216 protein-coding genes, 8 tRNA genes, 1 other RNA gene and 1 pseudogene (1 of these 226 running past the window's edge) are annotated in these 224,949 nt (G+C 72.8%); 131 read left to right on the top strand and 95 right to left on the bottom strand.

Annotated elements, in window-relative coordinates; translation table 11 throughout:
* The first annotated feature begins 60 nt into the window (after positions 1-60).
* From ACFP3R_RS03700 to ACFP3R_RS03690, 3 genes are all read left to right on the top strand, one after another.
* A tRNA-Leu gene (locus tag ACFP3R_RS03700) sits at positions 61-146 on the top strand.
* Between the two features lie 765 nt (positions 147-911).
* A complete protein-coding gene (locus ACFP3R_RS03695) occupies positions 912-1,529 on the top strand; it encodes a hypothetical protein (protein WP_380632781.1) in 618 nt (205 codons plus the stop codon).
* Between the two features lie 15 nt (positions 1,530-1,544).
* Entirely contained in the window at positions 1,545-2,180 is a 636-nt protein-coding gene (locus tag ACFP3R_RS03690) for an SDR family oxidoreductase (RefSeq protein ID WP_380632779.1), read from the top strand.
* Between the two features lie 19 nt (positions 2,181-2,199).
* On the opposite strand, the gene ACFP3R_RS03685 is transcribed toward ACFP3R_RS03690, so the two are convergent.
* Positions 2,200-3,477 (bottom strand): D-arabinono-1,4-lactone oxidase, encoded by a 1,278-nt coding sequence (locus ACFP3R_RS03685; protein ID WP_380632777.1) that lies wholly within the window; start codon positions 3,475-3,477, stop codon positions 2,200-2,202.
* Between the two features lie 61 nt (positions 3,478-3,538).
* On the opposite strand from ACFP3R_RS03685, the gene ACFP3R_RS03680 reads away from it, so the two are divergent.
* Positions 3,539-4,720 (top strand): amino acid deaminase/aldolase, encoded by a 1,182-nt coding sequence (locus ACFP3R_RS03680; RefSeq protein ID WP_380632774.1) that lies wholly within the window; start codon positions 3,539-3,541, stop codon positions 4,718-4,720.
* 9 nt (positions 4,721-4,729) lie between these two features.
* On the opposite strand, the gene ACFP3R_RS03675 is transcribed toward ACFP3R_RS03680, so the two are convergent.
* A complete protein-coding gene (locus tag ACFP3R_RS03675; RefSeq protein WP_380632772.1) occupies positions 4,730-5,365 on the bottom strand; it encodes a TetR/AcrR family transcriptional regulator in 636 nt (211 codons plus the stop codon).
* A 117-nt stretch (positions 5,366-5,482) separates the two neighbouring features.
* Here ACFP3R_RS03675 and ACFP3R_RS03670 point away from each other — a divergent pair, with 117 nt between their 5' ends.
* From ACFP3R_RS03670 to ACFP3R_RS03660, 3 genes are read left to right on the top strand one after another with little or no spacing between them, the layout of a single operon-like run.
* Positions 5,483-6,703, top strand: a complete 1,221-nt coding sequence (locus ACFP3R_RS03670; protein ID WP_380632770.1) for a family 1 glycosylhydrolase — start codon at positions 5,483-5,485, stop codon at positions 6,701-6,703.
* Positions 6,704-6,750: 47 nt separating this feature from the next.
* Positions 6,751-7,938, top strand: a complete 1,188-nt coding sequence (locus ACFP3R_RS03665) for an MFS transporter (RefSeq protein WP_380632851.1) — start codon at positions 6,751-6,753, stop codon at positions 7,936-7,938.
* Positions 7,939-7,955: 17 nt separating this feature from the next.
* Positions 7,956-8,741, top strand: coding sequence for an SDR family NAD(P)-dependent oxidoreductase (locus tag ACFP3R_RS03660; RefSeq protein WP_380632768.1), 786 nt, complete (start codon positions 7,956-7,958; stop codon positions 8,739-8,741).
* Between the two features lie 349 nt (positions 8,742-9,090).
* On the opposite strand, the gene ACFP3R_RS03655 is transcribed toward ACFP3R_RS03660, so the two are convergent.
* Both ACFP3R_RS03655 and ACFP3R_RS03650 read right to left on the bottom strand, forming a co-directional pair.
* Positions 9,091-9,453, bottom strand: coding sequence for a hypothetical protein (locus tag ACFP3R_RS03655; RefSeq protein ID WP_380632765.1), 363 nt, complete (start codon positions 9,451-9,453; stop codon positions 9,091-9,093).
* Positions 9,454-9,466: 13 nt separating this feature from the next.
* A complete protein-coding gene (locus tag ACFP3R_RS03650; protein ID WP_380632762.1) occupies positions 9,467-9,787 on the bottom strand; it encodes a hypothetical protein in 321 nt (106 codons plus the stop codon).
* Between the two features lie 273 nt (positions 9,788-10,060).
* Between ACFP3R_RS03650 and ACFP3R_RS03645 the strand changes: the two genes are divergently transcribed.
* The 3 genes from ACFP3R_RS03645 to ACFP3R_RS03635 all read left to right on the top strand — a co-directional run bounded on the left by ACFP3R_RS03645 (position 10,061) and on the right by ACFP3R_RS03635 (position 12,673).
* The gene (locus ACFP3R_RS03645; protein ID WP_380632843.1) at positions 10,061-11,386 is read left to right on the top strand and encodes a helix-turn-helix domain-containing protein; all 1,326 of its coding nucleotides are present in this window, start codon (positions 10,061-10,063) and stop codon (positions 11,384-11,386) included.
* Positions 11,387-11,402: 16 nt separating this feature from the next.
* Positions 11,403-12,293, top strand: a complete 891-nt coding sequence (locus ACFP3R_RS03640; protein ID WP_380632840.1) for an aminoglycoside phosphotransferase family protein — start codon at positions 11,403-11,405, stop codon at positions 12,291-12,293.
* 107 nt (positions 12,294-12,400) lie between these two features.
* Positions 12,401-12,673 (top strand): hypothetical protein, encoded by a 273-nt coding sequence (locus ACFP3R_RS03635; protein ID WP_380632760.1) that lies wholly within the window; start codon positions 12,401-12,403, stop codon positions 12,671-12,673.
* 36 nt (positions 12,674-12,709) lie between these two features.
* On the opposite strand, the gene ACFP3R_RS03630 is transcribed toward ACFP3R_RS03635, so the two are convergent.
* The 5 genes from ACFP3R_RS03630 to ACFP3R_RS03610 all read right to left on the bottom strand — a co-directional run bounded on the left by ACFP3R_RS03630 (position 12,710) and on the right by ACFP3R_RS03610 (position 16,500).
* Positions 12,710-13,339 carry a Rossmann-fold NAD(P)-binding domain-containing protein gene (locus ACFP3R_RS03630; RefSeq protein WP_380632758.1) on the bottom strand — a complete coding sequence of 210 codons (630 nt, stop codon included), beginning with the start codon at positions 13,337-13,339 and terminating at the stop codon, positions 12,710-12,712.
* Positions 13,340-13,605: 266 nt separating this feature from the next.
* Positions 13,606-14,628, bottom strand: coding sequence for a copper resistance D family protein (locus ACFP3R_RS03625; RefSeq protein ID WP_380632755.1), 1,023 nt, complete (start codon positions 14,626-14,628; stop codon positions 13,606-13,608).
* Complete coding sequence (locus ACFP3R_RS03620; RefSeq protein ID WP_380632754.1) at positions 14,625-15,170, bottom strand: copper resistance CopC family protein; 546 nt, start codon at positions 15,168-15,170, stop codon at positions 14,625-14,627. Before ACFP3R_RS03620 ends, ACFP3R_RS03625 begins: the two co-directional genes overlap by 4 nt.
* The gene (locus ACFP3R_RS03615) at positions 15,167-15,928 is read right to left on the bottom strand and encodes a YcnI family copper-binding membrane protein (protein WP_380632753.1); all 762 of its coding nucleotides are present in this window, start codon (positions 15,926-15,928) and stop codon (positions 15,167-15,169) included. Before ACFP3R_RS03615 ends, ACFP3R_RS03620 begins: the two co-directional genes overlap by 4 nt.
* A 29-nt stretch (positions 15,929-15,957) precedes the next feature.
* Entirely contained in the window at positions 15,958-16,500 is a 543-nt protein-coding gene (locus ACFP3R_RS03610; protein ID WP_380632750.1) for a hypothetical protein, read from the bottom strand.
* 91 nt (positions 16,501-16,591) lie between these two features.
* Between ACFP3R_RS03610 and ACFP3R_RS03605 the strand changes: the two genes are divergently transcribed.
* Positions 16,592-18,247, top strand: coding sequence for a BCCT family transporter (locus ACFP3R_RS03605; RefSeq protein ID WP_380632748.1), 1,656 nt, complete (start codon positions 16,592-16,594; stop codon positions 18,245-18,247).
* On the opposite strand, the gene ACFP3R_RS03600 is transcribed toward ACFP3R_RS03605, so the two are convergent.
* Positions 18,228-18,659: a DUF6474 family protein gene (locus ACFP3R_RS03600; RefSeq protein WP_380632745.1), complete on the bottom strand. Its 432-nt coding sequence runs from the start codon at positions 18,657-18,659 to the stop codon at positions 18,228-18,230. The genes ACFP3R_RS03605 and ACFP3R_RS03600 overlap by 20 nt on opposite strands.
* Before the next feature lie 105 nt (positions 18,660-18,764).
* Between ACFP3R_RS03600 and ACFP3R_RS03595 the strand changes: the two genes are divergently transcribed.
* The gene (locus tag ACFP3R_RS03595; RefSeq protein WP_380632742.1) at positions 18,765-20,399 is read left to right on the top strand and encodes a TM0106 family RecB-like putative nuclease; all 1,635 of its coding nucleotides are present in this window, start codon (positions 18,765-18,767) and stop codon (positions 20,397-20,399) included.
* A gap of 34 nt (positions 20,400-20,433) precedes the next feature.
* Here ACFP3R_RS03595 and ACFP3R_RS03590 read toward each other — a convergent pair whose 3' ends face one another.
* The gene (locus ACFP3R_RS03590) at positions 20,434-21,186 is read right to left on the bottom strand and encodes an SDR family NAD(P)-dependent oxidoreductase (RefSeq protein WP_380632740.1); all 753 of its coding nucleotides are present in this window, start codon (positions 21,184-21,186) and stop codon (positions 20,434-20,436) included.
* A 368-nt stretch (positions 21,187-21,554) separates the two neighbouring features.
* On the opposite strand from ACFP3R_RS03590, the gene ACFP3R_RS03585 reads away from it, so the two are divergent.
* Complete coding sequence (locus tag ACFP3R_RS03585) at positions 21,555-23,339, top strand: gamma-glutamyltransferase family protein (RefSeq protein WP_380632737.1); 1,785 nt, start codon at positions 21,555-21,557, stop codon at positions 23,337-23,339.
* 334 nt (positions 23,340-23,673) lie between these two features.
* Here ACFP3R_RS03585 and ACFP3R_RS03580 read toward each other — a convergent pair whose 3' ends face one another.
* Positions 23,674-23,997: a hypothetical protein gene (locus ACFP3R_RS03580; protein ID WP_380632734.1), complete on the bottom strand. Its 324-nt coding sequence runs from the start codon at positions 23,995-23,997 to the stop codon at positions 23,674-23,676.
* A 159-nt stretch (positions 23,998-24,156) separates the two neighbouring features.
* Here ACFP3R_RS03580 and ACFP3R_RS03575 point away from each other — a divergent pair, with 159 nt between their 5' ends.
* Together ACFP3R_RS03575 and ACFP3R_RS03570 are read left to right on the top strand one after the other, a co-directional pair.
* Complete coding sequence (locus ACFP3R_RS03575) at positions 24,157-25,059, top strand: sensor histidine kinase (protein WP_380632728.1); 903 nt, start codon at positions 24,157-24,159, stop codon at positions 25,057-25,059.
* Positions 24,956-25,615: a response regulator transcription factor gene (locus ACFP3R_RS03570; RefSeq protein WP_380632724.1), complete on the top strand. Its 660-nt coding sequence runs from the start codon at positions 24,956-24,958 to the stop codon at positions 25,613-25,615. The genes ACFP3R_RS03575 and ACFP3R_RS03570 overlap by 104 nt, the downstream gene beginning before the upstream one ends.
* Before the next feature lie 178 nt (positions 25,616-25,793).
* Here the strand turns inward: ACFP3R_RS03570 and ACFP3R_RS03565 are convergent, their stop codons facing one another.
* Positions 25,794-26,168 (bottom strand): hypothetical protein, encoded by a 375-nt coding sequence (locus ACFP3R_RS03565; RefSeq protein WP_380632722.1) that lies wholly within the window; start codon positions 26,166-26,168, stop codon positions 25,794-25,796.
* Between the two features lie 445 nt (positions 26,169-26,613).
* Here ACFP3R_RS03565 and ACFP3R_RS03560 point away from each other — a divergent pair, with 445 nt between their 5' ends.
* Positions 26,614-27,918, top strand: a complete 1,305-nt coding sequence (locus tag ACFP3R_RS03560) for an alginate O-acetyltransferase AlgX-related protein (protein ID WP_380632720.1) — start codon at positions 26,614-26,616, stop codon at positions 27,916-27,918.
* A gap of 90 nt (positions 27,919-28,008) precedes the next feature.
* Here ACFP3R_RS03560 and ACFP3R_RS03555 read toward each other — a convergent pair whose 3' ends face one another.
* The 6 genes from ACFP3R_RS03555 to ACFP3R_RS03530 form a co-directional block, all read right to left on the bottom strand.
* Positions 28,009-29,775, bottom strand: coding sequence for a glycosyltransferase family protein (locus ACFP3R_RS03555; RefSeq protein ID WP_380632717.1), 1,767 nt, complete (start codon positions 29,773-29,775; stop codon positions 28,009-28,011).
* On the bottom strand, positions 29,772-30,314 hold the full coding sequence (locus tag ACFP3R_RS03550) for a hypothetical protein (protein WP_380632714.1): 543 nt from the start codon (positions 30,312-30,314) through the stop codon (positions 29,772-29,774). The genes ACFP3R_RS03555 and ACFP3R_RS03550 overlap by 4 nt, the downstream gene beginning before the upstream one ends.
* A complete protein-coding gene (locus tag ACFP3R_RS03545; RefSeq protein WP_380632711.1) occupies positions 30,311-32,203 on the bottom strand; it encodes a glycosyltransferase family 4 protein in 1,893 nt (630 codons plus the stop codon). Before ACFP3R_RS03545 ends, ACFP3R_RS03550 begins: the two co-directional genes overlap by 4 nt.
* A 9-nt stretch (positions 32,204-32,212) precedes the next feature.
* Positions 32,213-33,856, bottom strand: a complete 1,644-nt coding sequence (locus ACFP3R_RS03540) for a class I SAM-dependent methyltransferase (RefSeq protein ID WP_380632708.1) — start codon at positions 33,854-33,856, stop codon at positions 32,213-32,215.
* Positions 33,853-34,977, bottom strand: a complete 1,125-nt coding sequence (locus ACFP3R_RS03535; protein WP_380632706.1) for a hypothetical protein — start codon at positions 34,975-34,977, stop codon at positions 33,853-33,855. Before ACFP3R_RS03535 ends, ACFP3R_RS03540 begins: the two co-directional genes overlap by 4 nt.
* 119 nt (positions 34,978-35,096) lie before the next feature.
* Positions 35,097-36,905, bottom strand: coding sequence for a hypothetical protein (locus ACFP3R_RS03530; RefSeq protein WP_380632703.1), 1,809 nt, complete (start codon positions 36,903-36,905; stop codon positions 35,097-35,099).
* Positions 36,906-37,061: 156 nt separating this feature from the next.
* On the opposite strand from ACFP3R_RS03530, the gene ACFP3R_RS03525 reads away from it, so the two are divergent.
* Positions 37,062-37,655, top strand: a complete 594-nt coding sequence (locus ACFP3R_RS03525; RefSeq protein ID WP_380632701.1) for a hypothetical protein — start codon at positions 37,062-37,064, stop codon at positions 37,653-37,655.
* Between the two features lie 11 nt (positions 37,656-37,666).
* Positions 37,667-37,861 (top strand): hypothetical protein, encoded by a 195-nt coding sequence (locus tag ACFP3R_RS03520; protein WP_380632698.1) that lies wholly within the window; start codon positions 37,667-37,669, stop codon positions 37,859-37,861.
* A gap of 453 nt (positions 37,862-38,314) precedes the next feature.
* Here ACFP3R_RS03520 and ACFP3R_RS03515 read toward each other — a convergent pair whose 3' ends face one another.
* The 5 genes from ACFP3R_RS03515 to ACFP3R_RS03495 all read right to left on the bottom strand — a co-directional run bounded on the left by ACFP3R_RS03515 (position 38,315) and on the right by ACFP3R_RS03495 (position 40,573).
* Positions 38,315-38,902, bottom strand: a complete 588-nt coding sequence (locus tag ACFP3R_RS03515) for a hypothetical protein (protein ID WP_380632697.1) — start codon at positions 38,900-38,902, stop codon at positions 38,315-38,317.
* 65 nt (positions 38,903-38,967) lie between these two features.
* A complete protein-coding gene (locus ACFP3R_RS03510) occupies positions 38,968-39,414 on the bottom strand; it encodes a hypothetical protein (protein ID WP_380632694.1) in 447 nt (148 codons plus the stop codon).
* 102 nt (positions 39,415-39,516) lie between these two features.
* Positions 39,517-39,942: an OsmC family protein gene (locus ACFP3R_RS03505; protein WP_380632691.1), complete on the bottom strand. Its 426-nt coding sequence runs from the start codon at positions 39,940-39,942 to the stop codon at positions 39,517-39,519.
* A gap of 132 nt (positions 39,943-40,074) precedes the next feature.
* Positions 40,075-40,147, bottom strand: a tRNA-Gly gene (locus tag ACFP3R_RS03500).
* A 27-nt stretch (positions 40,148-40,174) separates the two neighbouring features.
* A complete protein-coding gene (locus ACFP3R_RS03495; RefSeq protein WP_380632688.1) occupies positions 40,175-40,573 on the bottom strand; it encodes a DUF7674 family protein in 399 nt (132 codons plus the stop codon).
* Between the two features lie 206 nt (positions 40,574-40,779).
* Here ACFP3R_RS03495 and ACFP3R_RS03490 point away from each other — a divergent pair, with 206 nt between their 5' ends.
* From ACFP3R_RS03490 to ACFP3R_RS03470, 5 genes are all read left to right on the top strand, one after another.
* A complete protein-coding gene (locus ACFP3R_RS03490) occupies positions 40,780-42,297 on the top strand; it encodes a sigma-70 family RNA polymerase sigma factor (protein WP_380632686.1) in 1,518 nt (505 codons plus the stop codon).
* 88 nt (positions 42,298-42,385) lie between these two features.
* Entirely contained in the window at positions 42,386-42,820 is a 435-nt protein-coding gene (locus tag ACFP3R_RS03485) for a DUF983 domain-containing protein (RefSeq protein WP_380632684.1), read from the top strand.
* A gap of 122 nt (positions 42,821-42,942) precedes the next feature.
* Positions 42,943-43,806 (top strand): DNA-formamidopyrimidine glycosylase family protein, encoded by an 864-nt coding sequence (locus tag ACFP3R_RS03480; protein WP_380632682.1) that lies wholly within the window; start codon positions 42,943-42,945, stop codon positions 43,804-43,806.
* Between the two features lie 92 nt (positions 43,807-43,898).
* The gene (locus ACFP3R_RS03475) at positions 43,899-44,267 is read left to right on the top strand and encodes a hypothetical protein (protein ID WP_380632679.1); all 369 of its coding nucleotides are present in this window, start codon (positions 43,899-43,901) and stop codon (positions 44,265-44,267) included.
* Positions 44,268-44,430: 163 nt separating this feature from the next.
* A complete protein-coding gene (locus ACFP3R_RS03470) occupies positions 44,431-45,690 on the top strand; it encodes a sensor histidine kinase (RefSeq protein ID WP_380632677.1) in 1,260 nt (419 codons plus the stop codon).
* Positions 45,691-45,699: 9 nt separating this feature from the next.
* On the opposite strand, the gene ACFP3R_RS03465 is transcribed toward ACFP3R_RS03470, so the two are convergent.
* Positions 45,700-45,867, bottom strand: a complete 168-nt coding sequence (locus tag ACFP3R_RS03465; protein ID WP_380632676.1) for a hypothetical protein — start codon at positions 45,865-45,867, stop codon at positions 45,700-45,702.
* 86 nt (positions 45,868-45,953) lie between these two features.
* Between ACFP3R_RS03465 and ACFP3R_RS03460 the strand changes: the two genes are divergently transcribed.
* The 10 genes from ACFP3R_RS03460 (at position 45,954) to ACFP3R_RS03415 (ending at position 56,024) form a co-directional block, all read left to right on the top strand.
* A complete protein-coding gene (locus ACFP3R_RS03460; protein WP_380632675.1) occupies positions 45,954-46,820 on the top strand; it encodes a S49 family peptidase in 867 nt (288 codons plus the stop codon).
* A gap of 61 nt (positions 46,821-46,881) precedes the next feature.
* Positions 46,882-47,733, top strand: a complete 852-nt coding sequence (locus ACFP3R_RS03455) for a LytR/AlgR family response regulator transcription factor (protein WP_380632672.1) — start codon at positions 46,882-46,884, stop codon at positions 47,731-47,733.
* The gene (locus ACFP3R_RS03450; protein ID WP_380632670.1) at positions 47,733-48,173 is read left to right on the top strand and encodes a hypothetical protein; all 441 of its coding nucleotides are present in this window, start codon (positions 47,733-47,735) and stop codon (positions 48,171-48,173) included. Before ACFP3R_RS03455 ends, ACFP3R_RS03450 begins: the two co-directional genes overlap by 1 nt.
* Complete coding sequence (locus ACFP3R_RS03445; protein ID WP_380632668.1) at positions 48,170-49,975, top strand: sodium/solute symporter; 1,806 nt, start codon at positions 48,170-48,172, stop codon at positions 49,973-49,975. The genes ACFP3R_RS03450 and ACFP3R_RS03445 overlap by 4 nt, the downstream gene beginning before the upstream one ends.
* Positions 49,976-50,250: 275 nt before the next feature.
* Positions 50,251-51,132: a hypothetical protein gene (locus ACFP3R_RS03440; RefSeq protein ID WP_380632665.1), complete on the top strand. Its 882-nt coding sequence runs from the start codon at positions 50,251-50,253 to the stop codon at positions 51,130-51,132.
* 372 nt (positions 51,133-51,504) lie between these two features.
* Positions 51,505-51,855, top strand: coding sequence for a DUF485 domain-containing protein (locus ACFP3R_RS03435; RefSeq protein ID WP_380632663.1), 351 nt, complete (start codon positions 51,505-51,507; stop codon positions 51,853-51,855).
* Entirely contained in the window at positions 51,852-53,438 is a 1,587-nt protein-coding gene (locus tag ACFP3R_RS03430; RefSeq protein WP_380632660.1) for a solute symporter family protein, read from the top strand. Before ACFP3R_RS03435 ends, ACFP3R_RS03430 begins: the two co-directional genes overlap by 4 nt.
* 91 nt (positions 53,439-53,529) lie before the next feature.
* Positions 53,530-53,877, top strand: coding sequence for a rhodanese-like domain-containing protein (locus tag ACFP3R_RS03425; RefSeq protein ID WP_380632659.1), 348 nt, complete (start codon positions 53,530-53,532; stop codon positions 53,875-53,877).
* A gap of 1 nt (position 53,878) precedes the next feature.
* Positions 53,879-54,784 carry a DUF4328 domain-containing protein gene (locus ACFP3R_RS03420; protein WP_380632656.1) on the top strand — a complete coding sequence of 302 codons (906 nt, stop codon included), beginning with the start codon at positions 53,879-53,881 and terminating at the stop codon, positions 54,782-54,784.
* A gap of 226 nt (positions 54,785-55,010) precedes the next feature.
* Positions 55,011-56,024 (top strand): glycerophosphodiester phosphodiesterase family protein, encoded by a 1,014-nt coding sequence (locus ACFP3R_RS03415; RefSeq protein ID WP_380632653.1) that lies wholly within the window; start codon positions 55,011-55,013, stop codon positions 56,022-56,024.
* A gap of 16 nt (positions 56,025-56,040) precedes the next feature.
* Here the strand turns inward: ACFP3R_RS03415 and ACFP3R_RS03410 are convergent, their stop codons facing one another.
* Complete coding sequence (locus ACFP3R_RS03410; RefSeq protein ID WP_380632650.1) at positions 56,041-57,273, bottom strand: cytochrome P450; 1,233 nt, start codon at positions 57,271-57,273, stop codon at positions 56,041-56,043.
* A gap of 362 nt (positions 57,274-57,635) precedes the next feature.
* Here ACFP3R_RS03410 and ACFP3R_RS03405 point away from each other — a divergent pair, with 362 nt between their 5' ends.
* Positions 57,636-58,580: a DUF5926 family protein gene (locus ACFP3R_RS03405; protein ID WP_380632648.1), complete on the top strand. Its 945-nt coding sequence runs from the start codon at positions 57,636-57,638 to the stop codon at positions 58,578-58,580.
* A 64-nt stretch (positions 58,581-58,644) separates the two neighbouring features.
* On the top strand, positions 58,645-58,971 hold the full coding sequence (locus ACFP3R_RS03400; protein WP_380632646.1) for a DUF952 domain-containing protein: 327 nt from the start codon (positions 58,645-58,647) through the stop codon (positions 58,969-58,971).
* A 43-nt stretch (positions 58,972-59,014) separates the two neighbouring features.
* On the opposite strand, the gene ACFP3R_RS03395 is transcribed toward ACFP3R_RS03400, so the two are convergent.
* The gene (locus tag ACFP3R_RS03395) at positions 59,015-59,575 is read right to left on the bottom strand and encodes a ferritin (protein ID WP_380632643.1); all 561 of its coding nucleotides are present in this window, start codon (positions 59,573-59,575) and stop codon (positions 59,015-59,017) included.
* A 106-nt stretch (positions 59,576-59,681) separates the two neighbouring features.
* On the bottom strand, positions 59,682-60,932 hold the full coding sequence (locus tag ACFP3R_RS03390) for an arginine deiminase (protein ID WP_380632641.1): 1,251 nt from the start codon (positions 60,930-60,932) through the stop codon (positions 59,682-59,684).
* Between the two features lie 201 nt (positions 60,933-61,133).
* On the opposite strand from ACFP3R_RS03390, the gene ACFP3R_RS03385 reads away from it, so the two are divergent.
* Together ACFP3R_RS03385 and ACFP3R_RS03380 are read left to right on the top strand one after the other, a co-directional pair.
* Positions 61,134-61,487 (top strand): hypothetical protein, encoded by a 354-nt coding sequence (locus ACFP3R_RS03385; protein ID WP_380632639.1) that lies wholly within the window; start codon positions 61,134-61,136, stop codon positions 61,485-61,487.
* Positions 61,488-61,489: 2 nt separating this feature from the next.
* Complete coding sequence (locus tag ACFP3R_RS03380; RefSeq protein WP_380632637.1) at positions 61,490-63,598, top strand: caspase, EACC1-associated type; 2,109 nt, start codon at positions 61,490-61,492, stop codon at positions 63,596-63,598.
* 113 nt (positions 63,599-63,711) lie between these two features.
* On the opposite strand, the gene ACFP3R_RS03375 is transcribed toward ACFP3R_RS03380, so the two are convergent.
* The 3 genes from ACFP3R_RS03375 to ACFP3R_RS03365 form a co-directional block, all read right to left on the bottom strand.
* Complete coding sequence (locus ACFP3R_RS03375; RefSeq protein WP_380632636.1) at positions 63,712-64,341, bottom strand: DUF1062 domain-containing protein; 630 nt, start codon at positions 64,339-64,341, stop codon at positions 63,712-63,714.
* Between the two features lie 316 nt (positions 64,342-64,657).
* Positions 64,658-65,422, bottom strand: coding sequence for a CPBP family intramembrane glutamic endopeptidase (locus ACFP3R_RS03370; RefSeq protein WP_380632634.1), 765 nt, complete (start codon positions 65,420-65,422; stop codon positions 64,658-64,660).
* 9 nt (positions 65,423-65,431) lie between these two features.
* Positions 65,432-66,190: a DUF2470 domain-containing protein gene (locus tag ACFP3R_RS03365; RefSeq protein ID WP_380632631.1), complete on the bottom strand. Its 759-nt coding sequence runs from the start codon at positions 66,188-66,190 to the stop codon at positions 65,432-65,434.
* A gap of 207 nt (positions 66,191-66,397) precedes the next feature.
* On the opposite strand from ACFP3R_RS03365, the gene ACFP3R_RS03360 reads away from it, so the two are divergent.
* A complete protein-coding gene (locus ACFP3R_RS03360) occupies positions 66,398-66,877 on the top strand; it encodes a hypothetical protein (protein WP_380632629.1) in 480 nt (159 codons plus the stop codon).
* A gap of 62 nt (positions 66,878-66,939) precedes the next feature.
* Positions 66,940-67,404 carry a hypothetical protein gene (locus ACFP3R_RS03355; RefSeq protein WP_380632626.1) on the top strand — a complete coding sequence of 155 codons (465 nt, stop codon included), beginning with the start codon at positions 66,940-66,942 and terminating at the stop codon, positions 67,402-67,404.
* Between the two features lie 103 nt (positions 67,405-67,507).
* On the opposite strand, the gene ACFP3R_RS03350 is transcribed toward ACFP3R_RS03355, so the two are convergent.
* The 6 genes from ACFP3R_RS03350 to ACFP3R_RS03325 form a co-directional block, all read right to left on the bottom strand.
* Positions 67,508-68,683: a VWA domain-containing protein gene (locus ACFP3R_RS03350; RefSeq protein ID WP_380632624.1), complete on the bottom strand. Its 1,176-nt coding sequence runs from the start codon at positions 68,681-68,683 to the stop codon at positions 67,508-67,510.
* 106 nt (positions 68,684-68,789) lie between these two features.
* A complete protein-coding gene (locus ACFP3R_RS03345; protein WP_380632622.1) occupies positions 68,790-71,546 on the bottom strand; it encodes a DUF5682 family protein in 2,757 nt (918 codons plus the stop codon).
* Positions 71,504-72,592, bottom strand: a complete 1,089-nt coding sequence (locus tag ACFP3R_RS03340; protein ID WP_380632620.1) for an ATP-binding protein — start codon at positions 72,590-72,592, stop codon at positions 71,504-71,506. The genes ACFP3R_RS03345 and ACFP3R_RS03340 overlap by 43 nt, the downstream gene beginning before the upstream one ends.
* On the bottom strand, positions 72,589-74,016 hold the full coding sequence (locus tag ACFP3R_RS03335) for a DUF5691 domain-containing protein (RefSeq protein ID WP_380632618.1): 1,428 nt from the start codon (positions 74,014-74,016) through the stop codon (positions 72,589-72,591). The genes ACFP3R_RS03340 and ACFP3R_RS03335 overlap by 4 nt, the downstream gene beginning before the upstream one ends.
* The gene (locus ACFP3R_RS03330) at positions 74,013-75,296 is read right to left on the bottom strand and encodes an SWIM zinc finger family protein (protein ID WP_380632617.1); all 1,284 of its coding nucleotides are present in this window, start codon (positions 75,294-75,296) and stop codon (positions 74,013-74,015) included. The genes ACFP3R_RS03335 and ACFP3R_RS03330 overlap by 4 nt, the downstream gene beginning before the upstream one ends.
* 36 nt (positions 75,297-75,332) lie before the next feature.
* Positions 75,333-76,508, bottom strand: a complete 1,176-nt coding sequence (locus ACFP3R_RS03325) for a homogentisate 1,2-dioxygenase (protein WP_380632837.1) — start codon at positions 76,506-76,508, stop codon at positions 75,333-75,335.
* 68 nt (positions 76,509-76,576) lie between these two features.
* On the opposite strand from ACFP3R_RS03325, the gene ACFP3R_RS03320 reads away from it, so the two are divergent.
* From ACFP3R_RS03320 to ACFP3R_RS03310, 3 genes are read left to right on the top strand one after another with little or no spacing between them, the layout of a single operon-like run.
* Complete coding sequence (locus tag ACFP3R_RS03320) at positions 76,577-77,443, top strand: hypothetical protein (RefSeq protein WP_380632614.1); 867 nt, start codon at positions 76,577-76,579, stop codon at positions 77,441-77,443.
* On the top strand, positions 77,440-78,630 hold the full coding sequence (locus ACFP3R_RS03315; protein ID WP_380632612.1) for a fumarylacetoacetate hydrolase family protein: 1,191 nt from the start codon (positions 77,440-77,442) through the stop codon (positions 78,628-78,630). Before ACFP3R_RS03320 ends, ACFP3R_RS03315 begins: the two co-directional genes overlap by 4 nt.
* The gene (locus tag ACFP3R_RS03310; RefSeq protein WP_380632609.1) at positions 78,617-79,285 is read left to right on the top strand and encodes an IclR family transcriptional regulator; all 669 of its coding nucleotides are present in this window, start codon (positions 78,617-78,619) and stop codon (positions 79,283-79,285) included. Before ACFP3R_RS03315 ends, ACFP3R_RS03310 begins: the two co-directional genes overlap by 14 nt.
* A gap of 87 nt (positions 79,286-79,372) precedes the next feature.
* On the opposite strand, the gene ACFP3R_RS03305 is transcribed toward ACFP3R_RS03310, so the two are convergent.
* Together ACFP3R_RS03305 and ACFP3R_RS03300 are read right to left on the bottom strand one after the other, a co-directional pair.
* Entirely contained in the window at positions 79,373-79,972 is a 600-nt protein-coding gene (locus tag ACFP3R_RS03305; RefSeq protein WP_380632605.1) for a TMEM165/GDT1 family protein, read from the bottom strand.
* A 249-nt stretch (positions 79,973-80,221) separates the two neighbouring features.
* Positions 80,222-80,551 (bottom strand): hypothetical protein, encoded by a 330-nt coding sequence (locus ACFP3R_RS03300; RefSeq protein ID WP_380632599.1) that lies wholly within the window; start codon positions 80,549-80,551, stop codon positions 80,222-80,224.
* A gap of 153 nt (positions 80,552-80,704) precedes the next feature.
* Between ACFP3R_RS03300 and ACFP3R_RS03295 the strand changes: the two genes are divergently transcribed.
* The 4 genes from ACFP3R_RS03295 to ACFP3R_RS03280 are packed head-to-tail and all read left to right on the top strand — an operon-like array spanning position 80,705 to position 87,444.
* Entirely contained in the window at positions 80,705-82,207 is a 1,503-nt protein-coding gene (locus ACFP3R_RS03295; protein ID WP_380632598.1) for a cytochrome ubiquinol oxidase subunit I, read from the top strand.
* Between the two features lie 13 nt (positions 82,208-82,220).
* A complete protein-coding gene (gene cydB, locus ACFP3R_RS03290) occupies positions 82,221-83,255 on the top strand; it encodes a cytochrome d ubiquinol oxidase subunit II (RefSeq protein ID WP_380632595.1) in 1,035 nt (344 codons plus the stop codon).
* Positions 83,252-86,326: a thiol reductant ABC exporter subunit CydC gene (cydC, locus tag ACFP3R_RS03285; protein WP_380632593.1), complete on the top strand. Its 3,075-nt coding sequence runs from the start codon at positions 83,252-83,254 to the stop codon at positions 86,324-86,326. The genes cydB and cydC overlap by 4 nt, the downstream gene beginning before the upstream one ends.
* Entirely contained in the window at positions 86,323-87,444 is a 1,122-nt protein-coding gene (locus ACFP3R_RS03280) for a GAF domain-containing sensor histidine kinase (protein WP_380632590.1), read from the top strand. Before cydC ends, ACFP3R_RS03280 begins: the two co-directional genes overlap by 4 nt.
* A 60-nt stretch (positions 87,445-87,504) precedes the next feature.
* Here ACFP3R_RS03280 and ACFP3R_RS03275 read toward each other — a convergent pair whose 3' ends face one another.
* The gene (locus ACFP3R_RS03275; RefSeq protein WP_380632587.1) at positions 87,505-88,134 is read right to left on the bottom strand and encodes a response regulator; all 630 of its coding nucleotides are present in this window, start codon (positions 88,132-88,134) and stop codon (positions 87,505-87,507) included.
* 61 nt (positions 88,135-88,195) lie between these two features.
* Between ACFP3R_RS03275 and ACFP3R_RS03270 the strand changes: the two genes are divergently transcribed.
* The gene (locus tag ACFP3R_RS03270; protein ID WP_380632584.1) at positions 88,196-88,678 is read left to right on the top strand and encodes a GNAT family N-acetyltransferase; all 483 of its coding nucleotides are present in this window, start codon (positions 88,196-88,198) and stop codon (positions 88,676-88,678) included.
* Positions 88,679-88,722: 44 nt separating this feature from the next.
* On the opposite strand, the gene ACFP3R_RS03265 is transcribed toward ACFP3R_RS03270, so the two are convergent.
* A complete protein-coding gene (locus ACFP3R_RS03265; protein WP_380632580.1) occupies positions 88,723-89,334 on the bottom strand; it encodes a macro domain-containing protein in 612 nt (203 codons plus the stop codon).
* Positions 89,335-89,437: 103 nt separating this feature from the next.
* On the opposite strand from ACFP3R_RS03265, the gene pheA reads away from it, so the two are divergent.
* Genes pheA through ACFP3R_RS03250 form a run of 3 tightly spaced genes read left to right on the top strand, consistent with a single transcriptional unit; the run spans position 89,438 to position 91,658 of the window.
* A complete protein-coding gene (pheA, locus tag ACFP3R_RS03260; protein WP_380632578.1) occupies positions 89,438-90,331 on the top strand; it encodes a prephenate dehydratase in 894 nt (297 codons plus the stop codon).
* The gene (locus tag ACFP3R_RS03255) at positions 90,328-90,954 is read left to right on the top strand and encodes a histidine phosphatase family protein (protein ID WP_380632576.1); all 627 of its coding nucleotides are present in this window, start codon (positions 90,328-90,330) and stop codon (positions 90,952-90,954) included. The genes pheA and ACFP3R_RS03255 overlap by 4 nt, the downstream gene beginning before the upstream one ends.
* Complete coding sequence (locus ACFP3R_RS03250) at positions 90,951-91,658, top strand: SDR family oxidoreductase (protein ID WP_380632574.1); 708 nt, start codon at positions 90,951-90,953, stop codon at positions 91,656-91,658. The genes ACFP3R_RS03255 and ACFP3R_RS03250 overlap by 4 nt, the downstream gene beginning before the upstream one ends.
* Positions 91,659-91,715: 57 nt before the next feature.
* Here the strand turns inward: ACFP3R_RS03250 and ACFP3R_RS03245 are convergent, their stop codons facing one another.
* Positions 91,716-92,066: a metallopeptidase family protein gene (locus tag ACFP3R_RS03245; RefSeq protein ID WP_380632572.1), complete on the bottom strand. Its 351-nt coding sequence runs from the start codon at positions 92,064-92,066 to the stop codon at positions 91,716-91,718.
* 4 nt (positions 92,067-92,070) lie between these two features.
* On the bottom strand, positions 92,071-93,102 hold the full coding sequence (locus tag ACFP3R_RS03240; RefSeq protein ID WP_380632571.1) for a septum formation family protein: 1,032 nt from the start codon (positions 93,100-93,102) through the stop codon (positions 92,071-92,073).
* Between the two features lie 159 nt (positions 93,103-93,261).
* Between ACFP3R_RS03240 and ACFP3R_RS03235 the strand changes: the two genes are divergently transcribed.
* From ACFP3R_RS03235 to ACFP3R_RS03225, 3 genes are all read left to right on the top strand, one after another.
* The gene (locus ACFP3R_RS03235) at positions 93,262-93,927 is read left to right on the top strand and encodes a hypothetical protein (RefSeq protein WP_380632569.1); all 666 of its coding nucleotides are present in this window, start codon (positions 93,262-93,264) and stop codon (positions 93,925-93,927) included.
* Position 93,928: 1 nt separating this feature from the next.
* A complete protein-coding gene (locus tag ACFP3R_RS03230; RefSeq protein WP_380632566.1) occupies positions 93,929-95,089 on the top strand; it encodes a glutathionylspermidine synthase family protein in 1,161 nt (386 codons plus the stop codon).
* A gap of 85 nt (positions 95,090-95,174) precedes the next feature.
* Complete coding sequence (locus ACFP3R_RS03225) at positions 95,175-95,627, top strand: DUF350 domain-containing protein (protein ID WP_380632563.1); 453 nt, start codon at positions 95,175-95,177, stop codon at positions 95,625-95,627.
* Positions 95,628-95,668: 41 nt separating this feature from the next.
* Here the strand turns inward: ACFP3R_RS03225 and ACFP3R_RS03220 are convergent, their stop codons facing one another.
* Positions 95,669-96,268 (bottom strand): DUF6891 domain-containing protein, encoded by a 600-nt coding sequence (locus ACFP3R_RS03220; RefSeq protein WP_380632562.1) that lies wholly within the window; start codon positions 96,266-96,268, stop codon positions 95,669-95,671.
* Positions 96,269-96,339: 71 nt separating this feature from the next.
* On the opposite strand from ACFP3R_RS03220, the gene serS reads away from it, so the two are divergent.
* Positions 96,340-97,590 (top strand): serine--tRNA ligase, encoded by a 1,251-nt coding sequence (serS, locus tag ACFP3R_RS03215; protein ID WP_380632559.1) that lies wholly within the window; start codon positions 96,340-96,342, stop codon positions 97,588-97,590.
* 220 nt (positions 97,591-97,810) lie between these two features.
* Here the strand turns inward: serS and lhgO are convergent, their stop codons facing one another.
* Together lhgO and ACFP3R_RS03205 are read right to left on the bottom strand one after the other, a co-directional pair.
* The gene (lhgO, locus tag ACFP3R_RS03210; RefSeq protein ID WP_380632557.1) at positions 97,811-98,998 is read right to left on the bottom strand and encodes an L-2-hydroxyglutarate oxidase; all 1,188 of its coding nucleotides are present in this window, start codon (positions 98,996-98,998) and stop codon (positions 97,811-97,813) included.
* 4 nt (positions 98,999-99,002) lie between these two features.
* Positions 99,003-99,878 carry an LLM class flavin-dependent oxidoreductase gene (locus ACFP3R_RS03205; RefSeq protein WP_380632555.1) on the bottom strand — a complete coding sequence of 292 codons (876 nt, stop codon included), beginning with the start codon at positions 99,876-99,878 and terminating at the stop codon, positions 99,003-99,005.
* A 34-nt stretch (positions 99,879-99,912) separates the two neighbouring features.
* On the opposite strand from ACFP3R_RS03205, the gene ACFP3R_RS03200 reads away from it, so the two are divergent.
* The 6 genes from ACFP3R_RS03200 (at position 99,913) to ACFP3R_RS03175 (ending at position 107,792) form a co-directional block, all read left to right on the top strand.
* Entirely contained in the window at positions 99,913-100,731 is an 819-nt protein-coding gene (locus tag ACFP3R_RS03200; RefSeq protein WP_380632552.1) for an HAD family hydrolase, read from the top strand.
* Between the two features lie 172 nt (positions 100,732-100,903).
* The gene (locus tag ACFP3R_RS03195; protein ID WP_380632551.1) at positions 100,904-101,926 is read left to right on the top strand and encodes a glycosyltransferase family 2 protein; all 1,023 of its coding nucleotides are present in this window, start codon (positions 100,904-100,906) and stop codon (positions 101,924-101,926) included.
* On the top strand, positions 101,923-102,336 hold the full coding sequence (locus ACFP3R_RS03190) for a GtrA family protein (RefSeq protein ID WP_380632549.1): 414 nt from the start codon (positions 101,923-101,925) through the stop codon (positions 102,334-102,336). Before ACFP3R_RS03195 ends, ACFP3R_RS03190 begins: the two co-directional genes overlap by 4 nt.
* On the top strand, positions 102,333-104,549 hold the full coding sequence (locus ACFP3R_RS03185) for a hypothetical protein (protein WP_380632546.1): 2,217 nt from the start codon (positions 102,333-102,335) through the stop codon (positions 104,547-104,549). Before ACFP3R_RS03190 ends, ACFP3R_RS03185 begins: the two co-directional genes overlap by 4 nt.
* Before the next feature lie 33 nt (positions 104,550-104,582).
* The gene (gene glf / locus ACFP3R_RS03180; RefSeq protein ID WP_380632543.1) at positions 104,583-105,767 is read left to right on the top strand and encodes a UDP-galactopyranose mutase; all 1,185 of its coding nucleotides are present in this window, start codon (positions 104,583-104,585) and stop codon (positions 105,765-105,767) included.
* A gap of 141 nt (positions 105,768-105,908) precedes the next feature.
* Positions 105,909-107,792: a glycosyltransferase gene (locus ACFP3R_RS03175; protein WP_380632541.1), complete on the top strand. Its 1,884-nt coding sequence runs from the start codon at positions 105,909-105,911 to the stop codon at positions 107,790-107,792.
* A 497-nt stretch (positions 107,793-108,289) separates the two neighbouring features.
* Here ACFP3R_RS03175 and ACFP3R_RS03170 read toward each other — a convergent pair whose 3' ends face one another.
* The 4 genes from ACFP3R_RS03170 to wzm form a co-directional block, all read right to left on the bottom strand.
* A complete protein-coding gene (locus ACFP3R_RS03170) occupies positions 108,290-108,502 on the bottom strand; it encodes a hypothetical protein (protein WP_380632538.1) in 213 nt (70 codons plus the stop codon).
* Between the two features lie 92 nt (positions 108,503-108,594).
* On the bottom strand, positions 108,595-109,500 hold the full coding sequence (gene glfT1 / locus ACFP3R_RS03165; protein WP_380632535.1) for a galactofuranosyltransferase GlfT1: 906 nt from the start codon (positions 109,498-109,500) through the stop codon (positions 108,595-108,597).
* A complete protein-coding gene (wzt, locus tag ACFP3R_RS03160; protein ID WP_380632532.1) occupies positions 109,501-110,316 on the bottom strand; it encodes a galactan export ABC transporter ATP-binding subunit Wzt/RfbE in 816 nt (271 codons plus the stop codon).
* A 19-nt stretch (positions 110,317-110,335) separates the two neighbouring features.
* Positions 110,336-111,259, bottom strand: coding sequence for a galactan export ABC transporter permease subunit Wzm/RfbD (wzm, locus tag ACFP3R_RS03155; protein ID WP_380632529.1), 924 nt, complete (start codon positions 111,257-111,259; stop codon positions 110,336-110,338).
* A gap of 107 nt (positions 111,260-111,366) precedes the next feature.
* Here wzm and ACFP3R_RS03150 point away from each other — a divergent pair, with 107 nt between their 5' ends.
* Positions 111,367-112,650 (top strand): polysaccharide pyruvyl transferase family protein, encoded by a 1,284-nt coding sequence (locus tag ACFP3R_RS03150; RefSeq protein ID WP_380632526.1) that lies wholly within the window; start codon positions 111,367-111,369, stop codon positions 112,648-112,650.
* A 234-nt stretch (positions 112,651-112,884) separates the two neighbouring features.
* On the opposite strand, the gene ACFP3R_RS03145 is transcribed toward ACFP3R_RS03150, so the two are convergent.
* Positions 112,885-113,427, bottom strand: a complete 543-nt coding sequence (locus tag ACFP3R_RS03145) for a bacterial proteasome activator family protein (protein ID WP_380632523.1) — start codon at positions 113,425-113,427, stop codon at positions 112,885-112,887.
* Positions 113,428-113,540: 113 nt separating this feature from the next.
* Here ACFP3R_RS03145 and ACFP3R_RS03140 point away from each other — a divergent pair, with 113 nt between their 5' ends.
* Both ACFP3R_RS03140 and ACFP3R_RS03135 read left to right on the top strand, forming a co-directional pair.
* Positions 113,541-114,740: a cysteine desulfurase-like protein gene (locus ACFP3R_RS03140; protein ID WP_380632520.1), complete on the top strand. Its 1,200-nt coding sequence runs from the start codon at positions 113,541-113,543 to the stop codon at positions 114,738-114,740.
* Between the two features lie 13 nt (positions 114,741-114,753).
* Positions 114,754-115,395 (top strand): class I SAM-dependent methyltransferase, encoded by a 642-nt coding sequence (locus ACFP3R_RS03135; protein ID WP_380632518.1) that lies wholly within the window; start codon positions 114,754-114,756, stop codon positions 115,393-115,395.
* A 52-nt stretch (positions 115,396-115,447) separates the two neighbouring features.
* Here ACFP3R_RS03135 and ACFP3R_RS03130 read toward each other — a convergent pair whose 3' ends face one another.
* The gene (locus tag ACFP3R_RS03130) at positions 115,448-116,416 is read right to left on the bottom strand and encodes an NAD(P)H-quinone oxidoreductase (protein WP_380632516.1); all 969 of its coding nucleotides are present in this window, start codon (positions 116,414-116,416) and stop codon (positions 115,448-115,450) included.
* A gap of 55 nt (positions 116,417-116,471) precedes the next feature.
* Here ACFP3R_RS03130 and ACFP3R_RS03125 point away from each other — a divergent pair, with 55 nt between their 5' ends.
* The 3 genes from ACFP3R_RS03125 to ACFP3R_RS03115 all read left to right on the top strand — a co-directional run bounded on the left by ACFP3R_RS03125 (position 116,472) and on the right by ACFP3R_RS03115 (position 119,750).
* Positions 116,472-117,107 carry a GNAT family N-acetyltransferase gene (locus tag ACFP3R_RS03125; protein WP_380632513.1) on the top strand — a complete coding sequence of 212 codons (636 nt, stop codon included), beginning with the start codon at positions 116,472-116,474 and terminating at the stop codon, positions 117,105-117,107.
* Between the two features lie 77 nt (positions 117,108-117,184).
* Complete coding sequence (locus ACFP3R_RS03120; RefSeq protein WP_380632510.1) at positions 117,185-118,711, top strand: M28 family metallopeptidase; 1,527 nt, start codon at positions 117,185-117,187, stop codon at positions 118,709-118,711.
* Between the two features lie 76 nt (positions 118,712-118,787).
* Positions 118,788-119,750: a hypothetical protein gene (locus tag ACFP3R_RS03115; RefSeq protein WP_380632508.1), complete on the top strand. Its 963-nt coding sequence runs from the start codon at positions 118,788-118,790 to the stop codon at positions 119,748-119,750.
* 82 nt (positions 119,751-119,832) lie between these two features.
* Here the strand turns inward: ACFP3R_RS03115 and ACFP3R_RS03110 are convergent, their stop codons facing one another.
* From ACFP3R_RS03110 to ACFP3R_RS03100, 3 genes are all read right to left on the bottom strand, one after another.
* A complete protein-coding gene (locus ACFP3R_RS03110) occupies positions 119,833-120,306 on the bottom strand; it encodes a GNAT family N-acetyltransferase (RefSeq protein WP_380632505.1) in 474 nt (157 codons plus the stop codon).
* A 68-nt stretch (positions 120,307-120,374) separates the two neighbouring features.
* Positions 120,375-120,459, bottom strand: a tRNA-Ser gene (locus ACFP3R_RS03105).
* Positions 120,460-120,477: 18 nt separating this feature from the next.
* Positions 120,478-120,948, bottom strand: coding sequence for a MarR family winged helix-turn-helix transcriptional regulator (locus tag ACFP3R_RS03100; protein WP_380632503.1), 471 nt, complete (start codon positions 120,946-120,948; stop codon positions 120,478-120,480).
* 133 nt (positions 120,949-121,081) lie between these two features.
* On the opposite strand from ACFP3R_RS03100, the gene ACFP3R_RS03095 reads away from it, so the two are divergent.
* From ACFP3R_RS03095 to ACFP3R_RS03085, 3 genes are all read left to right on the top strand, one after another.
* Entirely contained in the window at positions 121,082-122,803 is a 1,722-nt protein-coding gene (locus ACFP3R_RS03095; protein WP_380632500.1) for a bifunctional metallophosphatase/5'-nucleotidase, read from the top strand.
* 520 nt (positions 122,804-123,323) lie between these two features.
* Positions 123,324-124,226 (top strand): KPN_02809 family neutral zinc metallopeptidase, encoded by a 903-nt coding sequence (gene ypfJ / locus ACFP3R_RS03090; protein ID WP_380632498.1) that lies wholly within the window; start codon positions 123,324-123,326, stop codon positions 124,224-124,226.
* A gap of 125 nt (positions 124,227-124,351) precedes the next feature.
* A complete protein-coding gene (locus ACFP3R_RS03085) occupies positions 124,352-125,101 on the top strand; it encodes a sulfite exporter TauE/SafE family protein (RefSeq protein ID WP_380632495.1) in 750 nt (249 codons plus the stop codon).
* On the opposite strand, the gene hisC is transcribed toward ACFP3R_RS03085, so the two are convergent.
* The gene (hisC, locus tag ACFP3R_RS03080; protein ID WP_380632492.1) at positions 125,091-126,158 is read right to left on the bottom strand and encodes a histidinol-phosphate transaminase; all 1,068 of its coding nucleotides are present in this window, start codon (positions 126,156-126,158) and stop codon (positions 125,091-125,093) included. The genes ACFP3R_RS03085 and hisC overlap by 11 nt on opposite strands.
* A 119-nt stretch (positions 126,159-126,277) precedes the next feature.
* Between hisC and ACFP3R_RS03075 the strand changes: the two genes are divergently transcribed.
* The 7 genes from ACFP3R_RS03075 (at position 126,278) to ACFP3R_RS03045 (ending at position 132,364) form a co-directional block, all read left to right on the top strand.
* The gene (locus tag ACFP3R_RS03075; protein ID WP_380632490.1) at positions 126,278-126,955 is read left to right on the top strand and encodes a dienelactone hydrolase family protein; all 678 of its coding nucleotides are present in this window, start codon (positions 126,278-126,280) and stop codon (positions 126,953-126,955) included.
* Between the two features lie 176 nt (positions 126,956-127,131).
* Entirely contained in the window at positions 127,132-127,830 is a 699-nt protein-coding gene (locus ACFP3R_RS03070; RefSeq protein ID WP_380632488.1) for a hypothetical protein, read from the top strand.
* A complete protein-coding gene (locus ACFP3R_RS03065; protein ID WP_380632485.1) occupies positions 127,830-129,230 on the top strand; it encodes a PPE domain-containing protein in 1,401 nt (466 codons plus the stop codon). The genes ACFP3R_RS03070 and ACFP3R_RS03065 overlap by 1 nt, the downstream gene beginning before the upstream one ends.
* Complete coding sequence (locus tag ACFP3R_RS03060; protein WP_380632484.1) at positions 129,227-129,991, top strand: ESX secretion-associated protein EspG; 765 nt, start codon at positions 129,227-129,229, stop codon at positions 129,989-129,991. The genes ACFP3R_RS03065 and ACFP3R_RS03060 overlap by 4 nt, the downstream gene beginning before the upstream one ends.
* A gap of 59 nt (positions 129,992-130,050) precedes the next feature.
* On the top strand, positions 130,051-132,036 hold the full coding sequence (locus ACFP3R_RS03055; protein WP_380632482.1) for an acetoacetate--CoA ligase: 1,986 nt from the start codon (positions 130,051-130,053) through the stop codon (positions 132,034-132,036).
* A 127-nt stretch (positions 132,037-132,163) separates the two neighbouring features.
* Positions 132,164-132,252 (top strand) — tRNA-Ser (locus ACFP3R_RS03050).
* A 39-nt stretch (positions 132,253-132,291) separates the two neighbouring features.
* A tRNA-Arg gene (locus tag ACFP3R_RS03045) sits at positions 132,292-132,364 on the top strand.
* 109 nt (positions 132,365-132,473) lie between these two features.
* Here ACFP3R_RS03045 and ACFP3R_RS03040 read toward each other — a convergent pair.
* Both ACFP3R_RS03040 and ACFP3R_RS03035 read right to left on the bottom strand, forming a co-directional pair.
* Positions 132,474-133,688 (bottom strand): tyrosine-type recombinase/integrase, encoded by a 1,215-nt coding sequence (locus ACFP3R_RS03040; RefSeq protein WP_380632480.1) that lies wholly within the window; start codon positions 133,686-133,688, stop codon positions 132,474-132,476.
* Complete coding sequence (locus ACFP3R_RS03035) at positions 133,685-134,371, bottom strand: helix-turn-helix transcriptional regulator (RefSeq protein ID WP_380632478.1); 687 nt, start codon at positions 134,369-134,371, stop codon at positions 133,685-133,687. Before ACFP3R_RS03035 ends, ACFP3R_RS03040 begins: the two co-directional genes overlap by 4 nt.
* Before the next feature lie 104 nt (positions 134,372-134,475).
* Here ACFP3R_RS03035 and ACFP3R_RS03030 point away from each other — a divergent pair, with 104 nt between their 5' ends.
* Complete coding sequence (locus ACFP3R_RS03030; RefSeq protein ID WP_380632476.1) at positions 134,476-134,703, top strand: DNA-binding protein; 228 nt, start codon at positions 134,476-134,478, stop codon at positions 134,701-134,703.
* 64 nt (positions 134,704-134,767) lie between these two features.
* On the opposite strand, the gene ACFP3R_RS03025 is transcribed toward ACFP3R_RS03030, so the two are convergent.
* Positions 134,768-135,079: a hypothetical protein gene (locus ACFP3R_RS03025; RefSeq protein WP_380632475.1), complete on the bottom strand. Its 312-nt coding sequence runs from the start codon at positions 135,077-135,079 to the stop codon at positions 134,768-134,770.
* A complete protein-coding gene (locus ACFP3R_RS03020; RefSeq protein ID WP_380632473.1) occupies positions 135,076-135,645 on the bottom strand; it encodes a bifunctional DNA primase/polymerase in 570 nt (189 codons plus the stop codon). The genes ACFP3R_RS03025 and ACFP3R_RS03020 overlap by 4 nt, the downstream gene beginning before the upstream one ends.
* A gap of 474 nt (positions 135,646-136,119) precedes the next feature.
* On the opposite strand from ACFP3R_RS03020, the gene ACFP3R_RS03015 reads away from it, so the two are divergent.
* The 7 genes from ACFP3R_RS03015 to ACFP3R_RS02985 all read left to right on the top strand — a co-directional run bounded on the left by ACFP3R_RS03015 (position 136,120) and on the right by ACFP3R_RS02985 (position 143,026).
* Positions 136,120-137,454: a helix-turn-helix transcriptional regulator gene (locus ACFP3R_RS03015; protein ID WP_380632471.1), complete on the top strand. Its 1,335-nt coding sequence runs from the start codon at positions 136,120-136,122 to the stop codon at positions 137,452-137,454.
* Positions 137,435-138,172, top strand: coding sequence for a bifunctional diaminohydroxyphosphoribosylaminopyrimidine deaminase/5-amino-6-(5-phosphoribosylamino)uracil reductase RibD (gene ribD / locus ACFP3R_RS03010; RefSeq protein WP_380632469.1), 738 nt, complete (start codon positions 137,435-137,437; stop codon positions 138,170-138,172). The genes ACFP3R_RS03015 and ribD overlap by 20 nt, the downstream gene beginning before the upstream one ends.
* Before the next feature lie 185 nt (positions 138,173-138,357).
* The gene (locus ACFP3R_RS03005; protein ID WP_380632466.1) at positions 138,358-138,912 is read left to right on the top strand and encodes a MobC family plasmid mobilization relaxosome protein; all 555 of its coding nucleotides are present in this window, start codon (positions 138,358-138,360) and stop codon (positions 138,910-138,912) included.
* A gap of 7 nt (positions 138,913-138,919) precedes the next feature.
* The gene (locus ACFP3R_RS03000) at positions 138,920-140,530 is read left to right on the top strand and encodes a relaxase/mobilization nuclease domain-containing protein (RefSeq protein ID WP_380632463.1); all 1,611 of its coding nucleotides are present in this window, start codon (positions 138,920-138,922) and stop codon (positions 140,528-140,530) included.
* Between the two features lie 164 nt (positions 140,531-140,694).
* Positions 140,695-140,925 carry a hypothetical protein gene (locus ACFP3R_RS02995; protein WP_380632460.1) on the top strand — a complete coding sequence of 77 codons (231 nt, stop codon included), beginning with the start codon at positions 140,695-140,697 and terminating at the stop codon, positions 140,923-140,925.
* Between the two features lie 923 nt (positions 140,926-141,848).
* Positions 141,849-142,034: a hypothetical protein gene (locus ACFP3R_RS02990; protein WP_380632457.1), complete on the top strand. Its 186-nt coding sequence runs from the start codon at positions 141,849-141,851 to the stop codon at positions 142,032-142,034.
* Entirely contained in the window at positions 142,031-143,026 is a 996-nt protein-coding gene (locus ACFP3R_RS02985) for a helix-turn-helix domain-containing protein (RefSeq protein WP_380632454.1), read from the top strand. The genes ACFP3R_RS02990 and ACFP3R_RS02985 overlap by 4 nt, the downstream gene beginning before the upstream one ends.
* 355 nt (positions 143,027-143,381) lie before the next feature.
* Here ACFP3R_RS02985 and ACFP3R_RS02980 read toward each other — a convergent pair whose 3' ends face one another.
* The 5 genes from ACFP3R_RS02980 to ACFP3R_RS02960 form a co-directional block, all read right to left on the bottom strand.
* A complete protein-coding gene (locus tag ACFP3R_RS02980; protein ID WP_380632448.1) occupies positions 143,382-145,724 on the bottom strand; it encodes a S8 family serine peptidase in 2,343 nt (780 codons plus the stop codon).
* Between the two features lie 21 nt (positions 145,725-145,745).
* Positions 145,746-146,717 (bottom strand): AAA family ATPase, encoded by a 972-nt coding sequence (locus tag ACFP3R_RS02975; protein WP_380632445.1) that lies wholly within the window; start codon positions 146,715-146,717, stop codon positions 145,746-145,748.
* Between the two features lie 131 nt (positions 146,718-146,848).
* A complete protein-coding gene (locus tag ACFP3R_RS02970; RefSeq protein WP_380632442.1) occupies positions 146,849-147,499 on the bottom strand; it encodes a DUF2637 domain-containing protein in 651 nt (216 codons plus the stop codon).
* Positions 147,496-148,137 (bottom strand): helix-turn-helix domain-containing protein, encoded by a 642-nt coding sequence (locus tag ACFP3R_RS02965; RefSeq protein WP_380632440.1) that lies wholly within the window; start codon positions 148,135-148,137, stop codon positions 147,496-147,498. Before ACFP3R_RS02965 ends, ACFP3R_RS02970 begins: the two co-directional genes overlap by 4 nt.
* Positions 148,134-148,550, bottom strand: coding sequence for a hypothetical protein (locus tag ACFP3R_RS02960; RefSeq protein ID WP_380632438.1), 417 nt, complete (start codon positions 148,548-148,550; stop codon positions 148,134-148,136). The genes ACFP3R_RS02965 and ACFP3R_RS02960 overlap by 4 nt, the downstream gene beginning before the upstream one ends.
* A gap of 595 nt (positions 148,551-149,145) precedes the next feature.
* Here ACFP3R_RS02960 and ACFP3R_RS02955 point away from each other — a divergent pair.
* The 3 genes from ACFP3R_RS02955 to ACFP3R_RS02945 all read left to right on the top strand — a co-directional run bounded on the left by ACFP3R_RS02955 (position 149,146) and on the right by ACFP3R_RS02945 (position 151,011).
* The gene (locus ACFP3R_RS02955) at positions 149,146-149,583 is read left to right on the top strand and encodes a helix-turn-helix domain-containing protein (protein ID WP_380632435.1); all 438 of its coding nucleotides are present in this window, start codon (positions 149,146-149,148) and stop codon (positions 149,581-149,583) included.
* An 89-nt stretch (positions 149,584-149,672) separates the two neighbouring features.
* Positions 149,673-150,272 carry a PIN domain-containing protein gene (locus ACFP3R_RS02950; RefSeq protein ID WP_380632432.1) on the top strand — a complete coding sequence of 200 codons (600 nt, stop codon included), beginning with the start codon at positions 149,673-149,675 and terminating at the stop codon, positions 150,270-150,272.
* Between the two features lie 340 nt (positions 150,273-150,612).
* Positions 150,613-151,011 (top strand): hypothetical protein, encoded by a 399-nt coding sequence (locus ACFP3R_RS02945; RefSeq protein WP_380632429.1) that lies wholly within the window; start codon positions 150,613-150,615, stop codon positions 151,009-151,011.
* 93 nt (positions 151,012-151,104) lie between these two features.
* Here ACFP3R_RS02945 and ACFP3R_RS02940 read toward each other — a convergent pair whose 3' ends face one another.
* The 3 genes from ACFP3R_RS02940 to ACFP3R_RS02930 all read right to left on the bottom strand — a co-directional run bounded on the left by ACFP3R_RS02940 (position 151,105) and on the right by ACFP3R_RS02930 (position 155,299).
* Positions 151,105-152,277 (bottom strand): hypothetical protein, encoded by a 1,173-nt coding sequence (locus ACFP3R_RS02940; protein ID WP_380632426.1) that lies wholly within the window; start codon positions 152,275-152,277, stop codon positions 151,105-151,107.
* A gap of 98 nt (positions 152,278-152,375) precedes the next feature.
* Positions 152,376-154,364 (bottom strand): glycosyl hydrolase family 28-related protein, encoded by a 1,989-nt coding sequence (locus ACFP3R_RS02935; protein WP_380632423.1) that lies wholly within the window; start codon positions 154,362-154,364, stop codon positions 152,376-152,378.
* A gap of 122 nt (positions 154,365-154,486) precedes the next feature.
* Positions 154,487-155,299: a serine hydrolase domain-containing protein gene (locus tag ACFP3R_RS02930; RefSeq protein WP_380632420.1), complete on the bottom strand. Its 813-nt coding sequence runs from the start codon at positions 155,297-155,299 to the stop codon at positions 154,487-154,489.
* 17 nt (positions 155,300-155,316) lie between these two features.
* On the opposite strand from ACFP3R_RS02930, the pseudogene ACFP3R_RS02925 reads away from it, so the two are divergent.
* A pseudogene (locus ACFP3R_RS02925) lies at positions 155,317-155,485 on the top strand (ribonuclease Z); the annotation flags it as partial.
* Complete coding sequence (locus ACFP3R_RS02920; protein ID WP_380632856.1) at positions 155,466-155,624, top strand: hypothetical protein; 159 nt, start codon at positions 155,466-155,468, stop codon at positions 155,622-155,624. The pseudogene ACFP3R_RS02925 and the gene ACFP3R_RS02920, both read left to right, overlap by 20 nt.
* Here ACFP3R_RS02920 and ACFP3R_RS02915 read toward each other — a convergent pair.
* Positions 155,605-155,820 carry a hypothetical protein gene (locus ACFP3R_RS02915; protein ID WP_380632854.1) on the bottom strand — a complete coding sequence of 72 codons (216 nt, stop codon included), beginning with the start codon at positions 155,818-155,820 and terminating at the stop codon, positions 155,605-155,607. The genes ACFP3R_RS02920 and ACFP3R_RS02915 overlap by 20 nt on opposite strands.
* 295 nt (positions 155,821-156,115) lie before the next feature.
* Here ACFP3R_RS02915 and ACFP3R_RS02910 point away from each other — a divergent pair, with 295 nt between their 5' ends.
* Genes ACFP3R_RS02910 through ACFP3R_RS02900 form a run of 3 tightly spaced genes read left to right on the top strand, consistent with a single transcriptional unit; the run spans position 156,116 to position 157,995 of the window.
* A complete protein-coding gene (locus tag ACFP3R_RS02910) occupies positions 156,116-156,916 on the top strand; it encodes a hypothetical protein (protein WP_380632418.1) in 801 nt (266 codons plus the stop codon).
* A gap of 1 nt (position 156,917) precedes the next feature.
* On the top strand, positions 156,918-157,256 hold the full coding sequence (locus ACFP3R_RS02905) for a hypothetical protein (protein WP_380632415.1): 339 nt from the start codon (positions 156,918-156,920) through the stop codon (positions 157,254-157,256).
* Complete coding sequence (locus ACFP3R_RS02900) at positions 157,234-157,995, top strand: hypothetical protein (RefSeq protein WP_380632414.1); 762 nt, start codon at positions 157,234-157,236, stop codon at positions 157,993-157,995. Before ACFP3R_RS02905 ends, ACFP3R_RS02900 begins: the two co-directional genes overlap by 23 nt.
* Before the next feature lie 4 nt (positions 157,996-157,999).
* Here the strand turns inward: ACFP3R_RS02900 and ACFP3R_RS02895 are convergent, their stop codons facing one another.
* Positions 158,000-158,848, bottom strand: coding sequence for an NAD-dependent epimerase/dehydratase family protein (locus ACFP3R_RS02895; RefSeq protein ID WP_380632410.1), 849 nt, complete (start codon positions 158,846-158,848; stop codon positions 158,000-158,002).
* Positions 158,849-158,956: 108 nt separating this feature from the next.
* Between ACFP3R_RS02895 and ACFP3R_RS02890 the strand changes: the two genes are divergently transcribed.
* A complete protein-coding gene (locus ACFP3R_RS02890; RefSeq protein ID WP_380632407.1) occupies positions 158,957-159,169 on the top strand; it encodes a hypothetical protein in 213 nt (70 codons plus the stop codon).
* A 185-nt stretch (positions 159,170-159,354) separates the two neighbouring features.
* Positions 159,355-160,785: a hypothetical protein gene (locus tag ACFP3R_RS02885; RefSeq protein ID WP_380632405.1), complete on the top strand. Its 1,431-nt coding sequence runs from the start codon at positions 159,355-159,357 to the stop codon at positions 160,783-160,785.
* Here the strand turns inward: ACFP3R_RS02885 and ACFP3R_RS02880 are convergent.
* Positions 160,775-161,554 (bottom strand): hypothetical protein, encoded by a 780-nt coding sequence (locus ACFP3R_RS02880; RefSeq protein WP_380632403.1) that lies wholly within the window; start codon positions 161,552-161,554, stop codon positions 160,775-160,777. The genes ACFP3R_RS02885 and ACFP3R_RS02880 overlap by 11 nt on opposite strands.
* A gap of 84 nt (positions 161,555-161,638) precedes the next feature.
* On the opposite strand from ACFP3R_RS02880, the gene ACFP3R_RS02875 reads away from it, so the two are divergent.
* The 4 genes from ACFP3R_RS02875 (at position 161,639) to ACFP3R_RS02860 (ending at position 165,415) form a co-directional block, all read left to right on the top strand.
* On the top strand, positions 161,639-162,850 hold the full coding sequence (locus tag ACFP3R_RS02875; protein WP_380632401.1) for a DNA cytosine methyltransferase: 1,212 nt from the start codon (positions 161,639-161,641) through the stop codon (positions 162,848-162,850).
* A gap of 390 nt (positions 162,851-163,240) precedes the next feature.
* Positions 163,241-164,515, top strand: coding sequence for a thioester domain-containing protein (locus ACFP3R_RS02870; RefSeq protein WP_380632398.1), 1,275 nt, complete (start codon positions 163,241-163,243; stop codon positions 164,513-164,515).
* Positions 164,516-164,630: 115 nt separating this feature from the next.
* Positions 164,631-164,804: an antitoxin gene (locus ACFP3R_RS02865; protein WP_380632396.1), complete on the top strand. Its 174-nt coding sequence runs from the start codon at positions 164,631-164,633 to the stop codon at positions 164,802-164,804.
* Positions 164,801-165,415, top strand: a complete 615-nt coding sequence (locus ACFP3R_RS02860) for a putative glycolipid-binding domain-containing protein (protein WP_380632394.1) — start codon at positions 164,801-164,803, stop codon at positions 165,413-165,415. Before ACFP3R_RS02865 ends, ACFP3R_RS02860 begins: the two co-directional genes overlap by 4 nt.
* An 87-nt stretch (positions 165,416-165,502) precedes the next feature.
* On the opposite strand, the gene ACFP3R_RS02855 is transcribed toward ACFP3R_RS02860, so the two are convergent.
* From ACFP3R_RS02855 to ACFP3R_RS02835, 5 genes are all read right to left on the bottom strand, one after another.
* Complete coding sequence (locus tag ACFP3R_RS02855; RefSeq protein WP_380632391.1) at positions 165,503-166,687, bottom strand: thiolase family protein; 1,185 nt, start codon at positions 166,685-166,687, stop codon at positions 165,503-165,505.
* Between the two features lie 12 nt (positions 166,688-166,699).
* Positions 166,700-168,499 carry a fibronectin type III domain-containing protein gene (locus tag ACFP3R_RS02850; protein WP_380632388.1) on the bottom strand — a complete coding sequence of 600 codons (1,800 nt, stop codon included), beginning with the start codon at positions 168,497-168,499 and terminating at the stop codon, positions 166,700-166,702.
* Between the two features lie 57 nt (positions 168,500-168,556).
* Positions 168,557-170,293 (bottom strand): hypothetical protein, encoded by a 1,737-nt coding sequence (locus ACFP3R_RS02845; RefSeq protein ID WP_380632386.1) that lies wholly within the window; start codon positions 170,291-170,293, stop codon positions 168,557-168,559.
* Positions 170,294-170,302: 9 nt separating this feature from the next.
* Positions 170,303-171,280 carry a prephenate dehydrogenase gene (locus ACFP3R_RS02840; protein WP_465269976.1) on the bottom strand — a complete coding sequence of 326 codons (978 nt, stop codon included), beginning with the start codon at positions 171,278-171,280 and terminating at the stop codon, positions 170,303-170,305.
* 222 nt (positions 171,281-171,502) lie between these two features.
* Positions 171,503-172,738, bottom strand: coding sequence for a M20 metallopeptidase family protein (locus tag ACFP3R_RS02835; protein ID WP_380632383.1), 1,236 nt, complete (start codon positions 172,736-172,738; stop codon positions 171,503-171,505).
* A gap of 89 nt (positions 172,739-172,827) precedes the next feature.
* Between ACFP3R_RS02835 and ACFP3R_RS02830 the strand changes: the two genes are divergently transcribed.
* The 4 genes from ACFP3R_RS02830 to ACFP3R_RS02815 all read left to right on the top strand — a co-directional run bounded on the left by ACFP3R_RS02830 (position 172,828) and on the right by ACFP3R_RS02815 (position 174,501).
* Positions 172,828-173,316: a tRNA adenosine deaminase-associated protein gene (locus tag ACFP3R_RS02830; RefSeq protein ID WP_380632382.1), complete on the top strand. Its 489-nt coding sequence runs from the start codon at positions 172,828-172,830 to the stop codon at positions 173,314-173,316.
* Positions 173,317-173,339: 23 nt separating this feature from the next.
* Positions 173,340-173,774: a nucleoside deaminase gene (locus tag ACFP3R_RS02825; protein WP_380632834.1), complete on the top strand. Its 435-nt coding sequence runs from the start codon at positions 173,340-173,342 to the stop codon at positions 173,772-173,774.
* A 242-nt stretch (positions 173,775-174,016) separates the two neighbouring features.
* Positions 174,017-174,101 (top strand) — tRNA-Ser (locus tag ACFP3R_RS02820).
* A gap of 178 nt (positions 174,102-174,279) precedes the next feature.
* Entirely contained in the window at positions 174,280-174,501 is a 222-nt protein-coding gene (locus ACFP3R_RS02815) for an SMI1/KNR4 family protein (protein WP_380632379.1), read from the top strand.
* A gap of 256 nt (positions 174,502-174,757) precedes the next feature.
* Here ACFP3R_RS02815 and ACFP3R_RS02810 read toward each other — a convergent pair whose 3' ends face one another.
* Positions 174,758-174,970, bottom strand: a complete 213-nt coding sequence (locus tag ACFP3R_RS02810) for a hypothetical protein (protein WP_380632376.1) — start codon at positions 174,968-174,970, stop codon at positions 174,758-174,760.
* Positions 174,971-175,682: 712 nt separating this feature from the next.
* Between ACFP3R_RS02810 and ACFP3R_RS02805 the strand changes: the two genes are divergently transcribed.
* The gene (locus ACFP3R_RS02805) at positions 175,683-178,079 is read left to right on the top strand and encodes an endonuclease/exonuclease/phosphatase family protein (protein WP_380632374.1); all 2,397 of its coding nucleotides are present in this window, start codon (positions 175,683-175,685) and stop codon (positions 178,077-178,079) included.
* 46 nt (positions 178,080-178,125) lie between these two features.
* On the opposite strand, the gene ACFP3R_RS02800 is transcribed toward ACFP3R_RS02805, so the two are convergent.
* A complete protein-coding gene (locus ACFP3R_RS02800; protein WP_380632371.1) occupies positions 178,126-179,250 on the bottom strand; it encodes a hypothetical protein in 1,125 nt (374 codons plus the stop codon).
* 163 nt (positions 179,251-179,413) lie between these two features.
* A tRNA-Ser gene (locus ACFP3R_RS02795) sits at positions 179,414-179,498 on the bottom strand.
* Between the two features lie 378 nt (positions 179,499-179,876).
* On the opposite strand from ACFP3R_RS02795, the gene ACFP3R_RS02790 reads away from it, so the two are divergent.
* Complete coding sequence (locus tag ACFP3R_RS02790; protein ID WP_380632369.1) at positions 179,877-181,016, top strand: M35 family metalloendopeptidase; 1,140 nt, start codon at positions 179,877-179,879, stop codon at positions 181,014-181,016.
* Positions 181,017-181,131: 115 nt separating this feature from the next.
* The gene (locus tag ACFP3R_RS02785; protein WP_380632367.1) at positions 181,132-182,073 is read left to right on the top strand and encodes an iron-siderophore ABC transporter substrate-binding protein; all 942 of its coding nucleotides are present in this window, start codon (positions 181,132-181,134) and stop codon (positions 182,071-182,073) included.
* Here the strand turns inward: ACFP3R_RS02785 and ACFP3R_RS02780 are convergent.
* Positions 182,070-182,342 carry a hypothetical protein gene (locus ACFP3R_RS02780; RefSeq protein ID WP_380632366.1) on the bottom strand — a complete coding sequence of 91 codons (273 nt, stop codon included), beginning with the start codon at positions 182,340-182,342 and terminating at the stop codon, positions 182,070-182,072. The two genes, ACFP3R_RS02785 and ACFP3R_RS02780, sit on opposite strands and share 4 nt — an antisense overlap.
* Complete coding sequence (locus ACFP3R_RS02775) at positions 182,336-182,632, bottom strand: hypothetical protein (protein ID WP_380632364.1); 297 nt, start codon at positions 182,630-182,632, stop codon at positions 182,336-182,338. The genes ACFP3R_RS02780 and ACFP3R_RS02775 overlap by 7 nt, the downstream gene beginning before the upstream one ends.
* Positions 182,633-182,722: 90 nt before the next feature.
* On the opposite strand from ACFP3R_RS02775, the gene ffs reads away from it, so the two are divergent.
* The 5 genes from ffs to ACFP3R_RS02750 all read left to right on the top strand — a co-directional run bounded on the left by ffs (position 182,723) and on the right by ACFP3R_RS02750 (position 186,853).
* Positions 182,723-182,817, top strand: an RNA gene (ffs, locus tag ACFP3R_RS02770) — signal recognition particle sRNA small type.
* A gap of 55 nt (positions 182,818-182,872) precedes the next feature.
* Complete coding sequence (locus ACFP3R_RS02765) at positions 182,873-185,377, top strand: DNA polymerase III subunit gamma and tau (protein ID WP_380632362.1); 2,505 nt, start codon at positions 182,873-182,875, stop codon at positions 185,375-185,377.
* Between the two features lie 53 nt (positions 185,378-185,430).
* Complete coding sequence (locus ACFP3R_RS02760; protein ID WP_380632359.1) at positions 185,431-185,778, top strand: YbaB/EbfC family nucleoid-associated protein; 348 nt, start codon at positions 185,431-185,433, stop codon at positions 185,776-185,778.
* Positions 185,778-186,371 carry a recombination mediator RecR gene (gene recR, locus ACFP3R_RS02755; RefSeq protein ID WP_380632356.1) on the top strand — a complete coding sequence of 198 codons (594 nt, stop codon included), beginning with the start codon at positions 185,778-185,780 and terminating at the stop codon, positions 186,369-186,371. Before ACFP3R_RS02760 ends, recR begins: the two co-directional genes overlap by 1 nt.
* Positions 186,368-186,853 carry a uridine kinase family protein gene (locus ACFP3R_RS02750; protein ID WP_380632354.1) on the top strand — a complete coding sequence of 162 codons (486 nt, stop codon included), beginning with the start codon at positions 186,368-186,370 and terminating at the stop codon, positions 186,851-186,853. The genes recR and ACFP3R_RS02750 overlap by 4 nt, the downstream gene beginning before the upstream one ends.
* Before the next feature lie 139 nt (positions 186,854-186,992).
* Here ACFP3R_RS02750 and ACFP3R_RS02745 read toward each other — a convergent pair whose 3' ends face one another.
* Entirely contained in the window at positions 186,993-190,250 is a 3,258-nt protein-coding gene (locus tag ACFP3R_RS02745; protein ID WP_380632352.1) for an AfsR/SARP family transcriptional regulator, read from the bottom strand.
* A gap of 231 nt (positions 190,251-190,481) precedes the next feature.
* Here ACFP3R_RS02745 and ACFP3R_RS02740 point away from each other — a divergent pair, with 231 nt between their 5' ends.
* From ACFP3R_RS02740 to ACFP3R_RS02715, 6 genes are all read left to right on the top strand, one after another.
* The gene (locus ACFP3R_RS02740; RefSeq protein ID WP_380632351.1) at positions 190,482-192,161 is read left to right on the top strand and encodes an ABC transporter substrate-binding protein; all 1,680 of its coding nucleotides are present in this window, start codon (positions 190,482-190,484) and stop codon (positions 192,159-192,161) included.
* Between the two features lie 69 nt (positions 192,162-192,230).
* Positions 192,231-193,235: an ABC transporter permease gene (locus ACFP3R_RS02735; protein ID WP_380632349.1), complete on the top strand. Its 1,005-nt coding sequence runs from the start codon at positions 192,231-192,233 to the stop codon at positions 193,233-193,235.
* Complete coding sequence (locus tag ACFP3R_RS02730) at positions 193,232-194,158, top strand: ABC transporter permease (RefSeq protein WP_380632348.1); 927 nt, start codon at positions 193,232-193,234, stop codon at positions 194,156-194,158. Before ACFP3R_RS02735 ends, ACFP3R_RS02730 begins: the two co-directional genes overlap by 4 nt.
* 6 nt (positions 194,159-194,164) lie before the next feature.
* Positions 194,165-195,163 (top strand): ABC transporter ATP-binding protein, encoded by a 999-nt coding sequence (locus ACFP3R_RS02725; RefSeq protein ID WP_380632346.1) that lies wholly within the window; start codon positions 194,165-194,167, stop codon positions 195,161-195,163.
* Positions 195,160-196,305: an ABC transporter ATP-binding protein gene (locus ACFP3R_RS02720; protein WP_380632344.1), complete on the top strand. Its 1,146-nt coding sequence runs from the start codon at positions 195,160-195,162 to the stop codon at positions 196,303-196,305. Before ACFP3R_RS02725 ends, ACFP3R_RS02720 begins: the two co-directional genes overlap by 4 nt.
* 54 nt (positions 196,306-196,359) lie before the next feature.
* Positions 196,360-196,716 (top strand): DUF6204 family protein, encoded by a 357-nt coding sequence (locus ACFP3R_RS02715; RefSeq protein ID WP_380632342.1) that lies wholly within the window; start codon positions 196,360-196,362, stop codon positions 196,714-196,716.
* A gap of 40 nt (positions 196,717-196,756) precedes the next feature.
* Here the strand turns inward: ACFP3R_RS02715 and ACFP3R_RS02710 are convergent, their stop codons facing one another.
* A complete protein-coding gene (locus ACFP3R_RS02710; RefSeq protein ID WP_380632341.1) occupies positions 196,757-197,320 on the bottom strand; it encodes a TIGR03086 family metal-binding protein in 564 nt (187 codons plus the stop codon).
* Between the two features lie 70 nt (positions 197,321-197,390).
* Here ACFP3R_RS02710 and ACFP3R_RS02705 point away from each other — a divergent pair, with 70 nt between their 5' ends.
* Positions 197,391-197,990: a TetR/AcrR family transcriptional regulator gene (locus ACFP3R_RS02705; protein ID WP_380632339.1), complete on the top strand. Its 600-nt coding sequence runs from the start codon at positions 197,391-197,393 to the stop codon at positions 197,988-197,990.
* A gap of 111 nt (positions 197,991-198,101) precedes the next feature.
* On the opposite strand, the gene leuA is transcribed toward ACFP3R_RS02705, so the two are convergent.
* The gene (leuA, locus tag ACFP3R_RS02700; protein ID WP_380632337.1) at positions 198,102-199,892 is read right to left on the bottom strand and encodes a 2-isopropylmalate synthase; all 1,791 of its coding nucleotides are present in this window, start codon (positions 199,890-199,892) and stop codon (positions 198,102-198,104) included.
* Between the two features lie 225 nt (positions 199,893-200,117).
* On the opposite strand from leuA, the gene ACFP3R_RS02695 reads away from it, so the two are divergent.
* Positions 200,118-200,417: a hypothetical protein gene (locus ACFP3R_RS02695; RefSeq protein ID WP_344034236.1), complete on the top strand. Its 300-nt coding sequence runs from the start codon at positions 200,118-200,120 to the stop codon at positions 200,415-200,417.
* Between the two features lie 157 nt (positions 200,418-200,574).
* On the opposite strand, the gene ACFP3R_RS02690 is transcribed toward ACFP3R_RS02695, so the two are convergent.
* Positions 200,575-201,141, bottom strand: coding sequence for a nitroreductase family protein (locus tag ACFP3R_RS02690; RefSeq protein ID WP_380632335.1), 567 nt, complete (start codon positions 201,139-201,141; stop codon positions 200,575-200,577).
* Positions 201,141-202,340 carry a hypothetical protein gene (locus ACFP3R_RS02685; RefSeq protein ID WP_380632333.1) on the bottom strand — a complete coding sequence of 400 codons (1,200 nt, stop codon included), beginning with the start codon at positions 202,338-202,340 and terminating at the stop codon, positions 201,141-201,143. The genes ACFP3R_RS02690 and ACFP3R_RS02685 overlap by 1 nt, the downstream gene beginning before the upstream one ends.
* A gap of 99 nt (positions 202,341-202,439) precedes the next feature.
* On the opposite strand from ACFP3R_RS02685, the gene ACFP3R_RS02680 reads away from it, so the two are divergent.
* The 3 genes from ACFP3R_RS02680 to ACFP3R_RS02670 all read left to right on the top strand — a co-directional run bounded on the left by ACFP3R_RS02680 (position 202,440) and on the right by ACFP3R_RS02670 (position 206,273).
* A complete protein-coding gene (locus ACFP3R_RS02680; protein WP_380632331.1) occupies positions 202,440-203,705 on the top strand; it encodes an aspartate kinase in 1,266 nt (421 codons plus the stop codon).
* A complete protein-coding gene (locus tag ACFP3R_RS02675) occupies positions 203,702-204,769 on the top strand; it encodes an aspartate-semialdehyde dehydrogenase (protein WP_380632329.1) in 1,068 nt (355 codons plus the stop codon). The genes ACFP3R_RS02680 and ACFP3R_RS02675 overlap by 4 nt, the downstream gene beginning before the upstream one ends.
* 70 nt (positions 204,770-204,839) lie before the next feature.
* Positions 204,840-206,273 (top strand): gluconokinase, encoded by a 1,434-nt coding sequence (locus tag ACFP3R_RS02670; RefSeq protein WP_380632328.1) that lies wholly within the window; start codon positions 204,840-204,842, stop codon positions 206,271-206,273.
* A gap of 39 nt (positions 206,274-206,312) precedes the next feature.
* Here ACFP3R_RS02670 and ACFP3R_RS02665 read toward each other — a convergent pair whose 3' ends face one another.
* A complete protein-coding gene (locus ACFP3R_RS02665; RefSeq protein ID WP_380632325.1) occupies positions 206,313-207,488 on the bottom strand; it encodes an MFS transporter in 1,176 nt (391 codons plus the stop codon).
* An 85-nt stretch (positions 207,489-207,573) separates the two neighbouring features.
* Between ACFP3R_RS02665 and ACFP3R_RS02660 the strand changes: the two genes are divergently transcribed.
* Together ACFP3R_RS02660 and ACFP3R_RS02655 are read left to right on the top strand one after the other, a co-directional pair.
* Entirely contained in the window at positions 207,574-207,996 is a 423-nt protein-coding gene (locus ACFP3R_RS02660; RefSeq protein WP_380632322.1) for a Fur family transcriptional regulator, read from the top strand.
* 30 nt (positions 207,997-208,026) lie between these two features.
* Entirely contained in the window at positions 208,027-209,475 is a 1,449-nt protein-coding gene (locus ACFP3R_RS02655) for a catalase (RefSeq protein WP_380632321.1), read from the top strand.
* A 210-nt stretch (positions 209,476-209,685) separates the two neighbouring features.
* Here ACFP3R_RS02655 and ACFP3R_RS02650 read toward each other — a convergent pair whose 3' ends face one another.
* Positions 209,686-210,753 carry an alpha/beta hydrolase gene (locus ACFP3R_RS02650; RefSeq protein WP_380632320.1) on the bottom strand — a complete coding sequence of 356 codons (1,068 nt, stop codon included), beginning with the start codon at positions 210,751-210,753 and terminating at the stop codon, positions 209,686-209,688.
* Positions 210,754-210,832: 79 nt separating this feature from the next.
* Here ACFP3R_RS02650 and ACFP3R_RS02645 point away from each other — a divergent pair, with 79 nt between their 5' ends.
* The 3 genes from ACFP3R_RS02645 to ACFP3R_RS02635 all read left to right on the top strand — a co-directional run bounded on the left by ACFP3R_RS02645 (position 210,833) and on the right by ACFP3R_RS02635 (position 212,422).
* Positions 210,833-211,393 (top strand): NADPH-dependent FMN reductase, encoded by a 561-nt coding sequence (locus tag ACFP3R_RS02645; RefSeq protein WP_380632319.1) that lies wholly within the window; start codon positions 210,833-210,835, stop codon positions 211,391-211,393.
* 114 nt (positions 211,394-211,507) lie between these two features.
* On the top strand, positions 211,508-211,930 hold the full coding sequence (locus ACFP3R_RS02640; RefSeq protein WP_380632318.1) for an organic hydroperoxide resistance protein: 423 nt from the start codon (positions 211,508-211,510) through the stop codon (positions 211,928-211,930).
* A 15-nt stretch (positions 211,931-211,945) separates the two neighbouring features.
* Entirely contained in the window at positions 211,946-212,422 is a 477-nt protein-coding gene (locus ACFP3R_RS02635) for a Dps family protein (RefSeq protein WP_380632317.1), read from the top strand.
* A 97-nt stretch (positions 212,423-212,519) separates the two neighbouring features.
* Here ACFP3R_RS02635 and ACFP3R_RS02630 read toward each other — a convergent pair whose 3' ends face one another.
* The 3 genes from ACFP3R_RS02630 to ACFP3R_RS02620 form a co-directional block, all read right to left on the bottom strand.
* Complete coding sequence (locus ACFP3R_RS02630) at positions 212,520-214,331, bottom strand: S9 family peptidase (RefSeq protein ID WP_380632315.1); 1,812 nt, start codon at positions 214,329-214,331, stop codon at positions 212,520-212,522.
* Positions 214,328-215,134: a class I SAM-dependent methyltransferase gene (locus ACFP3R_RS02625; RefSeq protein ID WP_380632313.1), complete on the bottom strand. Its 807-nt coding sequence runs from the start codon at positions 215,132-215,134 to the stop codon at positions 214,328-214,330. Before ACFP3R_RS02625 ends, ACFP3R_RS02630 begins: the two co-directional genes overlap by 4 nt.
* 61 nt (positions 215,135-215,195) lie before the next feature.
* Positions 215,196-215,420 (bottom strand): hypothetical protein, encoded by a 225-nt coding sequence (locus ACFP3R_RS02620; protein WP_380632311.1) that lies wholly within the window; start codon positions 215,418-215,420, stop codon positions 215,196-215,198.
* Between the two features lie 259 nt (positions 215,421-215,679).
* Here ACFP3R_RS02620 and ACFP3R_RS02615 point away from each other — a divergent pair, with 259 nt between their 5' ends.
* Positions 215,680-215,880: a hypothetical protein gene (locus tag ACFP3R_RS02615; protein ID WP_380632309.1), complete on the top strand. Its 201-nt coding sequence runs from the start codon at positions 215,680-215,682 to the stop codon at positions 215,878-215,880.
* A 620-nt stretch (positions 215,881-216,500) separates the two neighbouring features.
* Here ACFP3R_RS02615 and ACFP3R_RS02610 read toward each other — a convergent pair.
* Positions 216,501-217,661 (bottom strand): DNA-methyltransferase, encoded by a 1,161-nt coding sequence (locus tag ACFP3R_RS02610; protein WP_380632308.1) that lies wholly within the window; start codon positions 217,659-217,661, stop codon positions 216,501-216,503.
* A gap of 250 nt (positions 217,662-217,911) precedes the next feature.
* Here ACFP3R_RS02610 and ACFP3R_RS02605 point away from each other — a divergent pair, with 250 nt between their 5' ends.
* From ACFP3R_RS02605 to ACFP3R_RS02595, 3 genes are all read left to right on the top strand, one after another.
* The gene (locus tag ACFP3R_RS02605; protein ID WP_380632306.1) at positions 217,912-218,163 is read left to right on the top strand and encodes a helix-turn-helix domain-containing protein; all 252 of its coding nucleotides are present in this window, start codon (positions 217,912-217,914) and stop codon (positions 218,161-218,163) included.
* 81 nt (positions 218,164-218,244) lie between these two features.
* On the top strand, positions 218,245-220,155 hold the full coding sequence (locus ACFP3R_RS02600; protein ID WP_380632304.1) for an AAA family ATPase: 1,911 nt from the start codon (positions 218,245-218,247) through the stop codon (positions 220,153-220,155).
* Positions 220,152-222,212, top strand: coding sequence for a hypothetical protein (locus tag ACFP3R_RS02595; RefSeq protein WP_380632303.1), 2,061 nt, complete (start codon positions 220,152-220,154; stop codon positions 222,210-222,212). Before ACFP3R_RS02600 ends, ACFP3R_RS02595 begins: the two co-directional genes overlap by 4 nt.
* A 305-nt stretch (positions 222,213-222,517) precedes the next feature.
* Here the strand turns inward: ACFP3R_RS02595 and ACFP3R_RS02590 are convergent.
* Positions 222,518-222,594 (bottom strand) — tRNA-Pro (locus ACFP3R_RS02590).
* A gap of 33 nt (positions 222,595-222,627) precedes the next feature.
* The gene (locus tag ACFP3R_RS02585; protein WP_380632302.1) at positions 222,628-223,587 is read right to left on the bottom strand and encodes a metallophosphoesterase; all 960 of its coding nucleotides are present in this window, start codon (positions 223,585-223,587) and stop codon (positions 222,628-222,630) included.
* A 63-nt stretch (positions 223,588-223,650) separates the two neighbouring features.
* Between ACFP3R_RS02585 and ACFP3R_RS02580 the strand changes: the two genes are divergently transcribed.
* A complete protein-coding gene (locus tag ACFP3R_RS02580) occupies positions 223,651-224,118 on the top strand; it encodes a GatB/YqeY domain-containing protein (protein WP_380632300.1) in 468 nt (155 codons plus the stop codon).
* Positions 224,119-224,216: 98 nt separating this feature from the next.
* Here ACFP3R_RS02580 and ACFP3R_RS02575 read toward each other — a convergent pair whose 3' ends face one another.
* On the bottom strand, positions 224,217-224,949 hold the end of the coding sequence (locus tag ACFP3R_RS02575) for a transglycosylase domain-containing protein (RefSeq protein ID WP_380632299.1). 1,727 nt of this gene lie beyond the right edge of the window; 733 of the gene's 2,460 nt are visible here — the last part of the coding sequence; its start codon lies beyond the right edge, outside the window — the gene reads right to left on this strand; the stop codon is at positions 224,217-224,219.

Genomic DNA, 224,949 nt, shown 5'->3' with positions numbered 1-224,949 from the left:
CCGTACACGGGGCGATTGGTAACTCGGTCGGAGGCCGTGCTAGGGTTCCTCTCGTCGCCAGGGCGAGTGGCGGAATGGCAGACGCGCACGGTTCAGGTCCGTGTGTCCGAAAGGACGTGGGGGTTCAACTCCCCCCTCGCCCACCAGCAGCAGGGCCCCGTGGTTCACCCGCGGGGCCCTGCTGCTTTTCCACCATCATTCCCCGGGCCCCGCGTCGGCGGTGAGCTACATCACTCGCTCGGCCCAGTGAGTTCACCCGGTTCGCGGCGTCCGTCCGTGGCGGGACCGGCGGTCCACCCCCGAAGATCGCGGAGTGTGTGACGCGCCTTACTCCACTTCGGGATGGCGCAATCGCCCGACCGACCCTGACCGACCCCGGCCGGCCGGGCCGCCGGCTGCGTTCCCGGGTGCTCGCGGCGAGGGCGGGTCCGGTGTCGGTCGGGCTGCCGGGGGTGCTCCCGTGCGGCTGCGCGGAGGCCGTGTCCGGCGTCGGTCGGGGCGGTCCGGCAGGGGTCGCGCCGGCTCGGGCCGAACCGTGTGAGCCGGGACACAACCGCTGGTCGCGGCCGTGCCTGGGGCGGGGTTGGTCGGTCGTTCTGGTGCGGCGAGCGGTCGGCGATGCGGTTCGCGGGGCCGGTTCGGCGCCCGTTCCGGAGGGCGTTCCAGGCGTCGCACGCACACTCTGAGCACCGGTTCGAGGGTGCCGGGGTCCGGGGGGTCACCCAGACGGCAGCACCGCCGGACCGAAGTCGGCCGGACGCCCGGCGACCGGTTACCGACCGCTCGACGCCGCCGATCGCAGGAGCGCCGTCGAGCCGGGAGCGGGGTAGGGGTGACCTGGTACGCCTTGTCCAGAGCACGAGTCGAAACGCGGCGGGGAATCCCGCCGTGGTTGCCGAGGAGGCCCTGGCGTGAGCAGCACCCCAGCACGGATCGCGGACACCGGTGAAGCACGGGCGCTGTCGGCCACCGCGATCCCCGTTCCCGAACTGCCCGGCTCCGCCGAGGAGCTGGCCGCCGCGGCGGCGGTCCGCCTCGGCTGGCACGGCGTGGTGCTGCCGGAGATGGTCCTCATGGGTCGCCGCGTGATCGTGGTGGCCGAGCTGCTGGCCGACGCGCACGCCGAGCGGGTGTGCGTGGGCGCCGGGCCCGAGCCCGACCGCACCACGGTGTCCACCTGGGTGTGGCCGGAGATGGACGGCCGGGTGCCGCCGACGGCGGTGCGGATCGTGGGCGTGCTGGCGGTGGCCCGCCACTGGCGGACCGCGCTGGCCTCGGCGGTGCCGTTCGCGCGGTTCGGCAACGCCGCCGCGGTGCTGCCCGCCTCGGTCGCGTTCACCCACGACTACCTGGCCAACTGCCTGCCGCGGGTGCGGCGCCACGGGGTGTCGGTCCTGCTGGCCGACGAGGACCTGACCCTGTCCACGGACGTGGCCGGCCGCAACGAGACCGTGCCGGTCGAGGACACCGCCACCACCCGTTGGGTGAATGAACTGGTCTACGAGCAGGTGCTGGCGACCGCGTCCTGATCTACCGTCGTTCCCATGCTGGTGGTGATCGCGGGCGGGCACGGCAAGATCGCGTTGTTGGCGCAGCGGCTGTTGGCGGCGCGGGGTGACGGCGCCGTGGCGCTGGTGCGCAACCCCGGGCACTTCGCCGATGTGCGGGCCGCGGGTGGGAATCCGGTGCTGTGCGACCTGGAGGCGGCGGACGTCGCTTCGGTCGCCGGGCACCTGGCGGGCGCGGACGCGGTGCTGTTCGCCGCCGGCGCCGGGCCGGGCAGCGGGCCGGCGCGCAAGGACACCGTCGACCGGGGCGCCTCGGCGTTGCTGGCCGACGCCGCGGAGCGGGCCGGTGTGCGGCGGTTCGTGCAGATCAGCAGCTCCGGTATCGGGCGGACCACGGGGGACGAGGGGTTCGACGCCTACCTGAGGGCGAAGGGCGCCGCCGAGGACGACCTGCGGGAGCGGGACCTCGACTGGACGGTCCTGCGCCCCGGCCGGCTGACGGACGAGGAGCCCACCGGGTTGGTGCGGCTGGCCGAGGAGCCCCTGCGGGGGTCGTCGGTGCCGCGCGGCGACGTGGCCGCCGTGGTGGTGGCGCTGCTGGACCGGCCGGGCACGGTGCGGCGCACGTACGAGCTGATCTCCGGGGACGTCCCGGTCGAGGACGCGTTCTAGCCCCCGAGTCCCGGGTCCTTCAGCCCAGCACCCGGGCCAGGTGGTCGTTGGTGAACTTGCGCGTGGGGTCCAGCCGGTCCCGGACGCGGCGGAAGTCGTCGAAGCGCGGGTAGCGCTCGCGCAGGGTGTCGGCGGTGAGCGAGTGCACCTTGCCCCAGTGGGGGCGGCCGCCGACGGAGTTCGCGATCCTCTCGAACGCGTCGAAGTACCGCCGGTACGGCATCCCCAGGTACTGGTGGACGGCGACGTAGGCGGTGTCGCGCTCGTGCGCGGTGGACAGCCAGATGTCGTCGGCCCCGGCTACCCGGACCTCGACCGGCACGATCACCCCGTGGTCCAGCCGGGGGACGACGGCCCGCAGCTCGCGCAGCACGTCGTGCAGGGCGGCCCGGGGCACGGCGTACTCGGTCTCGACGAAGCGGACGCGGCGCGGCGTGACGAACACGCGGTGGGAGACGTCGCGGTAGACGCGCTCGGAGACCAGCGCGCCGCAGACGCGGTTGAGCGCCCGGGTGGTCGCCGGCACGGCCCTGGCCAGGCGGCAGACCAGGCCGAACGCGCCGTTCTCCACCACCTCGTACTCGTAGAAGCGGCGGGCCGCCGAGAGGGGCGCCGCCGGTTCGCCGGTCCGGTTGTTGCGCTTGAGGATCACCCGGTCGGCGTGCGGGAACCAGTGGAACTCCACGTGGTCCTCGGTGGCCGTGAGGTGGTCGAACTCCTCCAGGACGGCGTCGAGGCGCGCGGGTGACTCGCGGGCGTGCAGCACGAAGGCGGGCACGCACCGGAGGGTGATCGTGCTGATCACGCCCAGCGCGCCCAGGCCGACGCGCGCGGCGGCGAAGAGGTCGGGGTCCTGCTCCGGGGAGCAGCGGGTGACCGTGCCGTCGGCGAGGACGAGTTCGAGCGCGGCCACCTGGGTGGCCAGGCCGCCCAGCCGCGCGCCGGTGCCGTGGGTGCCGGTGGAGATGGCGCCCGAGACGGTCTGGGCGTCGATGTCGCCGAGGTTGGGCAGGGCCAGGCCGAGGGCGTCGAGCAGGGCGTTGAGCTGCCGCAACGTGGTGCCCGAGCGGACCGTGACCAGCGTGCCGGCCACCTCGGTGACGCCGGTCCAGTCGACCAGGTCGACGGCGACGCCGGGCGCCGCGGCGATGGCGGTGAACGAGTGCCCGCTGCCGCGGGGGCGCACGGCGGACGCCCCCGCGACCACCTCGGCCAGCTCGTCCCGGCTCGCCGGGCGTTCCACGCGGTGCGGGTTCGCGGACGCCGTGCGCGCCCAGTTGGTCCACGGGGTCCCCAATGCCCACCTCCGGGGTGTCACCGTAGGTGAATGGCTTTCACCTTTCAAGTACCGTAAGGCCATGCGCACGTCCTTTGATGCCGCGACCAAGGGGTTCGACCCGCCGTTCGCGGTCGTGGACCTGGACGCCTTCGACCACAACGCGGACGACCTCGTGCGCCGCGCCGGCGGTCGCCCCATCCGGGTGGCCAGCAAGTCCGTGCGGGTGCGGGCGCTGCTGGAGCGGGTGCTCGCGCGGCCCGGGTACGCCGGGGTGATGTGCTACTCGCTGCCCGAGGCGCTGTGGCTGTCGGACGAGGACCTGGCCGACGACCTGCTGGTGGCCTACCCGACCGTGGACGCCGAGGCGCTGCGCCGGCTGGCCGCGGACGACCGGGCGCGGGCGCGGGTCAGCGTGGTGGTGGACTCGGTCGAGCACCTCGACGTGGTGCGGGCCGCGCTGAGCGCGGGCCACCCCGAGATCCGGGTCTGCCTGGAGCTGGACGTGTCCTGGCGCCCGGTGCCCGGCCTGCACGTGGGGCCCCGGCGCTCGCCCGTGCACACCGCGCGCGACGCGGGCCGGCTGGCCGCGGAGATCGTCCGGCGGCCGGGGTTCCGGCTGGTCGGCGTGATGGCCTACGAGGGGCAGATCGCCGGGCTGGGCGACCGGCCGCCGGGCCGGCCGCTGCGCGGCGCGGTGCTGCGCTGGATGCAGCGGCACTCGGGGGACGAGCTGGTCGAGCGGCGCGCGGCGGCGGTGCGCGCGGTGCGCCGGGTCGCCGAGCTGGAGTTCGTCAACGGGGGTGGCACGGGCAGCCTGGAGGTCACGGCCGCGGACCCGTCGGTGACCGAGCTGGCCGCCGGGTCGGGGCTGGTCGGGCCGACGCTGTTCGACGGCTACCGCGGGTTCCGGCCCAGGCCCGCGGCGCTGTTCGCGCTGCCCGTGGTGCGCCGGCCGGCCTCCGGGGTGGCCACGCTGTTCGCGGGCGGGTACGTCGCGTCGGGCACGGCGACCGCCGACCGGCAGCCCACCCCCTACCTGCCGGCGGGGCTGAGGCTGCTGCCGCTGGAGGGCGCGGGCGAGGTGCAGACCCCGGTCGTCGGCCGGGCGGCGGACTCGCTGCGCCCCGGCGACCGGGTGTGGCTCCGGCACGCCAAGGCGGGGGAGCTGGCCGAGCGGTTCACCCACTACCACCTCGTGCGCGGTGACGTGGTCGAGCGGACCGTGCCCACCTACCGGGGCGAGGGGCGGTGCTTCGGCTAGTCGGGCGCATCAGGCCGGTCGGGTGTCCGGCTGGTCGGGCATCCGGGTGGACAGGTAGCCCCGGACCAGGACCTTGGCCTCGTCCAGGATTCTCGGGTCGCCCGCGGCGTCCCGGCGGAAGGCCAGGTTCAGCACGCCGTCCGCGGCCTCGACCGCGATCGAGATCGGCAGCTGGATCTCGTCGAGCGGGATGTCGAACTTGGTCGAGATCATCTCGGAGATGCGGTCGGAGATGACGGTGTTGTTGTCGCGGCGGTCGTCCAGCAGCCGCATGTCGACCACGTCGCCGAAGTGCAGCCGGGAGAACGCGGGCACCTCGCGGTGCATCTGGACGTAGACGTCGAAGATCGAGTCGACGGCGTCCCACCAGTGCTCCAGGGTGGTCGAGCCGAACCTGCCGTCCACCGTCTGGATGAACTTCTCCAGGTTGCGCAGGGTCAGCGCCTGCACGACGGCCCGCTTGTCCGGGAAGAACTGGTACAGCGAGCCGACCGCCACGCCCGCGCGTTCGGCGATCAGTGTCGTGGTCACCCCGTCGTAGCCGACCTCCTCGATGAGCTGGGCGCAGGCTTCGAGCATCCGCTCGACGCGCTTGGCGCTGCGCTGCTGCACCGGCTGGCGGCGCAGCGGGGTCGTACTGGTCACGGCGACTCCTGCGGGCTGGACTGCGGGCTTCCATAGTGCCCGTTCACGGGCTTCCGCACTTCACTTCGCGGCGCAACACGCCTACGATCCGAATCACTTTCATGTTTGGAGGCGCGCGTGACCCTGCCCGACGGGTTCCTGTGGGGTGTGTCGACGTCGGCGTTCCAGGTCGAGGGCGCGTTCACCGCGGCGGGCCGGCGGCCGTCGGTGTGGGACGCGTTCCCCGCGCTCGGGGGCCGGGACGCCTCGGTCGCCTGCGACCACTACCACCGCTACCGCGAGGACGTCGCCCTCCTGCGCTCGCTCGGCGTGGGCGCCTACCGGTTCTCGATCTCCTGGCCCCGCGTGCTGGCCGGTGACCTGGGGTTCTACGACCGGCTGGTGGACGAGCTGCTGGCCGCGGGCATCGCGCCCGTCGTCACGCTGTACCACTGGGACACCCCGGTCGAGGTCGAGGAGGCGGGCGGCTGGCTGGAGCGGGACACCGCGCGGCGCTTCGCCGACTACGCGACCACCGTGGCGGACCGGCTGGTCGACCGGGTGGCGATGTGGATCCCGGTCAACGAGCCGGCCATCGTCACCCTGCTGGGTCACGCGATCGGGCAGCACGCCCCGGGCCGGTCGCTGCTGTTCGACGCGCTGCCCGCCGCGCACCACCTCAACCTCGGGCACGGGCTCGCGGTGGGGGCGCTGCGCGCGGCCGGGGCGCGTGCCGTGGGGACCGCGAACAACCACACGCCCGTCTGGGCGGACGGGGACCCGGCGGCCGCCGACGCCTACGCCGACCTGCACAACTGGCTGTTCGCCGACCCGCTGCTGGCCGGCCGCTACCCCGACCGGCTCGCCGAGCGGATGCCCGTGCGGGACGGGGACCTGGCGGTGACGTCCGCGCCGCTCGACTTCTACGGGGTGAACTACTACAACCCGACGCGGGTGCGCGCCCCCTCGCCGGGCAACCCGCTGCCGTTCGAGCTGGTCGACATCCCCGAGTACCCGCGGACCGGGTTCGGCTGGCCGGTGGTGCCCGCCGGGCTGACCGAGATGATCTCCGTGTTGCGGAATCGCTTTGTCGACTTGCCGCCCATCTACGTGACCGAGAGCGGGTGCAGCTACGAGCACTCGCCGGAGGACACCGAGCGGATCGGGTACCTGGCCGCGCACGCGGACGCCGCGCTGGAGGCCGGCGCGCGCGGCTACTTCGTGTGGTCCCTGATGGACAACTTCGAGTGGGACTCCGGGTACTCGCAGCGGTTCGGCCTGGTCCACGTCGACTACGAGACCCTGGAGCGCACCCCGCGCGCCTCTTTCGGGTGGTACCGCGATCGGGTCCGGCGGTGAGCACCGAGGCGCTGGCCGAGCCGGTCACCCCGGTCCGCCGGTCGTGGATGGCATGGCTGTTCCTGGCCAACCTCGGGCTGTGGCTCGCCGTCTACGCGCCCATCCAGGTGCTGCTGCCGCGCCAGGCCGAACTGCTCGACGCCGGGGCCAAGGAGGCGGTGTTCGGGCTGGTCACCGGGGTGGGCGCGGTGGTGGCGCTGCTGGCGAACCCGCTGGTCGGCCTGGCCTCGGACCGCACCACCTCCCGGTTCGGCAGGCGGCACCCGTGGACCCTGGCCGGCGCGCTGGTCGGCGCGGTCGGCCTGGTCGTGCTGGCCTCGGCGGGGTCGGTCGCGGCGGGGTCGGTCGCGGTGGTGGCGCTCGGGTGGTGCCTGGTGCAGGCCGGCCTGAACGGGATGCTCGCCTCGCTGACCTCCGCGGTGCCCGACCGGGTGCCGGTGCGGCAGCGGGCCAGGGTCGGCGGGCTGGTCGGCGTCTCGCAGATGCTCGGCACCGTGCTGGGCGCGGTCGTGGTGACCGTGCTGGTCACCGGCCTGGGCGCGGGCTACCTGGCGTGCGCCGCGGTCGTGCTGGTCGGCGCGCTGGTGTTCGTGCTGGTCACGCCGGACGCGCGGCTGCCGGTGGCCCACCGGCCCCCGCTGCGCCCGCGCGAGCTGTGGGTCTCGCCGCGCGCGCACCCGGACTTCGCCTGGGCGTGGGGCACGCACTTCATGATCAACCTCGGGAACGCGTTCGGCACCCTGTACCTGCTGTACTTCCTCGACGACGTGGTGCGCCACCCGTCGCCCGAGGACGGCCTGCTGGTGCTGATGCTGCTCTACGGCGTCGCGCTGGCCGCGAGCGCGTGGTGGTTCGGCGCGCACTCGGACCGCACCGGCCGCCGCCGGCCCTACGTGCTGGCGGCGGCCGGCGTGATGGTGGTGGCGGCGCTGCTGCTGGTCGCCTGGCCGACGTGGGTGGCGGCGCTGGTCGCCGCCCCGCTGCTCGGCCTCGGGTTCGGCGGCTACTGGGCGGTCGCGCTGGCCCTGCTGACCCAGGTGCTGCCGGCCGCGTCGGACCGGGCCAAGGACCTGGGCGTGCTCAACATCGCGAACTCGCTGCCGCAGGTCGTGGCCCCGCTGCTGGCCACCGCGCTGCTCGGCGCGCTCGGCGGCTACCGCGGCTTGTTCGCCGCCTCGGCGGCCGCCACGCTGTGCGCGGCCGCGTTCGTGACCCGGGTTCGCTCGGTGGCGTGAGGGGGACAGGCGTGAGGGTGACCGGCAGGACCGTCCTGGTGACGGGCGCGTCGCAGGGCATCGGACTGGCGACCGCGCGGGCGCTCGCGGACCGCGGCGCGGTCGTGCTGCTCGTGGCCCGCGGCGCGGCGGCGCTCGACGAGCAGGTCGAGCGGATCACCGCGACCGGCGGCCGCGCCGCCGCGCTGCCCGCCGACCTCGCGGACGTCGACCAGGTCGCCGCGCTCGCCGCCCGGGTCCTGCGCGAGTACGGGCCGCCGGACGTGCTGGTCAACAACGCGGGCGTCGGCCGCTGGCTGTTCCTCGACGACACCCCGGCCGTGGAGCTGGCCGGCATGATCGCCCTCCCGTTCGGCGCGGCGCTGCACCTGACCAGGGCCCTCCTGCCCGGTATGCGGGCGCGCGGCAGCGGGCGGGTGGTCGTGGTGAACTCGCCGGTGTCCCGGCTGCCGATCCCCGGCGCCACCGGCTACGCCGCCTCCCGCTACGCCCTGCGCGGGCTCACCGCCGCGCTCCGGCTCGACCTGCGCGGCACGGGCGTCGGCGTGACCGAGGTGATCCCGGGCAAGGTGAGCAGCCGGTACTTCGCCAACAACCCCGGCGCGGAGGAGCGCATCCCGGTCGTCGCCCGGCTCATCCCGACCGCGTCACCCGAGCAGGTGGCGGCGCGGATCGCGGGGGCGGTCGAGCGGGAGCGCGACGAGGTGGTCTTCCCGTGGCAGCTGAAGGCGTTCGAGGTGGGCGGTCGGCTGTTCCCCCGCCTGACCTCGTACCTGACCTGGCGCACCGGGACCCACCGCTAGCGCTCCCGCATCGCGGGACGCCGCGACCGCCCGTCGCTCGAAAACGGTCGCTCGTCGCACCGAAACCACAACTTCGTCCACCGACGAACCGGCCGGACGTGGAACCGGCCCCGATGTCCGCGCGGGAGGTGCGGACATCGGGGCCGATGTGGTGCCCGCGGACCAGTGCCGGTCGGGGAGGGAAGGTGAGCACAACACCGGCCCGCGGATGTCTGTTGAGTTGTGTGGTTTTTCGGCCGGCCGGCGGTCCGTTCGTCGCGGTCGGGGGTTCGCACGTCCCGGACCGCCGGCCAGTAGGCGGGTGCTCGACCTGGTCGCGTCGGGGGAACGACGAGGTCGGGTCCGCCCGTCAGTGGGCTCGGGCGATCACCCCGCGGCGCGACCGGGTGACGGGAGGCGTCACCGGCGCCGAGCGGAGGTGCCGAGCCGGGCGCGGGGCCAAACCGCCCGCGACCAGGTGTTCGTACGCGGCGCGCCACACCGAGCAGGGGCTCTTCTGCTGCCGCCACCGCCCGGAGCACTCGGGGCAGTTGCCCTTCTCGTCCGGCTCGTGCGCGGCGAGCAGGGCCCGCCACCCCTCGGTCAGCCGGGGGAGCTCGGAGCGGGCCACCGACAGCAGGGACGGGGCGTCGGCCTCGTTGGCCAGCTCGGTGAGCAGGTCCAGGCGTTCCCACACCGCGTTGCGAAGAACCTGTCCGAGGATCTCGTCCACCGAAACGTCACCGTCACCTTTCCGCCTGTTCGGCGGCCTCGCGTAGCGCGGCCCTGAGCTGTACGAGCTGATCGGCCGACAGCACCGCCGTCTCGCCGGGCGGACCGACCAGGACCACGCGGCCCCGGTCGACCAGCACGGTGAGGCAGCGCTCCCGGTCGACCACGTCACTGCACCGAACCCGCCACCAGTGGCGCTGCCCGGTCGTGCCGCGCCACCCGGAGCCGACGTCGGCCGGCCCTCGCGTGGGCACCGGGGCCGGGGCCGGGGCGGACGTCGTGGCGGCACGCGCGGATCGACCCGGGGTGGTCATCGCCCGCTCGAACAGCTCCACGACGTTTCCTCTCCGTGCTCGTTCGCTCACCGGAACCCAGATTGCGATGATTGGGGTCGGAGCGGGACGTCACAGCGCTGGCCGGTGGTCGATCCACGGTGAACGGTCAGCGGAGTTCGGCAGGGCCGATCAGCCTCACCGATCGGTACTTCTCGGGGTTGGGGGAGTCCCCTACTCTGCCGTTGACGCCCAAAGGACTGTGAGGGGGCGCAATTGAACACCATCGGTTCGCCGAGCTCTCCTGTTACACCAGACGTCTGGGACCAGCAGGAGATGCGGGACGCGCTGGCCAGGCGCGAGATCAGCACGGTCTACCGGCTGCTCCGCCGGCACGGCGTGTCGCAGCGCCAGATCGCGGCGCTGACGGGCCAGTCGCAGTCCGAGGTCTCGGAGATCCTCAAGGGACGCCAGGTCATGGCCTACGACGTCCTCGCGCGGATCGCCCAGGGCTTGGGTGTCCCCAGGGGATACATGGGCCTCGCCTACGACGAGGCCACGGCAGTGCGGGTGGCCGCCACGGCGGAGGCACCCCATTCTGAGGAGGACGAGTCGGTGAAGCGAAGGAAGTTCCTCGCGCACGCCGCCGCCATCACCGTGGGCGCGGCCGTGTTCGGTACGGACTCCGGGTCTTGGGCTTCATCGCCCGCGCAGACACCGGCCCCCGGACGCATCGGCATGACCGACGTCCGGCAGGTGGAGGCCGCCACGCGGGCCCTGCGCACGCTCGACTACCAGTACGGCGGCGGCTCGTGCCGCGACGCCGTGGTCGCCCAGCTCTCGTGGGGCCAGCAGATGCTCGGCGCCAACGCCAGCGAGCTGGTCAAGGAGCGCCTCTACGTCGCCCTCGCCGACCTGCACAACCTCGCCGGCTGGACGTCCTTCGACACCGGCCTGTACGACTCGGCCCGCAACCACTTCGGCCAGGCGCTCGGGCTCGCGAAGCAGGGCAAGAAGGAAGAGCTGGTCGCCAACATCCTGTACCGGATGGGCCGCGTCTACCTGCACCAGGACGCGCCGGACGACGCGCTGAAGGTGTTCCAGCTGGGCCAGTTGGCCGCGCAGAACTCCGGTTCGGAGCTCGCGGTGGGCATCCTGTGCGCCAACGAGGCGTGGGCCTACGCGAAGATGGGCTCCGACGACCAGGCGCTCAAGCTGCTCGGCCGGGCGCGCGACGAGTTCGCCCGCGCCAACATCGGCGAGGCGCCGGCCTGGGCCAAGTTCTTCGACTCCAACGACCTGTCCGCGATGATCGGCACGGTCCACACCGAACTGGCGCAGATGGTCGACGCGAAGAAGTACACGCGCACCGCGATCCCCGCCCTGACCAAGGCGATCAGCGGCTACGGCGAGGACATGAGCCGCAGCCGGTCGTTCAACCTCACCTCGCTGTCGATCAACCACCTGCTCGACGGCGACATCGACCACGGCGCCCGCCTCGGGCGGCAGGCCATCGACCTGTCCGAGGGGCTCAAGTCCGTGCGGACGAAGGACCGGATGAAGCCGCTCCTGCACGAGGCCGAGAAGCGCCGGAACAACCCCAATGCCCGCGAACTGGCCGAACGCGTCGCCAGGTTCACCGGCAGCGACAGCGCTGCCTGAGCCGCGGCGCGCGGACCTGGACGGCAGGTTCACCCACGCCGCGCTGACCGGCGTGCTGCGGCGGCTGTGCGACCGGCTGGGCCTGTCGCACCGGGGCGCGCGGCTGGTCAAGTTCACCAGCAACGCCGTGTTCGAGCTGCCCGGCGACCGGGTCGTGGTGCGGATCGTCGGGTCGATGAACCTGCGCCACCGGGCGCGCAAGGTGGTCGAGGTCGCGCGGTGGCTCGCGGCCCACGACGTGCCCGCGGTGCGGCTGGTCGAGGACGTCCTCCAGCCGCTGGCCGTGGACGGGCACCTGGCCACCGTCTGGCACACCGTGCCCGCGTCCGGCCCTCCCGTCGACGGCCGCGACCTGGGGCGGGTGCTGCGCCAGGTGCACGCGCTGCCCGAACCCGGGTTCGCCCTGCCCCGGTGGGCGCCGCTGGACGACGTGCGCAGGCGCATCGCCGACGCCGAGGAGCTGGCCGACGACGACCGCCGGTTCCTGGAGGACCGGGTCGCGGAGCTGGAGCACCGCCTGGTCGACCTGCGGACGGTGCTGCCCCAGGGCGTGCTGCACGGCGACGCGCACCTGGGCAACCTCATCCCCAGCCCGTCCGGGCCGGTGATCTGCGACTTCGACTCCACCAGCATCGGTCCGCGCGAGTGGGACCTGAGCACCCTGCCGGTCGGCGTCGCCCGCTTCGGGCACTCCGGTGAGTGGTACCGGCAGCTGGCCGACGAGTACGGCTTCGACGTCGTCCGGTGGGCCGGGTTCGAGGTGTTGCGCCAGGTCAGGGAGCTGAAGCTGACCACCAGCGTGCTGCCGATCATGCGCAGCCACCCCGACGTGGGCCCGGAGCTGAAGGCCCGGCTCAAGGCGTTGCGCGCGGGCGACACCACGACGCCCTGGACGCCATACCGCTGAAGGCGGGGGCGTGGGGGAACGAACCGGTAACGCTCGTGGCCCGTGGTGCGACCAAGGCAACGACGGGATTGCGGGACGGGGGCGACGTGGTCGGAAACCTGCCGGGTGTGAAGCGCCGGCGCGCGAGACGAGCCCTCAAGGCCGCCCGCCTGATCGACGAGGTCGTCGACACCCAGCTGCCGCTGCTCGCCTCGTTCGACGAGCAGCGCCGCCGCCGCTCCGCCGACTACCTGGCCGAACTGGTCAAGCTCGCCCAGGACTACCGCTACTTCGCCAACGGCTGGATCGACGCCGCCGAACTGGACCGGCGCGGCCGCCGAGCAGTGACCGAGCTCACCAAACTGCGCGCCGATCCTTCACGGCGACTGATCGCCGACTAGGGCGCCGAACGCAGCTCGGCGCGCTGAACAGGCCACTCACCGACGCCCCTCCCGCCACGCGCCCCCTTCCCACGCCTGCTCGACGTACCGCCGGAAGTCCTTCGGCGGCCGGCCGGTGACGCGCTCGACGGTGTCGGTCAGCTCCGAGTCGCCGCACGCCTCCCAGGCCGCGACCTGCGCGTCGGCCAGGTCGGCGGGCACCACCTCCCGGTAGTCGTCCGCCGTGCCCCGGAACCGGACGTCGAGCCCGGTGACCTCGGTGATCAGGCCCAGGGCCCGGGGGAACGACAGCAGCTCCGGCCCGCTGAGCTCGTAGGTGCGGCCCTCGTGCCCGTCCTCGGTCAGCGCGCGCACGGCCACCGCCGCGATGTCGTCGGCGTCGACGAACCCCAGCACGTGGTCGCCCAGCGGCAGCACCAGCTCGCCCGCCACCACCGAGGGCCGGAAGAACCCCTCGTCGAAGTTCTGGTCGAACCAGTCCGGCCGCACCACGGTCCAGTCCGCGCCGGAGCCCGAGACCAGGGCCTCCGCCGCGAGCAACCGCTCGTCCCGCATCTCCACGACGCCCCGGCTGGACAGCAGCACCAGCCGCCGGACACCCCGCTCGACGGCCTCGCGCACGAAGTCCGGCTCGACCGGCAGTTCGTGCGGCGCCATCAGGTACACGCGCTCGACGCCCTCCAGCGCGGGTGCCCAGGTCTCGCGGTCGGTCCAGTCGAAGCGCGCGTCGCCGTGGTTGGGTTCGGCGATCGCCTCCCACGCCGTCGGATGACCACGTTCGAGCGCAGCGCCTCGCCGACGTCACCGGCCCGGCTCGAACGTCCGCACCTCGATCGGCCACCGGGTGCTGGAACACCTGCTCCCACCCGTCTCACGGCTCCGCGCCCTGACCGGGCTCTCCGTGGGGAAAAGGCGGTGGCGACCAGCCCCGCTCACGCCACCGGCGCCCGCGACAGCACCACCGCCAACCCGAACGCCACCCCCATCACCACCAGCTCGAACGCCGCCCACCCCACCACGGCGGTCGGCTTGTGCTGGGCGATGTGGGGCAGCAGCCGCCACCGGATGCGGGCGCCCAGCACCGCCAGCCCCGCCGCGCACACCACCTTGCCCACCAGCACCAACCCGTACGACGTGGTGAACAGCGAGCCCGGCAGCGTGATCACCGGGTTGAGCGCCAGCTCCAGCACCCCGTTGAACAACCCGGTCACCGACACCAGCACCAGCGACACCGTCGCCAGCCTGGAGAACTTCGGCAGCGCCTCGGCCAGCAGCCCGCGCCGGTGCGCCACCAGGACCACCAGCGCGGCCAACCCGCCGGTCCACGCGGCCGCGCCCAGGATGTGCAGCTCCATCGAGATCATGGAGTAGTCGTGGTACTTCCAGTTCGACGCGTGACCGGTCACCGGCAGCGGCAGCAGGCCGAACATGGCGATCAGGATGCGCAGCTCGGCGGGCACCGACTCGCCCTTGCGCACCGCCAGCACGCCGATCCACAGGTAGACCAGCGCGCACACCGCGCTGAACAGCAGCCCCTGCCCGGCGCCGACCCGCCGCACGTAGTCCACGACCATGGTCATGGTCAGCTCGACGTCCGGCCTGGTCTCGTAGGCCCTGATGACGATCGACAGCAGCGCGGTGAACGCCCACACCGCCGCCGCTACCACGGCGGCCGGCCGGGCCAGGCGCATCACCGGCTCGGTCATGGCGGGCCGGCTGAAGCCCAGCAGCTTCGGCAGCAGCGACAGCCCGACGACGATCGTGGCGGCCAGGTCCAGCAGCACCCGGACGACCGGGTGGCCGAACCGGACCACCGCTCCCGGCTCGGCGACGCCGACCACCTCGGGGGTGGTCGACAGGCACAGGCCCAGCAGCACGCCGGCGACGCCGCCCGCGAGCAGCCCGCCGACGACCCAGTACCTGGTGGGGGGAGCGGTGGTCCGGTTCACCGTCATCGCTGCTCGCCACCGCCCCGCAGGGCGAAGAACACCCCGCCCGCGAGCAGCACCACGGCACCCGCGATCCACACCCAGATGGGCAGGCCGCCACCGCCACCGGACTCCGGCGCCGAACCCTGCGCGGACCCGGTGGTGGCGGGCGCGGGGGTGCCGTCACCGGCCTTGCTCAGGGTGAACCTGAGCGAGCCGCTGACCGGGTGCCCGTCGGCGGACAGGATCCGGTAGCTGACCGCGTACTCGGCGGCCGGGCCCAGCGGGCGCAGCGGGAACGTGACCGAGGTGTCCTTGACCGTCGGCTCGCCGTCCGCCTCCCAGCGCGTGCCCTCCGGCCCGGTGACGCTGATCGTGTTGAACCCCTCCCCGCCGGTCACCGGCTGGTCGAAGGTCAGCGTGATCGCGGCCGGACCGGCCTCCACCGACGACCCGTCCTTCGGGTCGCTGCTGATCAGCACGTTGTGGGCGAGCGCGGGCGTGGCGGTGCCGAGCACCACCGCGCCCGCGACCAGGCCGGTCAGCAGCAGCGAGACGACGCGCCTCATGCCGTCGGCTTGCCCGAGCGGCGGGACCGCAGCACGGCGCCCGCGCCGACCCCGAGGCCGAGCGCGCCGACCGCGAGACCCGCGCCGCCCAGCCAACGGGCGGTGTCGTCGGTCGCGCCGGCGGCGGTGGCGTGGCCGTCCTCCGAGGACGTCTCGGTGGACGCCTCGGCGGCCGTGGTGGCGGTGCCGTGGTCGTCGCCGTCGGACGCGACCAGGTTCAGCACCGGCGCGGGGCGCTCCGGCTCCTCGCCGCCCTCGGCGGGCGGCGGGGCGTTCCAGTCCACGACCTCGCCGCTGTCGTAGGTCTGCTTGGTCGGCAGCAGGAGCTGCTCGGTGTTGTCCGGCAGCGGGCCGACGGACAGGTCGAACTCGTTGAACTGGCCGGGCTCGATGCGGGTGCCCGGCTCGGCGGTCCAGACCACCGTGCGGACGGCCTCGGTCACCTGGCGGCCGTGGCTCTCCACCGGCGTGGCCAGCTTCTCCTTGACCGCCTCGACCTTCCAGCCCGGGACGGGCCTGGTGCTGACCGAGGCCAGCGGGTACTCGGCGGGCAGGGTCAGTTCGAGCTTCACGGTGCCCGCGTCGGGGCGCTCGTTGGGCACCCGCAGGGTCACCTTGCTGTAGCCGCCCTGTTTGGCGGGCGCGGGCGTGGACGCCGTGACGTGCGCGGAGGCGACGCCGGCGGTGCAGAGCGCGAGGAAACCGGCGGTGGCGAGCGCCGCGCCCGCCTTCGCGAACGCGGAACGATGTGTCGACATGGAGTTGTTGCTCCTGGAGGACCGGAGGGTCAGGGGACTCGGGGGATCAGGAGCGGTGGTGGTCCGCGGCGGCCGTGCACGCGCCTGAGCAGCACCGACACCAGCCGGTCCGGCACCGGGACGGGGGCCGGCGGCCGGGGCGGCTCCACCGGTGCGAGCACCGCCGGCAGCACCGGCAGCAGCCTGGCCGCGGCCGTGGCCAGGGCGCGCAGCGTGGCGTCGGCGTGGGCCAGCAGCAGGCCGGTCAGCAGCACGGCGACCGCGTGCGCGGCGGTCATCGCCACCGGGTCGAACCCGGGGCCGGACCGGTCGTGGGCCTGGTGGCCGAGGTTGACCAACGCGTGCTGCGCGAGCTGGGCGAGACCCAGCGTGGCCAGGATCGTCCACGGGGTGCGGCCCCGCTCGGCGAGGGCCGTGCCCGCGAACGCGATGAGCAGCGTCAGCGGCAGCGCGCCCGCGAACTCGGTGAGCTCACCGCCCGCGGCGCCGTGCGCGGTGACGCTCAGCGCCGCGGAGGTGACGGCCAGCAGCACGGCCCGCGCGAAGCGGGTCGGGGCAGGCCGTCTGGTCACGCCCCAGAGCCTAGGAGGTCGGGGCCCGCCGGCGTGAGCCCATGCCGCCGAAGGGTGGTTTGGACTGGGCCGGACGGGGTAGCAGTCCGACGTGGCAGCCTCGGTCGAACCGGTTCGGCAGACCCCGCCCGCGGCCGACCGCGTCGGGCGGACCGACCGCGTGGTCTTCGGGGTGGCCGCCGCCATCGCGCTCGCGTTCATCGGGTGGGGCGTGTTCGCCACGGAGTCCCTCGGCCGGGTGGCGCGGTCGGTCCTGGACTGGGTGATCGGCAACCTGGGGTGGGCCTTCGTGCTCTCCGCGTCCGGGTTCGTGGTGTTCGCGCTGTGGTTGGCGGTGAGCCGCTACGGCCGCATCCCGCTCGGCCGCGACGACGAGGAGCCGGAGTTCCGGACCGTCTCGTGGGTGGCCATGATGTTCAGCGCGGGCATGGGCATCGGCCTGATGTTCTACGGGGTCAACGAGCCGCTGACGCACTTCGCGTCGCCGCCGCCGGGCACCGTCCCGGGCGGCACGGACGAGGCCGTCCAGACCGCGATGGCGACCACGCTGTTCCACTGGACCCTGCACCCGTGGGCGATCTACGCGGTGGTCGGCCTGGCCATCGCCTACGGCAGCTTCCGGCGGGGACGCAGCCAGCTGATCAGCGCGGCGTTCACGCCGCTGCTGGGCGGGCGCGCCGCGGGCGGTGCGGGCCGGGCCATCGACGTGCTGGCGATCTTCGCGACGCTGTTCGGGTCGGCGGCCTCGCTCGGGCTCGGCGCGCTCCAGATCGGCAGCGGCCTGCGCGCCGCGGGCCGGCTGGGCGGCGCGGGCAACGCGGTCCTGGTGGGCGTGATCGCGGTGCTGACCGCGGCGTTCGTCGCCTCGGCGGTGTCGGGCGTGGCCAGGGGCATCCAGTGGCTGTCGAACACCAACATGGTGCTGGCGGTGGTGCTCGCGGTGTTCGTGTTCGTCGTCGGCCCGACGGTGTTCGTGCTCAACCTGGTGCCCGCCGCGATCGGCGACTACTTCCGCGACCTGGCCGACATGGCGAGCCGCACGGCCGCGGTCGGCGGCGACGCCACCCAGGAGTGGCTGGCCGGGTGGACGATCTTCTACTGGGCGTGGTGGATCTCGTGGACGCCGTTCGTCGGCGTGTTCATCGCCCGGATCAGCCGGGGCCGCACGATCCGCCAGTTCGTGACCGGCGTCGTCGGCGTGCCGAGCCTGGTCAGCCTGATGTGGTTCTGCGTGTTCGGCGGCACCGCCGTCTTCGCCGAGCGCGAGGGCGCCGGCCTGGTGGGCGCCGCCACCCCGGAGGGTCAGCTGTTCGCCCTGCTCGACGGCTTCCCGCTGGCCACCGCGGCGAGCGTGGTGGTCATCGTGCTGGTGGCGATCTTCTTCATCTCCGGCGCGGACGCCGCCTCGGTCGTGATGGGCACGCTCTCCCAGCGCGGCTCGATCCGCCCGGCCAAGGCGGTCGTGGTCTTCTGGGGCGTGCTGACCGGCGCGGTGGCCGCGGTGATGCTCCTGGTCGGCGGCTCGAACGGGCTCACCGGCCTCCAGAACCTGACCATCATCGCCGCGCTGCCGTTCCTGGTGGTGATGATCGGCCTGTGCGTGGCCCTGGCCCGCGACCTGCGCAGCGACCCGCTGATCCGGCGCGAGGCCCGGGTCGCCGAGGTCATCGAGGAGGTGCTCCAGCCGCAGGACCCGGAGGAGAAGGCCCTGCGCCTGGTCAAGCGGCTCATACGCCGAGGCGTGTGAGCAGCTCGGCCTCCAACCCGTCCAGGTCGGCCGACACGGCGCGGTGCGCGGCCCGGCGCCGCGCCGGGGGCATCCGCTCCGAGGCGCGCACGGCCGCCAGCAGCTGGCCCAGCCGCCGCTCGGTGGTCTCCACGTAGCCCCGGTCGCTTTCCCGCACCTGCTCCAGGGCCTCGTCGAAGCCCGTGATCCGGGCGTGCAGCGCCGCGCCGCGGCCCGAGTACCTGGTCAGCTGGTCGACCGGCACGCCCAGCCGGGAGGCCCGGTAGTGGTCGTAGCGGTCGCTGACCAGGGCGGCGGTGCGGACGGCGATCGGCATGACCACCGGGATCAGCGCGGGCGCCAGCACCTTGGCCACGCCCACGAGGTTCCTCGCCCTGCTCGGGGTGAACCCCTTGCCCTTCGCGCGCGCCATGGCGGCACCTCCTCACCGCAAACAGTAGAGCCGCCGGGGCAAAAGATCGACTCGACTCCGAGAGGTGCCGGCACGGGGACGTGCCCGGCGGCCTACCCTGCAACAGTGACTCCCCAGGTGCAGCTCGACGCCGGAGTGGTCACTCGTTGCCGGCGGCGGGTGCACCTCGAACACGACCCCGCGCTGCGCGACGCGCCGAAATCGCCGCCCGACCCGACCGGCCAACAGCGCCGGGCCGACGCCGGCGAGCACCGCCGCGCGGTGGCCGCGGCCCTGGGCCGGTTCGTCGGCTCCGACCTGGTGGAGGTCCCGCAGGACGTCCCCGCGGCGGACCGCGAGCGGGCGACCGCCGCCGCGATGGCGGCGGGCGTGCCGTTCATCTGGGGCGCCGCCCTGCCGCGCGACCCGGTGGGCGGCCGGCGCGGCGGCATCGACCTGCTGGTCCGGGAGGCCACCGGCTACGTGCCGGTCCTCGTGGTCCGGCACAAGGTCAGCGACCCCGGCCAGGGCGCCCGCACCTCGCCGCTGTCCCACCCGCTGCCCGGCGGCTCCCGGCACGACCCGCTGCGCAAGGTGCGCCCGCAGCCGCGCGACCAGCTCCGCCTCGCCCACGCCCAGCGCCAGCTCCAGGCGGCCGGGTTCGCCGCGCGCGGCCGCGCGACCGGCGGCGTGGTCGGCATGGACGCCGACGTCGTCGTCTGGCACGACCTGGAGGCGCCGAACTGGCCCAACAGCCGCACCGCCCTGTCGGAGTACGACTCGCGCTTCGCCGACCGCCTGGCCGTGGCCGCCGCGGCGGCCACCGGCGCCGAGCCCCTGGCCAGGCCGTCGCGCATCGTCGAGTGCCGCAGCTGCCCGTGGTGGCCGGTGTGCGAGGAGGACCTGCGCCGGGCCGGGGACGTCAGCCTCGTCGTGCGCGGCGAGGACGCCGCCGCCCTGCGCAAGGTCGGCGTCACCACGGTCGACCGGCTGGCCGAGCTGGACCCGGGCACCCCGGTCACCCCGCTGGTCGGGATGCTCCACGAGGACGCGGTGATCCTGGCCCGCGCCTGGCAGCGCGACCTGACCGTGGTGCGCCGCGTGTCGCGGATGGACGTCCCCCGCGCCGACGTGGAGGTGGACGTCGACATGGAGAGCTTCGGCGACCTCGGCGCCTACATGTGGGGCTGCCTGCTGTCCGGCGCGGACGTGGGCGTGGCGCACGGCTACCGGGCGTTCGCCACCTGGGAACCGCTGCCGTGCGACGACGAGGCCCGCTCGTTCGCCGAGTTCTGGGGCTGGCTCACCGACGTCCGGCTGCGCGCCCGCGCCCGGGGCCTGACCTTCCGCGCCTACTGCTACAACGAGCTGGCCGAGAACCGCTGGCTGCTCGGCTCGGCCACCCGGTTCAAGGGCCGCCCCGGCATCCCGACCACCGCCCAGGTGAAGGAGTTCATCCAGTCCGACGCCTGGATCGACCTGTTCGGCATCGTCCAGGACCAGTTCCTGTGCGCCCACGGCAAGGGCCTGAAGACGATCGCCCCGGCGGCCGGCTTCACCTGGCGCGACCCGGAGGCGGGCGGCGAGAACTCGATGCGCTGGTACCGCGACGCGGTGGGCATGGACGGCCACCCGCCGAACCCCGTGCAGCGCGACCGCCTGCTGGTCTACAACGAGGACGACGTCCGGGCCACCCACGCCCTGCGGGTGTGGATGACCTCGGACGCCATGGACGACCTGCCCTTCGCGGGCGACCTCTGAGGCGGCGGGAGCGACCCGGCCGGGGGAGCCGGGTTCAGCGCGGCGCCATCCTCAGCGCCCCGTCCATCCGGATGACCTCGCCGTTCAGGTAGTCGTGCCCGACGATCGACAGGACCAGCGCGGCGTACTCCTCCGGCAGCGCCAGCCGCTTCGGGAACGGCACCCCGGCCGCCAGCCCGGCCCGGAACTCCTCCGACACGGTCGCCAGCATCGGCGTGTCCACGATGCCCGGCGCGATGGTCATCACCCGCACGCCCACCGACGACAGGTCCCGCGCCGCCGGGAGCGTCATGCCCGCCACCGCCGCCTTGGACGCCGCGTACGCGACCTGCCCGATCTGCCCGTCGAACGCCGCGACCGACGCGGTGTTGACCACCACGCCGCGCTGCCCGTCCGCCAGCGGCTCGGTCCTCGCCATCGCCGCGGCCGCGAGCCGCAGCACGTTGAACGTCCCCACCAGGTTGACGTCGATCACCCTGCGGTACAGGTCCAGCGGGTGCGGGCCCGCCTTGCCCGCGGTCCGCGCCGACGGCGCGATGCCCGCGCAGTTCACCACCACCCGCAGCGGCGCGCCGGACCCGGCGGCCGCGTCGACGGCGGCCTGGACGTCCTCCTCCGAGGTGACGTCCGCCGTCAGGTAGGTCACGCCCTCGACGACCGGCGCGGCCTCCACCGACAGGTCGAGCGCGTACACGGCCGCACCGCGCGCGGCCAGCGCCCGTGCCGTCGCCGCGCCCAACCCGGACGCGCCGCCCGTGACGATCGCCGCGGTACCCGAGATCTCCATGCATCCTCCCTGTCCACCGACGGGAGGAGGTTAACGGTCGTTCAGCCCCCGGTCCTCCGAGAGGTGCAGCAAGGCGACCAGGGGCACGGCCGCGAGCAGCGCCAGCCCCACGAACAGCAGCGGGATCACGACGAGTTCCATGCTGAAGACAGTGCCCCGATCCCGGCGGGCCCGCGTCCGCCGCGAGGGGTGTTCCCGGGTACACCCGGGGGACTACCCGGCTCACTCTCCGCATACGACCACGGGTCGACCCGGGCCGGCGGCGCGTCGGCCGAAGCATGAGCGACCATCGACTTCAGTAGATCTTCAGCAGACAATCTCCTTAGCGGGGGTAACAAAAGCGAGGCGCTCGACGTACGTTGGCGGCCATGTTCACCACCCGCCCTGAACTCGTGGGCACGCACGGCATGGTCGCGTCCACGCACTGGCTCGCCTCCGGCGCGGGCATGGCCGTCCTGGAGGACGGCGGCAACGCCTTCGACGCCGCGGTCGCCGCCGGCTTCGTGCTCCAGGTGGTCGAACCACACCTCAACGGACCCGGCGGCGAGGTGCCGGTGGTGTTCGCCGCGGCCGGCGAGACGTCGCCGCGGGTGCTGTGCGGGCAGGGCGTGGCGCCCGCCGGGGCCACCACCGCCCACTACCGGGGCCTCGGCCTGGACCTCGTGCCCGGCAGCGGCCTGCTCGCCGCCACCGTGCCCGGCGCGTGGGACGGCTGGCTGACGCTGCTGCGCGACTACGGCACCAAGACGCTGCGCGACGTGCTCGGCCACGCCATCGGCTACGCGCGCGACGGGTTCCCGGTGCTGGAGCGCGTGTCGTTCACCGTCTCGACGGTCGCCGACCTGTTCCGCGAGCACTGGGCCCCCTCCGCCGAGCTGTGGCTGCCCGGCGGCAAGCCGCCCGTGGCCGGCTCGCGGTTCCGCAACCCCGTGCTGGCCGACACCTGGGAGCGGCTGCTGGCCGCCGCCGAGGCCGCCGGGTCGGACCGGGAGGCGCAGATCGAGGCCGCGCGGCGGGCGTGGTCGCAGGGGTTCGTCGCGGCGCGCGTGGACGAGTTCTGCCGGACCGCCTTCCGCGACGACTCGGGCGCGGACCACGCCGGGGTGCTGACCGGCGAGGACATGGCCACGTGGGAGGCGTCCTACGAGGACGCGGTGACGGTGGAGTTCGGCCGGTGGACCGTGGCGAAGCCCGGCGCGTGGACTCAGGGGCCCGTGCTGCTCCAGCAGTTGCTGCTGCTGGAGGGCTTCGCGGACCACCTGGCCTACGCCGACGGCGCGCCCACCGCGGAGACCGTGCACCTGGCGGTGGAGTGCGCGAAGCTGGCGTTCGCGGACCGGGAAGCCTGGTACGGGGACGGCGAGGTGCCGCTGGACGTGCTGCTGTCCCGCGAGTACGCGGACGCGCGGCGCGCGCTCGTCACCGGGGAGGCGTCGCTCGACCTGCGCCCCGGCTCACCCCTCGGCGCGCCGCCGCTGCTCCCGGCGCACGTGCGGCGCGGCCCGGTGGCCCCGGACGGCGAGCAGGGCGGTGCGCTCGGGGAGCCGACCGTCTCCCGCACCGGGTCGGTCAAGGGCGACACCGTGCACGTCGACGTGGTCGACCGCTGGGGCAACCTCGTCTCGGCCACCCCGTCCGGCGGGTGGCTCCAGTCGTCCCCGGCCATCCCGTCGCTGGGCTTCTGCCTGGGCAGCCGGGCGCAGATGTTCTGGCTGGACGAGGGGCTGCCGAACTCGCTGGCCCCGAACAAGCGGCCCCGGATCACGCTGTCCCCGTCGCTGGCCCTGCGCGACGGCCTGCCCTCGATGGCGTTCGGCACCCCCGGCGGCGACCAGCAGGACCAGTGGCAGCTGGGCTTCTGGCTCGCGCACACCACGGGCGGGATGAACCTCCAGGCCGCGATCGACTCGCCGATGTGGCACACCAACGCGTTCCCCAGCTCGTTCTACCCGCGGTCGTGGACGCCGGGCGAGGTCGTGGTGGAGTCGCGGTTCGCCGGGGCCGACGAGCTGCGCGAGCGCGGGCACGTCGTGGTGGACGCGGGGCCCTGGGCGCTGGGTCGCCTGTCGGCGGTGGCGAGGGACGCCCGTGACGGCCTGCTGCGCGCCGCCGCCAACCCGCGCGGTGGCCAGGGCTACGCGGTGGGTCGCTAGGGGCCGGGGTCGGGCGGGGAGCCGCCGCCGGACCGCGCGGTGCGGCGGAGGGCCTGGTGGCCGGGTGGCCGCGCGGTGCGCCGCCGGTCGCGCCGCCCTCCCGCGTGACGCGGCCGGGGGCTGTGCGCCGGGCCGCCCGCCGTGGTCGCTCGCCGTCGGGTCGAACGGGGTCGGGTCGAACGGGGTCGGGTCGAACGGGGTCGGGTCGAACGGGGTCGGGTCGAACAGGGTCGGGTCGAACGGGGTTGGAACGGTCCCGACCCGAGGGGGAGGGGGCCGGGACCGTTCCGGCTCGTGGTCGGCCCGCCGGCGGTGCGCGCCGGCGGGCCGCCGGTCAGCGGCCCAGGTCCACCTGGAGCTCGACCGGCAGGCCCTGCCTGGCCTTCTCGGCCAGCGGCGGGACGACCTCGCGGACGTGCTCGCCGATGCCCTCCGGGCCGATGTCGCGCGGCGTGATCGTCCGCACGTGCCCGGCCAGTTCGTTCGTGTCGACGCGGAGCACGTCGCCCACGCGCACCAGCCTGCCCGGCTCGGCATCGACGTCCGGCCGCGTCTCCAGGCCGAGGTCGGCCGCCTGCGCCGTGCCGCCCAGGCCGAGCACGACAGCGGTGCTGCCGAGGGCGACCGTGACCCCCGCGATGGTCTTCCTGAGGTTCATGGCCGGGAAAGTTTCGCAATGCGGGGCACCGGTTCAAGCTCGGCAATCCCTCCAGGTGGATTTGTTCACCCGCTCCGGTGGCCTACGACGGTCGTCGTACCCGCGGGAGCCGCCTCCGGACCGATGCCGGGCGACCCCGCGGTCCCGTACCTTCGGCCCATGTCATGGCCTGCGTGGGTCTGGTTCGCGGCGACGTTCGCGCCGCTGCTGTGGCGCAGGCGCTTCCCGGTCGCGGTCGTCGCGGTCACCGGGGCGTCCACGTGGCTGTTCTACGTCACCGGCCACTGGGGCCCGCTGATCGCCGCCCCCGCCGCCGCGGTCCTCTCGCTGGGGCGGACCCGCCTGGCCGAGCGGCGCGGCCGCCAGGTGGAGGAGGAGCGGCTGCGCATCGCCCGCGAGGTCCACGACGTGGTCGCGCACAGCCTCGCCATGATCAACGTGCAGGCCGGCGTCGCCGCGCACGTGGCGGACCGCCGGCCCGAGGAGGCGGTCAAGGCCCTGCGCGCCATCAAGGAGGCCAGCGGGCACGCCCTGGACGACCTGCGCGCCACCCTGGGCGTCCTGCGCGCCGGCGGGGACGCCGCCCCGGTGCTCGGCCTCGACCGGCTCGACGAGCTGGTGGCGCCCGTGCCGAAGGCGGTGGTCCGGGGCGACCCGGGCGAGGTGCCCGCCTCCGTGGGCGCGGCGGCGTACCGGGTGGTGCAGGAGGCGCTGACCAACGCGGTGCGGTACGCGCCGGGCGCCACCGCCGTCGTGGTCGGGTTCCGGCGCACCGAGCGGGCCCTGGAGCTGACCGTCACCGACGACGGCGCCGGGGGCGCGGACCGGCCGGCGCAGGGCGCGGGCGCGGGGCTGCGGGGCATGGCCGAACGCGTCGAAGCGCTCGGCGGCACGCTGGAGGCCGGTCCGACGGCCACCGGGTTCGCCGTGCGGGCGGTCCTACCGTGGGGGGTTCGTGGTGATCAGGGTGGTCCTGGCGGACGACCAGGCGCTGGTGCGGGCGGGCTTCCGCCTGCTGCTGGACACCGAGGACGGCTTCGAGGTCGTCGGCGAGGCCGGTGACGGGGCGGAGGCCGTGCGCCTGGCCCGGGAGTACCGCCCGGACGTCGTGGTCATGGACGTCCGGATGCCCGGCACGGACGGGCTCGCCGCGACCAGGCGGGTCTGCGCCGAGCTGCCCGGGGTCCGGGTCCTGGTGCTGACCACCTTCGACGTCGACGAGTACGTGTTCGAGGCGTTGCGCGCCGGGGCGTCCGGGTTCCTGCTCAAGGACACCGAGCCGGTGGAGCTGCTGCGCGCCCTGCGGGTGGTGGCGGCCGGCGAGGCGCTGCTCGCGCCGAGCGTCACCCGGAGGCTGATCGAGGAGTTCGCGCGCCGCCCGGAGCACCGCCGCCCCGACCCCCGGGCGCTGCGCGAGCTGACCGCGCGGGAGCGGGAGGTACTGGTCCTGGTGGCCGCCGGCCTGGCCAACGACGAGATCGCCGGGCAGTTGGTAATCAGCCCGGCGACCGCCCGCACGCACGTCAGCCGGGTGATGACGAAACTGGCCGCTCGCGACCGCGCGCAACTCGTGGTGCTCGCTTACGAATCGGGATTGGTCTCGCCGCGACGAGGGTGAATATTCCTTGTGCCCCCGCCGCGTGCACCCCCGCGCGCACCGCGCCGGCCATCCTCGCGGACCGCCGGGTATTGCCCCGGAAAAAGTCCACGCAATTGCGCAATAATCACGGAACGTAACGGAAAAGCAACTACCCGCCGCATTTTGTGTGCGGCGGGTGACGTTAACGAAGGGTGAACTAGGCGATCGCGCCGGGGGGCAGCTTCAGCTTGAACGGCAGCGTGGTCACGACCGCGAGGTCCGACGCCGTCTTGCGCATCAGCGAGGGCGCGTTCCGCGCGCCGGGCTCCGGCAGGTCGAGCAACCGGTCAACGGCCTCGACCAACGGGCCCTCGTAGATCCAGACGGCCTGAGCGGCGCGCTTGCTGTCCCGGACGGCGGGCAACCGGCCCGCGCGGGCCTCGGTCTCCGACCAGAACAGGATGGAGTCGATGAAGCCGCGGCGCTGCTTGAACGCCATGATGCGGTCGAGCTGGCCGTCCTCGTCCCGGAGGTGGAGGAACTGGAACCCGCTCTCGCGCAGTTCGATCACCTTGCTCAGAGCGAGATCCATGACGCACCTACCTCTTGTTCCGAGGCCCCCTAGCAGGCACAGCCCGTACAACGTGAAAATGATCGTACGGCAAGCGGACAATCCGCCATAGGGACTAGGCCGGTGGGGCGGCTTCAATGCGGACATCCGCCGCCCCGCTTTTGCTCGGGTGGCGCTGGGAGGGAACGGTCCACGCCGAATATGCGCTTGTGTCGAGTGACGAGGGTCACAGCGTTCTCCACCGCTCCTCCGGCCACCGGTCCGTCGCGCCGCCCGCGCGCGGGTGCGCCACGGGCTCGGGCCGCGGGTGGGCGATCCCGTGCCGCCCGCGGGGGTGCGCCGCTCCCGGCGAACCCGTTGGTGGACGTCGGGCACCACCGCGGGGTTGCCCGGATCACCCGCCCGGGACGCGCCGGTGCCGCCAACCCCCGAACGGGCGAGCCGGCGGCCGGCTACCCTGCCGGGCATGAGCAGTGAGCGGACCAAGGGCCTCCCCGCCGTGCCCGAGTCGTTCCTGCCCCGCGAGCACGTCTTCTACCGACCGCGCCACAGCCACCGCCAGCGCGGCGCGCTGATCGCGGCGACCGCGTTCTTCTGCGTGCCCCTGCTGCTGCTCGTGGTCGGCGTCCGCCCGGCCGAGTTCGAGAACCGGAAGCTGGCCCCGTTCCCCTCGGTCACCGCCGGCTGGGGCTTCTTCACCGGCCTCAACTCCTGGGCGGCCGACCACCTCCCGCTGCGGGACAGGGCCGTGGCCGCCGCGGACGGGGTCAGCCGGGGCGTCTTCGGCGAGCCCTACCCGTTCGGGGAGAAGCACGACACGGGCCCGGTGCCCGGCCTGGTGCCGGACCAGGAGGCCGAGGACGTGCCGCTCACCGGCGTGGAGATCCCCCGGGCCAGCGGGTTCCCGGTCGTGGTCGAGGGGCGGGACAACTGGCTCTACCTCGGCTACGACGTCCAGGCCGCCTGCCAGCCGAACAAGTCCCTGGACGAGGTGTTCGGCGGGCTGAACGCGCTGCGCGCGGGCGTCGAGGCGTCCGGCAGGCGGTTCGTGCTGGTCGTCGCGCCCAACAAGGCCACCGCGGTGCCCGAGCACCTGCCCGGGAGCTACCTCGGCGGCAAGTGCCACGACGCGGCGCGGGACGAGTTCTGGCGCCGGCTCGTGCCCGACACCGGGGCCCTCGACCTGCGCGCCGGGCTGCGGGCGGAGGGGGAGCGGCTCGGCCGCCCCGTCTACGACAAGATCGACACGCACTGGACGCACGAGGGCGGCCTGGTGATGGTCCGCGCGGTCGCGGAGGCGGTGCAGCCCGGCTCCACCACCCGCTGGCGGCAGACTGAGGCGCAGGTGTCCCAGGTGGCCGGCGATCTGCCCACCCTGGTCGGCCGCACCCAGAAGCGCCCGGTGCAGGTCTACGACCTCGCCCCGGACGGCGGGACGGTGCGCAGCCGCCCGGTCCGGGACGACCTGCGGGAGCCCAAGCGCTTCACCCAGCCGCGGGGGTCGGGCGGGGTGACGCCGAAGGTCGGCCTGATCGGGGACTCCTTCGCCTTCACCATGAGCAGCTACCTGGTCGGCGGGTTCGCGGACCTGTCCATGGTGCACAGCGACCTGGTCGGCACCGACCCCGCCAAGGTCGGCCGGATGCTGGCCGAGCAGGACGTGGTGGTGGTCGAGGCGGTCGAGCGCAGCCTGGTGGCCGGCATCAACACCCTGCTGGCCCCCGGCGCGGTCGACGCGATCGTCGGCGAGCTGGCCAAGCGCCCCCGCTGACCCCGCTGACCCCGCTGATCCCGCCGACCCCGCCGACCCCCGGGGCCGGCCGCCGGCCCGGTTCCCGAGCCCGACCCCCGGCCGCGCCGGTCACGCGCTCAGCGACCGCTGCCAGGTGCGGTGCGGGTGCAGGTCCAGCGGCCGGAGCGGGACGTCGGGCCGGTGCCGGTGCAGCAGCACCTGCTGGACCAGCTCCGAGGGCACCTCCCCGGTCGCCACCCGCAACCAGAAGACGTGGTCCTCCAAGCCGTCCAGCAGCGGGTCCTCGGTCCACCCGCCGAACGCGTCGACCACCGACCGCCGCACCAGGTAGCCGGAGCCCAGGTAGGGCAGCAGGCGCAGCCTGCGCTCCTCCGGCGGCAGCGCGCCGACCAGGCCCTCCACCGGGTCGCCGACCGGGCAGTGCGCGACGTCCGCGGCCGTCGCGAGCAGCCGCTCCAGCAGGTGGCGCGAGGCCCGCAGGCCCGCGTCCACCACCAGCAGCCACTCGGCGCCGGACCGCTCCAGCAGCCCGTTCCGCGCGACCCCGCGCCCCAGCGGCGTCTCGTGCTGGAGCACGGCGGTGGCGTGCCCGCGCGCGGGCGGGGCCGTGCCGTCGACGCAGACCAGCAGCCGCTCGGGCCGCACCGTGCCGCCGAGCAGGTCCAGCAGCAGCTCGTCCGGGTCGGGCTCGCCGGGTCGGTGCACCACCAGCACGTCCACGTCGGCCGTGCCGGAGCGCGCCGACGGGTGCTCGTGCCAGCCGCGCCCGGACACCCGCTGCGCGAACGAGGTCCGCTCCACCGCCAGCGCCGCGGCGGTCACCTCCAGGTCCAGCACCTCGCGGCCCAGCGAGGGCACCCCGCCGAACCTCGGGTCCCACGACGGCGTGTCCACCGCCAGCGGCGGCTGCGCCGACTCGGCCTGCGGCGTGGGCAGCGCGGGCAGCGGCGCGGGCGTCCCGGGACCGGCCAGCACGGTGGCGGCCAGGTCCACCAGCGCGCGGGCCGAGCCGAGCATGTCGAGCCGGTCGCGGACGAAGTCGTAGCCCGCCAGCCGCAGCTCGCGCTCCCGGTCCGGCCGGGCGGTCAGCGCCGCCGCGACCGCGCCCAGCGAGCGGGCGCGGGCCACCACCAGGTGCTCGCCCGGGACCAGCGGCTCGATGTCGGACGAGGGCTCGGTGACCACCACGCAGCCGTTGGTCAGCGCCTCCAGCACCCGCACCCACTCCAGCGCCTTCGACTGCTCGCGGTGCAGGTTGATCAGCACCCGGGAGTCGGCGAGGTGCCGGAACTTCTCCTCACCGGGCAGGAAGTCGACCCGCCGCCCGCCCATCGGCTCGTGCGGCGGGGTCAGCAGCCGCACCCGCAGGTCGTCCAGGTCGGCCGAGAACGAGTTGAGCAGCACCGACCGGCGCCGCTCCGCGGTGCCCAGGTAGGTCACGTCCACGTGCCGCTCGGAGTCGGGATCGCCGCCCCAGCGGTCCCACAGCGGCGTGTACCCGAGCTGGAAGTGCTCCACCGCGACGCCGCGGCGGCGCAGCTCCGCGATGGAGTCGAGGTTGATGTCCACCGCGCCGGCCAGCGACGGGATCAGGCCCGCGGTGCGCTCGAAGGTCGTCGTGCCGGGGTGCTCGACGCAGAACGCGATGGTCCGGGCGCGCAGCGCGGCGGACGGCCGGTCCGCCACCGGCGTCACGTAGAAGTACTCGTGCGGCACGACGAGGTAGACGGTGTCGTCGGCCGGCGCGGGGAACCGGCCGACCGCGGTGCGCGCCCGCCCGCCCGCGCGCCGCACGGCGTCCGCGACGACCTCGAACAGCTCCTCCATGAACGCCGAGCCGCCGGCGGCGGACACCAGGCACAGGTCGGGGCTCACGGCTGGCGCCCGCGGCGGCGCACGGCCCGCAGCGGCGCGGTCACCCGCCAGCTCACCGTCGCCCTGGTCGCGGCCAGCTCGCGGGCCAGGCGCGCGGCCCGCGCCGCGGCGGCGGCCACCCGGTCCCGCTCGCCCGCGGGCGTGGTCGGCGCGGGTCCGGCGGTCTCCACGCCGCCCGTGCCGGCCAGCGCGAGCTCGGCGTCCAGCAGCCGCAGCCGCAGCCGGTCGCGTTCCGCGCGGGTCCGGGTCAGCTCGGCGCGCAGCGCCTCCCGGTCCTGGTGCGCGCCGGCCAGCTCGGCGCTCAGCGCCTCGTCCCGGTCCTCGCGGTCCGAGCCCGTCCGGACCCGGTCGCCCAGCTCCGAGACCTGCTCGGCGAGCCGGTCGCGGTCGGCCATCAGCCCGCGCGTCGTCTCGTCGGCCTCGCGCAGCTGCTCGAGCAGCCTCTCCCGCTCGGAGACGAAGACCACGCGCTCGGCCCGCAGCCTGGTCAGCTCGGCGCGCACGGGGCCGGGCAGGTCGGTCAGGTCCTCGTCGGTCATGCCACGTCCCCCTGTTCGGCGATGGTGCTGAGCACCTCGGAGTACTCGTCGGCGTAGCCGGTCGGGTCGAGCCAGCCGCGCAGCCGGTCGAACGCGCCGGCGGCGACCTCGGCGCGCCGGGCCGCGGGCGTCTCCACGGCCCGCAGCAGCGCCACGGTCAGCGCGTCCACGTCGTTCGGCTCGAACAGCCAGCCGGTGACCCCGTCGTCGATCATCTCGCGCGCGCCGAACACGTCGCTGGCCACGACCGGCAGGCCGCAGCACACGGCCTCCAGGATCGACCGGGGCAGCGACTCGACGTCCGAGCTGTTGACGAACAGGTCGGCGGCGTGGAACCACGGGGTCGGGTCGCGCTGGATCGGCACGAGCCGCACGGAGCCGTCCAGCCCGTGGCGCTCGACCAGCGCGTCCAGCGCCAAGCCGTAGGGCGTCGGGTGCTGGCCGACGACCGCCAGCCGCAGGCCCGGGAACACCGGCCGGATCCGCTCCACCGCGGAGATCAGCGCGGCCTGGCCCTTGCGCGGCTCGACCACGCCCACGTTGAGCAGCAGCAGCGCGTCGTCCGGCACGCCCAGCGCCCGGCGGGCCTCGGCACGCCTGCGCTCGCTGATCCGACCGCCGAACCGGACCATCGGCGTGCCGTAGCGGATCGTGCGGCACCGCTGGGGCTCGGAGTAGCGGGCGAACATCTCCTTGGTGGCGTCGGCGACGAACAGCAGCCGGTCCACCTCGCCCAGGCTGTGCTCCCAGCGCCGCTTCACCGCGGGCGCCAGGCCGGCGGGGCCCCAGTTGAGGAAGGAGAAGTCCGCCAGCTCGAAGCTCTCGTGCACCACCCAGGCGGTCGGCAGCCCGGCCCGCTTGGCCGCGTCGGCCGCGCTGAACGCGCCCAGCGTGTTGACCAGCGCGACACCCGCGCCGGACGCGGCGGCCAGCAGCGCCAGCTCCGACACGTGGCCCTCGTAGGCGGCCAGGTCGCCGGTCCGGTAGTGCGAGGTCAGGTGCACCGGGATGCCCAGCGCGGCGCAGTCCTCGCGCAGCGGGCCGTCGATCGGGGTCACCACGGTGGCGGCCCAGTCGTGCTTCTTGACCAGGCCGGTCAGCAGCTCCTGGAGCCACAGCTGGCCGCCGCCGATGGCGAGGCTGTGCGTGAACACCAGGACGTGCCGGGGGTCGGTGCGCGGGGTGACGCGCGCCAGCAGGTCGGTGCTCTGCCGCTCCAGCAGCTCGGCGAGCAGGTCGTCGGACGCGTCGCCGGCCGGGTTGCGCACGGTCGCGAACCGGGTCGGCGTGTACGCCTCGCCCACGCCCTCCGTGACCATCCGCACCCGGACCGACACCCGCCGCTCGCCGCCGGGCGGCACCGCCACCGGCACGCGCGCCTCGAACCCGCTGATGCCCGCCTCGGTGAACTCGGGGAACGCCGCGGCGACGTCCGGCCGCGGCAGCCGCGTGCGCGCCCGCACCGCAGGGCTGCCCTCCACGAACACCTCGACCAGGCTCGGCACCTGGCTGTTCAGCATCGCCCAGCCGCTGACCAGCACCAGGTCGCCGCTCACGGTCGAGTCGGCGGCCGGGCCGTCCAGGTCGGCCAGCAGCAGCGGCTGCCCGCCGTCGGGCGAGCCGACCACGACCACCTCGGCCGCCAGCGGCTCACCGCCCGGCCCGTGCACGCTGATCGGGTGCGCCCCGTTCGGCAGCGCCTCGGCGGCGGCCGCGGCCCAGCCCAGCGCACCGCGCGGCGCGCCGGGGAACCCGACCTCGCGCACGGCCGCGGGCCGGCCCGCCAGGTGCACCACCAGGTCGGAGACCGACCCCACGCCCGACACCCAGCCGCGCACCTCGAACCGGTGCCCCACCGGCCCGTCCGGCAGCTCGACGTACCCGATCACCGTTCCCCCTCAGCACCCGGCGACGGTTTCGCCCAACCGCGTCCGCCACGCCGCTCTCAAGTAGTCCTGCTCGCGCCGCAGCCCGGCCCCGGCCGAGGCGCCGCTGATCCGCGTCGCCTGGAAGCGCGCCTCGCGCTCGGCCGCCTCCTCGACGAAGTTCGGCGCGTGGCCGAGCAGCACGCCCAGCCACCCCGCGAGGTCGCGGACCGTCGTGCACTCGCCCGCGCCGCGCCACCCGGCGCCCGCCAGCTGGTCGGCGGTCAGCAGCACGCCGCGCTGCTCCACCTCGGCCACGGTCACGCCCGCGACCTGCCACTCCAGGTCGATCGCGCGCAGACCGCCCGCGGTGACCACGAGGTTGTGCGGCACCAGGTCCCAGATCGCCGGGCCCAGCGCGTCCGCCTCGGCGCGCAGCAGGTCCCGCCAGCCGCACAGCGCGTCCTCGACCCGCCACGGCTCGTCCAGCACGGTCGACAGCAGCGGCCTGCCCTCGTGCACCGGCTCGGCGTAGGCGCGCACCGACACGAGGTCGTCGCCCTGCGGCAGCAGCGGGGTGCGCCGCACCTCGCCGTCGACCACCTCGGCCCTGGCGCACCAGCGCGCCGCGCGCTCGGTGTTGAAGTACACCGCGAGGCGCCGCTCGGGCCACAGCGGCGGTACCGCGTCGTCGTCACCGGGGCCGTCGTCGGCGGGGCCGTCGTCGCGGGCGGCCACGACCAGGAAGCTGTTCCAGACCTGGTCGCCCAGGCCGGCCGCGACGAACTCGCGCCACACCGCGGCCTCGTCCACCGGGCGCGGCTCGTCGTGGCCCCAGTCCGGGCTGGGGAACCTCGGGATGCCGCACGCCAGCTCCGGGTGCGCGCGCACCAGCCCGGCGTCCAGGACCGCCCGGGTGATCTTGTAGTCCGGGAAGCAGCCGAGCGTGCGCGCCACCCGGTACCCGGACCGGGCCAGCAGGTCCTCCAGCGGCTTGCGGGCGAACGTGCGCGCCGGCGCGCCGCCCGGGTAGCCCTGCACGCCGTCCCAGCGCTTGCCGCTGTGGTCCTCGTGGCCGCCCGCCAGGTACTTCACGCCCAGTTGGTTCTCGATCGCGAGCACCAGCGCGCCACCGGGTCGAAGCCTGCGCCGGGCCGACCGCAGGAACTCCTCGTACGGCGCGTCCGACCGGTCACCCGCGCCGACGTACTCCAGCACCCCGACGACGAGCACCAGGTCGTAGGCGGGCTCGTCGGGCACGTCGTCGACCAGCCCGACGAACACCCGCACACCCGGCAGGTCCGCGGTGCGCCCGGCCGCCACCTCCGCGCGGGCCGGCACGGGCTCCACGGCGTCGACCGCGGCGACCCGCTCGCCCAGGTACCGGGTGATCGCGCCGCACCCGGCCCCGACCTCCAGCACCACCGCGTCGGCGGGCAGGTCGAGGGCGCGCAGCACGTTCGCGCGCCCCCGGTCGAGGTGGTACCGCTCGGCCCAGGTGCGGCCGGCGTAGTGCAGCTCGTCGCTCAGCGACCCGAGATCGGCGGCCTCGTCGACGATCGCGGCGACCATCTCCTCCCCGCCGTCCAGGTACGAGACGGCGGGGGGACCACCGAGCACCGGGCAGCGCCCCTCGGGGTGCAGCCCGCGCAGCGGAGTGGCGGGTGAGGTGGTCACTGGACCGCGGGGAACTGCTTCAACACCGCCTTGACCTGGTCCTGGAAGCTGCCGCTGAGCGCCGCCTCCTGCACCAGGGGGGTCTGCGTGATGTCGACGAGCACGACGTTGCTGCCCGACAGGTACATGCCCCGGTAGCGGCCCACCTCGGGCGTGACGCGCTTGTCGAACACCAGCGACGCGGGCATCCCGGGCAGCGGGTCCTTGATGTTGATGAAGCTCTCGGCGCGCTGCGCGAGCGCCAGCTGCTCGGCCAGCTCCGAGGCGGCCGTCTCGTCCTCGGCCGGGATCACCAGCACCGAGAACTTCTCCGCGCCCTTGCCGTCGGCCACCGGGCTCTTCGTCGCGCCGCGCCAGGCCACGTTCTCGACCCGGGCCTGCACCAGCACCTCGGCCTCGTCCGCGGACAGGACCTCGTCGGTGGGCAGGTCCTGCGGGGTGAGCACGCCGCCGTCGACGTCCTTCTTGGCGTTGAGCTCCGGGATCTGCGCCAGCAGGATCTCGTTCGGGTCGGTCGGCGTCGGCGACGTGGTCGTCTGCGCGCTGGTCGTCGTGTCACCGCCGCCCTGCGTGTCGCCGCTGCCCCGGGTGAAGAACCACACACCACCCGCGACGGCGGCCAGCAGCACCACCACGCCGGCGATGACGGCGATCTTCTTGCCCTTGGAACCGGAGGAGGAGTCGTCGAACACCTCCGGCCCCTGCGCGATCCACGACGGCTGGTCCATCGGGCGGTAGGGGTCGTTCGGGCCGCCCCACGGCGGGGTCGCGCCCATCTGCGGCTGGTTGGCCTGCCACCCCACCGGCGGCTGCTCCATGCCGGGCGGCGGCGTCACGGGGCGCACGTACTGGGTGCGCTCGGAGTCCTTGCCGGACTGGCTGACGACCTGGGTGGCGTCGGCCTTGTTGCCGCCGCTGACGACCTGGGTCGCGTCCGGGGAGGCGGCGCCCTGCTGGGGCTGCTGCTGCTGTTGCTGCTGGGCGTCCCAGCGGAACGGCTGGCCGAACGGGGTCTGCGGCTGGTTCTGGGGTGCCGCGGGCGTGGCGCTCGCGAGCAGCTCATCCCTGCGACGGCGGTAGTCTTCAGCCGAGATCCGGCCTTCGGCCAAGGCGCTGTCCAACTGCCGAAGATCGTCTTGCCAGGACATCGTGGGCCCCTCCAGTGCTGCTCAGGCAAAGGTCATTGTGACGTACGCGGGAGCACTCCCCGCGTGCGCCTCCGGTCGTGCGGTCCCCTTGATCAGCCGCCGAGGACCGTGGTGATCCGGTAGAGCCGCCCACCGGACGCGACGAGGACCACGCCGTCCTCGGTGCCGGGCCCGGCGACCGCCCGCCAGCCGGCCCGTCCCGTCCCGTTGACGACCTGGAGGACGTCGCGGCGGGGCAGGCCGACCGCGCCGCCCCCCACCACCGTCCCACCCCGGTCGGTGACCAGGACGCAGTCCGGCGTCCGGCCGCCGACCATCGCCCAGCCGTTGACCTCGGTGCCGCCGGTCACCGCGCCGGACTCGACGGCGCCGGAGGTCTGCTGGTCCTGGCCCGGCGGGGGCAGTTCGGCCGCGTTCGCCAGGTCGATCCGGGAACCGAGTTCCGGGCCGCCGCAGCCGAGGGTGAAGTCGTCGGTGAACGGGTAGACGCCCATCGCCCGCAGCACCGGCGTGAACTGCGGGTAGGCGAAGTTCTTCAGGATCACGGAGTCGGCCTGGAGGCGCATCGCGACCGCCAGCACCGGTTGGAGCGGGTACTTGTTGCGCGTGGTGACCGCCCACGTCGCGCCGATCGCGTAGGTGGCGACGGCCGCGGTGAGCACGGCCGCCACGACGTGGGTGGCGGACTGGGCGTGCGCCCGCGCCGCCAGCAGGACCACGAGCGCGGCCAGCGCGAGCAGGGCGATGCCCGCGTACCGGGGTGCCAAGCCCTCCGCCGCGCCGTACCGGCCGCGGCCGAGGCCGATCATCGTGGCGGCGAGGACCATGTGCGCCGCCAGGCCGTGCCAGCCGGCCGACGCGCGCCCCCGGTCGTCGCGCACCGGTTGCAGCGCGGGCACGGTGAGCATGGGGTCGCCCGAGGCGGTCCCCTGGTCCAGGCGCTCCCGGTCGGGACGCTCCTGGTCGAGGCGCTCCAGGACCGGACGCTCCGGACCGGGGTGCTCGCGGCCCGGGTGCTCCCGGTCCAGGCGCTCCCGCACCGCGACCGCGAGCAGCACCGCGAGCAGCCCCGCCGTCAGCGTCCCGCCCGCCAGCGCGAAGTCCGCCGACGCCGCCGCCCACACCTGGCCGAGCGTGGTCAGCGCGGCGCTGAGGTAGGTGTCGGGCCCCGAGATGAACGGACCCGGGTACCCCGGACCCCGACCGGCCAGGTACCAGACCACCAGCACGACCACGCCCAGCGGCACGGGCAGCACCACGCGCCACAGCCGGTCCCGGCGCAACCAGGCGACCAGCGCCAGCGCCGCCCACACCGGGAAGCCCGCGCCGTGCCCCAGGCAGGCGATCGCGCCCAGCGCCGCGGCGGGCAGCGTGTGCCCCCGGTGCGCGAGCGCGATCGCGACCACGGCCGGTGTGAGGCCGAGCAGCCAGTGCGCGCCGCTCATGCCGATGCCGAAGTACTCGGTGGCGGCGGAGGAGAAGGTGAGGGCCGACAGCGCGGCGACGACGGCGGCGCGCTTGGTGCCCGTGAGGGCGGGCGGCAACATGCTCACCAGGCAGCCGAAGATCGCCAGCGCCATGAGCACGCTGAACAGGCTCAGCGGCCAGTTCTGGCCGTCGAACAGCTTCGCGTCGAGCCAGAAGAGCAGCGACACCAGGACCGCCGGGTGGTCGTTGTGCAGCACGAACAGCTCGGCGGGCCGCAGCTCGCCGGTCGGGGTGGTGACGCGGCCCAGCAGCAGCCAGAAGTCGCCGTAGTTCAACCTGGGGGAGCGGAACGCCTCCACCACGGCGAGCACGAACGGGACGGCGGCCAGCAGGTGGAGCGACAGCGGGGCGGCGCGTCCGCGGCGACGCGGGGGCCGCTCGGCCCGTCGTTCGGCCAAGACCTCTACTGCCACCTGTTCACCATCACCATTCCGTGCCGAACCTCCGTGCGGGGTTATGAGAACGCACAAAGGTACCCGGCACGGTGAAGACGACCGGATCGTTACCCGGTCGCCGGGTTCCGTGATGGCGCGCACGCAACGTCACATGTGGTGACGTACCGTGCCCGCGTGGTTTCCGCAGCACTGCTCCAATGGCAGTCGAGCCGCAAGGCGAAGCTCGACAACCTGCTCAAAGCCCACCTGGCCGTCGGCGGCTCGAAAGCCGGCCGCCGCTGGGCCACCGAAGAACTGAACCACGCGATCATCCTGAGACTCGCCAGCGAGTTCCAGGGTTACTGCCGCGACCTGCACGACGAGGCGATCCAGTTCGTGGTGCACTCCACCGCTTCCGCCGACCCGGAGGTGCGCCGGGTGCTCACGTTCTCGTTCCTCGCCGCCCGCAGGCTGGACCGGGGCAACGCCGAGCCCGGTGCGCTGGGCAACGACTTCAGCCTTTTCAACGTGGACCTGTGGCCGAACCTGCACGCGCACTACCCGACGAAGTCCTCCGAATGGCGCCGCAGGCTCGAAATGCTGAACAAGGCCCGCAACGGCATCGCGCACGACGACAAGAAGAAGATCGCCGACGTGGTCGCGGCCGATTGGCCCCTGACGCTCCCGTCCGTCAAGCGGTGGCGCAGTGGCCTGGACGGCCTGGCCAGGGGCATGGACCATGTGGTCAACGAAAGCTTGCGACAACTGCTGAACAAGGCACCGTGGTGAGAGGAGGGCACGTGAAGAAGATGCCCAAGCTCGGCGAAAGGGTCCGCGTCCCCTTCGGCGGCAGCATGCACGAGGGCGAGGTGGTGCGCACCTCCGACTTCGGCATCGGTCCGCTCGTGTTCGTGGCCGTGGAGATCGAGGGCGCCGACGAACCCCTGCAGGGCATGTACGAACTGGAGTACGTCGAACCCGTCTCCGCCGCCTGAACCACCGGGCGGGTGCTGTCGCGGCACCCGCCCGGCCCGCGAAAACGCGATGAACCCCCACCCCGGGGGCACCTAGGATGTGAGAGCGCTCCCCACACGGCGCGGTGTGTGCGTCAGCTGCCCACCCCCGAGGGGCCCCCGCGTGTCCCGCGGCCCCCTCGACCACCGCTACCGCGGCGAGCACCCCGTCCGCACCCTCCTCCACCTCTACCGCGAGGACCGGACCCGCCTCGGCGCCGCCGCCTTCTTCGTCAAGCACAGCACCACCTGGCTGACCCGTCGTCACCACCGACGTCGTGGTGGAGCACCGACCGCTGGTCGGCGTGTGGGTCGGCGCGGGCGTGCTCCCACGACGAACTGCTCCGCACGGGCGGGCTCTGCGCGGCCCAGGCCCGGTCCGCGTAGGCCCGGGGGGCGGGCCGGTCCGCTCCGGGACCGACCCACCCCCGGGGGTCAGCCCTTCTTCGTGAGCAGCGTGGGCCCGACGATCTTGCGGGCGATGCGGCGCCACCGGTTGCGCGACGTGGCCGCCGCGGTCGCCGGCTTCGCGGCGGTGACTGCGGACGCAGCGGGGGCGGGGGTGGGGTGCACGGCGGGCGTGACGGGCGCGGCGACCACGGTGGGTGCGGCCGACACGTCGACCGCGGGCTGCGCGGGAGCGGACGCGGGCGGCGCGGCGGGCACGTGCGGCGCGATCACGGTGGGTGCCGGTACGAGCGGCGCGGGGACGGCCGGCGCGACCGCGGTGGGCGCGGGGATCGCGACGGGGGCGGGGACGCCGAAGCCCGCGGGAGCACCCGGGACGACGGCCGGCGCGGGCCGCTCGGGCGCGGTCGGCAGCAGGCCGGACATCCCCTGACCGATCGGCGGCGCGGAGATCCGCTGGAGCTTGGTGGTGACCGCCGCCATGGGCGTGAGGTCCCTCGCGGTCATCGGTTCGGCGGTCGGCCACGCGGGCTCGCCGACGGGGACGGGCTGGATGCGCATCGTGGGGGTGTCGTTGCTTCGCTGGGGCTGGGTGGGCACCTGGCTGGACGTCACGGCCCGATCTTGCCAAAACACGCTTGGTCACCCTTTCGTGGGCAATCGACAGGTGGTCAGCAGGGTCAGCAGAAGATCAGCCCGCACTGCCGGCGGGTGGTCGTCGTCGTGGTCGTGGTGGTCGGTCGGCGCGAGGTGGTGGTCGGTCTGGTCGTCGTGGTGGGCCGAGTGGTGGACGTGCGGGACGTGCTGGGGATGCTCGAAGTGGCGCTCGTCACCGAAGTGGTCGAGGCGGAGGACGAGGCCGAGCCCGACGAGGTCGGGCTGGAGGAGGAGGCCGGCGTGGAGGACGCCGTGGTGTCCGAGGCGCTCGACGCGGTGGTGCCGGGTCCGGTGGCGGTCCGGCTGGGCTGGTCGCTGCCCTTCACCACCACGATGTGCCCCATGTCGGACGGGCCCGGTCGTGGGGGCGCGGGAGCGGCGGCCGTCGAGAAGCCGACGAGGGCCGCGAGCGCCGAACCGACCAGCGCGCCCAGGGCGAGCCGCCCGGGGCCGCCCAACTCGGTGAGCATCCACCACGACTACCGGGCATCACCCGAGCGGGTCAAATCGAGTGCGACAACTGGCACCGGCCCAACACTTCGGGTATCAGGCCGGTACCAGCGGTGTGCCGCTCAGCCCAGGGTGGCGGTCAGCGTGATCTCGGTGCCCGCCAGCGCCTGGCTGACCGGGCAGTTCTTCTTGGCGCCCTCGGCGGCGGCGGTGAAGCCGTCCGCGTCCAGCCCCGGCACGACCGCGGTGACGGTCAGGTGGATGCCCGTGATGCCCTTGCCCGGCTGGAACGTCACCTCGGCGGACGTGTCGACCGTCTCCGGCGGGGTGCCCGCCTGGGCCAGGCCGTGCGACAGGGCCATCGAGAAGCAGGACGAGTGCGCGGCCGCGATCAGCTCCTCCGGGCTGGTCTTGCCGTTGGCCTCCTCCGCGCGGGAGGGCCAGCTGACGTCGTAGCTGCCGATGCCCGACGACTCCAGGGCAACGGTGCCGTTGCCCTGGAGCAGGTTGCCTTCCCAGTGCGTGGTCGCCTTGCGGGTGGTGGCCATGTCAGAAACTCCGTCTTCGACGAGGGAAACCCTTCGGCACCAACCTAGTGGTCAGGTCCGGAAACCGCCGCCGGCGTGATCGAGAACGCGAAAAAAAGGCCCCCGGTGCGGACACCGGGGGCCTTTTCGAAGAGCGGATGACGAGACTCGAACTCGCGACCCTCACCTTGGCAAGGTGATGCGCTACCAACTGCGCTACATCCGCCTGACACGAAGAACTATAGACCATCCCTCAACCGGGGTTCGAACCGGGGGGCACCGAATCGGCCAGCAGGCGGTCGACCTCGGTCAACCGCTCCTGGGACCACCGCCACTCCCACAGCGGCCGGACCCGCTCGACCACCTCGGCGGGCAGCCAGGGCGCGACCTCGTCCCGCAGCTCCCACTCGTCGAACACGTGCTCGTAGAAGCTGACCACCGAGGCGTCCGACAGGAACCGCTCGGGCTGCCGGAGGCACCAGTGCGCGAACCCGTAGACCCGGTGCAGCACCTCGCGGTCGTCGTCCCGGTGCGCCTCCAGGGCGAGCTGCCACAGCTCGGACAGGAACACGTGGCACGACCACGACTCCCGCTCGACGACGGCGCTCAGTTCGGGGAAGAGGGCGGAAGCCCTCGTGCGCCAGTCGACCACGCGGCAGGAGGTTACCCGTCGTGCCGTCCCGGGCCACGGGGTCGCCCACCACCTGACGCCCACCCGTGACCGCCCCGTCACCGACCGCGAACGCGGTGTGCGCGAAAGGCAGGCGTGCCGCGTGGGCCGAACGGCCCACACCGGCCGGGGGGTCTTCGGTCTCGGGTCGCTATCACTTCGGGCGCGCCACCACCGGTTGTGGCATCTTGACCAACGGAGCACAGGGCGGGCGGGAGGTGCCGGGCGGGATGGCCGGAGATGCCGATTTCGACCGGGAACTGCTCGCCAGGGTGCGCGCCGGCGACGACGCCGCGTTCGGCGAGCTGTTCACCCAGCACGCCGACGCCGTCCGCCGGTTCGCCCTCCGGCACGTGCGGGAGCACGCCGAGGCCGACGACCTGACCGCGGAGGCGTTCTTCCGCGTGCTCCAGGCGATCCGCCGGGGCTCCGGCCCGACCGACCACGTCCGCACCTACCTGCTGACCGTCGCGCGCCGGGTGGCGTGGGAGTGGAGCGGCAGGCGGCGCGACGTGCCGGTGGAGGACGAGGAGCTGAGCAGGCGCGTCGAGCCGTTCCCGGACGTCACCGCGAACCGGCCGGAGCACGTCCTGATCTCCCGCGCGTTCACCAGCCTGCCGGAGCGGTGGCGCACCGTGCTGTGGCAGGTCGAGGTGGAGGGCGCGCGGCCGGCGGCGGTCGCGCCGAGCTTCGGCCTGAGCCCCAACGCGATGGCGGCGCTGGCCCGCCGCGCCCGGGAGGGCCTGCGCGCGGCCTACCTCCAGGCGCACCTGGCCGAGGACACCGGGCCGCGGGCGTGCAGCTCGGTGGTGGCCAAGCTCGGCACGTACGTCGCGGGCGGCGTGCAGGGCGCGGAGCACCGGCGCATCCGCAAGCACCTCCAGACGTGCTCCTCCTGCAACTCCCTGCACGCCGAGCTGACCGAGGTGTGCTCGACGCTGCGGGCCCACGCGGCGAGCACCGCCGTGCCGGTGGCCGCGGTGGCGCTGGCCGCGCCGGCGCTGGTCACCTCCGGTCTGGTCACGCCCGGCCTGGTCGCGCCCGCGGTGCTGGGCAAGGCGGCGCTGCTGGCCGGCCGGGTGAAGCTGGTGCTGGCCGCCGCCGCGTCGGCCGCCGCGGTGGGGCTGTTCGGGGTGCTGGCGGGCACCTTCACCGGCGCCCCCGGGCCCGCGCTGCTCCAGCCCGGCCCGGACGGCGCGCCCGGCGGGAACGTGCTGGCCCTGTGCACGCCCGAGGTGACCGCGACCGGCACGGCGACCAGCACGCCCTCGCCCGTCGCCGCGCAGCGGGCCGTGCGCACCGGGACCGCGCCGCGGACGGTGCGGCCGACCGGACCCGCGCCGACCACCACGGCCGACGAGGCGCCCCCGGTGGTCCCGGTCGACGCCGGGGCCGAGGTCCCCGCCGGGGAGCGGTCGCTGGTGCTCACCGGCACCTCGGCCGAGGTCTCCGCCGCCACCGACCCGTCCGACCCGACGTCCACGACCCCGGTGGGGACGGCCAGGACCGAGCCCGAGCAGTCCGTCGCCACCACGACCGGGGCGACCACCACCGGCGCGCCGACCACCGGGGTCACCACCACCGGCGCGCCCACGAAGACCGCCGCCGAACCATCCGCGGCCGAACCACCCGCCGCCAAGTCGCCCGCCGCCAAGTCGCCCGTGGTCGGCGTCGCGGCGACACCCGACCGGCTCGAACCCGCATGACTGGGGGTTTTCACCCGCGAGGTGCAAGACTTTGCCGGTAGCGTGGAACGCGCTCGGTGATCGCTCGACGCCTCGTAGGGAGACGGTGATGACGCGGCTGGTGCGCGGCGCGGACGGCCGGATGTGGACGGTGCGCAGCCAGGTGCAGTGGCGCAACCCGGCGGCCGACGCGGACTTCGAGCACGACGTGAGCGGTGGCGCCGGGCCCGGCGTGCTGATGCTGGCCATCGTCGTGGTGATGTCCGTGGTGCTGGTGGCCTGGACCCCGGCGGACGTCGTCGTGCCGGCGTGGCTGGTGGTCGCCCTGGTGCTGGTGTTCCTGTTCTTCCCGGCACGCTGGGTGGTGCGGCGGCCGTGGGTGGTCGCGGCGGAGTCGAAGAAGACCGAGGAGCTGCCGCCGGAGCGGTGGGTCGGCACCGTGCGCGGGTTCCTGACCGTGCGCGACGAGGTGCGCAACGTGGCCCGCAAGATCGAGATGTACTCGCTGCCCGACCTGGACGGCCCGCTCCAGCCGGTCGACTAGGCGCGGAGCCGGGCTCGCAGGTCTGGGCTCCAGGGTCCTGGCTCGCGGGTCTGGGCGCGCGGGTCCGGCGCGCGGGTCCGGGGGTGGTCGACTGATCGCCGTTCCCGGGCGACACTGGTCGGGTGCCGGAACTGCCCGAGGTCGAGGCGCTCGCCCACCACCTGCGCGAGCACGCGGTCGGACTGCGCGTGCACCGGGTGGACGTCGCGTCGTTGCAGGTGCTCAAGACGGTCGCACCGCCGTGGACCGACCTCCGGGGCCGGGAGGTGACCGGCGCGGCCCGGTTCGGCAAGCACCTGGACCTGGACTGCGACGGCCTGCACCTGGTGGTCCACCTGGCCCGCGCCGGGTGGCTGCGCTGGCTGACGACCCTGGCGGTCGCGCCGCCGAAGCCCGGCCGGGGGCCGCTGGCGCTGCGCGTGCACCTGGGCCCGCCGGGGGAGGGGCCCGGGTTCGACCTGACCGAGGCGGGCACCAGGAAGGGCCTGGCGGCCTGGGTGGTGCGCGACCCGGCGGAGGTGCCGGGCATCGCGCGCCTGGGCCCGGACGCGCTGTCGGTGACCCGCGCGCGGCTGGAGGAGCTGCTCGCCGGCCGGACCGAGCGGCTCAAGACCGCGCTGACCGACCAGACCCTGCTCGCGGGCATCGGCAACGCCTACTCCGACGAGGTCATGCACGTGGCCCGGCTGTCGCCGTACGCGACCGCGGGCAGGCTGCCCGAGGAGGCCCTCGACCGGCTGCACGAGGCGGTCACGACCGTGCTCACCGACGCGGTGACGCGGTCGGTGGGGCAGTCGGCGGCGACCCTGAAGGGTGAGAAGCGGTCGGGGCTGCGGGTGCACGGGCGGACCGGTCTGCCGTGCCCGGTGTGCGGTGACGCGGTGCGCGAGGTCTCCTTCGCGGACAAGGCTTTCCAGTACTGCGCGACGTGCCAGACGGGTGGCCGGCCGCTGGCCGACCGGCGCCTGTCGCGGCTGCTCAAGTAGGTCACACGACCGGGTGGGCTTGATCCGGGCGCCGCTGCTCCCCGCCCCCGGCGGGAACTCCTCCGGTGTCCGCACGACCACCTGGAGGACTGATGAACAAGCGCATCGCCGTCGCGCTGGCCGGTGCCGCGTTGGGCGCGACGACCCTGGCGGGCGTCGCCCTGGCCGCGCCCGCCGAGGAACGGCAGGACCCCGCCGACGAGACCCGCGCGGTCATCTGCCGCGTGCTGGAGGAGCTGGAGGGGCTGGAGGGCGTCGACCTCTCGGACATCCTCGACGACCTCAAGTGCGATGACGAGGACGACCCGACCGAGACCACCACGACGACGAGGGCGGCGGCCGCGAACGGGGGCGGCGGCGCGGTCGAGAGCCGGTACAAGCCGGAGAACCCGAACCACTACGTGCCCAAGCCGAACGACTACCTCGACATCCCGAAGCCGAACGACTACCTCGACATCTGAGAGGCGGGGGCGCGGCCCGTCCGGGACGCGCCCACTTTCAGTGGCCTTGGCCACCGGCCGTCACCTGATCGGGTATACGCTGCGTCACTGATGCCGTCAAAACGCCGGTTGCGCACCCCGCCGGCCGCCCCCGCCCTTGCCTACCGGCCCCCCACGGCACAGCATGGACGCCGTGCGTGACCTCCTGACCGAGCGCGCGGTCCTCGGGCTCATCGCGACGCTGGCCGTGCTCGGCCTCTTCGTGATGCTGTGCCGCGCCCGCCGGGTCAGCACGTCGGTCGAGGACGCCGTGATGGACATGCTGCACCGGATGTCCAAGGCGTCGGCCGACCTGCGCGAGGGCCTGAACGAGGACGCCGCCAACAAGGCCACCCCGCACCTGCGGGAGATGCTGCGCTGCGTCGCGGTCGGCATCACCGACGCCGAGGGCACGCTGCTGTCCTGGGACGGCGAGGCGAACGACCACTACGAGTTCCTCCGCCCGTTCATCGAGCACGCCATCGGCGGGGGGCACAAGGAGCACGTCGAGCACCGCAAGCTGGACTGCGAGCTGCCCGGCCCGTGCCTGATGCACACCGCGGTGATCGTGCCGCTGGAGGTGGAGCACGACGTCGCGGGCACGTTGATCGTGGTCAGCGGCGTGGCGAACAAGCGGCAGATCCGGATGGCCGAGGAGACCGCGCGGTTCGTCTCCACGCAGCTGGAGCTGGAGGTGCTCCAGAAGTCCCGGCAGGCCCTGGCGCAGGCCGAGGTGAAGGCGCTGCGGGCGCAGATCTCGCCGCACTTCGTCTACAACGCGCTCAACACCATCTCGTCGCTGATCCGCACCGACCCCAAGCACGCGCGGGAGCTGCTCCAGGAGTTCGCGGAGTTCACCCGCTACTCCTTCCGCACCGACGGGTTCTTCACCACGCTCGCCGACGAGCTGACCAACATCCACCGCTACCTGACCATCGAGCAGGCGCGGTACGGGTCGCGGCTCAACGTGCGGCTCAAGATCGCGCCCGAGGTGCTCCAGGTGGTGCTGCCGTTCCTGGTGCTCCAGCCGCTGGTGGAGAACGCCGTGCGGCACGGCCTGGCCAAGAAGCCCGGTGGCGGGCTGCTCACCGTGATCGCCGAGGACAACGGCGCGGAGGCGCTGATCTCGGTCGAGGACGACGGCGTCGGCATGGACCCGGACCGCCTGTTCGAGGACCTGAAGGACGCCCACCAGACGGGCGCGCACGTCGGCCTGGGCAACATCAACCACCGGATGCGGGCGGTGTTCGGCGACGACTACGCGCTGGTCGTGGAGACCGCGCCGGACGCCGGCATGAAGATCATCCTGAAGATCCCGAAGTACAGCCGGGGCGTGCAGACCAACCTGCCGCTGGTGCCGCCGAGGCTGGAGGACACCGCCGAGCAGGCCGCGATCCGCGCCTGAGGGACTTCGTCAGGCGGCGGCCACGGCCAGCACCGTGACGACCATGACCGCGCAGATCGCCCAGACGACCCACATCCAGTAGACGTGCATGGGGCTCGGGCCGTCCGCGTTCTGCCGGCCTCGGTCGTCCCACCACTCGACGTAGCGTTCGAGCCACCGGATCGGGTTGAACGTCACCGGCCGATGTTAGCCCCGCGCCCACGCCTTCCGGGCGCACGCCTTTCGGGCGCACCGATCCACCGGACACACGTAAGGTCGGGGGCATGAGCGTGACGGACAAGATCGCGGCCCGGCTGCCCCGGATCGTCAGCGAGCGGACCGAGCGCGGCCCGGTGGTGGCCGCCGTCCGGCTGCACGGGGTCATCACCCCGACGCCCACGCCGATGGCCCGCAACACGATCAACGTGCAGAACGTGGAGACCGCGCTGACCCGCGCGTTCGAGCACGAGCGCCTGGTGGCGGTCGCCCTGCTGATCAACTCGCCGGGCGGCGCGCCCACCCAGTCCGCGCTGGTCGCCGACCGCGTCCGGGAGCTGGCGGCGAAGAAGCGGGTGCCCGTGCTGGCGTTCTGCGAGGACCTCGCGGCCTCCGGCGGCTACTGGCTGGCGTGCGCGGGCGACGAGATCTACGCCCACGGCACGTCCCTGGTCGGCTCGATCGGCGTGGTCAGCTCCGGGTTCGGCCTCGACGGCCTGATCGAGCGCTTCGGCGTCGAGCGCCGCGTCTACACCGCGGGCGCGAACAAGGTCCGCCTCGACCCGTTCCGGCCGGAGAAGGCCGAGGACGTCGAGTGGCTCAAGGGGCTCCAGGCGCAGCTGCACGAGCAGTTCGCGGCGTGGGTGCGGGAGCGGCGCGGCGGCAAGCTCAAGGGCACCGACGACGAGCTGTTCAACGGCGAGGTGTGGACCGGCGCGAAGGCCCTCGAACTCGGCCTCGTCGACGGCATCGGCACCCTGCGCGGCGTCGTCGCGCAGCGCTACCCGGACGCCGAGATCGCCGTCGCCGAACCCCGCCGCCCCTTCCTGTCCCGTCTCGGCCTCGCGGGCGCAACCACTCGATCGGGGGATCTCGTGCTGGAGGGGTTGGCCGCGCTGGAGGAACGGGCGCGCTGGTCGCGATTCGGCTTGTGAGGTCACGGCCCCGGCGCGGTCCGGTCGCCGGCGTAGACAGCGACCCCGCTCGGTCGGCAAGATGCGCGGCACAGTGAGCACACCGAAGAACCCCAGCGACGCCGGCCTCCTCGTTCTGGCGGTGGACGACGAGGCACCGGGTCTGTCCGAGATCAAGTACCTGCTGGAGAGCAGTCCGCACATCCGGCGGGTGCTCACGGCCTTCGACGCCGCGGAGGCCCTGCGCATCCTGCGGGGGGACTACGACCCCGAGGTGATGGACCGCCAGAACGCCGGGCTGCCGCCGGTCGACGCGGTGTTCGCGGACATCAACATGCCCGGGTTGAGCGGCACGGACCTCGCGCGCGTCCTCGGCGCGTTCCGCGCGCCCCCGGCGCTGGTGTTCGTCACGGGCGTCGAGCACTCGGAGGCCGTGGTGGCCTTCGAGGTGGGCGCGCTGGACTTCGTCACCAAGCCGATCAACGAGGACCGGGTGAACAAGGCGATCTCGCGCGTGGTCGAGCGCGTCGCGGCGACGCCCGCGCTCACCCCCGAGCCCCTCGCGGCCGAGCCGCAGGACGACGAGGTCATCCCGGTCGAGCTGGGCGGCACCATCAAGCTGGTGCCCCGGGCCACCGTGCGCTACGTGGAGGCGCAGGGCGACTACGCCCGCCTGCACACCAGCGACGGCTCCAGCCACCTCGTGCGCATCCCCCTGGCGCAGCTGGAGGAGCGCTGGGAGAGCGCCGGGTTCGTGCGCATCCACCGCTCGTTCCTGGTGGCGCTGCCGCTGGTGACCGAGTTGCGGATGACGTCGAACGGGTACGCGGTGGTGATCGGCTCCGGCGAGGGTGCCAAGGAGCTGCCGGTCAGCCGGCGGCACACGCGCGACCTGAAGGAACGGATCGTGCGGCCGCCCAAGAGCGGTTGGTGATGAGCAGGCACTCCGGCCCGCCCGGCCAACCGGACCAGCCGCAGCCCGCCGGGCGGGACGCCCCGCAGTCCACGCCGCTGCGCAAGAACCGCCGCCGGCGCGTCGTGCTGGCCGACCCGCGCGGTCGTGGCCGGGTGCTGCGCACGATCATCGAGCTGGAGGAGCAGACCAGCGTCGGCGAGAAGCTGATCCGCGACCTCATCCGGCAGCAGCTGCGCACCGGGCTGGCGCTGGGCGGCGGCACGCTGCTGTTCCTGGCGCTGCTGCCGGTGGTGTTCTACGCGGTCCCCGCGCTGTCGGAGGTGCAGCTGCTGGGCGTGCGCCTGCCGTGGCTGCTGCTGGGCCTGCTGCCGTTCCCGCTGTGCTACGGCGTGGGCTACGTGTACCGCAGGTTCGCCGAGCGGCACGAGCAGGACTTCGTGAACTCGGTGGACCGGTGATCCAGAACGCGTGGAGCCTGGTCCTCGTCGTCGTGGTGGCGACGCTGACCTTCCTGCTCGGCTACGTCGGCTCCCGCCGGGCCAACACCACCCCGGACTTCCTGGTGGCGCGCCGCGCCGTGCCCGCCACCCGCAACGCCGCCGCGATCTCCGGCGAGTACCTGTCCGCCGCCTCGTTCCTCGGCGTCGCCGGGCTCGTGCTCAAGGACGGCATCGACGCCCTGTGGTACCCGATCGGCTTCACCGCCGGGTACCTGGCGATGATGCTGTTCGTCGCCGCGCCGCTGCGCCGGTCGGGCGCGTACACGCTGCCGGACTTCGCCGAGGTGCGGCTCGGGTCGCTGCGGCTGCGCAAGTTCTGCACGTTCTTCGTCATCTGCATCGGGGTGCTCTACCTGGTGCCCCAGCTCCAGTCCGCCGGGCTGACCCTCAACACGATCACCGGCCTGCCCGCGTGGCTCGGCGGCGCGCTGGTGACGGCGATCGTGGTGGTCAACGTCCTCGGCGGTGGGATGCGGGCGATCACGCTGGTGCAGGCGTTCCAGTACTGGGGCAAGCTGTTCGCCATCGCCGCGCCCGCCTTCGTGCTGTTCACGCTGTTCCTGGGCGGGCCCGGCAACGGCGCGCAGCCGGTCGACGAGGACGGCGTGCTGCGGTTCCACGAGGACGTCGCGGTGACCACGGTCGACCCGGTGCGGGTGCGCGTGGACCAGGCGGTGGAGCTGTCCGCGACCGGCGAGGTCGACGGCGCGCGCGCCGACGGCGAGGTGTACTGGACGCCCGGCCTGTACGCGATCGGGGCGGAGACGGAGCTGCGGTTCACGGCCGGCTCGCCGGTGCCGGTGGTCGAGGGCTCGCCCGGCGAGAACGTCGACTGGCTGCGGCCCCAGACCACGGGTTTGACGGGCCTGTTCGAGACGTACTCGCTGATCTTCGCCACGTTCCTGGGGACCATGGGGCTGCCGCACGTGCTGGTGCGGTTCTACACCAACCCCGACGGCCGGGCGGCGCGGCGGACCGCGCTGCACGTGCTGTACCTGCTGGGGCTGTTCTACCTGTTCCCGACGGTGCTCGGGGTGATCTCGCGCCAGTACCTGCCGCAGCTGCTGGTGACCGGCAAGACGGACGCGGCGGTGCTGCTGCTGCCGACGACCATGCAGCCGAACGTGCTGGGGCAGGTGCTGGGCGCGATCGTGGCGGCGGGGGCGTTCGCGGCGTTCCTGTCCACGTCGTCGGGGCTCGTGGTGTCGGTCGCCGGGGTGGTGTCCACGGACATCCTGCCGGGCAAGGTGCGGGACTTCCGGTGGGCGACGGTGCTGACCGGGGCGGTCGCGATCGGGCTGGCGGTGCTGCTGCCCAGGTCGGACGTGTCGCTGACGGTGGCGATGTCGTTCGCGCTGGCGGCGTCCACGTTCTGCCCGCTGCTGCTGCTGGGCATCTGGTGGCGCGGGCTGACGTGGGTGGGTGCGCTGGCGGGGATGGTCGTCGGCGGTGGGCTGGTGATCGGCTCGCAGGTGGTGACCGTGGTCAGTTCGTACACGGGGCACTGGGCGCCGTCGGTGCTGTCGCAGCCGGCGCTGGTGACGGTGCCGGTGGCGTTCCTGGCGATGGTGATGATCAGCAAGCTGACGGCGCGGCGGAGGCCGGAGGACGTGAACCAGATCCTGCTGCGGTTCCACGCCCCGGACCCGCTGGGCTTCATGCGCGACCGCGACGTCCAGCGCTTCGGGACGGCGGAGGAGAAGGCGCGGCTGGAGGAGGGCAAGCACCGGGACGGGCCGGCGCCCTCACCTCGCCACTGAGGCCGCGGCTCGCCACCTGCCACCCGCCCGCCACCTGCCACGCCGCCCGCCACCTGCCGCCACGCCGCCCGCCACCTGCCGCCCGTCGCCACGCCGCCCGGTCGCCCGCCGGCCGCCCTACCCGCCGTTGCCCGCCGTTGCCCGCCGCAGCACCCCGCAGGTGGCCGGCACCCGTCCCGCACCCCCGTCGACCCAAGCCTTGCCCCGAGCGACCCGCGGCCCGGCAAACTCATCGGTGACCAATCGTTCAGGACTGTCCGGAACCGGGGTGTGACGTGCGGAAACTGGTGTGCGCGCTGGCTGTGGCCGTGGCGGCGGCGGGGATGGCGGCAGGTCCGGCGGCGGCGGCACCGGCACCGGCAGCCGAGGCGCCGCGGGCCGCGGTCACCTGCGGCACGGGCGTCCCGGTCGCCACCACCGGCGGCTACCGGGTCCTGCTGCACTGCCCCGGCGTGGGCTACGTCAGCGGGGCGGGCACGACGGCCGCCGACGCCGACACCCGCGCGCGGGCGCTGGCCAACACCTCCGCCGCCACCGGGCGCGCCTGCACGACGGGCGCGGTCAACACCACCACCGGCGGCTACCTCGCCGTGGTCGAGTGCGGCGGGCTGCCGTGGGTGTTCGGCAAGGGCACGACGCTCACCGACGCCGCCTACCTGGCGCACCTCCAAGCCTCCGACGCGATGTCCTCCGGCAAGGTGTGCAGCACCGGGACGACCAACACCACGCCCGGCGGCTACCTGGCCGCGATCGAGTGCACCGGCCTGGACTGGCTCATCGGCCGGGGCACGACGCTCACCGAGGCGGCCCTCTTCGCCCGCGCCCTGGCCGTGGACGCGCTGGCGAGCGGGCGGCCGTGCAGCAGCCGGTCGAGCCTCGCCACCACCGGCGGCTTCCAGTCCGACCTGGAGTGCCGCACGTTCACCGGGTCCCTCCGGGTCCTCGCGGTCGGCACCACGCTCACCGACGCGGCGTCCGAGTCGCGGGTGCTGGCCATCAACTCGCTGGCCACCGGCCGGGTCTGCTCCACGGTCGGCAACGTCGCCGTGCCCGCCGGCTACCGGGTGACGCTGAACTGCGGGTCGGGGCCGTGGGCCTCCGGCGAGGGCCCGACGCTCAGCGAGGCCGCCCGGGTGGCCCGGGGCAACGCCTACTGACCGCCCGGACCGCCTGCCGACCGCCCGGTCGGCAGGCGATCGACGCGGGCTCACCCGGCGCCACCACGATTCCCCGCCGGGTGACCCCCGGACCTCTCGGCCGGTCTGAGCAGGGATAGCAGGGAGTTGTTGCAGGTCTCGAACGGGTGAAGAAAGACCCACCTATCCGGTTACCGGTGACTTCGATCACCCGAGTGGCACTTCGTCTCAGCAGCCCTACCGCTCATCGCATCACTCGACTGTTGAGCGCAAGTCCACGCCGCAGGTCTTTCAGGCGTGACCCACGTCTCCCTACGGTGCACGGCGAACCAGGAACGGACCAGGAGGCTTACGTGCCGTTCACACCGTCGTCAAGCACGCGAGGAGGGGACCGTGGGCACCTCTGAGCAGCACAACCCCGCCGACACCCGGGGCGCTCACAACTGGGTCGAGGTCCAGGACAGCCCGGACTTCCGGCAGCTCCGCAAGCGGCTGCGCAACTTCGTGTTCCCCATGGCCGGTCTCTTCCTGGCCTGGTACCTGCTCTACGTGCTCCTCGCCGACTACGCCCACGGCTTCATGTCGACGAAGGTCCTCGGCAACATCAACGTGGGCCTGATCCTCGGCCTGCTCCAGTTCGTGTCGACGTTCGCCATCACCACGCTCTACGTCCGGCACGCCAACAAGAACCTCGACCCCACCGCGGAGAAGATCCGCGAAGAGCTGGAAGGGGGTCGCGCGTGAGCAACAACGCCCTGCTGAACATCGGCATCTTCGGCATCTTCGTCATCGCCACCCTGGTGGTGGTGATCCGCGCCAGCCGCAACACCAAGACCGCGGCCGACTACCTGGCCGCCGGGCGCGCGTTCACCGGTCCCCAGAACGGCGTGGCGATCGCGGGTGACTACCTGTCGGCCGCGTCCTTCCTGGGCATCGCGGGCGCGATCGCGCTCAACGGCTACGACGGCTTCCTGTACTCCATCGGCTTCCTGGTCGCGTGGCTGGTCGCCCTGCTGCTGGTGGCCGAGCTGCTGCGCAACACCGGCAAGTACACGATGGGCGACGTCCTCAGCTTCCGGATGCGCCAGCGCCCGGTGCGCGCCGCCGCGGCGACGTCGACCATGGCCGTGTCGTTCTTCTACCTGCTGGCCCAGATGGCGGGCGCGGGCGGCCTGGTCGCCCTGCTGCTCGGCATCACCGGCAAGCTCGGCCAGGCGGTCGTGATCGTGGTCGTCGGCGCCCTGATGATCACCTACGTCCTCATCGGCGGCATGAAGGGCACCACCTGGGTGCAGATCATCAAGGCGGTGCTGCTGATCATCGGCGCCGGCGTGATGACGGTGTGGGTGCTGGCCAAGTTCGGCCTGAACCTGTCCAGCCTGCTCGGCGCGGCCGTGGACAACGCCCCGAAGGCCGGCGAGAAGCTGCTCGGCCCGGGTCTCCAGTACGGCGCGACCGGCACCTCGAAGCTGGACTTCCTGTCGCTGGCCCTCGCGCTGGTCCTGGGCACGGCCGGCCTGCCGCACATCCTGATGCGCTTCTACACCGTGCCGACGGCCAAGGAGGCCCGCCGCTCGGTGGTCTGGGCGATCTGGCTGATCGGCCTGTTCTACCTGTTCACGCTGGTCCTGGGCTACGGCGCGGCGGCGCTCGTCGGCCCCGACAAGATCCGGGCGGCGCCGGGTGGGGCGAACTCGGCGGCTCCGCTGCTCGCCGAGGCGCTCGGCGGGCCGCTGCTGCTCGGCCTGATCGCGGCGGTCGCGTTCGCGACGATCCTGGCGGTGGTGGCGGGTCTGACGATCACCGCGTCCGCGTCGTTCGCGCACGACATCTACGCCAACATCATCAAGAAGGGCCAGGTGGAGGACAAGGACGCGGAGGTCAAGGTCGCCCGCCGCACGGCGATCGTGATCGGCGTCGTGTCGATCCTCGGCGGCATCGCGGCCAACGGCCAGAACATCGCGTTCCTGGTGGCCCTGGCGTTCGCGGTGGCGGCGTCGGCGAACCTGCCGACCATCCTGTACTCGCTGTTCTGGAAGCGGTTCAACACCTCCGGCGCCCTGTGGAGCATCTACGGCGGCCTCGCGGTGACGATCACGCTGATCATCCTGTCGCCCGCGGTCTCGGGCAAGCCGACGTCGATGTTCCCGGACGCCGACTTCGACCTGTTCCCGCTGTCCAACCCGGGCATCGTGTCGATCCCGGTGGCGTTCGTGCTCGGCTACCTGGGCACGGTGCTGTCGAAGGAGCAGGACAGGGAGAAGTACGCGGAGATGGAGGTGCGGGCGCTCACCGGCGTCGGCGCCGAGAAGGCCGTCTCGCACTGACCCGGCGCACCGCCCGGTCACGCCGGCCGCCATCCCCCCGGGGGTGGCGGCCGGCGCGCTCTTCACCGCGATTTGTGGCGGTCGTGGCAGCATGGTCCCCGTGACCGTTCCCAGCGTTGCCGTCTCCGAGCTGCCCGCGCGGCTCCCGGACGGCGTGGTCCTGCTCGACGTGCGCGAGGGCGACGAGTGGGCGGCGGGCCACGTGCCGGGCGCCCTGCACATCCCGATGAGCGAGCTGGTGGGCCGGCTCGACGAGCTGCCCGGCGACCGCGAGATCTACGTCCTGTGCCGCGTGGGCGAGCGGTCCGCGCTGGTGACGCAGTACCTGAACGCCCACGGCTGGGACGCCGCCAACGTCGACGGCGGGATGCGGGTGTGGGCCGCGCACGGCCGCCCGATGGTCGCCGAAATCGACGGCGCGGAGCCCGAGGTCATCTGACGTGGCACTGCGGCCGATGCACGTGGACTGGGTGGCGACCCCGCCGCCGGGCGCCTACCCGCACCGCAGGCTGGGCGCGCCGCCCCGCCCCTACGCCGGGCCCCCGTCCTACCCGGTGCCGCCGCGCTGGGGCTTCCCGCTGCTGGCGTGGCGGTGGCCCACGTCGGTGGCCACCGACGACGAGCGGCCCGCCGACGCGGTCGACCAGGTCCAGCGCCTGGCCCGCACCGCGTCCCACGCCCTCGGCCTGGCCGCGCTGACCTCGCTGTGGGCGGCGGGCAGCGAGATCTGGCGCTACGCGCTGCTGCTGCTCAGCCGCTACGGCGCGCTCTCGGCGACCACGGTCGGCGTCTCGGACGCCATGGTCGTGGCCTCCGCCGTGGTCGCCGTCGTGGCCGGGGTTCTGGGCCTGGTGTTCACCCTGCTGTGGCTGCGCCGGGCCCGGGAGGCGGCGGCGTCGGCGGCCGGCTACGGGCCGCCGCGCCCGGACAACCGGGTGCTGGTGGGCCTGGTCGTCCCCGGCGTGAACCTGTTCGTGCCCGGTTCGGTGCTGGCCGAGCTGGAGCACGCGGCCCTGCGCCAACCGCCCGACGCCCGACCCCGCCCCTCGACGCTGCTGCGCTGGTGGTGGGGCGTGTGGGCGGGGGCGGCCCTGTTCTCGGCGTTCACCGTCGTCTGGTCGTTCCGCTCCAGCGTGCAGGCCATGGCCGACGGCGTGCTGCTGCACGCGGTCGCGGACCTGCTGGCCGCCGCCGCGGCCGTGCTGACCGCCGTCGTGGTCCGCCGCATCACCACCCTGCTGCTCCCGGTGGACCCGGCCGCCATCCGCCGGATGCGCGTGGTGGGCCTCAAGGACGCCCCCGCGCCCACCCTGCGCCCGTTCCGCGCATCCGGCTCCCCCCGCTGACCCCCCAAATCCGACAAACCGCGCGAGTCGAACGCTCAGACCCCGCGTGTCGTACGTTCAGGACCCCCGAGTTCACCATTCAGGACCCCTCGGGCAGTCAAGCCGGGTGACGTCCACCGGCCGAAGAGGGTGACCACCCGAGCCCGGTAAGGGCGTTGCCCGCCGTTCAGGGGCAGTTCCCCCGCCGGCGGTTGGAGGCCCGTCCCGCGCGTGCCACCGTGTCCCCATGAGGGCACTCGCGGTGGCACTGGTCCTGTCGCTCCTGCTCCCCGGCGCCGCGCACGCCCACGGCCGCGAGCGGTTCGACCTCCAGGCCCACCGCGGCGGCCTCGGCCTGACCGTCGAGGGCACCCTCGCCGCCTTCGCCAAGGCCCTCCGGCTCGGCGTCACCACCCTCGAACTGGACGTCCAGATCACCAGGGACGGCCGCGAGGTCGTCACGCACGACCGCAGGACCAACCCGGCCAAGTGCGTCGACACCGCGCCCGCGTTCCCCGGCGACCCGGCGTTCCCCTACGCGGGCAGGTACGTCAAGGACCTGACGTTCGCGCAGGTCCGCACCCTGGACTGCGGTTCCCGCCGCCTGCCCCAGCACCCGGGCCAGGAGCTCTCGCCGGGTGCCCGGATGCCCACCCTGGCCGAGGTCTTCGCGCTGGCCCGACACCACCGCGCGCACGGCGTCCGCTTCAACATCGAGACCAAGGTCGAGGCCGCCGCCCCGCACGAGACCGCGCCGCGCGAGCAGTTCGTCGAGGTCACGCACCGCGAGATCCTCACATCAGGCTTCCGCCGCAACGTGACGGTCCAGTCCTTCGACTGGGGCACCCTGATGCTGTGGCGCCGGAAGGACCGCCGCATCCCGCTCGTCGCCCTGACCCAGCCCGAGTTCCTGCGCCCAGGCTCCCCGTGGACGGGCGGCCTGGAACTGGCCGACTTCGGTGGCAGCGTGGTCAGGGCCGTCAAGAGCTTCGGCGCGTCCGCCCTCTCCCCGGTGCACGGCAACCCGCAGAACGGCGTGGTCACCGACCCGGACTACGTCCCGTTCACCACCAGGGCCCTGGTCGACGAGGCCCACGCGCACGGTCTTGAGGTCATCCCCTGGACGGTCGACGACAAGCCGACCATGAACAAGCTCATCGACGACGGCGTGGACGGCATCATCACCGACTACCCGGACCGCCTGCGCGAGGTCATGGCCGAGCGCGGCTTCGAGCTGCCCAGGTCGTACCGGGCGCGCTGACGTGCCCGCCGGGCGGTCAGCCGTCCGCGAGCGGCAGTTCGCGCAGCCCCCGCATGACGAACTCCGCCTTCCGCCGCGGCGCGGCCGCCAGGCGCGCCCCGGGCAGCTTCCGGGTCAGCGCCGACAGCGCCGCCCGCACCTCGATCCGCGCCAGCGGCGCGCCCAGGCAGTAGTGGATGCCGGCCCCGAACCCCAGGTGCGGGTTGGGGTCGCGCCCGATGTCCAGCACGTCCGGCTCGGCGAACACCAGCGGGTCGCGCGCCGCGGCCCCGAGCAGGGCGGCGATCTTCTGCCCCGGCTCCAGCCGGTGCCCCGCGATCTCCACCGGTTCCGTCGCCGTGCGCTCGAACAGCTGCAACGGCGAGTCGTAGCGGATCAGCTCCTCCACCGCGGTCGGCAGCAGCTCCGGGGAGGCGACCAGCCGCCGCCACTGGGCGGGGTGCTCCATCAGCGCCAGCACGCCGTTGCCGATGACGTTCACCGTGGCCTCGTGCCCGGCCATGAGCAGCAGCACGGCGGTGGCGACCAGCTCGTCCTCGGTCAGCGTCGCGCCGTCGGTGTCGGTGACCGCCACCAGGTCCGACACGAGGTCGTCGCCCGGCGCCACCCGGCGCAGCGCGATCAGCTCGCGCAGGTACCCGACGAACTCGGCGGCCGCCCGCTCGGCCGCGGCCCGCTTCCCGTCCGGCAGGTCGTACTCGTACATCTTCACGATGGCGTTGGACCACGGTTGCAGCAGCGGTCGGTCCGCCGCGGGCACGCCCAGCAGCTGGGCGATCACCTCGACGGGCAGCGGCGCGGCCACGGCGGACAGCAGGTCGGCCGACCCCTCCGACCCGACCTTGGCCACCAGCTCGTCCACCAGCCGGTCGGCCAGCTCCTCGACCCACGGCCGCAGGCGCTCCACGTGCCCCCGGCCGAACGCGGCGGCCACGAGCCGGCGCAGGCGGGTGTGCGTGGGCGGCTCGTTCTCCAGCAGCGAGTTGCGGTGCAGCAGGTTGAACGCGGGAAACCGCGCGACCGGTTCGGCGTCCGACCAGATCCGCCCGAGGGACCGGTGCCGCAGCACCGCCGAGGCGGCCGCGTGGGACACCGCCACGGTGAGGTCCGCCTCCGCGTGCCGGTGCACCTCGCCCTCCGCGCGCAGGGCGGCGAAGACGGGGTACGGGTCCGCGATGAAGGCCGGATCGCGCTGGTCGAACGAGGTCACGGTCACGGACGGTAGGTCGTGACCTCGTTTCAAGTCCATCCGACGGTGCTTGTTCCGGCAAACGTTCAGGGAGCCGTGACATCGCGTGGTCGGGATGACCCAACCCGCGCTCCACCGGAAGCATCAGCCGGCGTGCCGCTGACCCGGGATGACCCCCGGTCCGCGGCCACGACCGGGTGGACTCCCGGGCGGGTGACGGCACGGGTTCCGGAGTTCACCTGCTCAAGCGTCACCCGGATCGGGGACGGGATGCCCGCGCGCGGACCGTCGTCGACCCGGCCGACCCGGCGTCGGGCCGGGCGCGCGGGCTCCGGTTCGCCGCCACCGACAACCCGGGGGAGACGCGCGAGCGCCCTGCGGATAACTTGACGCCCGACCAGCCCTGACCACGAGGAGGCGCGGTGGCGAAGCGGACGGCCGTGAAGAACAAGCCGGTGGACGGGGTCAACCCCCGCCAGCCGTGCCCGTGCGGCTCCGGCAAGCGCTACAAGGCGTGCCACGGCGCGGCCGGCGGCGCGGCGGACGTGATCGTCTCCCGCCCGTTCGAGGGCCTGGCCGCCGAGGCCGAGCTGATCGCGCTGCGCGAGTTCGTGCCCTCGGCCACGGCGAAGCTGCCGGTCAAGGACGCGGCGCGGGAGATCGTGCTGGCCACCGTGCTGCCGATGGCCGCCGCCGGCCTGGTCCGCGCCGACGGGACCGCGTTCGTCGGCCTCCAGGTGCAGGTCCGCTCCGGCGACCTGAGCCGGGACCTGGCGCGCGCCGTGCGGTGGGCGCTGACCGCCGAGACCGGCGACGCGCTGGCCGTGGTCGGCCCCGACACCGGCGAGGAGCCCGGCCGGCTCCAGGACCTGCTGGACCCGGAGGCCACCCTCAGCCCCGAGCTGCACCCGGACTTCGCGTGGTGGCTGCCGCCGGAGACCGAGGCCAGTGGTGACGTCGCCCTGTCCCTGGAGCGCGCCAACGCCGCGATCCTGCCGACCGAGCGCCTGGACGCGCCGGGTGTGCGGGCCGCGTACTGGGTCGACGCGGGCGACAAGGCGCACCTGCGCTGGGTCCGCCCCGAGCCGGAGGAGGCGCTGCTCGCGGCGCTCGCCCGGCTGTCCGTGCGCGGTGAGCTGGACCTCGGCGAGGGCTCCCGGTACGCGGGCTCGTTCCGCGCCCACGGCCTGCTCGTGCCGGTCTGGGACCTGGACCGCGAGCTGCACTCCAGCGAGTGGGCGCCGGGCGCCGGGGCCCTGGGCGAGCGCCTGGACGAGGCCCTGGCCGGCCTGGACGCCGAGCCGCTCAGCGAGGCCGAGCGGCGTTCCCGCGACGGTCTGCGCGGCCGGCAGATCACCCTGCGCTGACCCGGCTGTCCACAGGCTCCACCCAACCTGTCCACAGGTGCTGTGGACAACCTCAGGAGGCCGCGTGATCCTGCGGATCAGCACCAGGCAGGACTGGGCGCGCGACCGCGAGGCGGGCGCGGTCCCGCTCGACCCGGACGGGTTCGTGCACTGCTCGGACCCCGGCACGGTGCACCTGCCCGCGAACCGGCTGTTCGCGGGCAGGCACGACCTGGTGCTGCTGGTGGTCGACCCCGAGGGCCTGCCGGTGCTGTGGGAGCCGGGTGACGGCGACGAGTCCGGGCCGTGGTTCCCGCACGTCTACGGGCCGGTGCCGGTCGACCACGTGGTGGCCGTGCACGAGTTCACCCCGGACACCGACGGCGCGTTCCGGCCCTCGCCGGTGCTGTGAAGCCGGTGTGGGAAGCCGGTGCGGTGAAGAACGGCGGCGCCGCCTAGAGCGCGCCGCCCGCCACCCGCGGCGCGGTCGGGTCGGCGTCGCCGCCCCCGGTCTCGCGGGCCAGGAAGTTCTCCACGTGGAACAGGTTGCCCTCGGCCCGGTCGACCACGGTGAGCAGCGTGGTCATCGAGGCGACCTCCTCGACCTGCTCCTTGAGGAACCACTGGAGGAACTGCTCGCCCAGGTAGTCGCCCTCGTCGCGGGCGGTCTTGGCCAGCGCCACGACCTGCTCGGTGACGGTCCGCTCCTGCTCCAGCGCGAGCGCGACCGGCTCGCGCGGCGCGGCGAAGTCGTTGCGCACCTCGTCCACCCCGGGCACCGCCACCGGCAGCCCGAGATCCATGAGGTACTGCACGATCATCATCGCGTGGTCGCGCTCCTCGCGGGACTGCCCGTAGAAGTGCGCGGCCAGCCTCGGCAGGTCGTGGCCGTCGTACCAGACCGCGATGGCCAGGTACTGCTGCGCGGCGGTCAACTCGTTGCGGACCTGCGCCCGGAGCAGGTCGTGGAACTTCGACTCGCGTGCGGAAGAGATCTTCGTCAAGTTGAGTGCCATACTCGAAGAATAGCCCGCGATGTCTTTCCCCGCATTCAAGGAAAGGCTTGCCAAAATAAGGGAAGGGTTGCCGAAGAAAGCTTAGGCAACCCTTCCGGAGTGCATTTCACACGAGTGGCGCGCGATCGATCGGGCAGGACATGCAGCGCGGCCCGCCGCGACCGGAGCCCAGCTCGGAACCGCTGATCCGGAGCACCTCCACGCCCGCGTCCTCCAGGCGCGCGTTGGTCTCCACGTTGCGCTCGTAGGCCACCACCAGGCCGGGACCGACGGCGAGGGTGTTGTTGCCGTCGTCCCACTGCTCGCGCTCCGCGGTGACCGGGTCCAGGCCGGTGTCGATGACGCGCAGCCGCTCGATGCCCATCGCCTCGGCCGCCGCGTCCAGGAACGGCCGCCGGTCCTCCACCACCACGCCGCCCGCGCCGTCCGACCGCACCGGGTAGGCGTCCAGGGTGTCGCGCACCGCCGGGTACATCACCACGGCGTCCCGGTCGACCATCGTGCACACCGTGTCCAGGTGCATGGTCGCCCGCTCCTGCGTGATCGGCACCGCCAGCACGGTGTGCGCCAGGCCGTCGGCCAGCGCGGACCGGGCGAACGACTCGGCGCCCGCGGGCGTGGTGCGCTCACCGACGCCGATCGCCAGCACGCCCGGCGCGAGCAGCAGCACGTCGCCGCCCTCGACCGGCGCGGAGTGCGCCCCGTACGCGCGGCCGGTCTTGCGGAACCGCGGGTGGTAGGCGTAGATCAGGTCGGTCAGCGCGGTCTCCCGGTCGCGCGCGGGCAGCGCCAACGAGGTGATCGCCACCCGGTCGCCCACCCACACCGACGAGTCGCGGGTGAACAGCAGGTTCGGCAGCGGGGCCACCGCGAAGTCGTGCGGGTGGTGCATCTTGCGCACCAGTGACGCGCCCTCGGCCGCGGGCAGCTCCTCGAACGTCATGCCGGTCATCAGCGCGGTCGCCAGCGGCTCCGGGCCGATGGAGGCCAGGTGGGAGCGCAGCGCGTCGGCCAGGTCGATGCCCAGCCGCCGCTCGTCGACCGCGCTGTGGATGCCCGCGATCCGCGCCCGGTCGTCGTGCAGGGCGCTGACCAGCAGGTCCGACAGCAGCAGCACCTCGGCCCCGCGGCCGCGGAGCACCTCGGCGAACGCGTCGTGCTCCTCCTGGGCGCGGTCCACCCACGGCACGCCGTCGAACAGCAGTTGGTCGTTGTTGCGCGGGGTCAGCCGCTTGAGCTCGGCGCCGGGTCGGTGCAGCAGCACCGTGCGCAGGGGGCCTACCTCGCTGTCGACCCGGGGCGCCGGTGCGGGGTCGGCCCCGGGCTGGGTCTGGGTCTGGGCGATGTGCGCAGTCACGCTTCCGAGGGTAACCCGGGTGTGGCGGTAACAGCAGCTCAACGCGACCCGTTCCGGCGGGATTGAACGTGGATCGGCGCTCAAGCGGCGATGTGTTGCGCAACCGGATCCTCTGACCGGAGGAACGTTGCTCGGGCAGGTGCGGCGGCGGATCACCGGGCGGCCTGGGGGATGATCGGAGATCTACGAGGGGGAGGCCCGGTGACGGATTTACGGATGACGGTCGACGCGCCCGCGGGGGCGGCGGCCGCGACGAACCTGCTGCTCCGGGAGCTGGTCCGGGGCGCCCGCGTGGACGCGCGGCCCGCGCCCGCCGACCTGCCCGAGGGCGCCAAGAGCGGCGCGGGCGCGACCATCGCCGAACTCGTCCTCAACGGCACGCTCAGCGCGGCCGCGGCGGGCGCCGTGGCGTCGGTGGTCACCGCGTTCGTGCAGCGGGGCAGCGCGCGCAAGGTGACCATCAGGACCGGCGAGGACGAGATCACCGTCGAGGGCCTGGACGCCGGGTCCCAAAGAGCGCTGCTGGAGGCGTGGCTGCGGGAGCGCGAGGGCTAGGGGTGGGTCGGCACGCGCTCCTGGTCGCCACCGGGGAGTACGACGACGCGCGGCTGAGCCGGCTGCGCGCGCCCGAGCAGGACGTGGAACGGCTCGCCGCCGTGCTGGAGGACCCCGAGGTCGGCGGGTTCACCTCCGTCGAGGTGCTGCGGGACCGGCCCGGGGCCGACGTGCGGCGCGCGGTGGAGGACCTGCTCGCGCCCCGCGCGCCCGACGACCTCGTGCTGCTGTACTTCTCCTGCCACGGCCTGGTCTCGCCCTCCGGGCGGCTGTACTTCGCCGCGGCCGACACCGTGCAGGACCGGCCCGCGGGCACCGCGATCCCCAGGTCGTTCCTCAACGAGCAGCTGGAGGACTGCCGCGCCGCCGGCCGGGTGCTGGTCCTCGACTGCTGCTTCAGCGGCGCGTTCGTCGAGGGGTTCAAGGCCGCCGCCGGGACGGTGCCGGCCGTCGCGGGACTGGACGTCGTGGGCCCTGACGTCGCCGGCCTGGACGTCGCCGGCCTGGACGACGCCGGCGAGGGCTACGTGGTGATGACCGCGTCCAACGCCTACGAGTACGCCTTCGAGCAGGACTCGCTGTCCCTGGACGCGCCGGTGGCCTCGCTGTTCACCGACGTGCTGATCGAGGGCCTGGCGGGCGGCGGGGCCGACCTCGACGGCGACGGGTGGATCGACGCCGCCGAGCTGTTCGCCTACGCGCGGGCCGGGGTGCGCGTCCGTCGCCCGGACCAGACGCCGCAGTTCTTCGCGCACGGCGCGTCCGCCCCGCTGCGCCTCGCGCGGGCCGGCGGGTCCCCGGAGCGCGGGCCGCGGCGCACCGCCTCCTACACGCCCGGCCAGCTGCTGGTGGCGCGCGGTTTCCGGGCGGCCGCCGAACCGGTGTGCCGGACGCTGGGGCCGATGGGCCGGCGGGCCGTGGTGTTCGTGGACCGGCGGCCGGTGGAGCTGGCGGACTCCTCCGCCATCGCGGCGGCCTACCAGCCCGACGACCCGCGCGACTCGCTGGGCGCGTCGTACGTGCGCGAGCTGGTCGGGCAGGTGCTGCGGGAGGCGGGGGACGGGGCCGCGCCGGCGGTGGCGGTGGCGCGCGGCGCGCTCGCGGGGCTGGTCGACGCGATGCGCGAGGGCCACGACCCGGTGCGCCTGCTGCGCGGCGTGACGGCGGCGGCGCGGCGGGCGGGCGAGCTGATCGCGGAGGCGGCCGAACCGCTGCGGCCGCGGGACGTGGGCGCGCTCGCCGCGACCGCCGCGGGGGACCGGGCGGTCGGCGAGGTCATCGGGCACGTCGCCGCGGTCATCGGCGAGGACGGGCCGATCCTGGTCGAGGAGGGCAAGGGCTTCGACCTGGAGCACGAGTTCGGCCGGGGGCTGCGGATTCCCGCCGGCTACGCCTCCGGCCAGTTCGTCACCGACCCGGAGCGGCGCGAGGCGGTGCTCGTGGAGGCGCGGGTGCTGCTGTTCGCCGGGACCCTCCAGGCCGGGCTGGGGTTGGTGGAGGAGCTGCGGGAGGGCCACGCCCTGCTCGTGGTGTGCGAGGGGCTGTCGCACGCGGTGCTGGTGGAGCTGCTGCGGCTGGGCGGTGGACCGGTCGTCGCCGTGGTCGTCGACCCGATCGAGCTCGGCCGGGTGCACGACCTGGTGAAGGGCGTGGTCCTCGATCACGACCTGCTGGCGGGGGCCAGCGCGCGGTCGCTCGGGCGCGTGGAGAAGGCCGTGGTGACCCCGGGCGAGACGGTGCTGTTCACCGGGCGGACCTCGGCGAAGCACCCGGCGGGCCTGGTCCGGGCGGGCGCCGGGCACGTCGAGCGGGTCGAGCGGGCGGTGCGCGCGGTGCGCAGCGCGACCACCGAGGGCGTGGTCCGGGGCGGCGGCGTCGGCCTGGCCGGCATCGGCGCGCAGTTGGCGGCCGAGGCGACCGGGACCGAGGAGGAGGTCGCGGGCTGGCGGGCGTTCGCGGTCGCGCTGGCCGAGCCCGCCGAGCGGATCGCGCGCAACGCCGCCGTCACCCCGGCGGACCTGGACCCGTCCCTGCTGGACTCGGCGGGCGTGGCGCGGGTCGTGGTGGACGCGGCGGCCCGCACCGCGTGCCGCTTCCTGCTGGTCGCCTGACGGCGCCCCGGCCCGCGCGGGCCCCGGGCTACTGGCGGGAGTCCGGTCGGTTCGTGCTGTCGCCCTCCGCCCGCGCGGGCCCCGGGCTTCCCGGGACCGCGCGGGCGGGGCGCTCAGCCGGCTTCGGGCGGCGGGGCCAGCACGAGGAAGGTGAAGTCCTCGCGGGCCTTCGCGTCGAGGGTCGCCGGTAGCCGGATCCGCCCGGAGTCGACCAGCCCCTTCACCGCGGACCGGCTCAGGCCGAACCCGGCCCTGAGCAGCTTCCCGACCTGGACGGGCACCGGGAGCTCGAACCGGACGACGACCTCCAGCGGCGCCGGGTCCGCGGGTTCGCGGAACGGCGTGTCGGTCTCCAGCTCCCACGTGCCGCTCCAGTCCAGCCGGTACCCGGCCCTCCCGGCGAGCGCCGCGTCCACGGCCAGCTCCCGCACCGCGGCCGGGTCGTTGCGCTCGAACCGCACCAGCCGCTCGTGGTCGAGCGCCCGCACGTGGACGCGCTCGTGGACGGGGAGCTTCGCCGTGCGGCCGCACCCGGCGCAGCCGATCAGCACCCACACGTCGAGGAGCTTGCCGTTGGCGTTCACCCGGAACTTGCCGGTGGGGTGGTGGCGCGTGGACCGGCACGCCACGCAGGTCTTGACGACGGCGGGCAGGCCCAGCTCCCTGACCACCCACAGGGCTTTCCGGTCGACGCCGGCCGCGTCGCCGTCGACGGGCACGTGGTTGCCGCGGGGATCGCTCATGGTTTCGGCGAACTCCAGAACTCGCGCGGAGGCGCCGGGCGGCGGGTTCACCGCGCCACGCGTCGCCCCCTGATCCGGTGACGGAGGCCGGGCCCCTGGAACGGGGCACACCGGCCGGCACGACGTGGCAGCACGTCCACGTCGCGTGCGGGAAGTCCGCACCGATTACGGGCGCGGCTTCCACGGGCACGTCCCGGGAAGACGGGAGCCGTCATCCCCGGGTGTCACCGGTCATCGATCCATGGTCGCCATGATGGTCACCGGGCCCGCCGCCGGGCAACGCGTTTTCCGGGGGCCCGACGCGTTCCCGGGGTGCCTACGGCAGCCAGGAGACGTGCCCGCGCAGCAGCGAGTAGCCCACGAACGCGACCACGTCGAGCAGGGTGTGCGCGACGACCAGCACCCACAGCCGGTTCGTCCGCTGCCACACCCTGCCGAACACCAGGCCCATCACCACGTTGCCCAGGAACCCGCCGAAGCCCTGGTAGAGGTGGTACGAGCCGCGCAGGACGGCGCTGGCCAGCAGGGCGGTGTGCTCGCCCCAGCCGAGCTGCCGCAGCCGGGTCAGCAGGTACCCGACGACCAGCACCTCCTCGGCCCACGCGTTGCCGATGGCGGACAGCACCAGCACCACGCTGCGCCACCACGCCTCGTCCAGCGTCGACGGCTGCACCGCCAGGTTGAGCCCGAGGTTCCACGCGACCAGGTAGAACACCAGGCCGGGGATGCCGATGACGGCGGCCAGGCCGAGGCTGCCCAGGGCGTCCGGGCCGATCCGGGTGCGGTCGAGGCCGAGCGCGCCCAGCCTGGTGCCGCCCCGCCACAGCAGGTACAGGCCCAGCCCGCCCCACGCCGCCAGCTGGAGCACGCCGAGCAGCTGCGCGATCAGGTCCAGCAGGTCGAACCGGGCCTGCGGGACGTTGATCGCGACCTTCTGCTCGTTCAGCGGCACCGGGTTGAGCAGGCTGTCCAGCAGCCGGACCAGGCTGCGCAGCCCGGACAGGCCGAGCGTCATCGCGAAGACCAGCAGCAGTTCGACCTGGTAGCCGCGGCGCTCCCGGACGTCCAGTGGTTCGATCACCCGCGTACGTTAACGGCGCTGGGCGAGGAACGGGCAGCCCATCAGCCGGCGCAGCTCGACCGCCAGCTCCTGCGAGGTGCCGACCGACCGGGAGAACGCGATCCGCACGTCGTGGTCCTCGTCGGACATCTCCACCCGCAGCCGCAGGCCGAAGCGGTCCAGGCCCAGCGGGCGGACGTGACCGCCCCGCAGGTGCTCCGGCAGGTGCTGGGCGAGCAGGCCCACCACGTCCCGGTGCGACAGCTCCAGGTGCCGCAGCCAGTGGTCCTCGTGCGTGGCGAACGGGTCGGGCTCGGCCTGCGCGAACAGGTCCAGGCGCAGCGAGGTGGTGCCCTCGGCGTCGGCCACCACCAGCGAGGCCGGGGTCAGCCGCAGCACGCTCACCCCGTGCCCGACGTCGAGCAGGCGCGGGTCCGGGCGGTCCTCGGCGACCTCCAGGCCGGCCTCCCGGGCCTCCCTCGGGTCGAGCGTGCGCAGCCAGCCCGTGATCCACAGCAGGCCCCGCACGGGCTCCCGCAACGGCACCGGCGCGTGGTCGGCGACCTCCAGCACCGCGGTCGTCTCGGCCCGCCGCGCGGCCTCGACCAGCGGGTGCCCGTCGGGCAGCAGGACCGTCGCGTCGCCGCGCGGGTGGACGTGGTGCAGCACCGGCGTGACCCGGTTCTCCGTGCCGTCCGACGGCAACAGGGCCGCGCGCCCACCCCGGGCGGCGATGGTGCGCGCTCGCTCCGCCGGGTGCGGGGCGGGCGGTCGACGTGTCTCGTTCACCGCTCACCTCCCAACTTAGGGCAGCCTAACTTGGCGGGCCCGGCGGGGGAAGTCCCACGACCGGTGCACTGCTCACCGCCGTCCACCCGGGTCATCCGCCACCGTAACCACCGCGGGCCCGCCGGCACAGCGCCGAGGTCACGGGGTCCGGTTGGCAGTTCCCGTCCCCGGCCCGCCGCCGTAACCTGGTCACGCCCCCTGGCGGAGGTGACCGTGGTCGTGCCGAACAAGCCGTCCACCGAAGGCGCGGCTCTCGAAGACCCGTGGACCCGGCACTGCCTGGAGACCTCGGGCCGCCGGGCGTTCGGCTGGGTCGTCCTCGCCGTGCTCGCCTTCCTGCTCCACCTCGTCCTCGTCCTGGCCCGCGGGTCGTCCTCGTCGCTGCCGGTCGTGCTGCTGGCGTTCTCCGCCGCCGTGCTCGCCCCGGCCCTCACCCGGGACCGGCCGTGCGCCGACCTCCTGGGCGACCGCGCGTGGGTCTACGCGCGCGTCCACTGGCGCGGCGGCCGACTCGTCGTCCACGGCCCCCGGCCGCTCGTGCTGGACGTCGACGCCGGACCGCTCGCCCGCGGCCGCATCAGCCGCCACCGGCGGGCCTGGGTGGTGACCCCCGACCGGACCGGCGCCACCGCCGTCACGTTCCGGGGCGTGCCCAGGCTGTTTCCCGCGAAGGTGTCGCGCGGGTGAGTTTCGCCGGCGGGCCGAACGGAAATCCCCAGGTCGGAGATCCTGGCTTGCGGGGAGCGGCAGTGAGCGAGACGTGGGTGCACAAGTGCCTGGCCCAGGCGGACCGGCGTGCCGTCGGGTTCATCGGCATCGCGCTGCTCGCGTTCGTCGTGCTGTGGTTGGTGTCCGAGTGGCTCGGGTCCCGGTGGGTGTTCGTGCTGGCCCCGCTGTGCGTCGAGTTCGCCGTGCCCGGCCTGCGGCACTTCTGCTCGCGCCGCAGCCTGCGGCGGTTGCTGGAGACCTACCCGAGGCACGCCGTGTCGGTGAACTTCGTGCCCGGACGGGCGCGGGTGGGGCGGCACGCGTACCTGGAGACCGAGGGGTCGGACCGGACGTTCCTGCGGCTGTTCGAGATCCCCGAGCGCGTGCGCGAGAACATCCGCCGCGGTGGGCAGGTGTGGCTGGCCGGGCCCGATCCGCGGGGGCGGACGGTGGTGCTGAGCCGCGGGGCCCCGTTCCTGACCCTGGGGCGTGTCGTCATCCGCTGACGCGGGGGCGGTTCACCTACCTCGGGGTGGTTCGGGTTTCGCGTGCGGGACTGGCGGGTTCGGGTTCGCGTACGGGACTGGCTGGTGGGGTCAGCTGGTGGGTTCAGCGCCCCACCGGAATCCCGCTCTGCTCGGCCCAGGCCGCCACGTCCTCCCGGCGCAGGGCCGTCGCCAGCAGGTCCGGGAACCGGTCCGGCGTGCAGGCGAACGCGGGCGCCCCCAGCTCCGACAGCCGGGCGGCCAACTCGTGGTCGTAGGCCGGCGTGCCGCTGTCGGACAGCGCGAGCAGCGCCACGACCGTCACCCCGCTGCTCACCAGCTCCCGCACCCGGCGTTGCAGCTCGCGCGCCACGCCCCCCTCGTACAGGTCGCTGATCAGCACCATCACCGTGTCCGTGGGGCGGCGCACCAGCGACTGGCCGTAGGCCACCGCGCGGTTGATGTCCGTGCCGCCGCCCAGCTGGGTGGAGAACAGCAGGTCCACCGGGTCGTCCAGCTCCTCGGTCAGGTCGACCACCTCGGTGTCGAACACGACCAGTCGCGTGTCGATCGACTTCAGCGACGCCAGCGAAGCCCCCAGCACCGCCGAGTAGACGACGGACTCCGCCATCGACCCGGACTGGTCCACCAGCAGGACCACGTCCCGCAGCGAAGCCTGCCGACTGCGCCGGCTGTTGCCGACCAGGTCCTGGACCACGACCGTGCGCTGCTCGGGCTGGTAGTGCCGCAGGTTGGCCCGGACCGTGCGGTTCCAGTCCACATCGGACAGACGGGGCCGGTGCGTGCGGCGCGAGTGGTCGACCGCCCCCCGGACCGCCTCCAGCAGCCGGTCGGCCAACCGGCGCTCGATGTCCTCGACGACCCGGCGCACCACGGCGCGGGCGGTCTCGCGCGTGCGCGCCGGGATGGCGCTGGACAGGGAGACGAGCGTGCCGACCAGGCTCACGTCCGGCTCGACGCTCGACAGCAGTTCGGGTTCCAGCAGCAGTTGGCGCAGCCCGAGCCGCTCCACCGCGTCCCGCTGCATGACCTGGACGACCGAGGAGGGGAAGTAGGCGCGGATGTCACCCAGCCACCGGTGCAGGACGGGGGACGAGCCCCCGAGCCCGGCCCCGCGCTTGCCACCGGTCTCCGCCGCGTCGCCCCCGCCACCGTAGAGGCCGGTCAACGCCCCGTCGCGCCGCTGGTCGTCGTCGCCGAGCACACCGAGGTCGCCCGCCGCGCCGCCGAGGAGCAAACGCCAGCGACGTTCGCGCTCACCTGCGATATCGTGGTTCACGGGCCCTCCACGGCGGACACGATCGGGTGATCATCGGCCGAAAATGTACGGAAACGGTGTTCTCGTTCATCGGTTGGAACATGAGGAACGCCGACCACCCCCCACGTCACCCGCCCACCTCCGCCAGCAGCACCCGCACGTGCTCGACGAGGCGGCCCGCCAGGGCCTCGTCCCACTCACCCGAGCCGCCCGGACCAGCGGACGACCCGGCCGCCGTGCCCCGGACCCGGTCACCGAGCATCCGCCGCTCCGCCGGGCTGAACTCGGTCACGGCCCGGCGCAGCAGGGGCAGCGCGGCCTCGAAGTCCGCGCCGGGCAGGCCGGTCAGCCACTCGTCGACCACGCCGAACAGCCTGGGGTCAGCGGTGAGCAGCGCCGCCGAGCCACGCAGGAAGCCCGCCACGAACGCCGTGGCCCCCGTTGAGCCGGAGCCCGAAGTTGAGCTGATCGAGCCGGTGCCGGTGCCGGTGAAGCCCGCTGAGCCCGAGCCGATCAAGCCCGAGCCCGCCGTGCCTGCGCCTGCCGAACCCGAACCCGAGCCCGCGCCTGCCGGGCCCGAGCCCGCCGAGCCGGAATTCGTTGAGCCCGTGCCTGCCGAACCCATGCCCGTCGAGCCCGTGCCTGCCGCCCCTGAGCCCGCCCACCTGCCCCGGCCCGCCCCGGCCGCACCCGCCGACACCGCCCGGTGCAGGCGTGCGGCGACCGCGTCGGAGTCGAGCACGCCGGTCTCCCACAGCAGCCGGGTGGCCCGGCCAGTGGGGAGGCCGTGTGCGTCGGGCATCGCGACCAGTGAGCGCAGGGCCCGTTGCCAGGTGTCGCGGTGTTCGTCGTCGGCGGCCAGGCGCACCGCGTCTTCCGCGCCGTCGATGGCTTTGAGGGCTCGTTCGGCCGTGTTGTCGTCCACGCCCCGGCACGCCAGCGGCAGGCCGACGGCGCCGCGGGCGAGCAGGCCGTGCAGGGCCACGCGCAGCAGGTCGGGGTCGGTGCCCCGGACCGAGCCGTAGCGGACCGTGGTGGCCAGGTTCGGGAGGGCGGTCAGCAGTTCGAGCGCGTCGGTGGCTGCGGCGGCGCAGCGGTCCAGGGCTCGGCGTGCCGCGGTGACCGCCTCGGGGATCTCGCAGCCGACGGCTCGGCTGAGGACTTCGGCGGCGTCGACCACGCGGGTCGCCTCGTCGGCGTGCGTGGTCAGGACCTGGCGGGCGGCTGACTCGACCGTGGTGCCGTGGCGGGCGGCCACGGCCAGGGACACGGCGAACTCCGGCTGCCAGTGGAGCTGCCACGCCTCGGCGAACGTGCCCAGGGTGCGCGTGGCGTCCGGGGTGCCCCACGGGACGTCCAGGACGTCCAGGCGGCGCAGGAGCTTCGAGCGTTCGCGGTCGGTGTCCTTGCGCAGGTCCAGGCGAATCGCCTTGCGCGTGTCCGGGGGCGGCATCCGGAGCTTCCGCCGCAGGCGGGTCAGGTCGGCGGCCAGGGGGGAGGTGGGCACGCCGTCGCCCACCTCGCCCAGGCGTTCGCTGATGACGAGCTGGTCGTGGACCAGGCGCAGCGGGGTCTCGTCACCGCCGCACAGGACCGCGAGCGCCGCCTCCATCACCTCGGCCAGGCCGGGGGACGGTCGGCCGCGCAGGGCCGCGAGGGTGTCGGCCAGGCGGACCGCCTCCACCGCGCTCGCCGTCGACGCCGGGAGGTCCTCGGCCCGCAGCACCGCGCACGCGCGGGCGAACCAGCGCGGCACCGCGTCGCCCCGTTCTGCGCACTCCCACAGGTGCGCGTACCAGCCGGGTGAGGCCACGCCCGCGCCGTAGCCGGAGGCGGCGGCCAGGCGGCCGTGGCTCCACGGCACCCACGTGCCCGAGATCTTCCTGCGCGGCAAGCCCTTCAGGGCGGCGAGGTCGACGGCGGCGGGTGGGAGCGTGCGCAGGGCCGGGACGTGCCAGGCGCCGGCTACGACGGCGATCGGGCCCGGGAAGTCCTTGAGGGCCTGGCGCAGGTTCTGGCGCATCGCGGCCTCGCGGCGCAGGGTTCGCGCATCGACCTGGTCGGCGAACTCCTCGCGCAGCGCGGACATCGCCTCCGCCACGGCTCCCGGCAGGTCCGCCGGGTCGGTGTGGTGCTCGACCACGTCCTCCCACCAGCGCTCCGGGTCGTCGAAGCCCGCTGCCTCGGCCAGGACGCCCAAGGGATCCAAAGCCGCCTGGATTTCCTGCTGGATTTCCTGGGCGGGTACGTCCCCGGGAGGGTCGGAGGGCAGGGCGGGGGACGGTTCGGAGGGCAGAGCGGGGGGCGGTTCGGAGGGCAGGGCGGGGGGCGGATCGGAAGGCAAGGCAGCAGGCAGGGCGGAGCTGTCGGGGAGGGGGGACCCGGGGGCGGGGGCATCGTCGGAGGAGTCGGGCCGGGCAGAGGTGGGAGGGGGAGAGGCCGGCAGGGGGGAGGCGGGGAGGGAATCCGGTGAAGCGGGAGGGGCGGGAGCGGCAGGGGCGGGGCCGTCGGCCAGGGACGCGGCGGCCGGCAGGTCGAAGAAGCGGACCGGGACGTCGTGCTCGTGGGCCCACGTCAGCGCCCGCCACTCGGGCGAGAACCCGGCGAACGGCCAGAACGCCGCCCGCGCGGGATCCGCCTCGTCGTGCAGCAGCAGCGCCACCGGTGGCGTCAGCCGGGGCACGTGCGGCAGCAGGGCGTCCCCCTCCGGCGGCCCCTCGATCAGCACCACCTCCGGCCGCACGGCCTCCAGCGCCGCCACGACCATCCGCGCCGACCCCGGACCGTGGTGCCGGATGCCGAGCAGGGTGACCCGCTCGGGCAGGGGCTGCTCGCGCGCCATCAGCCCACCAGGTCCCGGCACGCCCGGTACAGGTCGCGCCACTCGGACCGCTCCTTGACCACCGCCTCCAGGTACTCCTGCCACGCCGCGGTGTCCGACACGCGGTCCTTCACCACGGCCCCGAGCAGACCCGACGCCAGCTCGTCCGCGGTGATCCGACCGTCGCCGAAGTGGCCGGCCAGGGCCATGCCGCTGGTCACCACGGAGATCGCCTCGGCCGTGGACAGGCTGCCGCTGGGCCGCTTCAGCTGGGTCCGGCCGTCCACCGTGGACCCGTTGCGCAGTTCGCGGAAGATCCGCACGACCCGGCGCACCTCCTCCAGCGCGGGCGGTTCGGCGGGCAGCTCCAGCGCCCGCCCCAGCTGCGCCGCGCGCGCCGACACGATCTCGACCTCCGCGTCCTCGGTCGCCGGCGGCGGCAGCACGACCGTGTTGAAGCGGCGGGCCAGCGCCGACGACATCTGGTTCACGCCCCGGTCCCGGTCGTTCGCCGTGGCGATCACGGTGAACCCGGGCACGGCCCGCACCTGGCTGCCCAGCTCCGGCACCGGCAGCGTCTTCTCCGACAGGACCGTGATGAACGAGTCCTGCACCTCGGCGGGCATCCGGGTCAGCTCCTCGACGCGCGCGACCGCGCCGGTGCGCATCGCGGTCATCACCGGGCTCGGCACCAGCGCCGCCTCGGACGGCCCCTCGGCGATCAGCCGCGCGTAGTTCCAGCCGTAGCGGACCTGGTCCTCGCCGGTGCCCGCGGTGCCCTGGACGACGAGCGTCGAGTTCCCGCTCACGGCCGCCGCCAGGTGCTCGGACAGCCACGACTTCGCCGTGCCGGGCACGCCGACCAGCAGCAGCGCCCGGTCGGTGACCAGCGTGCCGACCGCGACCTCCACCAGCCGCCGGTCGCCGACGTACTTCGGGGTGATCACGGTGCCGTCCGGGGTGCGGCCGCCGAGCACGTAGGTGACCACGGCCCGGGGCGACAGCCGCCAGCGCGGTGGGCGGAGCCGGTCGTCCGAGGCGGCCAGGGCGGCGAGCTCGGCGGCGTACTGCTGCTCCGCCGCGGGCCGCAGCACGGTCTCGCTGGTCACTGGCTTTCCTCCCGGTGGTTGAACGCCTCGCGCAGCTGCACCCGCAGGCGCAGGACGTCGAGGTCGACGGTGTGCTCGGGCCACCGTTCGGTGACGCGGTCCCAGTTCGCGCCGAGCACCTCGGCGTCGCCCCGGGCGAGCAGCACGGCGGGCGGCCTGCCCGCGCGCCACTTCGGGGCGCGGGCCGCCGCGTAGCGGTCGAGCAGGTCGGCGGTGGCCCGCGGGCTCCACGGCGAGGGCAGCTGGGAGCAGGCGTGGTCGAGCAGGTCGTAGTTCCACTGCCCGGACACCTCGACGACCGTGCGCGCGGCCAACTCGGCGGGCAGGCCGGCCAGCATCTCCAGCTGCTCCATGCCGGTCAGCGCGCGGGTGGCCGCGACGGCCCACGGCCGGGCGTCCTCGGCGAGCCGCAGGTTCTGCGCCACGCCGCGCAGCAGCTCGCCCGCCCACACCCCGCGCGCCAGCTCCGCGGCCGCGCCCTCGTCGTCGGTGCCCAGGCGGTTCGTCCAGTGCCGCGGCGGCACGCTCGCCGCCGCGCCCCGGATGCGCCCGGCCACGCCGGTCTCCGAACCGTCCTTGAGCAGGTCGCGCGCCTCGTCCGGCTCGGGGTGGGGCTCGGTCCACAGCTCGTCGCTCTGCACGTCGAACCCGTCGGCGGTCAGCCACAGGCCCCGGTGCAGGCGGTCGGCGGCGCGGTCGGCGAGCCCCGACGAGGGCAGGGTGCGCAGCAGGCGCAGCGCCTCGTCGTGCACGCCGATCGCGCGGTCGTCCAGGGCGCGTTCGAGGAGCGGTTCGTCGTCCGGGCCGAGGGTGGTCTCCAGGGCACCGACCAGCACCTGGCGGTCGGTGGCGCGGCGCTGCCGGTCGAACTGCGCGGCCAGGAACTCCCGGGTGCCCGCCGGGTCGCGGGTGCGGGCGCGGCGCAGCGCGGCCGACCGGGCGGCGCCCGGCAGGTCCAGGACCTCCGCCAGGGGCACGTCGCCGCCCTCGTCGTCGGTGGTGGCCCACGCCCAGGCCGGCCGCAGGCCCGCCAGCCACCGGCCCCGCGCGCCGAGCACGGCGGTGATCGCGGGGCGCAGGCCGGGGTGCGCGGTGCCGAGGCCGAGCAGCGCGGGCAGTTCGCGGTGGTCGGCCACCGCGTGCGCGGCCTTGGCCAGGCCGCACCACTCGGTCAGCAGGACCTGGTCCTCCAGGGCCAGGACCTGCACCAGCACGCCCCGCGCGAGCCGGTGGACCGGCACGTCGACGGACGCGGGCGCCGGGTCCAGCGGCGGCGCGTCCACGACCGGCGGCAGGTGCGCGGCGTGGGCGGCCAGGCCCAGTTCGGCGCACCGGTCGAGCAGGTCGGCGGGCGCGGCGCCGGACCGCCGCGCGCCGACCAGGAGGGCCTGCACGGTCTCCTGCCAGGCGTCCCGGGTGCTCATCCGACCACCTCCGGCGCCCCGCCGGGCAGCGCGACCGCGCCGAGCCGCAGCTCCCGCCCGTCCCACAGCCCCCAGGCGTCGAACACCCCGCCGCCGGTCACGGCCAGCGCCTGGTCCAGACCGAGGTCGGCCCGCACCGGCACGCCGCGCCCCTCCCCGTCGACCAGCCGCGCGGTGTCGCGGGTCGGCCGCACCGAGGCGCAGCCCAGCGGGTGCAGGCGCTGCCACGGGTCGGCCCTCAGCGGCTCCTCCAGGCCCGCCAGCGCCTCCCGCCACGTCCCCGGCGCGGGCACCGGTCCCGGCGGCCGCTCGACCAGGTCCTCGCCCACCGCGACGCGGCGCGGCGGCGCGCCGGGGTAGGGGTGCAGCACCCCCCGGACCCGCACCCCGTGCGCCAGCGGCGCCCCCGGTCGCGCCCCGCCCCCCGCGTGCCGCACCGCCACCACCCAGCCGTGCGCGCGCCCCCACACCCACTGCCGCACGGTGCGCACCAGGCCGTCGTCCGAGTCGAGCCTCAGCAGCGGCACCCAGTGGTCCGACCAGCCCGCGCCCGCGCGGACCTCCTCCTCGGTCACCGGGAACCCGATCCGGCCGCGCACCACGTCGGCCGGGCCGGGCGAGTCCGCCAGCCTGGTCAGCAGGTGCAGGCCGCCCAGCCGGTCGGCGGCGTCGTGCGCCCACGCCGGCCCGCCGGCGGCGACGAGCCGGCGCACCTCGTCGACGGCGGAGGCCAGCCCCCCGGCCTGCGCGTCGACCATGCGCGCGCCGATCGAGCGCCACCACTCCGCGTCGCGCGCGGGCAACCCCGCGATGCCCGCGTCCGCCACGTCCGCCAGCCAGTCGGCCAGCCCGGTCACGCCCGCGCGCACCGCGTCCCGCCGCGCCAGCGCGGTCTTCTCCCTGGCCCGCGCCCGCCGCGCCACGGCCTCCGGCGAGTCGTCCGCGGGTGCCGCGGCGACCTCCGCGCGCCGCCGCCGCGCCAGCCACTCCGCCACCCACCCGGGCGGCTCCGCGACGGGCAGCGGTTCGCGCACGTGCCGCAGTTGCAGCGCGAGCGCGTGCTTGCACGGGAACTTGCGCGAGGGGCACGAGCACTTCGACGCGCGGTCGCCCAGGTCGACAGACACCTGGTAGGGGTGCGCGCCGCTACCCGCGCACAGGCCCCACAGGGCCGTGTCGTCGCGACCCGTCCCCCGCCAGCCGGAGGACCCGGCCAACCGGGTGGCGCTGCTCGCCACCCGGCTGTCCGGCGCCAGTTCCAGCACCGCTCGCGCGTCCATGTCGGCAGGTTAGGACCACCCACCGACAAAAGTGGATCACTCCAGGTCAGGCCCCCGGCGGGCCCAGGACCAGGCGTACCCCGGGTCCTCGGTGGCCAGCGCGGCCTCGCCCAGCTCCAGCGGGCGGAAGGTGTCCACCATGACCGCGGTCTCGTCGAACCGCTCCGCGCCCAGCGACGCCTCCACCGCGCCCGGCTGCGGCCCGTGCGTGCAGCCCGACGGGTGCAGCGACAGGGAGCCGAGGCCGATGCCGGAGCCCTTGCGGGCCTCGTAGTCGCCGCCCACGTAGAACATCAGCTCGTCCGAGTCCACGTTCGCGTGGTTGTAGGGCACCGGGACGGCCAGCGGGTGGTAGTCGACCTTGCGCGGCACGAACGAGCACACCACGAAGTTCGGACCCTCGAAGGTCTGGTGCACGGGCGGCGGCTGGTGCACGCGGCCCGTGATCGGCTCGAAGTCGCGGACGTTGAACGCCCACGGGTACAGGCAGCCGTCCCAGCCGACCACGTCGAACGGGTGGTTGGCGTAGGTGAACCGGGTCAGGCCGGCGCGGTGCCGCACCAGCACGTCCACGTCCTCGCCGTCGACCAGCAGCGGTTCGGCGGGGCCGCGCACGTCGCGCTCGCAGTACGGCGAGTGCTCCAGGAACTGGCCCTTGTTCGACAGGTAGCGCCGCGGCGGCCCGACGTGCCCGGTCGCCTCCAGCACGAGGATGTCCATCGGCTCCCCGGGCACCACCCGGTAGGTGCAGGAGGTCGGCAGCACCACGTAGTCGCCCTCGCCCACCGGCAGGGCCCCGTAGATCGTCTCGACCACGCCCGAGCCGGTCCGCACGTACAGCAGCTCGTCGCCCGCCGCGTTGCGGTAGAGCGGGCTGGGCGCGGACGCGCGGACGAACCCGACGACCACGTCCGCGTTGCCGAGCAGGGTGCGCCGGCCGGTGACCGCGTCGGTGGCGTCGTCCCAGGTCAGGTCGGGTGTCTTGAAGTGGCGCGGCTTGAGCGGGAGGTTCGGCGACAGGGCGCCGCGGTGCTCCTCCACGGTCACCGCGTCGACGATCGCCGTGGGCAGGTGGCGGTGGTAGAGCAGCGCCGAGTCGGCCGAGAAGCCCTCCACGCCCATGAGCTCCTCCGCGTACAGCCCGCCCTCCGGGGTGCGGAACTGCGTGTGGCGCTTTCGGGGGATCTCACCCACCTGCCGGTAGTACGCCATCGTCCACTCCACGCGTTCGATAATCGGACATCTTTGTTCATTGGCCGGTCGCCACTAGCGTGTCAGCCGTGTCAAGCGCCTTCGAACTCCGTGCGCCCGGTCCACGCGGCACTCCGCCCCTGCTGGCGAGGCTTGTAGACGACGCCGCCCTGTTCCCCCCGGGGAACGCGTCGATGCCCGACGCCGTGCGCGGCCACCTCGACGCGCGCGCCGGGGAATGGGCGGGAGCCGTGGGGCTCTTCCTGTGCCCCGCGTCGCGGCTGGCCGAGCTGATCACCGAGCTGATCAAGGTCAAGCCGGTGAAACCGGTCGCCCTGTCGCTGGTGATCGACACCGGGCTGGGCGGCGTGCCCAAGGCCGTGTCGATCGTCGAATCGCGCAGCGAACTGCTGGCGCTGCGCATGGTCGAGATGCCCGCCCCGTCCGACGTGGACGAGGTGTGGCTGGAACGCGTCTCGGAATTCGTGCCCGAGGACGTCATCCGGGTCGTCGAGCCGCGCCGGGGCGGTGAGGGCTGGCTCGACGGCGTCCGCCGGGTCATCGAGCACGGCAGCTGGCCCAAGCTGCGCTGCGGCGGGCTGAGCCGGGAGAACTTCCCCGGCGTCGACGAGGTCGCCGACTTCCTGGCCGTGGTCAGCGGCGGCGGGGTGGCCTTCAAGGCGACCGCCGGCCTGCACCACGCCGTCCGGCAGACCGACCCGAAGACCGGCTTCACCCACCACGGGTTCCTCAACCTGCTGGTGGCCACCGCGCGGTCGCTGTCCGGCGGCGACGTGCGCGCGGCGCTGGCCAGCACGGACGCGGCGGCGCTCGGCGAGGAGGCCGCGGCGCTGTCCGACCAGGCCGCCCACGCCGTGCGCGGCGTGTTCGCCTCCTACGGGTCGTGCTCGCTCGACGAGCCGATCACCGACCTGGGGGAGCTGGGCCTGCTGTGAGCTGGATCGACGACCCGGCGTTCACGCCGGACGGGCCGTTCGGGCCGCAGACCCTGCCCTACGGCGTGCTGCCGGCCGGCGTCGCGGTGCGGGTCGGGGACTCCGCCCTGCCGCTGCGCGGGCTGGCCCTGGGCGAGCGCCTGGAGCCGCTGGTGGCCGGGAACTCCCTGGACGCCCTGCTGGCGGCCGGGCGGCCCGCGTGGAGCGAGCTGCGGGCGCGGCTGGTGGAGGTCGTCGACGCCACGGCCGCGCCGCGCGGCGCGGCGCTGGTCGGCCTGGACGGGGCGGTGCTGCCGTTCACCGTGGCCGACTACGTCGACTTCTACTCGTCGCGCCACCACGCGGAGAACGTGGGCCGCATCTTCCGGCCCGACGGCGACCCGCTGCTGCCCAACTGGACGCACCTGCCCGTCGGCTACCACGGCCGCGCGGGCACGGTGGTCGTCTCCGGGACGCCCGTGGTGCGGCCGCACGGCCAGCGGCGGTCGTCGTCCGGACCGGTGTTCGGGCCCTCCGGGCGGCTGGACATCGAGGCCGAGGTCGGGTTCGTGTGCGGCGGGCCGGTCGCCTCGCGGCTGACCCCGTCGCGGGCGGCCGACCACGTGTTCGGGGTGGCGCTGGTCAACGACTGGTCCGCGCGCGACATCCAGGCGTGGGAGTACCAGCCGCTCGGGCCGTTCCTGGGCAAGTCGTTCGCCACCTCGGTGTCGGCGTGGATCACGCCGCTGGAGGCGTTCGCGGTGGCCCGGGTGTCACCGCCGCCCCTGGGCAACGACGTGCTGCCCTACCTGCGCGAGGAGCGCTCCTGGGGTCTCGACATCGCCATCGGGGTCGAGTGGAACGGGACCGTGGTGTCCCGACCGCCGTTCCGCGAGATGTCGTGGACCTTCGCGCAGCAGCTCGCGCACCTGTCGGTGAACGGCGCCACGGTCCGGCCGGGCGACCTGATCGCCTCGGGCACCGTGTCCGGCCCGGCCCGCGACGAGCGCGGCTCCTTCCTGGAGCTGAGCTGGGGCGGCGCGGAACCGGTCCGGGTCGGCGACGGGGAGCGCACGTTCCTGGAGGACGGCGACACCGTGCGCCTCACCGCGACGGCACCCGGCGAGGGCGGCTCGGTCGTCGGGCTGGCCGAGGTGGTCGGCACGGTCGCGCCCGCCGACGAGGGGCGCGGCGTTGGTCAGACCTGACCCCCGCGGCCGGCTGCCCGCGCCCGCCTCCAAGGAGAGCTCGCTGACCCTGGAGCGGGGCCTGGCCCTGCTCCAGGCGGTGGCCGACGCCGAGTCGGAGGCGCCGTCGATCAGCGAGCTGGCCGCGGCCATCGGCGCGTCGCGGGCCGCCGTGTACCGGCTGCTGGTGCCGCTCCAGTCGCGCGGGCTCGTGCGGCGGGAGGGCTCCAAGGTGCGGCTCGGGCTGGGCGTGCTGCGGCTGGCGTCCAACGTGCTGCCGCAGCTGCGGCTGGCCGCGCAGCCCGCGCTGCGGGTCCTGGCCGAGCAGGTGGGCGCCACCGCGCACCTCACCGTGGCCGACGGCACCGAGGCGCAGGCGGTGGCCGTGGTGGAGCCCTCCTGGACGGCGTACCACGTGGCCTACCGGGTGGGGTCGCGCCACCCGGTGCACCGGGGGGCGGCGGGCAAGGCCATCGGGCTGTCGCCGGAGGGGCGGCAGTGGGTGCACTCGACCGGGGAGTTGCAGCCGGGGGCGTTCGGGGTCGCCGCGCCGGTGCGCGGCGTGCCCGGGTTGCGGGCCAGCGTGGGCGTGGTGGCGCTGGAGAAGCTGGACGGCGACGTGGTGGGGCCGCAGGTGCTGCGGGCGGCCCAGGAGGTCGCCGACGCGTTGCGGTGAGGCTCGGCGGGGTGCGCCGGACACCGGCGCGCCCCCGGCCCCGCGGGCGCCGGGGGCCGCGCCGGCGGGGTCCTCGGGGGCGGGTCCTCAGGCGACCAGCGCCTGCCACAGCGCGACCAGCGCGAACCCGGCGAACACGAATCCGCTGACCCGCTGCACCAGCCGCGTCGGGATGCGGGACGCGAGCTTGCGGCCCACCAGCACCGCGATCGCCGCCACGGTGGTCAGCGCCAGGAACGCGCCCAGCCCCACGAACACCGGCGTGCCGTAGCGCGCCGCCAGGCCCGCCGTCGCCAGCTGGGACGCGTCGCCCCACTCGGCGGCGAACAGCACGCCGAACGAGGTCAGCGCCGCCCGCAGGAACGTCACCTGCCCCAGGCCGCCGGACGCGGAGTCGGTCTCGTCGTCGTCGCGCGAGAAGCCCTCCTTGAGCAGCAGGAAGGCGCCCACGCCGAACAGGACCGCGACCACGCCCGCCACCACCCGGTCGGGCAGCAGGGTCAGCACGCCGCCGAACGTCGCCGCCACCACGCACTGGACCGCGAACGCGGCGGTCACGCCGGCGAACACCGGCCACGCCCGGTAGCGGGTGGTGAGGACGAGGGTGGCGACCATGGTCTTGTCCGGCAACTCGGCCAGGAAGATGATCGCGAACGCGGTCGCGGCCGCGATGAGCTCAGGTGCCACGGGATGTACCTCCGAGGGGTGGGATGACCCGGACGGAGGCAGCACGACCCCGACCGGGCGTGGTGCACTGCCCGGCCGGAGGTCTCGTTCGCCCTCGTGAAGACGGGTGAGGGACCGGATCCCGGAGGATCAGTCTGTCGATCGCCTCGCCTCGACCCGCGTGGGGTCGAGGGAACTACTCCCCTCTGGCGCCACCATCGTAACCGGGGGCGGGGTCGGGGGGAATGTGAGCGCACCCACGGGGGTGGCTCACGGCCAGGGGCCGCCGTGGCACCGCGGGCCGCCGGAGGCGGTGGCGGAACCGGTCGCGTCGGTGACCACGACCTGGACGTTGATGACCGCGCCGCGCGGGCAGGCGCGCTGACCGGTGAACGTCCGGTCGTTCAGCGAGGAGACGGGGGAGCCGTTGACGTACCACCTGATCGTGGCCGGGGCGACGGCGTCGTGGTGGGCGAAGCAGTGGTACAGCGAGCCGCCGCTCTCGCAGTTCAGGTCCACGGACGTGACGGCGTTCGCCGGTGGGGCGAGGGCGGCCGACGCGAGGGCGGCGAAGGACAGGGCGAGCAGGCTCCGTTTCACGGGGGACCCCCAGAGGCCGGGGAACCGGGACCCACGACGTCAGTTGGCGCATCGCCGCAGCTCAGCGGCCATTCCGGGGACGGGACCTAGGTCCCGTCCCCGACGGGACCCTCGTACCTGGGAACAGGCTGCTCCGGGGCCTAACTTCGAGCCGTGGACGTTCTCGACCTGGCGCGGTGGCAGTTCGGCATCACCACCGTCTACCACTTCCTCATGGTGCCGCTGACGATCGGCTTGTCGCTGCTCGTGGCCACCATGCAGACCGCCTGGGTCCGCACGGGCGACCGCAGGTACCTGGCCATGACCAGGTTCTGGGGCAAGCTGCTGCTGATCAACTTCGCCATGGGCGTGGTGACCGGCATCGTGCAGGAGTTCCAGTTCGGCATGACCTGGAGCGCCTACTCGCGGTTCGTCGGGGACGTCTTCGGCGCCCCGCTGGCCATGGAGGGCCTGGTCGCGTTCTTCGTCGAGTCGACCTTCCTCGGCCTGTGGATCTTCGGCTGGGACCGCCTGCCGAAGAAGGTCCACCTGGCCTGCGTCTGGGCGTTCTCGCTGGCCACGATCGCGTCGGCCTACTTCATCCTGGCCGCGAACTCGTGGATGCAGCACCCTGTCGGCGTCGAGATGGCCGACGGGCGGCCGCGGCTCACCTCGATCTGGGCCGTGCTGGGCAACAGCACCGTGCTCGCCGCCTTCCCGCACACGGTCTTCGGGGCGTTCGCCGTCGCGGGGGCGTTCCTGGTGGGCATCGCGGCGTGGCACCTGTGGCGGCGTGCCGAGGAGGGCCGGGCCGACGAGGAGGGAGCGGTCTGGCGCGCGTCGGTGAAGCTCGGCACGTGGGTCGGGGTGGCCGCGTTCGCCGGCCTCGCGGTGAGCGGCGACCTCCAGGGCAAGCTGATGTTCGAGCAGCAGCCCATGAAGATGGCCGCGGCCGAGGCGCTGTGCCACACGGAGCGGCCCGCGTCGTTCTCGGTGTTCGCCGTGGGGGACGTGAGCCGGCCCGACTGCGAGGACGTCAAGAGCGTCACGGTGCCCGCGCTGCTGTCGTTCCTCGCGCACGGCGACTTCTCCACCGAGGTCAAGGGCATCGAGGAGCTGGTGCCGCTGTACCAGGAGCGGTACGGGGCCAACTACCCGGTGGACGAGCGGCTGGGCGAGCTGTCGGGGCAGCCGATCGACTACGTGCCCAACCTGCCGGTCACCTACTGGGGCTTCCGGCTGATGATCGGGTTCGGCGCGGCGGGCGCGGCGGCGGGCGTGCTGGTCCTGTGGCTGACGCGCGGCGGCCGGGTGCCGCGCGGCCGGTGGTTCCCGTGGCTCGCGCTGGGCGGCGTGGCCGCGCCGTTCCTGGGCAACAGCTCCGGCTGGATCTTCACCGAGATGGGCCGGCAGCCGTTCGTGGTGGTGCCGAACCCCGGCGGGGTGGACGGGGTGTGGATGTTCACCGCGCGGGCCGTGTCGTCGTCGACACCGGGGGAGGTGTTGACGTCGTTGATCTCCTTGACGCTCGTCTACGGGGTGCTGGCGGTCGTCGAGGGGTTCCTGATCCGGCGGTACGTCCGCGCGGGTGTCGCGGGCGTGCTGCCGGACCGGACCGGGGACCCGGGCGGGACCGGGGAGAAGAAGGACGACGACGTGCTGTCGTTCGCCTACTGAGAGCGGGGGAGCCGTGGAGACGCTCTGGTTCTGCGTGATCGCCCTGCTGTGGCTGGGCTACCTCTTCCTGGAGGGTTTCGACTTCGGCGTCGGGATGCTGCTGCCCGTGCTCGGGCGCGACGAGACCGAGCGCCGGGTGCTGATCAACACCATCGGCCCGGTGTGGGACGGCAACGAGGTGTGGCTGATCGTGGCGGTGGGCGCGACGTTCGCCGCGTTCCCCGACTGGTACGCCTCGCTGCTCAGCGCCACCTACCTGCCGCTGACGCTGTTCCTGCTCGCCCTGATCGGGCGCGGGGTGGCGTTCGAGTACCGCGGCAAGGTCGACTCGGCGCGGTGGCGGCGGGCCTGGGACGCCGTGATCGTCACCGGCTCGTGGACCGCCGCGCTGAGCGTCGGCCTGGTCCTGTCGGCGACCGTGTTCGGCCTGCCCCTGGACGCGGCGGGCGACCGGGTCGGCTCGCCGTTCGCCGCGGTCCGCCCGGAGACGCTGCTCGGCGCGGTCGCCGTCGCCGGGTACTCGCTGGTGCACGGCGCGGTGTTCCTGGCCCTGAAGACCGAGGGCCAGGTGCGGTTCCGCGCCCGCGGGCTGGCGCTGGGGGTCGCGCCGGTCGCGTTGGTGCCGCTGCTGGTGCTGCTGCTGACCGTGCAGCTGAGGTTCGGCAGCGCGTGGACGTGGGCCGCGTCGACCGTGGTCGCGCTGGCGGTCCTGGGCGCCTGGGGGCGGCTGGTGCTGGGGCGCGAGGGCCAGTCGTTCGCGCTGATGGGCGTCGCGGTGGCGGCGACCGTGGCGGCGCTGTTCGGCGCGCTGTACCCGAACGTGCTGCCGTCCACCCTGGACCCGGCGTGGTCGCTGACCGTGTCCGGCGCGGCGTCGAGCCCCTACACGCTGACCGTGATCACCTGGGTGGCCGCGTTCGGCACCCCCGCCGTCCTGGTCTACCAGGGGTGGACCTACTGGGTGTTCCGCCGGCGGATCGGCACCCGGCACATCCCGCCCGTCCACGTCGTCCCCTCGGGCGACCGCCCCGCCGGCCAGGGGTCATGAGCTTCCCCGGAGCCCCTTCCGCCAAGAAGCCGGGGAAAGGCCCGCTCGGCGCGCTGCCCGCGCTCTCGCGTTCGGCGCGCCGGGCGTTGGCCGTCTGCGCGGCCCTGGCCGTGGCCACGTCCGGCGCCCTGGTGTGGCAGGCCGTCGCGCTGGCCGACGCCCTGGTGGCGGGCGGTTCGCTCGGGGTCCTGGCCGCCGCCGTGGTGGTGCGGGCGCTGCTCGCGTGGGCCACCGAGTCGGTCGCGGCGCGGGCCGCCGCGGGCGCCAAGGAGGAGCTGCGCGCCGCGGTGCTGGACCGCGCGCTGGGGCTGGGGCCGTCGTGGATCGTCGCGCGCGGGCCCGCCGAGCTGGCCGTGGTGGCGACCAGGGGCCTGGACGCGCTGGACGCGTACTTCACCCGCTACCTGCCCGCGCTGGTGACCACCGCGGTGGTGCCGGTGCTGGTCGGGGCGTGGATCCTGTGGACCGACCCGACCTCGGCGTTCCTCATCGCGGTCACCCTGCCGCTGATCCCGGTGTTCGCCGTCCTGATCGGCAGGTTCACCTCGGCGCGCGTGGCCGAGGCGGCGTCGGCGCTGGAGCGGCTGTCCGGCCGGCTGGCCGAGCTGGTGCGGGCGCTGCCGGTGCTCACCGCGTTCGGGCGGGCGGCGGCGCAGGCCGGGGCCGTGCGCGAGGTCGGCGAGCGCTACCGGCGGGCCACCACGGGCACGCTGCGGGTGGCGTTCCTGTCCGCGCTGGTGCTGGAGATCGCGGCGTCGCTGTCGGTGGCGCTGATCGCGGTCGGCATCGGGCTGCGGCTGGTGTCCGGCGAGATGACGCTGGTCGTCGGCCTCGTCGTGCTCGTCCTCGCGCCCGAGTGCTACCTGCCGCTGCGCGCGGCGGGCGCGGCGCACCACGCGTCCGAGGACGGCGTGGAGGCCGTGCGGCGGGTCGCGGAGATCCCGGAGCCGCCCGCGCCCGCCGGTTCGCCGCGCGTTCCCGGGGTGGAGGTGCGCGACCTGCGGGTGCGGCGGCGCGGCGGGTTCGCCCCGGACGGGGTGAGCTTCCGGGTGCGGCCCGGCGAGGTGCACCGGCTCGACGCGCCCAGCGGCGCGGGCAAGTCGACGCTGTTCGGGGTGCTGCTGGGGTTCGTGCGGCCCGACGGCGGGTCGGTCTCGGTGGACCGGGACGCGATCGCGTGGGTGCCGCAGCGGCCCGCGTTCGCCGGGCGCACGGTCGCCGACGAGCTGGAGCTGACCACCGGGCGCGTCGACCTCGACGTGCTGGCCTCGGTGGCGGCCGACCACCTGGTGGCGCGGCCGATCGCGGAGCTGTCGACCGGCGAGCGGCAGCGGGTGGCCGTGGCGCGGGCGCTCACGCGCGTGCGGGACGGCGCGTCCGTGCTGCTGCTGGACGAGCCCACCGCCCACCTCGACCCGGCCGCGGCGGCGAAGGTCGTGGCGGCGGTGGAGCGCGCGGCGGCCGGCGGGGCGGCGGTCGTGCTGGCCAGGCACCGGTCCGTCGAGCGGGCCGAGGAGGTCGGGGCCGGGCGGCGGGTGGAACGGCTGCCGCGCCGGGCGGCGACCCCGCGCACCCCCCGGCCCACCGCCCGGCTGCTGGCCGGCGCGGCGCTGGGGGCGGCGGCCGCGCTGAGCGGGGTGGCGCTGACCGCGCTGGCGGCCCACCTGATCGCCAGGGCGGCCACCCAGCCGCCGATCCTCACGCTGTCCGTGCTGGTCGTGGGCGTGCGGACGTTCGCGCTGACCAAGGGCGTGCTGCGGTACCTGGAGCGGCTGGTGTCGCACGACGCCGCGTTCCGGCAGGCCGGGGCGCTGCGGGTCCGGCTGTGGCGGGGCCTGCGGCCGGGGCGGGCCGACCTGACCAGGCTCGTGGACGACGTGGACACCGTGCGCGACCTGGTGCCGAGGGTGCTCCAGCCGCCGCTGGTGGCCGTGGGCACGGCGGCGGCCGCGGTGCTGCTGTTCGCGCTGATCGAGCCGCGGGCCGGGGTGGCGCTGGCGGTGGCGCTGCTGGTCGGCGGCACGCTGGCGCCGGCGGTGGCCGTGCTGACCGAGCGCCGGGCCACGGCGGTGCTGGCGCGCGGGCGGCGGGAGGTGTCCGAGCGGGTGCTGACGCTGCTCACCGCCGCGCCGGACCTGATCGCGTTCGGCGCGGACCGGGCGGTGCGGGCCGAACTCGCCCGGCGCGACGCCGCCCTGGCCCGGCTGGCGCGGCGGTTCGCGCTGGGCGCGGGCGCGGCGACCGGGGTCGTGCACCTGACCACCGGGCTGGCCGCCGCGGCGTGCGTCGGGCTCTCCGCCGGCGTCGACCCGCTGCTGGTGCCGGTGCTGGGCCTGGTGCCGCTGGCCCTGGCCGAGGTGCTCGCCGCCCTGCCGGCCGCCGCGCAGCACCGGGCCGCGCTGCGCGAGGCGTACGGGCGGGTCGTCGAGCCGCCCGCGGCGGTGGCCGAGGTGTCGGAGGCGCGGGGGATCACGCTCGACGGGGTCGCGCTGCGCTGGCCGGAGAGCGCCGAGCCGGTGCTGGAGGACGTGGCGTTCCACGTGCCCGCCGGGTCGAGGGTGGCCGTGGTCGGGCCGTCCGGCGCGGGCAAGTCGAGCCTGTTCGCGCTGCTGCTGGGGTTCGTGGGGCCCGCCCGGGGCGCGGTCGCGCGGCCGGGGCGCGTGGCGTGGTGCCCCCAGGAGCCGATGCTGGTGTCCACCACCGTGCGCGAGAACCTCAGGCTCGGCGACGCGCACGCCGACGACGACCGGCTGCGGTGGGCGCTGGACGTCGCCGGGGTGCGGCTCGACCTGGACACCGCGATCGGCCCGACCCTGCTCTCCGGCGGCGAGGCGCAGCGGGTGGCGCTGGCGCGGGCGCTGCTGCGGGACGGGGACCTCGTGCTGCTCGACGAGCCGACCGCGCACCTGGACGAGCCCACCGCGCGGGCGCTGCTGGACCGGCTCGACGACGTGCTGGAGGGCCGCACGGTCGTGCACATCACGCACCGGCCGGAGGAGGCGGAGCGCGCCGACCTGGTGCTGGAGGTCGACGGGGGCCGGGTGCGGGTGCGGTCCGGGGCCTACCGTTGACCCCCGTGGACCCAGCTCGCGTGCTCGCCGCGTCGACCGAGATCACCTCGGCGGCGCTCGCCGGCGACGACCCGGACGCCGTGCTGCCGCTCGTGGTGCGGCACGCGGTCGAGCTGGCCGGGGCGGACCTCGGGCTGGCCATGATCACCGCGGTCGACGGCACGCTCACCGTCGAGGCGTCCTCCGGCGACGTCGACCCGGTGGGCGTGGTGCTGTCCAGCCGGTCGTCGGCGGCACGGGCCGCGCGGACCTGCGTGCCCGTGGTGGCCGACGACTTCACCACCGACCCGCGCACCGCGCCGTTCGTGCCCGGGGCGCTGCGCGGGTACGGGCCGTTCGCGGTGGCGCCCTTCGGGACCCGGGAGCGCCGGATCGGGGCGCTGGCGGTGTACCGGCGCAAGGGCGCCGCGCCGTTCCGGCCCGACACCGTGGACGTGCTGGCGGCGTTCGCCGCGCAGGCCGGGCTGGCGGTCGTGCTGGCCGAGGGGTCGACGGCGCGGCAGCGGGTGGCGGTCTACGAGGAGCGGGAGCGGATCGCCCGCGACCTGCACGACGTGATCATCCAACGGCTCTACGCCACGGGCGTGCAGCTCGACCTCCTCGACCGGCGGCTCAGGCTGGAGGGGCGGGAGGCGCGCCGGCTGGCCGACGCCGTGGACCAGCTCGACCAGACCATGGCGGAGGTGCGGGCCACCGTGCGGGCGCTGCGCAGCGCCGACCCCGGCCGGCCGTCGGACGCCGACCTGGGGCGTTCCGTGCTGGCCGAGGCGCGGACGGCGGGCGAGCTGCTGGGGTGCGAGCCGGAGGTGCGGACCGAGGGCGACCTGACCGCCGTGCCCGCCGACCTGGCCGACCACGCGCGGGCGGCGCTGCGGGAGGCGCTGTCCAACGTGGTGCGGCACTCCGGCGCGCGGCACGTGGGCATCTCCGTGCGCCGGGGCCCGGACCGGTTGGACCTGACCGTGACCGACGACGGCTGCGGCATCCCGCGCGGGGTGGCCAAGCGCGGGCTGCGGCACCTGGAGGAGCGGGCGCTGGCGGCGGGCGGGGGCTGCGGGATCACCTCGTCGCCCCGCACCGGGACGACGATCGACTGGCACGTGCCGCTGGGCGGCTGAGGAGGTCCGCGACGGGTGCCGGCGGGGGCGCGGCCGACCGCCGGCGCGACCCGCCACCCGTCAGCGGGACCGCCGCGCCACCCACGCCGCCGCCTGCGTGCGCCGCTCCATCCCCAGCTTCGACAGCACCGCCGTCACGTAGTTCTTCACCGTCTTCTCCGCCAGGAACAGCCGTTCGGCGATCTGCCGGTTCGTCAGCCCCTCCCCGATCAGCTCCAGCACCCGCCGCTCCTGCTCGGTCAGCGCGTCGAGCACGTCGACCTGCGCCGGCCGCCGCAGGCGGTCCAGCACGCGGGCCGTCGTCCGGGGGTCCAGCAGGGACCTGCCCGCCGCCACCTCGCGCACCGCGTGCACCAGATCCTGCCCGCGCACCTGCTTGAGCAGGTACCCCGACGCGCCCGCCACGATCGCGCCGACCAGGGCCTCCTCGTCGTCGAACGCGGTCAGCACCAGGCACCGCGGCCCGTCCGGCAGGGACCTCAGGCCCCGGCACAGCTCGACCCCGCCGCCGTCGGGCAGGCGGACGTCGACCACCGCCACGTCGGGCCGCGTGGCGGACGCCCGGACCAGCGCCTCGGCCACCCCGCCCGCCTCGGCGACCACCGAGATGTCGTCCTCGTCCTCCAGCAGCTCGCGCAGTCCCCTGCGGACCACCTCGTGGTCGTCCACGAGCAACACTCGCACCGGCACGAACCAACCATAGGGCGAATGCCGGTACCGGCCACGCCCGGTCACCAACACAGTGCAGGACATGTTCGTACGCGCGATCGAGGAAGCGGACCGGATCGTCGTCGGCCGGCTGGTGCTGGAGCTGTGGGGTTCCCACACGGCGGTCGCCCACGGGCACGTGTTCTTCCCCGCCAGCCTGCCCGGGTTCCTGGTCGAGCAGCAGGACCAGGTCGTCGGGCTGCTCACCTACTCGGCGGTCGACGGGCACCTGGAGATCGTCACCATCGACGCGCTGCGAAGAGGCAGGGGCGTGGGCAGCTCGCTGGTCGACGCCGTCGTGCGGCGCGCCCGGCAACTCGGCTGCAACCGCGTCCGCCTCACCACCACCAACGACAACCTCGACGCGCTGCGCTTCTACCAGCGCCGCGGGTTCCGGCTCGCCGCGCTGCGCCCGGACGCGGTGCGCGAATCACGCCGCCTCAAGCCGGAGATCCCCAGCGTCGGGGACTACGGCATCCCCATCACCGACGAGCTGGACCTGGAACGATGGGTCGCCCCGCGCTAGTTGTCCACACCGATCCGCATGTTGTCCACAGGGTTGTCCACAGGTCAGCGCCGCGGCAGCGGGCTGAACACCTCGTCCCAGGCCGCCGCGACCTGGCGCGCGCACGTGGTCGCCGCGACCCCGCCGACGCCGGTGCCCAGCCCCGGCATGGCGATGGTGCGCACCACCTCGCGCACCGGCCTGCCGTCCTCCAGCCGCCCGTCGAGCCACAGCCGCAGCACGGCCCGCGCCGCCAGGTACGGGTGCACGGTGTCGCCCGGCAGCAGCTCGCCGGGCTGCCGCATGGTGGGCGCGCTGATCAGCCACTCCGGCTCGGGCTCGCCGGTCGGCGCGATCAGCGCCTCGCCCACCGGCAGCTCGCCGCCGTGCAGGGCCAGGACCGCGCCGCGCACGTGGTCCTCGACGTGGGGGAAGGCCCGCGCGTAGACCGCGTCGATGCCCCCGCGCATCCAGCCGGAGGAGTTGGCCGGACTCACCACGGCCTCGGCGACGATGTCGAGCACCGAGCCCCGGTGCACCTCGACGCCCGACCTGCCGTCGGCCACCGCGCCCCAGGCAAGGGCGAGCGGTTCGTCGACGGCGCACAGCACCAGACGGGGAACTGCTACCGGAGCGTTGATCTCACCCTCCGTATCGGCGGACACGCACACCAGCATTCCAGGAGAACCCGTTGCTGCGGAACGGGGGCGGGCACCCGCCGGGCGGGTGATCCTCGCCTCAACGCCGATCACTTGGCGTGCTCCTCGTATCGTTGCGCTCGTGCTCGCCTACTTCGGCCCCAGCGGAACCTTCACCGAGCAGGCCGCACGCGGCTTCGCCACCCCGCAGCAGGAGCTGGTCCCGTTCGACACGGTGCCCGCCGCCCTGGCCGCGACCCGGCGCGGGGAGACCGAGGCGGCCTGCGTGCCGGTGGAGAACTCCGTCGAGGGCGCCGTGCCCGCGACGATGGACGCGCTGACCGAGGGCGAGCCGCTGGTCGCGGTCGCGGAGGCGGTGCTGCCGGTGCGGTTCAGCGTGCTCAAGCGGCCGGGTGACGAGCCCGTGCGCACGGTCGCCAGCCACCCGCACGCGCTGGGCCAGGTGCGCCGCTGGCTGGCCGAGCACCTGCCCGACGCCGAGGTGGTCGCCACCACGTCCACGGCCGCCGCGGCGCGCGCCGTGCTGCACGGCCAGTTCGACGCCGCGGTGAGCGCCCCGGTCGCCGTCCGGCACTACCCGCTGGAGGTGCTGGCCGCCGACGTGGCCGACGTGCGCGACGCCAAGACCCGCTTCCTGCTGCTGCGCGAGCCGGGCCCGCTGCCCGAGCCGACCGGCCGCGACCGCACCTCCGTGGTGTGCACGGTCGCGGACCGCCCCGGCGTGCTGGCGGACCTGCTGTCGGAGCTGGCGCTGCGCGCCGTCAACCTGACCCGCATCGAGTCTCGCCCCACCAAGGACAGGCTGGGCGAGTACCGCTTCTCCATCGACATGGACGGCCACGTGGCCGAGCCCAGGGTGGGTGACGCGCTGGCCGGCCTGCACCGGCACTGCCAGCACCTGAGGTTCCTCGGCTCCTACCCGAGGGCCGAGCCGGGCGGGACGCCCGCGGGCAACGACGAGTTCGTCTCGGCCGCCGCGTGGGTGGCCGCCGTGCGAGAGGGGAGGGGCGCGTGAAGCTGGTCCTGGTGCGGCACGGCGAGACCGCCTCCAACGTCAGGATGGCCCTGGACTCGCTGCCGCCCGGTCCGCCGCTGACCGACGCCGGGGTGGCCCAGGCCGCCGCGCTGGCCGAGGCGCTGGCGGACGAGCCGGTGGCCGCCGTCTACGCCAGCACGGCCGTGCGCGCGCAGCAGACCGCCGCGCCGGTCGCCGCCGCCCACGGCCTGGAGGTCGAGGTCGTCGAGGGCGTGCAGGAGGTCTTCTGCGGCGACCTGGAGGGGCGGCACGACCGCGAGGCGTTCGAGGCGTTCCTGGCGGTGGCCAAGCGGTGGGGCGACGGCGAGCTGGACGCGCCGCTGCCCGGCGGCGAGAGCGGCCGGCAGGTCCTCGACCGCTACCTGGCCGCGGTGGAGCGGCTCGCCGCGCGGCACCGCGACGGCGAGACCGCGGTGCTGGTCAGCCACGGCGCCTCGCTGCGCATGGCGGCGCTGGCGCTGGCCGTCAACGTGGGCCCCGAACTGGCCCGCTCCGGCCTGCTGCCGAACACCGGCCGCGTGGTCCTGGAACGCACCCTTGAGGGTTGGCTGTGCACGTCGTGGACCGGCGTGGACGTGATCTCGCAGGAGTTACCGCTATGAGGATCGACGGCTCCACCGCCCTGGTCACCGGCGCCAACCGCGGCATCGGCCGGCACTTCGCCCGCCACCTGCTCGAACGCGGCGCGGCCAGGGTGTACGCGACGGCCCGCGACCCCCGGACCGTGGACCTGCCGGGCGTGGAGGTGCTGCGCCTGGACGTGACCGACCCCGGCTCGGTGGCCGCCGCCGCGGAGGTCGCCCGGGACGTCGCGCTGCTGGTCAACAACGCGGGCGTGAACACCGCGCAGGACCTGGTCGGCGGGGACCTGGCGAAGATCCGCCTGGAGATGGACACCCACTTCTACGGCACGCTCGACGTGGTGCGGGCGTTCGCCCCGGTGCTGGCCGCGAACGGCGGCGGCGCGATCGTCAACGTGCTGTCGGCGCTGTCGTGGTTCTCCGCGCCGGGCACCGGCGCCTACGCCGCCGCGAAGGCCGCCCAGTGGGGCCTGACCAACGGCATCCGGCTCGAACTCGCCGGTCAGGGCACCCTGGTCACCGCGCTGCACCTGGGCACCGCCGACACCGACATGATCGCGGGCACGGGCCTGGACCCGATCAACCAGCCGGCGGACGTGGCGCGGGCCGCCCTGGACGGGGTCGAGGCGGGCGCGGTGGAGGTCCTGGTCGACGACTGGAGCGCGCACGTGAAGGCGTCGCTGGCGGGCGACCCGGCGGTCTTCTACCGCGACCTGGTGGGCTGAGGGGCCCGGCGCTCCGGGGCCCGGGAGGTCCGGCCCCGGGGCGCCGCACGGGCCGGGCTAACCCCACCCCAGCTCGTGCAGCTTGTCGTCGTCGATGCCGAAGTGGTGCGCGATCTCGTGGACCACGGTGATGGCGATCTCGTCCACCACCTCGTCCTCGTCCCGGCAGATGTCCAGGATCGCCTCGCGGTAGATGGTGATGCGGTCCGGCAGCACCCCGCCGTAGTCCATCGTCCGCTCGGTCAGCGCGATGCCGTGGTAGAGGCCGAGCAGGCTCGGCTCGTCGGGGTGGCGGTCCTCGACCAGGACCACCACGTTGTCCATCGCGCCGGCGAAGGCCGGCGGGATGAGGTCGAGGGCTTCGGAGACCAGCTCCTCGAACCGCTGACGGGACATCTCCACCGGCACGTCGTCACCTCGTCGTGGTGGGCTCGGTCGTGCTCGTCCCGGTGCTCGCCGTGGTCTCCGGGCCCGAGGAGGTCGGGGTGGGCGAGCCACTGGCCGAGTTGGACTGCGAGTGCAGCGGCGCCCCGGTCGGCTCGTCCTGCTGCACGGCGGTGGTCTGCGGCGGGTTCGAGGTGGTCAGCGGCGGCGCGTCCGGGTTGCGGACGCTGCCCTCCCACGCCACCAGCAGGTTGTTCTCGGGGATCGCGCCCACCTTGCAGTTGGTCAGCCGCGACCCGGCCGCCCAGCTCTCCGGCGCCCGGGTGTCCCACGCGACCACGAGGTCGCGCGCCCTGAGGTCGGCGCCGCCGGTGTACTCCTTGGCGATCCGGTCGCACTCGCCCGCCAGGAACTCCTCCTGCTGCTCCGGCGCCGGGTAGTCGCCGGGCGCCAGCGGCACCACGCCGACGATCTCGTAGGTGTGCGGCTTGGCGCACTCCACCGGGTCGCCGACCGACCGGGCCTCGGTGATGCCCAGGCACACGCCCGGGTCGTAGACGTCGGACTGGTCCTGGGTGCGGGCGGTGCCGTAGGCGGGCAGCAGGCCGCCCGCCGGGCCCGCCACCTGGAGGCCGCAGCGCACCGCCCGGTCGCCCTCGCCCCACAGCCGCGAGCCGGCGTTGAGCGGGCCCACGGTGTACTTGCCGAACGGGTCGAACTCGCCGCCCAGGTACTCCAGCGACGCCCGGGCGCAGTACTCCTGGCTGATCTCCTGCCACTGGACGTCGTCCGGGAACGGCGCCTGCGGGCCGTGCGAGGAGGAGATGTCGGCCACACCGGTCACCTCGAACAGGTGCTGGGCGGAGCAGTCGACCTCCGCGATGTCCGAGAGGTCCTTCCTGGTCCAGTTCAGGCAGTCGCCCGCCTGGGCCACCAGGACCGGGTTGACCGGGGTCGACCCGCCCTGGAGCGAGCCACCGCCCGCGCCCACCGGCCAGGAGGTGAAGGTGCTCAGCGCGAGCAGGCCGAACGCGCCCGCGAACGCGCCGAGCATGACCATGTGGTCACCACGACGAAACCAACGGGCGCTCGCGGACATCTACTCCATGATGCCTGTGCCGTCCGGGACGCCCGCCGCCCGGGTGCCGAGTGTTGCTAATTGGACACTCGTCACCCAAATGGCGGCCGATCTCGGTACCGTCCCCGCCGGGAGTGGCTGATGACTGAGAACGACAACACCGGGAACACCGGCACGCCCGACCAGGGCAGGCCGGGCCAGGGTGGACCGAACGGGCCGACCGCGCCGGGTGGCGCGCCGCCGCCGTACGTGCCCGCACCGACGTCGCAGCAGGGCGGTCGGTCGGGCGGGCGCGGCCAGGTGCGCAACCAGGAGCCGGGCAAGACCAAGCCCCGGCCGCCGACGGTGGCCGAGCAGCGCGCGCGGTCCCGGCTCGCCCAGCAGGAGCGCGAGGCCGAGCTCGCCCGCGAGGCGGAGGAGAAGCGCAAGAAGAAGCTGCGCAAACGGCTGCTGATCAGCGGCGGCGTGGTCGTCGGCGTGGTCGGCGTGGTGGCCATCTGGTACGCCGCCGCCAGCCCCGACGAGGTCGACGCCCAGTGCACGATGAACGACGTCGTGGTGGACGACGACTACTGCGACGACAGCTACGTCAACAGCCACGGCGGCTACCACAGCGGCGGCTTCTTCTACATCGGCGGCAACTCCTACCGCTACCACTACGGCGGTCCGAGCACGCCGGTCGGCCAGAAGGTCAGCGGCGGCAGCTACACGCTGCCCAAGGGCGCGAGCGTCAGCACGTCCTCGGGCAAGGTGATCCAGCGGGGTGGCTTCGGCGTCTCCGGCGGCAGCAAGAGCGGGAGCAGCTGAGTTGCGTCGCGAGTCCTCCTCGCCCCGGCCGAACTGGCAGCGCACCGTCTCCGAGCAGGGCCTGGTGTTCGGCGCGCCCGGCAAGCGGACCGACGGCACCGCCCGCCCCTACTGGGACGAGTCCGCGCACTACGTGTTCGACATGAGCGAGGTCCTGTCCCTGGAGGCGGACGTCGAGCTGCTCCACGGCATGTGCCTGGAGGCCGTCGACAACGTCGTGCTCACCGAGCGCTACCGCGACTTCGGCATCGGCGAGTGGCTGTGGCCGGCGATCGCCGAGTCGTGGAAGCGCCGCGACCCGCACGTCTACGGGCGGTTCGACCTGCGCTACGACGGCGGCGGCCCGGCCAAGCTGCTGGAGTACAACGCCGACACGCCCACGTCGCTGCTGGAGGCGTCGGTCGTCCAGTGGAACTGGAAGACCGACACCCACCCGGACGACGACCAGTGGAACTCGATCCACGAGAAGTTGGTCGAGCGCTGGGCGGAGATCACCTCGCGGCTGCCGTCCAACGAGGTGCACTTCACCTGGTCCGGCTCCGAGCCCTCGGGCGAGGACCACGTCACCGTGGCCTACCTCCAGGAGACCGCGGCCGAGGCGGGCATGGACACCGTGGGCCTGGCGATCGAGGAGATCGGCTGGGACCCGGCGCTCAAGCGGTTCGTCGACCTCGAAGAGGCCCCGATGGGCACGGTGGTGAAGCTCTACCCGTGGGAGTGGGTGACCGAGGAGCAGTTCGGCCGCTTCGCCGTGGAGAGCCTGCCCGCGACCCTGTGGGTCGAGCCGCTGTGGAAGATGCTGCTGTCGAACAAGGCGCTGCTCGCGGTCCTGTGGGAGATGTACCCCGGCCACCCCAACCTGCTGCCCGCGTTCCTGGACGACCCCGGTCTGCTGACCGAGTACGTGCGCAAGCCGCGGTTGGGCCGGGAGGGCGCCAACATCCAGATCGTCGCCCCCGGCTACGAGACCCAGACCACCGGGGTCTATGGCAAGGAGGGCTTCGTCTACCAGCTGTTCGACCCGCTGCCCGAGTTCGACGGCTACCGGCCGGCGCTCGGCGCGTGGGTCGTGGGCGACGCCTCGGCGGGCCTCGGCATCCGCGAGACCGTCGGCCTGGTCACCGACGACGGCGCGACGTTCGTGCCGCACCGGATCGCCTGATGGGCACGTCCCCCGGCGAACCGATCCCGTCACCGGCTCCTTCACCGGCGGCGCACATCCCCAACCCGCACCCCCTGGAGGGTCAGTGATCACCAACCTCGCGTTGGACCCCGGTTTCGGCAGTTCGATCGGCCAGGGCGTCGGCGCCATCGCGCTCTACGCCATCGTGGGCCTGCTGCTGATGGTCTTCGGCTTCTACGCGATCGACTGGACCACGCCGGGCAAGCTCAGCACGCTGGTGCGCGACGGCCACCCGAACGCGGTCATCGTCACCTCCGCGGGCCTGGTCAGCATGGCGCTGATCGTGGTCGTGGCCATCTACAGCTCGGCGGGCAAGCTGGCCGAGGGCCTGCTGTCGGCGCTGATCTTCGGCCTGGTCGGCATCGTCGTGCAGGTGCTCGCGGTCCGGCTGCTGGAGTGGGTGACCCGGCTCGACATCGGCTCGCTGATCCAGTCCGACCGGTTCGCCCCGGCCAGCGCCGTGGTCGCGGCCGCGCACGTCGCGCTCGGCCTCGTGGTCGCCGTCGCCATCTCGTAGCCCCCGGGGCGCACCCGGCCCGGGTGCGCCCCCGGCGCGCCTCAGCCGACCGGCAGGCGCTTCCGCCAGTCCAGCGGCCCGACCCTGATGCGGGTGCGGACCGACCCGTCCCACTCGACCGGCAGCCCGCCCGCGGTGAGCGCCTCGACGACCTCCCGCGCCACGGCCGTGTCCGCCGCCACCGGGTCACCGCCGTCGACCAGCGAGCCGAAGGCGAGCCACACCCCGCCGCCGTGCACCGCGCCCTCGGTGTCCTGCCGGTGGAAGAACACGTAGCCGTGCGCGCCCTCCGCCGCCTCGTCGCCGATCTCGGCGTGGCCGCACGTCTGGCAGCAGGTGAAGTCGGCGCGGGCCACCACGCCGCCCGCCTCCAGGCCCTCGAACACGGAGAGCAGCCGGTCCACGTCCGTCGTCCCCGGCCACCCCTCCTGCTCGGCGACGCGCTCCCGCCACACCCGCTCCACGACCGCCCGCGCGGCCGCCGGGGGCACCCGGCCCTCGTCGTCGAAGTAGTCGGTCACGTCCGCCACGGCGTCCGCCAACGAGGTGAAACCGCCGTGCACGACGTCGCGCGCGTGCTCCTCGACCTCCGCCAGCACGTCGGCGGGCAGGTCGGGGGTGTCGTCCGTTCGATCAGCCACGCGGGCATCCTGCCCGACGGCACCGACAATCCCGATCGTCGGCGCGGCGGCCAGGTACTACGCTGCTCCGCGTGATTGACCTCAAGGCTCTGCGCGACAACCCGGAGGCCGTCCGCGCGTCGCAGCGCGCGCGTGGCGAGGACGAGGCCGTGGTCGACGCGCTGCTGTCCGCCGACGAGCGCCGCCGGGCCGCGGTGGCCCGCGCCGACGCGCTGCGCGGCGAGCAGAAGGCGTTCGGCAAGCAGGTGGGCCGGGCCCGGGGCGAGGAGCGCGAGGCGCTGCTCGCCCGGGGCAAGGAGCTGTCCGCCGAGGTCAAGGCCGCCGAGGCCGAGCAGTCCGCCGCCGAGGCCGAGCTGGCCGAGCTGCACCGCGCCATCCCGAACGTGGTCCACCCCGACGCGCCCGAGGGCGGCGAGGACGACTACGCGGTGCTCAAGCACGTGGGCACGGCGCGCGAGTTCGACTTCGAGCCCCGGGACCACCTGGACCTGGGCACCCGGCTCGGCGCGATCGACATGGAGCGCGGCGCGAAGGTCTCCGGCTCGCGGTTCTACTTCCTCACCGGGGTGGGCGCGCGGCTGGAGCTGGCGCTGCTCAACATGGCCGTCGCCCAGGCCACCGCGGCCGGGTTCGACCTGATGATCACGCCCACGCTGGTCCGCCCGGAGATCATGGCCGGCACCGGGTTCCTGGGCGCGCACGCGAGCGAGGTCTACCGCCTCGAAGCCGACGACCTGTACCTGGTGGGCACCTCGGAGGTGCCGCTGGCGGGCTACCACGCCGACGAGATCCTGGACGGCGAGAAGCGGTACGCGGGCTGGTCGTCGTGCTACCGCCGGGAGGCCGGCTCCTACGGCAAGGACACCCGCGGGATCATCCGCGTGCACCAGTTCAACAAGGTCGAGATGTTCTCCTACGTGCGCCCCGAGGACGCGGAGGCCGAGCACGCCAGGCTGCTGGCCTGGGAGGAGGAGATGCTGGCCAAGGTCGAGGTGCCCTACCGGGTCATCGACACCGCGGCGGGCGACCTCGGCACCAGCGCGGCCCGCAAGTTCGACTGCGAGGCGTGGATCCCCACCCAGCAGGCGTACCGGGAGCTGACCTCGACCTCGAACTGCACCACGTTCCAGGCCCGCCGGCTGAACGTGCGCCACCGCGACGAGAACGGCAAGCCGCAGATCGCCGCCACGCTCAACGGCACCCTGGCCACCACCCGGTGGATCGTGGCCATCCTGGAGAACCACCAGCAGGCCGACGGCTCGGTGGTGGTGCCGGAGGCGCTGCGGCCGTTCCTCGGCCTGGACGTGCTCAAGCCCAACTAGGGAGCCCCGCGCCCCCGGCCGCGCGGCCGGGGGCGCTCCGGGTCGGGCCGTGCTCCGACCCGGGCGCGTTCCGGCCCGCGCCGGCCCGCGCCCGGCCCTGCTCCACGCCGCCCGCGTTCCAGCCAGCCCCGCGCCCGGCCCAGCCCCGCGCCCGGCCCTGCTCCACTCCGGCCACGCTCCAACCCGCCCACGCCGGCCCGCGCTCCACCCCGGCCGCGCCTCAGGCCCAGCTGCGCTCCACCGCGCCCGCCACGTGCCTGCCGATCTCCAGTGACGAGGTCGCCGCCGGCGAGGGCGCGTTCAGCACGTGCACCTGGCGCGGCGCGGTGTCGACCAGGAAGTCGTCGACCAGCGAGCCGTCGGCGCGCAGGGCCTGCGCCCGCACGCCCGCCTCGGCCCGGACCAGGTCGTCCGGCCCGACCGCGGGCACCAGGCGGGCCAGGCTCGCCGCGAACCGCTTCCGGGAGAACGACCGCAGCACCTCCTCGGCGCCGGTGCGGGCGAACCGGCGCGCCAGCCGCCACGTGCCGGGGAACCGGGCCACGTCGACCACGTCGGCGGCCGAGAAGTCGCGCCACGAGTACCCCTCGCGGCGCAGCGCGAGCACCGCGTTCGGGCCCGCGTGCACGCTGCCGTCGAGCATCCGGGTCAGGTGCACGCCCAGGAACGGCAGCTCCGGGTCCGGCACCGGGTAGACCAGCCCGCGCACCAGGTGCCGCCGGTCGGGCCGCAGCTCGTAGTACTCGCCCCGGAACGGCACGATCGCCGCCGACGGCGCCACGCCCGCCAGCCTGGCCACCCGGTCGCTGTGCAGGCCGGCGCAGTTGACCAGGGCGTCCGCCCGCACCACCCCGTCGGGCGTGGCCACCTCGACGCCGCCGCCGGCGAGCGCCCGCCGGATCGCCAGCGCGGGGGTGCCCAACCGCAGGTCGTGGCCCTCCAGCTCGGCCACCAGCGCCCGGCACACCGCCGGGAAGTCGATGATGCCGGTGCTCTCCACCCGCAGCGCCGCGACCGCCGCCACCTCGGGTTCGTGCTCGCGCGCCTCCTCGGCGGTGACCCGGCGCACCGGCACGCCGTTGGCCTCCGCCCGCCCGGCCAGCGCCTCCAGGCGCGGCAGCTCGTCGCGCGAGGTGGCGACGACCAGCTTGCCGCAGACCTCGACCGGCACCCCGTGCTCCCGGGCGAACGCCACGATCGAGGCGTTGCCGGCCACCGACATGCGCGCCTTCAGCGACCCCGGCCGGTAGTAGAGGCCCGCGTGCACCACGTTGCTGTTGTGGCCGCTCTGGTGCGCGCCCCAGCGCGCCTCCTTCTCCAGGACCGTCACCGCGTGCCCGCGCCGCACCAGCTCCCGCGCGGTCGCCAGGCCGACGATGCCGCCGCCGACCACCACCACCCGTCGCACGCCGTCAGCCCCTGACCAGCTCGGGCAGCACGTCGGCCGCCACCCGCTCCAGCACGGCCTCGCTGCCCGCGAACACGCCGTCGGCGCGCGGCCAGTGCACGGCCAGGTCGGTGAACCCCAGCTCCCGGGCCCGCCCGGCCACGTCCCGGAAGTGCTCCACGCCGGTCAGCGAGTACACCGGGCACGAGTCGGCGTTGAGGTGGAGGTCGATGGTGCCCTCCGCCCGCCCGATCCGGGCCAGCTCCTCCCGGAACCGGTCCGTGAGCTCGGCCACGCCGCGCCACCACGCGCCCTCGTCGTCGGCCTCCGGCCCGGTGGTGATCCAGCCGGTGCCGTACTTCGCCGCGACCGCCATCGCCCTCGGTCCGTTCGCGGCGACCACGAACGGCAGCCGCGGCTGCTGCACGCACCCCGGCGCGCTCCGCGCGTCCCGGACCCGGAAGTGCTCCCCGTCGAAGTTCGTGCGCGGCCGCGTCAGCAGCAGGTCGAGCGCCGCCACGAACTCCTCGAACCGGCCCTGCCTGCTGCCGGCCGGCGGACCGCCCATGACCTGCGCGTCGTGGCCCCGGCCACCGGCGCCGACGCCGAGCGTGAAGCGGCCGTCGCTGATGTCGTCCAACGCCAGCAGCTCCCGGGCGAACGGCACCGGGTGGCGGAAGTTCGGCGAGGCCACCAGCGTCCCCAGCCGGATGCGCCGCGTGACCACGGCCGCGGCGGTGAGTGTCGGGACCGCCCCGAACCAGGGACCGTCCACCAGGGACCGCCACCCCACGTGGTCGTAGGTCCAGGCGTGGTGGAAGCCGTACTCCTCGGCGGCCTTCCACTTGTGTTCGGCCATCCACCAGCGGTGTTCGGGGAGGATCACAATCCCAGTGCGCACCCGGCGACGGTATCCGACCAGGCACCATGGGGGTGTGCAGAGACCTTCCCTCGTGGCGTCCGACGTCGACGGCACCCTCCTCGGCCCGCTGGGCCGGCTCAGCCCCCGCACCACCGCCACGATCGGCCGCGTGCTCGCCGCGGGCGTCCCGTTCGTGCTGGCCACCGGCCGCCCGCCGCGGTGGGTGCCCGAGATCGCCGACGCCGCCGGCCTCACCGGCTACGCGGTGTGCTCGAACGGGGCCGTGCTCCACGACCTGGCCGCCGACCGCGTGGTCGCGGCCGAGCCGCTGTCCCCGGTGCGGCTGACCGACCTGGCCGCCCTGCTCGACGACGCGCTGCCGGGCTGCGCGCTGGCCTCCGAGCGGGTCGGCGGGAGCGCCCGCCGCCCGGCCGAGGCCGAGTTCGTCTCCGACGCGCACTACCTCCACCCGTGGCCGGAGGGCTCGCAGCCGCTGCCCGGCCACGCGCGGGCCGAGCTGCTCGGCCGGGACGCGGTGAAACTGCTGGTCAGGCACCCGAACATGACCTCGGAGGAGATGGCGCGGGCGGTGGGGCCGCTCGTCGGCGACTCGGTCACCATGACCTACTCCACCGACGAGGGCCTGCTGGAGTTCGCCGCGCCCGGCGTCACCAAGGCGTCCGGCCTGGCCGCCGTGGCCGAGCGGCTGGGCGTGCCCGCGAGCGGCGTGCTGGCCTTCGGGGACATGCCCAACGACGTGCCGATGCTGACGTGGGCGGGCCACGGCGTGGCCATGGCCAACGCGCACCCGGCGGCCCGCGAGGCGGCCGACGAGATCACCGCGGCGAACTCCGAGGACGGGGTCGCGCTGGTCCTGGAGCGGTGGTTCTGATCCCCCATCCGGTGATGGGTACGGGGAGGTCATCCGGGGTACCCACGGCGGAAGTGCCCGGTGTCAACCGTGCTAGCGTGCGGCGCGACTGGTAGCCCGGCTCTCACACCGTGGGCCACGCCCTGATGACGTCACCACTTTTCACAGCGCAGCGGCAAACACAGGAGTACTCATGCTTTCCGTGGTCATCCCCTGCTTCAACGAGGAGCAGGGTCTGGTCAGGCTGAAAGAAGCGCTGACCAAGGAGCTGAGTGCGATCGTCCCGGAATTCGAGGTGCTCCTGGTCGACGACGGCAGCAAGGACCGCACGCTGGAGGTCATGCGCCGCATCTCCGGTGAGGACCCGCGCTTCCGCTACCTGGCGCTGAGCCGCAACTTCGGCAAGGAGGCCGCGATGCTCGCGGGCCTCAGCCAGGCCCGGGGAGAGGCCGTCGCGATCCTCGACGCCGACCTCCAGCACCCGCCGGAGCTGCTGGCCCGGATGCTGCCGCTGCTGGACCAGGGCTACGACCAGGTCGTCGCCCGCCGCACCCGGAAGGGTGACGGAAAGGTCCGGTCGCTGATCTCGAAGATGTACTACAAGATGATGAACCGCCTGGTCGACGTCGAACTGGAGGACGGCGTCGGCGACTTCCGCGTGCTCAGCCAGCGCGCGGTGCGGGCGCTGCTGTCACTGGGCGAGTACAACCGCTTCTCCAAGGGCCTGTTCTCGTGGATCGGCTTCGACACCGTCGTGGTCGACTACGAGAACGTGACCCGCGAGGTGGGCGGCAGCAAGTGGACCTTCCGCAAGCTGCTGAACTACGGCATCGACGGCGTCATCTCGTTCAACAACCAGCCGCTGCGCCTGGCGGTCTACCTCGGCGGGTTCTTCACCGCCCTCGCGTTCGGCTACATCGTCTGGATCCTGGCCGACGCGCTGATCCGCGGCGTGGACGTGCCGGGCTACGTCACCCTGGTCACCGCCATCCTCGGCATCGGCGGCCTCCAGCTGCTGTTCCTCGGCGTGATGGGCGAGTACCTGGGCCGCATCTACTACGAGACCAAGCGCCGGCCGCACTTCCTGCTCAAGGAGGTCAGCGGTGACTCCGACGCCCCGGTGAGCGTGCCGCTCGGCCCGGGTCTCGACCGCCAGGAACTGCTCCAGCACACCCTGGAGCACGAGGTGCGCCCGACCACCGGGGCGAAGCTGTGAACCTGGGCCGCATCGTCCGGTTCGGCGCCGTGGGCGTGGTGAACACGGGGACGTACTTCCTCTGCTACGTCGGCCTCACCACCTTCCTGCCCTACTTCGCGGCGCACGTGCTGGCGTTCGTGCTCAGCATGATCGGTTCGTACTTCCTCAACTGCTACTTCACCTTCCGGGTGAAGCCGTCGTGGAAGAGCTTCCTGCTGTTCCCGCTGTCCACCCTGGCCAACTTCGTGATCCAGTCCGCGGGCCTGTGGGCGCTGGTGGAGCACGCGCACATGAACCAGACGGTCGCGCCCCTCGTGGCCGCCGTGGCCGCCATCCCCATCACCTTCCTGGTCACCCAGCTGATATTCCGCGGGAACGTGCCCGGTGACCTGAAGAAGAGCGACTCCCCGCAGGAGGCCACGGCGTGAGCCTGCTCCACGACGGGGCGACCGCGGTCGACCCCGACCGGGCGCCCGAGGCGACGAGGGGCGACCGGGGCGGCCTGGTCTGGCCGCTGGCCACCTGCGCCCTGGTCGCGCTGCTGGCGCTGGTCCCGCTGATCAACAACCGGATCTTCTACTACTGGGACGACAGCGCCGCCCAGTTCCTGCCCACCTGGCACCACCTGGGCACCCTGATCAGGGACGGCCAGTGGCCGCCGCTGCTCGACGTGGACGCCTGGATGGGCGGCAACTACGCGGCCGAGGCGCTGTTCGGCATCTACAACCCGCTCTACGTCGCCAACTACGTCCTGGTGTCCCTGCTGCCCGACCTCGCGGTCTCCGCGCTGCTGGTCAAGGCGCAGTTCATGGTCCTGCTGGCGCTGGGCACCTACCTGGTCGCCCGCGACTACGGCGCCGCCCGGTGGGCCTCCTCCGCGGTGGCCGTGGCGCTGCCGTTCAGCGGCTTCACCCTCTACTTCGACACCGCCGGCTGGGCCTCGGGCCTGATGTCGTTCTCGATGGTGCCCCTGCTGTGGTGGGCCGCGCGCCGGATGGCCGACGGGCGGATGAACCCGTTCTGGGTCTTCCTCGTCGGCGCCCTCATCGTGACCGGCGGCAACCCGTACGGCGTGCTCGGCATCTGCATCGTGCTGGTCGGCCTGATGGTCGAGAACCTGGTGCGCGGCCGCCGCGCGGTCCTGGTCCGGCTCGTGCTGGTCGGCCTGTGCGTCGGCGCGGTCGTGCCCCTGGTGTTCTTCGCGCTGCTGGGCAGCTCGTCCGTGACCTGGCGCAGCGGGCAGGGCATCTGGAACGACGGGATGCTGGTCCCCGGCCTGGGCGACCTGCTCAACCTCAGCGCGCCCACCTACCTGCCGCAGATCAGCAACTGGCAGGCGACCATGCACAGCCCGGTCGCCTACTTCGCCTGGTTCGTGGTGCCGCTGGTGCCGTGGCTGCGCTGGGGCGTGCTGCGCGACCGTTGGCGCGAGCTGGCCGGCGTGGGCGTGGTCGTCGTCGCCTACCTGCTGCTGACGCTGAGCCCGTCGCAGCTGTGGATGTTCCGCTGGCCGCTGCGCCTGATCGAGTCGGTCTACCTCGGCCTGGCCGTGCTCGTCGCGGTCGTGCTGTCCGAGGGCCTGCGCACCGACCGGGCCAGGGCCCGCGCGGTCGCCTCCGGCGCGCTGCTGCTGTTCTCCGCCTACCTGTCGTGGGCGGGCACGCCGCAGCACCGCAACTGGCACCTCGTCGCCCTGGTCGTGGTCGCGGCCCTGACCGCCCTGGCCGTGCGGGCCGCCAGGCGCGGCACCGCCGCGCTGGCCATCGGCCTGCACCTGGGCACCGCCGCCGTGCTGCTGCTCCAGACCACCGCCTTCGTCGGCAACTTCAACGTCAACCCGTACTACTACCCGCACTCGGTGCAGGTCCTGCGCGACTCGTTCGCGGGCTACCAGGGCGCCACCATGCAGTTCGCCGACCGCCGCGCGGTCGACCGGCTGGGCCGCGGCCCCGACGGCGCGTGGGAGCACGTCCTGTTCGGCACCGCCTACCGGGCGGCCGGCGTCAACGCGGTGAACACCTACACCGGCATGGGCTTCAAGGACTTCTCCGAGACGTTCTGCATGAGCTTCATCGGCGAGTCCTGCGAGGCCGGCTACCGGAACCTCTGGCAGCCCCGGGACGACCGGGGCACCACGCTCGCCGAGATGATGCGCCTGGACACCGTCGTGGTCGAGCGCGGCCTCCTCGACGAGGTCCCCGCCCCGCCCGGGTGGCGGGTTCGGGAGCGCGACGACGCCGTCACCGTGCTCGCCCGCGAGGAACCGCACGCGTGGCCGGACGGCCGGCTCGGGGCCGTCTCCCCGGGCGTCGAGGTGCTCTCCGACACCTCGCCCGAGGAGACCGCCGAGGCCGTGCGCTTCCGCGTGACCGACGACGCCGAGCCCGCCCGGCTCACCTTCGCCAGGCTCAACTGGCCCGGCTACACCGCGCTGGTCGACGGCCGCGAGGTGCCCGTCACGACCGGGCCCGCCGGGCTGCTCCAGGTGGACCTGCCGGAGGGCGTCGACGAGGGCGAGCTGACCCTGGAGTGGACGCCCCCGGGCTTCACCGCGGGCCTCGCCCTGGGCGCCGCCGGCCTGGTCGGCGCGCTGGTCCTGGCCCTGTTCGGGCGCCGCTGGAAGCGCCAGGGGGGTCGGTGAGCCGTGACCTACCAGACCGGTAACCTCGACCCCGTGGATTTCGCGGGTTTTGACCTGATCGTGGTGGGATCGGGCTTCTACGGCCTCACCGTTGCCGAACGCGCCGCCTCCCAGCTGGGCAAGCGGGTGCTGGTGCTCGAACGCCGGGAGCACATCGGCGGCAACGCGTACTCGGAGGCGGAGCCGGAGACCGGTATCGAGGTGCACCGGTACGGCGCGCACCTCTTCCACACCTCGAACAAGAGGGTCTGGGAGTACGTCAACCAGTTCACCGAGTTCACCGGCTACCAGCACCGCGTGTTCGCGATGCACGCCGGGCAGGCGTACCAGTTCCCGATGGGCCTCGGCCTGATCGCGCAGTTCGTCGGGCGCTACCTGGGCCCGGAGGAGGCCCGCGCGTGGGTCGCCGAGCACGCCTCCGAGATCGACTCCAAGGACGCGAAGAACCTGGAGGAGAAGGCGATCTCGCTGATCGGCCGCCCGCTGTACGAGGCGTTCGTCCGCGACTACACCGCCAAGCAGTGGCAGACCGACCCGAAGGAGCTGCCGGCCGCGGTAATCAGCCGCCTCCCGGTCCGCTACACCTTCGACAACCGGTACTTCAACGACACCTACGAGGGCCTGCCCGTCGACGGCTACACCGCGTGGCTGAAGAAGATGGCCGATCACCCGAACATCGAGGTGCGGCTGAGCACCGACTTCTTCGACGTGCGCGAGGAGATCCCGGCCGGCACCCCGATCGTGTACACGGGTCCCCTGGACCGGTACTTCGACTACAGCGAGGGCTGGCTCGGCTGGCGCACGCTGGACTTCGAGCAGGAGGTCCTGCCGGTCGGTGACTTCCAGGGCACCCCGGTGATGAACTACAACGACGCGGACGTGCCCTACACCCGCATCCACGAGTTCCGGCACTTCCACCCGGAGCGCGAGTACCCGTCGGACAAGACGGTCATCGTCCGCGAGTTCTCCCGCTCGGCGGAGAAGGAAGACGAGCCGTACTACCCGATCAACACCGCCGAGGACCGCGCCAAGCTGGAGCGGTACCGGGAGCTGGCGAAGCAGGAGGCGGCCGAGCGCAACGTGCTCTTCGGTGGCCGGCTGGGCACCTACAAGTACCTCGACATGCACATGGCCATCGGCTCGGCGCTCACCGCGTTCGACAACCGCATCGCCCCCCACCTGGTCGACGGCACGCCGCTCGACGGCAACCTGGACTGATCGGGGCCGGTACTCCGTCGCCGGCGCGGGCCGCGCGACGGAGTATCGTCGGTGCCACCGTGGCCACCTCGTCCAGGTGGCCGGACTTCACCCGCAGCTCACCCGAACCGCCCGTGCGCGCGGTTCGTCCGGAGGGAACCAGTGACCGAGCAGAGCCCCCTCGATCCCAAGCACGTGCTCCAGCGCGTGATCTTGCCCCGGGAAGAGGACCCGCTTGACGTCCGCCCGCTGTACCTGGACGAACCGGAGAACGTGCACGCGCACGTGTCGTCCCGGCGCTCGGTGACGGTCCCGGCGTCGGCGAAGGTCTCGTTCGCGTCGTACTTCAACGCGTTCCCGGCCAGCTACTGGAAGCGCTGGACGGTCGTGGAGGAGGTCGTGCTGCGGCTGCGGGTCCGCGGCGCCGGCCGCCTCGACGTCTACCGCTCCAAGCCCAACGGCGACCCCGTCCACCTCGACGGCCGCCCGGTCCGCATCGGCGGGCAGTGGGAAAACGTCGAGTTCCGGGTCAGCCTCAAGCCGTTCGAGGACGGCGGCTGGATCTGGTTCGACGTGTTCACCGACGACAGCACGCTGGAGATCGGCGAGGCCGCCTGGACCACCGACCAGGTGCTGCCGGAGCAGCAGGTCGCCATCGGCATGACCACCATGCGCCCGGTCGACGCCGTCATCGCCCTGCGCGCGCTGGGCGAGGACCCCCAGGTGCTCGCGGTCGTGCAGAAGGTGTTCGTCGCCGACCAGGGCGCGGTGAAGGTCCGGGACACCGAGGGCTACGCCGAGGCCGTCGCCCTGCTGGGTGACAAGCTTGAGGTCATCGAGCAGGACAACCTCGGCGGCTCGGGCGGCTTCACCCGCGGCCTGTACGAGGCGATCGAGCACACCGACGTCGACCAGATCATGCTCATGGACGACGACATCCGGCTGGAGCCGGACGCGGTGCTGCGCTCCAACGCGTTCGCCCGCGCCGCCGCCCAGCCGGTCATCGTCGGCAGCCACATGCTCAACCTCCAGGCCCGCGCCCGCCTGCACAGCATGGGCGAGGTCGTGGACCTGGCCAGCTGCTTCTGGCGGGCGGCGCCGGGCGCGGTCACCGACCACGACTTCGGCGAGGAGTCGCTGCGCGAGACCGGCAAGCTCCACCTGCGCATCAACTCCACCTACAACGGCTGGTGGATGTGCCTGTTCCCGCGCGAGGTCGTGCAGCGCACCGGCTACCCGCTGCCGCTGTTCATCAAGTGGGACGACGCCGAGTACTCGCTGCGGGCGCTGGAGAACGGCTACCCGACGATCTCGCTGCCCGGTTCCGCGGTGTGGCACATGCCGTGGACCGACAAGAACGACGCCACCGACTGGCAGGCGTACTTCCACACCCGCAACCGGCTCATCATGGCCGCGCTGCACAGCCCGTACGACATCCGCTCCACCCTGGTCAAGCAGGGCATGAAGCTGTCGCTGCGGCACCTGCTGTCGATGGAGTACTCGACGGTGGCCGTGCAGCAGAAGGCCATCGAGGACTTCCTTGAGGGTCCGGGCCGGCTGTTCGACTCGCTGCGCACGGCCCTGCCGGACATCCAGCGGCTGCGCAAGACCTACAGCGACGCCCAGGTGCTCCCGTCGGCCCGCGAGTTCCCGCCGCCCACGTTTGACATGGTGCGGGCCGAGGCCATGCTCAAGCCGCCGGTGAACCCCGCGGTGATCGCGGCGAAGGCGTCGAAGGCCCTGCTGCACAACCTGCGCACCCCGGAGAAGCACACCGAGGAGCGCCCGCAGATCAACGTGCCGGCCACCAACGCCCGCTGGTTCCTGCTCGGCAACCTGGACAGCGCGACGGTGTCCAGCGCCGACGGCAGCGGCGTGGCGTTCCGCAAGCGGGACCCGAAGGAGTTCCGCCAGCTGATGGCGCGGGTGGTGCGCAACTACCGCCGGCTGGGCCAGGAGTGGCCGCGGATGAAGAAGACCTACCGCGACGCGCTGCCCGAGATGACCTCGGTGGAGTCGTGGCGCAAGGTGTTCGAGAACCAGTGAGCCGGTGGCCGGCCGCGCGCCGGTGAACGCTCCGCAGGGGTCCCCGCCAGGGGACCCCTGCTTTTATTGTGCCGGCGGGGTACGACGATTTCGGGTCGCCGGGGCTTGGGCAGCGCGGACGAGACCGCCCTCGACGCCGACGAGTCCTCGGCCGGCCGTCGCCCCGGTTCCGACCACCGGGCTCCGCCGACGCCCACCAGGCGTTTTCTCGCGCCACGCCTCCCGGCCCGGATCGGGCCTTCACGAGGCCGAACAGGGGGAGGAAGCGGGGAACAGGACGCGGCGGCGGCCGGCGCGGGCAGAACGGGCGGCACTCGACGGGGAGGGACCTCAACCCGCGTGCCCCTGCCCTCGACCGCGGGAAAGCCCGGTTGACGCACCGACGAGCGACCGGGCGCCGAGGTTCCCGGCCGCGCGCCGGAGAACGCTCCGCAGTGCTCTCTCCCCGGGGGCGGCAGGGTCAGCGGCCCGCACGCCCCACCGCCGGCGACCCGCGCTCACTCGAAGTGCGCGGCCACCACGTGGCTGAAGTTGACCACGAACTCCTTGCCGTCCCCGATCGGGATCGCCTGCGTGTGGCCGTTGCGCACGACCTGGATCAGGCGCGGCGCCAGGTCGGCGACCGTCTCCTCCGGCACCTTGATGGAAATCGGGTTCGGGTTCGCGGCCAGGTGCAGCACCAGGGCCGTCCCACGCGCTTCGGAAACCATGCGCACAGCTCACCAGCACCCCGCCGACCAGGCAAGGAAGGTTCGCCAACGGCGATTCCGCCGCCGGCTGAACCCCGCCACCCGGCCGGACCTCACTTGCGGAAGAACCGCTCCCGCTGACCCAGCCGCACCAGCCGCAGCCACTCCAGGAACGCCTTCGGGTCCCGCCGCACGCCGATGAAGTACAGCCCGAACCGGAACGCCTCCAGCAGCCCCAGCTTGCGCATCCCCGGCTGCGAGAGCAGGTACCCCCGGTTGCGGTAGGTGTAGTACCGCTTGACCTCGTTCTCCGGGTCCTGCGCGTGGAACCGCCCGCCGAGCATCGGCTTGAACTCGTCCGACCCGTCCGGGTGCAGGTAGGCGACCCGCAGGGACGTGCCGAACCGCAGCCCGCTGCGCACCAGCCTGCGGTGGATCTCCACCTCGTCGCCGCGGAAGAACAGCCGGTAGTCCGGCACGCCGATCACGTCGACCGTCGACGCCTTGAACAGCGCGCCGTTGAACAGGGACGCGATGCCCGGCAGGAAGTCGCGGCCGAGCTCGGACGCGTTCCGCTTCCAGGTCAGCCCCCGCCGCAGCGGGAACGCCAGCTTCTCCGGCCGGTCGATGTTCGTCACCACCGGCGAGACGGCGGCCAGGTCGCGCCGGGACGCCTCCTCCAGCAGCACCGCGAGCACGGTCTCGTCCGCCGGCCGGCCGTCGTCGTCCGCCAGCCACAGCCAGTCCGCGCCCAGCGACAGCGCGTGCAGCATCCCCAGGGCGAAGCCGCCGGCGCCGCCGAGGTTGCGGTGCGACGCCAGGTACGTCGTGGGGATCGGGCACTGCGCGACGAGGTCGTCGACCGGCTGGTCCGGCCCGTTGTCCACGACCACCAGGTGGTCCAGGGGCCGCGTCTGCGACGCCAGCACCTTCAGCGAGTCGGCCAGCAGCTCCCGCCGGTGGCGGGTCACCACGACCCCCACCACCGCGCCCTGGGGCAGGGCCCTCTCCACGCTCACCTACTCGCCACCGTTCCGGCTCAAAGCCCTCGGCTGACCGATCCGATCCAGCGTCTCCTGGCTCAGGTGCTCGAACGGGTCACGCCCCTTGTAGGAGGTGATCACCTCGCGCAGCGAGCCCTGCGACTTGACCTGCCCCTCCTCCATCCAGATCGCCGTGGTGCACAGCTCGACCAGGAAGTCGTCGGAGTGGGAGGCGAACACCAGGATGCCCGACCGCTTGACCAGGTCGTTCAGCCGGTCCCGGGCCTTCTCCAGGAACGCCGCGTCCACCGCGCCGATGCCCTCGTCGAGCAGCAGGATCTCCGGGTCGATCGAGGTCACCACGCCCAGCGCCAGCCGCACCCGCATACCGGTCGAGTAGGTGCGCAGCGGCATGGACAGGTAGTCGCCGAGCTCGGTGAACTCGGCGATGTCGTCGACCCGCTTCTCCATCTCCTTGCGGCCCATGCCGAGGAACAGGCCGCGGATCATGATGTTCTCGTACCCGGAGATCTCCGGGTCCATGCCCACGCCGAGGTCGAAGACCGGCGCGACCTTGCCCACGATCCGCGAGCTGCCCCGCGTGGGTTCGTAGATGCCCGCGAGCAGCCGCAACAGGGTGGACTTGCCCGCGCCGTTGTGGCCGACCAGGCCGACGCGGTCACCGTGTTGGAGCGAGATGTTGATGTCGTGCAGCGCCTCGATGATCGGGACGCGACCCTCCGCGCCGATCTTGCCGCCGACCTTGCCCAGGGCGAGCTTCTTCAGCGACCTCGACTTGGCGTCGAAGATCGGGAAGTCGACCGAGGCGTTCCAGACGTCGATGCTGACCATGGTGTATTCGTGGCCTCACTCAGACCCAGTAGGAGACGCGGGCACGGTAGTTGCGCATGGCGACCAACGCCAGTGTCCACCCGACGAGGGTGAACCCGCCCACCACGACCCAGTGGTGCCAGTCCTGGGCGTGGCCCAGCATCGGCGCCCGGACGATCTCCACGAAGTGGTAGATGGGGTTCAGCTCGGCGATCAGCACGCGCCAGTCGCCGCTGCCCCCGCCTTCATCACCGGTGACCCGGTTGAGCACGCCCACGTGCCACACGATCGGCGTCATGAAGAAGACGAGGTTGATGAAGCTGTGGATGACCGGCGGGATGTCCCGGAACCGGGTGCTGATGATGCCGAACAGCAGCGCGACCCACACGGCGTTGACGGCGATCAGCACGAAGCCGGGGATCGCCAGCAGGGCCGTCCAGGACAGGCCCGGGTGCAGGAAGTCGTCGCCCTCCATCCGGTAGGGCTTCGTCAGCTCCGGGAAGAAGATGGCCATCACGATGACGTAGACGACGAGGTTGTGCAGGAAGAACAGCACCTGGCGCCACACCATGCGCAGCACGTGCACGGTGACCGGCGCCGGCAGGTGCTTGATCAGCCCCTCGTTGGCGATGAACACCTCGGTGCCCTCGGTGATGACACCGAGGATGAAGTTCCAGATGATGAAGCCCGCGGTGACGTACGGGAGGAAGGTGGACAGCGTCTGGCCGAACAGCTGTGAGTACAGCAGCCCGAGCGCGAGCGCCGTGGTCCCCATCGAAATGGTGATCCACAGCGGACCGATCACCGACCGGCGGTAGCGCTGCTTGATGTCCTGCCAGCCCAGGTGCGCCCACAGCTCACGCTGGCGCCATGCGTCGCGCACGTCGCCGAACGCCCGCGCGAAGGTGCGCGAGTTGGGTGCAGGGGGAGCCGCTGGTCGATCGACCGTACTCGTGGGTTGCACGATGTGTGAGACTACCGGCGGTAGCGCGTATCCCGTCACGGGGAGGCACCGCAGCCCGAGTGCGTGACCTTGTTGGGATCATCGGACCACATCTCTACCATCAGCGCGTGACTGAAACCCCGAGGATGTCCTCCTCCCCGTGGGCCGGAGCGACCATCTACCTCGTCGGGACTTCCGGGTTCCCCAACTACGGCGACGAGCTGATCACCGCGACGTGGTTGCGCTACCTCGCCACCGTGGCGCCCGAGGCGGACGTGTGGGTGGACTGCGCGAGCCCCGGCCCCGCGACCGTGCTGCTCGGCGGCCTGCACCCGCGGGTGCGGTTCGTCGACACGCTGTGGCGGCTGTGCTGGGAGGCGCCCTCCGACGACCCGTGGGAGGTCGCCTCGTGGGTTCAGCACGCCGTGCGGTTCCCCGGCCACGCGCCGCGGTGGGTGCAGGCCATCGAGCTCCTGAGCAGCGCGGACATCGTGCACGTGATCGGCGGCGGGTACGTCAACGCCATCTGGCCCCGGCACGTCGGGCTCGTCGCGGGCGCCGCGGCGGCGGTGCGGCGCTCGGGCGGTCGGGCCGTGATGACCGGCCAGGGCCTGCACCCGGCGGCCCCGCAGGCGGCGTCGCTGCTGCGCAAGCTCTCCGAGCGGTTCGACGTGGTCGACGTCCGCGACGAGCCGTCGGCGGAGCTGCTCGACGCCGCCGGGGTGGAGAACGTGGGCAAGACCGTCGACGACGCCTTCCTGGGGCTCGGCACGCACCTCCACAGCAAGGAGGAGGACCTGCCCGAGTTCATGCTGTGCATCCAGTCCGACCTGATCGAGGTGCCGAAGCCCGCGCTGGCCTCGCTGGTCCTGGACACCCTGCGGTCCTGGGGGGCGACCCCGGACAACATCGGCTTCGTCGAGGGCATCCCGAGGGTGGACCGCGAGGTCTACGGCCTGATCGAGCACGAGCTGCCCGACGTGCGCTTCTTCCCGTTCTCGGACATCTGGCGCGACGGGCTGCCGGTCAGGGCCGGCCAGAAGTGGCTGTCCACCCGCTTCCACCTGCACATGGTCGCCGCGTCGGCCGGGGCGAGCGGGGTCGCGGTGAGCGTCCGGCCGGACTACTACGCGACCAAGCACCGGTCGCTGATCGACCTCGGCTCGTCCTGGACGATGACCACGGACGTGACCGACGTGCCCGAGGCGCCCACCGGCGGCGGCTACGCGCCCGAGCTGCTCGCGAAGTACCGGGAGACGAAGCTCGAACTGGCCCGCCGGATCTACACCCCGCCGGTGCGGCCGGAGCCCGAGCCGCCCGCCGAGGAGCCGCCCGCGCCGGTCGTCGAGGGCAACGGGAGCAAGCCGCGCGGGCTGCGCGGCATGGCGTCCCTGTGGGGGGCGCTGAGCTGAGCGGGGCGCGCTGAGCTGAGCGGGGCGCGCCGGGCCCGCCGGGTCGGGGTGCGCCGGGGTCGGGCCGCGCAGGAGCGGCCCCGGTGTCCGCGGGCGGTCTGACCGCCTGGGGCACCGGGGGAGGTTCCGGGCAGCCCGGCCCCGCCGCCGCCCGGCCCCGCGGTTCGACCCCGCGGTTCGACCCCGCCGCGGCCTGGCGGCCAAGCCCGCCGCGGCCCGGCCGGCCCGTCGTCCTCAGAGGTACTGGCCGGTGCCCCGCAGGTGCGGGCCCTCCCGGTTCTCGGCCGCCCCGCCCGGCCCGGCGGGCAGCGCCCGGCCCCGCATCTGCTCCAGCTGCACCCGCGCCGCCATCTGCTGGGCGAACAGCGCCGTCTGGATGCCGTGGAACAGGCCCTCCAGCCAGCCCACCAGCTGGGCCTGCGCGACCCTCAGCTCCGAGTCCGACGGCGTGCCCTCCTCCGTGAACGGCAGCGACAGCCGCTCCAACTCGTCCCGCAGCTCCGGCGCCAGGCCGTCCTCCAGCTCGTCGATCGACCGCTTGTGGATCTCCTTGAGCCGGTTCCGGCTGGCCTCGTCCAGGGGCGCGGACCTGACCTCCTCCAGCAGCTGCTTGATCATCGTGCCGATCCGCATGACCTTCGCCGGCTGCTCGACCAGGTCGGTCACGTCCTGGCCGCCCGCGTCGTCACCGGCGCCGGCCGGCAACCGCGTGGCGCCCACGGGCGTCCCGTCCGGGCCGACCACGACCACGTGCCGCTCGTTCTCCTGCTCGCTCATGCCCTCCATCCTGGCTCGATGGGGCCCGGTGGGGCGAACCGGGTCACGGATCGGGTGGCAAACCCGCGGCCCCTGCTGTCGGTGCGGCGGACCTCGTCCGTACGGTGTGCGGCATGGCGTTCGACGTCGCACGAGTCCGCGGCCTGTTCCCCGCGCTCGGCGACGGCTGGGTTCATCTCGACGCTCCTGCGGGGATGCAAGTACCCGAACAGGTGGCCACGGCCGTCTCCACCGCGCTGCGCGCACCCGTCTCCGGGCCGGGTGGCATATTCCCTGCCTCGCAACGCGCCGAGGCCATCGTCGACGCGGCTCGGCGGGCCGTCGCGGACCTGGTGGGCGCCGATCCCGCCGGGGTCGTGCTCGGGCCCAGCTCCGCGGTGCTGCTGCAACGGCTGTCCGACGCGCTGTCCGACACCTGGTTCCTCGGCGACGAGGTGGTGGTGTCGCGCCTGGACCACCCGGCGAACATCGCGCCGTGGCAGCGGGCCGCCCAGCGCACCGGCAGCGTGGTGCGGTGGGCCGAGGTCGACATCGAGACCTGCGAGCTGCCCGCGTGGCAGTACGACGAGCTGATCACGCCCCGCTGCAAGCTGGTCGCCGTCACCGCCGCGTCCGGCTCCGTCGGCACCCGCCCCGACCTGCGCAAGATCGCCGAGGCGGCCCGCCGCACGGACGCCCTGGTGGTCGTGGACGCCTCCTCCGCCGCGCCGTTCGTGCCGCTGGACGTCACCTCGATGGACGCCGACGTGGTGGCGGTCTCGGCGAACAACTGGGGCGGCCCGCCGGTGGGCGCGCTGGTGTTCCGCGACCCGTCCATGCTCGACCTGCTGCCCTCGGTCGCCGTCGAGCCCGGCGCGCGCGGCCCGGAGCGCCTGGAGCTGGGCCCCCACGCCTACCCGCTGCTGGCCGGCCTGGTCGCCTCGGTGGAGTACCTGGCGGGCCTCGACGACGCGGCCGTCGGCCCCCGGCGGGAGAGGCTGCTCACGTCACTGCGGTCCGTGAAGGCGTACCAGGCGGGTTTGCTGGCTAATCTCATCAACGAACTGCGATCGCTCCGTCACGTCATGGTGATCGGCGACGCCATGCGGCGGGTCCCCGCCCTGGCGTTCACGGTGGCCGGCGTGAAGGCCACCGACGGCGTCGAGCACCTGTCCGAGCGCGGCGTGTGCGCGTTCGCCGACTCGGGGCAGCACGGGGTGTTCTCGGTGCTGGGGGTGGGTGAGGTCGGCGGGGCCATCCGCGTCGGGCTCGCCCACTACACGAACGCGGTCGAAGTCGACGAGCTCGTGCGGGCGGTCGCCGAGCTGGGGTGAGGGGCGGGGCTGGGTGGACGACCTGCTGTCTCGGGAGATCGCCGACCTGGCCGCACTGCACCGCCTCGCGCCGCTGATGTCGGAGTACCTGCCGAACACGGCGCACGAGCTGCGGCCCGCCGCGCTGGCCGCCGTGGTCGACGAGGTGCTGCTCGGCTCGCGCACGGTGGTGGTGGAGTGCGGCTGCGGCGCGTCCTCGGTGGTCCTGGCGCGGCTGCTGGCCCGCCGCGGCTTCGGGCACCTGCTGTCGATCGAGCACGACGAGCGCACCGCGGCGTTCGTGGCCAGCCAGCTCCGGCGCGAGGGGCTCGGCCACGTGGCCCGGGTCGTCCACGCCCCGCTGGCACCCCACCCGGCGGCCCTGGGCAACGCGCAGTGGTACCACCCCCGGCTGGTGCACGACGAGGTGTCGGCCTTCGTCGAGCGCTACGGCCTGGTGGACCTGCTCCTCGTGGACGGCCCCCTGCTGGGCGACGCGCGCTACCCGGCGCTGCCGGTCTTCCGGGGCGTGCTGGCGCCCGGCGCGGCGGTCCTGGTGGACGACGCCGAACGCCCCGGCGAGCAGACGGTGCTGGTGCGGTGGGCCGACGAGTTCGCCCTGCGCTTCCGCGCCACCCCGCGCACGTTCCTGGCCTCCGCGACCGCGCTCGACTGACCCGCGCTCGACTGACCCGCGCTCGACCGACCCGCGCTCGACCGACCCGCCCTCAGACCGCCAGCACCACCTTGCCGAACACGTCGCCGCCCTCCAGCGCCCGGTGCGCCTCGGCGGCCTCCCGGATCGGCAGCACCCGGTCCACCACCGGCTTCACCCGCCCGTCCGCCACCATCGGCCACAGGTGCTCCCGCACCTCCGCGACGACGCGCCCCTTCCCGCTCGGCCCGTCCACCGGCCGGAAGCGCAGCCCGGTCGCGCTCACCGACGCCCGCTTCGCCAGCAGCTTCCCGATGTTCAGCTCGGCCTTCACCCCGCCCTGCATCCCGATGATCACCAGCCGCCCGTCCGGGGCGAGCACGTCCACGTTCCGGTCGAGGTAGGCCGCGCCCATGTTGTCCAGCACCACGTCCGCCCGCCCGACCTCGGCCACGAAGTCCTGCTCGCGGTAGTTCACCAGGACGTCCGCGCCCAGCTCGGCGCACCGCGCCAGCCGCCGCGCCGACCCCGCCGTCACCGCGACCCGCGCGCCCAGGGCCTTCGCCACCTGGACCGCGTGCGTGCCGATGCCGCCCGCGCCGCCGTGCACCAGGAACGTCTCGCCGGCCGACAGCCGCGCCAGCAGCACCACGTTCGACCACACCGTGCACGCGACCTCCGGCAGCGAGGCCGCCGTCACCAGGTCCACCCCGCCGGGCAGGGGCAGCAGCTGCGCGGCCGGCACCGCGACCAGCTCCGCGTACCCGCCGCCGGCCAGCAGCGCGCACACCTCGTCGCCGACCTCCCACCCGGTGACCCCGGGCCCCAGCGCCGCCACCGTGCCCGAGCACTCCAGGCCCGGCACGTCCGTGGTGCCCTTCGGCGGCGGGTAGTGGCCCTGGCGCTGGAGCAGGTCGGCCCGGTTCACGGCGGTCGCCGCCACCCGGACCAGCACCTCACCGGGCCCCGGTTCGGGGTCCCGCACCTCCGTCCACGCCAGCACGTCCGGCCCGCCGGGTTCCCGAGTGGTGATCGCTCGCATGGGCCCGACGGTAATCCGCCGGCCCCGCCACCGCGCGGTCGCCACCATTGAGCGCATGAACCACTGGCCCTTCCACGACCTGGTGCTCCGCACCCCCCGCCTGGAACTGCGCCCCGACGACGACGACGGGGGCCTGGCCGAGCTGGCCGACCTGGCGCTCGCCGGCGTCCACCGGCCCGACTGGACCCCGTTCGGCGTGGCCTGGACCGACGAGCCCCGGGACCGGCTGGCCCGCAACACGCTCCAGCACCACTGGCGCCTGCGCGCGGCCCTGTCGCCGGCGAGCTGGACGCTGAACCTCCTGGTCCGGCTGGACGGGGAGGTCGTCGGCTCGCAGGCGCTCGGCGCCGAGGACTTCGCCGTGCTGCGCGAGGTCACCAGCGGGTCGTGGCTCGGGCTGGCGCACCAGGGCCGGGGCCTCGGCACGGAGATGCGGGCGGCGGTGCTCCTGTTCGCGTTCGACCACCTCGGGGCGCTCGCCGCGCGGTCGAGCGCGTTCGACGACAACCTGCCGTCGCTGGGCGTGAGCCGGAAGCTCGGCTACCTGCCGGACGGCGGGTTCGTGCAGGTCAGGCGTGGTGAGCGGGCCGCGCAGACGCGGCTGCTGGTGACCCCCGCGACGTTCCGCCGACCCGACTGGGAACTGTCGGTCAGCGGCGTCACGCCGTGCTTGCCGCTGCTCACGGGCTGACAACCCACCGACTGACGGATTGATTTCACCCGCTCGGCTTGTGAGGGTTCGGCATCCGAGTGAAGGGGAACTCGATCATGTCAGCAAGATCCGGGATTCGACGCGCGGCGATCCTCGCGGCGTCAGCTTCCCTCGTCCTGGTCGCCGTCCCGACCGGCAACGCGGCGCCCGCGAAGTCCGACGGGCCGCAGCTGGCCAAGAAGCTCACCAAGAGCGTGACCCTGGAAGGGGTCAACCGCCACCTGATCGCCTTCCAGCGCATCGCCGACCGCACGGGCGGCTCGCGCGCGGCCGGCACGCCGGGCTACGACGCCAGCGTCGACTACGTCGCGGGCAAGCTGCGCGGCGCCGGGTTCGACGTCACGACGCCGGAGTTCACCTACCCGGTCCAGATCACCGACGCGGCCGTCGCGAAGGTCGGCACCACGACCTACGAGAACATCCCGCTGGAGTTCTCGCCGCAGACGCCCGTCGGCGGCGTCACCGGCCCGCTCCGCGTGATCCCCACCAGCGACGCCACCCCGGGCTGCGAGGCGACCGACTTCGCGGGCCAGGACTTCACCGGCGCGATCGCCCTGGTCCCGCGCGGTTCCTGCACGTTCGACATCAAGCACCGCAACGCCGCGGCGGCGGGCGCGGTCGCCGTGGTCATCTCCAACAACGCCGAGGGCAGCCTGTCCGGCGTCACGCTCGGCGCACCCGGCGTCGTGCCGACCGGCGGCGTGACCCGCGCCGACGGCGCCGCGCTGGCCGCGCGGGCGGGCGAGCCCGTCACGGTCGACCTGCGCTACCACCAGGAGGACCGCGTCTCGCGCAACGTCGTCGCGCAGACCAAGACCGGCCGCAAGAACAACGTGGTCGTGGCGGGCGCCCACCTCGACAGCGTCGAGCTCGGCGCGGGCATCAACGACAACGGCACCGGCTCGGCCGGCCTGCTGGAGACCGCCCTCCAGCTCGGCGGCTCGCCGAAGGTGAACAACGCGGTGCGCTTCGCCTGGTGGGGCGCCGAGGAGCTGGGCCTGGTCGGCTCGGAGAAGTACGTGCAGTCGCTGACGTTCGAGCAGCAGCTCGACATCGCCCTGTACCTGAACTTCGACATGATCGGCTCGCCGAACGCGGGGTACTTCGTCTACGACGGCGACGACTCCGACGCGGTCGGCGCGGGCGCCGGCCCCTACGGCTCGGGCCAGATCGAGCAGGCGTTCGTCGACTACCTGGAGACCGAGAAGGGCGTGCGGACCGAGGGCACGGACTTCACCGGCCGCTCCGACTACGGCGAGTTCATCCTCAACGGCATCCCGGCCGGCGGCCTGTTCACCGGCGCCGAGGGCGTCAAGACGGCGGCCCAGGCGGCCAAGTGGGGCGGCACCGCGGGCGTCGCGTACGACCCGAACTACCACGGTGCGGGCGACAACCTGGGCAACGTCGACCGCAAGGCGCTGGACCGCAACTCCGACGCGCTCGCGTGGGTGACCGCGTCGTACGCGATCAGCACCGAGGACGTCAACGGCGTCCCGCCGCGGGCCAAGCGGGCCGAGACCCGCGCCGCCGCGGCGCGGTCGATGCACGTCGAGGAGCACCACACGCACGCCGACGTGGCGTGACGAACTGAACGGGACGGGGCCGGTCCGCTCCTCGGCGGACCGGCCCCCACCCCCTTTTCGTGCGTAGCTTGGGATCATGCGACTCCTGCTGCCGGTCCTGCTGCTGCCGGCGGTCCTGCTGCTGGCGGTCCTGCTGCCGACGGCGTGCACGGTGGCCTCAGAGCCTCCCGCGGCCACCACGTCGGAACCGCTGCTCCCGATCGAGGTGCCGCCCGACCCCCTGGCGGACTTCCGCGACCTCGACCAGTGCGCGATCCTCGACCTCGTCGAGGAGTCGGAGGAGTCGAGCTGCACCAGGCTCATGGAGGAGGTGGACCGCTACCACCCCAGGCTCGAACTCAGGTTCGGCGAGTTCATGCCGGACCCGCGGGGGGAGCAGGAGACCATCGACCTGGGCGACGACCTGGTGGCCCACGCGGACGAGTGCGCCCCGTACGGGCGGACCTTCGACGTCCCCCTGGTCGAGGGGCACGGCCTTCGGTTCAGGTTCTGGGCCATGGCCGGCACCCACACCACGCCGCCGCAGGAGTGGGTGGACGAGCACCTCTGCGCGGCGGTGCCCGACCTGCTCCGGCAGGTGGAGCCGGCGCTGCGCGAGCTGCCCCGCCACCCCGAGGGTGCGTTGGCGGACCCGTGCGCGGTGGTGCCGGCGCTCACCGACCTGGTCGGCGGCGGCGAGGCGCACCGGCAGAACCGGCACGATGCCGGTTGGTGGCGGACGATCGACCTGTGCGAGGCCGTCGGCCCCCTCGGCAAGGTGGTGGTCCGCTACCAGGGGGACCACGACAGGCCCCGGTTCGCCCCCGACTCGACCCTGTCGGGTCGCCCGGTGAGCGTGGACCACCACGGGAACGAGCGGCAGAACTGCTCCCTGGTCTGGTACCAGCGCAACCGCGCCGAGGAGGACTCGGAGGGCCGCATCACCGTGGCGTTCGGACTGCTCTCGGACGACAACCCGCCGCCGCGCCCCTTCGATGCGGACCCGTGCGTCGAGGTCGCGAAGGCGGCGACGGCGGTGATGGAGGAACTCGACCGCTGACCGAGACCGCGCGCGCCGCCGCGAACCTGTACGCGGTCGGCGCCCCGTCCGGGGTTCGGCAGGCACCGCGACCGCGCCGCGGTCAGTCGAGGCGCAGGACCGTTTCCTCGATCTCGGTGTTCCGCGCGTTCGCGTACGAGACCTCCGTGCCGACGACCCGGAAGCCCGCCTTCCGCAAGACCTTGAGCGATCCCGCGTTGTCGCTGGCGGCGCGGGCGTGCAGGGGCCGGACCGGGACCAGGTCGAGCAGGAGCGCGAGGGCCGCGCTCGCGACGCCCTGACCCCAGGCGGAGCGGTCGATCCAGTAGGTGACCTCGGTGTCGCCCTCCACGACGAAGCTGGAGATGCTGCCGACCAGGCGCCCCCGGTGGGTCACCGCGCGCAGGGTGATGTCGGGCGAGGCCCTCAACCTCGACATGTGCCGGTCGAACGCGTCGCGGTCGTCCGGGTCGGCGGCGGTGAAAGCGGCCATCCGCACCGACTCGGGGTCGCGCACCTGCTCGAACAGCGCGTCGAGATCGGGATCGTCGATCAGCCGCAGTGCCACGTCCGCCACCGGTGTTCCCCCGCCCCCCAGGGAGGCGCGACCACCCGGCAAGAGGTGGTCACACCCCTTCTGACCTGCGGAAGCGGAGGGATTTGAACCCCCGGACGGTTGCCCGTCTCCCGCTTTCAAGGCGGGTGCATTCGGCCGCTCTGCCACGCTTCCCGATGTGCCGGCAGCAGGCTACCCGTCCACCCCGCGCAGGTGCGCGATGACCCGGTCGAACACCTTCGCCAGCACCTCCTGCTCCTCCCGCGACAGCAGGTCGATCATGTGCTCCCGCACCCCCTCGACGTGCGTCGGCGCGGAGCCCTCCAGCACCGCCATCCCCTGGTCGGTCAGCTCGGCGAACACCCCGCGCCCGTCCTCCGGGCACTCGCGCCGCCGCAGCAGGCCCTCCCGCTCCATCCGGGCCACCTGGTGCGACACCCGGCTCTTGGACGACGCCACCTCGTCCGCCAGTTGCGACATCCGCATCCGCCGCCCCCGGCGTTCGGAGAGCCGCACCAGCACCTCGTAGTCGGCCAGCGACACACCGTGCCTCTCCTGCAACTCGCGGTGCAGGCGGTCCTCCAACATCGACGCCCCGACCACGTAGTTGCGCCAGGCGCGCATCTCCGCGGCGTCCAGCCAGCGCGGCTCCTGCTCAGTCACCTCCACAGGCTATGCCGCACATCTCCGTTAACGGACGATCCACGCGGATGTCTGGTGCGCGTCAGCTCCGGGAGGCAAACTCCTCCGCCGTAGTGCGCCCTCCTACCGGGGCGCGGCCAGGGAGGACCCCCACATGACCTCGTTCAACCGGCGCGTCGTCGCGCTCGCGGCCACGGCCGCCGCGGCACTCGCGGTGACCGTCGCGCAGACCCCAGCCCAGGCCGACGACAGGCCGTCACGGACGGTGGACGTCCGGTTGATCGGCATCAACGACCTGCACGGCAACATCGAACCGCCGACGGGCTCCTCCGGGCGCGTCACGCTGGCCGACGGCACCACCGTCGACGCCGGCGGCGCGGCCTACAACGCGACCCACATCAAGAACCTCCGGGCCCAGGCCCGGAACTCGGTCGTCGTCGGCCAGGGCGACCTGATCGGCGCCTCGCCGATCATCTCCGCGCTGTTCCACGACGAGCCGACCGTCGAGGTGCTCAACCAGGTCGGCATGGACACCACGGCCGCCGGCAACCACGAGTTCGACGAGGGCTACCGCGAGCTGCTGCGCATGCAGCACGGCGGCTGCCACCCGGCCGACGGCTGCCAGTTCCGGCCCCGCTACGAGGGCGCGGACTTCCCGGTCCTCGGCGCGAACGTGACCCTGGCCAACAAGCACGACCTGCCCGCGCTGCCGCCGTTCTGGGTGGAGTTCCGCGACGGCGTCCCGATCGGCTTCATCGGGATGCCGCTGAAGGACGTGCCGATCCTGGTCGACCCGAACGGCATCAAGGAGCTGAAGTTCGGCGACGAGGTCGCCGCCGCCAACCGCTACGCCGACCTGCTGAACTGGATGGGCGTCAAGTCGATCGTCCTGCTGGTCCACCAGGGCGACAACACCTCGGGCGGCGGCCCCGACGACTGCCGCACGGTCGAGGGCGGCCCCGGCCGCCGGATCGCCGAGCAGGTCAGCCCGAAGATCGACGCGGTCTTCTCCGGCCACAGCCACCAGCACTACAACTGCACGGTCACCGACCCGGCGGGCAACCCGCGCCCGTTCATCGAGGGCCTGGCGTTCGGCCGCGAGCTGTCCGTGGTCGACCTGAAGATCGACAAGCGGACCCGCGAGGTCGTCCGCTCCGCCACGGTCGCGCGCAACCACGTGGTCACCAAGGACGTCACCCCGGACCCCGCGGTCCAGTCGATCATCGACCTGGCCAAGTCGAAGTCCGGCCCGATCGCCAACCGCCGGATCGGCACCATCGCGCAGGACGTCCCGCGGGCGCAGAACGCGGCGGGCGAGTCCCCGCTGGGCAACCTGATCGCGGACTCCCAGTTGGCCGCCACCCGCGGCAACGGCGCGGTGCTCGCGCTGATGAACCCCGGCGGCGTGCGCGCGGACCTGTCCTACGCCTCCTCGCCCGCGGGTGAGGGCGACGGCGTGGTGACCTACGGCGAGGCGTTCACCGTGCAGCCGTTCGGCAACATCCTCCAGACGGTCACGCTGACCGGCGCCCAGCTCAAGGCGGCGCTGGAGCAGCAGTGGCAGGTCGTCAACGGCGCGCAGCGGCAGATCGTGCTCCAGCCGTCCGCGGGCCTGACCTACTCCTGGTCGGCGTCCGCGCCGATCGGCTCGAAGGTCTCGAACATCGTCCTCGACGGCACGCCGCTCGACCCGGCCGCGAGCTACCGGGTCACGATCAACAGCTTCCTCCAGGCCGGCGGCGACGGCTTCGGCACCTTCACCGGCGGCACGGACATCACCGGCGGCGGCATCGACCTCGACGCCTTCACCGCGTACCTGACCGCGAACCCGAACGCCGCACCGCCGGCGCTCGGCCGCATCACCACCACGCCGTGACACCGGGTGAGCGGCCCGGTCCGCCGGGCCGCTCACCCTTCGCAACCGCCGCACATCCTGTTTCACCAGTTCAGGGCCCTGTCGAGGGCTTGCGACCCGGGCCGATCAGGCGCATCCTCGAAGGAGGACCTGCCGGCGGTGGACAGCCCGAGCGAACCACCGGGGCACGTCCGGAAAGGGTCGGGTGGTGCGGTGCGGTCAAGACCACGCGGTGACGAACCGCGTTCGACCGCGCACCTCGCGGACGGCACGGCCTCAGCCCGTCCCGCCGCGACCGTGAGCGGTGAACACGGGGTTTCGAGCGCGCAGCACCACTGGTGATCTCGCCGCGCTTGACGCTGTTGACCCGGTTGCCTCAGGGCGTCGTCGTCCAGGCGGCGCCGACCGAGGTCCACGCCGACCTCGTGCCGAACGGTTTCGCCACCTCCACAACTGGAAAACCCGGGTGCGGTGCCCCGACGTCGGGCTCCGCACCCGGGCTTTGCCGTGCCCAGCCCGATCGGCCTGCTTGGAGGACGCGGTGCAGTTCAACGAGAACGCCGAGCTCGACACGTCGCAGGTGACCGACCAGCGCGGGGTGGGGGGCCGGGTCGCGCTCGGCGGCGGTGGCCTCGGCATCGTCGGCCTGATCATCTACTTCGTGCTGTCCCAGCTCGGCGGCGGCGCGCAGCTGCCCTCGGGCTCGGGCTTCGGCGACGTGGGCCGGGACCAGCAGGTCGACTCCCAGGCCATCGCGGACAAGTGCCGGACCGGCGCGGACGCCAACCGCGAGACCGACTGCCGGGCGGTCGCGTTCATCAACTCGATCCAGGCGTTCTGGAGCGACCAGTTCGCCCGTTCGAGCCGCACCTACGAGCGCGCGCAGACCAACTTCTTCTCCGGCGGCGTGCAGACCCGCTGCGGCAACGCCACCTCCGCCGTCGGGCCGTTCTACTGCCCGGCCGACGGGCAGGTCTACATCGACCTCACCTTCTACCAGGAGCTGGAGCAGAAGTTCGGCGCGACCGGCGGCCTGTTCGTGGAGGCGTACATCCTCGCCCACGAGTACGGCCACCACGTGCAGAACCTGCTCGGCACCTCCGACCGGGTCGGTCAGGAGGCGGGTGCCGCGTCCGGCTCCGTGCGGTTGGAGCTCCAGGCCGACTGCTACGCGGGCGCCTGGGCCAACCACGCGCAGACCGTGCCCACCTCGTCCGGGCAGCCGCTGATCACCGGCGTGACGCAGGACGACGTGAACGCGGCGCTCGACGCGGCGGCCCGCATCGGCGACGACTACATCCAGAGCGAGCTGGGCGGCGGCCACGTCGACACGACCCAGTTCACCCACGGCTCGTCGGCGCAGCGCCAGAAGTGGTACACGACCGGCTACGAGACGGGCGACCCGGCGCGCTGCAACACCTTCGACACGGACAACCTGGGCTGACCGCGGGGCGTCCGGCGCAGACCCCCGACCGGGTGGTGCGCGGTGTAGGAAGTGCCACACCGCGCACCACCCGGCGCGGTGTTAGCGTCCGCTGATCGGACCACCGCGCGACAGGGGGAGCAGCCGTGACGACGCTGGAGGCGGTCCTCGTCGTCCTGGCCGGGGTGTTCGCCGGCGGCATCAACACCGTGGTCGGCTCCGGCACCCTGGTGACGTTCCCGGTGCTGCTCGCGGTCGGCTACCCGCCCGTGGTGGCGAACGTGTCCAACAGCCTCGGCCTGGTGCCCGGCTCGCTCAGCGGCGCCTGGGGCTACCGGCGCGAGCTGGTCGGCCAGGCCGGCCGGGTGAAGCGGCTGCTGCCAGCCTCGGTGCTGGGCGGCGTGCTCGGCGCGGTCCTGCTGGTGGTGCTGCCGGAGGACGCGTTCTCCGCGATCGTCCCGGTGCTGATCGCGATCGCGCTGGTGCTGGTGGTGTTCCAGCCCTGGCTCAACCGCAAGCTGGCCGAGCGCGAGCGCCAGGAGCACGGCGGCCTCGCGCTGTGGGTCGGCGTGTTCCTCGCGGGCATCTACGGCGGCTACTTCGGCGCGGCCCAGGGCGTGCTGGTGATGGGCCTGATGGGCGTGCTGATGGACGAGCACATCCAGCGGATGAACGCCCTGAAGAACGTGCTGACCGCGTTCGTGAACCTGGTCGCGGGCGTGCTGTTCATCTTCATCGCGGACGTGGCGTGGCTCGCCGTGCTGCTGCTCGCGGTCGGCTCGGTGGTGGGCGGCCAGATCGGCGCGAAGGTCGGCCGCCGACTCCCACCGGCCGCGCTGCGCGCGGTCATCGTGGTGGTGGGAGTCGTGGCCATCGTCCAGCTGCTCACCCGGTGAAGGACCGGGCCGCCGCCAGGAACGCCTCGTTCTCCCCGACCTCGCCGACCGTCACCCGCGCGCCGTCGCCGGCGAACGCCCGCACGACCACCTTGTGCGCCAGGCAGTGCTCGTTGAACGCGGCGGTCCGCTCGCCCAGCGGCAGCCAGACGAAGTTCGCCTGCGACACCGGCACCTCGAACCCGGCGGCCAGCAGCTCCGCCCGCACCCGGCCCCGCTCGGCCACCACCGCGCGGCAGCGCGCCATCAGCTCGTCCTCGGCGTCCAGCGAGGCCACCGCCGCGACCTGGGCCAGCGCGTTCACGCTGAACGGCACGTAGACCTTGCGCAGCGCCTCGGCCACCGCCGGCGAGGCCGCCGCGTAGCCGACGCGCAGCCCGGCCAGCCCGTACGCCTTGGAGAAGGTGCGCAGCACGGCCACGTTGTCCCGCCCGGCCGCCCACTGGGCCTTGGCGAACTCCACGCCGTCCGGCACGTCCGGGTCGTCGACGAACTCCTTGTACGCCTCGTCGACCACCACCAGCACGTCGGTGGGCACGCGGTCGACGAACCGCTCCAGCTCGGCGGCCGTGAGCGCGGTGCCGGTGGGGTTGTTCGGGTTGCACACGAACACCAGCCGCGTCCGGTCGGTGACCGCCCCGGCCATCGCGTCGAGGTCCAGGCCGTGGCCCGCGGTCAGCGGCACCCTGGTCTGCCCCGCCCCGACCACCGCGGTGATGATCGGGTACGCCTCGAACGAGCGCCAGGGGAACACCACCTCGTCGGCCTCGGTGCAGGTCGCCTGCACGAGCTGCTGGCACAGCGTCACCGAGCCGCAGCCGACGGCCAGCTGGTCGGTGGGCACGCCCAGCCTGTCGCCCAGGCGCGCCACGAGGTCGGTGGCGGCGGTGTCGGGGTAGCGGTTCACGGCGGTGGCCGCGTCCGCGATCGCCCGCACCACGCTGGGCAGCGGTCCGGCCGACACCTCGTTGCTGGCCAGCTTGACGGCGCCGGGCACGCTCCGGCCGGGCACGTAGCTGGGCAGGGCACCGAGGTCGGCGCGGGTTCGCACGGTCATCCAAGGGCTCCCTTCGGGATTCTGAGCTGGACGTTATCCCCCCACCGCGCCGAACGGGCACATCGCGGTCTGGTTGCTCACGTTGACTCGCGTTCACCCCCTCGTGGAAGGGTTGGGCCATGACACCTACCCGCACCGAGACGATCTCCCTCACCGACGGCCGCGAGCTGACGCTGACCGTCGCCGAGCCGGAGAACGCCGTCCGCGGCGGCCTGGTCGTGCTCCACGAGGCGCGCGGCGTGACCGACACCGTCCGCGGTCTGGTGGCCGGGCTCGCCGCCGAGGGGTGGCTCGCGGTGGCGCCGCACCTCTACGAGGAGGTGTCCGGTGAGGAGGCGCCCGCCGTGGTGAGCGGCCTGTCGGGGGAAGAGGTGCTGGCCGACACGGACGTGGCGTTCGTCTGGTTGGAGCAGCGCGGCGTGGGGCGGGACCGCGTCGGCGTCATGGGTTTCGACCTCGGCGGGGCGGTCGCGATGGTCGTTGCGGGAAGCCGAACCATCGGCGCCGCGGTCACCGTCGGTGGTGGTGGGATCGTCGAACCGCTGGCCGGCGGGCTGCCGTCGCTGGTGGAGGTCGCGGAGGAGCTGACCTGCCCCTGGCTGGGGCTCTACGGCGACGACGACCCCGCCATCCCCCTCAGCGACGTGGAGAAGCTGCGCGACGCGGCGGCCGCGGCGCCGGTCGCCACCGACGTGGTCGTGTTCGCCGACACCGGGCACCGGTTCGACACCGATCCGGGCGTCAGCGCGGAGGCGTGGCAGCGGGCGCTGAACTGGTTCGACTCGCACCTGCGTTGAGCCTCTCGTCGGGTCTTGGAACCGGACGGCCTTCCCGGTACATCTAAGGAGAGCGTCCGGAACGCCCGGTTCGGTCGCGGTCGGCTAACGCGCGGAGCCGCCGCGGCGAATCGCAGTGCAGGGGGTAAGTGATGAGCGACGGGAACACGGTTCCTTCGACGGCGGGAGCACCCACGGTGCAGGTCCCGTCCGGCTTCACGCCGTCCGCGGCGCCGCAGCCGGGCGCGGTGCCACCGCCCGACCCGATCGGCGCGACGACCGTGACGCTGTCCGCGCCGGTCGCGGCCCCGCCGGGCACGAGCGCGCCGGCGAGCGCCCCGGCGCCCGAGCCCGCGGCGGCCCCGCCGGCGGCACCCGGCCCGGTGACCGCCGGCCCGGTGACCGCTGGCCCGGTGACCGCCGGCCCGGTGACCGCCGGTCCCGCGACGGCCGGCCCCGCCACGGCCGAGCCCGCCCCGCCCGTGCTCGCGGACACCTTCGCCGGGGCGGCCAGGACCGACCTGGACAAGGCGAACGTCGCGCTGGACGCGGTGGACAAGCAGGCCGTGCAGCTGGACCTGGACCGGCAGGGCGTCGAGGACCTGCTCAAGCTGGTCTCGCAGGCGCGCAACCTGGTCGACGGCGTGCACGCCAAGGCGGTCAGCAACCTCGACATCGAGCTGAAGTTCGGCAACAACTGGGTGAGCGAGGCGATCAGCCGCCGGCTGCGCGAGGTCGCGGTCGGCGACGAGTCGTCGGCGGTCAACGTGATCGGTGATTTCATGAAGGTGCTGTTCGAGGTGGAGGAGACCATCCGCAAGGCGGCGCGCAACCTCCAGGAAGCCGACGACGAGGCGGCCGACACCTTCGGTTCCGCCGGGGAGGCCAGGGGCTGATGGGCGACAACAACCACGGTGGTCACCGGGGCGGCGGCCACCACAACGGCGGTCACGGCCACCACAACGGCGGCCAGGGCGGCAACCAGGGCAGCGGTCAGGGCAGCGGTCAGGGCGGCAACCAGGGCGCCGGCCAGGAGAAGCCCAGCGACCTCGGCAAGCCGGTCGACTGGATGACCTACTCCCACCAGGCGCTGTGGAACATGATCAACACCGGCGTGGACCTCCGGGCCGCCGGCACCGCCCAGGCCGACTGGACCGCGGTCGGCCAGGCGCTGGCCGAGGTGCGCGACCTGCTGGCCACCGCGATCACCCGCTCCTCCCAGGCGTGGGAGGGCGGCACGGCCGACCGCGCCCGCGAGGCGCTGGAGTCGGTGGAGAAGTGGGCGCTCAACACGAGCGAGCACGCCGAGAACGTGGCCAAGTGCATCGGCACCGAGATCGAGCACGTGCAGACGGCGCGCGAGATGATGCCGCCGCCCGCGCCCGCGCCGCCGGTGGTCACCCCGGTCGGCGACGTGGCGGGCACGCCGGTCCCGATCGCCGCCACGCCCCGGTCGCCGCTGGTCACCGGGGGCGCCCCGGGTGGTCTGGCGGGCGGCCTGGCGTACGGGTCGCCGACCTCGGTCGACTCGGCCGGCCCCGTCCTCGGGACCTCCGCCGGGCACCACGCGACCACGACCGGGCACGGCGTCCCGACCGGGCGGAGCGCGTTCGCCGGCATCGACACCATCGCCGCGCCCGCGGTCGAGTCCGTGGTGGTCGCCGACGCGACGCACCGCCAGGCCGCCGAGGTCATGGCGATGTTCCAGCAGAACTCCTACGCGGTCGACCGGACCGTGCCGTCGTTCAGCCCGCCGACCAACCCGGTCGCGCCGCCCACGCCGCCCTCGGTGACGACGATCCCGCCCACGGCGCCGACGACGGGCGCGGACGGCAACCCGGTCGTGGTGAACAACACCGCGTCCCAGCAGCAGCAGCAGAACAACCAGCGGCCCGGCGGCGCGCCCGCGGCGCCCACCCCGTTCGGCCGCGGCGGCTTCGCGGGCGGCCGGGGCGGTTACGGCCGCGGTGGCGGTGGTGGCGGCGTGCCGTCGCCCGTGGTCGCGGGTGGCGGTGGCGGCAGCGCCGGCCCGAGCAGCCCCGGCGTGGCCAGCGGCGCGCTCGGCGACCGCGGCGGCCCCGCCAACCCGGGCAGCGTGACCAGCCAGTTCCAGGCGCCCAAGTCGGTGACGCCGCAGGCGGGCATGATCGGCGCCGCGCCGATCGCCGCGCCGCCGCCCGTCGCCGGCGCGGGCGGGAGCACCGAGCGGGACCACAACCGACCGGGTTACCTGGAGGACGACGACAACCTGTTCGCCGCCGACCGCAAGGCCGCACCACCGGTGATCGGACTGTGACCGAGCGCGTCTTCCGGCTCAGCGAACTGGAGTTCTTCCTGCTCTGGCGGTCGGTCCACGGGGACGCCCAACCGGTGCCGCTGGGCACCAGGCACTTCGGGCACACCCGGGAGGAGCGCGAGCGCCTGGTCGAGACGACGTCCCGCGCGCTCGCGGCGCGGGGCCTCGGCACCGTGCCGCGCCCGGACGGCGAGCTGTACGGGCTGCTGCGCGGCCTGGCCGAGTTCGAGGTGGGCCTGGAGGTCTTCTTCACCCTGCGCGGCGCGCAGGCGCGCGGCCTGGCCACCGCCGCGTGGCACGGCGCGTTCGCGGGTCGGCTCGGCGACCAGGTGCAGGTCACCGGGTTCCGGCCGACCGCGCTCGCCGCCACCACGGTCAACACCCTGCCGCCCGCGCCACCCGGCGGCGGCCGGTCGGTGAACGTGCGGTGGGACGACTACCTGGCCGCTGGCCGGGCCGGCGAGGTCGACGGCTCGGAGGGCTTCCTGGACGTGCTGCGCGGCGTCGGCCTGCGCGAGCCGGAGGCGAACACCCTGATGCGCGCGGTGACCACGCGCAGCGGCGGCGGACAGGTCGGCGTGATCGCCCGCAACCGCGCCGGGTACCTGCACCCGACCGGCGCGGTGGTGTCGTGGCTGGACACGGCCGAGGGCCGCTACCTGGTGCGCCGCGACGACGGGTGGCTCGTGGTGGCCCCCACCGACGCCCCCAGGCTGACCTCCGCGGTCGAGCGGTTGTTGTCCACCCCCGCCCGGGTCTGACCCGGTGTGTGGTCGGTCGCTGTGGTTCCGGGGCGGTTCTTCGGCTAGGAACTCCAGGTATGACCGAGATGCGTGCCGGCACCGCCGCCGGCGAGGCGGAAGTCCTGTGGCGGCCGGACCCCGACCGGGTCGCGGCGAGCCGGATGACCGCGTTCCGCTCCTTCGTGGCCGACCGCCACGACCTCGACCTGCCCGACTACGAGTCGCTGCGGCAGTGGTCCACCTCCGACCTGGAGGCGTTCTGGGGCGCCGTGGCCGAGTTCTTCGGGGTGGTGTTCCACCACGGGTACGACCGGGTGCTGCCGGTCGAGGTGATGCCCGGGGCGACCTGGTTCCCCGGCGCGACCCTGAACTACGCCGAACACGCCCTGCGCGGCCCTGAGGACGCCCTGGCGGTCGTCTTCCACCGGGAGGACGGGGTGACCGCGGAGCTGACCCGCGGCGAGTTGAGGCGGCGCGTGGCGGCCGTGCGGGCCGGGTTCGCGTCGCTCGGCGTCGGCGTGGGCGACCGCGTGGTGGCCCTGGTGCCGAACTCGCCGGAGGCGCTGATCGCGTTCCTGGCGGCGGCGTCGCTCGGCGCGACCTGGTCGTCGTGCTCGCCGGACTTCGGCGTCCGGGCGGTGACCGACCGGTTCGCCCAGGTCGAGCCCAAGGTCCTGGTCGCGGTCGACGGCTACCGGTACGGCGGGCGGGCCTTCGACGTGCGGCCGGTCGTGGCGGAGCTGGCGGCGGCGATCCCGTCCCTGCGCGCCGTGGTGGTGGTCGACTACGTCGGCGGCACCCCGCTGCCCGACGCGGTGACCTGGGACTCCCTGCTGGCCGACCACGACGGGGCCGAGCTCGCCTTCGACCCGGTGCCGTTCGACCACCCGCTGTGGGTGCTGTACTCGTCGGGCACGACGGGGCTGCCCAAGGGCATCGTCCAGGGGCACGGCGGCATCGTGCTGGAGCACCTGAAGATGCTGGCCCTGCACAGCGACCTGGGGCCGGAGGACCGCTTCTTCTGGTTCACCACCACCGGTTGGATGATGTGGAACTACCTCGTCTCCGGCCTGCTGGTCGGCTCGACCGTCGTGCTGTTCGACGGCAGCCCCGCGCATCCCGACCTCGACGTGCTGTGGCGGCTGGCCGAGGAGCACCGGGTGACGTACTTCGGCACGTCGGCCCCGTACATCCAGTCGTGCCTCAAGGAGGGCCTGGAGCCCGCGGCGGCGCACGACCTGTCGTCCCTGAGGGCCGTGGGCTCCACCGGCGCGCCGCTGACCCCCGAGGGCTTCCGCTGGATCGCCGCCGAGGTGGGCGACCACGTCCAGATCGCCTCGGTGTCCGGCGGCACCGACCTGTGCACCGCGTTCGTGGCCGCGGCCCCCGACGTGCCGGTCTGGTTGGGCGAGCTGTCCTGCCGGGCCCTGGGCGCCGCCGTCGAGTCCTACTCCGAGGCCGGGACCCCGGTCGTCGACGAGGTGGGCGAACTGGTGATCACCAGGCCCATGCCGTCCATGCCGGTGTTCTTCTGGGGCGACGAGGACGGCACCAAGCTGCACGACGCCTACTTCGCCACCTTCGAGGGCGTCTGGCGGCACGGCGACTGGATCCGCGTCACGGAGCGGGGCTCGGCGGTCATCTACGGCCGCAGCGACTCCACCCTCAACCGGGGTGGGGTCCGCATGGGCACCAGCGAGTTCTACCGGGTGGTGGAGAGCACACCGGGCGTCCTCGACTCGCTGGTGATCGACACGTCCGGCGCGGGCCGCGCCGACGGCGAGCTCCTGTGCTTCCTGGTGCTGGACGGGGAGACGAACTTCACAGAGCTCGAACCGGTCCTCCGCGCCGACCTGAGGACCAACCTCTCACCCCGCCACGTCCCGAACAGGTTCATCGTGGTCGAGGAGATCCCCAGGACCCTCAACGGCAAGAAGTGCGAGGTCCCGGTCAAGAAGATCCTGGCCGGCACCCCGCCCGAGCGGGCCGTGAGCCGGGACGCCCTGCGCAACCCGGAGTCCCTGCGACCTTTCCTCGACCTCGCCGCCCCGCCCGCCGGCTGAACGGGCGGTGAACGCCCCCCTGCCTGCCGGAGACCCGCTCTGACCTGCGGTGATCCGGTAAGGAGGGGGGCGTTTTGCTAAGCGCTCGGGGGCATGTGTAATCTATGCGTCGTAGCCGAGGGCTCCGGGAGGCTTCGCCTAGTCTGGTCTATGGCGCCGCACTGCTAATGCGGTTTGGGTTCACCCCCATCCCGGGTTCAAATCCCGGAGCCTCCGCAACACCCTGCTACGGTAGGGTGACAACTGAAGAACGATGCGCTCGTAGCTCAACGGATAGAGCATCTGACTACGGATCAGAAGGTTGCAGGTTCGAATCCTGCCGAGCGCGCAAGAGTAAGTCCAGGTCAGGGCCTTGTTTCGGTTAACGGAACGGGGTCCTGATTTGTTGTGTGGGGGGCTGCTGTCTCACATCTTCACACGAACGCTGGTACTGCTGCTCAGCCGTAGAGCTTGCCGAGCGCCTCGGTGCCGCTGTGGAGATCCTCATCACTCGCGTGGACGTAGGTCGAGTACGTGAACGCCGTGTCGTAGTGCCCGGCCCACTTGCTGACGATCGAGATCGGCACACCGGCCTTCTCCATCAGGCTCAGCGCCGTGTGCCGTCCTTCGTGCAGGACGATGCGCTTCACACCGGCTCGCTTCGCCAGTCGCCCGAACTCGTCCGAGTACCACTCGGGGTGCACCGGCTCGCCAACCTCGTCCATGGCGACATAGCCGCTGTTCCGGTACCCCTCGCCGACCGACAGCTTCTCCTCGGCCTGCTTGACCTTCAGCGTGTGCAGGGCTGACGCCGCCGCGAGGTCGAGCGGGAGCTTGCGGAACCCGTTCTCCGACTTGGGCGGGACGATCAGCACCTTGCCCTCGACCAGCACGCGGGCCTGCTGGACGTGCATCGTGGCCGTGCCCTCGACGTAGCAGTCCGCGCACCACTTGATCTCGTGCTTCTGGCAGACGTTGGCGAACGAGCCGAAGTCGACATCGTCATCCCACCGCAGCCCGAGCACCTCACCTCGGCGAAGCCCGTACAGCGTCAGCCTCCAAGCCGCGTCCAACCGATCCTCTTTGGCCTTGAGGAGGAACAACCGCACCTCGTCCTTCGACCAGGTGTCCGGCTTCGCGGGCTTGTACTTCGGCGGCTTCACCAGCTTGGCGACGTTGCGCGCCACCAAGCCCTCCAGCGTCGCCATCTCCAGCGCGGCCGTGAGCCGGCCCAACGTCAACCGCACGCTGCGCGGCCCCAGCCCTGTTCCCGGCTTGCCGCCTCGCCTCCTCCCCTCCGTCTGCATCCAGGTGACCATCCGCTCAATGTCGGCCTTGGTGACCTTCTGGATCGGCGTGGCTCCCAGCTGCTCGCGCACGGGTCGGAGCGCGTCCCGGTAGCTGCGCTTGCTGGACGCCCGAAGGTCCCGCGTCGCACCCTCCAACCACCCGTCGAGGTACTCATCGACCGTTACTTCGCTGGGCCGGATGTAGGTGCCTTCGTTGACCTTGTGACGGGTCTTGTCGTACTCGACGCGGGCTTCGCGCCTGGTGTCGAACGTGAACGTCTTCTGCTGCCGCTTGCCCGTCACCGGGTCGCGGCCTATGTCCACAACGAACCGATATCTCACCGTCCCGTCCTTCAACGTGATCTTCTTGATCGGGTCACTCACTCGTCCTCCTCCGTCGGTCCCACTGGTTCGATCGGTTTCACGATCAGCCCACGCCGATCAAGCTCGGCCTGGACCTGCTGTGACAGCAGCCGGGTGATGTGCCCGCGGCGGGCCTGGCGCTCGTTGATGTCGATGTCGCCGAGGTCGGCCAGCTGCGCGTCCCGCTCGTCGGTGAGCGTCCGTCCCCAGAGCTTCTGAGCGACGTCGACCACCGCCTTGGGCGAGACCCCGAGCCGGTTGGCCAGGGTGTTGTCCGCCTCGGTCCCCTGCACCTTGGCCGCGAACCACGCCTCACCCTTGGCCCGGATCGCCGACAGCCCGAACAGCTCGTCCCGGCGTGTCTTCGGATCCCACTCCTCCGACCCGCCAACGACGGCGATTCCCCGGATGAAGTCCCGGATCAGCGGTCGGCTCAGGGTGATGTGCTCGGCGACAGCGACCGGCCCATCCCCCTCGAACAGCTCCGACAGCTCCACGTTGAACGTGTGAGCGATCAACAGCACGTCGGCGAAGTTCGGGTTGGGCCGCTCCCCGGCCTCCAGCGCCGCGATCTTGCTGCGGCTGAACGGGATGCCCCGTCGCGAGAACAACCGAGCCGTCTCGTGCTGGGTGAGCCGTGCCCGCTTCCGCAGGCGCTCCAGGTTCTCCCCGACGACGGCACCGACAGACTGCGGCTCTGTCACCTCGCCGAGTATGCCAGCTCGTCGGTTCGCTTGACAGACAGACGAAGGTCGACGCACACTCGAACGGAGTAATGGCGGTTCGACGATCCGGGGGGAATCGTTCGATGACCAGGCAAAACAAAGATACGTGGCGCCCGACGCTCGCTGAGGTCAGGCGCTGGCCCGCGACAGTGAACGTGGCGAAGGCGGCGAGTGCGTTCGGCATCTCACGCAGCCACGCCTACGAGCTGATAACAACCGGCGACTTCCCGGCCAAGGTGATCAAGCTGCGCAGCACCTACCGGGTGATCACCGAGTCGATCGTCCGTGCGTTGTCCGACGAGGCTGCTTGAAAGGCAGCAGGAGGTGGCCCCGTTCGGGGCCACCTCCTGCTGCGCGGGCAGAACACCAGCGGCTTCAGGCCGAGTCGTCCAGCCACACGAGGTGCACTCGCACGCCCCTGGGACGGGAGCCGATCTCGAAGACCTTCCGTGCTCCTTCCGCGCTCTCTGTCCTCAACGGGAAATTGCCCTCCACGGAGTTGGCGTCGACGCGCCCGGCGAAGGCCACTCCGTAGCCCGCGACCCTGGCGTCCACACGATCGCCGTACTCCTCGACGATGGCGAACAACCGCGGAGCCTCTTCCCTGGCCAATTCCCGCATGATGTCGGCGAACTCCTCTGGACTCCACAGCGGCTCGACCGCCGGATGTTCATCCAGCCTGGTCATGCGGCAGCCCTCCCGACACTCCGGAGGAGTTCGTCGAACTCATCCGCCAACAGCAGGACGTTGCCCGCTTCTTCGGGCGTGACCAGCCACACCGCCCGGGTTTCACCGATGGAGGCCGGGGGCAGCGGGAGCGTCGTGCCCTCTGCCATGACCCGCACCTCGTCACGAACCAGCGCCAACGGGCAAGGGGGCTTCACGAAGAAGTAGGCCATCGGCATCCCGGGGATGGCCAACACCGGCGTGGGCCTGGTCGCGAACCAGCGGTGATCCACCACGGCCTCGACCAACGACTCGTGGACCGTGACCACGCCCAAAGTCGGCCCGGTCACGGCCAGCACGGTCGGCGCGTGGAGGCCGGGTGCCGACCACCACTCGCGCACCACGTCGAGATCCGCGGTCGCGGTGTCGATCGGCCGCAACACGATCTTGTCCGCGGGCTCACCCGACGCCGGATCGACGAACTTGCCGTTCCGCCACACCGCTCCGGGTATTACTGGCCAGCCCATCTCGGCGTACGCCAGTGCGGCCGTCATCGGGTCGGTGATCTCCTGGGTGGCTTTCGGCACGGTCGGTCCTCTTCTCCTGTTGGGGAATATCGAGGCCAGTCCGTCGGGACTCGGGTGCGACTTCGAACAGGTCCTCGAACCGCATCGGCGCCAGCGCGGTCAGCGCGCCGCCGATGAACGCGGGACCGGGCTGGAGCGCACCGCTCCTGACCCGTGTGACGGTCGAGCGGTTGAGCCCCATCGCGCCGGCCAGGCGGTAGTCGGAGCCGAACCCGGCGAGCTGCGCCGCTTTCGCGAAGGACTCGGTGCGGAGCCTGACGGTGTACGGCTTCGGCTCGGCTGGCACAGTCGTCCGCCCTCCTCGTCGTCCGGCCTCGATGAGCGGCTACCGGTGCCAGGGATGCCGCAGGTCATGGGCACTTCATGCCTGATCACCCGCGCCGGTGCCGAGATCAGAGTCGCCGTTAGACCGATCGGGCGGAGTCACCACCGGAGGGGCCATGTGGCCGGAGGGGGCCGGGAGAGGTGGCCACAATGGTGACGTTGCCCCTCCTCACCAGTCAGGATGGCGATATGCACAGGCCGATGAGCATCGGTGCGCTCCTGCGCCGCCTCCGTGAGGAGACCGGCCGCTCGCAGAGCGAGCAGGCCGATGACCTGTCGGTGCGTGCCGGCCGTGCGGTCACCCGGAACGAGGTGTCCCGCTGGGAATCAGAGAAACGCCTGGTGACGCCCTACTGGCAGCAGCACTGCGCGAGCAGCTTCGGAATTCCGGTGGAAGTGCTCGCACGGGCGGTCGCCGTCGGCAAAGCGCGGCGTCGCCTCGCCAGGCGCGCCGAGGACTCGTCCGGAGGGGACAGCGTGGAGCGGCGTGAATTCATGGGAGCCCTGGCCGGGTTGGCGGCCTCCTCCCTCCCCAACTTCCCGTCCTCGCGGTCTGGTGGCCGTGCCTCGGTAGATCCCGAGATCATCGACCACTTCGTCTCGCTCCGGGACGCCCTGGTGTCGGCGGACAGCCTCCTCGGACCCGGCGATCTGGTCCGGTCAGCGGGGGAGCAGGTCGGCAACATCGCCAAGCTGTACGAGCGGATCGAGTCGGGCTCGCGTGGACGCCTGTTCGAGATCGGTGCCCTGTTCGCCGAGTTCTGCGGCTGGCTCGCCGACGACCTGGGCGACTTCGACGCGGGCAAAGGCTGGTCGAGCCGAGCGCTTGAGTGGGCGCACTCGTCCGGCAGCGCCACCATCGCGGCCTACGTCCTCATGCGGATGAGTCAGCAAGCCCAATTCCTCGGAGAACGCGCCCGAGCCATCACGCTCGCCGAGGCGTCCATCCGCTACGAAGCCCAGGTGTCCAGCCCACAGGTATGTGCGGCCATCCACCAGCAGGCCGCACACGCGAGTGCGTTGGACGGCCACGAGCACGCCGCCATGAACTACATCGACCGTGCCCAGGCCCTTTCCGAGGCCGCCGCGCCAGCGCTCGACCCGTACTCGCTGGCCAGCTACTGCACGCCCAGTTACGTGTCAGTGCAGCGTGCGGCCGTCTACGGCACCCTCGGCAACCACGAACGTGCCCTTGCCGAATACGACCACGTCATGAGCCAGTGGCCCAGGTCCTTCCACCGCGAACGCGGCCTGCACCTCGCCCGCAGGACAACTGTCGCAGCACGCGCGGGTCTCCCCGAAGCAGCGCTGGAGAGCGGCGTGGAAGCGCTCAGGATCGCCCAGGACACCCGGTCGCACCGCACAGTCCGAGAGCTGGCGGCGAGCGCGAAGATCATGCGGTCGTGGAAGGCGCACCCGAGCGTCGACGAGTTCATCCGAGCGGTGAGGAACGAGAGGGAGCTGAATGGGCACGCTGAGCGTTGACGAGCTGGTCGGCCGAGCCGAATGGGACTCGGTGACCCAGACGCACCGGCGCCCGTTCGTGGTCTACAAGTTCGCCGCCACCCTCGACGGCCGCATCGCCGCCGAAGATGGCACCAGCCAGTGGATCACCAGCCCGGAGAGCCGAGCCGAGGTCCACCTCCTCCGTGCGGGCTGCGACGCCACCGTGGTCGGCTCGGGCACCCAGCAAGCCGACAACCCCAACCTGGCCGTACGCGGCAACGACGACCCGCGCCTGGACCTGTCCATCGTGAACGATCCCAAGCGCCAGCCGCTCCGCGTCGTGCTCGACAGCAACGCCAAGACCCCGGCCGACGCGAACGTCTGCAACGACGCCGCGCCCACGCTCATCGTCGTGGCCGAGGACGCCGACGCCTCACATCTCGACGGCGTGGTGCACGTGCTGAAGGTCAAGCGCGCGGACAAGGGCCTCGACCTGCCATCCGTCCTCGCGGGCCTCCACGACCGCGGCGTGCGGGCGATCTTCCTCGAAGGCGGCCCCACGCTCGCCGGCAGCTTCATCGCCCAGGGCCTGGTCGACCGTGTGGTGAACTACGTAGCCCCCGCCATGCTGGGCTCCGGCAAGAGCGGCTTGGAGAACGCCGGCATCCACAGCATGTCCGGAATCCTCCGCCTGGAACTCCTCGACGTGGCCCGCTCGGGGAGCGACGTCCGTCTAGTCGCCCGCCCGGTTCGATAGCCACCCCACCGCCACCGGGCCGGGGGCAAGATGTGCCTCCGGCTAGCTGCGCTAGCCGGAGGCGGAAACACCAGGTCACCGATCGTGCACGTATGCGGCACGGTCTGGCGCGAGCGTAGGGTCGCGGCGTGGGGCGCGGCGCGTCGGGGGATTGCGTCGAACGCCCCGGCGGTCCGGGGGACCTCATGCGCCACAACGAGGACGACAGCGTGCAATTGGCTGGCGACCGGCCAGTCGATGATCCCGACATCACCGGATCGCTACCGGACACCTCTGGGCAGGAGAGGCTGGCGTCGCTGCCGACCCTGATCGGCCACGGCGGGCACTTGGCACCCGTTCCCGGTGGACGTCGACGGCAACTGCTGCTGCGGTTCACCGCCGCTGAGCTGGCCGAGGTGACCGGCCGCGCCGCCGTCTACGGGCTGGCCCCGGCGGCATTCGCGCACATCACCGCGAGGTTCTTCGATCCCACCGCCCGTGCGCTGCGGCGGTTGCGCCCGCCGATGAGTCGGCAGGACGCGGTCGCCCTGGCGGCGGACCTGGTACCGCTGCGCCGGACGCTGTCGGGGATCGGCACCAACCTCAACCAGCTTGCCCGCGCCGCGAACGCTGGCGACCAGGTGAGCGCGGCACAGCTCACGGCTGCGGTCGAGTACCTGGCGCACGTGCTCGGGCGGGTCGAGGACTGGCTGGACCGGCTCGACCCCAACCGGGTCGTGCACCGGCGCGGCCCGCGGTGAGCCGGCGATGCTGCCCAAGCTGCTGCCACGCCACTCCAACCTGCGCGAGACCGTCCGGTACTTGTTCGCCGTCGGCGGCCGCACGGTGCACACCGACCCGCACATCGTCGCCGCGTGGGACGACGACCTGCTGCACCCCGACGTCGCCCGCCCCAACGACCAGGGCGCGGACCGGGAGACCGTGCTGCGAGAGATCATCACGCAGCTCGACGCTCCGCGTCGTCTGCGGCACAAGACCGTGGCGGCAGGGCACGTGCTGCACGTGCCGATCTCCGCGCACCATGACGACGGGCAGCTAGGCGACCAGCGGTGGCGCGAGCTCGCGGAGGAGTTCGTACAGCGGCTGGGGTTAGAGCGGTGTCGGTGGATCGCCGTGCACCACGGCACCTCGAAGGTGGGCAACGACCACGTTCACGTGGTGGTGCAATTGGTGGACGAGGACGGCAAGGTCGCGCGGCTGTCGCACAGCAAGCGCAAGTCCCGCAAGTGGGCTCAGGAGGTCGAGCAACGACTGGGCCTGGTGCGCACCGGCGCGACCGGCACCGGCGCCCGTGAGCTGACCCGCGCCGAACACGAACGCGCCGACCGCACCGGTGTCGAGCCGCAACGGCGCACGCTGGAACGGCGGGTGCGGGCCGCGGCCGCCGGGTCGACCGGGCCCGGCGAGTTCGTGGACGTCCTCGCGAGAGCCGGGGTGCGGGTGACGCCGGTGACCGGCGGCAACGTCGGCGCGGAGCGGGTGACCGGCTACCGCGTCGCCCTGAACGAGGACCAGGTGCTCGACGGCGGCCCGGCCCTGCGGTTGGGCGGCGGGCAGCTGGCCCGTGACCTGACCCTGCCCGAGCTGGCCGACCAGTGGCGAACCACCCGCGGCGTCCTCGGCGACGACGCGGTGCCCGACCGGGCGGCAGCGGCCGTCGACGCCGCCGACCCCACGGCGTGGGCGCCGGGCTCGACCAGGCCGACACGGGGCGGGGACGCATGGTGGGCCAGGGCCAAGGTGCACGTGACCACGGCGGCCGGGCTGCTGGACCACCTCGACCTGGACGATCCGGCCCACCGGCACGTGGCGGTGGAGCAGGCCGCGCAGTTCGCTGCGGTGCTCGCGCTGCGCTGGCCCGCCGACCCTGCCGACGAACACCAGCGGCGGGTGGCCGACGCGGTGCGCCGCGCGGCCGACGATCTCGCCGCCGCGACCCGGTTGTGGCACCCCTCGCCGACGCGCCGACCGCCTCGAACCCGGCCGCTGCTGCCGGTCCTGGCCAAGATCGCGGTGCGACTGGCGCGCACCGGCGACGCCGAACTGGTCCTGGCCCTGCTGGTCCTGGCCGCGCTCGCGGTGCTGGTCATCGCCCTGGCCGACCGCATCACCGGGACCGGCGAACCACGGCCGCCACGCGGCGAACCCGGCGCGTACCTGCGCGCGGCCGCCGACCACCTGCGCCCGTACCAACGCCGCGGTACCACCGCCTCGGCCGGCGCGGCGGCTGTGTGGAAGGACCCGGCGGCGAAGGTGATCGACGACGTCGAACGGCGGCTCGCCGCATCGCGGGCCCGGCTCGCCGGACGTCCGGTGCGGGGTGTCGACCCGCGTCGTCGCGCCGGGCCGACCCGATGACCACCGCCGACGACACCTCGGCCCGATCGCCTTGGCCCACGACGTAACGGGCTCGGGACGTGCCGCACGACCACGGCGGCGGGCTCGCGGGGCCGGAGTTGCAGTGGTTGGTAACGGTTCCGGGAGATGCTGTTCTGTCGGTGCCCGCTGTCATACTCCCTCGCGTGAGCACTGAACCTTGGGATGGCTGGCGCTTGGTCGAGGTCAGTTCCGGCCGAACTGCTTACCGGGTTCGCGACAACCGAGTGGTCGACGTGAGTTCTGGTCAGACCGCGTACCGGATCCGCGACGATCGGATGGTCGACGTGAGTTCTGGTCAGACCGCCTACCGGATCCGCGATAATCGGGTGGTCAGCGTGAGTTCCGGCCAGACCGCCTACCGACTTCGAGACTGATCACGTCTACGTGGGGCCCGGCGGTCGAGGTCGGCACGCTCGCGGTTGAGCCAGGCGGCGGACGCCGTGTAGCCGCGACTCCGACCGGTGAGCTCGCAGACGCGATTCGCGGTCAGGTGATGCCGGTGCGCTCTTCAGCGCCTGCCGCACAGGTCCGGCCTGGACATCCAGTGCTGCGTGTCAACCCGATCGTCGTACTGACGGCCGTGCCCGCTGATCGCACATCCTTGCGGGTAACGCCGGTCAGGTGGCAGCTACGACGTACACCGGAGCAGAAGTGGGGCTCCGACGAGTCAGGTCATCCCGTTCCGTGATGTCGCGCTCGGGCATGTAAATGACGACGGCCCCCTGTTGGCGCAGGAGGCCGTCTGGGGAACCCTTGATGCCCAGGCTGAGCCACAGCGACAAACACCCAAGAGGTTCCGCCCCGCTACATTCGGGGCCGTCGGTTCGACGTTGTGTACGTTAACCGCACAGCGCACGTTCCGCGTACCACTTATGTGACCTGCGTCACTTTACCTGGTGGACGATTTTGGACGACAAGCCATCAGCCCTGTTCAGGACGGTTCCGGTGAGCAGGAACACGTGTTCGTCAGGGGTCGTCCGATAGTGTTGCCCGATCCGTAATCTCCCCTCTCTGCTTCGCAGGTTGGGGGAACGGCGTGGTCCGCGGGTGCTCATCGTCGCGTGCCGCACATCCTGGGAGTCGTAGTTGGCGCTGCTGCTCTCGGGATCGCACTACCGGAACTACCCCGTAGTCCCGGGCTGAGCCAACAACCGGACCGCCGTCGACCTCGGTGTCGGCGGCGATCCGGCCATACCCGAGAAGAGACTCCCTAATGCAGGACTTCTGTTCCCCCGCCGACGCTCGCGCGCCCCGCACCGGGTGCCGGACCACACGAACGGCTGTCGGCGGATCCGATGTGGCGCTCGTGCTGATCGCGGTGCTGTTCACCGGCTGGGCGTTGATCGGCGGGTTCGCGCCGATGACGGTGTTGCAGATGCTCGGCGGCGTGGTGATTGTGATCGCGGTCGCGATCCGGATCGATCCGGGTGCCATGGGAAGGCGGTCCTGGCGGGCCGTCGAGGCGCTGGTCGGCCGAGCATGAGGCCTTCGGCGCCAGCCGCGCACTCCAAGGGCGGGACTGACCTGCTGCACGCGTTCCACCAGCAGGTCGGCCGGGTCTTCTCCTTGAATCAGGCCATGCTACCGCCGGAACTCATGCGGGCATTCGACCAGCGCGTGCTGCTGCCGTGGCCGACATACGCGGCGCAGCTGTTCACCCTAGACAGCACCATCGACCAGCGTCGGCATGTGCGGGCTGGATGGGAAGTCGCCTGGCGGCATCTGCGCGACGTGGTCGGCCAACAGGAAGCGTCGCAGAGCGCGATGACGGACAGGGCAATCCGGCAGGCCAGCACGCCGTTGACCGCCCCGGCCGAGCGAGCAGGGAAGCGGTCGGGGCAGTCGGAGCCCCCGGCCACCTCGGCACCACGGTCGGACCCACCGGTGGGGGTGCGACCGCGCCGGGCGAGCACGCCCCGGAGCTCTCCCCTCACACTCGCCCCCGAGGAGGTGTGCGCGCGGACCGAGAACGAGTTCATCGAGCTGTTGCGCACAATCCAGGCACGGTCGGGCGCGAGCGTTCCAAGGTTGGCCGCCGAAGCGGGCGTCCCCCGCAGTCAGCTCTACTCGCTGCTGCGCCGCGGGAGGCTGCCGACCAAGCCGGAACAAGTCGAAGCCGTGATCAAGGCAGCCGGGCTGGCAGAGGAGCAGGTTGCGCAGGTGATGCACCTTTGGACCACCCTGAGGGCTTTGGGCTCGCCCGGGCCCGCCCGCGACTACGCAGTCCTGTACGAGGCCGACGAGAACCAGTCTGAGCGGCTTCATAGCCAGACCGAAATTGTCCGGATGATTTCCCTCGCGGCGGGTGCCGAGCCCGTTCCGTGGATCACGCACTCCGACGAGCAATTGGATCAGGAGCAGGTGCGCTGGCTGCTCCGATCGTCGGTCCGTGCCAGGGCCAAGGCTCTGGCCGACAACGCGGAACAGTTGCTCCCTGAGTCTCATACCTGGCTCTCAGCGTCGGCTGGGGCGTAGCACGAGCCGGACAACGTGATGCCTCGCGCCGTACTCACCGGCGCGAGGCATCACAAGTGGCGACGAGGTCGGCCACGTCGGCGATACTGGCGACCGCCGCAGGCAGGGCGGAAGTGTAGGAGCGCATGGCTCTGGGGAAGTCTTCCGGGCCGAGACCGGCCACTTCGTGATGCGCGGTGCCGGAGAAGCAGCGCCAGCGCCTCGGCGGTGGACACCCCGACATTGGCGGCGGAGTGTGTCGCGGAGCGCCGAGGTCAAGCCTGACTGTCCAGGCCGTCAGAACCGTCGGTCCTGGCTTGATCCCCTTCCAGCGAACCTATTCTCTTCGCAGGCACCAGAGACACCTTCGCGAACTCTAGGGAAGCGATCGAATTCTAACTCTTGCGGGTACGCGGACTTGTTGAGTCAATAGCTGGTGCAAATCTGCTCTGACGAGGTTCTGATCCTCTAGGGTCACAGTAAGCGCGTACGACTGGATGGTGTAGTCGGCGCTCCCTCTGGCCCAGGTTGCTGCGCGATGAGTGACTGCCACGTAGAATACTTCGTCGTCGTTAATGAACGAATTCGTTGCAGTCCATCTGCGAACTTGCAGTGTACTGCTCGTCACCGAATCGGGACCTGGAACTAGCTTCGGATGCCTTCGTCCGCGAATCAGTTCGAGTGCATTCGTAGAGGGCTGACGGCGCAGTGTTCGCTGAAGTTCATCTATCTCAATGTTGCGGTATAGGTCGACTTGCATCGATGCAGCAACGTACTCTCGACGCTGTCGCCGTACAGGTGGATCGAATGCCAATGTGACCGTTATCGTCCGCTGACTGCCACTGCCTCGCCTGAATACTTCTGGTATAGGGACGGGGTGGATCTGGACGGTGTCGATAGGCATTTCTCCGTCGTATGTCATCGTCGCTCGGCGGGCTTCGCTGTTTACTGCTCGGTATGAGCTGGGCTTGCCGTGGCCGTAGTAAGAATGAGCCTTATTCTCTTCGCGTACCCGGGTGGCCGATTGTGGCAGTTCCGCGCTTCCCGCGAGTAGTGCCCGGACAAGGTTTGCTGACGCATCCGGATAGGCATGTGCGATGTCGGCAGCTACTCTCGCTACAGCGGGTGCTGCATAACTGGTTCCATTGCACGCCTTGAATAGCTGGCCGGTCGTCGGGTTAATTGCCGTACTTACAATGCTGGCACCCATGTCGTTGAAAACAACGTGACCAGAATCGTTGACCGCAAGGTTGCCGCCATAGTGAATCAAATCCGGCTTGTTACGCCTCTTGGTGCTGGTCCCAATTCCTGGCCCGACTCGGCTGAAAGGTGAAATCTGGTCTATGCTGGCTATTGCTCGCCAGCCTAGTCGGTTCCCGATCTCGGCTACGCCTTCGCTCAATGCCAAAGATCCGACGGTGATTGCGAGTGCTGCTGGCGCAGGTTCGGCAAGACGATGTTCTGGTGTGTCTAGGTAGACGGGGTAGTCGTCGGCTGCATGATGGTCACTTGGAGTCAAAGCTGTGAAAGCTTGAGCGCCTACGTTGCCTGTCGGAACCACAACAACGATCTTTAGTTCGCGGATTAGATCGTCGATAGTCTCGGTAAGTGCTCCTAGGTGAATGTCCGAGTACGGCTCACTGTAGCCGATTGACAGGTTGAAAACTTTGACACCGTATGTGGTATGAAGATGTCGAATGCCTTGCTCGACAAGTTCATGCGGAAAGGCACTCGTGGCGAACCTCGGTGCGCCATTCGGGTCGCCTGGGTCGGGTTCCAGGATCCGTGCAACATGCACGGTGCCATGTGCCGTGATGGTCGTGCCGTCTCTCAGTTGTTCGTGGAGGTTGGGCAATAGGACACGCCCTACAACTTCGCTGCCGTGATCGCCAGGTTGCTGCCATGGATAATCATTAGGGCCGATCGGATCGACAGACTTGACCACGCCCTCTAGAAGTGGGTGTGTTATAGCGGGAGCATCGTCAAGGACGCCTACGGGGGCAGAATCAACTTGTTCTCTAGTGATCTCTGAAGCCGACAATGTACGCCAGTCGCGAAAGTCGAGAAAGGGCACCGGAGGGGTGCGAACCTGTTCGACCACACTTGTTTCCAGGAGATCTTCAAGTGTATTGACATCTACCAGTGCGCGAATTATGTTCCTGCGTGGACTGAGTGATCGGAGTTGTACCTGTCCATTGGTGCGATCCAAAATAGCGTCGATCATAGTGGCGCGACTTTCGGCTTGCGCACGGTTACGCGAAGGCCATATTGTGATGTCAACCAAAAAGCGACCCGGTGGAGGTGATTCGAGTCCTGGTCCGCGGCGATCTTCTGCGCCGTATGGCTCGATGTCATCGATAAGGTCGACTAGTGAATTCAGTGCGCCGTTGCTGGCATAGTCAGACAATGCGGTAGCGAGCCCAGTGGTGCCATCGTCACTCAGTACGAAGTAGGTGTAGTCTGCGGTCTCGCCCAAAACCTGTAGGTTTCGTCCTTCAAGCATGGACTCTTGCGGTCTACCAGCAGCTCGGATTTTGAAGACGAAGTTCGGGTCGACGCCAGCATCAAGGCGGCGAGGAGCGGCTACGACGCGCTGAAGTTCGGCTTGGAGATGAGCGCCGTGCTCAGCTCGGTTCCTTGATATAGGAGTGCCTCTGCCGCTGGCCGCACGTCGAGAGCTGACAAGATGAGGATCAGGCAGAAGCAGGTGGCTTGGCATCGAACGCTCCCTCCAACACGACTACCAGGGCCTTGAGGTCACAGCGGCCACGGCATCGGTCATATCGCTCGGCAGCACCTCAGTGTGACCACGTAGCAGGGCCATGCGGCGGGCATCGGCGGCGAGCTTCTCGGTAGCTGCGTGTGGGAGACCTTTGAGGGCGCTTGCGGTTTTATCGATGTCCACGCCACGGTGTGGTACTGACCTGAGACGAAGTCGTAGAAGTCGACGGACTTCATGTACCGTTGGAAGCCTGAAGTTGAGGACTTCGTCGAAACGTCGCCAGAGAGCAGAGTCGAGCAGGCCAGGGTGATTTGTGGCGGCAAGGATCAGGCTTGGCCCCTTGTATGTATCGATCATCTGCAAGAATGCAGTCACTACTCTTTTCATTTCGCCGTGTTCACTGCTGTCTTCGCGGGATCGGCCAAGTGAGTCAAACTCATCGAAGAGGACGACGAATTGAGCCTGGTTGGCGTAGTCTAGGACCCTTCGAAGATTGCTTGCTGTTTCACCGAGATACGACGATACAACTGCATCTAGCCGGACCAGTAGCAGTGGTCGACCCAATTCGGTTGCAATTGCTTCTGCGGCAGTAGTTTTGCCGCAACCGGCCGGGCCTTGGAGAAGCATTTTTTGCCTCCTCGGGATGCCTGCGGCATCCAGGTCCGGCCAGCGGCGAACTTCTTCGGTCAGTTCGCTAAGTGTGTTCGCTAGCTCGGGTGCAAGTACCAGATCCTCGATCAATCTGTCGGGTGCCCGTACCTCGGCCAGCGGCCATTCTCCCTCGCGGTCTTTCGGAGGTTCGGGAAGTATGACGGTACTGCTCGTGTCGACTGCACCGCCGACTGCCAACAGCTTCTGGAGGTCTCGTGCCAGGGCGTGATGTTGCTTGGCCTGCTCCTCCTCGATGATCTCGAGGGCCGCGCGGCGGAACGCAAGCTCGTCGCGGGTGTGAAACGCTCGGAACAGCGTCTTCAGGTGTCTGCCGGCCATGAGCATGATGCTAGGGCGTAGACGTCAGTTAGACCCAGCGTCTCATCGGCTCGTCACCAGCGAGGCCCTCGATAGATCAACACGGCTGGCTCCATTGCTGTGAACAGCCAGCACGTGGACTGTTGCAGGCATCACCCAACGTTGGCGCTGACCGAGGTATAGGTGGTGCGACTCATCGCTAGGAGAGCAAAGCCTGAGATGACCATGAGGCCGTCGAGGACGAGCGGGCCAACAGCCGCTGCTAGAGGGCCGTAGTGCCACGCCAGTAGGAGGTCTCGGAGGTGGCCGTAGGAGATGACGGCTGAGCCGAGGGCCACGGTGCCGGTGCCGCCGAAGCGGGCGAGGGTCCATTGCCAGCCCTTTGGCCAGTGGATGCGGGAGAGGACTTCTACGGAGAGCAGAAGGCCGATCGGCCAGACTGCGGCTCCGATCTGGGGTGCCAGTCCTGGTGACCAGCTGGCGGGGTGGTGTTCGGCTGGCAGCCAGGTGTGGAGGACATTGGCGGCGATCGACATAACCGAGCCGAAGACGAAGCCGGCCCAGGCCACCAGGCGGCCGTCCGTGGTTCGTGCTGGTGCGGTGGCTGGTGGGGGTAGCGTAGAGGTGTCGCCAGGGCTGGTGACCTCCGTCGCCAGCTCCGCCAGGGCCTTGCGGACCGCGTGATCGGTGGCGCCGGTGAGGCGTACCAGCGTGGGGCGGCCCGGTGGTGGTTCGCCTGCGGCTCGCGCCGTTTCGAGGGCCTGTCGGATCTGGGTGACGAGTTCCGGGGCGGACGCGGTCACTGGGCTGCCTCCCCGGCTCCGGTGGCTCGTGGGTGGCAGCGGGCGCAGAGGACCGATCGGGTTCGGTCTTCGTCCAGCCAGATGACGCGGGCGGAGATCGGGTCGGAGTCGCGGGCGTCGCATTCGCCGCAGGGCGGCCTGGGCGAGCGCGCCTCGGGCGCGGGCTCGCGTGAAGGACGGTTCTCTGGAGGGTTAAGGACGGTTCGGGGGCGAGTGCTGCCCCTTGTGAAGCCGTTCCTTGCCGGTCGTAGCCGCGTTATTTGCCCCTCGTGCTGGTCAACGGGCGGCAATGCTCGCAGGCCGTGGTGGTGGCTGTCCGCAGGCTCGGTGAAGGGGCGAAGGGTCAGGTCGTAGCCGTTCGGCCTGCGGTCTGCCCTCTTGATGTGCGCGGCGATCACGGCCGGATCCGAGGGGCGGATCAGGTTGATGGCCTGGAGGCTGCGTAGCGCCGAGCGGACGGTGCGCTCGGATAGGCGCGTGTAGTGGATCAGCTTCTCGATGCTGGGGAAGGCGTGCCGGCCGTTCGGGTCGGCGTGGTTCGCCAGGCCGATCAGCACGGCCGCCAGGCTGGCGGCGTCCCCGCGGTCGCGGGGGATCGGTGCGTCGTTGAGCGCCCAGCCGATCGCTTCGATGCTCACCAGGACACCTTCTCGGCGAGGAGGTGGAGGGCGGTCGCTTCGGCCTCCGTGAGGCCGAGGGTGCCGGTGGTGGTGCGGAGGCGCATCTGGCGGTCGACCCACTCGTGGAAGCCGATCTTGGCTTCGAGGCATGTCATCGCCATTGCGGCACCGATCTCGGGCCATGGGGGAGCGTTGCGTGTCCGCAACAGGTCGGCGACTGCGCACCAACGGCCGGAGACGGCTTCCTGGGCGATGCGGGTGCCGTAGGCCAGCTCGGCGAACAGATCGTCGGTGGTCGGAGTGTTGCCTTCGGCGTGGGTGGCCAGGACGGCGCGGAGCCGTGCCGACGACCAGCGCTCGACCAGGTCACACAGCGGCTGGTGGGGAATGTCGTCGGGCGTGCGGATAGGGGACTGGGTGGGTGTCGACATCGGTTGGCCTCCGTCGCACCCGTCTCACAGCCGTCTCACGGACTGCTTGGACGGGGCGGGATCGGAGGCCCTGACCTGGACTGCCTAACGGACGCTCACCAGCGCGAACGGACCAAGTGGACCGTACGGGCCGACCTTCTCGCCTCTACGGATCAGAAGGTTGCAGGTTCGAATCCTGCCGAGCGCGCAGTGTTCACCAGCGGGCTTGTCCGACAGGACAAGCCCGCTGAGTCGTCTCCGGGGTACCTGTGGTCGCACCACCTGGAAAGGCGGCCGCACCCGCTTCTCGTCCTCGCTCGACCGCCTGGACCACCGCCTCGCGCGTCAGGCGGCGCCGAGGTTCCCGTGTCGGTCGGGCCGAGGGCGAGGGTCTCACCGTCCCGGACACCGGTGGTCGAAGACGGTTCGGGGTTCTGCGGAGCCGCCCTGTGCTTCGGCGGTGCCTCGCGGCGCCAACGGGTGATCTTGTGGTGCGGTGTACCTGCTTCGTGGTTGCGTCGATGCGACAGGCGTGGTGTCATGGACGCAGGTTGCACATACAAGTGAACGCCTGATCGGTTGTAGCTGTAAGTGGCCTGCTGAGGGAGTGATGACGGTGTCGACGGTGGTGGCTACGGCTGATCGTGATGTCCTGTTGGCGGATGCGCGGGACCAGCGGCAGGCGCAAGCGCTGATGAGGCAGCTCCCCCCTGGTGGTGCGCGCTTCACCGCTGTGGCCGACGGGCAAGGTACTGAGGTTCCGGTGCCTGATGAACTGTCAGCGCTCATCGCTCAGGTCGTTCACGCTGTGGCCCGGGGTCATGCGGTCACGGTCAACGCGATGCCGGAAGAGCTGACGACCACTGCGGCCGCCAAGTTGCTGGGCGTGTCGCGTCCCACCTTGATGCGCAAGATCAACGCTGGTGAGATTCCCTCGCACAAGGTCGGCACGCACACCCGTTTGCGGACGGTTGACGTGCTGCGAGAGCGGGATGCGCGCCGGCAGCGCCAACTGGCCGCATTCAACGAACTGCGGGCGTTGGAAGACCACTGAAACCCATCCTGCCCGCTGTCGGCCCGGCCATTGATGAGCAGGGATGAGTCGACGGCTAATCTTTTGCGATGGCCTCGACGAGGGTGTTCGTGGACGCGAACGTGCTGTACTCCCGCACCCTGCGGGACTGGCTTGCGCTGTTGCAAATCCGGTCGACCGAAGAGATCTACACGGTCTACTGGACCGAAGACGTGCTCGCTGAGGCGATTTACCACCTCCGTCGGAGGCATCCGGACTGGCCCGGAGCGCGGATCACCTCCATGCGAGACCTGATCGCAAAGACCTTCGAGGGTGGCCGGGTCGACGACTTCACCATCGACGACTCGTTCTTCGGTGGTGATGGTGACGATCGGCACGTGCACGCTGCGGCTGTAGCTTGTCAGGCAGACCTCATCTTGACCAGCGACAACGGTTTTTTCACTGTAGGACACGATGCGGACGCAAAGCCCTATGAGGTCTACAAACCTGACGAATTCTTCATGTTGGTCGACGACAGCGCGCCACACCTCGTGCGACAGGTAACCCGCGAGCAGACTGTGCACTGGGTCCGCACAAGCGGTCGCGCCGACTTGGCGGGCAAGCTCGTGGACGCGGGCTGTCCTCGCTTCGCCGAGCGGGTACGGGCCCACCAGGGACAGTTGTCACTTCCCGGCGGCGCTGAAGATCGCGCCAGTGCGCTCAAGGCGTGAGTCATGCGCGGCTGTGGAGTACAGGCGACCGGGAGCCCGCTCACCGTGTGGTGCGTCATACGCCGTGAAGCCCTGGGACCAGGGAACCCGACTGCCGGCCGCTGACGGTCGTGTGGTCGGCTGCGGTCCCCGCAGCGGTGGTCGGGTATCCGCGTGACACGGGTAGCGGCTCTCCGGGACGGGTTCGTGGGAAGTCGGGAACCGGCCGTCCCGCCGGCCTCGGCTTGAGGCTGCTCGACCTCCGCCGCCGGTGAAGCGGACCGCCGAGCGGTCGCGAGGCAACGTCGGGGGTGGTCCGCGACGTACAACCGGTGATCAACCCTGATCACCGGGAGGACACATGGGGATCGTCAAACCGACCGCCGTCGTGGCGCTGGTGGCCGCGGCGGTGGTGGTGGGCAGCACCACGACGGCGACGGCTCAGGCCGAGGTCGGCACGTGGGGCGCGCTCTACACCGTCACGACCTGGCACGAAGTGAACATCCGGACCTGTCCTTCGTCAGCTTGCGGGAAGGTGGGTTCGCTGGTGGCGGGCCAGCGCAGGAAGGTCGAGTGCTGGGTGCACGGCGAGCCGGTGACGGACGCTGGCATCACCAACGACGTCTGGCTCCAGGTCGACGACGCCGACGAGGACAGCGGCGACCTGTGGTCCAGCGCCGTCTACTTCGTCGGGGACGAGTACGCCGGCCTGCCCGTCGGGGCCCGGTGCGCCGACTCACCGGAGGCCGCCGGGCGCTGAGCCGGGGACCGGGGAGCGGGGGACCGGGGAGCGGGGACCGCCGGCGGAGCACCGGCGCCCCGGTAGCGGCGAAATCCCCTGCGACGGCCGGCGTCAGTCGGCCAGCACGTCCCACGGCTGGCCGTCGCGGGTGGGGGTCAGGGCCACGACGGTCCGGCCGTGGACGGTCACCGACAGGTCGCCGGCCGCGAAGCGGTCGTCCGCGCCGTCTTCCACGTCGTCGCCGAGCCCGCCGGCCGCACCACCGCCGGCCGCCGCGCGCGGCCACCTGCGGGCCACCTCCGCCGCCTCGGCGGGCGGCAGCGGTTCGTCCAGGACGGCCAGCAGCACCGAGCCGCGGGCGCCGGTGACCGGGTCCACCGGCGCCCACCGGCCGCGCGCGGTCCGCCCGGCCAGGGTCACCGGCGCCGGCGGGGCGGTGTCGAACAGCTGCTCCTCGACCGCCCCCAGCGCGCCCGTGCCGACCTCGAACAGGCTCAACGGCGACAGCTGGTCCGGCCGCGGCCGGGGGAACAGCTCCTGCTGCGCCGGCGCCGGGTCCACCTCGCGCAGCGCCACCTGCTCCGCCCGCGGCAGGCGCAGCGCCGCGGCCGGGTCCGGGACGCCGATGGCGCCGCTCAGCCACTCGACCCCGTCCGCCGGGGCGAAGAAGTCGACCACCACGCCGTCGCCGTCAAGGTAGGCCCACGTCATGACCAGCGGGTGGCGGTGCACGTGCGCCCACGGCAGCAGCCGGTCCAGGCGCTCGCGCGGCAGCCTCGTCGACCCCGGCGGCTTGCCGGACCGACCCCGGGCCTCGCCCGCGAGCAGCAGGCCCGGCGCCTGGAACAGCAGGTCCGGCCGCACGCCCCGCTTGGCCGACGACGCGGCGAGCGTCATCGGCAGCGCGCTGAAGTCGGCCGGGTCGCCGTCGTTCCACTCGTAGGCCGCCTGGACCGCGGCGGTGAGCATGCCCAGGCCGAACGACTCGCTGACGAACCGCCGGACGTGCGGCGAACTCGCCCGGAACCCGTCCTGGCGCAGCGTCACGGGCCGACCGGGCCGCACGCCCAGGTAGTTCGCCAGCAGCCGGAGCTCGTCGAGCCGCGTGTCGAACCTGACCCGCGCCGAACCGGCCGGGGCCACGGCGTTGACGTGGACGACCTCGGCCACGTTCACCGGCAGCCTCTTGCGCCCGCTGAGCGGGTGGACCTCCTCGACGCGCGGGTAGTCGTCCGCGCCGGTCCGGGTCGTCCAGCGGAACTGGCGAACGGTCACCCAACTCATCCCGCGCAGTCTAGGGGTCGCCCGTCGGGTCGAAGTTCCTCGTCGCCCGGGTGTCCCGGGGCCACGCCGTCGTGACGCCCTGACCCCGGACCCGCCCCTCACCAGGCCGACGGCGGTGGCGGCGGCACCACCTGCGGCCGGTCGTCGCAGGTGATCGTGTTCGGCAGCAGCCAGGGCGCGAGCCAGTCGCCGTTGCCGCCGAGGTCGGTCAGCGAGAACTCCGAGCCCGACGCGGGGAAGCCGAACGAGCCGCAGTTGTTCACCGGCACCGCGCCCGTGTTGCGGGCGGTCACGCCCTCGAACGTCGCCCAGCCGGCGGCGCGGGCGCTGACCACCGACGTGCCCGTGCCGTCGACCCTGGTGTCCGCGAAGTGCACGTTCGTGATCGAGTGCAGGTCCTTCACCGACCACTCGCTGACCAGCATGATCGCGTTGTAGGTGTTGTCCAGGAAGTGGTTGCCGACCACGCGGACCTCCGCGTCGAGGTCCCGCTCCAGGGCGTAGAACCAGATGGCGCCCAGGCCGATCCGCCAGTTCAGCTCGAAGGTGCCCGCCCGCACCGTGGTGTTGCCGGTGATCCGCACGTGGCCGGTGAACGGCAGCGCGCCGAACCGGGACCCGAGCTGGATGCCGCTGCCCTCGCGCACCGGGTCGGCGATGAGGTTCCCCTCGACCGCGTTGTCCGTGCCGCCGTACAGCGCGACCCCGTTGGCGAGCACGGGCGACTGCACGGTGTTCCGCTCGAACCGGTTGCGCGCGTTCTGCGCGTGCTGCGACCACATGGCCAGGCCGTCGTCCCCGGTGTTGCGCACGAAGTTGCCGCGCACCACCGAGTCGGTCACCCCGCTGTGGAAGTTCAGCGCGTCGGCGACCTGGTCGACGATCACGTTGTTCGTGACCGAGAGACCCGACATCGGCCCGTCCAGCCACAGCCCCACCTTGGTGCGGTGGATGTACAGGCCGTCCACGGAGGAGTCGGACAGGGCGCCGCCGATGCCGTTGACCTGGTCGGTGTCGACGCGCTCGCGCACGTCGCCCTCGATGGCGAACCCGCGCAGGTGCACGTTGCGGCTGCCGCCCTCGGCGGCCGGCTTGCCGTAGAAGCCGACCCCGGTGTGGACGGAGCCGTCGGGCAGCGGCGCGGGCAGGGTGACCTGGCGCCCCTTGACGATCGTGTGCCAGCTGCCCGCGCCCTGGATGGTCACGTCGTCGACGACGACGTGCCGGTTGACCTGGAAGGTGCCCGGCGGGACGTAGACCTCCAGCCGGTGCCGCCGGGCGAAGGCGATGGCGCGGTCGAACGCGTCCGCCGAGTCGCGCCGCCCGGTCGGGTCCGCGCCGAACAGCAGCACGTTGGCCGCGATCAGCGACACCCGCGGCGGGGTCACCAGCTCCGAGTCGAGCAGGTCGATCACGGTCCACGCGGCGTCGGTGCCCCTCGGCGCGGTGAGCCGGACGACGTCGCCCGCCCGGTGCGCCCGGTCGAGCAGCAGCCGCTGCTCGTCGTAGAAGTGGTGCGGCCGGAACGGCTTCGGGACGACCGGCGCGGGCGAGGTCTGCGCCGGCACGCACTGGCACTCCGTGATCCACCAGTCGGGGTGCAGCAGGTCGGCGCCCGGGTCGTTGGTGAACGGGTACTGGTTGTAGAGCCAGGAGTACTGCGAGGTGAGCGTCATGGTCCGGCGGTGGCGGCCGTTGACGGTCACCTCCAGCGGCGCGGTGATGCCGCCGCCGGTCTCCGCGTCCGGGATGCTGTAGCGGACCGTGATCGCGTTGGCCGCGGCGGGCAGGGTGAACTCGACGTGCTGGCCGGGCAGCAGCCGCACGGCCCGCCGGCCGGACGCCTCGGACGGCAGCGTGTAGGCGGTCCGGTCGGGGCCGATGACGGCGCCGGTCGTGCGCGCGTGCTCCGCCTCCTGCTCCAGGAACGGCACGTCGGCCCCGCGACCGGCGACGAGCGCCGGGTCCAGCGCGGCTCGGGTGACGACGGGCGCGGGCGCGGCTCCGGCGATCGGCGCCGGGGCCACGCCGAGGCAGGTGGCGGCCGCGACGACCGCGACCCACCTCGCTCGGGCGATCCGCATCATCGGGCGACCTCGTTCCTGTCGGCGGGCGGGCGAGCCGACCTTAGGCGCGCTGTGGCCCCCGTCACAAGGTTCTGCCAAGTTTTTTCGTGCTCTTGTCGACTATTTGCGGGAGAGGGCGCCTCTCAGGTCCCGGCCACCTCCGCCAGCACCCCGTCGCTGAACGGCGGCCACGCCTCGACCGCCCACTGGCTGAAGTTCCGGTCGGTCAGGACCACGCACGCCACCCCGGGGTCCGGGTCGACCCACAGGAACGTCCCCTTCTGCCCGAAGTGCCCGAACGTGCGCGGCGAGCACGACGCCCCCGTCCAGTGCGGCGACTTGTCCGCCTTGACCTCGAACCCCAGGCCCCAGTCGTTGTGCTCCTGCGACCCGAAGCCGGGCAGCACCCCGCGCAGCCCCGGGAACACCACCGAGGTCGCCTCCGCCACCAGCTCGGCCGACACCAGCTTCGGCGCCTGAACCTCGGCCGCGAACCGCACCAGGTCCGACACCGTCGATGTGGCGGCGGCGGCCGCCGAGCCGTCCAGGGAGGACGAGGTCATGCCCAGCGGCTCGAACACCGCCTGGCGCAGGTACTCCGCGAACGGAATTCCCGTCGCCTCCTCCACCGCGCCCGCCAGCACCTCGAACCCGGTGTTGGAGTAGATCCGGCTCCGGCCTGGCGCGGCCAGCACGTCGTCGGAGTCGAACGCCAGCCCGGACGCGTGCGCGACCAGGTGCCTGATCGTCGCGGGCCCGGCGGGCCGGTCCCACTCGACCGCGCCCTCCTCCACCGCCACCAGCACCGCGTACGCGGCCAGCGGCTTGGTCACCGACGCCAGGGGGAACCGGTGGTCGACCGGGCCGTGCGTGCCGAGCACCTCCCCGTCCGCGCGCACCACCGCCGCCGCCGCGGTGCTCACCGGCCAGGACGACACCACCCGCAAGCTCTCCATGCCGCAGACTCTGCCACGTGTCACCCCGCGAGCTCGTCGTCCTGGGCACCGCCGGCCAGGTGCCGACGCGCACCCGCAACCACTAACGGCTACCTGCTGCGCTGGGACACCGAGGGCTTCCTGTTCGACCCGGGCGAGGGGGCGCAGCGCCAGGTGCTGCCGGCGGGTGTCGCGGCGAGCGGCATCGGCGGCCCCGCGGTCCGCGCCCTCGAACCGCCGCTGCTGGACGAGGTCGGCGTTCCGCGCCGAGGCGGCCGAGGTGTTCGACGGCGAGCTGGTGGTGGCCGCCGACCTGGACCGGGTGGTCATGCCGAAACGCAGGTGAGCAGGAGGGTCGGCGCGACCCGGTGCTCGACGGCGAACTCCCAGAACTCCACCTTCACGTCACCGAGCAGCCACAGCGCGCCGGTGGCGATCCCCACCGCGGCGGCGAGGCCGAGCAGCAGGCTCAGCAGGGCGGTCCGGTTCGTGGCGAGCCGGTGCAGCAGCGCGGGCCAGGTGTCGGGGTCGGGCGTGGTCATCGCTTCCTCCTGTCGGGACGTGCTCCTCCCTCCAGCCCAGCGGACCGCACACGGCCGGGACCAGCATTTTCCGAGGAAATTCGCGCGCAATTCGAGGGGGGCTCGAGAATTGCCCGGAAATTTCTTCGACCGGCTGGAAATTTCTCGGAAATTTCGCCCCCGGTTCTGCCCAAACCGCACTGCTGCGGCTACCACGTGGTAACTGACCTGGGGATACGTGGTTGCCCGAAGGGGCATGCCCTTCGCTAGGATCTGCGCTCATTCCTTGATCCCACTCTTCTCGCGGGAGCGTCCGGTGGCTGTTTTTCGGGAGATATGGCTGCGTCACGGGCTGGGCATCCGGAACGAGAAGCTGCTCGCCATCCGGGGTTCCGACCTCGGTGACCTGCTGCACGTCGGTCCGGACGACGACGCGCTGGACGTGCTGGTGAAGGTGCGGTGGCAGGTGGAGGACGCGGTCACCCGGGTCGGGCTCTCGCGGCGTGACCGCAAGCTGCTCCTCTACGCGTTCAACGCGCCGCGTGACGCCGAGCTGAACCGGTGCCGCACCCAGGGTGAGCGCCTGGCGGTGCTGGCCGCGCGCGAGCCGACCGACCACGGCAAGGGCACGACGGACAAGCTGGTCGTCGAGCAGGCGGCCCTCGTGGTCGCCCACTGGCGGGTGGGCCGGGCGCCGGTGCCGCCGAGCGGGGAGCTGGCCCGGCTCCGCCGCGCCGAGGGCGAGGACCGGCTCCCCGACCCGCTGGAGCGCCTGGTGATCCGGTTCAACCAGCCCGACCGCGCCGAGATCGAGGACCTGCTGCCCCGGCGCACGCTGCACTTCCCGGTCGAGGGCCGCAGGCTCGCCACCGTGCGGACGGCCGAGGGCGCCGAGTTCCTGTGCGTGTTCACCCACCCCGCGCTGCTGGACGAGTTCCGCGAGCGGACCGGCGCGGTCCACGGGGGCGTGCGCTCGGCGGAGGGGCGCGGCCTGATCCGCAGGCTGACGCGGGTGGGCGGCGTCGGGCTGGCGTTCAACCCGGTGGTCGGCGACACCGCGACGACGTACTGGACGGCCGGTCAGGTGGCCGCGGCGTGGGGTGCGGGGGAGGGCTGAGGTGGCGGGCGGTGGTTTCTCCGTCGACCTGGACGAGCTGGCCGACCTGGTCCGGAAGTTCCTCGCGGTGGGCGACGCCGTGCGCGGTGACGTGGTGTGGCGGTTCGGGGTGGGCACCGACCAGCTCGCCCCGGACGACCCGCTGCGCCCGGCGGTGGCGTCCTACCAGGACAGCCTGCGGCGCGCGATGGAGCGGTTGTGCGGCGGCACCGACCGGGCCGCCGCCGCGCTGGCGGCCGCGGCCGCGGCCTACCGCACCGCGGACGCGGACTTCGCCGCCCGCCTGACCGCGCTCGCCGTCGAGGTGGGTGAGCGCCGTGGACCTGCCGCGGGTCCCTGAGCCCGAGCACGCCGACGACGACCCCCTCCCGCGCGCGGTCCGCGAGTTCGACGAGCCCGCGCCGGGCAACGCGGGGTGGGTCCGCGTCCTGGCCGAGACGGCGGCCGCGCAGCGCGAGCCGTTCCTGGAGGGCGAGCAGCGCGTCCGCGCCATCGCGCCGACGCACTGGGAGGGTGCCGCCGGGAAGGGCTTCCTCGCCGAGCGCGACCGGGTGCTGGGCGAGTGGCGTGCCGCGGTCGACACCCACGACGAGGTCGTACGCCTGCTCGACGGCCACAACACCTTCGTCCACGAGCTGCGGCACCTGTGGGAGGCGGACCGCGGCAACCCCGCCGCGCGGCAGCACGCGCTGGACGTCCACCGCGAGGCGACCGAGCGCCTCGCGGAGGAGCTGCACCGCCGCGCGGCCGAACTGGACGCCGTCGCCGCGCGGGCGGAGGACCAGGAGCCACCGGAGACGCCGGACGCCGAGCCGGAGCCGGACACCGAGCCCGAGCCCGAACCCGACCCCGAGCCCGAGCCGGGCGCCGACCCCGAACCGGAGCCCGACCCGAACCCCGATCCGGATCCCGATCCGGCTCCGCACCCGGACCCGGAGCCCGAGCAGCCCGAGCCGGCGGAGACCGCGTCCCCGGCGGAGCCGACCCCCGCCATGCTGGTCAACGCCCACCTGGACGCCCAGGTGCTGAACGGCGAGTGGCGGGCCTGGATACCCTGGGACGACGAGCCGGACGCCTGACCGGTCACGTCCCCGCCGACACCTCGACGGCCCACTGGTCGCGCACCACGTCGTCGAGGTCCGAGTGCCGCGGCGCCCAGCCCAGGGCGCGCAGCCGGCCGGTGTCCGCGCGCAGCTCGCGCGCCTCGCCGGGGTGCGCGGGCCGCCGCACCACGGGCACCTCCCGCCCGGTCACCCGCGCCACCGAGGCCAGCACGTCGGCCACGGACGCGGGCGTCGAGCCCACGTTGAGAACCTCGTACCCCGTCACCGGCCGCTCGACCGCCGCCACGAACGCCCGCGCCACGTCCCGCACGTGCACGAAGTCCCGCACCGCCGACCCGTCGCCGAACACCTCCACCGCGGGCAGCCGCCCGGCCACCGCGCCGCAGGCCCGGGTGACGATCCGGGTGTCGTCCCGGTCCCCGCCGCCGGCCACGTTGAACAGCCGCAGCGCCACCGCCGACACCAGCCCCGCCCGAGCGGCCCACTCGACCACGTCCTCCGCGGCGGCCTTCGAGGCCGCGTACGGGTTGACCGGCGCCCGCGGCCGGTCCTCGGCGACCGGGCCGGAGGGCGGCGCGCCGTACACCCCGGCGGTGGAGGCCAGCACGAAGCGCGGCGGCGCGGACCGCAGCAGGTTCACCGTGCCGCCCACGTTCACGTCGTAGTACCGCACCGGGTCCTCGAACGACTCGCGCACGCGCCCGAGGCCCGCCAGGTGCACCACCGCGTCCACGTCCCGGACCGCCCCGCACGTCCGCACATCACCCACCAGGGGGACGGCGGTGTGACCGGCGGTCGCCAGTTCGGCGACGACCACCCGACCGATGTACCCCGAGGCCCCGCTGACCAGCACGCGCATGGTCGACATCCCAGCACGGCCCGGCCGGGCGGCGAGCGGGCGATCCGGAAAAAATTGACCCTAAAGGTGGAGACCAACGGGACCGATACAACCCGAGTGAGTTACCCGCACCCAGTCATGCGCACGAGCATCGAGGTCGTGCTCGCGGAGCACGCCGTGCACGAGGCCAAGCGGCAGCGCTTCCTGGAGACGGCGGCGGCGATCGTGGCCGCCGCGCCGCCGTCGGTCGACGACACGCTGCTGGGCCTGACCCTGCCCTTCCCCGGTCCCCGGGGCGCCAGGGCCTTCCTCAGCCGGGTTGACCAGGTGCTCCGCGAGGCCGCCCGATGATCTCGCGCGCTCACCGCTGAGCCACCGCCGAGCCCGCGGCTGAGCCCACCGCCGAGCCCGTCGGCAACTTTCATCCGGTCGTTGCCCGACCGTGCTGGGCCACGTCCATCGCCTGCCTCTACAGTGCGTGGCACCCGGCGCTCGCCGGTTGTCTCGTCTGCTTCTCATAAAGCGAGTTCTCGGCGATGGATCACGTCTTCCGCGCGCTTCAAGCGCGCCTGTGCACCCTTTTCGGCGACCGGCTGGTCGTGCTCGCGGGCGGCACCCGGTTGAGCAGTCGCGTGAGCGAGCTCCACCAGTCGGGGGCCCGTCGCACGCTCGTGCTCTCGACGGACGACCACGCTCCGCTGCACGACTCGGAGATCGCCCGCTGGGTGCCTCTGGGCATCGGCGGCGGCTTCGTCGCCACCGAGCAGAACCGGCTCACCAGGCTGCTGACCTCGCCCAACCGGGCGGTCCGCGAGGTGCTGGCCGACTTCGACCCGCACGGCGAGGCGCTGGTGATCAGCACCCCGTACGCGCAAGTCCCGGAGTTCGCGGGCCGGCCCGTGCTCAACGCCCGCCGCCCCGAGTGGGTGGAGCTGGAGAACAAGACCACCATCGACGCGCTGTGGGACGAGCTGTCCGCGCCGCGCGCGCCGGCGGTCGTGCTGGGCATGGACTTCGACGCGCTGTGGGACGCGAGCCTGCGGCTCGACCGGGGCGCGGGCGCGGTGTGGTCCGGCGACGGCCCGGCGATCAACGGCGGCGCGAACTTCGTGCGCCGGGTCCGCGACCGGGCCGAGGCGCGCGAGGCGTTCGACGTGCTCGCGCCCAAGTGCGAGTTCATCCGGGTGATGCCGTTCCTGGAGGGCATCCCGGTGAGCGTGCACGGGATCGTGTTCCCGGACGGCACGGCGGTGCTGCGGCCGATCGAGATGGTCGTGCCGCGCCGCGCGGGCCAGGCCCGGTTCCTGTACGCGGGCTGCGCCTCGCACTACGACCCGCCCACCCGCATCCGCGAGCAGATGCGCAACCTGGCCCGCCGGGTCGGGGAGCGGCTGCGCGAGACCGTCGACTACCGGGGCACCTTCACCCTGGACGGCATCGCCACCGCCGACGGCTTCCTGCCCACCGAGATCAACACCCGCTACGGCGGCGCGATGGTGTGCTTCGAGGACGCCCTGCCGCAGCTGCCGCTGGCGCTCGTGCAGGTCGCCCTGGTCGCCGGGCACGACCTGGGCGTGTCGTCGATCGAGTTCGAGGAGCTGCTGGTCTCGGCGGCGGACAGCTACCGGCACGGGTCGGTCGGGGCGAACGTGCGCACGGTTCACCCGACCGAGATGGTGGAACGCCCGGTCGTGTTCACCGAGTGGTCGTGCCGGTGGGCCCACCCGGAGGAGGCGCCGCACGCCGTGCTGCGGCTGCGCCCGTCACCGCTGGGCGCCCGGCTGGAGCTGGAGCTCGTGGCCGACCAGCTGCCCCACGGCCGGCCCGTGGTGGCGCTGACCGTGGCCGCGTTCGCGCTGGCCGACCAGGACTGGGGCACGTCGCTGGGCCCCCTGGAACCGGCCGTCCCGGTCGACGACGACGAGCTGCTCGCCCCCGTGGTGGAGCCGGCCGCCGTCACGGCGTGAAGCACTCCTGGTCGCCGTACGCGGCCAGGTAGGCGTACCGGTAGCCCATCAGCTGGAGGGTCACCTCGGGCGGCTGGTTGACCGGGTACCGCTTGCCCCGGTACGCGCGCAGCAGCTCGGGGTGGCCCTGCGCGGTGGTGCGCAGCAGCAGGGGCGTGGTCGGCGCGCCGCCCACCAGGTGGCGCGCCACCCGGGCGGCCTGCGCCAGCAGCCGGGGCGAGTGGTCGTCGGCGGCGATGGCCTCGGCCACGTCCGAGACGTGCGGCGGCACCACCTCGGGCACCGCGATGGCCAGCGCCATCGAGCACGCCACCTCGGCGCCGGCCAGCGTCTCGAACACCTTCGGCGCGCCCTTGGCGACGTCGTACCGGGTCTGGGTGATCCAGTCCGGCGGCTGCCGGGGCAGCTCGCGGCCGAGCGCGTTCCACCGGCGCCGGGTGCGCCTGCCGTCGTCGGTGAAACCCGCGCCCGCCAACGCCATCGCGGCCAGCAGGAAAATCATCCGATCGCGTGTGTCGGCGGGCACCCGGTAGCTCGCCCCCAGCTCCACCAGGAACGGCACCGCCCGCGCGCTGGCCTCCGACACGGTGTCGTCGTCCAGCAGCCGGCCGGCCAGCTCGACGCAGGCGGCCTCGCGCACCGCGCGGTCGTGGTGCGCGGCGTCCCGCAGCAGGTCGTCCACACCCGTCCCGCGGGAGAGGACCGACCAGGGCACGTCCTCCAAGCCGCGCAACGGGTCGGGCCTCTGCCATGCAGGTGGGAGCTCCATGCCGCGCAAGCTACGCGATTCGGCGAACCGGTACCGGTGGGATCACTCGTCAGCGGAACGGCCGGCCGGCCGTACGATCGCGCCGTGCGCGGACCCCACTTCAAGGTCGTCGACCTGTTCTCCGGTGCCGGTGGCATGAGCCTGGGCTTCCAAGCGCACCGGGACTTCACCGTCGTCGGCGCGGCCGACGCCCAGATCGGCAAGCCGTCCTCCCGGCTGGGGTCCCTGCGCTGCAACGGCATCTACCGGGACAACATCGGCGTCGACCCGCTCCAGGTGGACCTGGGCCGGCTCGACCCGGCGGTGCTGCGGCAGGTGTGGGGTCTGGAGCGGGGCGAGCTGGACGTGCTGGTGGCGTGCCCGCCGTGCTCCGGGTTCACCCGGATCTCGCCCAACAACCACCTGCGCGACGACCCGCGCAACTCGCTGGTGGGCCGGGTCGCCGCCTACGTGGCGGAGTTCCGGCCCCGGGTGATGGTGCTGGAGAACGCGCGCGAGCTGGTCAAGGGCAAGCAGCGGCACCACCTCGACGGGTTGGCCGACCAGCTGCTGGAGCTGGGCTACGAGGTGGACGCCTCGACGCACGTGTTCTCCCGCTTCGGCCTGCCGCAGCTGCGCGAGCGGGCCATGGTGGTGGCGGTCGACTCGGGCGTGCCGCTGCGCACGCTGGACGACGTGTGGGCCGGCTGGGAGGTCAAGCCGGGCGCGACGACCGTGCGGCGGGCGATCGGCCGGCTGCCGCTCGTCGAGGCGGGCGAGGCCCACGGGGAGGACGCGATGCACGTGTCGCCGTCGTTCCGGCGGGACCGGTCGCTGGAGCGGATGCGGGCCATCCCGGCCGACGGCGGGTCGTGGGGCGACCTGGTGGGGTCGGCGTCGGAGCTGCTGCTGAACCCGGCGCAGCGCAAGATCATCCAAGAGGGCAAGTGGGGCTCGCACCCCGACGTGTACGGGCGGATGTGGTGGGACGAGCCCGCGCGGACCATCAAGCGGGAGTGCGGCCACGTCGGCAACGGGCGGTACGCGCACCCCGAGCAGCACCGGCTGTGCACGGTGCGGGAGATGGCGCTGCTCCAGGGTTTCCCGCGCCGGTTCCGGTTCGACGTGTCGGTGATCGGCAACGCCTACCGGCACCTGGGCGACGCGGTGCCGCCGCTGATCTCGTTCCAGCTGGCGGCGCTGGTGCGGTGGGTGCTGACCGGCCAGGCGCCCACGGCGAAGGACCTGTGCCTGCCCGGCACCTCGTTGCGGGTGGGGGACATCCGGCCGGTCGCACCGTCCGCTTTGGTCGCTTAGGTAACCGTTCCACAACGGTGTGGTCTCGAAGCGGAGATCCAGGGTAATACGTGTCTTTTGTGGACCAAGCCGCTGAACTGCGGAAACCGAGTTGTCCACAGGGGTCCGCCCGCCGGTTCGCCTTGGCCCGAAACGGACTTCCGCGGGCGGTTCTCGACGCGGCGTCGATCCGCTGGATCATCCACAGTGGACTGAAGCGCCGTGTTTCCGCTGATCAAGACCAAGTGCGAGGTGTCCTCGGGCTTGCCGGATCGGGTGACGCCGGATCGGATAGGGTTCGCCCGATCCTGTCGATCCGGTGTCGAACCCACGCAGGCGTTCCACCGTCCTCGGCAGACCGCCGCCTTGCACCACACCACGGGCTACTTTTCGCGAGCCTCAAGGAGACACATGGCATCCCGGTCGACTGTGAAGCGCCTCGGCGCCGCGATCCTCGGCGCCGGCCTCGTCCTGCTGCCGGTGCTGCCGGCCGCCGCCGCCGAGAAGCCGAAGGTCGAGCGCTTCGACGAGGCCCTCGACCACGAGGGCGAGAGGGGCATGGGCATCTGGCTGGAGGACGGCTCCGGCAAGCTGCTCGACGGCGACAAGTGGAAGGACGGCGTCCAGGCCCACCACGCCGGCCTGCTCGGCCTGAAGATCACCACGGGGGACGGCGCCCAGACCGCCAAGGCGTACTGCGTCGAGCTGCCGACCTCGCTGGACCACGGCAAGGAGCTCGAAGAGGTCGACTGGGACAAGCACCCCAACCCCGGCACCAAGTTCAAGGACAACGCCGGCCGGATCAACTGGATCCTCCAGAACAGCTACCCGGCGCTGTCCGTGGCCGAGGCCGGTGAGCTCTACGGCATCGGCGGCACCAAGAAGAGCGCCGTGGTCGTCGCCGCCCAGGCCGCGATCTGGCACTTCAGCGACGGCGCCGTGCTGCGCGAGCAGGACTCGACCGTCGAGGACGAGAACCTCCCCGGCGGCCACGTCGACGAGCAGGTCTACCGGGCGTACAAGTACCTGATCGACAACGCGCAGGATCTCGACGAGCCGAAGCCGACGCTGGGGATCGACCCGGTCGAGCTGTCCGGCCAGGCCGGCAAGAAGATCGGCCCGTTCACCGTCTCCACCACGGCCACCGAGTTCGCGCTGACCGCCGACCTGCCGGCCGGTGTCACCCTCGTGGACAAGGACGGCAAGGCCCTCCAGCTCGCGCAGGCGAACGCGCGCAGCGCCGCCCCGCAGCAGCGGATCAGCGAGTTCTGGGTCCAGGTCGACCGGGACACCGCGCCCGGCGAGGTCGAGTTCACCGCCTCCGCCAGCGCCGAGCTGCGCACCGGTCGCCTGTTCGTGTCGGCCAAGCGGGGCCAGCAGGTCCAGTCGCTGGTCATCGCCTCCTCCGAGGCGTCGAACGTGACCGCCAAGGCGAAGGCCAAGTGGACCGAGGCCGCGGTCGAGACCACGACGACCACCCCGTCCCAGACCTCCTCCACCACGCCGACGAGCACCACCACCGCGGCCCCGACGACGACCACCACCGCGGTCGTGGCCTCGGGCGGCGACACCGACGACCTGGCCAACACCGGCGCGTCGATCTTCGTGCCGCTCCTGGTGGGCCTCGGCCTGCTGGGCGCCGGCGCGGCCGCCCTGCTGGTCGTGCGCCGCAAGCGCACCGCGTGACACCCGGTCGCTGAGCGAAGGCCCCCTCGGGAATGCCGAGGGGGCCTTCGCCGTTTGCGCCTGGGGGTGACCGGGCGGTTCGGGTAGCCTGCCCGGGGGAGTGCGAAGGAGCACCATGAACTTCGATGAGATCAAGGACAAGGCGTCCGGGCTGCTGGAGCAGAACCACGAGAAGGTGGACGCCGGCATCGACCGGGCCGCCGGGTTCGTCGCCGGCCGGTTCGGGCACGAGGACCAGGTCAGGTCGGTGGCCGAACTGGCCAAGGACATCCTCCCGGGTGGACGGTGAGCACGGCCGAGCAGGCGCCGCCGGCGGGTGAGACCCGCTCCCCGGCCGCGCAGATGGTGACCTGGCAGGGCTACGACGTGCCCAGGTTGGAGCAGGTGCGGTTGCTGCTGCCGGAGTGCAAGATGCGCGCGTCCGGCCGACTGGTGACGGCGGGTCCCGCCGAGCAGTTCAGCGGCTCGTACGAGGTGTCGGTCGGTGAGACCGGCGCGGTCAAGAGGGTCCTGCTGCGCACCGCGACGCTGTCGGAGGAGCGGCACGTGTCGATCACCCGCTCGTCCGAGGGCGCGTGGCTGGTCGACCACGGCCAGGGTGCGGAACGGGCCGACTTCGAGGGTGCGCAGGACGTGGACGTGCAGTTCGCGGTCCTGTTCAACTCCATCCCGGTGCGCCGGCTCAACCTGCACCTGGAGGAGGGCGACCACGAGGTCCCGATGGTCTACGTGACCCTGCCGGACCTGTCCGTGCAGCTGGTGCGCCAGCGCTACCGCACGGTCTCGCTGGGCGCTGAGCGCTCGGTGGTCTCCTTCACGCACGGGGAGTTCCAGCAGGACATCACGGTCGACCGGACCGGCCTGGTGGTCGACTACCCGCGCATCGCCTACCGCATCTGACGGCGCCGGAAGGCGTCCGCAGGAGCACGGAGCCCTGGCTCCCGCCGTTCGGCGGGTCGGCCAGGGCTTCGCCCGATCGGGGGATGTTCACACCCGGACGGCGATCGCCATCCCCTGCCCGACGCCCACGCAGGCCGCCGCGACGCCCAGGCCGCCGCCCCGCGCCCGCAGGTGCCGGCACAGGTCCACCACCACGCGCGGCAGCGAGGCGCCCAGCGGGTGCCCGTAGGCGATCGCGCCGCCGTGCACGTTCACCTTCTCCGGCTCCACCTCCGGCAGGTGGTGCAGCACCGACAGCGCCATCGCCGCGAACGCCTCGTTGATCTCCCACAGGTCGACGTCGGCGGCGCCCACGCCCAGCCTGGCCAGCAGCTTCCGGATCGCCGGGACCGGCGCCAGGGTGAACCGCCCCGGGTCGCCCGCCGTCACCGCCGAGCCCAGGAACTCCGCCAGCGGGGTGATCCCCAGCTCCGCCGCCACGACCTCGTCGCCCATCAGCACCGCCGCCGCGCCGTCGTTGAGCGGCGAGGCGTTGCCGGCCGTCACCGGGCCGTCCCCGGAGAACGCGGGCTTCAGCTTCGCCAGCTTCTCCAGCGAGGTCTCCGGCCGCACGGACTCGTCCCGCCGCACCGGCGACCCGTCCGGCAGCAGCACCGGGAACGCGAACCCGTCGTGCACCCCCGCGTCCCACGCCGCCGACGCCCGCCGGTGCGACCGCAGCGCGAACGCGTCCATCCGCTCCCGCGTGATGCCCAGCTCCACGGCGACGTCCTCGGCCGCCCGCCCCAGCGGCGTGGTCCACTCGGCCCTCATGCGCGGGTTCACCAGCCGCCACCCCAGCGCCGTCGACACCGTCTCCAGCCGATCGGCGAACGCCCGGTCCGGCCGCGGCACCACGAACGGCGCCCGCGTCATGCCCTCCACGCCCCCGGCCAGCAGCAGCGACGCGTCGCCCATCGCCAGCGCCCGCGCGGCCTGCACGATCGCCTCGCCGCCCGACGCGCACAGCCGGTTGACCGCCACCCCGGGTACCGAGGTCGGCAGCCCGGCCAGCAGCGCGGCCATCCGCCCGACGTTCCGGTTCTCCTCACCCGCCCCGTTGGTGTTGCCCAGCAGCACGTCGTCGATCCGCGCCGGGTCCAGCGCGGGGTGCCGGCGCAGCAGCTCGGTGATCGGCAGTGCGGCCAGGTCGTCCACGCGCACCCCGGACAGCCCACCGCGGTAGCGGCCGAACGGGGTGCGGGCGGCGTCGAGGATGAGGGGCCGTGGCATGACCCCATCCTCTCACCGGCCGATGAAGAAGGGGATGAACGCCGAGGTGGGTCGAGTCTCACCCGAGGTGCCGAACAGCCGGACCTCGATCATGTGCGGCCCGGCGGAGAACCCCGAGGTGTTCAGCGCCAACCGGTACCGCCCGGCGATGCCCGGCCCGCCCCGGTCGGTCGGCACCACCGCCACCTGCCGGTCGTCGACCCGCACGCTGAACCCCGCCAACCCGGCCACGGGCGCGCCGGACCGGCCGCTCAGGGCCAGGTCGAACACCAGCCGCCCGGGTCGCACGGCGGCGCCGGGCGCCACGGCCCGCCCGCCCGCGTCCAGCACGGCCCCGTCGACGCGGGCCAGCTCCGGCCCCGGCGCGCCCGGCCCCGCCGCGGTGGTCCGCGCCACCGATGGCGGTGTCCCGCGCAGCTCCAGCTCCGCGTGCGTCACCTGCATCCGCAGCCCGCTCAGCACCGTCACGACGAGGTCGCCCGACATCGTCCCCAACGCCTCCACGGGCAGGTCCGCCACCACCGGGTAGGCCACGCCCGCCCGCCACGGCGTCCCGGGCACGGCCGGTCGCAGCGGCACCTCCACCCCGGCCACCGAGGCGGTCAGCGCGGGGGCCTCCGGCGCCGCGTCGGTGTGCAGCAGGGCCATCCGCAGCTGCCCGCCGGTCACCCCGGGCAGCGGCGGCTCGCCCGCCCCGCCGCGCCGGGGTTGGGCGGCCACCGCGGCCTCGACCGCGGGCGCGGGCAGCAGCGGCGGCGGCGAGGCGGGCGCCGCGTCGACCGCGACCAGGTCGAACGCCACCCGCTGCCCGGTCGGCCCGGAGACCGACACCAGCGCGGTCGCCTCCGACCAGGTCGGCACGACCGGGCTGGTCGCCACCAGCTCGCCGTCGAGCAGCACCCGCGCCCCGTCGCGCCGCAGCGCCAGCTCCCACCGGTGGGTGAAACCGGGGTCGAGCGCGGGCACCTCGCGCACCACCTCGGTCGGCACGTCCGCCGACGTCCGCACCCGCACCGACGTGGTCCCGTTGCCGGTCTCGACCAGCAGCCGCACCGTCCCCGGCGGCAGCCCGTCCCCGCCGACCACCGACACCGGTCCGGGCACCAGGTCCAGCGCCAGCTCGCCGTCGGAGCCGGGCGCGTCGGTCTCCACCGCGAACCGGCCCAGCTCGTCGGCGTCCCGGAGGACGAACGGCGTGCGCGCGCGCAGCGTGGCCGGCGCCGCCGCGCAGTTGCTGGTGAGCACCAGCCGCCGGCCGTCGTCGTCGCGGCCGGGCGTGACGCGGGCGCAGTTCGGCCGGGACACCAGCCGCCACCGCGTCGGGTCGGGCGAGTCGTCCCGGTCGAACCGGTCGACCGACGCGTAGCCGCCCAGCGGCCGGTCGTGCGGGGTGCCCGAGGACCTCGCGGGCGCGGAGCGCTGCCCGAACGCGTCCACCGCGTACACCTCGACCACGTGCGACCGCTCGTCCTCCAGGCCGTCGAGCTGGATCGCGGACCGCGTGACCAGCCTCGACCGGTCGGCGCGGTCGACGCCCCAGCGCACCTCGTAGCCGGGCGCGCCGCCCGCCCAGCGCAGCTGCAACCGCCGCGACCCGGCCGTCACGACCAGGTCGTGCGGCGCCTCCGGTGGCGCGCCCGCGTTCGGCACCAGCACGCCCTCGGCCGCGAACGGCGCGAGCGACGTGGGTGGTGGCGCGGAGGTGGGGGTGGGCGGGCCCGGCTCGCCGGCGCCGGCGGTCCGCAGGACCCCGACGACCCCGCCGAACAGCACCACGCCCGCGGCGATCAGCGCGATCCGGCGGCGGTCCATGGCGCAAAGCTAGGGGCCCGCGTGACGCCGGTCACCACGTCGTTGCGGAGCCGAGACCTACAGCGGTCGGATCTGGAAGCTGTGCTGCGCCTGGCGCACCTCGCCGCGCCCGTCCACCGGGAGCACCCGCGCCACGACGTCGTGGCCGCCGGTGGGCACGTCGTCCAGCCGCAGCGCGAACTCGTGCCGCCCACCTGCCGACCCGTTCGTGGGCAGCGTGGCGATCCGCTCGCCGTCGAAGTCGACCTCGACGCCCTTCACCGCGGCCACCTCGCGCGCGGTCGGGTCGGCCAGCTCGACGACCACCCGGGCGACGTCGCCCTCGCGCACCACGGTGACCGTAGGCACGGGGACCTCCGGCACGGGCGACGGGCGATCGGTGACCCGGGGCAGGGGGCGGCGCGCGTCCAGACCGTCCGCGACCACGAGGTGGACACCCGCCAGGTACCCGGTGTCGTCCGTCGGCAGCCGCACGCTCCGGAGCTCGTCGGTCCCCTCCAGCGGGAAGTCGGCGTAGACCACGGTCTCGTAGGACCAGTCGCCCTCGGGCGGCATGGGCGTCGCGGGCGCGGAGAGCGAGCCGAACTCCAGCGTCGCCGGCGCGCCCGAACCGACGAGCAGGGTGGCGACCACGCGCACCGAGGTGCCGCCCGCCAGCTGTGCCGGGGTCGCGGTGCCCAGGTCCACGCCGCCGCGGCCGAGCGCCACCACCGAGGCGGGCTCCGGGCCCGCCGGGACGCCGCCCGTGCCGAACGAGTCCAGCAGGGTGTGGCGGGACTCCCGGAACACCAGGCGCGGGTGGGCGACCCGCCAGGGCACCGCGACCGGCGCGCCGGCCAGCGCCACGCCGTCGCGCAGCGCCACCACGGCGTCGGGCAGCACGCGCAGCTCCCAGCGGTGCCGCACGCCCGAGGAGGGCAGCGTGAACGTGCCCGCCGCGGGCACCACCCCGCCGGTCGCGGGCACCCCCGCGCCGACGTCGAAGCGCACGGCCGTGGACGTGACGCGCAGGACGACCGCGCCCGGCGGCACCCCGTCCCCCAGCGCGGCCAGGTCCTGGAACGGCTCGGGCAGCAGGGCGATCGCCACCTCGCCGTCGGAGGTCAGCGGACCGTCGGTGGTGAGGACGGCCCTGCCGACCGCGCCGTCCCCGGGGTGGGGCTCGCCCAGCGTCAGCGGCACGTTCGACTGGAGCTCCAGCAGGTCGCAGGCCACCTCCAGCCGCCCGCCGTTGAACGGGCGCCGGCCGAGGCAGTCGGTGCTCGCGCCGCGGGGGTCGTAGGGCTTGGTGGCGGTCAGGACGCGCCAGCGGCGCGGCGAGAGTGACTCCGGGCCGTCGAACCGGTCGACCGGTTCGAACAGGCCGTCCTCCGGGGCCGCGTCGTACGCCATTCTCGGCACGGCGGTCGCGGTGGCGGGTCCGGAGCGGTTGCCCAGCCCGTCGACCGCGCGGACCTCAACGGCGACGTCGGCGTTCACGTCCAGGTCGGTCAGCTCGGTCTCGGTGCCCTGGACCAGGCGCGTGCCGCCGTTCCAGCGGACCTCGAAACCGCCGTGGCCGAGACCCCCGGCGGCGGTCCAGCTCGCGCGCAGGCTGGTGCGGTCGAGCGCGGTCAGCTCCAGGTCGGTGGGCGCGCCCGGCTCGTGCGCGTCCGGGACGTGCTCGACGCCGTCGGCGAGGAAGCGCTCGAAGACCGGCGGGGGCGGGGGAGCGGACTCGTCGCGCAGGAGGGCGACCGTGCCGCCGAGCAGGGCGATACCGCCGACCAGGGCGATGAGCTTGCGGCGCTCCACGGACCGACTTTATGGCCGGTCGTGTGCTCGCGGTGTGAGTGCGCGCGCGGTTGAACCGTTCAGCCCAACCACGCGACCGCCGCGGGAACCCAGGTCGCGCAAGGCTTCCAGGGCGTCCGGGGAGGTCAGGTCGAGGGTGGTGCCCGTCAGCTCGGGGCCGTTCTCCAGGGCCAGGCGGGCGGCGTGGCCCGCCTCCACGGTCTTGGCCAGGCCACCGGTCGAGGCGAGCGAGCCGCGGGCCGCGCCGAGCCGGCCCAGCGCGTCGTCCACGGCGCCCAGCAGCGCGGCGCGGTTGCCCTGGCACATCGCCAGGACCAGCTCGGGGCGGCTGCCCGCGACGCGCGTGCCGTCGCCGAACGAGCCCGCGGCCAGGGCGAGGGCGAGCGGGCCGCCGTCCGCGCCGACGCTGGCCAGCACGGCGGCGAGCAGGTGCGGGAGGTGGGAGACGCGGGCCACCGCGGCGTCGTGCTCGGCGGCGGTGGTGGGGACGACGTGGGCGCCCGCGGCGAGGGCCAGACCGACGACGTCGGCGAGGACGTCGAGGTCGGTGCCGTCCTCGGCGGTGACGACCCAGGCGGCGTCGTGGAACAGGTCGGCGCGGCCCGCGTCCCAGCCGGACCGGGACGTGCCCGCCATGGGGTGGCCGCCGACGTAGCGGGCGTGCGGGGCGAGGCGCGCGACGAGGTCGGCGACGGGGCCCTTGACGCTGACGACGTCGGTGAGGCGGACGCCCTCCGGGAGGGCCCGCAGCACGTTCTCCACAGCCGGCAGCGGAACCGCCACGACGACGAGCGCGTCCTGCACAACCGCGCGTTCGAGGGCCGCGGCGAGGTCCAGGACGTCGTGACCGTCCCGGCGCGCGGCCTCCGCGTCCTCGCCCGAGGCGGTCGCGCCCCAGGTCACGGCACCCGCCGCGGTCGCCGCGCGCAGCACCGAACCGCCGATCAACCCCAGCCCGACCACGCACACGCTTCGCACGACCCACATCCTGCCGGCGACGCCGCCCGAGCCCTACTCGTCCGAGCCCCGGGCAGTTGTCCACAGATCGCGGATCGCCGCTCGCACCCCCACCCGACCGCCGGCACGGTCGGAGCCATGACCACGACCCCGACCGCGCCGCTCGCCGGTCTCCTCAGCGCCGGTTCCCCCAGCGCCGGTTCCCCCAGCGCCGGTCCCTTCAGCGCCGGCACCCGCCCACCGCTCGTCCCGTCACCGCAGGGCGTCCAGCGCGAAAGCGGTGTAGACGACCACGCCGTGCTCCATGGCGGCCTCGTCGAACAGCACCCGGCTGGAGTGGTTCGGCTCCGCCCGCGCCAGGTCCACCCCGCGCGGGCAGGCGCCCAGGAACGCCATCGCGCCCGGCACCCGCTGCAACACGTAGGAGAAGTCCTCCGCGCCCATCAGCGGGTCCTCCATGGGCGCCGCCCACCGCGCGCCGAGGGCGGACGCCGTCACGTCCACCACGTGCCGTCCGACCTCGTCGTCGTTCACCGTGACGGGGTAGCCGGGCACGATCGCCACCTCGGCGGTGCAGCCGTGCGCGGCGGCCACGTGCTCGACGACCTTCGGCAGCTCGCGGTGCACCAGGTCCCTGGTCTCCTCCGACAGGGTCCGGATCGTGCCCTCCACGAGCGCGGTCTCCGGGATGATGTTGGTGGTCGTGCCCGCGGCGATCCGGCCGACCGTGACCACCGCCGGCTGGTGCACGCTGACCCGCCGGGCGACCATCGTCTGGAGCGCCCCGACCAGGGCGGCGGCGGGCGGCACGGGGTCGACCGCGTCGTGCGGCATCCCGCCGTGCCCGCCGCGGCCGGTGACGGTGACGTGGAAGGTGTCCGCCGAGGCCATCGTGGGGCCGGGGCGGCTGATGACGACGCCGGACTGGAGCGTCGAGGTGATGTGCAGGGCGAACGCCTTCTCCACCGGCGTGCCCGCCGCGTCCAGCACGCCCTCGTCGAGCATGTGCCGGGCGCCGTGCTGGCCCTCCTCGCCCGGCTGGAACATGAACACGACCTGACCGGACAGCGCCTCGCGCCGCGAGGACAGCAGGCGCGCGGCCGACGCCAGCATGGCGACGTGCGTGTCGTGGCCGCAGGCGTGCATGGTGCCGTCGACCTCGGAGGAGTAGGCCAGGCCCGTCTCCTCCTGGAGCGGCAGGGCGTCCATGTCGCCCCGCAGCAGCACGGTCGGCCCCGGCCTGGCCCCGCGCAGCACGGCGGTGACCGAGGTGCTGGAGCTGCCGGTGGTCACCTCCAGCGGCAGGCCGGACAGCGAGTGCTGGATCGCGGCCTGGGTCGCGGGCAGGTCCAAGCCCTGCTCGGGGTGCCGGTGCACCTGTCGGCGCAGCGCCACGGTCCTCGGCTGGAGGGCTCGGGCGGCCTCCACCAGCCCCGTGAACCTGGGCTCGGGAGCGGTCGTCGAGGTGTGCGGCAGAGTTGTGCTCATCCCACGATAGTGGCACCGCTCGGCCCCGGTCGCCCGCGCCTGCGGCCCCCGTGCTACCTACGTGGTGGCCGTGGCCCTACGGTGTGCACATGGCACACCAGGAGCCGGTCAACGGCTTCGCTGTCGCGGTGGTCCGCGAGGACGGTCGTTGGCGGTGCAGCAAGATGGACAGCTCCGCGCTGTCAGAACTCGACGCGGCCATCACGGAACTGCGCCAACTGCGCTCGACGGGTGCCGTCTTCGGGATGCTCGCGGTGGACGACGAGTTCTTCATCATCCTGCGCCCGGTCCCGGGCGGCGTGGCGCTGCTGCTGTCCGACGCCGCCGCGGCGCTGGACTACGACATCGCCGCCGACGTCCTCGACCTGCTCCGGGTGGACCCGCCCGACGAGGAGGACGACGAACTGTGGCCGGAGGGCGACCTCGCCGTCCTGGCCGACGTCGGGATGCCGCAGCACGAGTTGCAGGTGATCGTCGACGAGGTCGAGCTGTACCCGGACGAGCAGCTCCAGATGATCGCCCAGCGGTGCGGCTTCGCCGACGAGTTCACCAAGGTCCTGGACACCATCCAGGCGTGACCACCGGCAAGCCGTACGAGGCCATGGTCGAGGCCGCGCTGGAGGTCGCCGCCCGAGCCCCGGAAACCGGCGACATCCCCATCGGCGCGGTCGTCTACGGCCCGGACGGCCGGGAGCTGGCCAGGGCCTGCAACGCCCGCGAGGCCCTGGGCGACCCGACCGCCCACGCCGAGGTGCTGGCCCTGAGAGCCGCCGCCGCCGCACACGGCGACGGCTGGCGCCTGACCGGCTGCACCCTGGCGGTCACCGTCGAACCCTGCACCATGTGCGCCGGCGCCCTGGTCCTGTCGAGGATCGACCGGGTGGTCTTCGGGGCCTGGGAACCCCGCACGGGCGCCGTCAGCTCCCTGTGGGACGTGGTCCGCGACCGAAGGCTCAACCACCGACCCGAGGTGGTGGGCGGCGTCCTGGAGGCCAGGTGCGCGGCCCTGGTGGAGTCCTTCTTCCGCAACCCCTGACCTCCGCTCCCGCCCCACGCCCCTGCCCACGCCCCTGCCCGCCGCCCCACCCTTCACGTCTCCAGACCCCGTCCCGCGCTCCCCACGCCTTCTCGACCCTCGCCGCATTGCCTCTGTCCCGGCCCCGCCCTTCTGCCCAGCTCCGTGCCTCCTGACCCCCGCTCCACCCCTCTGACCAGCACCTCCGATGCGAACCGACCCCTATTTGGATCACCCCCGGCCGGTCTTGTATTGTTCTCGGCGGTGGCGTGTCCGAGCGGCCGAAGGAGCACGCCTCGAAAGCGTGTGAGGTGAAAGCCTCCGTGGGTTCAAATCCCACCGCCACCGCTGCTCAGAGCCCCGGTTGCCGATCACGGCAACCGGGGCTCTGACGTTCGGTGGCTTTGTGGTCGCGGTCCGCTCCTCGACGGTTCGGCACCCCGGGGGTGCGAGACCGGTGGAGAAGGGGAAGTGGTCAGCCATGCCGGTCGAGTACCTTCGCCGCGAGCCCCCGGTTGAGCCGGGGTTGCTCGCACGGCTGGAAGAACGAATCGGTCACGCCCTGCCGGGCGAGTACCGCGACCACCTGCTGGAGCAGGACGGCGGTCAGCTGGAGGAGAACGACCGCGGATCCGTGTGGTTCTGGGACCACGAGGAAGCGGACGAGGGCCGGCCTCCGGCGGAGGAGGACCTGGTCGAACTGGCGGAGAGCTGGGTGGGGTTCCTGGCTGGGCTGGAGCCCTGCTGAACCCCGAACCACGGGATTCCGCCCCCGGGGTTCACCGCGGGTTCACGATTCCACCCCGCCGACCGGGAACGGGGTCCACCCGCTGCCGCGCGGGTGAACCCCGTCCTGCTCCGGGCTGCCGCCCTGGATCGCCTCCCCGGGGCGCGGCTCCCCGAACCGCACCCCGAGGCCACGCCCAGGAAAAACCGCTGCCCGGTCTCCCTCGCGACCCTGCCCCGCCACCCCGGCCGCGCTGCCGGGGCGGCGGCGGGGTCGGTTATCGGCGTCCCTGGCGGGGCGCCGTCACCTGCCGCTGTCGGCTGACGGTTCTGCCGATCGTGATCTCCGGTTTCGGGAAGAGGCGGATGACCACCTCGTCGTTCTTGCCCTTCTTGCTCAGCACGAGCCACACGACGCCGAATACGAAGACCAGGACCAGCGCGACGACGACCACGAACGCCCACGGGTAGGCGCCGGCAAGAGCTGTCATGGGAGGAGCGTAGGGCCGGGGTCCGCTCGAATTCCGATCAATGGATCATCCGGTAAGATGGGGGATATCCCCGGAGGCCGGCGATCGCCACACCGGTATTCCCGTTGTAAACCCGACCCGGGGTCCTGGGCAAGGGCATCACCGGTGAATTCACACTCCCGGACCACGCGGCACGGCGGAGCGTCACGAGATCGACACCGTCCGCTGAGGTATGTCCTCTGGTGTGATTTACCTCACACCTTTGGCAGCTGAAGTGCGCTGGTCAGAGCGTTGCAGCTTGATGACGGTGGGCCCGGGAAGGTCGGGCGACCGCAGCACATCTCCAGGCAACGCTAAACCCCCGCCGAAATGATCGCCAGCGGTAACGCGCGGATTCACGCGAACAGCGGACGGCCGCGCCGGAACAGGTCGGCAACGCGCTCCGGAATGGCACAGGGGCGCCGATCCGCACCTCGTCAGGCCGGGTCGGCGCCCCTGTCGTGCGCACCGCACCCGGGTCGGCGCTGGGAGGGCCACCGATCGGATGCGCGTCCGGCACTCTACCTCACCACTCGAACACACGTTCGAGAGGGTGGGCTGGGTCAACAGTTAGTGACGGTGACTACCGCCGTTCACTCGATCCGGGGAGGATGCGCGCACCCGCCAACTTCCGGAGGACCCCTTGAGACCCACTCCGCTCCGCCTCGGAGTAGCGGTCACCGCCGCCTCGGCCGTGACGCTAGCCCTCGCCACGCCGATCCTCGCGGCCCCGAGCCCGGACGCCCTCGTCGCCGAGGTCTACGGCGGCGGCGGCAACTCCGGCGCGACCCTGACCCGGGACTTCGTCGAGCTGGCCAACCGCGGCGCCGCCCCGGTCGCCGTCGACGGCTGGAGCGTCCAGTACCTGCCCGCCTCCGCGAGCCCGAGCAGCCAGTGGCAGGTCACCCCGCTGACCGGCTCGATCGCCCCCGGCGGCAGGTTCCTCGTCGCGCAGGCCAAGGGCGCCGGCGGCACGGTCGAGCTGCCCACCCCGGACGCCACCGGCACCACCGCGATGAGCGGCACGGGGGGCACCATCGCGCTGGTCACCGGCACCGCGGCGCTGACCTGCAAGACCGCCGCCGACTGCGGCGCCGACACCCGCGTCCGCGACCTGGTCGGCTACGGCACGTCCACCGTGGTCCGCGAGACCACCCCCACCGGCAACCTGGGCAACACCACCTCGGCCGCGCGCACCGCGCTGACCGACACCGACGACAACGCCGCCGACTTCGCCGTGGGCGCGCCGACGCCGGTCAACTCCGCCGGCCAGGGTCCGGGCGGTCCGGACCCGGACCCCGACCCCGAGCCGGGGGACAAGCGCATCCGCGACATCCAGGGCACCACCCGCCTCTCGCCGCTGGCGGGTCAGCGGGTCGCGGGCGTCCCGGGCGTCGTCACCGCCGTGCGCACCACCGGTGACCGCGGCTTCTGGTTCCAGGACACCGCCCCGGACGCCGACCCGCGCACCAGCGAGGGCCTGTTCGTCTACACCGCGGGCCTGAACCCGACCGTGGAGCCGGGCGACGACGTGCTGGTCACCGGCACGGTCGCCGAGTACCGGCCGGACGGGGACACGGCGGCCAACTCGTTCCAGACCCTCACCGAGCTGACCGGCGCCGCGGTCACCGTGAGGTCCAAGGGCAACGCCCTGCCGGCGCCGGAGGTCCTCTCCGTCCCCGCGGGCTACCTGCCGACCGCGGGCGGCGGCTCCATCGAGCAGCTCCCGCTCGACCCGGCCACCTACGCGCTGGACTACTTCGAGTCCCGCGAGGGCATGTACGTCCAGGCCGACGACCTCCGCGTGGTCGGGCCGACCAACAACTTCAACGAGACCTTTGTGACGCTCGCGCCGGACCAGAACCCGACCGCGCGCGGCGGCACGATCTACCTCGGCTACGACCGGCCGAACAACGGCCGGATCAAGGTCAAGCCGGGCAGCGCGACGCCGACCAAGAGCAATGTCGGCGACACCTGGCGGGGCGCGACCCTCGGCAACATCGAGTACGCCAACTTCGGCGGCTACGTCCTCGCGGCCAAGTCGGTGGGCGAGCACGTTCCGGGCGGCCTCCAGCCGGAGGTCACCGACGCGCAGCGCGGCTACGAGCTGTCCGTGGCCACCTACAACGTGGAGAACCTGGCCGCGACCAACGACCAGGCCAAGTTCGACCGCCTGGCCGCCGCCGTGGTGGCGAACCTGGCGAGCCCGGACGTGGTCGTGCTGGAGGAGATCCAGGACGACAACGGCACCACCAACGACGGCACGGTCGCCGCGGACGCGACCTTCGCCAGGTTCACCGACGCCATCGCGGCCGCGGGCGGCCCGCGCTACCGGTGGCGCCAGATCAACCCGGTCGACGGGGCGGACGGCGGCGCGCCGGGCGGCAACATCCGGGTCGCGTTCCTGTTCAACCCGGACCGCGTGTCCTTCGTGGACCGCGCGGGCGGCGACGCCACCACCCCGGTCGAGGTCGTGAAGCAGCACGGCCGCGCGGCGCTGTCGGTGTCGCCGGGCCGCATCGCGCCCGCCGACCCGGCGTGGGGCAGCAGCCGCAAGCCGCTGGCCGGCGAGTTCAAGTTCCGCGGCCGCACGGTCTTCGTGGTCGCGAACCACTTCAACTCCAAGGGCGGCGACCAGGCCATGCACGGCCGCTACCAGGAGCCGACCCGCGGTTCCGAGGTGCAGCGCCTCCAGCAGGCCGCGCTGCTCAAGGGCTTCGTGGACCGGGTGAAGGCGGTCGACAAGGGCGCCAACGTCGTCCTCGCGGGCGACATCAACGACTACCAGTTCTCCCCGGTCGTCAACTCCCTGACCGCGGGCGGGCAGGTCGTCGCCCTGATGAACACCCTCCCCGAGGCCGAGCGGTACAGCTACGTGTTCGAGGGCAACTCGCAGACCCTCGACCACATCCTGATCAGCTCGAACATCACCCGCTACCGCTACGACGTGGTGCACATCAACGCGGAGTTCGCCGACCAGGCCAGCGACCACGACCCGCAGGTCGTGAAGCTGCGCCCGAGCACCGGCAACGCGAGCGTCGACAAGGTCGTCTTCCTGCTGGAGGACGTCCTGGAGTGCCTGCCCCGGTAGTGGCGCGACGACGCACGAGAGGGGCGGTCCCGGACGGGGCCGCCCCTCAGTCGCTCTCCGAGCTCGATTCCCTCTCCTCTGAATCGGAATGCCCGTAGAACGCCGTGTTGAGTTCGTCGTTCTCGCCGAGAGCGGCGGCGGCGTCGGGAGAAGGTGGTCGGAGAGTTCTCCGCAGTTGCTGCGGTGTCGACGGGGTGTCGATGGGTTCACGGATCCGCATTTTGCTCTTCGGCGTGGCGGTGTCGGAACCCGATCGCACCTCGGTGTGGAAAGCTCCCAGCTCATCGGCTGTGTCGCTCATCGTTTTCAACAGGTGTTCCAATTTTCCCCACGTCTCCCTGTCGTAGTTGCCCCCGCCGTGGTGCCCGATCGTCTGCACCTGGTGCAGCAGGGTGAGGTAGTACCTGGTCAAGCGCTGTTCCAGCACCAGTTGGTTCTCTCCCACCTTCGAGATCTTGTCGGCGTACTCCTCGAACGCGTCCTTCCTGCTCGCGCCCTTCGCCGCGTTGAGCGAACCTTCCATCGGTTGGAGGTTCTCCACGTTGTGGTAGTACATCCTGGCGGCGAACAAAGTGGGGTGCCAGCCGTCCTTCTCCGTGTTCAGGAAGAGTTCTTCAAACTTGGTCCCTCGTTCTTCTTCCTCGATCCTGCCCTTCCAGGACTTGATTTCCTTCCCGTTTTTCTCCGCCCAGTGTGCGATGTCCCACAGGGAACTCTTGATGGTGTCCCAGGGCAGGATGTGATCGATTTGGAAAGCGGTCAGGGGGACCCAGTTGCCGAGGTGCGGTTCGTCGTGGAACGTCCGGACGGCTTCCCTCTTGTGGCTGCGGTCGGTCATCAGGACCTTTGAATCACGCCACTTCTCGTTGATCAGTTTTTCCTTGAACCCGGTGTTGAACGACACCCGTTCGCCGTCCCACGCCTGGTCCTTCCACGTGTGCGTCTTCTTCGCAGCCATGAGGCGATCGGTGTCCGCGCTCCACAGCCCCTCCTTCGGGTCGGCCGCCCGCTGGACCGCCAGGGCCGTCGCCCGGTTCCCGGCGGCGCGTTGCAGCGCCAGGAAACCGGGAACGCCGACCGGCCCCGGTCGGGCCTGGGCGGGTGCTGCGGCGCGGGTGGCGCGGAGAGGGAGCGGGACCGCTTCTTCGGGGGTCGTCCGGTCGTGGGGCACGGGAACACCTCGGCGGCTCGTGCGCCGGCCGGTCGGTCGCGACGTCGGTCGGCGATCCGGTGGGTTGGTCCACCCAGCGTGCCCACGTCGAACCCGGCGGGGCAATGGGTGTACCCCGAACGTGGCGGGGACCCCGACACGTGGTGTCGGGGTCCCCGGCCAGCGGAGGATACGGGATTTGAACCCGTGAGGGGGTTAACCCAACACGATTTCCAGTCGTGCGCACTAGGCCACTATGCGAATCCTCCGCCGGGAAGTCTAACGGACGGCCGCTCCCCGCCCAAAACGGCTGGTGGGCGCGGGTTCTCCGGCGGGTGGTGGGAACGGCGACGGGTTCGCCGGCCGGTGGTGACGGCGGCGACGGGTTCCGTGGGGACGGCGACGGGTTCGGCGGTAGTACCCGCCCGGGTGGACCCGGTCGTGCGAGCTTCCCCCTCCCGTGGCAGCCGGGGGTCACCGGAACGGCGTGTTCGGGTCCCGACGGCTGAACCGGCCGTTCCCGCCGGGTGATCCCGAAACGCGCACCTCAACTCCTCGCGGAGCACCTCGTACGTTCGGCTGGTCCGCCCGCGTCCCGGTTCGCGGGGAGCGGGGAACCCCGTCGAATCCCGTGAGGGGAAAGCCGAATGGCGAAGAAGAGGTCCGCCGCCCCGGTGGCCGTGCTGACCGCGCTGCTCCTGACCGGCGCCACCGCCGCCGCCACTGCCGCCACCGCCGCCGCGACGCCGGGTCCGAACGCGATCGGGAATTCCGTGACCACCGATTTCCCCGTCTCCCTGACCACCGCGCCCGAGCACCGGCTCGGCGATCCCGTGGTGCTCGACTTCGAGCTGCGCAACGCCACCGACCGCGACGTGTCGGTGCTGGTGTGGGACACCCCGATGGAGGGCGGCACCCTCCGCTTCGTCCGCGTCCACCGCGCCGGCGTCGAGGTGCCCTACGACGGCCGCTCGATCAAGCGCGGCGACCCGTCCGCCGCCTCGTACGCGCCGGTCCCGGCGGGTGGCGCGGTCCACGCGTCCTTCGACCTGACCTCGGCGTTCGCCATCACCGAGCCCGGTGACTACACCGCGACCCTCGACGCCCGCCTGCGCGACGTGGTCACCGGCGCCCCGTCGGCCCGCGCCCGCGCCGACCTCGCCGGGGTCGCGCTGGAGCCGGTCGCGGTGGGCTTCCGCGTGCTGCCCGGCGGCCCGGCCCGGACCACCGGCGGCGAGACCGCCCGCCGCGCCGCCGCGACCCCGGCCGGGCGCGCCGAGCCGAACCCGCCGGCGTTCGACGGGGGCACGGACACCGAGCGGGGGCAGATCACCAGGGCGCACGAGCAGGGTTTCCGCTACACGCGTGACGCGTTCCGGGAGGTGCCCGAGGGCGAGGCGCCCCCGCCGCGCTACAAGAAGTGGTTCGGCGCCTTCGGCGAGAACCGCTACCGGCGCGTGCACGATTCCTACGGTGCCGTCCTGCGCTATTTCACGCAGGAGACCATCACCTACACCCCGCACGGCGAGGGGTGCCGGGACGACTACTACGCCTACACCTACTTCGACGCGAAAGCCGTGTGGTTGTGCCCGGTGTTCTGGCGGATCGAGATGACCGGCCTCGACTCCAAGGCGGGCACGGTCGTGCACGAGCTCAGCCACGCGGCCGCCCACACCGAGGACCACGTCTACGGCACCGAGGCCGCGCTCCGGCTGGCCGAGGAGGAGCCCGGGAAGGCCGTGCGGAACGCGGACAACTACGAGTACTTCGCCGAGACCACGTCCTGAACGCGCGCCCGGACCCGGTCGCCGGTCGGGTCCGGACGACGTCTTGGTCACAGCGCCACCCCTTGTGTGCGGCCACAACCACTTCTTCGGTTAGGCTCACCTAAGGAGGTGCAAGGTGAAGCGTGGTCTCGTGGTCGTCCTGTCCGCACTGCTGCTGGCCGCTTGCGGCGGCGGTGGTGATGACGGGGAAAACCCGGAAAGCGGGCAGGACGCCGCCCCGGGGGCGGTGACGGTCGACACCCGGTTCGGCCCGGTCACCGTCGAGGAGCCCCCGACGCGGGTGGTCGCGCTCGGCTGGTCCGACGCGGAGACCGCGCTGGCCCTGGGCGTGCAGCCGGTGGGCGCGAGCGACTGGCTCGGGTTCGGCGGCAAGGGCGTCGGCCCGTGGGCGGAGGGCCTGTACGGGCAGGCGCCGCAGCTGCTGGGCACCACGGAGATCGACTACGAGGCGGTCGCCGCGCTCCAGCCCGACCTGATCCTCAACACCCGGTCGGACAACGACCAGGCCAAGTACGAGACGCTGGCCAAGATCGCGCCCACGATCGGCGCGCCGAAGGACGTGATCCAGTACGGCACGACCTGGGAGCAGCAGGTCGAACTGGTGTCCAAGGCCCTGTTCAAGGAGGACGAGGGCCGGAAGATCATCAGCGACCTCCAGGCGAAGTTCGCCGACAACCGGAAGTTCGACGGCAAGACCACCGTCGTCGGCGCGTACTTCGACGGCAAGTTCGGCGCGTACGTCTCCGGCGACGCCCGCACCGACTTCATGAGGGCCATCGGCTTCACGCCGCGCCGGGAGGTCGAGGAGCTGGCGTCCGGCTCGTTCTACGTCGACATCTCGGCGGAGCGGCTGGACCTGCTCGCCGCCGACCTGACCGTGCTGTTCCCGATCGGCGGCGACGCGAGCGCGCTGAAGGGCAACCCGCTGGTGCCGGAGAAGGCGCTGGTCCTGGAGGACAAGGCCCTGGTCAACGCCTTCTCCAGCGGCTCGTCGCTCGGCACGGCCTACGCGCTGGACAACGCGGTGCCGCTGTTCGGCCGGGCGCTCGGGCTCTAGCAGAACCAGCCGTCGGCCACCCAGCCGTTCGCGTTGATGTGGCCGTAGGCGAAGCCGTAGACGTAGTTGCCGACCTTGGGGCCCTTCACCAGGAACGTCTGACCCCGGTAGAGGGTGCCCATCCACGGGCCGTCGTTGGGCGCGGTGCGGACGTAGAGGTCGGTCGCGCACACGGTCTCGCGCTTCCCGACGGTGCCGTTGGCCGCCTGGGCGGGTGCGGCGGTCGCCACCAGGGCGACCGCCGCCACGAGCAGCGCTCTGGTCACCACGAGTCGTACCCCCCGATGCACTCGGCGCGCAGGTAGCCCCAGTCGTTGGGGCCGAAGTCCATGCTCGCCGCCCAGCCGTTGTAGACGGGGTGGGCGCCGGGCGTGTGGCCGATCTTGTTGCCGTAGGTCAGCGTCCGCTTGAACTGGACCGGACCGGACGAGTGGTCGTAGTTGCCGTAGAAGCTCGCCGTCTGGCAGACGACGATGGCGTGCCTGGGCACGACCGGGTCGGCCGCCGCCGTGCCGGCGGCGAGGAGCAGGGTGGCGCACGCGAGGAGCAGGACCCTCATGGCGTTCCTCCTTCACCGGGAGTTACCGATGTCGGTGAAGAGTTTCCCGTGCCCGCCGCGAGGTCGTCCAGGGGCATTGGCTACACTGACCGCGGACCTCGTGCGGCACACATCCCATGAACCTCCCCAGGGCCGGAAGGCAGCAAGGATAAGTGGGCTCTGGTGGGTGCACGGGGTCCCCTTTCGTCTCACCCACCGGGCCCGACGGGGGTGTCGGACCCTCCCGGTAAGGTCGCCGACGTGGCGCTCGCCCTCTACCGCAAGTACCGACCGGCGACCTTCGGCGAGGTCGTCGGGCAGGAGCACGTCACCGATCCGCTGCGCGTCGCCCTGGGGGCGGGCCGGGTCAACCACGCGTACCTGTTCTCCGGGCCGCGCGGCTGCGGCAAGACCTCCAGCGCCCGCATCCTGGCGCGCTCGCTGAACTGCGTGAAGGGCCCCACGCCCGAGCCGTGCGGCGACTGCAACTCGTGCGTCGGACTCGCGCCCAACGGGCCGGGCAGCGTGGACGTGGTGGAGCTGGACGCGGCCAGCCACGGCGGCGTGGACGACGCCCGCGAGCTGCGCGACAAGGCGTTCTACGCGCCCGTCGAGGCGCGCTACCGGGTGTTCATCATCGACGAGGCCCACATGGTCACCACGCAGGGCTTCAACGCCCTGCTGAAGATCGTGGAGGAGCCGCCCGAGCACCTGATCTTCATCTTCGCCACCACCGAGCCGGACAAGGTGCTGCCCACCATCCGCTCGCGCACCCACCACTACCCGTTCCGGCTGATCCCGCCCAGGGACATGCGGGCGCTGCTGGAGCGCAACTGCGCGGCCGAGGGCGTGGTGGTCGAGCCGGCGGTGTTCCCGCTGGTCATCCGTGCGGGTGGCGGTTCGGCGCGCGACACGCAGTCGGTCATGGACCAGCTGCTGTCCGGCGCCGGGCCGGAGGGCGTGCGGTACGAGCGGGCGATCTCGCTGCTCGGCGTGACCGACGTGGCGCTGATCGACGACGTGGTGGACGGCCTGTCCACCGGCGACGGCTCGACGGTGTTCGGCACCGTCGACCGGCTGGTGGAGGCGGGCCACGACCCGCGCCGGTTCGCCTCGGACCTGCTGGACCGGCTGCGCGACCTCGTGCTGCTGCACGCGGTGCCGGACGCGGGTGAGCGCGGCCTGGTGAACGCGCCCGCCGACGAGCTGGCCAAGATGGCGGCCCAGCGCGACGCGACCCGGCCCGCGACGGTCACCCGGTGGGCCGAGGTGCTGCACCAGGGCCTGACCGAGATGCGCGGCTCCACCGCGCCCCGGCTGCTGCTGGAGCTGGTGGTGGCGCGGATGCTGCTGCCCTCGGTGGGTGACGTCGAGTCGGGCCTGCTCCAGCGGGTCGAGCAGTTGGAGCGCCACGGCCCGCCGGCCGGTGGCGCGACCGGGAACGGGGGTGCGGCCGGGAACGGCGGCGCGCCCGCCGGTCGGACGTTCCAGCGCCCCTCGCAGCGGCCCGGGGACGCCCCGCAGGCCGGCGGGGACCACTCCGCCGCACCCCACACCCCCCAGCCGGCCGCGCACCAGCCGGCCGCGCACCGCACCGCACCGCCGGCTGCGCACCAGCCGGCCGCGAATCGCACCGCACCGCCGGCTGCGCACCAGCCGGCCGCGAACCACGCGGCCGCACCGCAGGTCGCACCGCAGCCCGCACCGCAGCCCGCACCGCAGCCCGCACCGCAGGTCGCGCACCACGCGGTCGCGCACCAGCCCGCACCGCAGGCCGGGCCACCGGCTGCCCCGCCGCAGGCTCCGCCGAGCCCGCAGGCTCCCGGTTCTCAGGCTCCCGGCCCGCGGGCCGCCGCGACGCAGGCCGCACCGTCCGCCGCGCCGCAGACCGCGCCCCGGCCCGCGACGCCCGAGCCCGCAGCGCCCCACCCGGCGACCTCCCCGGCGGCCTCCCAACCCGCAGCGGCCCACCCGGCGGCTTCCTCCCCGCCGGCCGACCACCCGGCGGCAGCGCCCGCCGCGCGGCAGGTCCCGGCCCAGGCGGCCCCGCCGCCCGACCGCCCGGCCACGCCCGCGACCCGGCCGGCCGCCGAACGACCCGCCGAGCGCCCCGCACCGGTCGAGCGCCCCGCGCCCGCCCCGCAGGCCGAACACCCCGCACTCGCCGAACACCCCGCGCCCACCGGCCCGGCCGGCCTCGACGTGGCCGAGCTGCGCCGCCGCTGGCCCGAGCTGCTGGGCGTGGTCCGGGGCACCAGCCGCAGCACCGAGGCGATGCTCACCAACGCAGCGGTGTCCGACGTGGACGGCGGCGTGGTCACCCTGACCCACCCGTCCGCCCCGCTGGCCCGCCGCCTGGCCGAACCGCGCAACGTCGACGCCATCTCCGCCGCGCTCGCCCAGGTCCTGGGCGGCACGTGGCAGGTGAAGTGCGTCCACGGCGAGCCGAGCGCCGCCCCGACCCGCCCGGTGCAGCAGAAACCGCAGCGGCCCGCCCCGACCAGGCCCAGCCAGGCGGCCCAGCCGCGCCGGCCCGAGCCGTCCCGGCAGGCCCCGTCCGCCTCGTCGGCGCCCGCCGACGACATCCCGCCGCCGCCCGAACCGCCCGAGCCCGACGACCCCCTCCCGCCGGAACCGGTCGACGAGGAGGAGATGCTCGCCGAGGCCGCCCGACCGACCGAGGAGGGCGATCGGGGACTCGACCCGGAGGCCGTGGTGCTCAAGCTCCTGGCCGACGAGCTGGGTGCTCGCCCGTTGAAGGGCTGATCGACGCGGCTACGCTGGTGAACGGCGGCAAACCCGGAAGAGAGGAACCCGCGGTGCAACCCGGTGGGCCCAACATCCAGCAGATCCTCCAGCAGGCGCAGGAGATGCAGCAGAAGCTCGCGGCCACCCAGCAGGAGCTGGCCGAATCCGAGCTGACCGGTACCGCGGGCGGTGGTCTGGTGACCGCGGTGGTGTCCGGCGGCGGTGAGCTCAAGCGCCTGGAGATCGACCCGGAGGTGGTCGACCCGGACGACGTCGAGACGCTGTCCGACCTGGTCGTCGCCGCCGTGCGCGACGCGAACCGAGCCGCCCAGGAGCTGGCCGCCCAGAAGATGGGCCCGCTGGCCGCGGGCATGGGCGGGATGGACGACCTCGGCGGTCTCGGGAAGCTGTTCGGCTGATGTACGAGGGGCCCGTCCAGGACCTGATCGACGAGCTCGGCCGCCTGCCGGGCGTCGGTCCGAAGAGCGCGCAGCGCATCGCCTTCCACCTGCTCGCCGCGGACCCGGCCGACATCGGCCGGCTCCAGGACGCCCTGCAGAAGGTCAAGGACGGCGTGGTGTTCTGCGACGTGTGCGGCAACGTCTCCGCCGAGACGACCTGCCGCATCTGCCGCGACCCGCGCCGCGACCTGACGCTGATCTGCGTGGTGGAGGAGCCGAAGGACGTGCTCGCGGTGGAGCGGACCCGGGAGTTCAAGGGGCGCTACCACGTCCTGGGCGGCGCGCTCGACCCGCTGTCGGGCGTCGGGCCGGACCAGCTGCGGATCAAGCAGCTGCTCACGCGCATCGGCACGGACGTCAACGAGATCATCATCGCCACGGACCCCAACACCGAGGGCGAGGCGACCGCCACCTACCTGGTGCGGATGCTGCGCGACTTCCCCGGCCTCACCGTCACCCGGCTGGCCTCGGGCCTGCCGATGGGCGGTGACCTGGAGTTCGCCGACGAGCTGACCCTCGGTCGGGCGCTGTCCGGCCGGCGCAGCATGTGAGGCTCGTCGCGGTCGACGGCCCGTCCGGCTCGGGCAAGTCGACCCACGCGGCGCGGCTGGCCGGGGAGCTGGGCGCGCCCGTGGTCCCGACGGACCACTTCGCCACGTGGACCGACCCGGTCGCGTGGTGGCCGCGCCTGCTGCACGGGGTCCTGGAACCCCTGTGGCGGGGGGAGCCGGGGCGCTACCGGCGCGTGGACTGGTCGGAGGGTTGGCCCAGGCTCGGCGGGTGGGTCACCGTGCCGGTGTCGGGCGTCCTGGTCGTCGAGGGCGTGTCGGCCGCGCGGCGCGCCATCGCGCCACGCCTGGACGAGGCCGTGTGGGTGGAGCTGCCGGACCCGGCGGAGCGGCTGGCCAGGGCCGTGGCCCGGGACGGCGCGGCGAGCCGCGCCCACCTGGAGCGCTGGCAGGCGTTCGAGCGGGGCTGGTTCGCCGTGGACGGCACCAGGGCGCGGGCGACCCGCGTGGTCACGGTGGACTGAGCGCCGCGAGCCGCCCGGGGGCCACGCGGCACCGCCCACGACCGGCTCGACGACCTGGGGCCACCGGCTGCCCGGATGTCCGGGCGGAACCCGCCCGGGGCCACCTCGCCGCCCGGCGAGCCACCCGCCCTCCCGGGAGCTACCCCAACAACCGGCGCACGACCTCGGCCTCCGGCGAGCAGCCGACCGCGCCGAACCCCTCCAGCGCCGCCCGCCAGTGCGCCACCGCGCCGTCCCGGTCGCCCGACGCGGCCAGGGTGTCGCCCGCCAGGTGCGCCGCCCGCGCCCCCACGAACCGCTGCCCCGTGTTCCGGCTCAGCTCCAGCGCCCGCAGCGCCAGGTCCAGCGCCTGCGCCAGGGCGCCCTGGTCCAGCCGCACCCGCCCCAGCACGGTCAGCACCTCCACCTCGGCCAGCCGCAGCCGGTAGCGCACGGCGCTGTCCAGGGCCTGGTGCGCCGAGTAGCGGGCCTCGTCCAGCCGACCCGCCGCGCGGTGCGCCAGCGCGAGCCCCCGGCGGGCCACGCAGATGCCCATCGGGTAGCCGGTCTCCTCCGCGACCCGCAGCGCCTCGGTGGTGCGCTCCACCGCCTCGTCCAACCGCCCCAGCCCGCACAGCGCCTCGCCCAGCGCGTTCGTCGCGTCGCACACGCCCTTGAGGTTGTCCAGGCCCTCCGCGATGTCCACCGCCCGCCCGGCCTCGGCCTCGGCCTCCGCGAACCGGCCGCGCATCAGGTGGGCCAGCGCCAGGCCCTCGTGCGAGAAGTGCGCGAACCGCCGCGCGCCCGCGCGCTCGTACAGCTCGCCGCACCGCTCGTACAGCAGCGCCGCCCGCTCCGGCTCGCCCAGGAACAGGTGCGCCTCGGCCAGCGCCCGGTGGCTGTCGGCCTGCGTCATCCACGCGCCCAGCCGGTTGCCGACGTCCAGCGCGCCCTCGAACGACGACACCGCCCGGTCCAGCTGCCCGAGCTGCATGTAGACCCCGCCGAGGTTCAGCTGGGCGATGCCCTCCTGCTGGAGCGCCCCGATGGACCGGGTGATCACCAGCGCCCGCTCCAGGTGGTCGGCGGCCAGCTCCAGCTCGCCCACCTCGATGTAGAGCGCGCCGAGGTTCGCCAGCACGGCCGCCTCCGCGGCGGGCGCGGCGCCGGTGCGCTGCTGGATCGGGATGGTGCGGCGGAAGTGGTCCACGGCCACCCGGTGCTGGCCGATCGCCCAGTACAGCGTGCCCAGCGAGGACAGCATCGCCACCTCGCCCACCGGGTCCTGCGTCGCCTGCGCCACGGCCAGCCCCGCCTTGGCCGTGGCCAGCCACTCCACCGGCAGCCCGGTCGGGTAGAAGTAGCGGCGCAGCGCGTCGGCCAGCTGCCACACGTCCGGGTCGGGCCTGCGGTCGGCCGCGTGCACGACCAGCGCCACCAGGTTGCCCCGCTCGGCGTCGAGCCAGGCCAGCGCCTCGGCGGAGGAGGCGAACAGCCGGGGCGTCACGCCCGCCGCCGCGCCGGTCCGCGGCAGCCGCAGCAGGGTGCTCTTGAACGCGTCGGTCGCGTTGTCCACCGACCGGATCGACCAGTCCAGCAGCCGCCGCACGGCCAGGTCCCGCTCGGCCGGGTCGTCCTCGTACTCCAGCCGCTCGGCCGCGTAGTCCCGCAGCAGGTCCTGGAACTGGTAGCGGCCGGGCGCGTGGTTGTCGACCAGGTTCGCGGTGGCCAGCCGGTCGAGCCGCCGCCGGGCGTCCTGGGTGGTCAGCCCGCCCAGGGCGGCCGCCACGTCCGGCGTGATGTCGCCCGGGGCCAGGCTGAGCAGCCGGAACAGCGCCGCCAGCTCCGGCTTCAGCGCGGTGTAGGACAGGTCGAACGCCGCGTGCACGGCGGCCCGCTCGTCGCCCTCCACGGCCAGCGCGGCCAGCCGGTCGCCGGCCCGCAGCTCCTCCACGTACGAGGCGATGGTGATCTCCGGCCGCGACAGCAGGTTGGCCGCCGCGATGCGCAGCGCCAGCGGCAGGTGCGCGCACAGGGCGGCCAGCTCGTCGGCGGCCCCCGACTGCGCGGCCACCACCTCCTCGCCGAGCATCCCGGCCAGCAGCGCCCGCGTCTCGGTCCGGTCCAGCACGTCGAGCCGCACGTTCGACGCGGCGTGGCTCACGGCCAGCCCGCGCAGGGTGTCCCGGCTGGTCACCAGCACCGCGCACCCCGGCGAGCCGGGCAGCAGCGGCCGGATCTGCTCGGCGTTGGCCGCGTTGTCCAGCACCAGCAGCACCTGCTGGTCGGTCAGCCGCGACCGGAACATCGCCTCCTGCTCGTCCTGGTCCAGCGGCACCTCGCCCGGCGGCACGCCCTGCGCCCGCAGGAACCGCGGCAGCACGTCGACCGCGCTCAGCGGCGGCCCCGAGGCGTAGCCGCGCAGGTTCACGTACAGCTGCCCGTCGGGGAAGAAGTGCCGCAGCTTGTGCGCCGAGTGCACGGCCAGCGCCGTCTTGCCCACGCCCGGCGGCCCGGCCAGCGTCACCACCGGCACGCCCTGCGCGGTGCGCAGCAGCGCCTCGATCAGCTGGACGGCCTGCTCGCGGCCCACGAAGTCGCCGATGTCGGCGGGCAGCTGCGAGGGCACCACCCGCTCGCGCGCGGCGGTCGCCGACTGCCCCGCCTCCAGCGCGGGGGAGGAGCTCAGCACCTGCTGGTGCACGCGCCGCAGCTCGTCGCCGGGGTCGATGCCCAGCTCCTCGGCCAGCAGGCCGCCGACCCGGCGGTACGCGGCCAGCGCGTCGGCCTGCCGCCCCGACCGGTACAGCGCGACCATCAGCAGCGACCACAGCCGCTCCCGCAGCGGGTGCTCGCCGGTCAGCCGGTACAGCTCGGGCACCACCTCGGCGTGCCGGCCCAGCTCCAGGTCCGCCTCGAACCGGCGCTCCTCGGCGTGCAGCCGGCGTTCACCCAGCCGGGGGACTTCGTCGCGGTGCAGCACCTCCGACGGCACGTCCACCATCGCCGGGCCCCGCCACAGCGCCAGGGCCGCGGCGAAGATCGCCGACGCGGACTCCGGCCGGCCCGCGGCCCGCTCCCGCTCGCCCTCCTCGACCAGCTGCTCGAACCGCATCACGTCGATCGTGCGCTCGTCGACGTCGATCAGGTACCCGTCGGGCACGGTCCGGATCGGCACCGCGGGCCCGAGCACCTGCCGAAGCCTCATCACGTAGGTCTGGAGCGTGCCGCGCGCCCGCGCGGGCGGGTCGGCGCCCCAGATGTGCTCCGCCAGCTCGTCCACCGAGACCCCGGCCCCGGCCCGCATCAGCAGCGACACCAGCAGCGAGCGCTGCCGCCCCGCCCGGACCGCCAGCCGCTCCCCGTCCACCAGCACCTGGAGCGGGCCGAGGACGCGGAACTCGACCACTGGGCTCACCGGGCGACCTCCCCTCCGCGCGAGTGCGGGTTTCCGTTGTCCGTTGTACAGCGTAGGAGAGCGTTTGCCCGATCAGCCGTGGTCACGTTGGGTCAGCGCGGGTCAACCGGATGTACGAGAATACGAGACCACGTGGCCGGATCGTGACCTGTGCTGCCGCAGAAGGGTTGTGGTGACCGGTTAGGGTCCCTCACCACACCGAGAGATAGCGGATTTCCATAGGGGTGTTTGATGGTTCATTCCCGAACGGCACGACGCCGCTGGACGGCCGCGATCGGCCTGACCGGCGTCGCCGTACTCGCACTGTCCGCCTGTGCGCAATCCGAGCGGGGGGAAGACGCCGGGACCGGCCAGACCGGCGGCACCATGGTCTTCGGCGCCGCGGGCGAGCCCAAGAACTTCGACCCGATCTTCAACGACGACGGCGAGAGCTTCCGGCCCATCCGCCAGATGTTCGACACCCTCATCACGTACAAACGAGGCACCGCCGACCTCGCGCCCGGCCTGGCCGAGAAGTGGGAACCGAACGCCGACGGCACGTCGTGGACGTTCACACTGCGGAAAAATGTGAAATTCCACGACGGTTCCGCGTTCAACGCCGAAGCCGTCTGCTTCAACTTCGACCGCTGGTTCAACATCAAGGGCGCCGCCGCCCAGAGCCAGATGATCTACTACGGCGACGTCTTCGAGGGCTTCGCCAACAACGAGGGCGACGCCGCGGGCGACCCGGTCTACAAGTCCTGCGAGGCGAGCGACGAGCACACCGCCGTCCTCAACCTCAACAAGTACAAGGGCGCGTTCCCGGCGGCCTTCGGCCTGACCTCGCTGTCCATCTCCAGCCCGGACGCGCTGAAGCAGTACGACGCGGACAACGTGCAGCAGTCCGGCGACTCGTTCAGCTACCCGGCCTACGCGACCGAGCACCCGACGGGCACCGGCGCGTTCAAGCTGGAGAGCTACGACCGGGCCAACAAGACGATCACCCTCGTCCGCAACGACGACTACTGGGGTGAGAAGGCCAAGCTCGACAAGCTGATCTTCAAGATCATCCCGGACGAGAACGCCCGCAAGCAGGAGCTGAAGGCCGGCACGATCGACGGCTACGACCTGCCCAGCCCGGCGGACTACAACTCGCTCAAGACCGACGGCTTCAACGTCACCCCGCGCCCGGCGTTCAACATCCTGTACCTGGGCATCAACGGGGCCAACACGCCGGCGCTGAAGGACCTGAAGGTCCGCCAGGCCATCGCGTACGCGGTGAACCGCGAGCAGCTGGTCAAGACCAAGCTGCCCACCGGCGCCGAGGTGGCCACCCAGTTCATGCCGGACACGGTGGCGGGCTACGCCGACGACGTCCAGCAGTACCCGTACGACGTGGCCAAGGCCAAGGACCTGCTGGCGCAGGCCGGCGCGACCGGCCTGTCGCTGAAGTTCTACGTGCCGACCGAGGTCTCCCGGCCGTACATGCCGAACCCGACCGAGCTGGCGGCCGTCATCGCCGACGACCTCAAGGCCGCGGGCGTCAACGTCGAGATCGTGTCCCGCCCGTGGAACGGCGGCTACAAGGACGACGTGCAGAAGCTCGGCAAGCACGACCTGCACCTGCTCGGCTGGACCGGTGACTACAACGACGCCGGCAACTTCGTGGGCACGTTCTTCGGCCGCGAGAAGGCCGAGTTCGGCTTCAACGACCCGGCCCTGTTCGACGCCATCTCCGCGGCCGACGCGGTGGTCGACCAGAACGAGCACGCGGAAGCCTACAAGCAGGTCAGCCGCGACCTCATGAGCAAGTTCCTGCCCGCGGTCCCCGTGTCCCACTCGCCGCCGGCGATCGTGGTGAGCAGCAAGATCTCGGGCCTCGTGCCCAGCCCGCTCACCGACGAGCGCTTCGACACGGTGAGCAAGGGCTGATCCGACTGGACGGCCGGTGGTGGCGCCCGCGACCCGGGCGCCACCACTGCTGTCCAAGGGGTTTCCATCATGCTGCGATTCATAGTCCGTCGCCTGCTCCAGGCGATCCCCACGCTGCTGATCCTCTCCCTGCTGGTGTTCGCCTGGCTGCGCCTGCTGCCCGGCGGGCCCGCCGGCGCGCTGCTCGGCGACAAGGCCACCCCGGAGAAGATCGAGGCGCTCAACAAGGTGCTCGGGCTCGACCAGCCCGTGTTCATCCAGTACCTCAGGTTCCTCGGCCGCGTCCTCACCGGGGACTTCGGCAGCTCCCTGATCAGCGGTGAGCCGGTGTTGGCCGAGATCGGCCGGGCACTGCCCGCGACCATCGAACTGTCCCTCGCGGCGCTGCTGTTCGCCGTGGTGCTGGGCATCCCGCTCGGGTACCTCGCCGCGAGCCACCGAGGCCGCTTCCTCGACAACGCCACCGTGATCGGCACGCTCGTCGGCGTCGCGGTCCCGGTGTTCTTCCTCGGCATCCTGCTCAAGCAGGTGTTCGCGCAGGACCTCGCCCTGTTCCCGCCGTCGGGCAGGCAGGACGTGACGATCGACGCGACGCACATCACGAACTTCGCCGTGCTGGACGGCCTGCTCACCCAGGAGTGGGACGCCTCGGCCGACGCGCTGTGGCACCTGGTGCTGCCGGCCATGGCGCTGGGCACGATCCCGCTCGCGGTGATCGTGCGGATCACCCGGGCGTCCGTGCTCGACGTGCTCAACGAGGACTTCGTCCGCACCGCCAACGCCAAGGGCCTCCAGGCGCCGGTCGTGCGGCGCAGGCACGTGCTGCGCAACGCGATGCTGCCCGTGTCCACGACCATCGGCCTGCAAACCGGCCTGCTGCTCGGCGGCGCGGTCCTCACCGAGCGCGTGTTCGTGTGGGGTGGCCTCGGCTCGCTGCTCGCGCAGGGCATCGAACGCCGCGACTACCCGCGCCTCCAGGCGCTGCTGCTGCTCGCGGCGGTGGTGTACGTCCTGGTGAACCTGCTGGTCGACATCTCCTACGCGATCATCGACCCGAGGGTGCGGACGTCATGACGACACTGCTGAAGCGCAAGAAGCGGCGGGTCGACGAGCTGGCCGAGACCGCGGGCACCAGCCTGGCGGCCGACGCGCTCAAGCGCATGGCCCGCAGCCCCGTCGCGATCATCGGCGCGGCGATCGTGCTGCTGTTCGTGGTGCTGTCGGTGGTCGCGCCCTTCATCACGCCCAAGGACCCCTACCAGCGGTACCCGGAGCTGGTGGACGGCCTGCGCGCCGACTTCATCCCGGGCCCGATGCCGGGCTTCCTGCTGGGCAGCGACGAGCTGGGCCGCGACTTCTTCAGCCGGCTGCTGGTCGGCGCGCAGCAGTCGCTGATCGTCGGCGTGGGCGCGACGCTGTTCGGCCTCGTGGTCGGCATGCTGATCGGCGGCGCCGCGGGCGCCTTCGGCGGCTGGGTGGACAGCTGGCTGATGCGGTTCACCGACATCATGCTGTCCATCCCGAGCCTGCTGCTGGCCATCTCGATCGCGGCGCTGGCCAGCCGGGGCAGCCAGACCACGGTGATCATCGCGGTGGCGGTGACCACGGTGCCGATCTTCGCCCGGCTGCTGCGCGGGGCGATGCTGGCGCAGCGGCACAGCGACCACGTCCTGGCGGCGACCGCCCTGGGCGTGAAGCGCAGGACGATCGTGTTCCGGCACATGCTGCCGAACTCGCTCGGCCCGGTCATCGTGCAGGCCACGCTGACCCTGGCGACCGCCATCATCGAGGCCGCGTCGCTGTCGTTCCTCGGGCTCGGCGACCCCGACCCGGACCGCGCGGAGTGGGGCCTGATGCTGGGCAACTCGCAGCGCTGGATCGACGTCCGGCCCGAGCTGGCGTTCTACCCGGCGATCGCGATCATCATCGTGGCGCTCGGGTTCACGCTGCTCGGCGAGTCGCTGCGCGAAGCCCTCGACCCGAAGAACAGGAGGTGATCCTCGGTGGCGATGCTCGAAGTGCGTGACCTGCGCGTGGTGTTCCAGCGCCGTGGCTCCGAACCGTTCAACGCCGTCGACGGCGTCTCCTTCGACGTGGACCCCGGGCAGACCGTGGGCCTGGTCGGGGAGTCCGGCTGCGGCAAGTCCGTGACCTCGCTGGCGATCATGGGCCTGCTGCCCCAGCGGGGCAACAAGGTCACCGGCTCGGTCAAGTTCGAGGGCACCGACCTGCTCAAGCTGAGCAACCGGGAGATGCGGGACCGCCGCGGCCGCGACCTCGGCATGGTCTTCCAGGACCCGCTGTCGTCGCTGAACCCGGTGATCCCGATCGGGTTGCAGGTGACCGAGGTGCTGGAGCGGCACCGCGACATGCCGCGCAAGAAGGCGATGGTGGAGGCGGCCGAGCTGCTGGACAAGGTCGGCATCCCCGACCCCCGGCGGCGGCTGACGGAATACCCGCACCAGCTGTCCGGCGGGATGCGGCAGCGCGCGCTGATCGCCATCGCGCTGGCGTGCCGGCCCCGGCTGCTCATCGCGGACGAGCCGACCACCGCGCTGGACGTGACGATCCAGGCGCAGATCCTGGCCCTGCTCAAGGAGCTGGTCCGGGACACCGGGACGGCGCTGATCATGATCACGCACGACCTCGGCGTGGTGGCCGGCCTGTGCGACGAGGTCAACGTGCTCTACGCCGGCCGCGTCGTGGAGGAGGCCGAGCGGCACCCGCTGTTCGCCGAGCCGCGGCACCCGTACACCCACGGCCTGCTCGCGTCCATCCCCCGGCTCGACGCCCCGCGCGGCGAGAAGCTCGTGCCGATCAAGGGCTCGGTCTCGGACAACATCCCGTGGGACCAGGGGTGCGCGTTCGCGCCGCGCTGCCCGAACGCGCTGCCGGTGTGCCGCGAGGTGACCCCCGCGCTGGAGCGGGCCGACCTGCGGGCGCTGCGCTGCCACAACCCGGTGCTGCCGGGAACGCCCGCCGCACAGGAGGTGCCCGCATGACCGCGGCTGTCGAGCCGACCGCGACCGGCGACGTGGCCGCGGGCGAGGCGCTGGTGACGGTCGAGGGGCTGAAGGTCCACTTCCCGATCAAGCGCGGCTTCGTGGTGGACCGCACGGTCGGCCACGTCTACGCCGTGGACGGGGTGGACCTGACCATCCGGCGCGGCGAGACCTACGGCCTCGTCGGCGAGTCGGGCTGCGGCAAGTCGACCCTCGGGCGCGGGATGCTGCGCCTGGTCGAGCCCACCGCGGGCCGCGTGGTGTTCGACGGCACGGACCTCGTCGGGCTCAAGGGCGAGTCGCTGCGCCGGATGCGGCGGCGGATGCAGATGGTGTTCCAGGACCCCATGTCGTCCCTGGACCCGCGGCAGTCCGTGGAGTCGCTCCTGGTCGAGGGCCTGCGGGCGCACGGGCTGGACAAGGGGCGGGAGGCCACCGGCAAGCGGCTGCGCACGCTGCTGTCGGCGGTCGGCCTGCCCGTGAACTCGCTGCGCAAGTACCCGCACGAGTTCTCGGGCGGTCAGCGGCAGCGCATCGGCATCGCGCGGGCGCTGGCCGTGGAGCCGGACCTGATCATCGCCGACGAGCCGGTGTCCGCGCTGGACGTGTCGGTGCAGGCGCAGGTGGTCAACCTGCTGGAGGACCTCCAGGAGGAGTTCGGCCTCACCTACCTGGTGATCGCGCACGACCTCGCCGTGGTGCGGCACATCTCCGACCGGGTCGGCGTGATGTACCTGGGCGGGCTGGTGGAGGAGGCGACCTCGGACGCCCTGTACGCCCAGCCGCTGCACCCGTACACCAGGGCCCTGCTGTCGGCGATCCCCGTGCCGGACCCGCTGGTGGAGGACCGCCGGGAGCGGATCCTGCTCACCGGCGACCTGCCCTCGCCCGCCAACCCGCCGTCCGGCTGCCGGTTCCACACCCGGTGCCCGTGGCGGCAGCAGACCCGGTGCGACACCGAGCGGCCGGCGCTGCGCGAGGTGGTGCCCGGCCACCGGGTGGCGTGCCACTGGGCGGAGGACATCCTGGCCGGGACGATCAGGCCGCACGAGGTGGAGCCGGTGCTGGTCGAGGAGGAGGGCCTCTCGCCCGACGCCTCGTCGCTCGGCCCGGCCTCGGTGACCGAGGTACTGAACCCGTAGTCGGGACGGGGGCGCCCCACCGGGGGCGCCCCCGTTTTTTTCGCTTGCCCGGCGATGACGGGCTCCTCCACGATGGCGGCCGGTGCCGCGGGTCCACCCGCGGGGGAGGAGCACGTGGTGGAGCACACCTACCGGGTCCTGGTGCGCGGTCGGTTCACCGACCTGGACGACGCCGGCCGGGCCCGGCTGCTGGCGGCGGTCGACCGGCACGACGCGCTCACCAACGGCTTCACCGCCGAGGGCGCGCTGACCTACGACCGGTCGCTGGACTTCTTCAGCTTCCGCGTCGAGCTCCGCGCCGAGGTCGGCCCGGACGAGCGCGCCGTCGAGCGCCACGGCGTCGACTTCCGCGACCTGCGCGCCTCGGTCACCGACGTGGACCTGATCAAGGTCCGGCGGCCGAAGCGCTGACCGGGGGCGCCTCCCCCCTCGTCGACGCCCCCGGTCCCCCTCACGCCGGCCAGCTCGGCGAGCGACCGAGCAGGCCCACGAGGCGGTCGGTGACGGGCGCGTCCTCCGGCACCCCGACGGGGTGGGCGAACGGGGCGCCCGGACCCCGGACGTCGGGGGTGGTCGGGTAGCGCAGCGCCATCCGGTGCGCGGCGCCGGCCAGCCCGGGGTCCAGGGCGGCGTCGACGCCCAGCGCGCGGCGCAGGTCCCAGGCGTGCACCAGGTTGTCGACGAAGTGCGCGGCCACCAGCTCCCGGGCCGGGCGCGGGCCGAAACCCGGGAAGACGGCGGTGCGGTCGAGGAAGCCGTCCGCGCGGAACGCGGCGGTCGCCGCGTCGGCGGCGGCCCGGTAGGCGACGAGCGCGTCGTCGCTCGCGGGTCCGCCCGGCGCGGTGCCGAGCGCGGCGGCCGCGAAGCCCGCCGTCACCTCGACCTGGTGGCCCATCAGCTCGCGGACGGTCCAGCCGGCGCACGGCGTGGGCAGGCCCAGGTGCTCCTCGTCCAGCTCCGCCCACAGCTCCAGGGTCAGGTCGAGCGCCGCGCGGTTCAGCTCCAGCAGGTTCATGCTTCCCCCTCAAGTTGTACGAACGATCGTACAATTAGTTTGCCGGGGGTCAAGGGGTTAGCGTGGACGGGTGAAGGTGGACGGGCGGGTGGAGCGCGGCGAGCAGACGCGGCGGCAGATCCTGCGGCGGGCCGCCGAGATCGCGTCGGTCGAGGGCCTGGAGGGCCTGTCGATCGGGCGGCTGGCGACCGAGCTGGAGGTCAGCAAGAGCGGGGTGTTCGCGCACTTCGGGTCGAAGGAGGAGCTCCAGCTCTCGACCGTGCGCGCGGCGGCGGCGATCTTCGTCCGGCAGGTGGTGGACCCGGCGCTGGCCGAGCCGCCCGGCCCCGGGCGCCTGGACCTGCTGCTGGACGGCTGGCTGGCCTACTCGGAGGGGCGCACCTTCCCCGGCGGGTGCTTCTTCCACGCGGTGCAGGCCGAGTTTGACGCGCGACCCGGCCGGGTGCGCGACCAGGTCGCCGAGCTGGGCGCCCGGTGGCACGGGCTGATCAGCGACACGGCCGCGGCCGTGCCCGGGGTGACGGACCCGGACCAGCTGGCGTTCGAGCTGATCGCGTTCCTGGAGCTGGCCAACACCCGGTCCGTCCTGCACGACGACCCGCGCGCCTACGAGCGGGCCCGCGCGGCCGTGCGGAGCCGGCTGGCCCCGCTGTCGGCCGCCGGGTCCTGAACTCGCCGGTCCACGCTGTCGGTCGCCGGGCCCGAATCCCACCGGCCCGCGCCGGGGCGGAACCCGGGCGGTTCCCGGCCGCCCGAGGGCGGCCGGGAACGACGGTGACCGCTACCGGTTGGCCCGGTTCAGCGCCGAGACCACCGCGCGCAGCGACGCCGACACCGTGGAGCTGTCGATCCCCACGCCCCACAGCACGCGGTCGGTCACCGCGCACTCCAGGTACGCGGCCGCCCGCGCGTCGTCGCCCGACGACAGCGCGTGCTCCGAGTAGTCGAGGACCCGGACGTCGTACCCGATCGTGGCCAGGGCGTCCACGAACGCGGCGATCGGGCCGTTGCCCGTGCCGGTGATCTCCTGCGTCTCGCCGTCGACCACCACGACGGCCGTGATCCGCTCGTGGCCGCTGCCGTCGCCGGAGACCTTCTGGCGCAGCAGCCTCAGCGGGGCCGTCGGGTCCAGGTACTCGGTGGAGAACGCGTCCCACATGTCCTTCGGGCTGATCTCGCCGCCGTTGGTGTCGGTGACCTCCTGGATGACCCGGGAGAACTCCACCTGCAACCGCCGGGGCAGGTCCAGGTGGTGCTCGGTCTTCATCAGGTACGCCACGCCGCCCTTGCCGGACTGCGAGTTGACCCGGATGACCGCCTCGTAGGTGCGTCCGACGTCCTTCGGGTCGATCGGCAGGTACGGGACCTCCCACGGGAAGTCGTCCACGTGCTGGCCGGCGTCCTTGGCCGCGTCCTCCAGGGCCTCGAAGCCCTTCTTGATCGCGTCCTGGTGCGAGCCGGAGAACGCGGTGAACACCAGGTCGCCGCCGTACGGGTGCCGCTCGGCCACGGGCAGCTGGTTGCAGTACTCGACCGTGCGGCGGATCTCGTCGATGTCGGAGAAGTCCACCTGCGGGTCGACGCCCTGGCTGAACAGGTTCATGCCCAGCGTCACCAGGCACACGTTGCCGGTGCGCTCGCCGTTGCCGAACAGGCACCCCTCGATGCGGTCCGCGCCCGCCAGGTAGCCCAGCTCGGCCGCCGCCACGCCGGTGCCCCGGTCGTTGTGCGGGTGCAGCGACAGGATGATCGACTCGCGGCGCGCCAGGTTCCGCGACATCCACTCGATCGAGTCGGCGTACACGTTCGGCGTGGCCATCTCGACGGTCGCGGGCAGGTTGATGATCAGCGGCTTCTCGGGCGTCGGCCGGATCACCCCGGAGACCGCGTCGCAGACCTCCAGCGCGTAGGACAGCTCGGTGCCGGTGTAGGACTCGGGGGAGTACTCGTACCGGAACTCGGTCTCCGGGTACAGCCGCTCCTGCTCCAGCGCGAACCGCGCCGCGTCGGTGGCGATCTTCTTGACGCCCTCGCGGTCTGCCTTGAACACCACGCGCCGCTGGAGCACCGAGGTGGAGTTGTAGAAGTGCACGATCGCCCTGGGCGCGCCGCGCAGCGCCTCGAACGTCCGGCTGATCAGCTCGGGCCGGCACTGGGTCAGCACCTGGACGGTCACGTCCGGCGGGACGGCGCCGTCCTCGATGATCTCGCGGACGAAGTCGAAGTCGGTCTGCGAGGCGGCCGGGAAGCCGACCTCGATCTCCTTGTAGCCCATCCGCACCAGCAGGTCGAACATCTTGCGCTTGCGCGCGGGCGACATGGGGTCGATCAGCGCCTGGTTGCCGTCGCGCAGGTCGACCGCGCACCACAGGGGCGCCTTCTCGATCCGCCTGGTCGGCCAGGTGCGGTCGGGCAGGTCGACGACCTCCACGACCTCGTGGAAGGGCCGGTAGCGGTGGACGGGCATCGAGGTGCCGCGCTGCGGGTTCCAGGCGGGCGCGCCCTCGACCGGGCGGGCCGGGGTGCGGATGCGGCTGGTCCCGGAGGTGTGGGCGTCGGGGCTGCTGGTCATGGCGGGGCTTCTCCTGCTGGTCGTGGGGGGAACGACCGGCGGCAACACTCGGTCCCGCGACGGGGGGCCGGTCTGGTCAGACCCCGTCACGGCGGCGAAGCAGGAGGCCGCGTGCCATGTCCACTAGGTTAACCACATTGCCGGGTGACGTGGAACCGAGCGCCCAGATGGTGGAACTTCACCCGGAGGAGTTTCACTCGATCGTGGCGAGGGCAATCTCTTGACATGTCCAGATGGCGAACCTCAACGCGCAGCGGCAGCTACACCGCTGCCCGGGTGATCCACGGTGTTGGCGCCGTGTTCGCGCTCATCGAGGTCATCTACATCCTGATGAACCTCTTTGGGGCGAACCCGGCCAACGCGCTCTTCAAGTTCATCCAGCAGCTGGCCGAGCCGCTCGCGTTGTTCTTCCCCGGCCTGTTCCAGCTGGGCAACGCGAACCTCGACCTCATCGTCAACTACGGCCTGGCGGCGATCTTCTGGCTCGTCGTCGCCAACCTGCTCGCGAGGGTCGTCGCCCGGTAACCCGGGTCCGACCGACCGCGAGCACGTCTTGGGCTCCCGCCGCCCTCCCCCCTGCGGCGGGAGCCCTCGGCGTTTTCCCGAACCGCGGGGAAATGACCGCCGGGACGAATGACTGCCGGAACGAATGACGACCGACAAACGGCTACCGCGAACGGGGTCACCCGAAAGCCGGGCGACCCCATTCACCCGTGTAAGCCGTTTCGGCCAGCGGTTTGCGCACGCGCTCCCGCCGCTCCCGGGCGGCCAGGTCCGCCGGCAGTGCGTCGGGGTCCCCGAGCACCCCGACCGCGACCACCACGACCGGCCGCACGTCCTCCGGGATGCCGAAGGCGGTCCGCAGCTCCTCCGGCGAGAACCCGCCCACCTGGTGCGTGGCCAGCCCGAGTTCGACGGCCTGGAGCACCAGGTTCTGCACCGCCAGCCCCAGCCCGAACTCCGCGTTCGGCAGCGGCCCGCGCTCGTCGGCCGTCACCACCGCGCCCACCAGCAGCACCGAGGCGCGCCCCGCCCACGTCCGGTTGCCGGGCCGCAGCGCCCCGAAGACCCGCTCGAACGTGTCGTCCCCGCGGTACCCGACGAGGAACCGCGCGGGCTGGGTGTTGCCGTGCGAGGCCGCCCACCGGGCCGCCTCCAGCAGCAGCCGGACCACCTCGGGCGCCACCTCGGCCGTCGCGTCGAACGCCCGGGGGCTCCACCGGGCGGCGATCAGCGGGTTGAGGTCCATCAGATCGCGTACCTCCAGGCCGTGATCGCGTACGCGCCGAACCAGGCGCCGAACACCGACAGGCCGACCAGCGCCACCACCGCGGTGGAGGTGCGCCGCCGCGCCAGCGCCAGGGCCACCGGCACGAGCAGCGTGAACGCGGGCAGCAGCAGCCGCGCCTTGGAGTTCATCAGGCCGTTCGACCCGAGGTCCATGACCAGCACCCCCGCCCCGTACACCACCAGCGGCCACTCCAGCCCGCGCCGCAGGCCCAGCGCCACCAGACCCAGCGCCACCACCAGGAACCACACCGTGGCCAGCTCCAGCACCGACCGCGGGTCGCCCAGGACGAGCAGTGCGAACTTCCCGGTGGCCGCCCCGCCGTCGAACCGCGAGTCCCAGCCGGCCCGCTGCACCGCGAACCAGCCGTCCCAGCGCCCGGTCACCACCGCGACGTAGGCGAGGTAGCCCGCCAGCCCGAGCGGCGCGAGCGCCCCGCCCACCCAGGGCCGCCACCCGTCGCGGCGCTGCCAGACCGCCAGCGCCGCCGCCGCGCACACCGCCAGCACCAGCGCGCCCGCCGTGGGCCGCACCAGCCCCGCGCCCGCGCAGCACAGCCCGGCGAGCAGCCAGCGCCGCTCCACCACGCCGACCAGCGACCACGCCGCCAGCGCGCAGAACGTCGCCTCCGAGTACGTCATGGACAGCACCACGGCCATCGGCGACGCCGCGAACAGCACGACCAGCACCAGCCCGGCCCGCCGCGACCCGCCGAACACCGAGGAACCCAGCCGCGCCAACCCGTGGGCGCAGACCAGCCCGCTGACCAGGCTCACCGCGAACGCCGCGCCCACCGTCCCCACGCCCGGCAGCGCGTCGACCCACCGCACCAGGGCCGGGTAGCCCGGGAAGAAGGCCAGCGGCGTCTCCGCCGAGCGGCGCCCGAACGCGTCCACCAGGCCGCCGGGCACGCCCCCGTACCCGCCGCCGGCGATGCCCAGGAACCACTGCCCGTCCCACGAGGTGAGCGCCTTGGTGACGTCCCTGTCCCACCGGTCGGCCATCAACCGCAGCGCCAGCAGGCCCAGCTCCCGGACCAGCAGGAACAGTGCCGCGGGTGCCAGGAACAGCACCACCCGGTGTCTGGCCGCCCGAGCCAGCCGCTCGCGCGGCGACGACGCGTCCTCCGGCTCCACGTGCACGGCCTCCAGGGTTGCCACGGCGACGAGCGTAGTGGGGGTCACGGTGCCCGCTGTCCACTCCTCGGGCCGGGTACTCTCCCGAAGAACTGGGCTTTCGCACCTGGGAGGAGAGGTCCTGTGGCGCTCGTCGTCCAGAAGTACGGCGGTTCCTCGGTGGGAAGCGCCGAGCGGATCAAACGGGTGGCCGAGCGCATCGTCGCGACCCGGAAGGCGGGCAACGACGTCGTCGTCGCCGTGTCCGCGATGGGCGACACGACCGACGAGCTGCTCGACCTCGCGCGCCAGGTGTCCCCGGTGCCGCCCGCCCGCGAGATGGACATGCTGCTCACCTCCGGCGAGCGGATCTCCATGTCCCTGCTGGCGATGGCGATCAGCTCGCTGGGCGCCGAGGCGCGCTCCTACACCGGCTCGCAGGCCGGCGTGATCACCACGTCCGTGCACGGCAAGGCGCGCATCATCGACGTGACGCCCAGCCGCATCCAGGACGCGCTGGCCGAGGGCGCCATCGCCATCGTCGCGGGCTTCCAGGGCGTCAGCCAGGACAGCAAGGAGATCACCACGCTCGGCCGCGGCGGCACCGACACCACCGCGGTGGCGCTGGCGGCCGCGCTGAAGGCCGACGTCTGCGAGATCTACACCGACGTGGACGGCGTGTTCAGCGCCGACCCGCGCATCGTGCCGAACGCCAAGCGGCTGGAGACCATCACCTACGAGGAGATGCTCGAGATGGCGGCGAGCGGGGCCAAGGTGCTCATGCTCCGCTGCGTCGAGTACGCCCGTCGGTACGGCGTCCCCGTGCACGTCCGATCCTCGTTCAGCAACAAGCCCGGGACCATCGTGTCCGGGTCAGTGGAGGACCTTCCCGTGGAACAGGCGATGATCACCGGCGTCGCGCACGACCGGTCCGAGGCCAAGGTGACCGTGACCGCGGTCCCCGACCTGCCCGGCATGGCGGCGCGGATCTTCCGCGTCGTGGCCGAGGCGGAGCTCGACATCGACATGGTCGTGCAGAACGTGTCGCAGGCCGTGTCGGGCCGCACCGACGTGACGTTCACCCTGCCGAAGGACGACGGCCCCCGCGCCGTGGCCGCGCTGGAGAAGGCGCGCGAGGAGATCGGCTTCGACCAGGTGCTCTACGACGAGCACGTGGGCAAGGTCTCGCTGGTCGGCGCGGGCATGCGCTCGCACCCCGGCGTGACCGCCCAGTTCTGCGAGGCCCTGGCTTCGGCCGGGGTGAACATCGAGATCATCTCCACCTCGGAGATCCGGATCTCGGTCATCTGCCGCGACACGCAGCTCGACGACGCCGTGCGGGCCCTGCACGACGCCTTCGAGCTGGGCGGCGACGAGGAGGCCGTGGTGTACGCGGGGAGCGGGCGATGAGCACTGGTCCTGTCCTGGCGCTGGTCGGCGCCACCGGTGCCGTGGGCACCGTCATGATCGACATCATCAACGGCCGGGAGTCCGTGCCGTGGGGTGAGGTCCGGCTGGTCGCGTCGCCGCGGTCGGCGGGCAAGAAGATCACCGTGCGCGGCGAGGAGCTGACCGTCCTGGCGCTCGCGCCCGAGGTGTTCGACGGCGTCGACGTCGCCATGTTCGACGTGCCGGACGCGGTGTCCGCGGAGTGGGCCCCGGTCGCGGTGGCGCGCGGCGCGGTCGCGGTGGACAACTCGGCCGCGTTCCGGATGGACCCCGAGGTGCCGCTGGTGGTGCCCGAGGTCAACGCGGACGAGGTCGTCAACCGGCCCAAGGGCATCATCGCCAACCCGAACTGCACCACGCTGTCGATGATGGCGGCGCTGGGCGCGCTGCACCGCGAGTACGAGCTGCGCGAGCTGGTCGTGGCCTCGTACCAGGCGGCGTCCGGCGGCGGGCAGGAGGCGGTCGACCGCCTGTACGCGGAGGTCTCGGCGCTGGCGGGCAAGGAGGTCGGCGTCCGGGCGGGCGACGTGCGGGAGGTGCTGGACGCGGCGGGCCTGCCGGTGTCCGACTCGCCGTTCCCCGCGCCGCTGGCGCTCAACGTGGTGCCGTGGGCCGGGTCCCTGAAGGACGAGGGGTGGACCAGCGAGGAGCTGAAGGTCCGCAACGAGTCCCGCAAGATCCTCGGCATCCCGGACCTGAAGGTGTCGGCGACCTGCGTGCGCGTGCCCGTGGTGACCACGCACTCGCTGGCGGTGCACGCCACGTTCGCCCGCGAGGTGACCGTGGAGGAGGCGCACAAGCTGTTCTCGGCGCAGCCCACCGTGGTGCTGGTGGACGACCCGGCGGAGAAGCGGTTCCCGACGCCGGCGGACGTGGTGGGCGAGGACCCCACGTACGTGGGTCGGGTGCGGCAGGCGCTGGACTTCCCGAACACGCTGGACTTCTTCGTGTGCGGGGACAACCTGCGCAAGGGCGCGGCGCTGAACACCTACGAGATCGCGGAGGAGCTGGCGACCCGGCTCTGAGGCCCTCCGTCGAACGCCCCCGCGCCCTCCCGGCGCGGGGGCGTTCGCGCGTTCGCGGGCAGGTAGGTTCATGACCATGGCTGAGGTGGTGCTCGCGATCGACCTGGGTACGACGGCGACCAAGGTCATCGCGGTCGACCGGCACGCGGGCGTGGTGACGTCCGCGGAGCACGGCTACCCGATGCGCACGACGCCCTCCGGCGAGGCGACCCACGACCCGGACGAGGTGCTCAACGCCGCGTTGACCGGGTTGCGGGAGGTCGCCGCGCAGGGGCACGACGTGCGCGCCCTGGCGTTGACCGGGGCCATGCACACGCTGCTCGGCCTGGGGCCCGACGGCCGCCCGGTGACGCCCTCGCTGAGCTGGGCCGACAACCGCGCCGTCGAGCAGACCGCCCGGTTGCGCGGCACCGAGGCGGGCCTGGAGCTGCACCGCGCCACCGGCACCCCGGTCCACACCATGTCGCCGCTGGTCAAGCTGGCCTGGTTCGCCGAGCGGGGGTTCGCCGCCGACCGGTGGTGCGGGCTGAAGGACTACGTCGCGGCCAGGCTCATCGGGCGGCTGGCCACCGAGCACTCGTCCGCCTCGGCCACCGGCCTGATGGACCTGCGGTCGCTGGCCTGGCACCCCGGCGCGCTGGCGTACGCGCGGGTGACCGCGGACCGGCTGCCGGAGCTGCACGCGCCCACCGACTGGTTCCCGCTCGTCCTCGACGTGCCCGGCCTGGTGCGCGGCACCCCGGTCGTGCTCGGCGGCGGCGACGGGCCGCTGGCCAACCTCGGGGTCGGCGCGGTGGTGCCGGGCGTGGCCGCGGTGTCGCTGGGCACCAGCGGCGCGCTGCGGGTGGTCCGCGACCAGCCGGGCGTGGACGCCGGGGGCCGGGTCTTCTGCTACGCCATCGCCGACGGCCTGTGGGTGCTGGGCGGCGCGGTGAGCAACGGCGGCGTGGTCGCGCAGTGGGCCGAGGAGACGTTCGGGGCCGACGTCGTGACGCTGCTGGAGGAGGCCGCCGCGGTGCCGGTGGGCGCGGCGGGCGTGACGGCCCTGCCGTACCTGCTGGGTGAGCGCGCGCCGTGGTGGGACCCGGACGCGTCGTCGGTCGTGGTCGGGCTGCGGCGCGAGCACGGGCGCGCCGAGGTGACCCGGGCGCTGGTGGAGGGCGTGGCGCAGCAGTTGGCGCTGGTGCTGGACGCGGTGCGGTCGGTGGCGGACGTGCACGCGGTGCGGGTGACCGGGGGCGCGTTCCGCAGCGACCTGTGGGCGACCGTGCTGGCCTCGGCGCTGGGGCTGGAGCTGGAGGTCGCGGAGGACAGCGAGGGGTCGGGCGTGGGCGCGGCGCTGCTGGGGTGGCGGGCGCTGGGCGAGCTGTCGTCCCTGACCTCGGCGGCGGACCTGGTCAAGCCGACCAAGGTGATCCGGCCGGACGAGGGGGCGGTGCGGTACTACGCGGCGGCCCGTCCCGGGGTGGAGCGCCTCTACCGGGCGCTGCGCGAGCTGGTGTAGCGCCGGGGTGGCGCTCCGCCGGCGCGGGGCCCGCCGGCATCACGCCACGACCGCCCGATCCGCCACCCCCCGTCGTTCCAGCAGCAGCGCCACCACCGCGATCGCCACCGCGCCCGCGCCCACCGCCGCGAACCCCCACCCCGGCGCGGAACGGTCGATCACGAACCCGGTGAACGGCTGCCCCACCGCCACCCCCGGCGTCATCGCGGACCCCTGCAACCCCAGCGCCACCCCCCGCGCGGACGCGGGCGCGAGCCGGGTGATCGCCTCGCCGGTCGCGGTGACGACCGGCGCGCACAGCAGGTTCACCGGCGCCACCGCCAGGGCCAGCAGCCACGGCGAGCCGGTGAACAGCCCGATCGGCACGGCCGGCAGCCCCATCGAGCCCATCAGCGCCCACAGCGGCGGCACGCGCGGCAACCCGCCGTAGACGAAGCCGCCGACCAGCGACGCCGCGCACATCACCGCGACCAGCGCCCCCGTCCACGAGGTCAGGCCCAGCTCGCGCATGGACGCCACCACGGCGACCTCGACCCCGGCGATGACGAGGATCGACCCGCCCGCGCTGAGCAGCACGCCGAGCAGCCGCCCGTCGAGCCGCCGCCGGACCGGCACGCGCGCCCCGTCCTCGTCCCGGTGCCGCACCGGCGGGTCCACCACCCACAGCACCACCCCGGACACCACCATCGCCGCGCCGATCGACCACATCGCGGTGCGGCCGGAGCCCTGCGTCACCACCGCCACGCCCAGCGCCGGGCCGGCCATGAACGCGACCTCGACCGCCATGGAGTCCATCGCCAGCGCCGTGCGCCGGTGCTCCTCGGGCACCAGCGCGGTGAGGACCTGCCGCCCCAGCGACATCAGCGGCAGCACGGTGGTGCCGCTGAGGAAGCACGTGACCAGCAGCAGCGGGTAGTCCAGCCCCGGCGCGACGAACCAGAAGACGCCCTCGGTGACGATCGACGCGGACAGCATCGCCCGCAGCCCGCGCCGGTCGACCAGCCGACCCATCAGCGGCGAGCCGATCGCCATGCCGATGGTGCTCGCGGCCCCGACCAGGCCCGCCGCGCCGTAGCCGCGCTCCAGGCCGAGCAGCACGTGCATGGTGATCGTCATGCCCGCCGCCGTCGCCGGTACGCGCGCGACCAGCATCAACAGCAGGAAAGAGGGGACGCGTCGGGTCCGCAGGACGGTGAGGTAGGGGGCGACGTCCACGTGGTCATCTTCACCCGACCGGGCAAGGACTTTAACGGTTCGTTTTCTTGACTGATTCAAAATAGCGTGGTGTAGTGGTGGGGCCATGACCCCAGGACCTCGTGAGCTGCTCAAGGACGCCGGGCTGCGCGTGACCGCGCCCCGGCTCGCGGTGCTCGACTGGCTCGCGGAACACCCGCACGCCACGGCCGACCAGGTCGCCGAGGGCGTGCGGGCGAGGTTGGGCGCCGTGTCCACGCAGGCCGTCTACGACGTGCTGAACGCGTGCGCGCGGGCCGGGTTGTTGCGCCGGATCGAGCCCGCCGGTTCCCCGGCGCGCTACGAGACGCGGACCGGCGACAACCACCACCACCTCGTGTGCCGGGCGTGCGGGCGCACCGCGGACGTCGACTGCGTCCACGGCTCCGCGCCCTGCCTGGAGCCCGCGTCCGCGGAGGGCTTCGCCGTGGACGAGGCCGAGATCCTGTTCTGGGGGCTCTGCCCCGACTGCCAGGGGCAAGGGCGCTGACTGCCGCACCCCACAAAAGGAGCTGGAAGCGTGACCCAAGCGCGTCACACCACGAACAACGCGGGCATCCCGGTCGCCAGTGACGACCACTCGCTGACCCTCGGCGCCAACGGGCCGATCCTGCTGCAGGACCACTACCTCATCGAGAAGAACGCCCAGTTCAACCGCGAGCGGGTGCCCGAGAGGGTCGTGCACGCGAAGGGCGGCGGCGCGTTCGGCCACTTCGAGACGACCGCGGACGTCAGCCGCTTCACCAAGGCCGCGCTGTTCCAGCCGGGCGCGCGGACGGAGGCGCTGCTGCGCTTCTCGACCGTGGCCGGCGAGCTGGGGTCGCCCGACACCTGGCGCGACCCGCGCGGCTTCGCGCTGAAGTTCTACACGGAGCAGGGCAACTACGACCTCGTCGGCAACAACACGCCGGTGTTCTTCCTGCGCGACCCGATCAAGTTCCCGGACTTCATCCGGTCCCAGAAGCGCCGCGCCGACACCGGCCGCCGCGACCACGACATGCAGTGGGACTTCTGGACCCTCCAGCCGCAGACCGCGCACCAGGTCACCTGGCTGATGGGCGACCGGGGCATCCCGAAGACCTGGCGCCACCAGAACGGCTACGGCTCGCACACCTACCTGTGGGAGAACGCGGCCGGCGAGAAGTCCTGGGTCAAGTACCACTTCAAGACCGACCAGGGCATCGAGAACCTGACCTCGGAGGAGGCCGCGAGGATCGCCGGCGAGGACGCCGACGCCCACCGCGCCGACCTGTGGCACGCGATCGAGCGCGGCGAGTTCCCGTCCTGGACGCTGCACGTCCAGGTCATGCCGTACGCGGACGCCGCGACCTACCGGTTCAACCCGTTCGACCTGACCAAGGTGTGGCCGCACGGCGACTACCCGCTGATCGAGGTCGGCAGGCTGGTGCTGGACCGGAACCCGGCGGACTACTTCGCCGAGATCGAGCAGGCCGCGTTCGAGCCGACCAACCTGGTGCCGGGCATCGGCGCGTCACCGGACAAGATGCTGGTCGGCCGGATGTTCTCCTACCCGGACGCCCACCGGTACCGCATCGGCGCGAACTACAACGAGCTGCCGGTGAACCGGCCGAAGTCGCCGGTGCGCTCGTACTCCAAGGACGGCGCGATGCGGTTCGCCAACGCGGTCGACCCGGTGTACGCGCCCAACTCCTACGGCGGCCCGCACGCCTCCGCCGCGGCGGCCGGCGAGGTCACCACGACCTACGGCGTCGAGGACGAGGCCGTGCGCGCGGCCTACCGGTTGCACGCCGAGGACGACGACTTCGGCCAGGCGGGCACGCTGATCCGCGAGGTCATGGACGAGGCCCAGCGCGAGCGCCTGGTGCGGACGGTGGTCGCGCACGCGTCCAACGGGGTGTCCGAGCCGGTGCTGGAGCGCGTCTTCGGGTACTGGCGCAGCATCGACAAGGAGACCGGCGACAAGATCGCCGCCGCCTTCGGCAAGTGATCCACCACGAGCCCGGCAACTAGCCCTGCCAGGTGAGGCCGCCCGGATCCGGTACCGGGCGGCCTCTTGGCGTTCCCGGCAGGCGTTCCCGCGGCCGCCGTGCGGGAAGCCGAACCGGCACGACGTCCCGCGACGTCGTGCCGGGTGCGGTGGCCGGTGCGGTGCGGCTGGGTCCGGTCCGGTGCGGCCCCGGTCCGGCCGCCCCGGTGGCTAGGCCGTCTCCTGCACGTCCTGCCGCGCGTTGGCCAGGGCCAGCCCGGTGCGCAGGGAGCCCACCGCCTCGGCCACGGCCTCCCGGAACACCCCGCCGACCCCGAGGATGTTGGCGTACCCGTGGAACAGCCCGGGGTGCCGCCGCAGCACCACCGGCACGCCCTGCTCGGCCAGCTTCGCGGCGAACGCCTCGCCCTCGTCGCGCAGCGGGTCGAACCCGGCCGTCGCCAGGTAGGTCGGCGGCAGGCCGCTCAGGTCCTCCGCCAGCAGCACCGACAGCCTCGGGTCGGTGTGCGACTCGCGCGAGGGCGCGTAGTGGTCCAGGAACCAGTCCATCTTCTCGTCGGTGAGGAAGAACCCGCGGCCGAACAGGTCGCGCGACCGCCGCCGCACCGAGGCGTCCACCGCCGGGTAGAACAGCAGCAGGAACACCGGCTTGACCTCGCCCGCCTCCAGCGCGGTCACCGCGGCCAGGTTCCCGCCCGCGCTGTCGCCGCCCAGGGCGATGCGCCGCGCGTCGACCTTGAGCTCCCCGGCGTGCGCCACCGCCCACTCGAACGCGGTGCGCGCGTCGTCCGCGGCGGCCGGGAACGGGTGCTCGGGCGCGAGCCGGTAGTCCACCGCCAGCACCCGCACGCCGCCCTCCACGGCCAGGAACCGGCACAGGTTGTCGTGGCTGTCGAGGTCGCCGCTGACCCAGCCGCCGCCGTGGTAGAAGACCAGCAGCGGCGAGCCCCCGGGCAGGTCCGTCGGCTCGTAGAAGCGGGCCCCGACGCCGTCCGCGGACAGCGCGCGCACCGCCACGCCGTCGATCACCGGCCCGCACACCAGCTGGTTGCTGCGGGTCAGCCCGAGGCGGTTCTCCGCGGGCGACGTGGTCCGCCAGTCCTCCCCGCTGAGCTGCTGCAACCGCAGCAGGAGCTGGGCCTCGGGGTGCAGCCGCTGGCCGTCCACGGTGATCGGCCGGCCGGCGACCAGCCGCCGCAGGGGAGCGGGCAGCCCGAACGCGAAGCGCAGGGCGCCGGCGAGGACGCCGGAGGGCACGGATTCGGCGAGCTTCGACATGAGAACCACGTTACTAGCGGGTAGACCCGTAGGCGAGGAGTGGACCTCGACCTAGGTCGAAGTGGCAGTATCGGTCACCATGACGGTCACCGTGGTGGGCATCGGCGGCTCGCTCCGCCCCAACTCGCAGTCCGAGCGCGCCATGCGCATCGCGCTCGCCGGCGCGGCCGAGGCGGGCGCCAAGACCATCGAGGTCTGCGGGCCGGACCTGGTGCTGCCGTTCTACGACCCGGCGGTCCCCGAGCGCGCGCACAACGCCGACCGGCTGGTCGAGGCCCTGCGCGTGGCCGACGGCGTGGTGCTGGTCTCGCCCGGCTACCACGGCACGGTGTCCGGCCTGGTCAAGAACGCCCTGGACTACATCGAGGACCTGCGCGGCGACGGCCGCCCGTACCTGGACGGCCGGGCGGTCGGCTGCGTGGCCACGGCCATGGGCTGGCAGGCGTCGGTGACCACGCTGACCGCGCTGCGGTCGATCGTGCACGCCCTGCGCGGCTGGCCCACGCCCCTGGGCGCGGCGGTCAACTCGCAGGAGGTCGACTTCGACGCCGACGGCGGCTGCTCGGCGCCCTCGGTGGCCGACCAGCTCCGCACGATCGGGCGACAGGTGACCGAGTTCGCCGTGTCGAGGGCCGACTGAGGGGGTAGGACTTCCCCGAGGGCGTGAGCTGCCGCACCACCCGGTGTGGAACGGCGCCGGCCGGGTGTTGGAACTATTCGCGGGACCAACCACCAGCTCAGAGGAGAGCGTCAGATGCAGGTGCTCTACACGGCGGAAGCCGTCGCGGTCGGCGACGGGCGCAACGGCGAGGTCCGGTCGTCGGACGGCGTGCTCGACGAGCAGCTGGCGACGCCGAAGGAGCTGGGCGGCCCCGGTGGCGACAAGACCAACCCGGAGCAGCTGTTCGCGGCCGGCTACGCGGCCTGCTTCCACAGCGCGCTGAAGGTCGCCGCCGGCCAGGCGAAGGTCCGGCTCGGCGAGACGAGCATCACCGCGAAGGTGGACCTGGGCCGCGACGAGACCGGTGGCTTCCGGCTCGGCGTGGCGCTCGTCGCCCACCTCCCGGGGGTCGAGCAGGACCAGGCCGACCAGCTGGTCGCCGCGGCGCACCGGATCTGCCCGTACTCCAACGCCACTCGCGGCAACATCGAGGTGGCCGTCACCGCCACCGTCTGAAGGAGGCGTCAGGCAATGAGCAAGAGCCCGATCACCAGCCCGCTGTCCGAGTCCGACAAGGCCGCGGTGGGAGCGGTCCTGCAGGCCACCCTGGTCGACCTGATCGACCTGTCGCTGGTCGCCAAGCAGGCGCACTGGAACGTGGTCGGCAAGAACTTCCGCAGCGTCCACCTCCAGCTCGACGAGCTGGTGACCACCGCGCGGACCTACACCGACGAGGTGGCCGAGCGGGCCGCCGCGCTCGGCATCTCGCCGAACGGCAAGGCCGGGACGGTGGCCGCGGGCTCGGGCGTGCCCGAGTTCCCGGACGACTGGCTGCGGGAGGCCGACGTCGTCGCGGCGGTCGTGACCGCCCTCGCCACGCTGATCGAGCGGCTGCGCGCGCGGATCGACGAGGTCGACAAGGCCGACCTGGTCAGCCAGGACCTGCTGATCGAGATCACCAGGAACCTGGAGCAGGCGCACTGGATGTGGCAGGCCCAGCAAGCCTGACCCCGAGCGGCGGAGCGCGGTCACCGGGACGACCCGGTGGCCGCGCCGCGCTCCGCGGAGTTCCCCGGTGGTCCGTTCCCGGGCCACCGGGAACTCCTCAGCCCAGCACGCGCCGCACGAACGCGACCTCGGCCGCGGTCTGCCGGATGGTCTCCGCGACCACCAGCGAGCCGTGGCCGGCGTCGTACCGGTACACCTCGTAGGCGGCGCCGCGCTCGGCCAGCCGGTCCAGGTAGTTGTCGATCTGCCGGATCGGGCAGCGCGGGTCGTTCTCGCCCGCCAGCACCAGCACCGGCGCGCGCACCGCGTCCACGTAGGTCAGCGGCGAGCACTCGCGGTACCGGTCGGGCAGCTCCTGCGGCGACCCGCCGAACAGGGCCCGGTCGAACGCCCGCAGCGGCTCCATCTCGTCCTCGTAGGCGGCCAGGTAGTCGGCCACCGGCACGCCCGCCACGCCCGCCGCCCACCGCTCGGGCTGGGTGCCCAGGGCCAGCAGGGTGAGGTAGCCGCCCCACGACGCGCCGTTGACCACGCACCTCGCCGGGTCGGCGAACCCGGAGGAGACGGCCCAGTCGTGCACCGCCGCCACGTCCTCCAGCTCGGTCAGGCCCGGCCTGCCCTCGATCGCGTCACGCCACTTCGAGCCGTAGCCGGTGGAGCCGCGGTAGTTGACGTGGACCACGGCGTACCCGGCGTCCAGCCACACCGCCCGGTAGGCGGAGAACCGGTCCTCGTCGGCCGAGTGCGGCCCGCCGTGCAGGTGGAACACGGTCGGCAGCGGGCCATCGGGCGCGCCGGACGGCCGCGCGACCAGGGCGTGCACCTCGCCGACGAACACGTCCTCCAGGTCGACCGAGGGCGGCGCCTCGTGGCCGGGCGGCGTGAGCAGCACCCGCTCGTCGCCGTCCGCGCCGAGCACCCGCACCACGCCCGGCCGGGCCGCCGAGGACCACGAGTACTCCACCGCGCCGTCCGGGCGCACGTGCGCGCCGCCGACCGTGCCGGGCGGGGTGTCCAGCGGGGTCAGCCCGCCGGTGCCCAGGTCGTAGCGGTGCAGCGTGTTGCGCGCCCGGAAGGTGTGCGCGACCAGCAGCGCCCGCGCGTCCGGGTACCAGTCGGCGCTGATCTCGCCGGGCAGGTCGATCACGACCTCGGTCTCGGTGCCGGCGGCGACGTCCCAGATCAGCAGCTCGTCCCGGCCGCGCCGCTCGTGGCCGACCAGCAGCCGGTTGTCGCCGCGCACCGGGCTGAACGCGATCGCGTCGAGGCCCTTGCCGGGGCCGTCCCACTTGTCCGCGACCCGCTCGCCGGTCGGCGTCACCACGCGCAGCGCGGCGTGCCGGTTGTCGCCGTGCTCGGAGTGCGCGAGCACCACCAGCGTCTCGTCCTTGGACAGCGCGGACACGCCGCCGTCGTTCTCGTGCCGGTAGACCACCTCGGCGGGGCCGCCGCCGCGCGAGACGTAGACGGTGGTGCCGTCGTCGGTGGAGGTGCCGACGGCGACCACGTCGTGGCCGATCTCCAGGCCCGCCGGGTACGCCGCGGGCACGCCCTCGACGGCGGGCCGCGGGCTCCCGCCCGGGGTGAACGGCTCGCTCACCCAGGTGCCGAACTCGTCGCCGTCGGTGTCGTCGAACCACCAGATCTCCGCGCCGTCGGGGGTGAGCGCGGCGTGGGAGGTGCCGTTCGGGCGGTCGGTGACCCTCCGGTGGGTGTCGGCGGCCCGGTCCCAGGCGTAGACCTCCCACACCCCGCCGGCGTTCGACAGGTACAGGTTGCGGTCCGGCGCGTCGTCGGCCCAGCCGGGCAGGCTGACGCGCGGCGCGGTGAAGCGGGCGCGCCAGCGCGCCTCGGCCTCGGCGTCGGGGAGCAGCGGGTCGGGGACCTCGGCGGTCGGGTGCGTCGTCACACCCCCGATCCTGCCGGCTTCCCGGCGGTGACCAGGTAGTAGTCGAGCAGACCCCGGTCGGCGGCCCGCCGGTAGGCGCGGTCCCACCCGTTCGGGTGCGGGCCGAGTTCGAGCCAGCGGTCCAGGCCCGACCACACGTGCTCGCCGATGCTCGTCGCGGTCACGTCCGCGAGGCCGGCGGCGCGCAGGTGGTCGAGCACCTCGTCCACGGGGTGGGGCAGGTCGAGGCCGGAGGTGAAGGAGCGGACCAGCCGGACCAGCTCCGGCGCGGCGGCCGCGCTCGTGGCGAAGAACGTGGTCACCGCCAACCGGCCGCCGTCGACGAGCACGCGCGCGCCCTCCCGCGCGAAGCCCGGGACGTCCTCGAAGTGCTGGGCGGCCTCCACGGACAGCAGGCGGTCGAAGGAGGCGTCGGGGAACGGCACGTCGTGCGCGGCGCCCGTGGTGAACGCCACGCGCGGGTCGTCGTTGGCGGCGGTGGCGCGGGCCACCTGCTCCGGCTCCAGGTCCAGGCCGCGGACCAGCGCGGGGTCGTGGCGCAGGGTGCGGCGGGCGCCGACGCCGCCCCCGGAGCCGACCTCCAGGACGCGGTCGCCGGGGCGGGGGGCCAGGGCGTCGAGGACGAGGTCGTAGAGGGCCTCCTGGCTGGCGACGCGCTGCTCGGTGGTCAGCTCGCCGGCGAGGTCGACACCGCGCCAGTAGCCGAAGTTGATGAAGCCGCCGGCGAACACCGGCAGGGCGGCCAGGTCGCCCTCGCCGTACAGCCGACGGCGCCGGGCGGTGCGTTCCGCGCGATCTGTCACCACCCGATCATGCCAACCGGCCGGGTGGGAGGAAGCGGAGAGTGACCACTCGACTTCGTCGTCAGCGGTCCAGCTCCTCCTCGAAGATCCGGTCCACGGTCAGCGCGGCGCGGCGCAACGAGCGGACCGCGAGGGCCGCGGTGAGGACCAGGGCGCCCGTCACGAGGCCGAACAGGGGCGAGGCCAGGACCGCCACGACACCGGCTAACCCCAGCGTGACGTGGGTCCACGCCAGGACGGGGAGCCAGCCGCGGGAGGCGGGGCGGGAGGCGGAGGTGATGCTCATGGGACTCTCCTCGGCTGGTGGCGCCCGGACCTCGGACCTCGGTCCGGGCGCGCTGCCTCGTCGTCGCACGAGCCCCGCCGCTCGTTACGTTCAGTGAGTTGAATCGTCAACCTTCACTCGTTCGGGCTAACGGAACGTGACGACCCTTCGCTTGGTGGCCAAGTAATCACTGTGGCAACAGCGGGGAGTAGTGCGTAACGCCCACGATCGGACGAACGACGTTCCGAACATACGAACCCGAACAGGGGAGGTCTGACCGATGATCGAGAACACGGTTCGGCAGGGCGGCCGCGTGCCGTGCGTGGACGCGCTGGGTCGTCGGCGGACGCTGGAGGTGTCCCTGACGGAGGACGGCGACGTGTGCCTCCACACCCCGCCCGGCGAGTCGGCGAAGCTCGACTGGAACGAGGTCGGGGAACTGCTCCGCAAGCTCGCCGAGTTGCGCCCGCACGCGCGCTAGTCCTCTTCGGCGGGTCGGTCGGGGCTCCCCCCGGACCCGGCCGACCCGCGCCCGCGCGGCGACCCCGTACACGTTCTCAAGAGGTACGCCGTGCTGGCACGGCGACCAAACCGCGGGTCATATACCCATCGCGCAGCTACGTGATAGTGCTATCGCCCAGGGCCGCAGCGCATCTGCCGGTAGCCAGCACCACGAGCACAGTCGGTTCAGCCGACGCGGTAGAGCGCGTTTGTTCGCGCCTGTGCTCGGTACTGCGGTTCACGGTCAACCCGAACTTATTGGCCTTGTGAAGCTCGGTAGCAGCATTCAGAGTCGTCTGTCCAGCGCGGCGCGGTGCCGCCTCGGTTCCTCATGCTTCCACGACCAGGACATGAAATTTCTGAAGGCATTCAGCCCTCGACCCCCCGTATGGTACGAGGTGGAGAGCATTCACGACAAACGTTCCTGATATGCTGTGCAACCGTGGCCATGGACTGCAGGTCATAGGTCGCGACGATCGCTAATACTCGGAGAACTGGACCTCTTCATCCGAGATTCTCTGCCGCAGAAGCCTGCCGATCTGTCTGCCCTGCCAGCCGAAATTGGCGTTCTATATAGTGGCCGTGTGCCGCGGTGACTTTCTATGCTATGTCCGTCATCGGAAGCATCAAGGGCTCTTCCGTCGGATCTTCTGAGGGTGCGGATTCAACGGTGGGCACCTCGTCGAGAGCTTCGTCGGGAATGGAGTTGAGTACCTTCTCGGCGGTCTTGAGATAGGTTTGAGACACATCAACACCGATGAATCGACGCTTCAACTTGAGGGCTGCGACACCGGAACTACCGCTTCCAACAAAGGGATCCAGTACAACATCGCCAGGATCAGTGCTCAGTACGATGCACCGACCGGGCAGGGCGGTAGGGAATTGAGCTCCGTGCCCACCTCGACCACTGGAAGTCTGCATTACCCACACGTCGGACAGTTTTTCAGACTCAACGTGGTTGCGGCCGCCCAGCGCGGCTTTGGTGGTGAGGTAACCCGACTTGTCGAACTTCGGCGTGCGCGTCTTGGAAAGGTGCAGGACATACTCCACCGCCCTGCTGACCCTGGAGTTCTGTGGCTCGGGGGTGCTACTGATCTTCGCCCAGCTGATCATGCTCTTGACGTGGTAGCCGATCCGACTGGCCCGCTCCGCCACCTGTGAGGGGATCATTGCCTGTTCGCCATCTTTCAGGTACACGTGTCCTGCACTGTACCTTCGGCACTCATAGTCGCCCCAAGATCGGGTATCTTTTCCCTGCATTGCACGCAGCGTCTCGGCTGCATTGCTCCGGATCTGCGTGCGTGTGTTGTAGGTGTCGCCCAGGTTCCACCAGATCGAGCCGTTACCGGTCAATACTGAACCTAGCTCGTGAAGGATCTGAATAGTATGACGGATAAATCCATCGGGCGTCTGCTCGTGACCGTAAACACATTCTTCGCCGTCGGCCCAGGTAACTGTAACGGAATCTTTATAGATGCGCATCCCCCAATAAGGGCTTGATGTCACTACGCACTGCACAGAACTGTGGGCGATTCGCCGCAGGCGGCCCAGGACGTTGCCATGCACGAGAGCGTAAGGGTCCGGATCAACGATCGGTTCGGAGGCTTCAGGAAGTTGCGGTTCGGTGGTGAGATATTGAAGTACCTTGCTGCGCGGGACGAAGGTCTCGGAAAACGCATCCTGATCGAGCAGGAGCAGTACGTCGTCCACGGACAAGGTGCTGTTGTGGTCGACCACGCGCCGGATGAAGGGCACCGCCATGCCGACGACAGGGGCTACGCGTGCAAGGGCGAACCGCTCCGCTCGGCCGACCCACGCGGACCGGTCGAGCGCGACTACGGGCGTCCTCGGCTTGATGTCCGGCAACCGGGGACTCGGGGCGGTGGCCACAGGGGTGTTCCTCCATCGTCATGCGTGTGTTGCCAATCGAACGTATGTTACGGCGCCGGGTAGGTGAACTCGCCCGGTGGGCTGTCGTTCGTCAGTAGTATTCTTGTATCGTTAGAGTATCATGAGAAGCGAGGAAAGCCCAGCTCAAAGCCTAGGTAAGCGGATAAGGTACGCTCGACTCAAGCGGCTCTGGACCCAGGAGCGCCTGGCCTGTGAGTCGGGAGTTGGTCGCGTCACGATCGCCCGTATTGAGACGGGGGCCACACGTCCACGGGTCGGCACCGTTCACGCGCTCGCAAAAGCGCTCGGCGTCAAGCCGTCCTCGCTGGTGCCGGACCCCGGAGCTCTTTGGCCGCGACGTGGGGATCGTTGAAGGGGCCCTGTTCGTCCGTTCCGCGTACCGGCTACCCCCGTCTCTCGTAGACTGCACGCACACGACGCCATGGGGGTGTGAATGCCTCGCGTTTCCGAGGAAGCTCTGGAAAAGGCCCTGAAGCAGCTCGCTGAACATGCTGGTGACAGCAAGCACCGTTCGAACTGGATGTCCACCTTCTTGGCCGCATGTCGGGTGCAGGCTGCTCGATACCCGAACACGATCTCCGGCGTCGACCGAGCTGTAGATGACCTGTTCGTGCTCCTGCCGCACAACCCGACACACGGCCGGATCAACCCTTTCGTTCGCTCCGGGAGCGGCAAGTGGTTGAAGATCGCTGATTCCGGGCGCTCCACGGTGTGGAACACCGGCACGAGGAGAGGTAAGCAGACTGTCCTCTTTGTCGACAACCACTTCAAGAACGGATTGCTTCCGAACGCGCTGAGCGTCCTGCTCGAGTCCCTCGGTCGAGTGAAGCTGCCTGGACGAGACGCGCTGGCGGTATTCCTCGCCCGTAATCACGACTGGAAGTCGGAACCCGAGAAGGAGGAACTGCATGAGGTCGCAGCTGATGTGATCGGTCTTGCCGTGCAGGACTTTATGCGCATCACTTCTGCTTCATCGTTCATCCAACCGTTTCTGGGAGAGCCGGAGTGGACGCCGGACCTCCTCGCCTCATCCGACCTTGGCCCGGCTCTGTTCGCTTCCGAAGAAGCTGATCAGGGAAAAAATCCGGACCTCTTTCACGGACAGGAAACCGAAAGGGCTTCAACGTCGCGATCCGGAATCCGGTTGGAGTCTCGCCCGCAAGAAGACGAGCAGCAGTCCGACGGGAAGTCCGAAAGCCTCGCCTGGACCGAAGACATCTGCCACCACACGCTGCGTGATGTCCATATCGAGACGTTGGCCGCACAGGTCCTCAGGCGGCTCGACAGTGAGTACATCGTGCTACCCGACCCGGAGCGTCTGGTCCGTCGATGCGTGACCGCGCTCCTCGTCGGCAATCTTGTCCTGCAGGGCCCGCCTGGTACGGGGAAGACGACGTTGGCGCGCTTCCTGGCGGACGCATTCGAAGTCGACCTGATCCAGACCACCGCCACCAGCGAGTGGTCCCCGTACCAAGTCGTCGGCGGGTTCCGCCCCAGTGGGGACGGCAAGTTGACCCAAACGCACGGCGTGGTAACCGCCGCAGCCGTCGACTGCGCCATCACCGTGCGACAGGACCTGGCCGAAGACTTGTCCCCGGCAGAGGATGTAGAAGGATCCAGCGCAGGTTTCCAGGCAACGTGGCTGTTTATCGATGAGTTCAACCGTGCTGACATCGACAAGGCCATCGGTTCGTTGTTCACGGTGCTGTCCTCGTCCGATCCGAGGCACCTGGCGAAGACGCCGATCGACCTGTGGTTCGAACCGCAGGAGAACCGGAAGAAGCTCTGGCTGCCTTCCAGGTTCCGGATCATCGCGGCGATGAACGACCTGGACACCTCGTTCGTCAACCAGATGTCACAGGGACTGACGCGGAGATTCCAGTTCGTCACAGTTGGGGTGCCGGATGAGCGGCCTTCCGAGAACGCTCCTATCACACGGGAATTGCGGCACGCTCTCGCCGCTGCCCAGGAGTGGCTCGCGAAGACGTACGGCAGCGTTCTGGTCGTCCCTCCGCTCAACGTCGTGGACCAGGAGTTCGGAGGGGTGCTGGCTCGTTTGCAGGCCGTTATCGACGGTGTGCGTCACCCCGACCAGGGAGCGGGGTGGCCGGTAGGCACCGCTCAGGTGTTGGACGTGCTGCGTGTCGTGCTGCTCCGGTGGGTGAGCGACCACAAGGATGATGTGGTCGCCATGATGGACGATGCGGTGGCCGATCGACTGGTACCTCAGATGGCCGGCGTGGGGGATGAGGCGGAGTTCTTCACCCAGTTGTTTGAGAGGCTCCAGTTCAGGATCGCCGCAGAGGCATTGCGGCACCTGGTTGACCCGCACCGGGTACCATGACCGATTCTGCATTCAACAATGCTGGTTCGGAGGCTGTGCCTGACCCAGGAGATGCACTGCCCGCCCGCAGCGGCACGTTGAGCAAGGCTGAGCGACGAGCCGCTGTCGGCGCTGCCATCACGGTGGTCGGGCGGTACTTCTCCACCGGCCGCCGCCCCATGGCTCCGCTCGAAGCGCTCGGGCACCGCGAAGACCTCTCCGGTGAGGGCGGCGCGCTGCTCGCCGCCCTCCGCCTGCGAGTGGCGCTGGCGGCAGCTCGACGCTTGCGTGCACTCCTGGAGCGCATTCTCGGTCGGGCAACCTTCCGCTACCACCTCCAGCCGGAGGAGAGCACCGGACAGCTCAGCGGGACGCTGGATGTGAACCGCTACATCACGCGGCTCGGGATGATTACGGATGTACCCACGTATCCAGTGCTGGTGGCGCAGCGCAGTGAGCAGACGCCGGAGAACGTCCTGGCGACCTATGCCGCTCAGTGGGTCCTGGCAGAGTTGCGCGCTGCTTCGACTGCGGTCGGAATACCGGCGACGGGCGAGGAGAGGAAGCGTTGTGCGGAGGAGCGGCAAGCCTTGGAGAGGGTGCTTCGCCTTCCTGCGTTCCATGCCTGTTGGACTGCGGCTAAACACGTGGTACACCGCCGGGCCGAGCAAGAACTGCTGACGAACGTACGACGTCGGCTACGTCGTCGGGAGATCGCCAACCCCGCTCCGTACCGGGATCTGGTGGGCTGGGTGACTCAGGTATTGATCGGTGAACCCGTAGCAGAGCCGGGTGACCTGGAGTGGGAATTTTATTACGGCGAGAAATTCGACTCGAAGTTGTTCGAGCTGTGGTGCCTACATCTGCTGGTGGAAGAAATATCCGCACAGTTGGTGGTCCCGGTACCCGACTTGCACCTGCAATGGCGCCGCGGTCGTGCTGCTTATACGTGGTACCAGTACTCCGGCACCCTCGAAGTGTATTTTCAGAGATCTCCGGCCAGTATCTCCCCCGCGCATCGACCGCTTTGGTATCAAAATGATGAGCCAAAAAAGGTGCTCGGTGGTGTGCCGGACATAGTTATTCGTGCTGTTCTGCGTGATGGTACAGAACGGTTCGCCATCATCGACCCGAAACTGCGGCAGCGCTTGGGCCTGCCCAGCGACGAGCTCTACAAGATCCTGGGCTACCAGAGCAACTTCTCCCTTGCCCAGGAACCCCTAGGGGCGATCCTGCACCACAGCACAGCCGCGATGGAACCGTCGAGTGTCGAGTACAGGTCCCGCGAGGGAGTCGGCAGTTTGTTCGCGATCGAGCTCACCCCGGCCTCGCACGTAGCGAGCAGGGAAGCCGTGGCGCCGCTTGTGACCGTTGTTCTGGACATGCTCGCTATTCCGAGACTGGACGTCCTCATCGCTGATGACCAAGAGGGCGCCGAACAAGCCTTGGAAAGAGGCTATCGAGCAGCGAAGGAGGAACTGAAAGCATACGGGGCCGCCCTCCCGCAAGCCGCGCTCAATCACTCTCGCCGTCGCATGCGGGTAGAACTGGGCGATGAGCGGTGGAGCGTCCTCGGCGAATCTGTGCAGACGATGTTCGCCACAGCTGACTACATCGGATTTTCCCTGCTTGCCGATGACGATGAGCCTCAATGGTCTCATGATTTTTCTGGTGCTATCATCGGTATTTGTGCAGGCGTGGAAAGAATCTTGCACGATCACGTCATAACACCTGCAACGATGCATGACGAGCAGTTGTCAGAGGTATGGGGGCGGGCCACTCTAGGGCAGGTCATCACACTGGTGGAAAAATCAGCAGGAGTGAATTTTTCAGCAAAACCTGAATTTCTTGCAGTCAGGAATTTTCTGGATAACCAGGGTTTCGCCTCCGATGCCGTAGCGGACCTTACCGTACCGCTTCGGCGGCTGAGTCAGCGTTATCGCAACCCAGCTGCTCACCGCACGGTAGTGCACCAGAACACCTGGAGGGCGCTGTGGTGCTTTGCTGTGACGGAGGACAGACTGCTCACCCAAGTGATTGACACTTTTGCCCGGCCTGCCGCACCCAAAGGTGATTGAAGAACATTTCAGACTGGTCCTCGCCTTTGCCACCGTGATCCGTGGTCAAGACGACAGGACCGAACCTGCAGTCTCAACCAACAACCCTGACCAGGTCCGTAGCTTCTCGTGCTGAGGTCCTGCGGTCTGGTGGACCGTGGCTCGTCCGTAGTCGGGCTCCGTGGCCGTTGACACTCACATCATGCGACTGAAGGTCGAGATCGTGGGTTGCGCCGTCTCCTGGTGCGCTCGGACCAAGCTCCGGACCTGTTGCCACGTCAAAGCAAGTCAGGCTCGGTCCACCGCGCGGTGGACCGAGCCTGAGCTGGTCGGGGTGACAGGATTTGAACCTGCGACCTCTTCGTCCCGAACGAAGCGCGCTACCAAGCTGCGCCACACCCCGCCCCACCGGCTTCCCGGTGGAACGAGGAGAACTCTACCTGATCCCCCCACCCACTCCGAACCGGGTGTCCACTTCCGCGCCAAACCCGGCCTGACCTGCGTCGACAGGCCGCTCCACCAGGGTCAGCAGGCTCGCCTCCGGCGGGCAGGCGAAGCGCACCGGCGCGTACGGCGACGTGCCCAGCCCGGCCGACACGTTCAGCCACGTGTGCGCGCCCCACCGCGACACCCCGCGGGCCCGCGACCGGTCCAGGTCGCAGTTCGTCACGATCGCCCCGTACCCCGGCACGCGCAGCTGCCCGCCGTGCGTGTGGCCGGCCAGCACGAGGTCGTAGCCGTCGCCCGCGAATCCGTCCAGCACCCGCGGCTCGGGGGAGTGCGTCACGCCCAGCCGCAGGTCCGCCGCCGGCGGCTCGCCCGCGATCTCCTCGTAGCGGTCCCGCTTGAGGTGCGGGTCGTCCAGGCCCGCGGCGAAGATCCTCAGCCCGCCCGCCTCGAACGTCCGGCGCACGTGCGTCAGGTCCAGCCAGCCGCGCTCCACCATCGCCGCCCGCAGGTCGCGCCACGGCAGCGGGATGCCGTGGACGCGCTTGGTCTTCGCCGACGGCAGCAGGTAGCGCACCGGGTTCTTCGGGCGCGGCGCGAAGTAGTCGTTGCTGCCGAACACGAACGCGCCGGGCCGTTCGAGCAGGGGGCCCAGGGCGCGGATCACCGCGGGCACGGCCTGCTGGTGCGCCAGGTTGTCGCCGGTGTTGACGACCAGGTCGGGTTCCAGCTCGGCCAGCGCCGCGACCCACCGCTGCTTGGACCGCTGCCCGGGGAGCATGTGCAGGTCCGACAGGTGCAGCACGCGCAGCGGGGCCGAGCCCGGCGCGAGGACCGGCACGGTGGCCTGCCGGAGTGTCCAGTGCCGCCGTTCGATGCCCGCCGCGTAGGCGACGGTGGCGGTGCCGAGTGCGGTGGTGGCGAGGAGGGCGCGGCCGAGCGTGTTCACGCCTTCGAGGGTAGGGGCTCGACCGATTCGGGGCGTGCCGGGTGGCCCGGTACGGTTCCGGCCATGGCGGAGCTGAAGGCGCGGTTGCAGGCGGACCTGACGGCGGCGATCAAGAACCGGGAGACGGTCCGGGCGGGCGCGCTGCGGATGGCGCTGACGGCCGTGACGACCGAGGAGGTCTCCGGCAAGGCCGCCCGCGCGCTGAGCGACGACGAGGTGCGGAAGGTCATCACCCGCGAGGTGAAGAAGCGCAAGGAGGCCGCGGAGGCGTTCGCGGGCGCCGGGCGCGCGGAGAAGGCGGAGCTGGAGCGCGCCGAGTCGGAGGTGCTGGAGGCGTACCTGCCCGCGCAGCTGTCCGATGACGAGCTGGCCACCCTGGTGGACGGCGTGCTCGCGACCCTGGCCGGCGAGTCCGGTGAGCGGCCCGGGATGAAGCAGATGGGCCAGGTCATGAAGGCGGTCAACGCCGAGGTGGCCGGGCGCGCCGAGGGCGGCCGGGTGGCCGCGGCGGTGAAGTCGAAGCTGGCCTAGCGCGGCGGTGAAGTCGAAGCCGGCCTGGCGCGCCGGGTGGAGTCGAAGCCGGCCTGGCGCGCCGGTGACCCGGCGGGGGCCCGGGGCCCCCACCGGCGCTACCTGCCCGGCGGCTCGATCGGGATGGTGATCCCCCCGGTGGGCCGCCCGGGTTCCGGCCGGCCCGGCCCGGTCGGCTGGGGCTGGGGCTGCTCCGGCACCGTGGTCGGCTGGGTGGGCTGCGGCGGCGGCACGTAGCCCGTGGACACCAGCAGCGTCACCACGGTGCCCTTCAGCGCGCTGCCCCGCGGCGTCTGGCCCACCACGCGGCCCTTCGGCTGCTCGGAGTTGCGGTTCTGCACGGAGACCTTGTACCCGGCCTCCTCCAGGGTCCGCGTGGCGTCGTTGACGTTGCGGCCGACCACCTCCGGGATGCGGATCTCGCTGCCGCCCTTGAGGTAGCGCTCCTCGACCGCGGGCAGGCCCGTCACCGGCAGGCCCGCGTGGACGTCGGTCATCGCGTCGAACCAGGTGCGCGCGGGGACGGTGCCGCCGAAGATCGTGCCGTCGCGGCACAGCCGCGGCGCGCCGCCCACGCAGATCGGGCTCGGGTTGGGGCCGTCGTTGAACGTCTGCACCGCGCCCGCGAACTCGGGCGTCGAGCCGATGAACGCCGCCGACTTGTAGTCCTCGGTGGTGCCGGTCTTGCCCATCATCGGCCGCTTCCAGTTGAACGCCCGCGCCGCCGCGGCCGCGGTGCCCGCGCCCTGGTCGTCCTTCGACAGCCCGGTCACCAGGCCGTTGGCCAGCGGTTCGGCCACGACCTGCTCGCACGGCGCCTCGTTGACCGGC

Origin of the sequence: Saccharothrix lopnurensis, from assembly GCF_042658445.1 — a bacterium.
Taxonomy (GTDB): domain Bacteria; phylum Actinomycetota; class Actinomycetes; order Mycobacteriales; family Pseudonocardiaceae; genus Actinosynnema; species Actinosynnema lopnurensis.
This window is presented reverse-complemented; position numbering and strand designations above follow the sequence as displayed.

Bases quoted from the DNA above. Each gene is read 5' to 3' on its own strand.
- ACFP3R_RS02810 (WP_380632376.1), bottom strand. From the start codon at position 174,970: ATGACAGCTCTTGCCGGCGCCTACCCGTGGGCGTTCGTGGTCGTCGTC.
- ACFP3R_RS02710 (WP_380632341.1), bottom strand. From the start codon at position 197,320: ATGAACCTGCTGGAGCTGAACCGCGCGGCGCTCGACCTGACCCTGGAG.
- ACFP3R_RS02600 (WP_380632304.1), top strand. From the start codon at position 218,245: ATGCCTCGCGTTTCCGAGGAAGCTCTGGAAAAGGCCCTGAAGCAGCTC.
- ACFP3R_RS03395 (WP_380632643.1), bottom strand. From the start codon at position 59,575: ATGGCACTCAACTTGACGAAGATCTCTTCCGCACGCGAGTCGAAGTTC.
- ACFP3R_RS02740 (WP_380632351.1), top strand. From the start codon at position 190,482: ATGGTTCATTCCCGAACGGCACGACGCCGCTGGACGGCCGCGATCGGC.
- leuA (WP_380632337.1), bottom strand. From the start codon at position 199,892: ATGACCAGCAGCCCCGACGCCCACACCTCCGGGACCAGCCGCATCCGC.
- ACFP3R_RS03145 (WP_380632523.1), bottom strand. From the start codon at position 113,427: ATGAGCGAGCAGGAGAACGAGCGGCACGTGGTCGTGGTCGGCCCGGAC.
- ACFP3R_RS02690 (WP_380632335.1), bottom strand. From the start codon at position 201,141: ATGGACCTCAACCCGCTGATCGCCGCCCGGTGGAGCCCCCGGGCGTTC.
- ACFP3R_RS03690 (WP_380632779.1), top strand. From the start codon at position 1,545: ATGCTGGTGGTGATCGCGGGCGGGCACGGCAAGATCGCGTTGTTGGCG.
- ACFP3R_RS02880 (WP_380632403.1), bottom strand. From the start codon at position 161,554: ATGGAGCTCCCACCTGCATGGCAGAGGCCCGACCCGTTGCGCGGCTTG.
- ACFP3R_RS03645 (WP_380632843.1), top strand. From the start codon at position 10,061: ATGCGGGACGCGCTGGCCAGGCGCGAGATCAGCACGGTCTACCGGCTG.
- ACFP3R_RS02645 (WP_380632319.1), top strand. From the start codon at position 210,833: ATGACGGTCACCGTGGTGGGCATCGGCGGCTCGCTCCGCCCCAACTCG.
- wzt (WP_380632532.1), bottom strand. From the start codon at position 110,316: ATGGTCAGCATCGACGTCTGGAACGCCTCGGTCGACTTCCCGATCTTC.
- ACFP3R_RS02635 (WP_380632317.1), top strand. From the start codon at position 211,946: ATGAGCAAGAGCCCGATCACCAGCCCGCTGTCCGAGTCCGACAAGGCC.
- ACFP3R_RS03170 (WP_380632538.1), bottom strand. From the start codon at position 108,502: ATGGTTTCCGAAGCGCGTGGGACGGCCCTGGTGCTGCACCTGGCCGCG.
- ACFP3R_RS03590 (WP_380632740.1), bottom strand. From the start codon at position 21,186: ATGGAGATCTCGGGTACCGCGGCGATCGTCACGGGCGGCGCGTCCGGG.
- ACFP3R_RS03455 (WP_380632672.1), top strand. From the start codon at position 46,882: ATGCGCGGCACAGTGAGCACACCGAAGAACCCCAGCGACGCCGGCCTC.
- ACFP3R_RS03270 (WP_380632584.1), top strand. From the start codon at position 88,196: ATGTTCGTACGCGCGATCGAGGAAGCGGACCGGATCGTCGTCGGCCGG.
- ACFP3R_RS03120 (WP_380632510.1), top strand. From the start codon at position 117,185: ATGTCAGCAAGATCCGGGATTCGACGCGCGGCGATCCTCGCGGCGTCA.
- ACFP3R_RS02915 (WP_380632854.1), bottom strand. From the start codon at position 155,820: ATGACCACGCCCGACCCCGACACCTGGCCCGCGCTGCTGCACCGGCTC.
- ACFP3R_RS03565 (WP_380632722.1), bottom strand. From the start codon at position 26,168: ATGGATCTCGCTCTGAGCAAGGTGATCGAACTGCGCGAGAGCGGGTTC.
- ACFP3R_RS03005 (WP_380632466.1), top strand. From the start codon at position 138,358: ATGCGCCACAACGAGGACGACAGCGTGCAATTGGCTGGCGACCGGCCA.
- ACFP3R_RS02980 (WP_380632448.1), bottom strand. From the start codon at position 145,724: ATGCCAAGCCACCTGCTTCTGCCTGATCCTCATCTTGTCAGCTCTCGA.
- ACFP3R_RS03015 (WP_380632471.1), top strand. From the start codon at position 136,120: ATGGTGACGTTGCCCCTCCTCACCAGTCAGGATGGCGATATGCACAGG.
- ACFP3R_RS03460 (WP_380632675.1), top strand. From the start codon at position 45,954: ATGAGCGTGACGGACAAGATCGCGGCCCGGCTGCCCCGGATCGTCAGC.
- ACFP3R_RS03030 (WP_380632476.1), top strand. From the start codon at position 134,476: ATGACCAGGCAAAACAAAGATACGTGGCGCCCGACGCTCGCTGAGGTC.
- ACFP3R_RS03130 (WP_380632516.1), bottom strand. From the start codon at position 116,416: ATGCGAGCGATCACCACTCGGGAACCCGGCGGGCCGGACGTGCTGGCG.
- ACFP3R_RS02640 (WP_380632318.1), top strand. From the start codon at position 211,508: ATGCAGGTGCTCTACACGGCGGAAGCCGTCGCGGTCGGCGACGGGCGC.
- ACFP3R_RS03115 (WP_380632508.1), top strand. From the start codon at position 118,788: ATGCGACTCCTGCTGCCGGTCCTGCTGCTGCCGGCGGTCCTGCTGCTG.
- ACFP3R_RS02945 (WP_380632429.1), top strand. From the start codon at position 150,613: ATGGGGATCGTCAAACCGACCGCCGTCGTGGCGCTGGTGGCCGCGGCG.
- ACFP3R_RS02840 (WP_465269976.1), bottom strand. From the start codon at position 171,280: ATGTGGGTCGTGCGAAGCGTGTGCGTGGTCGGGCTGGGGTTGATCGGC.
- ACFP3R_RS02650 (WP_380632320.1), bottom strand. From the start codon at position 210,753: ATGTCGAAGCTCGCCGAATCCGTGCCCTCCGGCGTCCTCGCCGGCGCC.
- ACFP3R_RS02870 (WP_380632398.1), top strand. From the start codon at position 163,241: ATGGCATCCCGGTCGACTGTGAAGCGCCTCGGCGCCGCGATCCTCGGC.
- ACFP3R_RS02865 (WP_380632396.1), top strand. From the start codon at position 164,631: ATGAACTTCGATGAGATCAAGGACAAGGCGTCCGGGCTGCTGGAGCAG.
- ACFP3R_RS02975 (WP_380632445.1), bottom strand. From the start codon at position 146,717: ATGGCCGGCAGACACCTGAAGACGCTGTTCCGAGCGTTTCACACCCGC.
- ACFP3R_RS03585 (WP_380632737.1), top strand. From the start codon at position 21,555: ATGTTCACCACCCGCCCTGAACTCGTGGGCACGCACGGCATGGTCGCG.
- ACFP3R_RS03250 (WP_380632574.1), top strand. From the start codon at position 90,951: ATGAGGATCGACGGCTCCACCGCCCTGGTCACCGGCGCCAACCGCGGC.
- ACFP3R_RS03140 (WP_380632520.1), top strand. From the start codon at position 113,541: ATGGCGTTCGACGTCGCACGAGTCCGCGGCCTGTTCCCCGCGCTCGGC.
- ACFP3R_RS02720 (WP_380632344.1), top strand. From the start codon at position 195,160: ATGACCGCGGCTGTCGAGCCGACCGCGACCGGCGACGTGGCCGCGGGC.
- ACFP3R_RS02670 (WP_380632328.1), top strand. From the start codon at position 204,840: ATGACCATGGCTGAGGTGGTGCTCGCGATCGACCTGGGTACGACGGCG.
- recR (WP_380632356.1), top strand. From the start codon at position 185,778: ATGTACGAGGGGCCCGTCCAGGACCTGATCGACGAGCTCGGCCGCCTG.
- ACFP3R_RS02885 (WP_380632405.1), top strand. From the start codon at position 159,355: ATGGATCACGTCTTCCGCGCGCTTCAAGCGCGCCTGTGCACCCTTTTC.
- cydC (WP_380632593.1), top strand. From the start codon at position 83,252: ATGAGCTTCCCCGGAGCCCCTTCCGCCAAGAAGCCGGGGAAAGGCCCG.
- ACFP3R_RS03000 (WP_380632463.1), top strand. From the start codon at position 138,920: ATGCTGCCCAAGCTGCTGCCACGCCACTCCAACCTGCGCGAGACCGTC.
- ACFP3R_RS03620 (WP_380632754.1), bottom strand. From the start codon at position 15,170: ATGAGGCGCGTCGTCTCGCTGCTGCTGACCGGCCTGGTCGCGGGCGCG.
- ACFP3R_RS02850 (WP_380632388.1), bottom strand. From the start codon at position 168,499: ATGGACCGCCGCCGGATCGCGCTGATCGCCGCGGGCGTGGTGCTGTTC.
- hisC (WP_380632492.1), bottom strand. From the start codon at position 126,158: ATGACCGTGCGAACCCGCGCCGACCTCGGTGCCCTGCCCAGCTACGTG.
- ACFP3R_RS02935 (WP_380632423.1), bottom strand. From the start codon at position 154,364: ATGATGCGGATCGCCCGAGCGAGGTGGGTCGCGGTCGTCGCGGCCGCC.
- ACFP3R_RS03335 (WP_380632618.1), bottom strand. From the start codon at position 74,016: ATGAGCACCCGGGACGCCTGGCAGGAGACCGTGCAGGCCCTCCTGGTC.
- ribD (WP_380632469.1), top strand. From the start codon at position 137,435: ATGGGCACGCTGAGCGTTGACGAGCTGGTCGGCCGAGCCGAATGGGAC.
- ACFP3R_RS03485 (WP_380632684.1), top strand. From the start codon at position 42,386: ATGACGCGGCTGGTGCGCGGCGCGGACGGCCGGATGTGGACGGTGCGC.
- ACFP3R_RS02695 (WP_344034236.1), top strand. From the start codon at position 200,118: ATGTCCAGATGGCGAACCTCAACGCGCAGCGGCAGCTACACCGCTGCC.
- ACFP3R_RS03025 (WP_380632475.1), bottom strand. From the start codon at position 135,079: ATGACCAGGCTGGATGAACATCCGGCGGTCGAGCCGCTGTGGAGTCCA.
- ACFP3R_RS02615 (WP_380632309.1), top strand. From the start codon at position 215,680: ATGATCGAGAACACGGTTCGGCAGGGCGGCCGCGTGCCGTGCGTGGAC.
- ACFP3R_RS03615 (WP_380632753.1), bottom strand. From the start codon at position 15,928: ATGTCGACACATCGTTCCGCGTTCGCGAAGGCGGGCGCGGCGCTCGCC.
- ACFP3R_RS03560 (WP_380632720.1), top strand. From the start codon at position 26,614: ATGAGCAGTGAGCGGACCAAGGGCCTCCCCGCCGTGCCCGAGTCGTTC.
- ACFP3R_RS03450 (WP_380632670.1), top strand. From the start codon at position 47,733: ATGAGCAGGCACTCCGGCCCGCCCGGCCAACCGGACCAGCCGCAGCCC.
- ACFP3R_RS02890 (WP_380632407.1), top strand. From the start codon at position 158,957: ATGCGCACGAGCATCGAGGTCGTGCTCGCGGAGCACGCCGTGCACGAG.
- ACFP3R_RS02930 (WP_380632420.1), bottom strand. From the start codon at position 155,299: ATGGAGAGCTTGCGGGTGGTGTCGTCCTGGCCGGTGAGCACCGCGGCG.
- ACFP3R_RS02730 (WP_380632348.1), top strand. From the start codon at position 193,232: ATGACGACACTGCTGAAGCGCAAGAAGCGGCGGGTCGACGAGCTGGCC.
- ACFP3R_RS03240 (WP_380632571.1), bottom strand. From the start codon at position 93,102: ATGGTCATGCTCGGCGCGTTCGCGGGCGCGTTCGGCCTGCTCGCGCTG.
- ACFP3R_RS03065 (WP_380632485.1), top strand. From the start codon at position 127,830: ATGGGCGACAACAACCACGGTGGTCACCGGGGCGGCGGCCACCACAAC.
- ACFP3R_RS03680 (WP_380632774.1), top strand. From the start codon at position 3,539: ATGCGCACGTCCTTTGATGCCGCGACCAAGGGGTTCGACCCGCCGTTC.
- ACFP3R_RS03265 (WP_380632580.1), bottom strand. From the start codon at position 89,334: ATGCTGGTGTGCGTGTCCGCCGATACGGAGGGTGAGATCAACGCTCCG.
- ACFP3R_RS02960 (WP_380632438.1), bottom strand. From the start codon at position 148,550: ATGTCGACACCCACCCAGTCCCCTATCCGCACGCCCGACGACATTCCC.
- ACFP3R_RS02855 (WP_380632391.1), bottom strand. From the start codon at position 166,687: ATGCCACGGCCCCTCATCCTCGACGCCGCCCGCACCCCGTTCGGCCGC.
- ACFP3R_RS02985 (WP_380632454.1), top strand. From the start codon at position 142,031: ATGAGGCCTTCGGCGCCAGCCGCGCACTCCAAGGGCGGGACTGACCTG.
- ACFP3R_RS02830 (WP_380632382.1), top strand. From the start codon at position 172,828: ATGGCACACCAGGAGCCGGTCAACGGCTTCGCTGTCGCGGTGGTCCGC.
- ACFP3R_RS03075 (WP_380632490.1), top strand. From the start codon at position 126,278: ATGACACCTACCCGCACCGAGACGATCTCCCTCACCGACGGCCGCGAG.
- ACFP3R_RS03095 (WP_380632500.1), top strand. From the start codon at position 121,082: ATGACCTCGTTCAACCGGCGCGTCGTCGCGCTCGCGGCCACGGCCGCC.
- ACFP3R_RS02835 (WP_380632383.1), bottom strand. From the start codon at position 172,738: ATGAGCACAACTCTGCCGCACACCTCGACGACCGCTCCCGAGCCCAGG.
- ACFP3R_RS03195 (WP_380632551.1), top strand. From the start codon at position 100,904: ATGCTTTCCGTGGTCATCCCCTGCTTCAACGAGGAGCAGGGTCTGGTC.
- ACFP3R_RS02940 (WP_380632426.1), bottom strand. From the start codon at position 152,277: ATGAGTTGGGTGACCGTTCGCCAGTTCCGCTGGACGACCCGGACCGGC.
- ACFP3R_RS03475 (WP_380632679.1), top strand. From the start codon at position 43,899: ATGAACAAGCGCATCGCCGTCGCGCTGGCCGGTGCCGCGTTGGGCGCG.
- ACFP3R_RS02660 (WP_380632322.1), top strand. From the start codon at position 207,574: ATGACCCCAGGACCTCGTGAGCTGCTCAAGGACGCCGGGCTGCGCGTG.
- ACFP3R_RS03580 (WP_380632734.1), bottom strand. From the start codon at position 23,997: ATGAACCTCAGGAAGACCATCGCGGGGGTCACGGTCGCCCTCGGCAGC.
- ACFP3R_RS02825 (WP_380632834.1), top strand. From the start codon at position 173,340: ATGGTCGAGGCCGCGCTGGAGGTCGCCGCCCGAGCCCCGGAAACCGGC.
- ACFP3R_RS02895 (WP_380632410.1), bottom strand. From the start codon at position 158,848: ATGTCGACCATGCGCGTGCTGGTCAGCGGGGCCTCGGGGTACATCGGT.
- ACFP3R_RS03410 (WP_380632650.1), bottom strand. From the start codon at position 57,273: ATGGACTTGAAACGAGGTCACGACCTACCGTCCGTGACCGTGACCTCG.
- ACFP3R_RS02620 (WP_380632311.1), bottom strand. From the start codon at position 215,420: ATGAGCATCACCTCCGCCTCCCGCCCCGCCTCCCGCGGCTGGCTCCCC.
- ACFP3R_RS02605 (WP_380632306.1), top strand. From the start codon at position 217,912: ATGAGAAGCGAGGAAAGCCCAGCTCAAAGCCTAGGTAAGCGGATAAGG.
- ACFP3R_RS02580 (WP_380632300.1), top strand. From the start codon at position 223,651: ATGGCGGAGCTGAAGGCGCGGTTGCAGGCGGACCTGACGGCGGCGATC.
- ACFP3R_RS03625 (WP_380632755.1), bottom strand. From the start codon at position 14,628: ATGACGGTGAACCGGACCACCGCTCCCCCCACCAGGTACTGGGTCGTC.
- ACFP3R_RS02610 (WP_380632308.1), bottom strand. From the start codon at position 217,661: ATGGCGGTGCCCTTCATCCGGCGCGTGGTCGACCACAACAGCACCTTG.
- ACFP3R_RS03375 (WP_380632636.1), bottom strand. From the start codon at position 64,341: ATGAGCGATCCCCGCGGCAACCACGTGCCCGTCGACGGCGACGCGGCC.
- ACFP3R_RS02595 (WP_380632303.1), top strand. From the start codon at position 220,152: ATGACCGATTCTGCATTCAACAATGCTGGTTCGGAGGCTGTGCCTGAC.
- ACFP3R_RS03125 (WP_380632513.1), top strand. From the start codon at position 116,472: ATGAACCACTGGCCCTTCCACGACCTGGTGCTCCGCACCCCCCGCCTG.
- ACFP3R_RS03470 (WP_380632677.1), top strand. From the start codon at position 44,431: ATGGACGCCGTGCGTGACCTCCTGACCGAGCGCGCGGTCCTCGGGCTC.
- ACFP3R_RS03575 (WP_380632728.1), top strand. From the start codon at position 24,157: ATGTCATGGCCTGCGTGGGTCTGGTTCGCGGCGACGTTCGCGCCGCTG.
- ACFP3R_RS03550 (WP_380632714.1), bottom strand. From the start codon at position 30,314: ATGACCGACGAGGACCTGACCGACCTGCCCGGCCCCGTGCGCGCCGAG.
- ACFP3R_RS03330 (WP_380632617.1), bottom strand. From the start codon at position 75,296: ATGGACGCGCGAGCGGTGCTGGAACTGGCGCCGGACAGCCGGGTGGCG.
- ACFP3R_RS03505 (WP_380632691.1), bottom strand. From the start codon at position 39,942: ATGGCCACCACCCGCAAGGCGACCACGCACTGGGAAGGCAACCTGCTC.
- ACFP3R_RS02715 (WP_380632342.1), top strand. From the start codon at position 196,360: ATGACGGGCTCCTCCACGATGGCGGCCGGTGCCGCGGGTCCACCCGCG.
- ACFP3R_RS03425 (WP_380632659.1), top strand. From the start codon at position 53,530: ATGGTCCCCGTGACCGTTCCCAGCGTTGCCGTCTCCGAGCTGCCCGCG.
- ACFP3R_RS03510 (WP_380632694.1), bottom strand. From the start codon at position 39,414: ATGCTCACCGAGTTGGGCGGCCCCGGGCGGCTCGCCCTGGGCGCGCTG.
- ACFP3R_RS03665 (WP_380632851.1), top strand. From the start codon at position 6,751: ATGGCATGGCTGTTCCTGGCCAACCTCGGGCTGTGGCTCGCCGTCTAC.
- ACFP3R_RS02775 (WP_380632364.1), bottom strand. From the start codon at position 182,632: ATGAGGGTCCTGCTCCTCGCGTGCGCCACCCTGCTCCTCGCCGCCGGC.
- ACFP3R_RS03600 (WP_380632745.1), bottom strand. From the start codon at position 18,659: ATGGCGCGCGCGAAGGGCAAGGGGTTCACCCCGAGCAGGGCGAGGAAC.
- ACFP3R_RS02675 (WP_380632329.1), top strand. From the start codon at position 203,702: ATGAGCACTGGTCCTGTCCTGGCGCTGGTCGGCGCCACCGGTGCCGTG.
- ACFP3R_RS02790 (WP_380632369.1), top strand. From the start codon at position 179,877: ATGGCGAAGAAGAGGTCCGCCGCCCCGGTGGCCGTGCTGACCGCGCTG.
- ACFP3R_RS02735 (WP_380632349.1), top strand. From the start codon at position 192,231: ATGCTGCGATTCATAGTCCGTCGCCTGCTCCAGGCGATCCCCACGCTG.
- ACFP3R_RS03055 (WP_380632482.1), top strand. From the start codon at position 130,051: ATGACCGAGATGCGTGCCGGCACCGCCGCCGGCGAGGCGGAAGTCCTG.
- ACFP3R_RS03325 (WP_380632837.1), bottom strand. From the start codon at position 76,508: ATGGCGTACTACCGGCAGGTGGGTGAGATCCCCCGAAAGCGCCACACG.
- ACFP3R_RS03415 (WP_380632653.1), top strand. From the start codon at position 55,011: ATGAGGGCACTCGCGGTGGCACTGGTCCTGTCGCTCCTGCTCCCCGGC.
- ACFP3R_RS03235 (WP_380632569.1), top strand. From the start codon at position 93,262: ATGACTGAGAACGACAACACCGGGAACACCGGCACGCCCGACCAGGGC.